At 66.8% G+C, this 168,715-nt stretch carries 184 protein-coding genes, 1 pseudogene and 2 riboswitches; of the genes and pseudogenes, 85 read left to right on the top strand and 100 right to left on the bottom strand.

The window, feature by feature from the left end; genetic code table 11:
* Positions 1-2,115: M10 family metallopeptidase C-terminal domain-containing protein (locus tag LX70_RS15670; RefSeq protein WP_105515730.1), on the bottom strand; the 2,115-nt coding region annotated here is incomplete at its 3' end.
* Between the two features lie 123 nt (positions 2,116-2,238).
* Complete coding sequence (locus tag LX70_RS15665) at positions 2,239-2,475, bottom strand: TRAP transporter large permease subunit (RefSeq protein WP_105515729.1); 237 nt, start codon at positions 2,473-2,475, stop codon at positions 2,239-2,241.
* Here LX70_RS15665 and LX70_RS15660 point away from each other — a divergent pair.
* Positions 2,459-2,668 (top strand): type 2 periplasmic-binding domain-containing protein, encoded by a 210-nt coding sequence (locus tag LX70_RS15660; RefSeq protein WP_105515728.1) that lies wholly within the window; start codon positions 2,459-2,461, stop codon positions 2,666-2,668. The two genes, LX70_RS15665 and LX70_RS15660, sit on opposite strands and share 17 nt — an antisense overlap.
* Before the next feature lie 151 nt (positions 2,669-2,819).
* On the opposite strand, the gene LX70_RS15655 is transcribed toward LX70_RS15660, so the two are convergent.
* Positions 2,820-4,742, bottom strand: coding sequence for a sensor histidine kinase (locus LX70_RS15655; protein ID WP_211301737.1), 1,923 nt, complete (start codon positions 4,740-4,742; stop codon positions 2,820-2,822).
* Between the two features lie 84 nt (positions 4,743-4,826).
* Between LX70_RS15655 and LX70_RS20510 the strand changes: the two genes are divergently transcribed.
* From LX70_RS20510 to LX70_RS15645, 3 genes are all read left to right on the top strand, one after another.
* On the top strand, positions 4,827-5,444 hold the full coding sequence (locus tag LX70_RS20510; RefSeq protein WP_170076224.1) for a response regulator transcription factor: 618 nt from the start codon (positions 4,827-4,829) through the stop codon (positions 5,442-5,444).
* Between the two features lie 243 nt (positions 5,445-5,687).
* Entirely contained in the window at positions 5,688-6,131 is a 444-nt protein-coding gene (locus tag LX70_RS15650; protein ID WP_105515726.1) for a hypothetical protein, read from the top strand.
* A gap of 83 nt (positions 6,132-6,214) precedes the next feature.
* Positions 6,215-6,739 carry a hypothetical protein gene (locus LX70_RS15645; protein ID WP_105515725.1) on the top strand — a complete coding sequence of 175 codons (525 nt, stop codon included), beginning with the start codon at positions 6,215-6,217 and terminating at the stop codon, positions 6,737-6,739.
* Between the two features lie 15 nt (positions 6,740-6,754).
* On the opposite strand, the gene LX70_RS15640 is transcribed toward LX70_RS15645, so the two are convergent.
* The 4 genes from LX70_RS15640 to era form a co-directional block, all read right to left on the bottom strand.
* Entirely contained in the window at positions 6,755-7,972 is a 1,218-nt protein-coding gene (locus LX70_RS15640; RefSeq protein ID WP_105515724.1) for an MFS transporter, read from the bottom strand.
* Between the two features lie 75 nt (positions 7,973-8,047).
* Positions 8,048-8,770, bottom strand: a complete 723-nt coding sequence (gene recO, locus LX70_RS15635; RefSeq protein ID WP_105515723.1) for a DNA repair protein RecO — start codon at positions 8,768-8,770, stop codon at positions 8,048-8,050.
* A gap of 42 nt (positions 8,771-8,812) precedes the next feature.
* Complete coding sequence (locus tag LX70_RS15630; RefSeq protein WP_105515722.1) at positions 8,813-9,148, bottom strand: DUF1491 family protein; 336 nt, start codon at positions 9,146-9,148, stop codon at positions 8,813-8,815.
* A 99-nt stretch (positions 9,149-9,247) separates the two neighbouring features.
* Positions 9,248-10,156, bottom strand: coding sequence for a GTPase Era (gene era / locus LX70_RS15625; protein ID WP_105515721.1), 909 nt, complete (start codon positions 10,154-10,156; stop codon positions 9,248-9,250).
* 292 nt (positions 10,157-10,448) lie between these two features.
* Between era and LX70_RS15620 the strand changes: the two genes are divergently transcribed.
* A complete protein-coding gene (locus LX70_RS15620; protein WP_245885104.1) occupies positions 10,449-10,856 on the top strand; it encodes a thermonuclease family protein in 408 nt (135 codons plus the stop codon).
* On the opposite strand, the gene rnc is transcribed toward LX70_RS15620, so the two are convergent.
* The 4 genes from rnc to LX70_RS15600 all read right to left on the bottom strand — a co-directional run bounded on the left by rnc (position 10,853) and on the right by LX70_RS15600 (position 13,372).
* Positions 10,853-11,542: a ribonuclease III gene (gene rnc, locus LX70_RS15615; RefSeq protein WP_105515720.1), complete on the bottom strand. Its 690-nt coding sequence runs from the start codon at positions 11,540-11,542 to the stop codon at positions 10,853-10,855. The genes LX70_RS15620 and rnc overlap by 4 nt on opposite strands.
* Complete coding sequence (lepB, locus tag LX70_RS15610; RefSeq protein ID WP_105515719.1) at positions 11,539-12,318, bottom strand: signal peptidase I; 780 nt, start codon at positions 12,316-12,318, stop codon at positions 11,539-11,541. The genes rnc and lepB overlap by 4 nt, the downstream gene beginning before the upstream one ends.
* Before the next feature lie 59 nt (positions 12,319-12,377).
* Positions 12,378-12,788 carry a holo-ACP synthase gene (gene acpS / locus LX70_RS15605; protein ID WP_105515718.1) on the bottom strand — a complete coding sequence of 137 codons (411 nt, stop codon included), beginning with the start codon at positions 12,786-12,788 and terminating at the stop codon, positions 12,378-12,380.
* 62 nt (positions 12,789-12,850) lie between these two features.
* Positions 12,851-13,372: a MarR family winged helix-turn-helix transcriptional regulator gene (locus LX70_RS15600; RefSeq protein WP_105515717.1), complete on the bottom strand. Its 522-nt coding sequence runs from the start codon at positions 13,370-13,372 to the stop codon at positions 12,851-12,853.
* 77 nt (positions 13,373-13,449) lie between these two features.
* On the opposite strand from LX70_RS15600, the gene LX70_RS15595 reads away from it, so the two are divergent.
* Positions 13,450-14,169 carry a hypothetical protein gene (locus tag LX70_RS15595; protein ID WP_105515752.1) on the top strand — a complete coding sequence of 240 codons (720 nt, stop codon included), beginning with the start codon at positions 13,450-13,452 and terminating at the stop codon, positions 14,167-14,169.
* Between the two features lie 19 nt (positions 14,170-14,188).
* Here LX70_RS15595 and LX70_RS15590 read toward each other — a convergent pair whose 3' ends face one another.
* The 5 genes from LX70_RS15590 to folK form a co-directional block, all read right to left on the bottom strand.
* Positions 14,189-14,932, bottom strand: a complete 744-nt coding sequence (locus LX70_RS15590; protein WP_105515716.1) for a pyridoxine 5'-phosphate synthase — start codon at positions 14,930-14,932, stop codon at positions 14,189-14,191.
* A gap of 101 nt (positions 14,933-15,033) precedes the next feature.
* Positions 15,034-15,690 carry a DUF2062 domain-containing protein gene (locus LX70_RS15585; RefSeq protein ID WP_105515715.1) on the bottom strand — a complete coding sequence of 219 codons (657 nt, stop codon included), beginning with the start codon at positions 15,688-15,690 and terminating at the stop codon, positions 15,034-15,036.
* A 19-nt stretch (positions 15,691-15,709) separates the two neighbouring features.
* Entirely contained in the window at positions 15,710-17,833 is a 2,124-nt protein-coding gene (locus LX70_RS15580; RefSeq protein ID WP_105515714.1) for a RelA/SpoT family protein, read from the bottom strand.
* Positions 17,834-17,854: 21 nt separating this feature from the next.
* Positions 17,855-18,208 carry a DNA-directed RNA polymerase subunit omega gene (gene rpoZ, locus LX70_RS15575; protein ID WP_105515713.1) on the bottom strand — a complete coding sequence of 118 codons (354 nt, stop codon included), beginning with the start codon at positions 18,206-18,208 and terminating at the stop codon, positions 17,855-17,857.
* Between the two features lie 81 nt (positions 18,209-18,289).
* A complete protein-coding gene (folK, locus tag LX70_RS15570) occupies positions 18,290-18,931 on the bottom strand; it encodes a 2-amino-4-hydroxy-6-hydroxymethyldihydropteridine diphosphokinase (protein ID WP_342747709.1) in 642 nt (213 codons plus the stop codon).
* 48 nt (positions 18,932-18,979) lie between these two features.
* Between folK and LX70_RS15565 the strand changes: the two genes are divergently transcribed.
* From LX70_RS15565 to LX70_RS15540, 6 genes are all read left to right on the top strand, one after another.
* Positions 18,980-19,552, top strand: coding sequence for a LabA-like NYN domain-containing protein (locus tag LX70_RS15565; protein ID WP_105515712.1), 573 nt, complete (start codon positions 18,980-18,982; stop codon positions 19,550-19,552).
* A gap of 95 nt (positions 19,553-19,647) precedes the next feature.
* Positions 19,648-20,595, top strand: a complete 948-nt coding sequence (gene ispH, locus LX70_RS15560) for a 4-hydroxy-3-methylbut-2-enyl diphosphate reductase (protein WP_105515750.1) — start codon at positions 19,648-19,650, stop codon at positions 20,593-20,595.
* Positions 20,592-21,188: a class I SAM-dependent DNA methyltransferase gene (locus LX70_RS15555; protein WP_105515711.1), complete on the top strand. Its 597-nt coding sequence runs from the start codon at positions 20,592-20,594 to the stop codon at positions 21,186-21,188. The genes ispH and LX70_RS15555 overlap by 4 nt, the downstream gene beginning before the upstream one ends.
* Before the next feature lie 52 nt (positions 21,189-21,240).
* Positions 21,241-21,843 carry a LysE family translocator gene (locus LX70_RS15550; RefSeq protein WP_105515710.1) on the top strand — a complete coding sequence of 201 codons (603 nt, stop codon included), beginning with the start codon at positions 21,241-21,243 and terminating at the stop codon, positions 21,841-21,843.
* Between the two features lie 60 nt (positions 21,844-21,903).
* Complete coding sequence (gene rnhA, locus LX70_RS15545; protein WP_105515709.1) at positions 21,904-22,377, top strand: ribonuclease HI; 474 nt, start codon at positions 21,904-21,906, stop codon at positions 22,375-22,377.
* Positions 22,364-22,984 carry a trimeric intracellular cation channel family protein gene (locus tag LX70_RS15540; RefSeq protein ID WP_105515708.1) on the top strand — a complete coding sequence of 207 codons (621 nt, stop codon included), beginning with the start codon at positions 22,364-22,366 and terminating at the stop codon, positions 22,982-22,984. The genes rnhA and LX70_RS15540 overlap by 14 nt, the downstream gene beginning before the upstream one ends.
* Here LX70_RS15540 and LX70_RS15535 read toward each other — a convergent pair.
* From LX70_RS15535 to def (LX70_RS15520), 4 genes are all read right to left on the bottom strand, one after another.
* Complete coding sequence (locus tag LX70_RS15535) at positions 22,981-23,223, bottom strand: GlsB/YeaQ/YmgE family stress response membrane protein (RefSeq protein ID WP_105515707.1); 243 nt, start codon at positions 23,221-23,223, stop codon at positions 22,981-22,983. The genes LX70_RS15540 and LX70_RS15535 overlap by 4 nt on opposite strands.
* A gap of 58 nt (positions 23,224-23,281) precedes the next feature.
* On the bottom strand, positions 23,282-24,178 hold the full coding sequence (fmt, locus tag LX70_RS15530; protein WP_105515706.1) for a methionyl-tRNA formyltransferase: 897 nt from the start codon (positions 24,176-24,178) through the stop codon (positions 23,282-23,284).
* A gap of 69 nt (positions 24,179-24,247) precedes the next feature.
* Positions 24,248-24,751, bottom strand: a complete 504-nt coding sequence (def, locus tag LX70_RS15525; protein WP_105515705.1) for a peptide deformylase — start codon at positions 24,749-24,751, stop codon at positions 24,248-24,250.
* Positions 24,748-25,269: a peptide deformylase gene (gene def / locus LX70_RS15520; protein WP_105515704.1), complete on the bottom strand. Its 522-nt coding sequence runs from the start codon at positions 25,267-25,269 to the stop codon at positions 24,748-24,750. The genes def (LX70_RS15525) and def (LX70_RS15520) overlap by 4 nt, the downstream gene beginning before the upstream one ends.
* 125 nt (positions 25,270-25,394) lie before the next feature.
* Between def (LX70_RS15520) and LX70_RS15515 the strand changes: the two genes are divergently transcribed.
* Together LX70_RS15515 and LX70_RS15510 are read left to right on the top strand one after the other, a co-directional pair.
* Entirely contained in the window at positions 25,395-26,567 is a 1,173-nt protein-coding gene (locus tag LX70_RS15515) for a MalY/PatB family protein (RefSeq protein ID WP_105515703.1), read from the top strand.
* Entirely contained in the window at positions 26,564-27,106 is a 543-nt protein-coding gene (locus LX70_RS15510) for a L,D-transpeptidase family protein (protein ID WP_105515702.1), read from the top strand. Before LX70_RS15515 ends, LX70_RS15510 begins: the two co-directional genes overlap by 4 nt.
* On the opposite strand, the gene LX70_RS15505 is transcribed toward LX70_RS15510, so the two are convergent.
* Positions 27,103-27,453, bottom strand: a complete 351-nt coding sequence (locus LX70_RS15505; RefSeq protein ID WP_105515701.1) for a hypothetical protein — start codon at positions 27,451-27,453, stop codon at positions 27,103-27,105. The genes LX70_RS15510 and LX70_RS15505 overlap by 4 nt on opposite strands.
* Positions 27,454-27,672: 219 nt before the next feature.
* Here LX70_RS15505 and LX70_RS15500 point away from each other — a divergent pair, with 219 nt between their 5' ends.
* Entirely contained in the window at positions 27,673-28,647 is a 975-nt protein-coding gene (locus tag LX70_RS15500) for a glutathione S-transferase family protein (protein ID WP_105515700.1), read from the top strand.
* 4 nt (positions 28,648-28,651) lie between these two features.
* Here the strand turns inward: LX70_RS15500 and LX70_RS15495 are convergent, their stop codons facing one another.
* Positions 28,652-29,014 carry a response regulator transcription factor gene (locus LX70_RS15495; RefSeq protein WP_105515699.1) on the bottom strand — a complete coding sequence of 121 codons (363 nt, stop codon included), beginning with the start codon at positions 29,012-29,014 and terminating at the stop codon, positions 28,652-28,654.
* 173 nt (positions 29,015-29,187) lie between these two features.
* On the opposite strand from LX70_RS15495, the gene LX70_RS15490 reads away from it, so the two are divergent.
* Entirely contained in the window at positions 29,188-30,354 is a 1,167-nt protein-coding gene (locus tag LX70_RS15490; RefSeq protein WP_105515698.1) for a lytic murein transglycosylase, read from the top strand.
* 10 nt (positions 30,355-30,364) lie between these two features.
* Here the strand turns inward: LX70_RS15490 and LX70_RS21055 are convergent, their stop codons facing one another.
* From LX70_RS21055 to smc, 3 genes are all read right to left on the bottom strand, one after another.
* Positions 30,365-30,493: a hypothetical protein gene (locus tag LX70_RS21055; protein ID WP_281260459.1), complete on the bottom strand. Its 129-nt coding sequence runs from the start codon at positions 30,491-30,493 to the stop codon at positions 30,365-30,367.
* Positions 30,494-30,565: 72 nt separating this feature from the next.
* Positions 30,566-30,973: a hypothetical protein gene (locus LX70_RS15485; RefSeq protein WP_105515697.1), complete on the bottom strand. Its 408-nt coding sequence runs from the start codon at positions 30,971-30,973 to the stop codon at positions 30,566-30,568.
* On the bottom strand, positions 30,966-34,421 hold the full coding sequence (gene smc, locus LX70_RS15480) for a chromosome segregation protein SMC (RefSeq protein WP_105515749.1): 3,456 nt from the start codon (positions 34,419-34,421) through the stop codon (positions 30,966-30,968). The genes LX70_RS15485 and smc overlap by 8 nt, the downstream gene beginning before the upstream one ends.
* A gap of 181 nt (positions 34,422-34,602) precedes the next feature.
* Here smc and LX70_RS20885 point away from each other — a divergent pair.
* Together LX70_RS20885 and LX70_RS20880 are read left to right on the top strand one after the other, a co-directional pair.
* Positions 34,603-34,923, top strand: a pseudogene (locus tag LX70_RS20885) (GFA family protein); the annotation flags it as partial.
* A 75-nt stretch (positions 34,924-34,998) separates the two neighbouring features.
* Positions 34,999-35,448 (top strand): GNAT family N-acetyltransferase, encoded by a 450-nt coding sequence (locus LX70_RS20880; protein ID WP_211301740.1) that lies wholly within the window; start codon positions 34,999-35,001, stop codon positions 35,446-35,448.
* Positions 35,449-35,451: 3 nt separating this feature from the next.
* On the opposite strand, the gene LX70_RS15470 is transcribed toward LX70_RS20880, so the two are convergent.
* On the bottom strand, positions 35,452-36,009 hold the full coding sequence (locus LX70_RS15470; protein WP_105515695.1) for a YqgE/AlgH family protein: 558 nt from the start codon (positions 36,007-36,009) through the stop codon (positions 35,452-35,454).
* A gap of 136 nt (positions 36,010-36,145) precedes the next feature.
* Between LX70_RS15470 and LX70_RS15465 the strand changes: the two genes are divergently transcribed.
* Positions 36,146-36,961, top strand: coding sequence for a protein-disulfide reductase DsbD domain-containing protein (locus tag LX70_RS15465; RefSeq protein ID WP_105515694.1), 816 nt, complete (start codon positions 36,146-36,148; stop codon positions 36,959-36,961).
* Here LX70_RS15465 and LX70_RS15460 read toward each other — a convergent pair.
* The 5 genes from LX70_RS15460 to LX70_RS15440 form a co-directional block, all read right to left on the bottom strand.
* Positions 36,943-40,293, bottom strand: a complete 3,351-nt coding sequence (locus tag LX70_RS15460) for an efflux RND transporter permease subunit (protein WP_105515693.1) — start codon at positions 40,291-40,293, stop codon at positions 36,943-36,945. The genes LX70_RS15465 and LX70_RS15460 overlap by 19 nt on opposite strands.
* Positions 40,294-41,763: an efflux RND transporter periplasmic adaptor subunit gene (locus tag LX70_RS15455; protein WP_105515692.1), complete on the bottom strand. Its 1,470-nt coding sequence runs from the start codon at positions 41,761-41,763 to the stop codon at positions 40,294-40,296.
* 82 nt (positions 41,764-41,845) lie between these two features.
* Positions 41,846-42,388, bottom strand: a complete 543-nt coding sequence (gene moaB / locus LX70_RS15450) for a molybdenum cofactor biosynthesis protein B (RefSeq protein WP_105515691.1) — start codon at positions 42,386-42,388, stop codon at positions 41,846-41,848.
* Complete coding sequence (locus LX70_RS15445) at positions 42,385-43,008, bottom strand: LysE family translocator (protein WP_105515690.1); 624 nt, start codon at positions 43,006-43,008, stop codon at positions 42,385-42,387. Before LX70_RS15445 ends, moaB begins: the two co-directional genes overlap by 4 nt.
* Complete coding sequence (locus LX70_RS15440) at positions 43,005-43,787, bottom strand: uracil-DNA glycosylase (protein WP_105515748.1); 783 nt, start codon at positions 43,785-43,787, stop codon at positions 43,005-43,007. Before LX70_RS15440 ends, LX70_RS15445 begins: the two co-directional genes overlap by 4 nt.
* 109 nt (positions 43,788-43,896) lie before the next feature.
* Between LX70_RS15440 and LX70_RS15435 the strand changes: the two genes are divergently transcribed.
* The 5 genes from LX70_RS15435 to LX70_RS15415 all read left to right on the top strand — a co-directional run bounded on the left by LX70_RS15435 (position 43,897) and on the right by LX70_RS15415 (position 49,083).
* Positions 43,897-44,859, top strand: a complete 963-nt coding sequence (locus LX70_RS15435; protein WP_105515689.1) for an aspartate carbamoyltransferase catalytic subunit — start codon at positions 43,897-43,899, stop codon at positions 44,857-44,859.
* Positions 44,860-45,094: 235 nt separating this feature from the next.
* On the top strand, positions 45,095-45,580 hold the full coding sequence (locus tag LX70_RS15430; RefSeq protein ID WP_105515688.1) for a hypothetical protein: 486 nt from the start codon (positions 45,095-45,097) through the stop codon (positions 45,578-45,580).
* Entirely contained in the window at positions 45,577-46,854 is a 1,278-nt protein-coding gene (gene pyrC, locus LX70_RS15425; protein WP_105515687.1) for a dihydroorotase, read from the top strand. Before LX70_RS15430 ends, pyrC begins: the two co-directional genes overlap by 4 nt.
* Positions 46,855-47,466: a glycerol-3-phosphate 1-O-acyltransferase PlsY gene (plsY, locus tag LX70_RS15420; RefSeq protein ID WP_105515686.1), complete on the top strand. Its 612-nt coding sequence runs from the start codon at positions 46,855-46,857 to the stop codon at positions 47,464-47,466.
* 60 nt (positions 47,467-47,526) lie between these two features.
* A complete protein-coding gene (locus tag LX70_RS15415) occupies positions 47,527-49,083 on the top strand; it encodes a winged helix-turn-helix domain-containing protein (RefSeq protein ID WP_105515685.1) in 1,557 nt (518 codons plus the stop codon).
* 43 nt (positions 49,084-49,126) lie between these two features.
* Here LX70_RS15415 and LX70_RS15410 read toward each other — a convergent pair whose 3' ends face one another.
* The 5 genes from LX70_RS15410 to LX70_RS15390 form a co-directional block, all read right to left on the bottom strand.
* Positions 49,127-49,354 (bottom strand): tautomerase family protein, encoded by a 228-nt coding sequence (locus LX70_RS15410; RefSeq protein ID WP_105515684.1) that lies wholly within the window; start codon positions 49,352-49,354, stop codon positions 49,127-49,129.
* 209 nt (positions 49,355-49,563) lie between these two features.
* Entirely contained in the window at positions 49,564-51,339 is a 1,776-nt protein-coding gene (gene uvrC / locus LX70_RS15405; protein ID WP_245885106.1) for an excinuclease ABC subunit UvrC, read from the bottom strand.
* 426 nt (positions 51,340-51,765) lie between these two features.
* Positions 51,766-52,548: an SDR family oxidoreductase gene (locus LX70_RS15400; protein WP_105515682.1), complete on the bottom strand. Its 783-nt coding sequence runs from the start codon at positions 52,546-52,548 to the stop codon at positions 51,766-51,768.
* The gene (locus tag LX70_RS15395; protein ID WP_105515681.1) at positions 52,545-52,727 is read right to left on the bottom strand and encodes a hypothetical protein; all 183 of its coding nucleotides are present in this window, start codon (positions 52,725-52,727) and stop codon (positions 52,545-52,547) included. The genes LX70_RS15400 and LX70_RS15395 overlap by 4 nt, the downstream gene beginning before the upstream one ends.
* Entirely contained in the window at positions 52,728-53,531 is an 804-nt protein-coding gene (locus LX70_RS15390) for a S49 family peptidase (RefSeq protein WP_105515680.1), read from the bottom strand.
* A gap of 80 nt (positions 53,532-53,611) precedes the next feature.
* Here LX70_RS15390 and LX70_RS15385 point away from each other — a divergent pair, with 80 nt between their 5' ends.
* The gene (locus LX70_RS15385; protein ID WP_105515679.1) at positions 53,612-54,496 is read left to right on the top strand and encodes a LysR family transcriptional regulator; all 885 of its coding nucleotides are present in this window, start codon (positions 53,612-53,614) and stop codon (positions 54,494-54,496) included.
* 65 nt (positions 54,497-54,561) lie between these two features.
* Here LX70_RS15385 and LX70_RS15380 read toward each other — a convergent pair whose 3' ends face one another.
* Both LX70_RS15380 and LX70_RS15375 read right to left on the bottom strand, forming a co-directional pair.
* Positions 54,562-55,047: a hypothetical protein gene (locus LX70_RS15380; protein ID WP_105515678.1), complete on the bottom strand. Its 486-nt coding sequence runs from the start codon at positions 55,045-55,047 to the stop codon at positions 54,562-54,564.
* 331 nt (positions 55,048-55,378) lie between these two features.
* Positions 55,379-56,119, bottom strand: a complete 741-nt coding sequence (locus tag LX70_RS15375) for a Crp/Fnr family transcriptional regulator (RefSeq protein WP_105515677.1) — start codon at positions 56,117-56,119, stop codon at positions 55,379-55,381.
* A gap of 81 nt (positions 56,120-56,200) precedes the next feature.
* Between LX70_RS15375 and LX70_RS15370 the strand changes: the two genes are divergently transcribed.
* Positions 56,201-56,608 (top strand): hypothetical protein, encoded by a 408-nt coding sequence (locus LX70_RS15370; RefSeq protein ID WP_146111623.1) that lies wholly within the window; start codon positions 56,201-56,203, stop codon positions 56,606-56,608.
* An 8-nt stretch (positions 56,609-56,616) separates the two neighbouring features.
* Here LX70_RS15370 and LX70_RS15365 read toward each other — a convergent pair whose 3' ends face one another.
* Positions 56,617-57,426: a response regulator gene (locus LX70_RS15365; RefSeq protein WP_105515675.1), complete on the bottom strand. Its 810-nt coding sequence runs from the start codon at positions 57,424-57,426 to the stop codon at positions 56,617-56,619.
* A gap of 113 nt (positions 57,427-57,539) precedes the next feature.
* Here LX70_RS15365 and LX70_RS15360 point away from each other — a divergent pair, with 113 nt between their 5' ends.
* The 4 genes from LX70_RS15360 (at position 57,540) to LX70_RS15345 (ending at position 60,373) form a co-directional block, all read left to right on the top strand.
* The gene (locus LX70_RS15360; protein ID WP_105515747.1) at positions 57,540-57,698 is read left to right on the top strand and encodes a NepR family anti-sigma factor; all 159 of its coding nucleotides are present in this window, start codon (positions 57,540-57,542) and stop codon (positions 57,696-57,698) included.
* Positions 57,695-58,270 carry an RNA polymerase sigma factor gene (locus tag LX70_RS15355; protein ID WP_105515674.1) on the top strand — a complete coding sequence of 192 codons (576 nt, stop codon included), beginning with the start codon at positions 57,695-57,697 and terminating at the stop codon, positions 58,268-58,270. The genes LX70_RS15360 and LX70_RS15355 overlap by 4 nt, the downstream gene beginning before the upstream one ends.
* Positions 58,271-58,305: 35 nt before the next feature.
* Positions 58,306-60,048, top strand: coding sequence for a sensor histidine kinase (locus tag LX70_RS15350; RefSeq protein ID WP_146111622.1), 1,743 nt, complete (start codon positions 58,306-58,308; stop codon positions 60,046-60,048).
* Positions 60,049-60,175: 127 nt separating this feature from the next.
* Positions 60,176-60,373 carry a CsbD family protein gene (locus LX70_RS15345; RefSeq protein WP_105515672.1) on the top strand — a complete coding sequence of 66 codons (198 nt, stop codon included), beginning with the start codon at positions 60,176-60,178 and terminating at the stop codon, positions 60,371-60,373.
* Between the two features lie 78 nt (positions 60,374-60,451).
* On the opposite strand, the gene LX70_RS15340 is transcribed toward LX70_RS15345, so the two are convergent.
* The 4 genes from LX70_RS15340 to LX70_RS15325 all read right to left on the bottom strand — a co-directional run bounded on the left by LX70_RS15340 (position 60,452) and on the right by LX70_RS15325 (position 62,328).
* Positions 60,452-61,207, bottom strand: coding sequence for a DUF3618 domain-containing protein (locus LX70_RS15340; protein WP_170076220.1), 756 nt, complete (start codon positions 61,205-61,207; stop codon positions 60,452-60,454).
* Positions 61,200-61,601, bottom strand: coding sequence for a phage holin family protein (locus tag LX70_RS15335; protein WP_105515670.1), 402 nt, complete (start codon positions 61,599-61,601; stop codon positions 61,200-61,202). The genes LX70_RS15340 and LX70_RS15335 overlap by 8 nt, the downstream gene beginning before the upstream one ends.
* On the bottom strand, positions 61,601-62,053 hold the full coding sequence (locus LX70_RS15330; protein ID WP_105515669.1) for a hypothetical protein: 453 nt from the start codon (positions 62,051-62,053) through the stop codon (positions 61,601-61,603). The genes LX70_RS15335 and LX70_RS15330 overlap by 1 nt, the downstream gene beginning before the upstream one ends.
* Positions 62,054-62,136: 83 nt before the next feature.
* Positions 62,137-62,328, bottom strand: coding sequence for a PLDc N-terminal domain-containing protein (locus tag LX70_RS15325; protein ID WP_245885102.1), 192 nt, complete (start codon positions 62,326-62,328; stop codon positions 62,137-62,139).
* 151 nt (positions 62,329-62,479) lie between these two features.
* Here LX70_RS15325 and LX70_RS15320 point away from each other — a divergent pair, with 151 nt between their 5' ends.
* A complete protein-coding gene (locus tag LX70_RS15320) occupies positions 62,480-62,653 on the top strand; it encodes a DUF1328 domain-containing protein (protein WP_105515668.1) in 174 nt (57 codons plus the stop codon).
* A 153-nt stretch (positions 62,654-62,806) separates the two neighbouring features.
* Here the strand turns inward: LX70_RS15320 and LX70_RS15315 are convergent, their stop codons facing one another.
* From LX70_RS15315 to cobU, 6 genes are all read right to left on the bottom strand, one after another.
* Complete coding sequence (locus LX70_RS15315) at positions 62,807-63,655, bottom strand: PRC-barrel domain-containing protein (RefSeq protein WP_170076219.1); 849 nt, start codon at positions 63,653-63,655, stop codon at positions 62,807-62,809.
* A gap of 176 nt (positions 63,656-63,831) precedes the next feature.
* Positions 63,832-65,220 (bottom strand): glutamine synthetase family protein, encoded by a 1,389-nt coding sequence (locus LX70_RS15310; RefSeq protein WP_105515666.1) that lies wholly within the window; start codon positions 65,218-65,220, stop codon positions 63,832-63,834.
* An 8-nt stretch (positions 65,221-65,228) separates the two neighbouring features.
* A complete protein-coding gene (locus LX70_RS15305; protein WP_105515665.1) occupies positions 65,229-66,602 on the bottom strand; it encodes an aspartate aminotransferase family protein in 1,374 nt (457 codons plus the stop codon).
* 98 nt (positions 66,603-66,700) lie between these two features.
* A complete protein-coding gene (cobS, locus tag LX70_RS15300; RefSeq protein ID WP_105515664.1) occupies positions 66,701-67,450 on the bottom strand; it encodes an adenosylcobinamide-GDP ribazoletransferase in 750 nt (249 codons plus the stop codon).
* Positions 67,447-68,466, bottom strand: a complete 1,020-nt coding sequence (gene cobT, locus LX70_RS15295) for a nicotinate-nucleotide--dimethylbenzimidazole phosphoribosyltransferase (RefSeq protein WP_105515663.1) — start codon at positions 68,464-68,466, stop codon at positions 67,447-67,449. The genes cobS and cobT overlap by 4 nt, the downstream gene beginning before the upstream one ends.
* 1 nt (position 68,467) lies before the next feature.
* The gene (cobU, locus tag LX70_RS15290; RefSeq protein WP_105515662.1) at positions 68,468-68,974 is read right to left on the bottom strand and encodes a bifunctional adenosylcobinamide kinase/adenosylcobinamide-phosphate guanylyltransferase; all 507 of its coding nucleotides are present in this window, start codon (positions 68,972-68,974) and stop codon (positions 68,468-68,470) included.
* Positions 68,975-69,025: 51 nt separating this feature from the next.
* Between cobU and LX70_RS15285 the strand changes: the two genes are divergently transcribed.
* From LX70_RS15285 to cobD, 4 genes are read left to right on the top strand one after another with little or no spacing between them, the layout of a single operon-like run.
* The gene (locus tag LX70_RS15285; RefSeq protein WP_105515661.1) at positions 69,026-69,601 is read left to right on the top strand and encodes a histidine phosphatase family protein; all 576 of its coding nucleotides are present in this window, start codon (positions 69,026-69,028) and stop codon (positions 69,599-69,601) included.
* A complete protein-coding gene (locus LX70_RS15280; protein WP_170076218.1) occupies positions 69,592-70,413 on the top strand; it encodes a propanediol utilization protein in 822 nt (273 codons plus the stop codon). Before LX70_RS15285 ends, LX70_RS15280 begins: the two co-directional genes overlap by 10 nt.
* Complete coding sequence (gene cbiB / locus LX70_RS15275; RefSeq protein ID WP_105515660.1) at positions 70,410-71,366, top strand: adenosylcobinamide-phosphate synthase CbiB; 957 nt, start codon at positions 70,410-70,412, stop codon at positions 71,364-71,366. Before LX70_RS15280 ends, cbiB begins: the two co-directional genes overlap by 4 nt.
* Entirely contained in the window at positions 71,366-72,331 is a 966-nt protein-coding gene (gene cobD / locus LX70_RS15270) for a threonine-phosphate decarboxylase CobD (RefSeq protein ID WP_105515659.1), read from the top strand. The genes cbiB and cobD overlap by 1 nt, the downstream gene beginning before the upstream one ends.
* Positions 72,332-72,335: 4 nt before the next feature.
* Here the strand turns inward: cobD and LX70_RS15265 are convergent, their stop codons facing one another.
* Both LX70_RS15265 and cobO read right to left on the bottom strand, forming a co-directional pair.
* Positions 72,336-73,778: a cobyric acid synthase gene (locus tag LX70_RS15265; protein WP_105515658.1), complete on the bottom strand. Its 1,443-nt coding sequence runs from the start codon at positions 73,776-73,778 to the stop codon at positions 72,336-72,338.
* A gap of 259 nt (positions 73,779-74,037) precedes the next feature.
* A complete protein-coding gene (gene cobO / locus LX70_RS15260) occupies positions 74,038-74,670 on the bottom strand; it encodes a cob(I)yrinic acid a,c-diamide adenosyltransferase (protein WP_105515657.1) in 633 nt (210 codons plus the stop codon).
* Positions 74,671-74,707: 37 nt separating this feature from the next.
* Positions 74,708-74,934: riboswitch (cobalamin riboswitch) on the top strand.
* An 87-nt stretch (positions 74,935-75,021) separates the two neighbouring features.
* Here cobO and LX70_RS15255 point away from each other — a divergent pair.
* The 7 genes from LX70_RS15255 to cobJ are packed head-to-tail and all read left to right on the top strand — an operon-like array spanning position 75,022 to position 82,944.
* A complete protein-coding gene (locus tag LX70_RS15255; RefSeq protein WP_105515744.1) occupies positions 75,022-75,381 on the top strand; it encodes a DUF1636 family protein in 360 nt (119 codons plus the stop codon).
* Positions 75,382-76,431, top strand: a complete 1,050-nt coding sequence (cobW, locus tag LX70_RS15250; protein ID WP_105515656.1) for a cobalamin biosynthesis protein CobW — start codon at positions 75,382-75,384, stop codon at positions 76,429-76,431.
* A gap of 6 nt (positions 76,432-76,437) precedes the next feature.
* On the top strand, positions 76,438-79,659 hold the full coding sequence (gene cobN / locus LX70_RS15245; RefSeq protein WP_105515655.1) for a cobaltochelatase subunit CobN: 3,222 nt from the start codon (positions 76,438-76,440) through the stop codon (positions 79,657-79,659).
* On the top strand, positions 79,656-80,861 hold the full coding sequence (locus LX70_RS15240) for a precorrin-3B synthase (RefSeq protein WP_105515654.1): 1,206 nt from the start codon (positions 79,656-79,658) through the stop codon (positions 80,859-80,861). The genes cobN and LX70_RS15240 overlap by 4 nt, the downstream gene beginning before the upstream one ends.
* A gap of 3 nt (positions 80,862-80,864) precedes the next feature.
* On the top strand, positions 80,865-81,494 hold the full coding sequence (locus LX70_RS15235; protein ID WP_105515653.1) for a precorrin-8X methylmutase: 630 nt from the start codon (positions 80,865-80,867) through the stop codon (positions 81,492-81,494).
* Positions 81,495-81,496: 2 nt separating this feature from the next.
* Positions 81,497-82,213 (top strand): precorrin-2 C(20)-methyltransferase, encoded by a 717-nt coding sequence (locus LX70_RS15230; RefSeq protein ID WP_105515743.1) that lies wholly within the window; start codon positions 81,497-81,499, stop codon positions 82,211-82,213.
* The gene (gene cobJ, locus LX70_RS15225; RefSeq protein WP_105515652.1) at positions 82,210-82,944 is read left to right on the top strand and encodes a precorrin-3B C(17)-methyltransferase; all 735 of its coding nucleotides are present in this window, start codon (positions 82,210-82,212) and stop codon (positions 82,942-82,944) included. Before LX70_RS15230 ends, cobJ begins: the two co-directional genes overlap by 4 nt.
* An 8-nt stretch (positions 82,945-82,952) precedes the next feature.
* On the opposite strand, the gene LX70_RS15220 is transcribed toward cobJ, so the two are convergent.
* Positions 82,953-83,711 (bottom strand): cobalt-precorrin-6A reductase, encoded by a 759-nt coding sequence (locus LX70_RS15220; RefSeq protein WP_105515651.1) that lies wholly within the window; start codon positions 83,709-83,711, stop codon positions 82,953-82,955.
* On the opposite strand from LX70_RS15220, the gene cbiE reads away from it, so the two are divergent.
* The 10 genes from cbiE (at position 83,710) to cobF (ending at position 91,298) form a co-directional block, all read left to right on the top strand.
* Positions 83,710-84,897 carry a precorrin-6y C5,15-methyltransferase (decarboxylating) subunit CbiE gene (gene cbiE, locus LX70_RS15215; protein ID WP_105515742.1) on the top strand — a complete coding sequence of 396 codons (1,188 nt, stop codon included), beginning with the start codon at positions 83,710-83,712 and terminating at the stop codon, positions 84,895-84,897. The two genes, LX70_RS15220 and cbiE, sit on opposite strands and share 2 nt — an antisense overlap.
* The gene (locus LX70_RS15210; protein ID WP_105515650.1) at positions 84,894-85,256 is read left to right on the top strand and encodes a cobalamin biosynthesis protein; all 363 of its coding nucleotides are present in this window, start codon (positions 84,894-84,896) and stop codon (positions 85,254-85,256) included. The genes cbiE and LX70_RS15210 overlap by 4 nt, the downstream gene beginning before the upstream one ends.
* Positions 85,253-86,038 carry a precorrin-4 C(11)-methyltransferase gene (cobM, locus tag LX70_RS15205; protein WP_105515649.1) on the top strand — a complete coding sequence of 262 codons (786 nt, stop codon included), beginning with the start codon at positions 85,253-85,255 and terminating at the stop codon, positions 86,036-86,038. The genes LX70_RS15210 and cobM overlap by 4 nt, the downstream gene beginning before the upstream one ends.
* 102 nt (positions 86,039-86,140) lie before the next feature.
* Complete coding sequence (locus LX70_RS15200) at positions 86,141-87,448, top strand: cobyrinic acid a,c-diamide synthase CobB (RefSeq protein ID WP_105515648.1); 1,308 nt, start codon at positions 86,141-86,143, stop codon at positions 87,446-87,448.
* Positions 87,445-88,167 (top strand): uroporphyrinogen-III C-methyltransferase, encoded by a 723-nt coding sequence (gene cobA, locus LX70_RS15195; RefSeq protein WP_105515647.1) that lies wholly within the window; start codon positions 87,445-87,447, stop codon positions 88,165-88,167. The genes LX70_RS15200 and cobA overlap by 4 nt, the downstream gene beginning before the upstream one ends.
* The gene (locus tag LX70_RS15190; protein ID WP_105515646.1) at positions 88,164-88,532 is read left to right on the top strand and encodes a DUF1636 family protein; all 369 of its coding nucleotides are present in this window, start codon (positions 88,164-88,166) and stop codon (positions 88,530-88,532) included. The genes cobA and LX70_RS15190 overlap by 4 nt, the downstream gene beginning before the upstream one ends.
* Before the next feature lie 17 nt (positions 88,533-88,549).
* A riboswitch (cobalamin riboswitch) is annotated at positions 88,550-88,769 on the top strand.
* A gap of 35 nt (positions 88,770-88,804) precedes the next feature.
* Positions 88,805-88,975, top strand: a complete 171-nt coding sequence (locus LX70_RS15185) for a CbtB domain-containing protein (RefSeq protein WP_105515741.1) — start codon at positions 88,805-88,807, stop codon at positions 88,973-88,975.
* 22 nt (positions 88,976-88,997) lie between these two features.
* Positions 88,998-89,744 carry a CbtA family protein gene (locus LX70_RS15180; protein ID WP_105515645.1) on the top strand — a complete coding sequence of 249 codons (747 nt, stop codon included), beginning with the start codon at positions 88,998-89,000 and terminating at the stop codon, positions 89,742-89,744.
* 57 nt (positions 89,745-89,801) lie between these two features.
* Positions 89,802-90,479, top strand: a complete 678-nt coding sequence (locus LX70_RS15175) for an energy-coupling factor ABC transporter permease (RefSeq protein WP_105515644.1) — start codon at positions 89,802-89,804, stop codon at positions 90,477-90,479.
* A gap of 66 nt (positions 90,480-90,545) precedes the next feature.
* Positions 90,546-91,298: a precorrin-6A synthase (deacetylating) gene (gene cobF, locus LX70_RS15170; RefSeq protein ID WP_105515643.1), complete on the top strand. Its 753-nt coding sequence runs from the start codon at positions 90,546-90,548 to the stop codon at positions 91,296-91,298.
* Here the strand turns inward: cobF and LX70_RS15165 are convergent.
* The 8 genes from LX70_RS15165 to LX70_RS15130 all read right to left on the bottom strand — a co-directional run bounded on the left by LX70_RS15165 (position 91,285) and on the right by LX70_RS15130 (position 100,704).
* The gene (locus LX70_RS15165) at positions 91,285-92,319 is read right to left on the bottom strand and encodes a LacI family DNA-binding transcriptional regulator (protein ID WP_281260456.1); all 1,035 of its coding nucleotides are present in this window, start codon (positions 92,317-92,319) and stop codon (positions 91,285-91,287) included. The genes cobF and LX70_RS15165 overlap by 14 nt on opposite strands.
* A gap of 86 nt (positions 92,320-92,405) precedes the next feature.
* Positions 92,406-93,650 (bottom strand): mandelate racemase/muconate lactonizing enzyme family protein, encoded by a 1,245-nt coding sequence (locus LX70_RS15160; protein ID WP_105515642.1) that lies wholly within the window; start codon positions 93,648-93,650, stop codon positions 92,406-92,408.
* 24 nt (positions 93,651-93,674) lie between these two features.
* On the bottom strand, positions 93,675-94,754 hold the full coding sequence (locus LX70_RS15155; protein ID WP_105515641.1) for a zinc-binding dehydrogenase: 1,080 nt from the start codon (positions 94,752-94,754) through the stop codon (positions 93,675-93,677).
* A gap of 86 nt (positions 94,755-94,840) precedes the next feature.
* Entirely contained in the window at positions 94,841-95,554 is a 714-nt protein-coding gene (locus tag LX70_RS15150; protein WP_105515640.1) for an alpha/beta fold hydrolase, read from the bottom strand.
* A gap of 3 nt (positions 95,555-95,557) precedes the next feature.
* The gene (gene pcaD, locus LX70_RS15145) at positions 95,558-96,346 is read right to left on the bottom strand and encodes a 3-oxoadipate enol-lactonase (RefSeq protein ID WP_105515639.1); all 789 of its coding nucleotides are present in this window, start codon (positions 96,344-96,346) and stop codon (positions 95,558-95,560) included.
* A gap of 33 nt (positions 96,347-96,379) precedes the next feature.
* Entirely contained in the window at positions 96,380-97,249 is an 870-nt protein-coding gene (locus tag LX70_RS15140) for a 4-(cytidine 5'-diphospho)-2-C-methyl-D-erythritol kinase (protein WP_105515638.1), read from the bottom strand.
* Positions 97,239-98,948 (bottom strand): tetratricopeptide repeat protein, encoded by a 1,710-nt coding sequence (locus LX70_RS15135; protein ID WP_105515637.1) that lies wholly within the window; start codon positions 98,946-98,948, stop codon positions 97,239-97,241. The genes LX70_RS15140 and LX70_RS15135 overlap by 11 nt, the downstream gene beginning before the upstream one ends.
* A gap of 106 nt (positions 98,949-99,054) precedes the next feature.
* A complete protein-coding gene (locus LX70_RS15130) occupies positions 99,055-100,704 on the bottom strand; it encodes an electron transfer flavoprotein-ubiquinone oxidoreductase (protein ID WP_105515739.1) in 1,650 nt (549 codons plus the stop codon).
* 368 nt (positions 100,705-101,072) lie between these two features.
* Between LX70_RS15130 and greA the strand changes: the two genes are divergently transcribed.
* Both greA and LX70_RS15120 read left to right on the top strand, forming a co-directional pair.
* Entirely contained in the window at positions 101,073-101,543 is a 471-nt protein-coding gene (gene greA / locus LX70_RS15125; protein WP_105515636.1) for a transcription elongation factor GreA, read from the top strand.
* 23 nt (positions 101,544-101,566) lie between these two features.
* Positions 101,567-102,601 carry a hypothetical protein gene (locus tag LX70_RS15120; protein ID WP_105515635.1) on the top strand — a complete coding sequence of 345 codons (1,035 nt, stop codon included), beginning with the start codon at positions 101,567-101,569 and terminating at the stop codon, positions 102,599-102,601.
* A gap of 10 nt (positions 102,602-102,611) precedes the next feature.
* Here the strand turns inward: LX70_RS15120 and LX70_RS15115 are convergent, their stop codons facing one another.
* Genes LX70_RS15115 through LX70_RS15095 form a run of 5 tightly spaced genes read right to left on the bottom strand, consistent with a single transcriptional unit; the run spans position 102,612 to position 106,699 of the window.
* Entirely contained in the window at positions 102,612-103,220 is a 609-nt protein-coding gene (locus LX70_RS15115) for a hypothetical protein (protein ID WP_105515634.1), read from the bottom strand.
* A 29-nt stretch (positions 103,221-103,249) separates the two neighbouring features.
* Positions 103,250-103,384, bottom strand: a complete 135-nt coding sequence (locus tag LX70_RS15110) for an aa3-type cytochrome c oxidase subunit IV (RefSeq protein WP_105515633.1) — start codon at positions 103,382-103,384, stop codon at positions 103,250-103,252.
* Positions 103,385-103,440: 56 nt separating this feature from the next.
* A complete protein-coding gene (locus LX70_RS15105) occupies positions 103,441-103,959 on the bottom strand; it encodes a DUF6173 family protein (RefSeq protein ID WP_105515738.1) in 519 nt (172 codons plus the stop codon).
* On the bottom strand, positions 103,956-105,008 hold the full coding sequence (locus LX70_RS15100; RefSeq protein WP_105515632.1) for an MBL fold metallo-hydrolase: 1,053 nt from the start codon (positions 105,006-105,008) through the stop codon (positions 103,956-103,958). The genes LX70_RS15105 and LX70_RS15100 overlap by 4 nt, the downstream gene beginning before the upstream one ends.
* Positions 105,008-106,699 (bottom strand): acyl-CoA dehydrogenase, encoded by a 1,692-nt coding sequence (locus tag LX70_RS15095; RefSeq protein WP_105515737.1) that lies wholly within the window; start codon positions 106,697-106,699, stop codon positions 105,008-105,010. The genes LX70_RS15100 and LX70_RS15095 overlap by 1 nt, the downstream gene beginning before the upstream one ends.
* 135 nt (positions 106,700-106,834) lie before the next feature.
* On the opposite strand from LX70_RS15095, the gene LX70_RS15090 reads away from it, so the two are divergent.
* Positions 106,835-107,782 carry an L-threonylcarbamoyladenylate synthase gene (locus LX70_RS15090; protein WP_105515631.1) on the top strand — a complete coding sequence of 316 codons (948 nt, stop codon included), beginning with the start codon at positions 106,835-106,837 and terminating at the stop codon, positions 107,780-107,782.
* A gap of 87 nt (positions 107,783-107,869) precedes the next feature.
* On the opposite strand, the gene LX70_RS15085 is transcribed toward LX70_RS15090, so the two are convergent.
* Complete coding sequence (locus tag LX70_RS15085) at positions 107,870-108,919, bottom strand: NAD(P)/FAD-dependent oxidoreductase (RefSeq protein ID WP_105515630.1); 1,050 nt, start codon at positions 108,917-108,919, stop codon at positions 107,870-107,872.
* A 42-nt stretch (positions 108,920-108,961) separates the two neighbouring features.
* Here LX70_RS15085 and mnmC2 point away from each other — a divergent pair, with 42 nt between their 5' ends.
* The gene (gene mnmC2, locus LX70_RS15080; RefSeq protein WP_105515629.1) at positions 108,962-109,648 is read left to right on the top strand and encodes a tRNA (5-methylaminomethyl-2-thiouridine)(34)-methyltransferase MnmC2; all 687 of its coding nucleotides are present in this window, start codon (positions 108,962-108,964) and stop codon (positions 109,646-109,648) included.
* The gene (locus LX70_RS15075) at positions 109,645-110,550 is read left to right on the top strand and encodes a DMT family transporter (protein WP_105515628.1); all 906 of its coding nucleotides are present in this window, start codon (positions 109,645-109,647) and stop codon (positions 110,548-110,550) included. The genes mnmC2 and LX70_RS15075 overlap by 4 nt, the downstream gene beginning before the upstream one ends.
* On the opposite strand, the gene LX70_RS15070 is transcribed toward LX70_RS15075, so the two are convergent.
* Positions 110,525-112,468, bottom strand: coding sequence for a lytic transglycosylase domain-containing protein (locus LX70_RS15070; RefSeq protein ID WP_105515627.1), 1,944 nt, complete (start codon positions 112,466-112,468; stop codon positions 110,525-110,527). The two genes, LX70_RS15075 and LX70_RS15070, sit on opposite strands and share 26 nt — an antisense overlap.
* Before the next feature lie 152 nt (positions 112,469-112,620).
* Between LX70_RS15070 and dapA the strand changes: the two genes are divergently transcribed.
* The 5 genes from dapA (at position 112,621) to LX70_RS15045 (ending at position 117,974) form a co-directional block, all read left to right on the top strand.
* Positions 112,621-113,496 (top strand): 4-hydroxy-tetrahydrodipicolinate synthase, encoded by an 876-nt coding sequence (gene dapA, locus LX70_RS15065; RefSeq protein WP_105515626.1) that lies wholly within the window; start codon positions 112,621-112,623, stop codon positions 113,494-113,496.
* Positions 113,497-113,643: 147 nt separating this feature from the next.
* Entirely contained in the window at positions 113,644-114,417 is a 774-nt protein-coding gene (locus LX70_RS15060) for a DUF6478 family protein (RefSeq protein WP_105515625.1), read from the top strand.
* Between the two features lie 8 nt (positions 114,418-114,425).
* Positions 114,426-114,812 carry a hypothetical protein gene (locus LX70_RS15055; RefSeq protein WP_105515624.1) on the top strand — a complete coding sequence of 129 codons (387 nt, stop codon included), beginning with the start codon at positions 114,426-114,428 and terminating at the stop codon, positions 114,810-114,812.
* A gap of 84 nt (positions 114,813-114,896) precedes the next feature.
* A complete protein-coding gene (locus LX70_RS15050) occupies positions 114,897-116,915 on the top strand; it encodes an NADPH-dependent 2,4-dienoyl-CoA reductase (protein ID WP_105515623.1) in 2,019 nt (672 codons plus the stop codon).
* A 153-nt stretch (positions 116,916-117,068) separates the two neighbouring features.
* Complete coding sequence (locus LX70_RS15045) at positions 117,069-117,974, top strand: LysR family transcriptional regulator (protein ID WP_105515622.1); 906 nt, start codon at positions 117,069-117,071, stop codon at positions 117,972-117,974.
* Between the two features lie 41 nt (positions 117,975-118,015).
* On the opposite strand, the gene LX70_RS15040 is transcribed toward LX70_RS15045, so the two are convergent.
* Genes LX70_RS15040 through LX70_RS15025 form a run of 4 tightly spaced genes read right to left on the bottom strand, consistent with a single transcriptional unit; the run spans position 118,016 to position 120,968 of the window.
* On the bottom strand, positions 118,016-118,948 hold the full coding sequence (locus LX70_RS15040) for an OmpA family protein (protein WP_105515621.1): 933 nt from the start codon (positions 118,946-118,948) through the stop codon (positions 118,016-118,018).
* Positions 118,945-119,520, bottom strand: coding sequence for a peroxidase-related enzyme (locus LX70_RS15035; protein ID WP_105515620.1), 576 nt, complete (start codon positions 119,518-119,520; stop codon positions 118,945-118,947). Before LX70_RS15035 ends, LX70_RS15040 begins: the two co-directional genes overlap by 4 nt.
* A gap of 21 nt (positions 119,521-119,541) precedes the next feature.
* On the bottom strand, positions 119,542-120,246 hold the full coding sequence (locus LX70_RS15030; RefSeq protein ID WP_105515619.1) for a GNAT family N-acetyltransferase: 705 nt from the start codon (positions 120,244-120,246) through the stop codon (positions 119,542-119,544).
* Positions 120,243-120,968, bottom strand: a complete 726-nt coding sequence (locus LX70_RS15025; RefSeq protein ID WP_105515618.1) for a competence/damage-inducible protein A — start codon at positions 120,966-120,968, stop codon at positions 120,243-120,245. Before LX70_RS15025 ends, LX70_RS15030 begins: the two co-directional genes overlap by 4 nt.
* 118 nt (positions 120,969-121,086) lie before the next feature.
* Between LX70_RS15025 and map the strand changes: the two genes are divergently transcribed.
* The gene (gene map, locus LX70_RS15020; protein ID WP_105515617.1) at positions 121,087-121,893 is read left to right on the top strand and encodes a type I methionyl aminopeptidase; all 807 of its coding nucleotides are present in this window, start codon (positions 121,087-121,089) and stop codon (positions 121,891-121,893) included.
* A 77-nt stretch (positions 121,894-121,970) separates the two neighbouring features.
* On the opposite strand, the gene LX70_RS15015 is transcribed toward map, so the two are convergent.
* From LX70_RS15015 to LX70_RS15005, 3 genes are read right to left on the bottom strand one after another with little or no spacing between them, the layout of a single operon-like run.
* Entirely contained in the window at positions 121,971-122,618 is a 648-nt protein-coding gene (locus LX70_RS15015; RefSeq protein ID WP_105515616.1) for an HAD family hydrolase, read from the bottom strand.
* A complete protein-coding gene (gene rsmD, locus LX70_RS15010) occupies positions 122,615-123,178 on the bottom strand; it encodes a 16S rRNA (guanine(966)-N(2))-methyltransferase RsmD (protein ID WP_105515615.1) in 564 nt (187 codons plus the stop codon). Before rsmD ends, LX70_RS15015 begins: the two co-directional genes overlap by 4 nt.
* Positions 123,175-124,383 (bottom strand): NAD(P)/FAD-dependent oxidoreductase, encoded by a 1,209-nt coding sequence (locus tag LX70_RS15005; protein ID WP_105515614.1) that lies wholly within the window; start codon positions 124,381-124,383, stop codon positions 123,175-123,177. The genes rsmD and LX70_RS15005 overlap by 4 nt, the downstream gene beginning before the upstream one ends.
* Positions 124,384-124,461: 78 nt before the next feature.
* On the opposite strand from LX70_RS15005, the gene LX70_RS15000 reads away from it, so the two are divergent.
* Complete coding sequence (locus LX70_RS15000) at positions 124,462-124,950, top strand: peroxiredoxin (RefSeq protein WP_105515613.1); 489 nt, start codon at positions 124,462-124,464, stop codon at positions 124,948-124,950.
* Between the two features lie 27 nt (positions 124,951-124,977).
* Here the strand turns inward: LX70_RS15000 and LX70_RS14995 are convergent, their stop codons facing one another.
* From LX70_RS14995 to LX70_RS14965, 7 genes are all read right to left on the bottom strand, one after another.
* Positions 124,978-125,823, bottom strand: a complete 846-nt coding sequence (locus tag LX70_RS14995) for a mechanosensitive ion channel family protein (protein WP_105515612.1) — start codon at positions 125,821-125,823, stop codon at positions 124,978-124,980.
* Between the two features lie 115 nt (positions 125,824-125,938).
* Positions 125,939-126,304, bottom strand: a complete 366-nt coding sequence (locus LX70_RS14990; RefSeq protein ID WP_105515611.1) for a 4a-hydroxytetrahydrobiopterin dehydratase — start codon at positions 126,302-126,304, stop codon at positions 125,939-125,941.
* Between the two features lie 48 nt (positions 126,305-126,352).
* Complete coding sequence (locus LX70_RS14985; RefSeq protein WP_105515610.1) at positions 126,353-127,552, bottom strand: GNAT family N-acetyltransferase; 1,200 nt, start codon at positions 127,550-127,552, stop codon at positions 126,353-126,355.
* A gap of 47 nt (positions 127,553-127,599) precedes the next feature.
* Positions 127,600-128,376 (bottom strand): glycerophosphodiester phosphodiesterase family protein, encoded by a 777-nt coding sequence (locus LX70_RS14980; RefSeq protein WP_105515609.1) that lies wholly within the window; start codon positions 128,374-128,376, stop codon positions 127,600-127,602.
* 2 nt (positions 128,377-128,378) lie between these two features.
* Positions 128,379-128,843 carry a RidA family protein gene (locus tag LX70_RS14975; protein ID WP_105515608.1) on the bottom strand — a complete coding sequence of 155 codons (465 nt, stop codon included), beginning with the start codon at positions 128,841-128,843 and terminating at the stop codon, positions 128,379-128,381.
* 78 nt (positions 128,844-128,921) lie between these two features.
* Positions 128,922-130,232, bottom strand: coding sequence for an HlyD family type I secretion periplasmic adaptor subunit (locus LX70_RS14970; protein WP_105515607.1), 1,311 nt, complete (start codon positions 130,230-130,232; stop codon positions 128,922-128,924).
* A complete protein-coding gene (locus tag LX70_RS14965; protein ID WP_105515606.1) occupies positions 130,229-131,965 on the bottom strand; it encodes a type I secretion system permease/ATPase in 1,737 nt (578 codons plus the stop codon). The genes LX70_RS14970 and LX70_RS14965 overlap by 4 nt, the downstream gene beginning before the upstream one ends.
* Positions 131,966-132,109: 144 nt before the next feature.
* Between LX70_RS14965 and LX70_RS14960 the strand changes: the two genes are divergently transcribed.
* Positions 132,110-132,868: an MlaA family lipoprotein gene (locus LX70_RS14960; protein ID WP_425430596.1), complete on the top strand. Its 759-nt coding sequence runs from the start codon at positions 132,110-132,112 to the stop codon at positions 132,866-132,868.
* Positions 132,855-133,463 carry an MlaC/ttg2D family ABC transporter substrate-binding protein gene (locus tag LX70_RS14955; RefSeq protein WP_170076216.1) on the top strand — a complete coding sequence of 203 codons (609 nt, stop codon included), beginning with the start codon at positions 132,855-132,857 and terminating at the stop codon, positions 133,461-133,463. The genes LX70_RS14960 and LX70_RS14955 overlap by 14 nt, the downstream gene beginning before the upstream one ends.
* A gap of 376 nt (positions 133,464-133,839) precedes the next feature.
* Here the strand turns inward: LX70_RS14955 and LX70_RS14950 are convergent, their stop codons facing one another.
* Positions 133,840-136,035 carry a transglycosylase domain-containing protein gene (locus tag LX70_RS14950; protein ID WP_105515603.1) on the bottom strand — a complete coding sequence of 732 codons (2,196 nt, stop codon included), beginning with the start codon at positions 136,033-136,035 and terminating at the stop codon, positions 133,840-133,842.
* A gap of 251 nt (positions 136,036-136,286) precedes the next feature.
* On the opposite strand from LX70_RS14950, the gene LX70_RS14945 reads away from it, so the two are divergent.
* Positions 136,287-136,625: a P-II family nitrogen regulator gene (locus LX70_RS14945; RefSeq protein WP_105515736.1), complete on the top strand. Its 339-nt coding sequence runs from the start codon at positions 136,287-136,289 to the stop codon at positions 136,623-136,625.
* Positions 136,626-136,651: 26 nt separating this feature from the next.
* Complete coding sequence (locus LX70_RS14940) at positions 136,652-137,974, top strand: ammonium transporter (protein WP_105515735.1); 1,323 nt, start codon at positions 136,652-136,654, stop codon at positions 137,972-137,974.
* Positions 137,975-138,031: 57 nt separating this feature from the next.
* Here LX70_RS14940 and LX70_RS14935 read toward each other — a convergent pair whose 3' ends face one another.
* The 3 genes from LX70_RS14935 to smpB form a co-directional block, all read right to left on the bottom strand.
* Positions 138,032-139,213, bottom strand: a complete 1,182-nt coding sequence (locus LX70_RS14935) for an amino acid aminotransferase (RefSeq protein ID WP_105515602.1) — start codon at positions 139,211-139,213, stop codon at positions 138,032-138,034.
* Between the two features lie 11 nt (positions 139,214-139,224).
* On the bottom strand, positions 139,225-140,076 hold the full coding sequence (sseA, locus tag LX70_RS14930) for a 3-mercaptopyruvate sulfurtransferase (protein WP_105515601.1): 852 nt from the start codon (positions 140,074-140,076) through the stop codon (positions 139,225-139,227).
* A 72-nt stretch (positions 140,077-140,148) separates the two neighbouring features.
* The gene (gene smpB / locus LX70_RS14925) at positions 140,149-140,619 is read right to left on the bottom strand and encodes an SsrA-binding protein SmpB (RefSeq protein ID WP_105515600.1); all 471 of its coding nucleotides are present in this window, start codon (positions 140,617-140,619) and stop codon (positions 140,149-140,151) included.
* Positions 140,620-140,808: 189 nt separating this feature from the next.
* Between smpB and LX70_RS14920 the strand changes: the two genes are divergently transcribed.
* The 3 genes from LX70_RS14920 (at position 140,809) to LX70_RS14915 (ending at position 142,430) form a co-directional block, all read left to right on the top strand.
* Positions 140,809-141,102, top strand: a complete 294-nt coding sequence (locus tag LX70_RS14920) for an alkylphosphonate utilization protein (RefSeq protein WP_105515599.1) — start codon at positions 140,809-140,811, stop codon at positions 141,100-141,102.
* A 175-nt stretch (positions 141,103-141,277) separates the two neighbouring features.
* On the top strand, positions 141,278-141,694 hold the full coding sequence (locus tag LX70_RS20505; protein ID WP_146111621.1) for a hypothetical protein: 417 nt from the start codon (positions 141,278-141,280) through the stop codon (positions 141,692-141,694).
* A 259-nt stretch (positions 141,695-141,953) separates the two neighbouring features.
* Positions 141,954-142,430: an ion channel gene (locus LX70_RS14915; protein ID WP_105515598.1), complete on the top strand. Its 477-nt coding sequence runs from the start codon at positions 141,954-141,956 to the stop codon at positions 142,428-142,430.
* Here the strand turns inward: LX70_RS14915 and LX70_RS14910 are convergent.
* Positions 142,414-143,043 (bottom strand): hypothetical protein, encoded by a 630-nt coding sequence (locus LX70_RS14910; protein WP_146111620.1) that lies wholly within the window; start codon positions 143,041-143,043, stop codon positions 142,414-142,416. The two genes, LX70_RS14915 and LX70_RS14910, sit on opposite strands and share 17 nt — an antisense overlap.
* Before the next feature lie 157 nt (positions 143,044-143,200).
* Here LX70_RS14910 and LX70_RS14905 point away from each other — a divergent pair, with 157 nt between their 5' ends.
* The 3 genes from LX70_RS14905 (at position 143,201) to LX70_RS14895 (ending at position 146,464) form a co-directional block, all read left to right on the top strand.
* Positions 143,201-144,103: a CPBP family intramembrane glutamic endopeptidase gene (locus LX70_RS14905; RefSeq protein ID WP_105515596.1), complete on the top strand. Its 903-nt coding sequence runs from the start codon at positions 143,201-143,203 to the stop codon at positions 144,101-144,103.
* Positions 144,104-144,174: 71 nt separating this feature from the next.
* Positions 144,175-145,122 (top strand): acetyl-CoA carboxylase, carboxyltransferase subunit beta, encoded by a 948-nt coding sequence (gene accD, locus LX70_RS14900; RefSeq protein WP_105515595.1) that lies wholly within the window; start codon positions 144,175-144,177, stop codon positions 145,120-145,122.
* Between the two features lie 67 nt (positions 145,123-145,189).
* On the top strand, positions 145,190-146,464 hold the full coding sequence (locus LX70_RS14895) for a bifunctional folylpolyglutamate synthase/dihydrofolate synthase (protein WP_425430595.1): 1,275 nt from the start codon (positions 145,190-145,192) through the stop codon (positions 146,462-146,464).
* A 66-nt stretch (positions 146,465-146,530) separates the two neighbouring features.
* Here the strand turns inward: LX70_RS14895 and LX70_RS14890 are convergent, their stop codons facing one another.
* Positions 146,531-147,211, bottom strand: a complete 681-nt coding sequence (locus LX70_RS14890) for a GntR family transcriptional regulator (RefSeq protein ID WP_105515594.1) — start codon at positions 147,209-147,211, stop codon at positions 146,531-146,533.
* Positions 147,212-147,362: 151 nt separating this feature from the next.
* Here LX70_RS14890 and LX70_RS14885 point away from each other — a divergent pair, with 151 nt between their 5' ends.
* On the top strand, positions 147,363-148,808 hold the full coding sequence (locus LX70_RS14885; RefSeq protein WP_105515733.1) for an NCS1 family nucleobase:cation symporter-1: 1,446 nt from the start codon (positions 147,363-147,365) through the stop codon (positions 148,806-148,808).
* 134 nt (positions 148,809-148,942) lie between these two features.
* Entirely contained in the window at positions 148,943-149,971 is a 1,029-nt protein-coding gene (locus tag LX70_RS14880) for an LLM class flavin-dependent oxidoreductase (protein WP_211301736.1), read from the top strand.
* On the opposite strand, the gene zapE is transcribed toward LX70_RS14880, so the two are convergent.
* A complete protein-coding gene (gene zapE, locus LX70_RS14875) occupies positions 149,968-151,059 on the bottom strand; it encodes a cell division protein ZapE (protein ID WP_105515593.1) in 1,092 nt (363 codons plus the stop codon). The two genes, LX70_RS14880 and zapE, sit on opposite strands and share 4 nt — an antisense overlap.
* A gap of 159 nt (positions 151,060-151,218) precedes the next feature.
* Here zapE and LX70_RS14870 point away from each other — a divergent pair, with 159 nt between their 5' ends.
* On the top strand, positions 151,219-152,457 hold the full coding sequence (locus tag LX70_RS14870; RefSeq protein ID WP_105515731.1) for an MFS transporter: 1,239 nt from the start codon (positions 151,219-151,221) through the stop codon (positions 152,455-152,457).
* Positions 152,458-152,511: 54 nt separating this feature from the next.
* On the opposite strand, the gene LX70_RS14865 is transcribed toward LX70_RS14870, so the two are convergent.
* From LX70_RS14865 to mbfA, 6 genes are all read right to left on the bottom strand, one after another.
* On the bottom strand, positions 152,512-153,426 hold the full coding sequence (locus tag LX70_RS14865; RefSeq protein ID WP_105515592.1) for an ornithine cyclodeaminase family protein: 915 nt from the start codon (positions 153,424-153,426) through the stop codon (positions 152,512-152,514).
* Between the two features lie 67 nt (positions 153,427-153,493).
* A complete protein-coding gene (locus tag LX70_RS14860; protein WP_105515591.1) occupies positions 153,494-153,946 on the bottom strand; it encodes a YaiI/YqxD family protein in 453 nt (150 codons plus the stop codon).
* Positions 153,943-154,773, bottom strand: a complete 831-nt coding sequence (fghA, locus tag LX70_RS14855; protein WP_105515590.1) for an S-formylglutathione hydrolase — start codon at positions 154,771-154,773, stop codon at positions 153,943-153,945. Before fghA ends, LX70_RS14860 begins: the two co-directional genes overlap by 4 nt.
* 10 nt (positions 154,774-154,783) lie before the next feature.
* The gene (locus tag LX70_RS14850; RefSeq protein WP_105515589.1) at positions 154,784-155,713 is read right to left on the bottom strand and encodes an AEC family transporter; all 930 of its coding nucleotides are present in this window, start codon (positions 155,711-155,713) and stop codon (positions 154,784-154,786) included.
* 50 nt (positions 155,714-155,763) lie between these two features.
* Positions 155,764-156,459 (bottom strand): nitroreductase family protein, encoded by a 696-nt coding sequence (locus tag LX70_RS14845; protein ID WP_105515588.1) that lies wholly within the window; start codon positions 156,457-156,459, stop codon positions 155,764-155,766.
* A gap of 23 nt (positions 156,460-156,482) precedes the next feature.
* Positions 156,483-157,460, bottom strand: a complete 978-nt coding sequence (gene mbfA / locus LX70_RS14840) for an iron exporter MbfA (RefSeq protein WP_105515587.1) — start codon at positions 157,458-157,460, stop codon at positions 156,483-156,485.
* Positions 157,461-157,624: 164 nt separating this feature from the next.
* On the opposite strand from mbfA, the gene LX70_RS14835 reads away from it, so the two are divergent.
* Both LX70_RS14835 and LX70_RS14830 read left to right on the top strand, forming a co-directional pair.
* The gene (locus LX70_RS14835) at positions 157,625-157,807 is read left to right on the top strand and encodes a hypothetical protein (RefSeq protein ID WP_105515586.1); all 183 of its coding nucleotides are present in this window, start codon (positions 157,625-157,627) and stop codon (positions 157,805-157,807) included.
* A 98-nt stretch (positions 157,808-157,905) separates the two neighbouring features.
* Positions 157,906-158,544: a TetR/AcrR family transcriptional regulator gene (locus tag LX70_RS14830; protein ID WP_105515585.1), complete on the top strand. Its 639-nt coding sequence runs from the start codon at positions 157,906-157,908 to the stop codon at positions 158,542-158,544.
* Here the strand turns inward: LX70_RS14830 and LX70_RS14825 are convergent.
* The 3 genes from LX70_RS14825 to LX70_RS14815 all read right to left on the bottom strand — a co-directional run bounded on the left by LX70_RS14825 (position 158,529) and on the right by LX70_RS14815 (position 162,399).
* Positions 158,529-160,298 carry a glycosyltransferase family 39 protein gene (locus LX70_RS14825; protein ID WP_105515584.1) on the bottom strand — a complete coding sequence of 590 codons (1,770 nt, stop codon included), beginning with the start codon at positions 160,296-160,298 and terminating at the stop codon, positions 158,529-158,531. The genes LX70_RS14830 and LX70_RS14825 overlap by 16 nt on opposite strands.
* A 174-nt stretch (positions 160,299-160,472) precedes the next feature.
* Positions 160,473-161,255 (bottom strand): heparan-alpha-glucosaminide N-acetyltransferase, encoded by a 783-nt coding sequence (locus tag LX70_RS14820; RefSeq protein WP_105515583.1) that lies wholly within the window; start codon positions 161,253-161,255, stop codon positions 160,473-160,475.
* Positions 161,256-161,271: 16 nt separating this feature from the next.
* Positions 161,272-162,399, bottom strand: coding sequence for an S-(hydroxymethyl)glutathione dehydrogenase/class III alcohol dehydrogenase (locus tag LX70_RS14815; protein WP_105515582.1), 1,128 nt, complete (start codon positions 162,397-162,399; stop codon positions 161,272-161,274).
* 77 nt (positions 162,400-162,476) lie between these two features.
* On the opposite strand from LX70_RS14815, the gene LX70_RS14810 reads away from it, so the two are divergent.
* Both LX70_RS14810 and LX70_RS14805 read left to right on the top strand, forming a co-directional pair.
* A complete protein-coding gene (locus tag LX70_RS14810) occupies positions 162,477-162,785 on the top strand; it encodes an I78 family peptidase inhibitor (protein WP_105515581.1) in 309 nt (102 codons plus the stop codon).
* A 229-nt stretch (positions 162,786-163,014) separates the two neighbouring features.
* On the top strand, positions 163,015-163,362 hold the full coding sequence (locus tag LX70_RS14805; protein ID WP_105515580.1) for a DUF2794 domain-containing protein: 348 nt from the start codon (positions 163,015-163,017) through the stop codon (positions 163,360-163,362).
* A 66-nt stretch (positions 163,363-163,428) separates the two neighbouring features.
* Here the strand turns inward: LX70_RS14805 and LX70_RS14800 are convergent, their stop codons facing one another.
* The 3 genes from LX70_RS14800 to LX70_RS14790 all read right to left on the bottom strand — a co-directional run bounded on the left by LX70_RS14800 (position 163,429) and on the right by LX70_RS14790 (position 166,103).
* The gene (locus tag LX70_RS14800) at positions 163,429-164,277 is read right to left on the bottom strand and encodes a C40 family peptidase (RefSeq protein ID WP_105515579.1); all 849 of its coding nucleotides are present in this window, start codon (positions 164,275-164,277) and stop codon (positions 163,429-163,431) included.
* Positions 164,274-165,659 carry a leucyl aminopeptidase family protein gene (locus tag LX70_RS14795; protein WP_105515578.1) on the bottom strand — a complete coding sequence of 462 codons (1,386 nt, stop codon included), beginning with the start codon at positions 165,657-165,659 and terminating at the stop codon, positions 164,274-164,276. Before LX70_RS14795 ends, LX70_RS14800 begins: the two co-directional genes overlap by 4 nt.
* Before the next feature lie 63 nt (positions 165,660-165,722).
* The gene (locus LX70_RS14790; protein WP_105515577.1) at positions 165,723-166,103 is read right to left on the bottom strand and encodes a hypothetical protein; all 381 of its coding nucleotides are present in this window, start codon (positions 166,101-166,103) and stop codon (positions 165,723-165,725) included.
* Positions 166,104-166,250: 147 nt separating this feature from the next.
* On the opposite strand from LX70_RS14790, the gene LX70_RS14785 reads away from it, so the two are divergent.
* The 4 genes from LX70_RS14785 to LX70_RS20500 all read left to right on the top strand — a co-directional run bounded on the left by LX70_RS14785 (position 166,251) and on the right by LX70_RS20500 (position 168,215).
* Entirely contained in the window at positions 166,251-166,898 is a 648-nt protein-coding gene (locus LX70_RS14785; protein ID WP_105515576.1) for a carbonic anhydrase, read from the top strand.
* Between the two features lie 60 nt (positions 166,899-166,958).
* The gene (locus LX70_RS14780; RefSeq protein WP_105515575.1) at positions 166,959-167,354 is read left to right on the top strand and encodes a hypothetical protein; all 396 of its coding nucleotides are present in this window, start codon (positions 166,959-166,961) and stop codon (positions 167,352-167,354) included.
* A 72-nt stretch (positions 167,355-167,426) separates the two neighbouring features.
* Complete coding sequence (locus tag LX70_RS14775) at positions 167,427-167,876, top strand: tetratricopeptide repeat protein (protein ID WP_170076214.1); 450 nt, start codon at positions 167,427-167,429, stop codon at positions 167,874-167,876.
* 105 nt (positions 167,877-167,981) lie between these two features.
* Positions 167,982-168,215, top strand: coding sequence for a hypothetical protein (locus tag LX70_RS20500; protein ID WP_146111618.1), 234 nt, complete (start codon positions 167,982-167,984; stop codon positions 168,213-168,215).
* Positions 168,216-168,715: the final 500 nt, after the last annotated feature.

The raw sequence follows: 168,715 nt of genomic DNA, 5'->3' as shown, positions 1-168,715 counted from the left end.
CACGAAGGTATCGACATGGGTGCCGCCGCGCAGCGTGTCGTTGCCAAGCCCGCCATCCAGCGTGTCGGCATGCGCGCCGCCGTTCAGGTAATCGTTGCCGTCGCGGCCGTAAAGCTGGTCCGCGCCGTCGCGCCCGAACAGCCGGTTGGCGCCGAGATCGCCGGAGATCGTGTCGTCATATTTGCCGCCCGCCAGATCCTCGATCGAGATATAGACGTCGCCCGCCGCCTCGCCGGTGTTGTTGGCCGGGTTCAGAAGATCAAGCACCAGCGCCGTCAGGCTTTCGGAATATTGCGCCCGGTCGCGGTTGGCGCCGCCGTCCAGCACATCCGCGCCCACGCCGCCGAAAAGCACGTCGTCGCCGACGCCGCCCTCGATCGTGTCATTGCCGGCGCGGCCGAAGATGTAATCGACATTCGCCATGCCCTGGATCAGGTTCGCCCCCGTCGTTCCGCGCAGGTTGTCGAAACCCTGGCTGCCGATCAGGTTCTCGATCGAGGTGAAGGTATCGCCCGCGGCTAGGTTGGTGTTGATGCCGGGGAACATCAGATCGACCCGAAGCGACCCGACCGAGCCCTGGTAGGACACCGTGTCGATCCCCGCCCCGCCGTCGAACGCATCCGCCCCGGCGCCCCCGTTCAGCGTGTCGTTCCCGTCCCCGCCATAAAGCGTGTCGTTCCCAAGACCGCCTTCAAGCCAGTCGTGGCCGTCGAGACCGTCGAGAAGGTCCGCGCCACCGTTGCCGATCAGCTGGTTGGCAGCGTCGTTGCCGGTCAACGAGTCGTTGCCCGCGCCGCCCAGCGCATTCTCGATCACCGAGCCGCGGGCAATCACCATGTTGCCGATCAGCCCATCGACGTCCGAAATCGCCTCTTGCCGCAGATCGACGCGGTTGCCGACGGTCTGGCCGGTCAGGTCCACTGTGTCGATGCCGCCGGAATCCTGGATCGTGAAGGCCACCAGCCCGTTGTTGAACATCGTCGAATTGACGGTGTCACCGTCGAAGAGATAGCCGAAGATCGTCTCCAGATAGCCCCCGACATTGGAATTTCCCAGCCATGTCGTGTCGCCGGCATGGGCGGTCGTGATCGGGCCATAAAGCATCTCGATCGCCGCGATATCGCCGATCATCGGCGTGATCGGCAGGTAGTCCGAGGCAGTGATGAAGGTGTTATCGGCCATGTCGAAATAGGACATGATCGTCATCTGGTAGCTGTCGTTCAAGAAGGTCGCGTCGGTGCCAAAGGCCGCCGATCCGTCATAGGCCCCGGCATGAAAGAGGCCAAGCGCATGGCCGATCTCATGCAGGTAGGTCAGGAAGGAATAGCTGCCGATACTGGTTCCGTAGGTCGCCAGCCAGTTGGTCGAGATATTGACATCGGCCTGCACGATCTGCCCCGTCACGGGGTTGTAGGAGGACGGCCCCGCGAAGGCGCCGGACTGGCTGTCGTCAAAGATGATGTCGGCGCCCGTGGTGCCGGTGACGAAGGTGATGCCGGTGACGGTCGACCAGGCCTCGAACGCCCAGAGCGCGAGTTGCTGGCCCGCCGCCGTCAGAAGCGAGATGTCGGCGGTGATCGTGTCGCCCGGCCGCTCGTCATGGGCGATGGGCGTCGCGATGCCCCAGCCGAAATCGACCAGCTGGGTGACGACCTGATCCAGCGTATAGATATTGGTCGAGGTCTGAAGGGTGTAGGTGCCGGTATCGCCGCCATAACCCGACACATCAAGGTAATAGGTCCCGCTGGTCGCGGCGGTGAAGCTGATCTGGGAAAAGGTGTTGTAGCCGGGCTGCGCGTCGTCGTTCTGCGCGATCAGGCCACCGCCACTGTTGTAAAGCGTCAGGATCGTATCCTCGACGGCCGCGGTCGATCCGCCGGTCCCCCAGACGGTGAAGACATAGCTTTCCCCCGCCGTCAGGTTCACCCGCACCCAGTCGTGATCGGTGCCGGAGGACAGCGTGCCGCTGAACAGATCGTCGATGCCGAGCGTGTAGCTGGTCGAGGTGTTGCCCGCCGCGTCCGCAACCTCGGTATAGCTCGCCGAGGGCAGCGGTCCGGTCAGCGTGTCGGCGGTGGTGTCCAGTGGCATGGAAAGGGCGGTCGCGTCGGGCATTGTATCGGTCCTGGCAGGGTTCACTCGTTCTGATGCGGGCTTTGTTTCCGATACTCTGGGCAATATTGTGGCAGCCTTAACGTTTTCGCAGGATTTCGCGCAGGGGGGTGGCCGTCCCCCGGCCTATTTGGACGACAGCAGGAACAGGCTGATCTGCGGGAAGAACAGGATCAGCAGAAGCCCCACGAAGATGGTCGCGATGAAGGGCAGCACCCGGCGCGAGACCTCTTCGATGGTCAGGCCCGATATGCCGCAGGCGACGAAGAGGTTGACGCCTTCACCTCGATCACTCCCGACATCACGCCACAGGTAATCCGCGAGTTGTGCGGCGGCGGGCCTTGGCGTGGCGATCCTGAACATTCGCCCGCCGAACGACACGACCTATAGCGGGCTAAGCGTGGCCTGTCGGCCGATTGCCGAAACCGGGGACAGCCCGAACATCATCCTCGCGACCCGCTCCGGCGGCCGGATCAGCCGCCGCTCCATGGCGTTCTCGGATCATTGCCGCCGCTTCTTCCGCACCGAGGCGGCAGAGGCCCTGTTCGTCCGCTAGAGCGTTTCGGGCATGCGTTGAAAAGTAAGTAACAGAATTCGAATGAAATAAGTTTGAATTCTGATTCAGTGTAAACCCGAAATGCTCTAGGCGCGCGGACGGTCACGGCGAGACGCCCGGCGGAACGGATCGGCAAGGCCGCGCAGCCGACCTACCCCGGCAGGGTCAGGGCAACGCTCGTCCCCCGCGACCGGCGCGGCAGCATGGACAGCGCATAACCGTGATCGCGGGCCAGCGACGAGGCGATCGCAAGGCCAAGCCCATGCCCCGCCGCCAGCGCCGCAGTCTTGTCCAGCCGCACACCGCGCGCCGTCGCGGCGGCGAACTCGGCCGCCGTCATGCCGCCGCCGGTATCGTGAACCTCCACCCTCAGCGCCGCGCCGTGCCGCCTGCACCCGATCAGGATGCGCCCCTCTTCGGTGTACTTGATCGCATTCGACACCAGGTTGGTGACGATCCGCATGACGACCAGCGGTTCGATAGGCACACTGCGGGTGCAGGACACAAGGCGAAGGTCGATCCCCTTGGCCGCGGCATCGGCCGCGAACATGTCGCGGATCGCCGCCAGCGTCTCTCCGATCCCGATGGCGGGGGCGGCTCCCTCCGCCTCCGCATCCGGTTCCTGTTCGATCGCCTGTTGAAGCTGCCGCGCCACCAGCCGTTCGAGATAGGCCAGCGTCTCTTCGACGCGGGCGCGGCCCTGCGCCGCCTTCCCCGATCCGCGCGCCAGCCGCCGCAGGTCCAGCCGCAGGGCATGCAGTGGCTGGTTCAGATCATGGATCGTATCGGCGTAAAGGCGCCCCTTCTGCTCGGCAATCTCGCGCGCGGCGTCGTATTGTTCCTCAAGGTCCTCAAGCCGCCGGGTCAGTTCAAGGTTATGCGCGGTCTGGACCAGATTCGCCTGCAAGGCCGACTGCCGCGCCTGCCGCAACTGGTTGAAATTGTCCCAGATCGCCAGCCCCATCAGCGCCGCGTCGGTCACCATCACGATGCGCATGGAATCAAACTGAACCGAGGCGGGAATGTCGATGCCAAGCCAGTGCCGCCCGACCATCAGCGCGCTTGACGCCACCGCGCCGGTCCAGGCGATGACGTAGAACCGCACCTGCTTGAAGCGCTTGCGCGCGGCGACAAGACCGGCCAGCACGAAGGTGGTGATCGCCGAGAAAGCCAGCAGCACCAGCATCTTCTTGATCGGCTGATTGTCGAGAACGGCCGAGGCCGCCAGCATCCCCAGCGTCGCCAGGACGATCGCGCCCAGCACCTTGTCGATGACCGGGTGAAACCGCCGGGTCTGAAGAAACAGCTTCGAGAAGAGCGAACCCGATATGATGATCCCCGCGCCGAAGGTGACAGAGGCATAGGCGTTGAACCCGGCCGCCTCCGGCCAGAGGAATTTGAACCCGTTCCCGTCCGAATGCATGATGAACAAGAGGGCGCAACCGGCATAGCCCGCATAGGCAATGAAGACCGGCCGCCGCGACATCAGGAAGGCGAAGGCCGCGATGACGATCAGGATGATCATCATGCCGTAATAGATGAAGTTCTTCGCCGTGGTCCGCGCCTCAAGCTCATTTAGGCTTTTGGGGGTCTCGATGCTCCACGACAGGCTTGAGGACCCGCCCGAGGCATAGCGCACGAAGATCGTCGCCGTGGCGCCTGGGGCAAGATCGAAGGGCGCGGCCAGCGTCGGGGTTTCAAGCGGCCGGTCGGCGAAGACGGAAGCGGGGTTCATATCCGTCACCACCTCGACCGCGCCATCGTCGCGCAGGACGTAGACGGCGAACCATTGCATGAAATTCTGGCTGAACAGGATGCGCCATGACCCGGTATCGTCCGCCAGATTGGTCACCGAAAACCGCAGCCAGATCGCCGCGGGCGTATATCCGAAATTCACGTCCGCGGTCGTCAGCGGCGCGAATTGCGCGGCGATCTCCGGCTGCGTCACCTCGGCAATCGTCAGCACGCCGTCAGGATCAAGGAGGGCATCGACATGGCCGGGAAACGCCGCCGTTCCGGCAGGCCCCCGAATGTCGAGAGTCGGGCTCTCGGCCAGGGCAGCGATTGCCTGCACGAACAGCGCTATGTAGATTGCCAGCGCGGCCCGCAGCATCCTTGGAACAAGGCGCAGCCCCGCGGAAACCGGAACGGGGGGAGAATGCGCAAGTCCGTGGTCATCGCCGAGGACCATGCCTTCACGGCGGCGGGTCTTTGTGCCGCGCTGGGCGAGATGGGCGTTTTCGACATCGTCGGTGTCGCCGCCAACGGGATCGAGGCCATCAGCCTCATCAAGCAGACGCGGCCCGATTGCGCCATCCTCGACCTCTCCATGCCCGGCGCCAACGGGCTTGAGGTGCTGATCGAGGCGCGCCGCTGGTCGCCCGCCACCCGTGTGGCCATCGTCACCGGCAATCCCTCGCCGCAGATCCTCGGCCAGCTTGTCGAGGCAGGCGTCGATGGTATCTTCCTCAAGAACTCCGCGCCCGAGACGATCTGCGCCGGCATTCGCGCCATCGCCGCCGGTGAGAAGGTGATCCCCGCCGAGGTGGCGGGTGCTGTCCGCAAGGCCGGGACCGGCGCTGGGCTGACCGCGCGCGAGATCGAGGTGCTGCACGCCATCGCGCGCGGCCTCTCGAACGCGCAGATCGGCAAAGCGCTTGGCGTCAGCGCCAAGACCGTGGACAGCCATCGCACGACCCTGATGCGAAAAATGGGCGTTCATTCCACCGCCTCGCTTCTCGTTCTTGCCCTGCGCGACGGCCTGATCGACATCTGACCGCACGATAATGCCGCGCGGCCGGTTTCCTGTGCCAGCCTTCCCGTCGCCGGATAATGGTTCCATTCTATTCTGTTTTCCAGCGCCCGCGTGAATGGGGTGATCACCTGATATTACGGCCCGGCCCGGCCTGCCATCCTGCCGTCATCAGACAGAACGGCCTGTGGTCCCCGACCCGCGATCCCCGGTCCGCGATCCATGCCGAACGTCTGTTTCGCAATTCAGGTTTGGAGATATTTTGCCATGAAGAAGATATTCGCCCTGAGCTTCGCCGCCCTGTCCATCGCCGCCTGCAATGTTGAGCTTGGCCCCCCTGGCGATGGCGGCGGCCTCTGTAATACCGAAGGCTGCGGCGCCTCCCCCTATGACCGGACGATCGGCGTCACCACCGCGAATGGCAGCCGCGAGAAGATCGTGCAGACCTTCACCGCCGGGGCCGCCGCGGCGGACAAGACGCGCGTCTGCCTTGCGAACCGGACCCTTGGTCATCGCGCGCTGACGCATAACTTCACGCCGCCGATCAACCCGCTCGCGACCGATCCCGGTCAGTCGAGCTGCGCCAATTTCCCCGCCAATGCGCGGATCAACTTCAGCCTCGTCGCCGCGGGGAACCCTGCCTCGCCGCCCCTGACCTACAGCACCACCTTGCTGGCGGGCGGGCGCCTCGACCTCGTCTGGATGCCGTAGGGCGGCACGGCGTCCCCCCATCGGGGGCGTTCTTCTTTCGACACAGGGCGGCGGCGGTCGCCCCCCAAGGACAGGATTTCACCATGACCAAGCATTTGCACCACACCGCGCGCGCAACGTCCGGCACACTGGCCCTGACGGCCCTCTGCGCCCTTTTCGGCACCGCGATCCTGCCCGACCCGGCGAAGGCGAACACCTGCGTCCCGCTCTTCGACGGGCTGCAACTTTGCCTCGACGACACCGATCTGGTCAGCACCGACCCCGCGGAACTGCCGAAGGATCAATATGTCCAGACGATCAACATCACCACGGTGAACGGCAATGTCGAAAAGCTGGTGCAAAGCATTCGCCCCGGCGCGGTGAAACCCGGCGTGACGCGGATCTGCCTTGTGAACGAAAAGGGCGGCACCCGGATTCTGGCGCATGACATCGCCAACATCAATCCGATGATCGCCCGGCCCGGCCAGTCGAGCTGCGCCAACTTCCCCTCGAACGCGCGGGTCCGGTTCAAGGCCTACACGAATACCGACCCGGCCAAACCGGCCAAGGCGCTGATCTACAGCCTTTCCCGCTACGATGGCGGAGTGCTGACGCTCAGGTGGCAGTGAAGGGGGTCGCCTGCCTCACCCGTCCACCGCCCGGCGCATCCCGCCCAATCGCGGGTGCAGCAACCCCGCCACCAGCGCCATCGCCCCCAGCCCGGCGGCCCCGGCAAGGAAGATGCCCGCCAGCGGCGACACCAGCAGCACGAACCAGGCCACGCCCGGCGTGACGATGCCCGAGACGTCGCGGTAACTGGCATAGACCGCCGACATCTCCGTCCTTTCGGCCGGGCGCACCGCCAGCAGGAAGGGCAGCCCGCCGAAGGCGTCGAGCATGACGAGGAAGACCGACGACGCCCCCAGCCCGATGATCGCGGCGGGCGGCCAGTATTGACCGAAGGCGGCGATGGCAAAGCAGCCCGCCGCCCCGGTAAAAGCCAGCCGTACCCCGCGCCTCAACCCCCTGGGCTGCATCCAGCGCAGCATCCAGGGCGCCAGCAGCAACAGCGCGTTCGAGGCGGAGAAGGCATAGCTCGCCGCGCGGTCGCCAAGCCCCGCCTCGATGCAGAAGATCGGCAGGTAGACGACATAGACCCACCACCCCGCCGACCGGATCACGGCAAAGAGCCAGCCTGCGACAAGACGCGGCTGGCGGAAGAACCGGCCGAGATAGGCCAAGGGGTTCGGCGCGGGCGCGCGGGCGCGGGTGATCAGCCGCCCGTTGCCCAGGCGCATGAACCAGAAGGTCGCCAGAAGGGCTGCGGCGAACCCCATGGCGATCAGATAGGGCAAGGGCATCCAGACCTTCCAGAGCGTCACCCCCAGGATCGGCCCGATCACCCAGGACAGCGCGCTGTAGCGCATCTTGAGCGATTCCGTCCGCCCCAGCTCTGCCCTGGCGATGAAATCCATCAGATAGGCGTTGGTGCAGATAAAGACCGTGACGGTGGCGAAATTCATCAGCGTCATGGCGACCGGGATCATCACGCCCTGGCCGAGGATCGCCAGCGCGCCCCCGGCAAAGTAAAGCGAACAGCCCGCCGTATAGGTCCAGCGCCGGGGCAGGAAACGGCTGATCCATGGCACCATCAGCCCCCAGAGAAGCGAAGCCACGCCTGCAAGGAAATAGGCAAGGCTGACATGGCCCGCGTTTTCCGCCAGCGCGGCATACATCTCAAGCGGCCAGACGGAGACGAGCATCCCGCGCAGCGATGCCTCGATCCCGGCCAGCACGGCAAAGCCGCGCACGCCGGGCGTGGGCGGATGCTTCAGAAAGACCGGAACGTAACGGAATGCCATCTGCACCCTCCCCCTCGCACTGAAAGCGGCGAAGGGCCGGGCGTCGCGATCTTTTGCGACAGGCGCGTGTCGGCCTCAGACCGTGCGGGAGAGAAGCGTCACCAACCGCCGCCGCGCCTCGGGCAGCGGGCGGCTGCCCAGCTCAGGCGCGATCCTGTGTTCCAGGAAATAGCCGGTCAGGCGCAGCCCGTCGGCGATGTCCCCCGCCCCGGCCGGCCCCTGCCCCAGAAGACAGGCGGGCAGCGGCAAGAGGCGATCCACCCACTCCCCCGCCGCCTCGCGGGCCACCGCGCGGCCGGATTTCGGGCTGACATAGGCCAGATCGTCGCGCGACCCGGTCAGGGCGCAGGAGGACAGATCAAGCCCATAACCCATCTCCTCCAGAAGCCCCAGCTCCCAGCGCAGATAGTCAACCGCCCATCCCTCCCCCGCGCCGATCCGGTCGAGAAGGCCGATGGTGGCGCCGTAAAGCGCGCCATGCGCCTCGCGTTCGGGCAGAAGAAAGGTCAGAAGCGCGCAGATCGAATTCAGCCCCGCCAGCGCAAGCCGGTCGGACATCAGGGCCGCGCGCGACCGCAGGGGTTCGACGGCATAGCTCCCCAGATGCTCATCCAGCCGCGCCCGCCACGTCACATCAAGCTGCGCGCCGGGCTGAAGCAGCGGCGCAAGACGGCGCGAGGCCCCGCCATGCACGATCCCGGCGTGACGGCCATGGCCAAGGGTAAAGACCTCGATGATGCTCGAGGTCTCACCATGCCGCCGCACGGCCAGAAGCACGCCTTCGTCCCGCCAGTCCATAGCGCGACCGTTTCACCTGACGCGACCGACGGCAAGGGGGCGTCAGTCGGCCAGCCCCTCTTCATCCAGAAGCGTGCGCCCCGCGCGGCTCTCGATCTCGATCACCCAGAGGTCGGGATCGGTGCGCCGCTGACGCCGCACGGCCTCATCCACCTCCCCCTCCGCCCCCTCGGCCAGAACGACCCAGGCCCGCGCCCCGGTCATCAGGTCGAAGCTGCGCTGGTAAAGCCGCCCCTGCCCGTCCAGCGTCGCCAGCTTCACCAGAACCGCGCCCGCCGTCGGATCGCCCTTGGCCACCACATAGGCCGGGATATGCGCCGCCTGAAGCCGCGCCAGATAGGCGCGCACCCAGAAATCGGCGGTCAGCCGCGCGCTCATCCCCCTGCCCTTTCATTGTGGCGGCAAATACTCCCGCCGGAGGCCCGCCGCCGAGCGGGGGCTCGATGCCCCCCGAGGCGGCCCCGGCCCGGCGCGGCCTCAGTCGCCATCCTTGAACTCAAGCCCCATCTCGGAATAGCGCTCCCGCTCCTCCTGCCAGTTCTCGCGCACCTTCACTTGCAGAAACAGGTGAACCGGCCGGTCGAGGAATTCCATCAACTCCGCCCGCGCCGCCTGACCGACGGCCTTGATCGTCTCGCCCTTGTGGCCAAGCACGATCCCCTTGTGACCGGCGCGGGCGACATAGACGATCTGGTCGATCCGGGCAGAGCCGTCCTTTTTCTCCTCCCAGCGCTCGGTCTCCACCGTCAACTGGTAGGGCAGTTCCTCATGCAGCCGCAGCGTCAGCTTCTCGCGCGTGACTTCGGCGGCGATCATCCGCAGGGGCAGGTCGGCGATCTGGTCCTCGGGATAGAACCAGGTCCCTTCGGGCAGTTCCGCGCCCAGCCAGGCCTTCAGATCGCCCACGCCATGCCCGCGCTCGGCGGAAATCATGAAGGTCTTGGCAAAGGGATAGGCCGCGTTCATCTCCTCGGTCAGCTTCAACAGCGCCTCGGCCTTCACCCGGTCGATCTTGTTGATGGCCAGCGCCACCGGCTTGCCCTTGGGCAATTCGGCGGCCACGCGATCAACGATCGCCTGCACCCCTTCGGTCAGCCCGCGATGCGCCTCGATCAGCAGGACGACGATATCGGCATCCGCCGCACCACCCCAGGCCGCCTTGACCATCGCCCGGTCAAGCCTGCGGCGCGGACGAAAAAGGCCCGGCGTATCGACAAAGACGATCTGCGCCTCGCCCTCCATCGCGATGCCACGAATGCGCGCCCGCGTCGTCTGCACCTTGTGTGTGACAATCGACACCTTCGCCCCCACCATGCGGTTGAGAAGCGTGGACTTGCCCGCATTGGGCTCTCCGATCAGGGCGACGAAACCGGCGCGAGTGGTCATGGGGCATCCTATCGTGATGATCCCGGCCACATAGAGGATTCCGCATTTCGGCGCCAGACAAGACTGACGGGCCGCCCGTCGCATGACATGCGCCGCCACCCCAAAATCGCCTCAAACCCGGTGCAGGATGGCGACATTTGATGACGACTACGGCAAGCGCATGCGACTTATTCGGCTTATCTTCAGGTTCTTGCGGGGTCAGGACCGGCATATCCCCCCGGCCACGCACGGCGTTCCCGACCCCATCCTGCCGCCCGCAGCCGCTCCGCGGGTTGTCATCCAGCGCACCACCGTGGCCGTCAGCCGGGAAACCGTCGTTCAAGGCAGGGCCTATGTCATCGACGGCGACACGATCGACATTTGCGGAACCCGCATCCGGCTTTTCGGAATCGACGCCCCGGAACTCGACCATCCCTATGGCAAGAATGCCAAATGGGCGCTTGTCAGGATGTGCAAGGGGCAGACGATCCGGGCGGTGCTTGAGGACGATTTCTCCCACGGTCGCAGCGTCGCGAAATGCTTCCTGCCCGATGGGCGCGACCTATCGGCTGAAATGGTGAAGACAGGCTTTGCAGTGGATTGGCCGAAGTTCTCCGGCGGCAGGTATTCCCACATGGAACGTCCCGGCATCCGCAAGAAACTCTGGCGCTGCGATGCGCGGCAGAAGGGGCGGATGCCGCCCGCCCGTCTGCCCGACTAATCCGCGCCGCGCTCCATCCGCTGCAACAGCGCCTTGGCGGCGGCCTGTTCGGCCTGACGCTTGCTGCCCGCCTTGGCGATCTCGCGCTCGCCGCTCATCAGTGTCACCTCGACGGTGAAGACCGGCTGATGGTCCGGCCCCTCGCGATCGCGTTCGCCGTAGCTGGGCGGCGGCAGCCCGCGCGCCTGCGCCCATTCCTGAAGCGCGGTCTTGGCGTCGCGGGCATCGGCCTTCACCGAAGCGATACGGGTCGCCCAGTGGCGCAGGATCACGTCGCGCGCGGCGTCAAGCCCGGCATCGAGGTAGACCGCCGCGATCACCGCCTCCATCGCGTCGCCCAAGAGCGCCTCTTTGCGCCGCCCGCCCGACATCATCTCGGACCGGCCAAGTTTCAGCACATCGCCCAGCCCGATCTCCCGCGCGACGGCGGCGCAGGCCTCCTTGCGGACAAGGGCGTTGTAGCGCGGCGCCAGCAGCCCTTCGCTCGCCCCCTTGTCGGCCTTCAGAAGCGCCTCGGCAATCACCAGGCCAAGGACACGGTCGCCCAGAAACTCAAGCCGCTGGTTGTCGGGCCGCTGCGGTGTCGCGATCGAGGCATGGGTGACGGCGCGGACCAAAAGCTCGGTCCGGGTGAAGCTGTGGCCGAGCCGGGCCGAAAAATCGCGGAGATCGGCCGCCAGCTTCACTCGACCGCCTTGAAGAAACGGTCGCTGCGCCAGGTCCAGAAGAAGAACAGCGACTTGCCGGCGGAGGAGAACATGATCCGGTCGGCACGGCCGATCAGGTATTCCGCGGGCAGCATGCCCACACCGCCGACCGAGAGCGGAAAGCGGCTGTCCTGGCTGTTGTCGCGGTTGTCGCCCATGAAGAAGTAATGCCCCGCCGGGACGGTGAAGACGGGCGTGTTGTCCTGCGCGCGGGTGCCGATGTTCAGGACGTCATGCGAGGCACCGTTCGGCAGCGTTTCGGTAAAACGCTGCTTGATGCAGGTGCCGCCCATGCCGACGGGATCGTTGGCGCAGGCCGGGATGTTGCCCTTGGACCCTTGCGGTTCCTTGATCTCTTCGAAATTGCCCGCCGGGGTCTGGGGGACCTCCTGCCCGTTGAGGTAAAGAACGCCGTCCTTCATCTGCACGGTATCGCCCGGCAGGCCGATCAGGCGCTTGATGAAATCCGCGCCGGTGCCGGGGTGGCGGAAGACGACGACATCGCCGCGCTCGGGCTCGGACGCGAGGATGCGGCCGGAAATCGGGCAGGCGGAGAAGGGGCAGGAATAGCGCGAATAGCCATAGGCCATCTTGTTGACGAAAAGGAAATCGCCGATCAGCAGCGTGTCCTTCATCGAGCCTGAGGGGATCCAGAACGGCTGGAAGAACAGGGTCCGAAAGACACCCGCGATCACCAGAGCCCAGAAAACGGTCTTGACCGTTTCCATGACGCCTTCCTTGGCTGCGCTGCTCATCCGCCCCTGCCTCTGCTTGCCTCGTTTAAGCCGCTACATGCGCGTGGTCGGAAGGGGAGTCAAGTTTCGGTGCCGGTCGGCCGCGCCTCGATGACGACGAAAGCCTGCGCCCAGGGGTGATCGTCGGTCAAAGTGACGTGAACGATGGCCTCATGCCCCGGCGGGGTCATGTCCGCCAGGCGTTCGGCCGCCCAGCCGGTCAGCTGCATGACGGGCTGGCCAGACCGCAGGTTCGATACCGCCATGTCTTTCCAGGAAATCCCCATCCGCAGGCCGGTGCCAAGCGCCTTGGAACAGGCCTCTTTCGCGGCCCAGCGTTTGGCGTAGGTCCCGGCGGTATCCTTGCGGCGTTCGGCCTTTTTCTGCTCCACCTCGGTGAAGACACGGTTGCGGAAACGGTCGCCGAAACGGTCGAGCGTCGCGGCGATGCGTTCGATATTCGCAAGGTCCGTGCCGATGCCAAGGATCATGCCACCCTTCCCTTTCGCCGCATCATATGGCGCGACTGGCCACGGGGGGCAAGCCGTCCGGCTCAGGCCGGGACATGCTCGCGGCAGATCCGACGGGTTTCCGGCGGCGCGAGGGCGACGTCGAGCAGGCGGCAGCGGGCATGTCCATCCGTACCGCGTTCGTGAAAGCGGCAACTGCGGCAGATGCCGAAGCTGCGCCCGCCGCGGGCCGCGATCATGCGCCTGAGAACGCTGTCGAGCGCCTCTTCCAGCCCCGCATCGTCGGCGCCCAGAACCGGGTCGGCCGTCAGCGCGCCCTGCCCTGCTTCGGTCAGGTCATAGCGCAGGCTGCGCCCGTCGGCGGGGTCGCCCACGGCCACCACGAACCCCTTGCGGGCCAGAACGCGCAAGGTCTGGGACACGGTCCCCCGCGTCGCATCAAGGTAATCGGCCACCGCCGAGGGGCTACGGGAAAAGGCGTTGGCCTGCGCAAGATAGTCCAGCGCCGAGGCCTGCGCCGCGTTCAGGCCGGGGCCGCGCCGCGCCGCGGAATGCAGGCGGGTCAGCCGGTCGAGAAGCAGGTTGAGGCGGGACGGCGCGGTCATGGAACGAAAGTGCTTGCCATATCGTAGCGAGTCAATATCAAATACTAGTATCGACTCGCTATCAAATGGAGATCCCGATGACACGCCTGTTCGTTTTCCCCGCGCTCTGCGCCCTTCTTGCCGCGACCGCCGCCCAGTCCGGCGGCATCACCTCTCCCGCCGATCCGGGCGGCCGGGCGGCCTTTGACATCCTGTCGGCCGAGGCCGCGCGCGACGGCGACACCGTGACCTTTCGCATGACGCTGGCCGCGACGGCCGGGGCCGACCGGCCCGCGCCCGTCGGCACGCTGGCCGGGGCGCCGGTCCACGCTTATGTCTGGCCGACCTCTCTTGACCCCGCCGCTGTCGGCTTCGAGGGCGGTACCGGCATCCTTGCCCTGGCCGCCACCAGCCACCCGGATTTCGACGACACGCCGCTTGAAGATGAAAATGGCGACGGCGATCCGGCCAATGACGGTGAGCCATGGCACAGCCACTGGGTCGTCCTGACACCGTCCGAAGCCTGCGGGCCGGGTGCGCTGTCGGTGCGCGACATCCCCGAGGGCGAAAGCCCCGCCCTGCCGAAGACCTGGCCCGGCCTGCCGCTTTTCATCGACAGCCCCGGTTACACGCCGGTTCTGGACGGCGCCACGGTGGCGGTCACGGTCACCCTGCCCGGCGCCCCGGCAGAGATCGGGTTCGACGGCGTCACCTCGGCCCTACGGGTAAACGCCAATCTGCACGCGCCGCTTCTGTGCGTGACCGATGTTTTCGACGTCGCCTCGGGCGACCTGTCCCTGCCGGGGCGGGCGGACTGAGCGGTCGCGGCGCGGGCGATCAGCCGCGCGCCGCATCCATCTGCTGACGCATCGCCGCGATCGCGGCCTCAAGCCCGACAAAGATCGCCTCGCCGATCAGGAAATGCCCGATGTTCAGCTCCATCACCTCGGGGAAGGCCGCGACGGGCTTGACCGTGTCATAGGTCAGCCCGTGGCCCGCGTGGACCTCAAGCCCCAGCGAATGGGCAAGGCGCGCGCCTTCCGCCAGGGCGGCAAGTTCGGCGTCGCGTTCGGCGAAACGCCCCTCGGCGTGAAGGTCGCAGTAATGGCCGGTGTGAAGTTCCACCACCGCCGCGCCGATGCGGGCGGAGGCCTCGATCTGGCGCGGATCATGGCCGATGAACATGGAGACCCGGCACCCCGCCTCGCGCAGCGGGGCGATGAAATCGGTCAGGCGCGCGACATCGCCCGCGACATCAAGCCCGCCTTCGGTCGTCCGCTCCTCACGCTTTTCGGGCACGATGCAGACGGCATGGGGGCGGTGGCCAAGGGCGATCTTCTGCATCTCGGCCGTCGCGGCCATCTCGAAGTTCAGGGGCAGGGTCAGCGCCTCCATCAGCCGCGCGATGTCGCGGTCGGTGATGTGGCGCCGGTCCTCACGCAGATGGGCGGTGATCCCGTCGGCGCCCGCCTGTTCCGCCAGCAGCGCGGCGCGCACCGGATCGGGATAGGCCGAGCCGCGCGCGTTGCGCACGGTGGCGACATGGTCGATGTTGACACCAAGGCGCAGTTTCCGGGTCATGTCCGCCTCTCCTTCTGCGGGATCGTGGGGGGAGAATAAGGGGTCCTGCGGGGGCTGTGAACGGCCGAAGTGTCACCCTTACAATCGGACCGCCGGGCCGGTCAGGTCCGGCTTCCCGGCTCTTCCGCGCGGGCATGAAGGCGGGCCTTCAGCTTTTCGAACCGCTCTTTCAGCTTCTTGCGACGATGCTTCTGATAGGCGGCGATCACCGGCGCGGAAAGGTAATAGGCGATGACACCTGCGATGATCCCCGGCACCAGCCCGCCGATCAGGTAGGGCAGGAAGATGTCGTGGTAAAAATAGGACAGGTTGCCCCAATGCGCCGTCTCGGGCGTGAAGATCGCATAGAGGTTGTGCTTGAGGTCCTGCGCCGCGCCGACGAACCGCGCACCCAGCGATTCGTGCTGGCTTTCGTCGAACCGGGTCCCCAGCATCCATTTGCCAAGCTTCATCGAGGAAAAGGCGATGATCGGGAAGGTGATCGGATTGCCGAAGAAGGTGCCCAGAAGCGCCGCCAGCATGTTGCCGCGCACCGCCTTGGCAGTCAGGATCGCGGTGATGAAATGGAACCCGAACAGCGGCGTGAAGCTGACGAAGACCCCCGCCCCCACGCCGCGCGCGATGCGGTGCGGGTCGTCGGGCAGACGGCGGATGCGGTGCTTGACGTAGTGAAAGGCGCGGGTCCAGCCGCCGCGCGGCCAGAACGCCTCGGCCACCATCTGAAGATAGGACCGCGGGTTGCGCCTTTTAAAGACCACGTCCGTTCCCTTCCGCCCCTCAGGGCTTGCGACCGAGGTCGCGATACCGTTCCACCTGCGCGACGTCGCTTTCCGCCTCAAGCGCCGTCAGCACCATGTGGAGATGCTCAGCATCCCTTAGATCGACTTCCACGATAAGACGGTAAAAATCCGGCTTCCGGTCGACGAAAGTAAGATCGGAGATATTGGCCTTCTGTTCACCAATCAAGGTGCAGATGCGGCCAAGGACGCCGGCATCGTTGGTAATGGTCAGGTTCAGGCTGATCGTATAGGCGGCGGCATGGCGGCCGGAATGCCATTGCAGATCGACCCAGCGGCCCGGCTGTTCCTCGAACTCCGCCAGGGCGGGGCAGTCGATGGCGTGAACGACCACGCCCTGCCCGCGATAGGTGATACCGACGATGCGTTCGCCCGGCACCGGCTGACAGCAATTGGCGCGGCGGAAGGACTGGTCGGCGGTCAGGCCCACGACCGGACGGCGGGCATCGACCTCTTCCGTTACCGGCTGGGTCGCAAGTTCCGGGTACAGCGCCTCGATCACCTCACGCGCGGTCAGTTCGGCGCTGCCGAGGCGCGCCAGCACCTCCTGTTCGTCGGCAAGGCCCAGCGTCTTGGCCGCGGTGCGCAGCGCCTTGTCGGAAACCTTGCGCCCGTGATGTTCGAAGGCCACCCGCGCCAGTTCCCGGCCCAGCTTGATGAACCGCTCGCGGTCCTCTTCGCGCAAGGAGCGGCGGATCGCGGACTTGGCGCGGCCGGTGACGACGATGTCGATCCAGGTGGCTTGCGGGCGCTGGCCGGTCGCGGTGATGACCTCGACCGACTGGCCGTTCTTCAGCCGGGTCCAGAGCGGGACACGGATACCGTCGATCTTGGCGCCGACGCAGGAATTGCCGATCCGCGTGTGGATCGAATAGGCGAAGTCTATCGGCGTCGCACCTTTCGGCAACTGCACCACATCGCCTTTCGGCGTGAAGCAGAAGACCTGATCCGAATACATCTCAAGCTTCACGTTCTCGAGAAATTCGTCGTGGTCGTCGCCATTGTCAAAGCGCTCGGTCAGCGTCGTGATCCAGCGCGCGGGATCGACCGCAAAGGGGTTCTGCGCGCGCACACCGTCGCGGTAGGACCAGTGCGCGGCCACCCCGGCCTCGGCCACCTCATGCATCTGGCGGGTGCGGATCTGCACCTCCACCCGCTTGCCGTCGCGGCCCGAGACGGTGGTGTGGATCGACCGGTAGCCGTTCGATTTCGGCTGGCTGATATAGTCCTTGAACCGCCCCGGCACGGCGCGCCAGCGGCGGTGGATCGCGCCAAGGATGCGGTAGCAGTCGCTTTCCGTCCGGCAGATCACGCGAAAGCCGTAGATGTCGGAGAGGCGCGAGAACGCAAGCTGCTTTTCCTGCATCTTGCGCCAGATCGAATAGGGCTTCTTGGCGCGGCCGAAAACATCGGCCTCGATCGCTTCCTTCTCAAGCTCCAGCCGGATGTCGGCGGTGATCTTGTGGATCACGTCGCCGGATTCCTTCTGCAACATGATGAAGCGGCGGATGATGGAGGATCGCGCCTCGGGGTTGATGACCTTGAAGGACAGGTCCTCAAGCTCCTCGCGCATCCATTGCATACCCATGCGGCCCGCCAGCGGCGCGAAGATGTCCATCGTCTCGCGCGCCTTGCGGACCTGCTTTTCCTGCGGCAGCGACTTGATCGTGCGCATGTTGTGCAGCCGGTCGGCCAGCTTGACGAGGATCACCCTAAGGTCCTTCGACATCGCCATGAACAGCTTGCGGAAGTTTTCCGACTGCTTGGTTTCGGTCGAGGACAGCTGAAGGTTGGTCAGCTTGGTGACGCCGTCCACAAGCTCGGCGATCTCTTCGCCGAACTGCGCCGAAATCTCGGAAAACGTGCTTTTCGTATCCTCGATCGTGTCATGCAGCAGCGCGGTGATGAGCGAGGCATCGTCAAGCCGCTGCTCGGTCAGGATCGCGGCGACGGCGACGGGGTGGGTAAAGTAATCCTCACCCGAGCGGCGCTTCTGCCCCTCGTGCATCCGGCAGCCATAGTCATAGGCACGCCGGATCAGCGCTTCGTTGGTTCGGGGGTTGTAATTGCGGACAAGCGCGATGAGGTCTTCGACGTCGATCATGACCGCCCGCGCATTCCCAGATCAGCCTTGCCCCTGGGCTTCCATCAACTGACGCAGAAGACGCTCTTCGTCCATGTCGTCCTGCGCGGGGCGATCCACCTCGGCGCCCATGAGAAGCGCCATCGCGTCTTCCTCGGCCTCGTCGACCTCGATCTGCGACTGGTGGCTTTCGATCATCCGCTCGCGCAGGTCGGAAGCCGCCTGGGTTTCATCCGCGATCTCGCGCAGCGAGACGACGGGGTTCTTGTCATTGTCGCGGTCGATGGACAGCGGCGAACCGGACGCGATCTCCCGCGCGCGGTGGGCGGCGAGCATCACCAGTTCGAAACGGTTCGGAACCTTGTCAACGCAGTCTTCGACCGTCACGCGGGCCATGAAAGAACTCCAATCGGCTTGGGAGGTATGGAACCCGCTATTTAGGCGCTCCGTTCCCCCTTGACAAGCGCAGATCACCCCTCAAACCGGCCAAATCGCCTCTTTGTCGGCCTCGGGCAGTGCTGCGATCATGTCGGGGACAGTCGCGCCGGTGACCGGGTGGCGCCAGGCGGGGCAGATATCGGCCAGGGGAATCAGCACGAAGGCGCGGTCCTGAAGGCGCGGATGGGGCAGGATCAGGCGGTCCGGCGCCTCGACCCGCTGCCGCGCGGGGTCAAGCGCCATCCAGTCCTTCTGCCCCTCAAGATCGGGCCAGACCTCATCGCCGAGCGCAATCAGATCCAGATCGAGCGTGCGCGCCTGCCAGCGCCCATGCCTCTCACGCCCGGCTTCGGCCTCGATGACGTGAAGGCGGGCCAGAATCTCCGCCGCCTGCCAATCTGTCCTGAGCGCGCAGACCGCGTTCACGAAATCGGGACCCGACCCTTTCGGGAAGGCGGGCGTTCGGAATAGCCTTGAAATCGAAACCAAAGCCCCCATTTCGCCCGGCAGACAGGCAATTGCGTCAACAATGGTGCGCGCGCTGTCACCCGACGTTGACGGCAGATTCGATCCTGCCGCAATAAGGGCAAGACTGTTCTTATGTATAGGTACCTTTGCTTGTGCCAAATTGCCTATTCCTATAGCGTCTGACCTGCTCTGCCTGCGGTCCTGTTTGACCACTCGAACATCCAAGGACTTATGGCGGATACTTTTTGAAGGGACAAATTGATGTTCTACAAGGACGAACGGCTTGCGCTGTTCATTGATGGATCGAATCTTTACGCTGCGGCCAAGGCGCTGGGGTTCGACATCGACTACAAGTTGTTGCGTCAAGAGTTTGAGCGCCGGGGAAAACTCCTCCGTGCATTTTACTATACCGCGCTGCTGGAGAATGACGAATATTCCCCGATCCGGCCGCTGGTCGACTGGCTGCATTACAACGGCTTCTCGATGGTGACCAAACCGGCGAAGGAATATACCGACAGCCAGGGGCGCCGGAAGGTGAAGGGCAACATGGACATCGAACTGACGGTCGATGCCATGGAACTTGCCCCGCGTGTCGATCACATTGTGCTGTTCTCCGGCGATGGCGATTTCCGCCCGCTGGTGGAAAGCCTTCAGCGGCAGGGCGTGCGGGTTTCCGTCGTCTCGACCATCCGGTCGCAGCCGCCGATGATCGCCGATGAACTGCGCCGCCAGGCGGACAATTTCATCGAGCTGGATGCGCTGCGCGACGTCATCGGCCGCCCGCCGCGCGAACCGCGCTACGAGCGCGAGGAAGAGACCGCGGGCGGCAAGTAAGGCCGACCTTCCTACACGGGCTTGCAGGCGGCGCCGGTTGTTCCCGGCGCCGCCTGCTTCTATGGTGCGCCGTGCGAAGCGACAGGATGCCGGACATGCCGACCGACCTCACCCTCTACCTCGCCGCCCCGCGCGGCTTTTGCGCCGGTGTGGACCGGGCCATCAAGATCGTGGAAATGGCGATCGAGAAATGGGGCGCGCCGGTCTATGTCCGCCATGAGATCGTGCATAACAAGTTCGTCGTGGACGGCCTGCGCGCCAAGGGCGCGGTCTTTGTCGAAGAGCTTGACGACTGCCCCGCCGACCGGCCGGTGATCTTTTCCGCCCATGGCGTCCCCAAATCCGTCCCGGCTGAGGCCGCGCGGCGCGAGATGGTCTTTGTCGATGCCACCTGCCCGCTGGTTTCCAAGGTTCATATCGAGGCCGAGCGGCACCACCAGAACGGCCTTCAGATGGTGATGATCGGCCATGCCGGCCACCCGGAAACGCTGGGGACCATGGGCCAGCTACCGCAAGGCGAGGTGCTGCTGGTCGAGACGGTCGCGGATGTGGCGGGCATTGCCCCGCGCGATCCGGCGAAGCTGGCCTTCATCACCCAGACCACGCTGTCGGTCGACGATACCGCCGATATCGTCGCCGCGCTGAAAGCGCGCTTTCCGGCGATCATCGGCCCGCACAAGGAAGACATCTGCTACGCCACCACCAACCGGCAAGAGGCGGTCAAGGCGATCGCGCCGAAGATCGACGCGCTGCTGGTGATCGGTGCGCCGAATTCGTCGAACTCCAAGCGTCTGGTGGAGGTCGGCCGCGCCGCGGGCTGCGGCTATGCGCAACTGGTGCAGCGCGCCGATGACATCGACTGGCGGGCGCTCGGGGCGCTGAAGGCGGTTGGTGTGACCGCCGGGGCCTCTGCCCCCGAAGTGCTGGTGAATGAGGTGATCGACGCCTTCCGCGCCCGTTTCGACGTGACGGTGGACCTGGTGGAAACCGCGCGCGAGAACGTGGAATTCAAGGTGCCGCGCGTACTGCGGGAACCGGCATGAGCGCGGATGCCCGCACCATCGCCGTCTACAATGCGCGCGCGGGCGACTACGACGACTGCTTTCGCCAGGACCGGCCCGACCGCCATCTGCAAGCCTTCATCGACGCGCTGCCACACCCCGCACGGGTCCTCGACCTCGGCTGCGGCCCCGCCACCGCCTCGGCCTTCCTGCGCGCGGCCGGGCATGATCCCGATCCGGTCGATGCCTCGCCCGCGATGGTGGCGCTGGCCAATGAACGCCACGCCATCGGCGCCCGTCTTGCGAGTTTTGACGAGATAGACGCGGTCGCGGCCTATGACGGGGTCTGGGCCAATTTTTCGCTGCTCCACGCCGCGCGTTCCGACCTGCCGCGCCACCTTGGGGCGCTCCACCGTGCGCTGAAGGCCGGGGGGCTTCTGCATCTGGGCATGAAGACCGGCACCGGCGAAGGCCCGGACGCGCTTGGCCGTTTCTACTGCTACCATACGGTCGGGGCGTTGCGCGGCCTCCTGACAGATGCCGGTTTCACCGTGCTGGCCGAAACCGAAGGCACGGAAAAGGGCCTTGCCGGAACGCTCGACGCTTTCGTGATCCTGCTCGCGCAGCGCGCTTGACCGGCCCGCGCAACACAGGCACCTTCGCCGGACCCGAGGCCGGAGGTTCCCGATGTCGCCCGAATATCTGTTGACCACCCTCGTCGTCTGCCTCGCGCCGGGCATCGGCGTCGTCTATACGCTGTCGGTCGCACTGGCGCAGGGGATGCGGGGCGGGTTCTGGGCCTCGGTCGGCTGCACACTGGCGACCATCGTCCACATGGCCGTCGCTGTGGCGGGGCTTGCCGCGATCCTGCATTCCTCCGCCGTCCTGTTCCAGACGGTGAAATTCGCGGGCGTCGCCTACCTCATGTGGATGGCCTGGGGGACGCTGAGGGGCGCGGGCGGGCTGACGCTGCAAGCTGCCGCCCCGCAACCGGCGGGCCGGATCGTCTGGCGCGGGATCGCGCTGAACCTTCTGAACCCCAAGATCCCGATGTTCTTCCTGGCCTTCCTGCCACAGTTCCTGTCTCCCGGCGACGGAACCCGCACCATTATCGAGCTGGGCTTCGGCTTCGCCGCCATGACCTTCGCGGTGTTCATCGGCTACGCCGCGCTTGCCGCCTCGGGGCGCGAGGCAGTGCTGTCGCGTCCCGCCGTCATGGCCTGGCTGCGCCGCGCCTTCGCCGCCTCTTTCGCGGCCCTTGGCCTGCGCCTTGCGATGGAGAGGGCCTGAGCGCCGGTTGACCGCCCGCCCCCCGCGCCCTATCCCCTCAGCGAACCGAACGGGGGACCGATGCCAGAGCTTTTCGCCTATACCGACGGAGCCTGCTCCGGCAATCCCGGCCCCGGCGGCTGGGGTGTGCTGATGATCGCGCGCGAGGGGGAGACGGTCGTCAAGACCCGCGAGTTGAACGGCGGCGAGGCCGACACAACCAACAACCGGATGGAGCTTCTGGCGGCGATCTCGGCGCTTGAGGCGCTAAAGCGCGACACGGAAATCACCGTCGTCACCGACTCTGCCTATGTGAAGAACGGCGTGTCGCAATGGATCCACGGCTGGAAGCGGAACGGCTGGAAGACCGCCGACAAGAAGCCGGTGAAGAATGTCGACCTCTGGCAAAGGCTGGATGAGGCCCGCGCGCGGCACCGCGTCACCTGGGAATGGATCAAGGGCCATGCCGGCCACCCTGAAAACGAACGCGCGGATGAGCTTGCCCGCGCGGGCATGGCGCCCTTCAAGCCGAAGAAACCCCATGACGCTGCCTGAGCTTCTCGATTATGCCTCGGTCTTCGTCTTTGCGCTCACGGGCGCGCTGGTGGCCAGCCGGGCGCAGCTTGACATCATCGGATTTGCCTTCGTGGCCAGCCTGACGGCCGTCGGCGGCGGCACGCTGCGCGACGTGCTGCTGAACCGCGATCCGGTGTTCTGGATCGCCCAGCCCGCGCTGATCGGCGTTGCCGTCGCCGCGGCAACCCTCGTCTTCTTCACCGCCCATCTGTTCGAAAGCCGCCTGAAAGTGCTGACCTGGCTCGACGCGCTGGCGCTGTCGGTCGCGGTTCCGGCGGGTGTCGGAGTCGCGCTGGCAGCCGGGCATCACTGGGCCGTCACCCTCATCATGGGGATCGCCACCGGCTGCTTCGGCGGCCTCATGCGCGACGTGGTGTGCAACGAGGTACCGCTGGTCCTGAAACAGGGGGAGCTTTACGTTACCGCGGCATTTGCGGGCGCCGCCGCCGCGGTGCTGGCGCTGCACCTGACCGCGCCCGGCCCCGCGCTTCTGATCTGCGCCGCCGTCACCTTCGCGCTGCGGGCCGGAAGCCTGACCTTCGGCTGGCGCCTGCCGGTCTACAAGGCCCGCCCGCCGCGCGTCTAGCGCCGCCCCGGCCCGTAGGTGTTCCAGAGCCAGATCAACGCCATCGCCCCCAGAACCGCCCCGACAAAGCCCGAGGCGAACCCCGCGATCGCAAGCGCCATGCGCAGGACAAAGCCACCGACGATCGCCCCCAGCACACCGATGGCGATGGTGGTGACGATGTCGGTCTGAAGGTCCATCAGCCGCGTAGCGATGAAGCCCGCCGCCGCCCCGATGATGATAAGCCAGATCACGACCATGCCCGCCTCCGCGCTGTGCTTTGTGCAATATGGGGATGCGGGCGGCCCAGGGAAAGCGTCACGCCAGCCGTTCCGGCAGGGACAGCCCGCGCAAGACCTCGGCCACCGGCATCGGCCGCTTGCCCTCGCGCTGCGCCTCGGTCACCTCGACCGCGCCGGTGCCGCAGGCCACGGTAAAGCCCGACAGAACCTGCCCCGGCGCCCCCTGCCCCGCCACCAGCCGTGAGCGGAGAAGTTTCACCCGCTCTCCACCGACCTCGACCCATGCGCCGGGAAAGGGCGACAGGCCCCGGATCAGCCGGTCGACCTCCGCCGCCGGGCGGGTCCAGTCCACCCGCGCCTCGGCCTTGTCGATCTTCGCGGCATAGGTCACGCCCGCCTCCGGTTGCGGCATCGGCACCAGGCCCTCCAGCCCGGCCAGCGCCTCGACAATCGCACCGGCCGCGAGGGCCGACAGCCGGTCATGCAACGCGCCCGTCGTCTCCTCCGCGCCGATCGTCACCTCCCGACGCAGCAGCACCGGCCCGGTATCCAGCCCCGCCTCCATCTGCATGATGCAGACCCCGGTTTCCGCATCGCCCGCCATGATTGCCCGGTGGATCGGCGCCGCCCCGCGCCAGCGCGGCAGAAGCGAGGCATGGATGTTCAGGCAGCCCTGCACCGGCGCCTCCAGAACCGCCTGCGGCAGGATCAGCCCATAGGCCACGACCACCGCCACATCGGCCTGCAGCGCGGCGAATTCCGACTGCGCCGCCGCGTCCTTCAGGCTTACGGGATGGCGCACCGGCAGGCCCAGCGCCGCGGCCCGGACCTGCACCGGGCTCGGCCGGTCCTTCTTCCCCCGCCCCGCCGGGCGCGGCGGCTGGGTATAGACGCAGACAACCTCATGCGCCGCCGCCAGCGCGTCGAGCGCAGGAACCGAAAATTCGGGCGTCCCCATGAAGATCACGCGCATCGGCCGTTCCTTCTTCGTTGCGCAAATACTCCGCGGGGGTCCGGGGGCGCGAAGCCCCCGGCATCCACCCTATCCGCGCTTCTTCAGCTTTTCGGCCCGCGCCACCAGCATCTTGCGGCGCACGGGCGACAGGTGGTCGACATAGACCCGCCCGTTCAGATGGTCGATCTGATGCTGCACAGAGGTGGCCCAGAGGCCGACGAAATCGCGGTCCTCCATCTCGCCATCCTCGTTCAGGAACCGCACCGTCACCGCGCGGGGCCGCTCGATCACCGCCGAGACGCCGGGCAGGTTCGGGCTCGCCTCCTCATGCCGGCGCATCTGGACCGAGGCATGCAGCACCTCGGGATTGGCCAGTTTCACCGCCTGCCCGCGCTTGTCGGAACAGTCCACGACCGCAAGGCGCAGCCCGATCCCGATCTGCGGCGCGGCAAGGCCGTAACCCGGCATCGCGTCCATCGTCTCGACCATGTCGTCCCAGATCATGCGCACGGTCTCATTCACCCCGGCCACCGGCTCGGCCGGCACATGCAGGCGCCGGTCGCCATAGGGGATGAAGCGGCGGACGGTCACAGACGCGCCCGCTCGCGCTTCAGCTTCTCCATCTTCCGGGTGATGAGCTGGCGTTTCAGCGGCGTCAGGTAGTCGATGAACAGCTTGCCGTTCAGGTGGTCGATCTCATGCTGCACGCAGGTCGCCCAGAGACCGGCGAAATGTTCTTCCCGCTCGGACCCGTCGAGCGCCAGCCAGCGCACCTTGACCTCGGCGGGCCGCGTCACCTCGGCATATTGCTCTGGGATCGACAGGCAGCCTTCCTCATAGGTGTTCAGCGCCTCGGACGCCCATGTCACCTCGGGGTTCATCAGCACCATCGGGCGCGGCGCGGCCTCCGGGTCCTTGACGCAATCCATCACCAGGATGCGCGTCATCAGACCGACCTGCGGCCCGGCAAGGCCGACGCCGGGCGCGTCATACATGGTTTCCAGCATGTCCGAGGCAGCCATGCGCAGTTCCTCCGTGATCTCGGTCACGGGGTCGCAGCGCTTTTTCAGGCGCGGGTCGGGGTGGATCAGGATCGGGCGTGTCGTCATGGCCCGTGATTTAGGACATGGCCCCGCCGCGCGCAATGGGGCGGGGCCTTGCACCCAGCCGCGCGATGGCGGAAGGTCCCCGGACCAGCGGAGGACGTGACATGAGTTTGGACCGGGCCACGGATATGAGTTTTGACGAGATCATCGACCGTGTGGGGACCCATTGTTCGAAATGGGACAAGATGGAGGCTCTTTACGGGGTCGATCCGAAGGACGGCATTTCCATGTGGGTCGCCGACATGGACTTTCGCGCCGCGCCCTGCATCCAGCGCGCGGTCGAGGCGCAGTTGCGCCACGGGATCTACGGCTATTTCGGCGATGACGGCGCCTATCTCGATGCGATCCGCTGGTGGATGGAAACCCGCCATGGCTGGCAGGTCGCACCGGAGTGGATCTTTACCACCCACGGCCTTGTCAACGGCACCGGCATCTGTGTCGAGGCCTTCACGAAGCCCGGTGACGGCGTCGTCCTGATGACCCCGGTCTACCACGCCTTCGCCCGCGTCATCAAAGCCGCCGGGCGCGAGGTCGTCGAATGCCGTCTGGCGCGGGACGGCGGGCGCTATACGCTCGACATCGCCGCATGGGACGCGCAGATGACCGGGCGCGAAAAGATGATGATCCTCTGTTCGCCGCACAACCCCGGCGGTCGGGTCTGGACCGCCGCGGAACTGCGCCAGATCGCCGATTTCGCCCGGCGCCACGACCTGATCCTGATCTCGGACGAGATCCATCACGATCTGGTCTATCCCGGTCACAAGCATCTGGTCATGGCGACGGCGGTGCCGGAAATTGCGGACCGGCTGGTCACCATGTCCGCGACGACGAAGACCTTCAACATCGCGGGCAGCCATACCGGCAATGTCATCATCGCCGATGACCGCCTGCGCGCGGCTTTCGGCGCGAAGATGGCGGCGCTGGGCATTTCCGGCAACAGCTTTGGCATGCATATGGCGACGGCCGCCTATTCGCCCGAAGGCGCGGCCTGGGTCGATGCCCTCGTCGCCTATCTCGACGGCAACCGGAAGGTCTTCGATGCCGGGATCGGGGAAATTCCCGGCCTCGCCTCGATGCCGCTTGAGGCGACCTATCTCGCCTGGGTCGATTTCGCCGGTCTCGGGATGGGCGCGGATGCCGCGAACGCCCGTGTCGCGGGCGAGGCGCGGATCGCCGCCAATCACGGCGCGAGTTTCGGGGCGGGCGGCGAAAGCTTCCTGCGCTTCAACCTCGCCACGCCGCGCGCGCGGGTGGTCGAGGCGGTGGAGCGGCTGCAACAGGCCTTTGCCGACGTGCAATGACGGCGCTGAGGCGGCTTTTCCAGGCGATCCTGATCCTGACGGCGCTGGCGATCGGGGCGCTGGCGCTTTACCGCTACCGCCTGCCGGAACCGGCACCCGCGCCTCTGCCGCCGCTCAGCGGCCAGATCGACCGCATCCTGATCGAGAAATCGGCGCGCCGCCTGACCGTCTATCGCGACGGGGCGGCGCTTCGAACCTACACCGTGGCCCTTGGCTTCGCGCCCGAAGGCGACAAGGAACGGCAGGGCGACGGCAAGACGCCCGAGGGGCTGTTCAGGATCGACCGTCGCAATGCCAACAGCCGCTTTCACCTCTCGCTGGGGATCGACTATCCGCAGCGCGAGGACGTGATCCGCGCCAGCGCGGGCGGCTATGCGCCGGGCGGTGACATCTTCATCCATGGCCAGCCGAACGCGTTTTTCGGCAAGGCGACGCTGCGCCATGACTGGACAGCCGGCTGCATCGCCGTCGCGGATGCCGAGATCGAGGAACTGTGGCGCATCACACCCATCGGCACGCCGGTGGACATCCGACCCTAGCTGCGCGGAAGGTAGCCCACGGGCGCCTCATCGTCGCGGGCGTAGTCCAGCGGCGCGCGGTCGAATGTGGGGGTGGAGCGTTTCATGGTGCAGATCAGCTCCCCCGCCTCAATATCCGCTGCGATGATGAGCGAGTTGTACAGGTGCTTCGGCCCGTCATAGATATCGACCCGGCCGCGCAGCGCCTGCACCTGATCGGCATCCAGCGAAAAGCCCGTGTCCCAGTAGCGCAGGATCGGATAGACCTCCTCCCCCGCGTGAACGCACAGGCGCGAGCGTCGGCGTTGTTCCCGTTTGCGGGCCTCTTCCAGCCCTGCGCGGATTGCTTCCGGCAGATAATCCGTCATACCACGTTCCCCCCGACCCTCAGCATGGGCAGGTGGGACAAAATTGCAAGCCATTCCGGCGCTTATACCTGATCCTATGCCCAGTCGCGGCGTTAGGGGCGGTGCTGATGCCCCTGCGGCAACAATGCTGTGCGCCGGTGCAGAGGGGTTTTGCGCGGATGCGGATTGGGTTTGAGCGCCGCGCGGGCTACCTTTGGCCCTCGCGAACAGGAGGTCCGCATGGGGCAGCTCATCAACGGCACATGGCACAGCGGCTGGTATGACACCGCCGCCTCGGGCGGCGCGTTCAAGCGCGACACGGCGAAGTTCCGCAACTGGATCACCGCCGACGGCGCGCCGGGACCGTCCGGCACCGGCGGCTTCGGGGCCGAGGCGGGGCGCTATCACCTCTATGTCTCCTACGCCTGCCCCTGGGCGCATCGCACGCTGATCTTCCGCGCGCTGAAAGGGCTGGAAGACATGATCGGGGTTTCCGTCGTCCATCCCGACATGCTGGACGACGGCTGGACCTTCCGCACCGATTTTCCCGGCGCGACAGGCGACACGCTTTTCGGCGCGGCCTTCCTGCGGGACATCTACACCCGCGCCAAGCCCGACGCGACGGGCCGGGTGACGGTGCCGATCCTTTGGGACAAGGCGCGCGGCACGATCGTGTCGAACGAAAGCGCGGAGATTATCCGCATGTTCAATTCCGCCTTCGACGGGCTGACCGGGAACCACGACGATTACTGGCCCGTGTCCCTGCGCGATGAGATCGAGGCGCTGAACGCCCGCATCTATGACCGCGTCAACAACGGCGTCTACAAGGCCGGGTTCGCCACCGCGCAGGCCCCTTATGACGCCGCCGTCCACGCGCTTTTCGAAACGCTCGACTGGCTGGACGACCGGCTTGGGCAGTCCCGCTTCCTGCTGGGCGACCGCCCGACCGAAGCCGACTGGCGGCTTTTCACTACGCTGGTGCGGTTCGATTCCGTCTATCACCTGCATTTCAAGTGCAACCGGCGGCGGCTGATCGACTATCCGAACCTCTGGCCGTACACGCGCGATCTTTACCAATGGCCGGGGGTGGCGGGAACGGTGCATCTGGACCACATCGTCCGGCACTACCACTACAGCCACGACACCATCAATCCGAACCGGATCATCCCCATCAACCCGATCCTCGACTTCGCCGCCCCGCACGGGCGCGGCTGAGACGTCAGGGGGCGGAGCCGTAATGTTCCACCACCGCCGCAAGATCCTCGGGCGGGGTGCGTGAGGGCAGGAAGGCGCAGGCGTTCGGGATATGCTGAAAGATCGAGCCGTCGGAGAAGAAGCTGGTATTGGTGACGAAGATGATCTTCGCATCGGGGCGGCGATAGGCACAGTAATCGGCCACCGCGATCGCGCTGCCGCCGCCAAGGATCAGGTCCAGCACGACGATGTCGATCTCTTCCCGCTCGATATGGGTAACGGCGGCTTCCTGCGACTGGACCAGCGTGACCTCTGCCGAGAACCGCTCAACATGGCGTTTCCAGATCCAGCCCAGGTTCGGATCGCTTTCGACGATCAGTACGCGCATCGCCCCTCCTGCATGTCAGGAGGGCCTAATGGCGCGCTCCGCCCTGCGTTGTCAGAGATTCATCAACAATGCTTAAACAAATCTTAACGCTTGCCCAAAGGAATTCGGCATCAGGCGGCTTGTCGCCAATGCAAGGATTGATAGGCTGGCGCCCGTGTCAACCGGAGAGTGTCATGCGTCGTCTTTTCCCCATCCTTGCCCTGGCCCTGGCCCCGCAGATCGCGCTGGCCCAATGCGGCGGCAGTTTCGACGGTTTCGTCGGCGGGCTGGCCGCCGAGGCGCAGTCGAAGGGCTATGACAGCGGCACGGTAAACGCCTTCTTCGCCGGGGTCCGGCAGGATCAGAAGGTGCTGCGGGCGGACCGGGCGCAGGGCGTCTTCAGGAAGGATTTCATCGACTTCTCGCGCAGCGTCATCAGCGCGGGGCGGATCCAGAATGGCGGGCGGAACGCACAGAAATACGCCTCTGTCCTGAAACGTGCGCAGGCGGATTACGGCGTGTCGCCCGGTGTCCTGCTGGCCTTCTGGGCGCTGGAAACCGATTACGGCGCGGTTCAGGGCAACTTCAACACGCTGAACGCGCTGGTGACGCTGGCGCATGACTGCCGTCGGCCCGAGCTGTTCCGGCCGCAGATATTCTCTGCCCTCGAACTCTATAAACGCGGCGATTTCGATCCGCGCGGCACCACCGGCGCCTGGGCGGGGGAAATCGGACAGGTGCAGATGCTGCCCGACGACATCCTGCATAACGGCGTCGATGGCGACGGCGACGGGCATGTGCGGCTGAAGACATCCTCGGCCGATGCGCTGATGTCGGGGGCGAAGATGCTGCGCGACCTCGGCTGGCGGCGCAATGAGCCGTGGTTGCAGGAGGTGAAGCTGCCCGCCGATCTCGACTGGTCAAAGACCGGGCTGAACCATGAGCTTCCGGTCAGCCAATGGGCGGCGATGGGCGTGAAGGGCCGGTCAGGACCGCTGGCGCAGGGGTTGAAGGGGTCGATCCTGCTGCCGATGGGGCGCAAGGGGCCGGCCTTCATCGCCTACCCCAATTTCCGCGTCTATTTCGAATGGAACAAAAGCTTCGTCTACGTCACGACAGCGGCCTATTTCGCGACCCGGCTTGAGGGCGCCCCGGTCTACGATCCCGGATCGCCGGAGCCGGGCCTGTCGGACGGCGAGATGAAGAGCCTGCAAAAGAAGCTCTCCGCGAAGGGCCATGACGTCGGTGCCATCGACGGCATTCTCGGCGAAAAGACGCGCGAGGCGGTGCAGCGCGAGCAGGAGCGGCAGGGGATGCCCGCCGATGCCTGGCCGACCAGGGCGCTGCTGGGGCGACTGTAGGCGCGGCGCCTCAGCAGGGCGAGAAGATCGCCGCCAGTGTCGTGGCCTTGCAGGTCTTCGCCGCATCTTGGGCGGGAACCTTCATCCCGGCGGCGGCGAGGAGGAGAAACATCGTGGCGATGGAGATGACTTCGCGCATGGGCGTGATCCTTGACGGTTTGTTCACGGCCTGTTCTATGCGTTCATCATTAACACGAGGTTATCGCGGCGATCAGATTTCAATCCCCTCAACCGCAAGCTGTTCCCGCACAGCCGCGGCGCGCGGTTTTCGCATCATCACGAAACGGCCTGAGACGCCCGGAAGGCCCGCGAAGGACCAGCGCCCCTCGATCCGTTTGCGCGCGGCATCGACGGTTCCGGCATAGACCGGGTCGTCCCCCTGATCGAAGCCGAGATAGACCTTCACGAAACTGACCTCATCGCCGGAACACTGCCCGTCGATGCGCGCCTCAAGCGCAGCACCCCGGTCGTCGCGAAAAGTGTTGGGTTCAAAAATGCGCCCGCCCAGACTTCCCGACGACTCGGTCAGGTCCGCCTCGAACGAGACCGGCTCCATCGCCATCCCGTCATAGTCATAGCGGCCAAGCCAGCGGCCGCTCAGTCCGGGCGCATCAGGCAACCAGCGCCTCCGCCCGTTTCAGATCGACGCTGACCAGTTGGCTGACGCCCTGTTCCTGCATCGTCACGCCGAACAGGCGGTCCATCCTGCTCATCGTCACGGCATGGTGGGTGATGATAAGGAAGCGGGTATCGGTGCGCCGCGTCATCTCATCCAGGAGATCGCAGAAGCGGGTGACGTTGGCGTCATCCAAGGGCGCGTCAACCTCATCCAGAACGCAGATCGGCGCGGGGTTGGCAAGGAAGACGGCGAAGATCAGCGCCAGCGCGGTCAGCGTCTGTTCCCCACCCGACAAAAGCGACAGCGTGGCCAGCTTCTTGCCCGGCGGCTGGCACATGATCTCAAGCCCCGCCTCCAGCGGATCGTCGCTTTCGACAAGGACAAGGTTCGCCTCACCGCCGCCGAAGAGGTGGGTGAAGAGCATGCGGAAATTGCCGTTGACCTGTTCGAAGGCGGTCAGCAGCCGTTCGCGCCCCTCGCGGTTCAGGCCCGCGATCCCGGCGCGCAGCTTCTTGATCGCCTCTTCCAGATCGGCCTTTTCGCTGACCAGCGTGTCATGTTCGGTCTGGACCTCTTTCGCGTCTTCCTCGGCGCGCAGGTTGACCGCGCCCAGCGCGTCGCGCTGGCGGCGCAGGCGGTGGACATCGTTGTCCAGCGCCTCGGCCGGGGGCATCGCTTCGGGGTCGGCGTCAAGGCTTTGCAGAAGCGCCGCCGGGTCAAGCTCCGTCTCCTCGTGGATGCGCTCGACGGCATGGGCCACGCTTTCGCGGGCGGCCTCGGTGCGCGCCTCGGCCCGCGCGCGGGCCTCGCGCGCCTCGGACGCGGCGCGTTCGGCGGCGCGTTCGTGATCGGTCGCCTCACGCAGCGCCGTTTCCGCCCCGGCCAGCCGGTCGGCGGCGGCGCGGCGGCGGGTCTCGGCGGCGTCGATGGCCTCGCCCAGTTCGGCGCGCTTTGCGGCGATCTCGGCCGGCGCGGCAGAGGCTTCCTTCAACTCCGCCTCGGACGCCTCTTTCCGTTCGGCAAGTTCCGCGCTGCGCTTTTCGGCGGTCTCAAGCCGGTGGCGCCAGCCGGAGACCTCCTTGGTGATCTCCTGCCGCCGCTTCACCCGCGCCTCGCCCTCACGGCGGATCTCGTCATGGGCAGAGCGTTTGGCGAGCATCGTCATCCGCGCTGCCTCGACCGTCAGCTTGACGTCCTCGACCTCGGCCCGCGCCGAGGCGAGGTCGGGCAGCGCGGCAACGGCGGTTTCGGCCTCTTTCAGGCGGCTGCGCGCGCCCATTGCCTCTTCCTCATGCCGGGCGACGGCAAGGCGGGCGCTTTCCAGCTTGCCGCCCGCGATGGAACGGTCGGCCTCGGCCTTCGACAGCGCGCGCGAGGCATCGACCATGCGCCGGTCGGCCTCACGCCGCGCATCGCGCGCGGCGCGGTCGGCCTCGGTCGTCTCGGCCAGACGGCGGGTCAGGTGTTCGTGCGCCCGGCGCGCGCCCTCGGCCCGGCCATTGGCCTCTTCCAGATCGCGCTTCAGGTCGGTCAGCCGGTTCAACTGCTGAAGCCGCAACGCGGCGGCGGTCGGCGCATCCTCGGCCCCGGCGCGGAACCCGTCCCAGCGCCAAAGATCGCCCTCGACCGTGACGAGCCGCTGACCGGGTTTCAGAAGCGGTTGGAGGCGGGCGCCCTCGCCCCGTTCCACCAGACCGATCTGCCCGATCCGACGCGCAAGGACGGCGGGGACATTGACGACGGAGGACAGCGCGCGGACGCCTTCCGGCAGGGTCTGCGCATCCGAATAGCCCGGCAGTTCGGCCCAGCCGGACGCGCCGTCGGCACCAACCTCAGGCGCACGCAGATCATCGGCCAGCGCCGCCCCCAGCGCCTTTTCATAGCCCTTCTGCACCTCGACCCGGTCGAGCAACTGCTTGCCTGCCGAGGCTTCCCGCTCCACCAGTTTCAGCAGCGCCGCCGCCTCGGCCTTGAGCGCGCTCCATTCCCCTTCCGCCGACGAAAGCGCCGCGCGGGCCTCGGCCTCACGCGACTGGGCGTCGGTGCGCGCCTCATCGGCGGCGGCAAGGGCGGCCTCGGCGGCCTCGGCGGCGCTTGTGGCCCCGGCCTGCGCTGCCTCGGCGGTCTGATGGTCAGCGGCGGCACGGGTCAGCGCCGCCTCGGCCTCGGTCGCCGCCGATGCCGCCTTTGCCGCCTCGGCTTCGGATTTCTCCAGCGTGGAGCGGCTGTCGGCCAGCAGGCGGTGCGCCGACTGGTGGCGGGCGGACAGGCGGGCGACATCCTCGGTCAGTTCGGACAGCGCATTTTCCCGTTCCGACAGCACCCGTGCTGCGTCCTGCGACACCTCAAGCGCCTCGGCCAGACGGCTTTCATGGCCCTCGGCGGCCTTGGCGATCTGGTCCTGTTCCCATTCCAGCCGACCGATGGTTTCGCCCGCATCGCGGTTCAGGCCGGCTTCACGCTCCATGTCATGCGCCAGTTGCCCGATCCGGCCCTTCAGCGTCTCGATCGTCTGGACAGCGCGGTCCTCCTGATCCTTCAGCGTATCGCGCTGCACCTGAAGCCGTTGCAGGACGGCGGCCGCGATGGCCTCTTCCTCGCGCAGGGGCGGCAGGTCGGCTTCGCGTTCGCTGCGCGCGCGGGTGGACTGGCGCGCGGCGGCCTCGGCCTGCGCGGCCAGCTTCGTGCGTTCCGTCAGGTCGCCCTCGGCCGCCGCGCGGGCCTGATCGGCCTCGCGCCAGCGACGGTAGAGCAGCATCCCTTCGGTGCGCCGCAACTCTTCCCCAATCTCGCGGTAGCGCGCCGCCTGACGGGCCTGACGCGCAAGCTGGGCAAGCTGCTGGGCAAGCTGCTCGATCACGTCCTCGACGCGGGCGAGGTTCTGTTCGGTGCCGTTCAGCTTCAGCTCCGCCTCATGCCGGCGCTGGTAGAGACCGGAAATCCCCGCCGCCTCTTCCAGGATACGGCGGCGGTTCTTCGGCTTGGCGTTGATCAGCTCCGAGATTTGCCCCTGCCGCACCAGCGCGGGCGAATGGGAGCCGGTAGAGGCATCGGCGAACAGCATCTGGATGTCACGCGCCCGCACGTCCTTGGTGTTGGCCTTGTAGGCCGACCCTGCGTCGCGGGTGATGCGGCGGACGATCTCCAGCGCGTCCTGATCGTTGAAGCCCGACGGCGCGAGGCGTTCGGAATTGTCGATGGTCAGCGCCACCTCGGCAAAGTTCCGCGCCGGGCGGCTGGCGGCACCGGCGAAGATCACGTCCTCCATCCCGCCGCCGCGCATGGCCGAGGCGCGGTTTTCGCCCATCACCCAGCGCAGAGCCTCAAGCAGGTTGGACTTGCCGCAACCGTTCGGGCCGACAACGCCGGTCAGCCCCTCATGGATGATCAGATCCGTGGGGTCGACGAAGCTTTTGAAGCCGTTCAGACGCAGGCGGGTGAAACGCAAGACAGGGACGCCCCTTGATTCCGACAGGTCGTCAATGGTCGGCGCGATGGCGCTGCGTGTCAACAGAGCTACACCGCATATGGCGGAATGAAGCGAGTTATCCCCAAGATATTGGTCGCAGCTTTCGATTGACCCGGACGGCACGGGGGCGTCAAATCGCCCTGTCACAGAGGGGGCCGGGATGGACGGCGGAAGCGGGCGCTGCCTGTGCGGCGCGGTCAGGTACGACTTCGACGGGCCGCCCAACTGGCAGGCCCATTGCCATTGCGAAAGCTGTCGGCGGGCGACATCCGCGCCCTTCACCAGCTTCTTCGCCGTCGATCACGCGCGGCTGCGGTTTACCGGCATCGCGCCCGCGACCTACGCCTCCTCCCCCGGCGTCGCGCGCAGCTTTTGCCCGCACTGCGGATCGCCTGTCGCCTATCAAAGCCCCGCGCGGGCGCATGAGCTGGACCTTTACGCGCTGACGCTGGAGGATCCGTCGCAGTTTGCCGCGACCGTGCATGTGCATTTCAACGAACACCTGCCCTGGCTGCACCTTTCCGACGGTCTGCCGCGCGAATGGGCGCCCCGCCGGATGGCGGCGGAGGAGGATTTCGGCCCCGTCCTGTCGCTGATCCGCGCGGCCTTCGCCTTTATGGAGGGGCGCATCGACCCGCCAAGCTCCATGCACCGTCTGACCGCCGCCGCGCTGGCCGATCATGCGCGTGAGGCAGAGGTCTGGGTGGCCGAGGAAACCGGCCAGCCTGTCGCCTGCATGGTGCTGACCCCGCGCGCCGATACGCTTTACCTTGGCAAGCTGGCGGTTGCGGACACGCATCGCGGGCAGGGACTGGGGCGGCAGATGGTGGATCACGCGCTGGCCCGCGCCAGGCCGCTGGGTCTGCCGCGCGTGACGCTTCAGACCCGCGTCGAACTGACCGAAAATCACGCCGCTTTTGAGGCGATGGGCTTTCGCAAGACCGGCGCCACGGCCCATGCGGGCTATGACCGGCCGACCTCCCTCACCTATGCGCGCGACACCTGACCCTCAGGCCCGCCCGGCCGCGGCCGACAGCGATTGCGGGTCGATGCCCAGCGTCCCCAGCGCGCGGGACCACTTCGTCTCATCCTGCCCCGAAAAGACCAGATCGGGCGAGGCGTCGCAGGTCAGCCAGCCGTTGTTCAGGATCTCATCCTCCAACTGCCCCGGCCCCCAACCGGCATAGCCAAGCGCGAGAAGCGAGGATTGCGGCCCGTCGCCCAGCGCGATGGCCTGAAGCACGTCGAGCGTCGCGGTCATCCCGAAGCGTTCGTCGATCTTAAGGGTCGATCCTTCGCCGCCGTAATCGCTGGAATGCAGGACGAAGCCGCGCACGTTTTCGACCGGGCCGCCGAAATGCACCCTGATGCCGCGCGCCGGGTCGTCGGGGACGGGAATATCAAGCTGGCGCAAAAGCTGGCCGAAGGTCAGATCGGGTGACGGCTTGTTCACGATCAGCCCCATCGCCCCGTCGCCCGAATGGGCGCAGAGAAAGACCACGCTGCGTTCGAAACGGGGATCGCCCATGCCGGGCATCGCGATCAGGAGCTTGCCGCTGAGGTTCATCTCTCGCCTCCTTAGGAAAGCATTGCGTCCGGGGCGCCGGGACACAAGGGGCGACGTGTCGCGACGGGCGGAAAACTCTTCGTGATGTTGCAGCTTCGCGCTTTCAATCGGCAGAAGCTTGCCCGATTTTGGCGCCATGACGCAGAAAGCCCGCCCCCTCGCCTGTCTCGCCGCCGCCTTGATCGTGGTCGCCGCCCCCGTGCTGGCCGAAACGCCGCCCTCGCCCGTCCTGCGGGCGGAGCTGATCGACGGCTGGCAGATGCAGTCCGGGCATGAGATGGCCGCGCTGCGCCTTGTCCTTGCGCCGGGGTGGAAGACCTACTGGCGCGCACCGGGGGAGGCCGGGGTGCCGCCGCGCTTCGACTGGGCCGGATCGCAGAACCTCAAAGGCGTCACGATCCACTGGCCGCGGCCTGAGATTTTCGATCTGAACGGGATGCGGACCTTCGGCTATCACGACGGGCTGGTCCTGCCGATCGAGTTGACGCCGGGCGACCCGTCGGCGCCGATCCGGCTGAAGGCCGATGTCGAACTGGGCGTCTGCAAGGAAATCTGCGTGCCGATGCAACTGACCCTGACCGGCGATGTCCAGCCCGGCGGCGACGCGGTGCCAGAGATACGCCGCGCCCTGTCGGATCAGCCGGAACAGGCGCAGGCGGCGGGCCTTAGCGCCGCGAAATGCTCTGCCGAGCCGATCCGCGACGGGATGCGCCTGACAACCGCGCTGTCGCTACCGAAGGTCGGGCCGGATGAGGTGACGGTCGTGGAACTGGCCGATCCGACGGTCTGGGTCTCCTCGACCGAGACGGTGCGTAAGGGCGGCATGCTTCAGGCCACCGCCGATCTGGTCCCGGCTTCGGCGAAGCCCTTCGCGATTGACCGTTCCTCCATCCATATCACGATCTTCGGCGGCAACGGCCGGGTGGTAGAGCTTCAGGGCTGCGCTGGCTGATCCCGGCGCAGGACCATCGCCCCGATAGCCCAGCCCAGAACTGCCACCGCCAGCGCCCCCAGCGCGAAGGCGATCATCGCCGGGACCAGCGGCGCCGCCGTCCAGATCGCCACGCCCAGCGTTGCCGCAAAGACCGCCACCATGGCCAGCGCCGACCCCTGGACCACACGGCGGATCGGCGCGGCCCGGCGCGCCCGGCGATAGGCGCGCAGATGGCGCGACAGGTCATGCTGGATGCCGATCATCGCAGGCACGATCAGCAGCACAAGGACCATGCCGAAGCCCAGCCCGTAGCAAAGCGTGATGACCGTCGGTTTCAGGAACTGCGCCTGGCGCGAGCTTTCGAACAGAAGCGGCGCAAGACCAAGGACCGTGGTCGCCGTGGTCAGGAAGACCGGGCGCAAACGGTCCGCCACCCCGTCGACGATGGAGGGGATCAAGCCGCGCCGTTCGGCATATTCGTCGATGGTGGAGATCAGCACGATGGCATCGTTGATGATGATCCCCGACATGCCGATCATTCCGACGATGGAGAACATCGAAACCGGCACGCCCCAGGCATCGTGGCCATAGACAGCGCCGATCAGGCCCAGCGGGATGACCAGCATCACGACAACAGGCCGCGTCCAGCTTGAAAAGATCCAGGCGAGGATCGCGTAGATCGCCAGCAGCGCCGCCGTCAGGCCGATGACGGCATCGTTGAGGAATTGGGTTTCCTGCTCGCTGAGGCCGGAAAGATCATAGGTCACGCCATATTCGCTGGCGATGTCGGGCAGGATCTGCTTGTCGAGCCGGTCGAGGATTTCGGTCAGGCGATCCGCATTATCCTCGGACACCGCGCCGGTGACCGATACGACCTGCTTGCCATTCTCGCGCACGACCTTGGAAAAGCCCGAGGTCGCATCGAAGGTGACGATGTCGGACAGCGGCACATAGCCGCCCGACGGGGTGCGAAGCAGCGTGCGGTCGATGAAATCCGAGGTCAGGTCGCGTTCCGGCAGCTTGACCATGACCTTCATGCTGCGCGTCCCGTCGGGGAAGCTCGCCGCCTCTACCCCGTCAAGCCGGTGGCGCAGTTCCGCGCCGACGCTATCGACGGTGAAGCCCAGCGCGCGGCCCTGCGGGGTCAGGGTCAGGATCAGCTCGTTCTTGTCATAGGGCAGCGAATCCTCAAGCGAGGACACTTCGGGGAAGACGACCAGCGCGCGTTTCAGCGCCTCGGCCGCCTGTTTCAGCGTCGTGGCGTCATTGCCCGACAGTTCCACGTCGATATCGTCCCCCGCCGGCCCCCAGCGGCCGCCCCGGAACGCCAATTCGTTGATCAGCGGGCTGTGCGGCGCGGCCTCTTGCAGCGAGGCGACGAAGTCATTGCTCGTCCAGGGGCGCAGGTCGGGATCGCCGAGTTCTATCGACACCGCGCCCTTCAGGTCGCGTTCGGTGTTCTCCGACGTGGACAGCCCGCGCCCGACATTCGACCCCACCTCTCCGGTGACGAATTTCAGCGGCTCGACCCCGTATTTGTCCCGATACTCCTGCGCGACCTTCGCGACGGTGTCCTGAAGCGCGCGCATCACCGCCTCGCTGTCCGCGCGGGTGGCGCCGGGCAGCATGGTGAAATTGGCGTCGATGGTCGATTGTTCGGGCGAGTTGAAAAAGCGCCACGGAACGTCGCCGCGGATGAACTTCGCCGCCTGAAAGCACAAAAGCGCGATGGCCGCCGCCACGACCGGATAGCGCGCCCAGAGGACGAAACGCGTCAGCGGCCGCATCCCCCGGTCGCGGACCCAGCCAAAGCCCCGGTTCACCACCCGCGAGGGCGCATCGTACCAATGCCCGCGCGAGGCTTTCGACAGCGCATGGGCCATGTGGTTCGGCAGGATAAGGAAGCATTCGATAACCGAAGCGGCAAGGACGACCGTGACGGTGAAGGGAATATCCTGAATCATGTCGCCAAAGCGGCCCGACAGGGCCGTCAGGCCAAGGAAGGCGGCAATCGTCGTCAGGGTCGAAGACAGCACCGGCGCGGCCATCCGGCTGACGGCGGTTTCGGCGGCGACCAGCGGCGGTTCGCCCAGTCGTCGGACGCGAAAATCGGTGTGTTCGCCGATGACGATGGCGTCGTCCACGACGATACCAAGGGTCAGGATCAGCGCGAAAAGCGAGATCATGTTGAAGGTCAGCCCGAAGGCCTGCATCATCGCCACCGCCGCGAGCATGGCGACCGGAATGCCCGCCGCGACCCAAAAGGCGGTGCGCGCGTTCAGGAACAGGAAGAGGATCGCGATCACAAGGCCAAGGCCCATCGCGCCGTTCTGGATCAGGATATCCAGCCGCGCCCGGATGTCGTCGGACCGGACCCGGATCATGTCGATCGTCACCCCGGCGGGCAGCGTCTGACGCATCTCTTCCGCGACCTTCTCGACGGTTGCCTGAATGTCGAGGGAATCGCCCTGGGCAGAACGGTCGATCCGTAGCGAAATCGCGGGGTTGGGGCCGACGAAGACCGAATGGATTTCCTGGCTGCCCACGGCATGAACGCGCGCGATGTCGGCCAGCCTGAGATTGGTCCCGTCAGGGGCGGATTTCAGCACCACGTCGCCCAGTTCCGTGGCGCTGCGCCGTTCGGCCCCGGCGCGCAGGCGCGACGATCCGTCGGTCACCTCACCCGCCGGGGCGGCGTTGACCTCGGCCCCGATCCGCTGGGCGATCTGCGACAGCGTCAGGTCGTGGCGGATCAGTTCGGCCAGCGGCACCTCGATCCGCATTTCGGGATCGGGCAGGTCCTCGATCGTGGCGCGCGTCACCCCGGCGGCGAAGAGGCGAAGCAGGAATTCATCCCCGAACTGCAAAAGCTGCGCGGGCGACACCGGCCCCGACATGACGACATTGCTGACCCGGTCGCGCCAGGCGCGGCGCACGATCTGCGGGGTGTCGGCATCCTGCGGCAGGTTGGTGACACTGGCGACGGCGGTTTCCACGTCATTGAGCGCGCGCGACATGTCCCAGCCCGGCTCGAATTCGAGGATGACGGTCATGCCGCCCTCACGCGAATAAGAGGTCGCGTTGTCCACCCCTTCAACCGCCATCAGGCCGGGTTCGAGAAGCTGGGTGATACCGCGATCCACGTCCTCTGGCCCGGCGCCCTTCCAGTCGACGCCGACATTGATCTGCTGGATGATGACGTCGGGGAAATACTGCGCCCGCATCCGGGGCAACGCCGCAAGCCCGGCGGCGATCAGGAGCACAAGCACCAGATTGGCGGCCGTGGCATGGCGCGTGAAATAGCCAAGAAGCCGGTTCGCCTGGGGAAACCTGTCGCCCTGCCCCGCCATCTATCCGCCCATCCGGGCTTCGATCCGCTGCACCGTCGCCGCCGGGACCCGATCCTCGCGCAGTTGCGCCAGAAGCCGTTCCTTGGCATCCGCCCCCATCTGCCCGCTGCCCTCGACGAAGGAAATCAGCGCCGCGCGGCGTTCCGGCGTCAGGTCGATCATGGTGCTGTCGCGCCCTGCTTCCGGGGCTTCGGATTTTTCGTCCCCGCGCACCGGGCGGACAAGGATACCCGCCCCCAGAAGCGGCGAGTGGTCGATGATGACCTCGCGCCCGGCAAGATCGCCGACCCGGACGATGACGGCGTCACCCTGGCGGCGGACGATCTCGGCCGGGGCTGCCTCAAGCCGGTTTTCCGCGCCTACCAGAAGCAGGTTGCCATCGGGTCCGACCGCAACGGCGGGAAGAAGGGCGACCCCGTCAATCGGTGCCTCGGCAACGGTGACGGTGACGAAATCGCCCGGCTTCAGCCCGACGGGGTCCTTCAGCGTCGCAAACAGAAGTCGCCCGCTGACGCCCGCGCCCACCGTCGCATCGACGCGCGAAAGTGTGCCGGTCGCGCCGAAATGGCCGCTGCTCGTCTCAAGCTCAACGATCACCGGCAGGGCGGCCAGTCGCCCTTCGGCATCGGCAAGGTGGCTGTATTGTTCGGTCGAGACGCGGAACGACACCTCAAGGTCGTTCGGATCGACAAGCTCCCCCAGTTTCTCCGACTTCGCGACCAGCCCGCCCGCGACGACCGTGACGCCGGTCAGGACGCCCGCGAACCCGGCCCGCAACTCCGTCTCTGACAGACGCCGTTCGGCCTCTGCCAGCGTCAGCTTCTGCATCTCAAGCGCGGTCTTCGACTGATCGGCCCGCGCCTGCGCCTGCGCAAGGCTTTGCCTGCGCGAGACAAGGCTCTGGTTCGCGGTCGACAGGGCAAGTTCGGCCGTCTCGATATCCGTCGCGGTACCGAAACCACGCTCACCGATGCCCTTTTGGCGGTCATAGGCGCCCTGGCGCAGGGTGACCTGTTCCTCGGCCACCTTCAGATCGGCCTGGGCAAGCTCCAGCGCATAGGCGGCATCGCGCACCTCGGCCTCGGCATTGGTCAGCCCGGCACGGGCCAGTGCGACGGCCGATTGCGCGTCGGCGGGATCGGTGCGCACCAGAAGCTGCCCCGCCGTGACACGCGCGCCATCGGCAAGGTCGGGGGCAAGTTCCACCACCTCCCCCGCCGCGGGGGCGCGCAGTTCCAGCGTCCGGCGGCTTTGCACCTCGCCATAGGCGGTCAGGCTGGGCGCGATGCGCTGCGGCTCAAGCCGCGCGACACGGGCGCTGAAGGACCGTTCGGCCGAGGGGCGCCCCGCCATGCTGGGCGCGGTGCGGATGTCGATCGCGGATTTGAGCGCGGCAAAACCGGCCGCGAGAAACCCCAAGGTTATCGCGAACAGAAAAAGACCCGTCAGGCTTCGCGTCAGAAACCGCATGTTTCCCGTCAGTTAGGACCCTTACGATGGTATATCGGGCGGCGCCAAGATCAAAGCGTTTCACGATATACGCGCGAAGCTGTTACTTCCGTCGCAAATGTTCGTCGAGACGGGGCATAATTTCCACGAAATTGCAGGGCTGATGACGGTAATCGAGCTGCCATTTCAGAATCTCGTCCCAGGCGTCCTTGCAGGCCCCGGTGCTGCCGGGAAGCGCGAAGAGGTAGGTACCGCCCGCCACGCCCCCGGTCGCGCGGCTTTGCACGGCGCTGGTGCCGATCTTCTGCATCGACACCATGGTGAAGACGGTGGCGAAGGCCTCGATCTCTTTCTCATAGACGTCGCGATGCGCCTCGACCGTCACGTCGCGCCCCGTCAGGCCGGTGCCGCCGGTCGAGATGATGACATCGACGCCCGGATCGGCCACCCAGGCGCGCAGTTGCGCCGCGATCTCTGCCCGTTCGTCCTGCACGATCCTGCGGTCGGCCAGCAGATGCCCCGCCCCCGTCAGCCGCGCCACCAGCGTGTCGCCGGAACGGTCCTCGGCCAGGGTACGGGTATCCGACACGGTCAGAACCGCGATGCGGACCGGGATGAAGTCCTTGCTTTCGTCGATACGGCTCATGCGCGGCTGTCCCATGCGAGTTTGGCGGCCAGAAGGCCGAAGACCGAGGCCGAGGCCCAGCGCAGCGCGCGTTCGACCCTGAGGTCACGCGCCAGCACCTTGCCGATGCCACCCGCGCCCCAGCCGACGGCCCCGTTGATGAAGAAACCCCCGATGGCGATGATCGCCCCGAAGATCAGGAACTGCCCCAGCACCGCCCCGCGCGCGGGGTCCACGAATTGCGGAACGAAGGCAAGGATGAAGAGGATCACCTTGGGGTTGGTGACGTTGACCAGAAACCCGTCGCGGAAGGCGCGCGATACCCGCACCTTCGGCGCATCCGCCACCACCAGCGGCGCGCGGAGCGTCCGCCAGGCAAGGAAGAGAAGATAGCCGATCCCGGCCCAGCGGATCCCCTCGAAGAGACCCGGCAGCGAGGCGACAAGCGCGCCAAGGCCAAGGCCCGCCAGGGCGACATTCAGCATCGACCCCGCCGAGACGCCCGCGCTGGCCGCCACCGCCGGACGCGGCCCGCCGCGCAAACCTTGGGCCAGGCAGAACATCATGTCCGCCCCCGGCGTCAGGTTCAGCGCCAGCGCCGCCGGGATGAAGGCGGCAAGGGTCCAGGGATCGACGATCATCGCGGCTTCCCCAGCTTCGCCTTGATCTCCAGCAAATCCGCCCAGGCCTCGCGCTTGGCGGCCGTGTTGCGCAAGAGATAGGCCGGGTGGGTCATCGGCATGGCGGGTTTTCCAAAGGCCTCGGCCCAGGTGCCGCGCAGCCGCAGGATGCCCTTGCGGCCCAGCGCCGCGAAGCAGGAGGTGTTGCCCATCAACACGATCACGTCGGGGTTCACGAACTCCACATGTCGCGTCACGAAAGGCAGCATCATCGCGATCTCTGCCGGGTCCGGGTCACGGTTCTGCGGCGGGCGCCAGGGCATGACATTGGTGATGTAAAGCGCCTCTTCGGGGTGGTGCGCGGTGCGCGACAGGCCGATGGCGGCGAACATGCGGTCCAGCAATTGCCCCGCGCGGCCGACGAAGGGTCGGCCCTCGATATCCTCGTCACGCCCCGGCGCCTCGCCCAGGATCAGCACCCGCGCCTGCGGGTTGCCATCGGCAAAGACGAAGTTGCGCGCGCCCTTCTTCAGCTCGCAATGCTCATAGCCCGCCTGAATCGTGGCGAGCGTTTCCAGCCCGGTGGCCCCGGCGGCGGCCTCTCTCGCGGCTTCGACCGGATCGACGGCATCCTCCACCACCGGCGCTTGCATCGCCGGGGCGGGCTTCGGCGCCTGAACCGCGACCTCGTAGCGGTTGACCGGCACCTCGCCAATCGCCTCATCCGCGCCAAGCTCCATCTGCCATTCCAGCAGGGCCTGCGCGGCGTGATAGTCGATCTGGGCGAGGTCGGGCGTCATGGCCGCCACGTTATGACGCGGCGCGGGCGGCCACAAGCGGGCGCATTCGCCGTTGCCCGGCCCGGCGGCATTTGCCATAAGCGGGGCGAAACGGGGACCGGAGCCTGCCATGACCTTCCGCGCGCGTCACCTTCTGGGGATCGAACATCTGGCCCCGGAGGAGATTCGTGCCGTCCTCGACCTGGCCGAAACCTATGTCGAACTGAACCAGCGCACGGTGAAGCATTCCGACGCGCTGGAGGGCATGACCCAGATCAACATGTTCTTCGAGAATTCCACCCGCACGCAGGCGTCGTTCGAACTTGCGGGCAAGCGGCTGGGCGCGGATGTGATGAACATGTCGGTCGCCCATTCATCGGTGAAGAAGGGTGAGACGCTGATCGACACCGCGCTGACGCTGAACGCGATGCATCCCGACCTGCTGGTCGTGCGCCACCCGGCAAGCGGAGCGGTGGACCTTCTGGCGCAGAAGGTGAACTGCGCGGTCCTGAACGCCGGCGACGGGCGGCATGAACACCCGACGCAGGCGCTTCTGGATGCGCTGACGATCCGCCGCGCCAAGGGCCGGATTCAGCGCCTGACCGTGGCGATCTGCGGCGACATCGCGCATTCCCGCGTGGCGCGGTCGAACCTGATCCTGCTTGGCAAGATGGAAAACCGCATCCGCCTGATCGGCCCGCCGACACTGATGCCCTCGGGTGTGCAGGACCTTGGCTGTGAGGTCTATGAGGACATGCGCGAGGGGCTGAAGGATTGCGACGTGGTGATGATGCTGCGCCTCCAGAAGGAACGGATGGACGGCGGCTTCATCCCGTCCGAACGTGAATATTACCACCGCTACGGGCTGGATGCCGAAAAGCTCGCCATGGCGAAGGACGACGCCATCGTCATGCATCCAGGCCCGATGAACCGGGGGGTGGAGATCGACGGCGAGCTGGCCGACGACATCAACCGTTCCGTCATTCAGGATCAGGTGGAGATGGGCGTGGCGGTGCGCATGGCCTGCATGGACCTTTTGGCGCGGAACCTGCGGGCAGAGCGGGGCGCGAGGGCCGTGGGGGTGATGGTTTGAGCGGGGCGCATCACGACAGAGGACCGCGACCGACCGAGGCGGGGGCGGGAACCGCGCCCGCCTGGGGGCGGGCGGACGCGGTCCGGTCCGCAGGCGGACCGGGAAGGGCGGGAGAGGTCCCTGGAATCCCCTCCCTCATCCTCGCAGGACAGATGGCCCCTGATACACACGGCGCCTCGGCGACCGCGACACCTGTCGCGCGCCGATGGACGACGTGAACTCCGGGGCAAGGTGCATGGCCGAACGCGATCCTGTCCTGAACTACCGCCCCGGACCGCAGGCGGAGGTACCGCTGGCTGAGGGTGAAGAGGTGCTTGCCACCTTCCTGCCCGACCCTGCCCGCTACTGGCAGGACACCTTCTGGCTTATCGCCTTCTTCACCGTCGTCGTGGGCGTGATCTTCATTGCGATCGGCAAGGCAGCCGAAATCTGGGTGGGCGCGCTTGGGGTAACGCTTGCCCTCGTCTTCCGGGCCGTCTTCTTCCGGTCCGAGGTCTTTGCACGCCGCTGGCGGCTGACCCCGACGCGCCTGATCGGCCCGCAGGGCCGGGTCGCGGGACTGGGCCAGATCGCGCAGGTCAGAAGCCTGATGGGGGATGTACAGATCGTCACCTCAGGCGGCGAAAAGCACCTGATCCGCCACCTCAAGACTGCCAGGCAGGCCGTCGAGCAGATCGAGACCGCCATCGACACCTACCGCAACTCCGGGGATCGAAGATGACCACCCTCCTCACCAATGCCCGCCTGATCGACCCCGAGGGGCTGACCGAAATCCCCGGCAGCCTGCTGATCGAGAACGGCGTCATCGCCGGGGTCGGCGACGTCACCGCCCCGAAGGGCGCGACGGTCATCGACTGCGGGGGCAAATGCCTCGCCCCCGGCATCGTGGACCTTGGCGTCAAGATCGGCGAACCGGGGGAGCGGCACAAGGAATCCTTCCGCTCTGCCGGTCTTGCGGCCGCCGCCGGGGGCGTGACCACGATCATCGCGCGGCCCGACACCAACCCCGCCATCGACAACCCGGAAACGCTCGAATTCGTCACCCGCCGCGCGGCGGAGGCCTGCCCCGTCCGCATCCGCCATATGGCCGCGCTGACCAAGGGCCGCGAGGGGCGGGAGATGACGGAGATCGGGTTCCTCCTCGATGCCGGGGCAATTGCCTTCACCGATTGCGACCATGTCGTCACCGACACCAAGGTCCTGTCGCGCGCGCTGACCTATGCGAAATCCCTCAACGCCCTTGTCATGGGCCACCCGCAAGAGCCGATCCTGTCGGCAGGGGCCGCCACGACGTCGGGCAAGTTCGCCTCGCTTCGCGGCCTGCCCGGCGTGTCGCCGATGGCCGAACGCATCGGGTTCGACCGTGAGATGGGGATGGTGGAGATGACGGGGGCGAAGTACCACTTCGACCAGATCACCACCGCCCGCGCCCTGCCACCGCTGGAACGCGCCAAGGCCAACGGCTTTGACGTGACGGCGGGGACCTCCATCCACCATCTGACGCTGAACGAATTCGACGTCGGCGACTATCGCACCTTCTTCAAGGTCAAGCCGCCGCTCCGGCCCGAGGATGACCGGATCGCGGTGGTGGAGGCCGTCGCCTCGGGCCTGATCGACATCATCTCATCCATGCACACGCCGCAGGACGAGGAATCGAAGCGTCTCCCGTTCGAGGACGCCGCAAGCGGGGCGGTGGCCTTGGAAACCTTCCTTCCGGCCGCGATGCGACTTTACCACGCCGGGCAGCTGACCCTGCCGCAACTGTTCCGCGCCATGGCTCTGAACCCCGCCCAGCGGCTCGGCCTGCCGCAGGGGCGCCTTGCGACAGGCGCGCCTGCCGATCTGGTCCTTTTCGATCCCGACGCGCCCTTCGTGCTGGACCGCTTCAAGCTGAACTCCAAATCCAAGAACACGCCGTTTGACGGGCAGCGGATGGAGGGTAAGGTGCTTGGCACATGGGTGGACGGCAAACGGGTATTCCCGGGGGAGGCGTAGATGCCAGCGTTCGACACCGGCGCGCTTACGCTGATCGTGATCGCCCTGCTGGGCTATCTTCTCGGCTCCATCCCTTTCGGCGTTCTGGTGACGCGCTTCATGGGGCTGGGCGATCTGCGCAAGATCGGCTCGGGCAATATCGGCGCGACCAACGTTCTGCGGACCGGCAACAAGGCAGCGGCCTTCGCGACGCTGATCCTTGACGGCGGCAAGGGGGCTGTCGCGGTCCTGCTCGCCCGCGCGCTGACCGGGCATGAGGACGCGGCACAGATCGCGGGGCTTGGCGCGTTCCTTGGCCATCTCTTCCCGGTCTGGCTGGGGTTCAGGGGCGGCAAGGGCGTGGCCACCTTCCTTGGTACGCTTCTGGCACTGGCCTGGCCGGTCGGGATCGCCACCTGCCTGACATGGCTGGTGACGGCGCTTGTCGGGCGCATATCGTCCCTCGCGGCGCTGGTGGCGGCGGTGCTGGCGGTCGCGTGGGCGGCCCTTCTGGGGCATGGGCAGGCGATCTACCTGATCGTGATCCTCGCCACGCTGGTCTATTACCGCCACCTACCGAATATCGAACGCCTGAAGGCAGGGACCGAACCAAGGATCGGCGGCGGGAAGTAGCACAACCCTGCCGGACAAGTTTTGGCTGCGTCCGCGGCGGGTTTGGCGCTATCCTCGGGCATGATCTACACGTTCGGCAGCTTTCGTCTCGACGCGGACCGCTTCGAACTCAGCCGGGATGGCGTTCCGGTGACGGTAGAGCCACAGGCCCTCGAACTGATCCTGCTGCTGATCCGGCACCGGGGCCGGCTGGTTCCCAAGGAAGAGATCGTCGCCGCGATCTGGGGCGGGCGGGCGATTTCGGACGCCAGCCTGTCCAGCCGCATTCACGCCGCGCGGCTTGCGCTTGGCGACGATGGCGCAACGCAGGCGGCGATCCGCACCGTCCATGGGCGCGGCTTCCGTTTTGTCGCGCCGCTGGATGAGGCCAGCCCCCCGGCCGCAGCACAAAACCCCGCGCCGGAGGCGGCGCCCGACACCCCCGAACATGCGGGGCGCCCCGCGATCGTCGTCCCGCCGCTGCGCCCCCTTGGCGCCGCGCCTGAGGCCGGGCTGATGGCCGACGCGCTGTCGCATGACGTGATCCAGGCCCTTTCGCGAATGCGCTGGCTGACCGTGATCGCGCGCGGCACCGCGTTCCAGTTTCGCGCGCAGGATGCCGGAATGGCCACGATCTGCGAAAGGATCGGCGCCCGCTATGCCCTGACCGGGGTTCTGGAGGCCGACGGCAACCGGCTTTCCGCGACGCTGGAACTGACCGCCTATCCAGACGGCGCGGTGATCTGGGGCGACCGGCTGAGCGTGACGGCAGGCGCGGTCGAGGAATTGCGGGCGCGGATCGTGGCCCATGTCGTCGCGGCGCTGGAACTCTACGTTCCGACGCGCGAGGCGATGGCAGCGCGGTTGGGCAGCACCGAAAACCTCGATGCCTGGGCCAGCTATCATCTTGCCCTGCACCACATGTACCGCTTCAACCGCGAGGATAATGCCCGCGCGACGATCCTGTTCGAACAGGCCGCGCACCGCGACCCGGCCTTTGCCCGCGCCCATGCCGGTCTGTCGTTCACCCGCTTTCAGGACGCGTTCCTGCGCTATGGGGCGGATATCGGGAACGCTGCGGCAGATGCCAGGCGTCACGCCGAACGGGGCCTTGAGATCGACCCGCTCGATCCGTTCGTGAACTTCACCATGGGCCGGACCTTCTGGCTGAACGGCGATCCTGACGCCGCGATCGCATGGCTGGACAGGGCGACCGCGTTGAACCCCAATTATGCGCAGGGCTTCTATTCGCGTGCATTCAGCCGGATGCTGATCGGTCAGGGCGCCCATGTCGATACCGATATAGAAGGGGCCTTGCGGCTAAGCCCGCTTGACCCGCTGCGCTATGGTATGCTGGGGGTGCGGTCCCTGGCTCTGATCCAGGCGGGGCTGTTCGACGCTGCCGCGGACTGGGGCGAACAGGCGGCCATCGCGCCGGGGGCGCATTTCCTGATCGCCATGATCGCGCTGGTCGCCAACAGCCTTGCGGGTCGCGAGGCGCGGGCGATCCATTGGCGCGCCGATGTCCTGCGACGGCGACCCAGGGCCTCGCGCCAGCATTTCTTCGCGGCCTTCCCGATCCGCGATGAAACGGCGCGCGGGTTGATTGCCAAGACCTTCGACCGGCACGGGCTTTAGGCCGGGCAGCGGTCCGGGACCGCCCGCTGCCCGACCCTGCGCGTCAGGCGACCTGCCGCCCCGCGGCAAGCTGTTTCACCGCCTCGGTCGTCAGGGCCTTGCCGCCGATCGCCCAGTCGCCGCTTTCGACTTCATGGATCTTGACCCAGGTGACGCCGCGCATGTTTTCCCCCTCGACGCTGACCATGGCGTCGGTGAGTTTCTCGATCAGCCGGTTCTTCTGTTCCGGCGTGAAGACATCCTTGATGACATGAAGTTCAAGCATCGGCATGGTGATCTCCTTTCCCAGGATAGTTCATCAATGGCCAAAGCCTAGGCTGTGCCGCGCGGGCAAGCTTGATGACGGTCTTGAGATTTCCTTGAGACGCGCTTGATTTTTCGCGGGCGGCCTATGGCATTTCGTGTTTACACTGAATCAGAGTTCGACCTTATTTCGTTCGAATTCTGATACTTACTTTCGCAACGGAAACCCGAAACGCTTTAACCTGCCGTATGGAAGAAGTCATAGACCGTCTGCGCGACGGTGTCCGAAATCCCCTCGACCGCCTTCAGATCCTCAAGCCCCGCGCGGCTGACCGCCTTGGCGGAGCCGAAATGTTGAAGCAGAGCGCGCTTGCGGGCGGCGCCCACCCCCGGCACCTCATCCAGCGGCGTCGCGCCGATGGATTTCGCGCGTTTCGCCCGATGCGCACCGATGGCCCAGCGGTGGGCCTCATCCCGCAGACGCTGGATGAAGTAGAGGACGGGGGCGTTGTGGGGCAGCGCGAAGGGTCGCTTGCCGGTGCGGTGGAATTCCTCCTTCCCCGCGTCGCGGTCGATGCCCTTGGCGACACCGACCATCGGCACGTCCTCAACCCCCAGTTCCTCAAGGATTTCATTGACGGCCGAGACCTGCCCGGCGCCGCCGTCGATCAGCAGCAGATCGGGCCAGCTTTCGGTTTCGCGGTCGGGGTCTTCCTTCAAGAGCCGCTGGAAACGCCGGGTCAGCACCTCTTTCATCATGCCGAAATCGTCGCCGGGCGTCAGGTCGGTACCCTTGATGTTGAACTTGCGATACTGGCTTTTGACGAAGCCTTCCGGCCCCGCAACGATCATGCCACCCACGGCATTCGTCCCCATGATGTGGGAGTTGTCGTAAACCTCGATCCGGCGCGGGGGCGCGTCGAGGTCAAAGGCCTCTGCCACGCCCTCAAGCAGCTTCGACTGGGCGGCACTTTCGCTCATCTTCCGACCAAGGCTTTCGCGGGCGTTGCGGGCGGCGTTTTCGACCAGTTCGGCCTTTTCGCCCCGCTGCGGCACCGCAATCTCCACCTTCCGGCCGGCGCGGTCGGACAGAAGCGCGGTCATCAGGTCGGCATCCTCGATCGGATGGCTTAGCAGGATCAGGCGGGGCGGTTCCTTGTCGGCGTAGAACTGGCCCAGGAAGGCTTCCAGCACCTCGGGTTCGTCAGCGCCCGACCCGGTCTTGGGGTAGAAATCGCGGTTGCCCCAGCTTTGGTTGGCGCGGATGAAGAAGACCTGCACGCAGGCCTGCCCCCCCTCCATATGAAGCGCGACCACATCCGCCTCGGCCACGCCGCGCGGGTTGATGCCCTGCGCCGATTGCACCTGTGTCAGCGCCTTGATCCGGTCGCGCAGCGCGGCGGCGCGTTCGAATTCAAGCGCCTCGGACGCCTCGGCCATTTCCTCGGCCAGCTTGGCCTGCACCTGCGTCGACTTGCCTTGCAGGAAACGCTCCGCATCCGACACCAGCGCGCCATAGCCCGCCTCGTCGATATGGCCGACGCAAGGGGCGGCGCAGCGCTTGATTTGGTAAAGCAGGCAGGGTCGCGTCCGGCTGGCGAACATCGCGTCCGAGCAGTTGCGCAGGAGAAAGACCTTCTGCAACTGGTTCAGCGTCCGGTTCACCGCGCCCGCGCTGGCGAAGGGGCCGTAATAGTTGCCCTTTTCCTTCTTCGCACCGCGATGCTTCTTGATCTGCGGGAAGGCGTGGTCTTTGGCGACAAGGATATTCGGAAAGGATTTGTCGTCCCGCAGCAGCACGTTGAAATAGGGCTTCAACTGCTTGATGAGGTTCTGTTCCAGCAGCAGCGCCTCGGTCTCTGTCCGGGTCGTCAGGAACATCATCGACTGGGTCGCGTGGATCATCCGGGCGATGCGCGCCGAATGGCCCGAGGGGCGGGCATAGTTCGACACCCGCGCCTTGAGGTTGCGCGCCTTGCCGACATAAAGCACCCGGCCTTCGGCATCGAGCATCCGGTAGACGCCCGGCTGCGCGGTCAGGGACTTCAGATAGGACTGAATGACCTCATGCCCGGATATCTGACCTTGCGTCACCCTTTTCCGCCTCTCTTACCCTCTTCCGCGCCAACCGATCCGGGCGCCGATTCCCCTGTCCGGGCTGCAACCTTACGCGCCCTGGCGCAAGAGAAAAGCTGTCCACGAATTCTGTGGATAAGTCTGGTGAAAAACTTTGGCCGGTCAGGATTTTTCCTTGTTTTCGGCTGACTTCATCAAACTGCCTAATTTTTAGGCGCATATATAAAGCATTGATTTTCAAAGGGAAATTTTTTGGACTGTGCAAATCCCTGAAAGCATTGAGAGAATCGTAACAGGTTTGTTACGTCGAGTGACGAAGTGGACAAGTCAAGGGCCGCGGCGCCGCAGGGACCGGGAAATTCGTTAATCTACACCCAAAATATCCGGCGTCTGCCAGGCCAGATGCTGCCCGCCATCGACGCAGATCAACTGCCCCGTCACGGCGCGCGCGTCGAGCAGATAGCCAAGCGCCGCGGTGATGTCGGACGGGTCCGCGCCCCGGTTCAGCAGCGTCGAGGCACGCTGCGCGGCAAAGTGCGTCTCGGACTGGCGGGCGCCGATCAGGGTCGGGCCGGGGCCGATGGCGTTGACGCGGATACGGGGGCCAAGCGCCTGCGCGGCGGTGCGGGTAAAGGCCCAGAGGCCCATCTTGGCAATGGAATAGGACATGAATTCCGGCGTCAGCTTCAGGACCCGCTGGTCCAGCATGTTGACGATAAGAGATGAGGCGACGGGTTCCGCCCCGCTCCGGTCCTCGTCCGGCGCCTGGGCGGCGAAATCCTGGCTAAGCGCGACGGGCGCGCGCAGGTTCGATTCAATATGCCTGTCCCAGCTTTGCCGGGTGCCGGTGCGGATGTTGTCATACTCAAAGATCGAGGCGTTGTTGATGAGAACCGTCAGCGGCCCGCCCAGCGCGCTTGCCGCCGCCGGGACAAGGCGGCGGGTGTCCTCCTCGACCAGCAGATCGGCCTGGATCGCCCCGGCCCGTACCCCCAACGCGCGCAGTTCCGCGACCGTTTCCTCCGCTTCATCCCGCGAAGAGGCGTAGTGGATCGCGACGTCGATCCCGCGCCCGGCCAGATGCAGCGCCATCGCGCGCCCCAGCCGCCGCGCGCCGCCGGTCACAAGCGCCCTGCCCTTCGTCATGCCTTGCCCTCGCAGTCACATGGCCCCGTCCCGATCCGCGGCTTGCCGCATTTCGGGCAGCGCGCCGCAGAAAGGCGCGACGGCGGCGACTTCTTCGACCGCCCGCCGATGCGCAGGCGGCCGAACATGGCCAGCGCGGCCATGACGATCAGGAAGAGTGTGAAGACCTTGATGATCATTCAAAGCCCGTAGCGCGACCAGAGCGCCTGTTCCTCGACCGCGCCGAGCGTGTCAGAGACGAGGCGGCCGCTGATCCGTTGGAAGATCGACCGTTTCATGCCGAAGGGTACGAAACGAACCTTGTCGCCGTAAAGCGCCTTCATCTTCGGCACCAGATGGGCGCAGCCATCGGCAAGGCCGAGGTCCACCGCCTCTTGCCCGATCCAGACGGAGCCATCGAAGAGGTCGCGCCCTTCCGCCAGCCGCCCGGCCCGTCGCGCCATCACCTGCGCCTTGAACCGTTCGTGCAGCGGATCAAGAATGGCGCGCAGGCGGTCCACATCCTCTTGCCGCTCGGGACGGAACGGGTCGAGAAAGCTTTTCGACTTGCCCGCCGTGTGAACCCGCCTCTCGATCCCGTAGCGGCCGATCAGGTCGGTAAAGCCAAAGCCCGCCGAGATCACGCCGATGGAGCCGACAAGCGAGGTTTCATCCAGCCATATCTGGTCTGCGGCAGAGGCCAGCCAATAGCCGCCCGAGGCCGCGACATCCTCGACAAAGGCATGGACGGGGACGGATTTTTCCTCGGACAGACGGCGGATGCGGGCGGCGATCAGCGAGGATTGCGCAGGCGAGCCGCCGGGCGAATTGATCGCCAGCGCAACGGCGGCCGGTTTCTTGCGAAAGGCGCGTTCGATCACCGGGCCAAGCGCGGCGTCGTTCAGGCCGGACCCGAACCGCCCGCCAGAGGCAATCGCGCCCTGAAGCCGGATCACAGACACCCGTGGCGCGCGGGCCGGAAGGAAGGGAAGCTTTTTCATCATCCCGATGTAGTTGCCGCCCCATGGCTCGGCAATAGCATTCCGCGCTTCCGCAGGGGGGCGGGCGATTGTAGGGTCTGGCCATGATCGACAAGCTGGAAATGTTCATCGCGCTGGCGAACGAGCGGCATTTCGGCCGCGCGGCGACCTCGGTCGGCGTCACGCAGCCCTCATTGTCCTCCGCGATCCGGCAGCTGGAGGATCAGCTTGGCGTCCAGCTTGTCTTTCGCGGCTCGCGGTTTCAGGGGCTGACGCCCGAAGGGCAGCGCGTGCTGGACTGGGCGCTGAAGATCGTCGGCGACGCCCGCACGCTGCGCGAGGAGATGCGGGCGCTGAAACGCGGCCTGTCGGGCAACCTTCGCATCGGCGTCATCCCGACCGCGCTGCCGGTCACGGCGCGGCTGACGGTGCAGTTTCTTGACCGCAATCCCAATGTGGACCTGACGCTTCTGTCGCGCACCTCTTACGAGATCCTCGACGGGATCGACCGGCTGGAGCTGGACGCGGGGATCACCTATCTGGACAACGAACCCCTGGGGCGGGTGACGCAGGTGCCGCTTTACCGCGAAGGCTACCGGCTGCTGGTCTCCGAGACGCGGCCCGAGGCAAAGCTGCCCTCCATCACCTGGGCCGAGGCCGCGACGCTGCCGCTTTGCCTGCTGACCGGCGACATGCAGAACCGCCGGATCATCAACCACCACCTGACCGAGGCGGGCGCCTTTGCCCATGCGCGGATCGAATCGAATTCGACCCTCGCGCTGATTTCGCATGTGACGACGGGGAAATGGGTGTCGATCGTCGCGCATACGCTGGGGGATATGTATACCGAGGGCAGCGGCCTGAAGGCGCTGCCGATCGTGGGGGCCGAGGAACGCCATATCGTCGGCCTGATCGCCGCCTACCGCGAACCCTATACCCCGGTCCTGAACGCGCTGATCGAACAGGCGCGCAAGGTCAGCTGGATCTGAAAAACCGCCCGCCCGGAAAAAGGCCCGGACGGGCGGCAATCAGCACTCGTTACGCAAAGGGCGCGTCAGGGAAGCTGTGCCACGACCGCGTCGGCAAAGCCGTTGATCATCGCCGTGTAGTAGTCGCGATTGTCCGGCGCGATGGTGGCGACATCGGTCCCCTCGGGCATCAGAAGGATCGCGTCGGGATAGCTGACGCTGACGTCATAGGACCCCAGATGGGTGTTTTCGGCATTCATCAGCAGGACATGGCCTTTCAGCTGCGACTGGTCGATGTTGAACGCCGTCTCGAACCAGTTGGCAAGCGACAGCGCGTCGATATCGACCGTGACCCGCGCGCCGTCATCGGCAGTGCGGTCGGCAACGCGGGCGACGATGGCGTTTTCCAGATCGTCGGCGGCGCTGGTCCAGTAGGCCGCGGCCTTTTCGTTCTTGATCGCAGCAAGGTCCATCGAGACATCGACCTCGCTGACCATGGTTTCCGCCAGAACCGGCGCGGCGGTCATCAGGACGAGCGTCGAGGCAGCCGTCATCAGCATGGTGCGAACCATTTTTCAACTCCTGTCATCGGTTGAAGACTGACGAAGGCCTCCCGCCTCCGTCTTGTATGACGACTAAACGCGACGGGGCAGGTTGGGTTCCGTCAACATGCCCTTCGCGGGCGATATTGACGTGGCGTCACCGGGGTTCGGGCGCAGACACGCACGAAAGCAGGCGAATGGGAACCTTATTGCCTTTCAACCGTTTAGGTCTTGGCTGGCGCTTGTCCCCTTGAAAAAGTGGCGCCATGCCGGGGTTCGCGGGCCGATCACCCGCCCAACCCCGGGCCGGAGACTGCGCCGCGGTCTCCGGCCGTTTTTTTCGGCACTTCCGGGGATGGCGTCAAAGAAGCGGGCGGGTTTCGGGGTGTTCGAGATCGGTCATCGCCACCTCGGCCAGACGGGCCAGGTCGGCGACGCGCAGCACCCCGTCACGCCAGTCGGCAACCCCCTGCAAGCGCAGTCGCGCCAGCGTCTTGTTGGTGTGGACAAGGGACAGGCCCAGCGCATCCGCCATGTCCTGCTGCCGGTAGGGCAATGGCACCGTATCGCGCAGCCCCAGACCCACCCCGCGCAGGCGCTGAAACAGCTTGAGAAGCGACCAGGCCACCCGTTCGGTCGCATCGCGCTGGCCGATGGTGGCGACGGCCTCGCCCAGATAATGTTCCTCCATCGCGGCAAGCCAGGTGATGTCGAAGGCACGTTCGGGGTGATTGCGGAACAGCGACCAGATTTCGCCGCGGTCGAAGACGCACAGCCGGATGTCGGTCGTGGCCATGGCGGAGTGCTTCATCTCCCCCATCAGCATCGCCTGGAGGCCGACGAAATCACCCGGCAGCAGGAAATTGACCACCTGCCGCGCGCCGTTCTCCAGAAGCTTGTAGCGCAGGCCAAGGCCCCTGAGGACGGTATAGACCTGCGGGCTGGACGTGCCTTCGTGCAGGAAGCTGCGCCCGGCGTCCAGCGAGATTTCCCCGATCTTGAAGGTCTCCATGAAGGCAAGCTCATCGGGCGTGAAGGGGGAGAACAGCGCTTGCGCGCGCAGCGGGCAGGTCCGGCAGTCAGTGGTTTGCGACAATTGCATGATCTTCTCCCGCTATGTCGCAGTTTAATGCGCGACGCGTCGAAATTGTTCCAAATCGCATCTTCACGAATGGAGGCGGGGATGGATACGATGCGGATGGAACCGACCGGGGCGGCGTTCGTCCTTTACCTGTCGGATCGGGTTGTCGCCGCCGACATCGCCGAAGAGATCGCCCTGCAATGGCCCTGCGCATCGCTTCTTCTGCCCGAGGGCCGGGCAGAGTTCATGGCCGTGATCGACACTCTGCGCGCACCGGCCACGGTCTTTGTGGAACTTGAACTGCTTGGTCCGGTCTGGGACGCGGCGCAGAGGCGGCTTGTCGGGCGACAAAGCGGGATCGTGCTGTTCGGCGACACCGCCGACGACCTGGCCGCGCGGGGCGAGACCGTCGCAGGGGCCGCTATACTGGCGCGGCCCTATTCGTCTGCGGAACTGACCGCCCTCGTGCGGGCCTTGCCGGCCGGCATCGGCGCAAGGCCCGCGCCGTAACGCCCTCTTCAGGCCGCGAGCGTCTCGGTCGAGGCGAAGAACATCGCCTGGCTGACGGCGGAACGGACCTGATCCTCGACATAGGGCTTGGTGATCAGGAAGGCCGGTTCCGGGCGCTTGCCGGTCAGCAGGCGTTCGGGGAAGGCCGTCACGAAGATCACCGGAATATCGTCGAACTGCGCCAGGATGTCGTTGACCGCGTCGATGCCGGACGAATTGTCGGCCAGCTGGATGTCGGCCAGGATCAGATCCGGCTTTTCCTGCGCGGCAAGCTCCACCGCCGCGCGGCGGGTCGGCGCGATGCCGGTCACGCGGTGGCCCATCTCGGTCACGATGGTTTCGATGTCCATGGCGATGATCGCCTCATCCTCGATCACAAGGATCGACCCGGCGATGGAATGGGCCATCTCGCGCCGCGCGATGGACACAAGCTCTGCCGCCTCATCCGCGCCGATCTCCATCACGGTGCCGATCTCGTCGAAACCGAATTCCTCGATCGCATGCAACAAAAGCGCCTCGCGCGTGTTGGGGGTAAGAGAGGCCATGTGGTCCTGCGCCCGGCCCGACAGCCGCGTGTCGGGTTCGCCAAGCGGCGCACCGGCGGAACTCCACACCTTGTGGAAGGCGCGAAACAGCGCCGCTTTCGGCTTCAGCCCGGCGTCGAGCGTGCCGGGATCGGCCAGGATCGCCTCAAGCGTCGCGGCGGCGTAGGTGTCGCCGGTCTGCTGGCTTCCGGTCAGCGCGCGCGCGTAGCGGCGCAGGTACGGCAGGTTGGCCGCGATATTGTCAACTTTGTCGGAGGCCCCGGCGTTCGCCATCTTTTTCCCTCTTGCATGCAATTTTTATGGAACCCAACGCCAATCCGGGCGTTTGGTTCCGCACTGGGGGAAAAATTTAGTAGAACGAATACGATGGCACAGCGGTGATGATGATGACGGGCGAAAAAGATCAATCGAACAAGGTGTCGCCGCTTGAGGCAGCGATCAACGAAAACCTCCAGAGGGTTTACCGCGAGGCGCTGGACGAAACGGTCCCCGACCGTTTTCAGGCCCTTCTTGACGAATTGCGCCAGAAGGAGAGCAGCAAGTGAGCGGTGCCGACGCCCCTCCCCCCGATCCGCGGGAAGAGCTGCCGGATCACCTTCCGGCGCTGCGCGCCTTCGCCATCAGCCTGACGCGCGACGCGACGCAGGCCGATGATCTGGTGCAGGACACCATCGTCAAGGCGTGGAGCAATTTCGACAAGTTCACCCCCGGATCGAACCTGCGCGCCTGGCTGTTCACGATCCTGCGCAACACGTTCTTTTCCGCCAAGCGCAAGACCAAGCGCGAGGTCCCGGACCCCGACGGCATCCACACCGCCGGGCTTTACGAAAAGCCCGCGCATGACGGCCGTCTGGCGTTTTCCGACTTTCAGACGGCGTTCGACAAGCTGACGCCGGAACAGCGCGAGGTTCTGATCCTTGTCGGCGCCTCGGGCTTTTCCTACGAGGAGGCGGCAGAGATGACCGGCGTCGCGGTCGGGACGGTGAAAAGCCGGGCCAACCGCGCCCGCCAGAAGCTTTGTGAGCTTCTGGACCTCAAGGACGGGGAAGGGATGTTCTCCGGCGTGGACGGCGCCGCCGGCGCTGTCCTCAGCCGGTCCAGAACACAGGCGGCATGACCCCGCGCGGCCCGTTCCGTCGCAGGTTCACGGACATGCTGGGCTTTCGGCTGGGCTTCGTCCTATCGATGGCCCTTTTGCCCGTGGGCCTTCTGGCGGTGCTTCAGGCACGTTCGCTGATGACCGAGGCGCGGGCGCGGTCCGAAGCGGCGCTGGTGGGCGAAACCCTGCGCGCGACGCAGCCGGAACTGCGGCTGATCCGGCAGGGACAGGGCGCGGCCGAGGCGCTGGCCTCCGTCGCGCCGATCCTTGTCCCGGCCGCGACCTCCGATCCCGCCGGGTGCGACAGCGTCATGGCGAAAGCGGTCGGCAGTTCCGACATCTATTCCTACGCCGCCTTTCTCGCGCTGGACGGGCGTGTCCTGTGCGCTTCGGACCGGGGCATGGTGCCGCCGGTGGACGCGGGCCGCATCGCGTCTTTGGACCTGCCGCTGATCCCGACCCGGACCGAGGTCAACGACCCCGAGGACGCGGCGGGGCTGGCCGCCGTTCACCCGGCCTTCGCCGCCGATGGCCGCCCGGTGGGCTTCACGCTTATCAACATGCCCCATACACGGCTCAGGGCCGCTGCCGCGACGATGGCCGCGCACAAAGACAATTTCGCGCTGATCCTTTTCGACACCAACGGGCGCATCCTGTCGGCCAACCGGCAATCGGGCGAGGCGACGGCACTTCTGCCCGCCAACCGCTCGCTCGTCTCCCTGACCACAGGCGACGCCTTCACCTTCACCGGCGATGACACCTCCGGCACCGAACGCTCCTTCGCGGTGATGAAGTTCGCCGATGCCGATCTTTTTGCTCTGGGAAGCTGGCCCACGACGCCGACGACGCTGTCGATCTTCCGCAACCTTCCCGCCGTGGTCTTTCCACTGCTGATGTGGGCGGCCTGCCTGATCGCCGCCTGGCTGGCCGCCGAAAACCTTGTGACGACCCATATCCGCCGCCTGCGCCGTGCGATCACCGGCTTTTCCGACGGCCGTCGCAGGGTCGAAAAGCTCGATATGCGCCACGCCCCGCGCGAGATCCGCGAAGTGGCCGAGGCGTTCGAGCAGATGACCGACACTATTCTGCATGACGAGGCAGAGCTTGAGGATTCGCTGCATCAGAAAGAGGTGCTGCTGCGCGAGGTTCATCACCGGGTGAAGAATAACCTGCAACTCATCGCCTCTATCATGAGCATGCAGATGCGCAAGACCCAGTCGAGCGAGGCGAAATCGCTGATGCGTGGTTTGCAAGAGCGGGTCATCAGCCTGGCAACGATCCACAAGGGGCTTTACCAGACCACGGGTGAGGCCGACATCCGCGCCAATGAGTTGTTCCCCGAGATCGTCCGCCAGGTCGTGAAGCTGGCCGCCGGGCCGGAACGCCGCTTTGACGTGAAGGAAAGCTTCGATGAGGTTCACCTGACACCGGATCAGGCGGTCCCATTGGCGCTTTTGATGACCGAGGCGATCACCAATGCGCTGAAATACGGCCGCCCCGGCGCGGAACGGGCGCAGTCGGACCTGTCGATCAGCCTGCGCCATGCCGGGCCGGGCTTTGTGGAACTTGGGGTTCGGAACTCTTCCGCCGGGCCGGGGGATAACGGTGGGGACGGGGCCGAGGGGACCGGGCTTGGCACGCAGCTTATCGACGCTTTCGTGCGCCAGTTGAACGGCACGATCGAACGCCACCACCAGAACGGCAGCTATGGTCTTGCCGTGCGTTTCCCCCTGCGCACCCTTGCCGAGGGCGAGGAACGGCGCGGGCGCGAGGCCGGTGAAGAGGCGGCGGAATAGCGCCGCCTTCCCCTTGGACAGCATCGGCGCTTTGTTGCCCTGCCCGCCACAATACCCCTTTGTTTCAAGGAACTTTCGACCCCGTCGGGCGTTTTTTCCGTACAATCCCCTGAGGAAAGGAAAGACCATGAACTGGGATCAAATCGAAGGCCGCTGGACCGAGATGAAGGGCCACATCAAGGAGAAGTGGGGCGAGCTTACCGATGATGAGCTTGACCAGATCGCGGGCAAACGCGACCAGATGGTCGGCATGCTTCAGCGCAAATACGGCTATGCCAAGGAACAGGCGGAGAAGGAACTCGACTCCTGGTCCGACAAGGTCTGACCCGGCGGGTCGGGGCATGAAGGAACGGCCGCGCTTTCGGGCGCGGCCGTTTTCTTGTGCGGCGAAAGCCGGGCGCGATCAGCGGCGGCCGCCCTCGCCAAAGGCGCTGAGCGCGACGGCGATCAGCGCCCCGGCGGCAAAGGCCGCGACGCCGGTCGCAATCGGTGCCTTATCGACCATCGCGGCGATCTCGTCATAGGCCTCGCCCGCCTTGCGGCTGGCGGCGCGGCGGGCCTGATAGGCCTGTTCGCGCGCGGCGATGACCGCGGCGGCGGCCTCATCGGACAAACCGTCCAGCCCGCTTTCCAGCCGCGCCTTCGCCTCGGCCGCGACATCGGCCAGGATGCGCGCCTTGTCGGCCGCGTAACCGCGTGCCTGATCGGCGCCGTCGCGCAAGGCACCCGCCGCCCCTTCGGCCTTGCCGCGCATCTCGGCCTGAAGCGATTTCAGACGCGCCGCGCCGGTCCGGTAGATCTGGTCGATCTCTTTCGCGACGGCGCGGATATCCTCCGGCTCCATCGCCGAAATGACCTGCGCCGCCGTCGCGGCCGCAAGGGTGGCCGCGGTGGTCGAGGACCCGGACCCGCCCTTCCCCTTGCCCGAGGCGAGCCATCCCAGACCTGCCCCGATCGCCAGCGCGGCGATCGGCGTCCCCGAAAGGGCCGCACTGGACACCTTCCCCGCCCCCGCGCCACCGAAAAGCCCCAGCGCCTCTTGCGCGACGCCCTTCAGGCTCAACCTCTCCTGAAGGGCAGAGAAGTTGTCGTTCAGCGCCGTGCGGTCACGCTCCAGATCGGCTTCGATTTCCTCGATGGTTCTCATGTCGTCAGACATCGTGCTTTTCCCCCGTGACGGCAGCGGCATCCTTGCGCAGGCTCGACGCCATGCGTCTGGGCGCCTGACTTGCGGCCTGAAGCCGCGCGCGGGCAATGAAGAAGAGGATCGCGGCCAGCCCGACAAGGGCCAACCCGACGACCAGCGCGGCGGCCCCCTGCGGCAGCCCGGCGGCGACAAGGGCCAAGACCAGCGCCCCGGCCAGAAGGTTCAGCCCGACCACCGCGATGACCGCCGCCACCGCGATCAGCGCGACGGCCTGCCCGATGCCCGACACGCTTTCGCGCATCTCCGCCTTGGCCAGCGCGATCTCTCCGCGCAGGATCGACAGAAGCCGCGCCAGCGTGTCCGAGATCAGGCCGATCGCCGATGGTCCCCCGTCCGGTTCCCGCATCAAAGCGCCTCATCTCGATGGCCGCGCGACTGGGTCATGCGCGCGATGGCAAAGCCCGCCAGCGCCGCGCCCGCGATGAACAGAAGCGGGTTGCGGCGGGCGAAGTTCTCGGCATCGTTCAGCACCTGGCTGAGATTGCCGTCCCGCACCCGATCCGAAATCGTATCGACCCCGCCCGCGACGGAATCGAGAACCCGGCGCTTGACGCTGTCGGCCTCAAGCTCATCGGCATGGCTGCGCATCGCGGCGGCCACCCGTTCGCCCTGATCTGCGGCGGACTGGCGGGCGTGATCGACCGCTTCGCCAGCGGCCTCCCTGGCGGAGCGGGCCGTCTCGCGCGCCGATTGCGCGGCGGCCCCTGCCGCGTCGCGCACATCCTGCGCGGCGGACTGGCCGGTTTCGCGGATCGCTTCGGCGGCCTCATGGGCCTTCTTCCTGGTGGTCTCGGACATGGCTCATTCTCCTTGGGTTCTCGCGGCCGACCCCCGGCCGGAATTGCGGGTGAAACGCCTGTGAAGCGCGCCCGGTTCCGCCCTCAGGACGCCTTCGGCCCGGCAATCAGCCAGATGATGAAGCCCAGAAGCGGCAGAAGGACGATCAGCAAGACCCAAAGCGCCTTGGCCCCGGATGAGGCCGAAGACCCCAGGACCGAAATGATCGCCCAGATGTCGAGGCCAAGAAGAAGTATCCCGCCGATACCGCCCAGACCGAACATGTTCATTTCCATCGCGTTTCCTTTCCTGACAATCCTGTTCCTTTCCATATGGGCATGATCGTTCACGCATTCAAAGCGGGTTGCCCCGACACGGGAACCAACCGAACGGCGGCGCGTTGGGTCCACATCGACACATCAGCTTCCCGACCTAAGGAGAACTGCAATGCTTGGATGGGCTCTTACCTTTCTGGTGATCGCGATCATCGCCGGCCTTCTCGGCTTTGGCGGCATCGCCGGCGCCTCGGCGGGGATCGCCAAGATCCTCTTCCTCGTCTTCCTCGTCCTTTTCGTGATCGCGATGATCGCCCGCGCGGTGCGCGGCCGCCCGCCGATGTAACGTAGAGAGTGGACGTATTACGGAAACGGCCGTCCCCTGGGCGGCCGTTTTCTTTTGGCTGTCGGGCGGGTCGGCCGCTGGCCCTGCGTTGCACCACCCAACGCACGAAAAAGGCCCGCGCGGCGGCGGGCCTTTCCTTCATTCCTTGGGCGATCAGCCCTTTTCGTAGGTCGGCATCGCCTCAAGCTGCTCTTTCGTATCGCCCACATAGACCCGAAGTTCATCGGATTCGGCGGCCTTCATGATCTTGACCTGGCTCATGTCCAGCGCGACGGGCTTTTCCCCGATCCCGAGGAAGCCGCCGACATCGACGACCGCCTGCTGGGCATTGCCATCGGCGTCAAGGATCAGTTCCGCGATCTCGCCCACACGCTCGTCATTCGCGTCATAGACCGAGGCGCCGGTCAGGGCGTCCGCCGTGATCTGTTCCGGCGTCGCGGCGACGAAACCGTCATTGGCCGGCGCCATGTCGGCCGTTGTCGCGGCGGGGTCCGCAGCGTCGGCGGGCGCGGCGTCAACCGGGGCGGTTTCGGGCGTTGCGGCGGTATCGGTCCCGTCCGCAGGTGCCGTCTCCGCCACCGGGGCGGCGGCGTCCTGATACTGCGGCGCGGCCTTCAGCGCGTCCTCGGTCGCCGTCACGACAAGGAAGTAGTCGCTCGGGTCTTCGGTGGAGCCGTCCGCGACGAATTTCACCTGGCTCATATCGACCAGAACCCGATGTTCCCCCATGCCGAGGAAGCCGCCGATGTCGACGAGAACGCCGTCCACCGTCCCGTCACGCGACAGGAAAACGTCGTTGACCTCACCCACGTCCTTCCAGTCCGTCTGTGCGCCGTCGGCCTCGGTCATGTCCGAGGGCGCCTCGGCGGCGTAAAGACGCTGGCCGATGAAGGTGCTGGCCCGCACGTCACCCTCTTGCGCGGCGGGCAGGAACAGGTCCTGCGCATGGGCGGGGATCGAAAGCGCGCCAAGAAGCGCGGTCGAAAGCAAGAACTTACGCATTTTTGCCATCTCCTGTGTGTCAGTTCCAAAAGCGCCGTGTCGCGCTTCGTGGACCCAACGTCCGGGCAGAGGGCGCGTTCCGGGCCAAACGGGCCGCGAAACAGCGGATCGGCGGGAAACCGCGGCGCGCTACCCGCCAGACGAGGCGAAGTTCCGCCGGTTCCCTGCCGGGCCGATCAAACCGTGTGAAGGTAAAGGTCGAAATCGACCTCGGATATGGTGCGGGCCACGCGCGCAAGCTCTGCCGCCTTCACCGCCGTGAAGGTGCGGTGCATGTCCTCGCCCAGCGCCGCCTTGAGGAAGGCCGACCCCTCCGCCGCCCGGATCGCCGCGCCCCAGTCGCGCGGCATGGTCGAGGCCGCGTCATCCTCATAGCCATTACCAGTGGTCTCTGGCCCCGGGTCGATCCGGGTGTCAAGACCGTGCAGGATGCCCGCCAGAACGGTCGTGGCGACAAGGTAGGGGTTGGCATCGACGCCCGAGGGGCGGTGTTCGATTCGCCGCGCGCGCAACTCCCCCTCGGGGATACGCAGCGCGACCGAACGGTTGTTCACGCCCCAGTTGGTCGAAACCGGCGCATAGCTTTGATTGGCGAAGCGGCGCCAGGAATTGAGGTGCGGCGCGAAGATCAGCATGGATTCCGCCATCGTAGACCGAAGCCCGCCTAGGGCGTGCAAAAGCGTCGGCGTCCAGCCCTGCCCCGGCTCCTCGGCAAAGACGTTCCGGCCCGTTTCGTCCTGAAGCGAGACGTGAAAGTGCATCCCCGACCCGGCATAATCCGCGATGGGCTTGGCCATGAAGCAGGCGACAACACCATGGGCGCGGGCCTGCTGACGCACGATCCGCTTTAGCCGGACAAGGTCATCGGCCGCCTGCATCACATCCGCGCGGTAATGCAGCGTCAGTTCGTACTGCCCCGGCGCGTATTCAGAGATCATGGTTTCCGCCGTGATCCCGGCCCGCTCCGCGCCTTTGTAGATGTCGGAGAACAGCGGCAGCATCCCGTGCAGGTGATCGACCGAATAAACCTCGGTCTTGCGGCTTTCGCGGCCGTCCAGAACGTCGGCGGCGGGGCGGGCCTGCCCGTCGGGGCCGCGATCCTTCGCCAGTAGAAAGAACTCCAACTCGAACGCCCCGGCCGGTTTCAGACCGCGCTTTGCGAAGGCATCCACCTGCCGTTGAAGCGCATGGCGGGGGTCGGATGTCATCGGCCGCCCGTCAAGCTCATAAAGCGACAGGAAGACCTCGGCACGCGGGGGAGTGGTGTTGTGCAGCGGTTTCAGCGTGCCGGGGATCGGCCAGGCGCGCAGGTCGCCGTCGCCCTGATCCCAGATCAGGCCCGTTTCATGCACATCCTCGCCGCAGATATCCAGACCGAGGATCGAGATCGGCATATGCCGCCCGGACTTGTAGAGGCTCGTCAGTTCGTGGCGGCGGATGATCTTGCCGCGACCGATGCCGTTGGAATCGTGCAGGACGATGTCCACCGCCTCGATCTCGGGGTGGGCGGCAAGGAAGGCTTCGGCTTCGGCAAGGGTCGCGCCGGAAGGGCAGGTCTGGGTCATGGCGGGTCTCAGGAGAAGAGGTCGGTCAGAATCTCATCGAAGGCGGCGATCAGCCGGTCGATCTGGCGCTTCGTCGTCGCCGGGCTGACCAGCATCATGTTGTGGAAGGGCGCGATCAGGCAACCGCGATTGAGAAGCGCGGTGTGCAGCGCCGCCTCAACTTCGGGGCTATGCGCGGCGGCCGCTTCGGTGCCGTTCCTTAGCGGGCCTTCGGCGCAGATGAATTCCACCCGCGCACCGACGCGGGTGACATGCCAGGGCGCATTATGCCTGGCGATGACCGCGTTCAGCCCCTTTTCCAGCCGCGCGGCGCCCCGTTCCATCTGGGCATAGGTCTTCTTCGTCATCACCTTGCCCAGCGTAGCGCGCAGGCAGACGAATTGCATCGGGTTGGCCGACAGCGTCGTCCCCATGCCGGAATGGCCCGAGGGGCGGGTCTCATTATAGGCCCGGTATTTCGCCGCGACGCCGGGGCGCAGGCCCCAGACGGCGGTCGGCATCCCGCCCGCGACGCATTTGCCGGTGACGAAGATGTCGGGGTCAAGACCGTGGACCCTGGTGTAACCGCCAAGGCCCGAGGAAATCGTATGCGTTTCATCAATGACAAGAAGCGCGCCGTATTGCGTGGCCAGCGCCCGCAGACCGTCATGGAAACCGGGCGCGGGCAGGACCATGCAGGAATTGGTCATCACCGGCTCTGTCAGGATCGCGCCGATCTCACCCGTTTTCAGCGCGGCCTCTACGGCGGCAAGGTCGTTGAACTCGACCGAGGTCGCAAGGGTCGCGAGGTCCGTCACCTGCCCGGTGAGGCCGGGGCGGGCGGTGGTCTTGCCGCCCCGAAGCTCAACCATCGTGTCGTCGACCGTGCCGTGATAGCAGCCGTTGAAGACCAGCACCTTGGGCTTGACGGTCACGGCGCGGGCCACCCGCAGGGCAAAACGGTTGGCATCCGTCGCCGTCGTCGCGATCTGCCACAGGAAGTCGCCGAAGCGTTTCGTCAGAAGCGCGCCCGCCTCAAGCGCGGCCTCGGTCGGCAGCATATAGGTCAGGCCGTTCTTCGCCTGCTTGCGGATCGCCTTTGCCACAGGCTTCGGCGAATGACCGAACATCGACCCGGTATCTCCAAGGCAGAAATCGTCGATCTCATAGCCATCAAGATCGGTCAGCCGCGCGCCTTCGGCCTTTTCCACCAGCAGCGGAAAGGGCATCGGCCAGTCCTTCATCCAGTGCATCGGAACGGCATCGAGGAAGGGCGCCGCGCCCTTGTCGAGCGCCACCTTCGTCTTCGTCCGCCCGGCGGCAAAGCGCTTTGCCTCGCGCGCCGCAAGGGCCTTGAGCCGGTCGGGCCGGATACCCGCGATCAGATCGTCCGAAGCTGCCATGACATGTCCTCCGAAGGGATGCCCGGCTTATCCGCGATTTTTGATCAAATTGGAAGCGGGGCTTTTGGGCAGGTGGCCGTGGGGCGATCAGTATTTGATCAAAAAACGACGGCCGTCAGCGCCGCCCAGCCCGCGCATTCGGTGACGATCTGCATCGCCCCCATCACGTCGCCGGTCTGCCCCCCGATCTGGCGCATCGCCAGTCGGGCCAACAGCACCGCCGCCAGCGCCATCGCCAGACCGACCGCCAGCGCCGCGCCAAGGCCCAGCGGCAGCAGGCAGGCAAGGCCGATCACCAGCGCCAGTATCGCGCCGCCCTCGCCCCCCGTCGCGGCATGGCCAAGCCCGTCCTGCCGCGCCGTCGGCATCCGCGACAGCGCCAGCGGCAGCCCCGCGCGCGAGGCGGCGGCAAGCCCGACCATCGGCCAGAAAAGCGCGCCGGTCCCGGCCAGCGCCGCGATCCCCGCCGCACGGAAGCCGGTGGCAAGGATCAGCGCGAGGACACCGTAGGACCCGACCCGGCTGTCGCGCATGATCTCAAGCTTGCGCGCCCGGTCGCGGCCGCCGCCGAAGCCGTCGGCGACATCGGCCAGCCCGTCTTCGTGCATCGCGCCGGTGACCCATGCCCCCACCGCCAGCGAAAGGATCGCCACCATCACCGGCGGCAGGCCCAGCCACAGCGCCGCGCCACCCGCCAGCGCCATGATCGCGCCCACCACCGCGCCGACCAGCGGCCAGGCCCAGCCGGAGGCCGCCAGCGGCGGCACCGCGCCCTCGATCCGGCCGACCGGCAGGCGGGTGAGAAGGGAGAAGGCCAGCCGTATCTCGCTGGCCCAGCGTCCGCTCATGCCTCGGACACTCCGGCCTCGCCAAAGGTCGCCATGCCGTTGTGGCAGGCAAGCGCCGACCGCACGATCCCCAGCGCCAGCGCCGCGCCCGACCCTTCGCCAAGACGCATGTCAAACTCCAGCACCGGGCGCTTGTGGATCGCCGCCAGAAGCTTGCGGTGGCCCGGCTCGGCCGAGACATGGCCGACAAGGCAATGATCCAGAAGCCGCTTGTCGGTGGCGTAAAGCACCGCCGCCGCCGCCGTGCAGATGAACCCGTCAAGGATCACCGGGATACGCGCCGCCCGCGCCGCCAGAACCGCGCCGCAGATCGCCGCCTGTTCGCGCCCGCCCAGTGCGGCAAGGATCGCGGGCGCATTGCCCATCACGCCCCCATGCCGCTTCAGCCCGCGTTCGATCACCTCGACCTTGTGCAGGATGCCCGCCTTGTCCGACCCGGTGCCGGGGCCGACCCATTCCGCGACCGGCCCGCCGAAACAGGCCGCGGCAAGGGCCGCCGCGATGGTGGAATTGCCGATCCCCATCTCGCCCAGGATCACGATATCCGCGCCCTCATCGACCGCCGACGCCCCCTGCCAGAGCGCGTCGAGGCAGTCCGCCTCGCTCATCGCCGGGCCTTCGGTGAAATCGCCGGTCGGGCGGCCCAGTTCCAGCGCGATCACCGACAGATCGGCGCCGTTGGCGCGGCAAAGCTGGTTGATCGCGGCGCCGCCAGCCTCAAAATTCGCGACCATCTGGGCGGTCACTTCCTGCGGATAGGGGTTCACGCCCTGCGCGCAGATGCCGTGGTTTCCGGCAAAGACCAACGCCTGCGCGCGCCAGATCTCCGGCCGCGCGGTGCCGCGCCAGGCGGCCATGAATTCCGCGATCTGTTCCAGACGGCCCAGCGACCCCGGCGGCTTGGTCAGCGCGTTCTGACGCGCCCGCGCGGCCTCGGCCGCGTGGCTGTCGGCCTCGGGCAGGCGGTCGGCCAGCGTCGTCAGGGCATCCAGCGTGTCGAAGGAAGGCAGGCTCATCTCATTTCACTTTCATGGGCAGGCCGCAGACGGCAAGGTAGACCTCATCCGCCATTGCCGCGACCTGCTGATTGAGGGTTCCGGCCGCGTCGCGAAAGTCACGCGCCAGCCGGTTGTCGGGGACAATACCGCTTCCGACCTCGTTGGTCACCATCAGGACCGGGCCGGATTGCAGGTGCAGCGTGTCGATCAGGCGGTGCAACTCCCCCCGCCAGTCGCGCTCCGAAAACATCAGGTTCGACAGCCAGAGCGTCAGGCAATCGACCAGCCTTGGCGCCTGCCCGTCCGTCTCTTTCAGCGCGGTGGCAAGGTCAAGCGGTTCGGCCCGCGTGATCCATTCCGCGCCGCGCCGCGCCTGATGGGCGGCGATCCGGGCGGCCATCTCCGCATCCCCCGCCGTCGCGGTGGCGATGTAGATGGCGGGCCGACCCAGCGACAGCGTCATTGTCTCGGCAATGCCGCTTTTGCCTGATCGCGCGCCCCCGGTGATGAGTATCGTCTTGCCCATGGCGCGATCTCAAAGCAGAAACGGGCCGCTCATGGAAGAAGGAATGCGACGGTGCAGGCCAGTGCCGCGACAGAGCTGATCCTGATCCGTCACGCGCCCGCGCTGACGGGGGGGCGGCTTTGCGGGCGGACGGATGTGGGTGCCGATCTGGGCGACGGCACCGGCGCGCGGGCGCTGGCGCGCGCGCTTGGGGCCGTGGGCCGCGTGATCGCAAGCCCGGCGCTGCGCTGCCGCCAGACCGCCGGGGCGCTGTGGCCGGGGCTGACGCCCGCGCTTGACGCGGCGCTGTGGGAACAGGATTTCGGCGACTGGGACGGGCGGCCGGTGGCGGATGTCCCCGACCTCGGCCCGATGACGCGCGCCGATCTGGCGCGGCATCGCCCGCCGGGGGGGGAGAGTTTTGCCGATGTCGTCACCCGCGTCACCCCCGCCCTGTCGGCGCTGGGGCCGGGTCTGACCGTCGTGGTGGCCCATGCCGGAACCATCCGCGCGGGCCTGTCCATGGCGCTTCGCGACCCCGCCGATGCGCTGGGGGTGGACATCGCCCCCCTTTCGGCCACGCGGATCGTGCGGCACGGCGCGGACTGGTCGCTGGGCTATGTCAACCGGATCGCGCCATGGCCGTGACGGTCGCGCGGGTTGCGGGGCATTTCGGGGAATTCCTGCAAGGGCGTCTGGGGGCAGAGGGGCCGGTCGCGCTGGTGACGCTGCCCTGCCCGGCGCTGGCGGTGACCGCACGACGCTCGCCAGGGCCGCACCTGCACCTGCATGGGGGCGGCCAGCGCCTGTTGTCCCCCGCCCATGCGCGCGCTTTCCTGACAGGGCTTGGCCTGCCCGCGCGGGGGCGCGTGAGCTTGCGCGCCGACATGCCGGTCGGCGGCGGCGCGGGCGCCTCGACGGCGGCACTGGTGGCGCTGGCCCGCGCGGGCGGCTTCGCGGGCGATCCGGCGCGGCTGGCGCGGGCGACGGTCGCCACCGAAGGCGCCAGCGATCCGTTGATGTTCGACGCCCCCGCCCGGCTTCTCTGGGCCTCACGCGAGGGGCGCATCCTTGCCCGCCTGCCCGCGCCCCCGGCCTTCGACGTGATCGGCGGTTTTGCAGGCGCGCCGCAACGCACGCGTGCCGACGATCGCCGCTTTCCCGACATCGCGGACCTTGTCGCGCTTTGGGCCGAGGCCGCCGAACGGGGCGACCGCGCGGCACTGGCGCGGCTTGCCTCGACCTCTGCCGACCGCTCTCTGACGCTCAGGGGCGGCATCATTCCGCCGTTCGGGGCGCTGGTGCAGGCCACCGGCGCGCTAGGCCATGCAATCGCCCATACCGGATCGGCGCGCGCGCTGCTATTTGCGCCGGGAACGATTCCGCCGGGAACCGCAGACCTGTTGCGAGAGGCGGGCCTGCGGCGGATCGTCAGGTTCAGGACGGGAGAGGTGCGATGACCGGCGCCGTTATCATGTTGATCGGGCTGGGGATCGACGCCCTGATCGGCTGGCCCAACGCGCTTTACGCCGCGATCCGGCATCCCGTGGTCTGGATCGGGCAGGTGATCGGCTGGCTCGACAGCTGGCTGAACCTGACCGAAACCGACGCGGCCCAGCGCCGAATCGCGGGGCTTGTCGCGGCGCTTGCCGTGATCGCGCTCAGCGCCGAACTGGCGGCGATCCTAGTCTGGGCGCTGCCCAAGGGCTGGGGCGGCTGGATCGCGGCCGGGGCTCTCGCCTGGCCCTTCATCGCCTTCCGCTCACTGTCCGATCACGTCCGCGCCGTAGCCCGTCCGCTTGTCGCGGGCGATCTGCCGCGCGCGCGCGGTGCCGTCGCAATGATCGTCGGGCGCGATCCGAACCAGCTGGACGAACACGGCGTCGCCCGCGCCGCTCTGGAAAGCCTGGCCGAGAATGCCTCGGACGGGGTGGTCGCGCCGATCTTCTGGGGCGCGATCTTCGGCCTGCCAGGGATAGTCGGCTACAAGGCGATCAACACGCTCGATTCGATGATCGGCCACCGCACCCCCCGGCATGAGGCCTTCGGCTGGGCCGCGGCAAAGATCGACGACGTGGCGAACCTGATCCCGGCGCGGCTGACCGGGCTGCTGTTCGCGGCCGTCTCGGGCAATGCCCGCCATGCGGTTGCGATCATGCGGCGGGATGCGGGGTTGCACCGTTCGCCCAACGCGGGCTGGCCCGAGGCGGCGATGGCGGCAGGACTTGGCGTCCGCCTTTCAGGCCCGCGCGTCTATCACGACCGTGTGGCGGATGAGCCATGGGTCAACGGCGAAGCCCCTGACCCGGCGGCGGGCGACATCGACCGGGGCCTTGCGCTTTACCGCCGCGCGGTGGCGCTTTTGGCCGTGATCCTCGTCCCCCTCGCCGCAACCGTCCTCTGGGGGGCCTGATGCGCGACCATGGCGGCAATCTCGATCAGGCCATCGCCCGTTTCGGCGGCGATCCTGCGGACTGGATCGACCTGTCGACCGGTATCAACCGCCGTCCCTACCCGGTTCCAACTCTGCCGCCCGAGGCATGGACCGCGCTGCCGACCGGGGCCGCGAAGCGCGCGCTGACCGAGGCCGCGGCGCGCGCCTATGGCACCGGGGCCGCGATCCTCGCCCTCGCCGGGGCGCAGGCCGCGATCCAGATGATCCCGCGCCTTCTGCCCTGCGGCACCGCGCGCGTCCTGTCGCCCACCTATAACGAACATGCCGCAACCCTTCGCGCGGCAGGCTGGACGGTGGAGGAGGTCGATACCCTGTCCGACCTTCCCGGCGCCAACCTTGCCGTCGTGGTCAACCCGAACAATCCCGACGGGCGGGACCATCGGCCCGAGGCGCTGCTGGACCTCGCCGGCCGGGTCGGCACCCTCGTCGTCGACGAAAGCTTCGCCGATCCGCTGCCGCATCTGTCGCTGGCGGCACATGCGGGACAGCCGGGGCTGTTCCTGCTCCGCTCCTTCGGGAAGTTCTATGGCCTCGCCGGGCTTCGCCTCGGCTTCGTGATCGGCGCCGAAGACGCCATCGAAACGCTCTCGGCCATGGCCGGTCCCTGGCCGGTTTCAGGCGCCGCGATCGAGATCGGCCGCAGGGCGCTGGCGGATCGCAACTGGGCGGATGAAACCACGGCGCGGCTTTTGGGCGAAACCGCCCGTCTGGACGCGATGGCCGGGGCGGCGGGCTGGGCCGTCCGGGGCGGATCGCCCCTCTTCCGGCTTTATGAGACACCCGATGCGGCGGCCGCGCAGGACCGCCTTGCCGCGGCGCAGATCTGGACCCGCCGCTTTCCCTATTCGCCGACCTGGCTGCGCCTCGGCCTGCCGGGGGACGACGCGGAATGGCAACGGCTGGACCACGCTCTGCGGGCCTGATCCCCTATCGCGCCAGCGCCAAAAGCCCCGCCACGTCCAGATGCGCCTCCATGTGATCGGCCAGCGCGTCGAGAACCGCCTCCACCCCCTGCCCATAGCCTGCAACCGACGCCGCGCCCAGCCCACCGAGGAAGGCCGCGCGAAAGGCATCGCCCGTGAACATGCCATGCAGGTAGCTGCCCATGATCCGGCCATCCGCCGATACGGCCCCTTCGGGCGCCCCATCGACCATCGCGAAGGGCCGGGCGCGGTCCGGCCCCTCGGTCCGGCCGATATGGATCTCATACCCCTCCATCGCCGCGCCTGAGGCAGCGTGGATGGCAGAGGTCCGGGTCAGGCGCTTCTCGGCGCTCATCACCGTGACGACGTCGAGAAGGCCAAGCCCCCCGGTCTCACCCGCCACGCCCTCGATCCCGTCGGGGTCGGCGATAACCCGGCCAAGCATCTGGTAGCCGCCGCAGATCCCCAGCACCGCGCCGCCGCGCCGGACATGGGCGGCAAGGTCGATGTCCCAGCCCTGCGCGCGCAGAAAGGCCAGATCGCCCACGGTCGACTTCGTCCCCGGCAGGATCACCAGATCGCAATCGCCGGGGATTGGCTGACCGGCGCGGACCATGGTCAGGCTGACGGCGGGTTCGGCCTTCAAGGGATCGAGATCGTCGAAATTCGCAATCCGGCTGAGGGCGAGGCAGGCGACCTTCAGCGCCCCGCCCCGCGTCCCCTGCCCGATGTCCAGCGCGTCCTCCGCCGGAAGCCGCGCGGCATCCGCGAAATAGGGCAAGACGCCAAAGCCGCGCCAGCCGGTGCGCGCCTCGATCAGCCGGTAGCCGTCGTCGAAAAGCGACGGATCGCCACGGAACTTGTTGACAAGGAACCCCGCGACCATCGCCGCATCCTCTGGGTCCAGCACCGCCTGCGTGCCGACGACCTGCGCGATGACCCCGCCGCGGTCGATATCGCCCGCAAGGATCACCGGCACATCGGCGGCACGCGCAAAGCCCATATTGGCGATGTCGCCCCGGCGCAGGTTGACCTCCGCCGGACTGCCCGCGCCTTCGACGATCACCAGTTCATGGGCGGCCCGAAGCCGCCCGAAACTCTCCAGCACCGAGGCCATCAGTTCCGGCTTCAGCGCCGCATAGTCCCGCGCCCGGACCGTGGCGCGCCGCCTGCCCTGCACGATCACCTGCGCGCCGGTATCCGTCTCGGGCTTCAGCAGCACGGGGTTCATGTCGGTCAGCGGCTCAAGCCCGCACGCGAGCGCCTGCAACGCCTGGGCCCGCCCGATCTCCCCCCCGTCGACGGTCACGGCGGCATTGTTCGACATGTTCTGCGGCTTGAACGGCGCCACCGAAAGCCCCCGCCGCCGCGCCGCCCGGCAAAGGCCGGCGACGAGAAGCGACTTGCCGACATTCGAGCCGCAGCCCTGGATCATGAGCGCCGTCATGCCCGCCTCCCCCCGGCGCGCGGGCCGAGAGTGCGGGAGCCTCCGGCGGGAGTATTTCGGGCCACAATGAAAGCTGACGGGCCTTTTCCGGTGATGGGGCATCCCGCTCCGGGCGGCCGGAACCGGGGGAGCGGGATGCTTTCACTGTGGGCGGTCATCGGCGCTCCCGCCTGTACCGCGTTGGAACCCTTCACCAGTGTTTCTTTCATTGTGGTTAAAATACTCCGGGGGTCCGGGGGCGGCGCCCCCGGCCGCGCTCTCAGAACTCGACGCCCTTCTGGCCCTTGATCCCCGACCGGAACGGGTGTTTCACCAAAGTCATCTCGGTCACCAGATCGGCGATCTCGATCAGCTCTTCCTTGGCGTTTCGCCCGGTCAGCACGACATGGGTCATCGCGGGTTTTTCGGCCTTGAGGAACTCAACCACCTCATCAATCGGCAGGTAGTCGTAGCGCAGCGCGATGTTGATCTCATCGAGCAGCACCATCCGGTTGCGGTCGTCGCGGATCAGCTCCTTCGCCTTTTCCCAGCCGCGCCGGGCGGCGGCGATGTCCTTTTCCTTGTCCTGCGTTTCCCAGGTAAAGCCCTCGCCCATGGCGAAGAACTGGCAGAGGTCACCGAAATTTCCCTCAATCAGCCGCCGCTCTCCGGTGTCCCAAGCACCCTTGATGAACTGAACCACAGCGCAGGGCATCTCATGCGCGATACAGCGAAGAATCATCCCGAAGCCAGAGGAGGATTTGCCCTTCCCCGCCCCGGTATGGACGATGATCAGGCCCTTCTCGCCCTCTTTCGTCGCCATGATCTTGTCCCGCGCGGCCTTCTTCTTGGCCATCTTCTGCGCGTGGCGGGCGGCGTCTTCCGCCGGATCGGTCGGTTTCGGTGCGGCCATGGTCCCTTCCGTTGCTTGACAAGGGGGCGCCTCATGCCTCAGGTGAGGCGGCGCTGGTTCCTGTCATATGGCAGGCGAAGAGGGAATGCGACAGGCTTTGCGACCTTTCGGGGTTCGGGGCCGAAGCGCAGCCGCCCCCGCGACCGTGACCGGAGAGGCCCCCCGATCCCACTGGCGAGATGCCGGGAAGGGGGTGGGGCCGACAGGGCGACACGCGCCCTGGCATCCGCAAGCCGGGAGACCTGCCAGCGCGAAGACGTGACGGCGGACGGGGGGTTTCCGCAAGCGGCTCGGGGTGAAGATACCCCGCAGGCGCCCTCCTTTTCGCCAAGGCAAAAGGACCGGACCCAGGTGACCGTGACGCTCCATGTCTGCACGACCTGCAAGATGGGTCAGCCCGTCCCCGAGGACGCGCCCCGCCCCGGCGCGCGTCTGCTGGCCGCGCTTGAGGCGGCCGGCGCGCCCGATGGGGTGCGCATCGTACCGGTCGAATGCCTGTCCGCCTGCGATCACGGCTGCAACATCGCGCTGACGGGGCCGGGCCGCTGGTCCTATGTCTATCGCGGCATGGACCCTGACCTGCATGTCGCGGATATCCTTGCCGGTGTCGCTGCCTATGCCGCCACCGGGGACGGTATCGTGGCATGGCGCGACCGTCCCGTCATCTTCCGCAAGCAGTCGCTTGCCCGTATCCCCCCGATGGAGAGCTGAATGTCCGACCTCAACAAGATCCCCGTCACCGTCATCACCGGCTTTCTCGGGTCGGGGAAGACGACACTGATCCGCCACCTGATGCAGAATCCGCAAGGCAAGCGGCTGGCGGTTCTGGTCAACGAATTCGGCTCCGTCGGGGTGGATGGCGACATCCTGAAATCCTGCGCGGATGAAAACTGCCCGGCGGAGAATATCGTCGAACTGGCGAATGGCTGCATCTGCTGCACCGTGGCCGACGATTTCATCCCGACGATCGAGGCGCTGATGGCGCTGCCGCAGCGGCCCGATCACATCCTGATCGAGACCTCGGGGCTGGCGCTGCCGAAGCCGCTTCTGAAGGCCTTCGACTGGCCCGCGATCCGGTCCCGCATCACCGTGGATGGCGTCATCGCGCTGGCCGATGCCGAGGCCGTCGCGGCGGGGCGCTTCGCGCCTGACGTGGACGCGGTGCAGGCGCAGCGCGAGGCCGATGACAGCATCGACCACGAAACGCCCCTGTCCGAGGTGTTCGAGGACCAGATCTCCTGCGCCGATATCGTGCTTTTGTCGAAGGCCGACCTGGCCGGTGAGGCGGGCATCGCCGCCGCCCGCGCGGTGGTTGAGGCGGAAGCGCCGCGCAAGCTGCCGATCCTGCCGCTGGAAGAGGGCCGCATCGACCCCGCCGTGATCCTTGGCCTGAACGCGGCGGCCGAGGACGATCTGGCCGCGCGCCCCTCGCATCACGACGGCGCCGACGACCATGAGCATGACGATTTCGACACCGTCGTGATCGAACTGCCCGAAATCGCCGACCCCGAGGCGCTGAAGGACGCCATCATCCGTCTGGCGCGCGAACAGGCCATCCTGCGCGTGAAGGGCTATGTCGCGGTCGCGGGCAAGCCGATGCGGATGCTGGTGCAGGCGGTGGGCGAACGGGTGCGGGCGCAATACGACAAGCCCTGGGGCGATGCGCCCCGTGCCTCGCGCCTTGTCGTGATCGGCGAGCATGACGATGTCGATCCCGCCGCCATCCGCGCCGTGCTTGCGCCCGAGAGTGTGGGGGCCTGACGCGCCATGCACGTCATCTTCCGCGAAAGCCACGGGCTGGAGGAAACCGACACGCCCACCGACCTCGGCCAGGACCCGGCCGATCTGGTGGTGCTGTCCTTTTCCGACAGCGACCTTGGCGCTTTCGCGGCGGGATGGCACCGGGCGGCGGGCGGTTTGCCGACGCTGCGGCTGGCCAACATCGTCGCTTTGCGGCATCCCCTGTCGGTCGATACCTATGTCGAACGGACGCTGTCGGGCGCGAAGGGTATTCTGATCCGCCTCATCGGCGGCGAAAGCTATTGGTCCTATGGTCTGGCGCAGGTGCAGGACCTTGCGCGCCGGAATGGCATCGCGCTGGCGATCCTTCCCGCCGACGGACGGGAGGATGCGCGGCTGGATGAGTTGTCCACCCTGCCGGTCTCCACCCTGCGCCGGTTGCAGGCGCTGTGCGATGCGGGCGGCGCGGTGGCGGCGCAGGCGGCGCTTCAGCAGATGGCGCTGGCGGCGGGGCTTTATGCCGGGCCGGTGATGGGGGACAAGACGGTGCCGCCCTTCGGCTGGTACCTGCCGGGCAAGGGCGTGGTGCCTGCGCCCGTGGCGGATGGGCGGCCGCTGATCGTCGTCAGCTTTTACCGCTCCTACCTCACCTCCGCCGATACCGACCCGGTGGATGCCCTGATCGCGGCGTTCGAGGCGCGGGGTTTTGCCGCCATCGGCGCCTATGCGGCAAGCCTGAAGGACCCCGCCGCCGCGGGCTGGCTGCGCGCCGAACTGGCCCGCCTCACCCCCGCCGCCATCGTCAACGCCACCGCCTTTTCCGCCAAGGGATCGGATGGCGGTGCCTCACCGCTCGATGCAACGGGCTGCCCGGTCTTTCAGGTCGCGCTGTCGACGGCGCGGAAGAAGGACTGGGCCGAGGCGGATCGCGGGTTGTCGCCCGCCGATCTTGCCATGCATGTCGTGCTGCCGGAAGTGGACGGGCGCATCTTCGCGGGCGTGGCGAGCTTCAAAAGCCCCGGCGCGCGCGATCCCGATCTGCAATATTCCCGTTTCGCCCATCGCGCCGATCCCGCCCGCATCGCCGCCGTGGCCGACCGCGTGGCGGGCTGGCACCGGCTGACGACGGCCGAGGCGCCGCAGGTGGCGCTGGTGCTGTCCACCTATCCCGGCAAGGACTGGCAGTTGGCCCATGCCGTCGGGTTGGATGCGCTCGCCTCGGCAGAAACCATTCTGGAGGTGCTGGGCGAAGACAGCGCGGCGGGGCTTGGCGCGGCGCTGACGTCCGCGACGCTCGATTGGCCGGTTGAGGCCTACCGCGCCGCGCTGGCGGGGCTGCCGCGTCCGTTGCAAGGGGCGCTTCACGATGCCTGGGGCGATCCTGCCACCGACCCTGCGGTCCATGACGGCGCCTTCCGCTTTGCCGCGCTGCGCCGGGGTCGCGCCATCGTCGCGCTGCAACCCGAACGGGGTGAGGTGGGGACGCGCGGCGACGACTACCACGACCTGTCCCGCACCCCGCGCCATGGCTACGTCGCCTTCTACCTCTGGCTTCGCGCGCAAGGCCTGCACGCGCTGATCCATATCGGCGCGCATGGCACGCTGGAATGGCTGCCGGGGAAATCGGTGGCGCTGTCGGACACCTGCTGGCCCGAAGCGTTGACCGGCGACCTGCCCGTCATCTACCCCTTCATCGTCAACGATCCGGGTGAGGCGGCGCAGGCCAAGCGCCGGATCGGGGCCGTCACCATCGGCCACCTGCCGCCACCCCTTGCGGCCAGCGCGGTACCGGAAGACCTGAACCACCTCGAACGGCTGCTGGACGAATATTCCACCGCCGACGGCCTTGACCCCGCCCGCCGCGACCGGCTGATCGCCGCGATCCGGGAGGAGGCGAAGGGGCGCGGGGTTGAAGACGACCTTGGCCTGCCCAAGGATGCCTCCCCCGCCGAGGCGATCACGCGGATCGACCGTTTCGTCTGCGACATCAAGGAAAGCCAGTATGGCGACGGGCTGCATGTCTTCGGCACCGGCCAATGCGGGGCCGAGGAACGCAGCGGTCTGATCGCGGCGCTGACCGGGCGGCGGGTCGAGGCCGGGCCGTCAGGCTCCCCCTTCCGGGGCCGGTCCGACGTGCTGCCCACCGGGCGCAACCTTTATACCACCGACCCCCGCGCCGTGCCGTCCCGCGCCGCGCACGCGCAGGGCGTGAAACTGGCCGAGGAACTGTTGCGGCGGCATTTGCAGGACCACGGCGACTGGCCGAAATCGCTGGTCGTGGACCTTTGGGGGTCCGCCACCATGCGCACGGCGGGCGAGGAATTCGCCATGGCGCTTCACCTTGCCGGGCTGTCCCCGAAATGGGACGAGGGGTCGGAACGGGTGTCGGGGTTCGAGGTGATCCCCTTGCCGCTTCTGCGCCGTCCGCGCATCGACGTGACGCTGCGCGTCTCGGGCCTTTTCCGCGATGTCTTCCCCGGCCTTGCCCAGCTTTTCGAGGCCGCCGCCGCCGCGCTGGCGGAGCGGGAGGAAGCGGTGGAAGACAACCCCTACCTGACCGCAACACCCCGCGTCTTCGGGCCGAAACCGGGCCTTTATGGCCTGTCGATGGCCGAGGCGATCGAGGATTACGGGCCTGACGGGCAGGCACTGGCGGGGGAGGCTTGGCTTTCGGGGTCGGAATGGGCGATCGACGCGTCCGGCGCGGCACACCCCGCCCGCGACGCGCTTGAGGGCAAGGTCAGGGGCGCGGACGGCTTCGTCCATGTGCAGGACCTGATGGAGACCGACCTGCTGCTGGCCTCCGACTACGCCGCGCATGAAGGGGGCTTTGCCGCCGCCGTCGCGCGGCTTGGCGGCAGGGCGCCCGCGCTTTACCACCTTGACGCCACGCGGCCCAACGATCCCCGCGCCCGAACCCTGCCCGAAGAGATCGCCCGCGTGGTTCGCGCCCGCGCGGCGAACCCGGCCTGGGCCGATGGCATGATGCGCCACGGTTTTCGGGGCGCGGCGGAGATCGCCGCGACGCTCGACCACATGGCCGCCTTCGCCCATCTGGCCCGCGCGGTTCCGGCGCATCTGTTCGACCTTTACCACGACGCGACGCTGGGCCGGGAGGAAGTGGTGGCCTTCATGGAACGCGAAAACCCCGCCGCGCTGGCCGCGCTGCGCGACCGTTTCGCCGCCCTTCAGGAGGCGGGCCTTTGGGACACGCGGCGCAATTCCACCGCCATGGGGGCCGCGAGATGAGCGCGCCTGTCATCCAGGGCTGGTGTCCCGGCGCGCTGCGCCCGATGATGTCGGGCGACGGGCTGGTCGTGCGGGTGCGCCCGCGCAACAACAGCCTGACCGCTTCGCAGGCAGAAGGGCTCGCGGCGACCGCCATCCGCCACGGCAACGGCTATCTGAGCCTGTCGAACCGCGCCAATATCAACATTCGCGGTGTTACGACTGAAACTCACCCAGACCTGATCGCCGAGCTGATGGCGCTCGATCTGGTCGATGCGAATGCCGAAAATGAAGCCCGGCGCAATATCCTCGTGAACCCCGTCCGGCCGCACTTTCTTGGCGACCCGGACCTCTATCCGAACGTCCCGATTGCCGATGCGCTGGCCGATGCGCTCGCAGGCCCGGACGCGCCACGTCTTCCCGGAAAGTTCGGCTTTGTTGTCGATTTGCATCTGGGTCTTCGGTATCTGGGACGAGACATTGGCGACATACGGATCGAAAGCGCCGAAACGGGGGGGCAGGATTTCATCCTCCGCGCCGATGGGATGTCGACAGGAACACGGGTCACAGGCGACACGGCAGCCGGACTTGCGATCGAGATGGCGCGCTGGTTCATCGCCTCTGGCGGTGTCGGCCCGGATGGCAGGGGCCGGATGCGCGATCACATCGCCGGTGGTGCGCAACTGCCTGCGGGACTGACAGGCGACGTTTCCCCCGCACCGCAGGCAAGGCCGCCGAAACCCGGTCCTTATGGTGGCGGAAAGCTCTTGGCCTTCGCCTTCGGTCAGGTTCGGGCCGAGAAGTTCGCCTGGCTGGCCAAGGCGGGGGGCAGCATTCGTATCACACCATGGCGCATGGTCTATTTCTCATCCGGCCTGAAGCGTCGTCGCGACCTGCACCACGATGGCGACTTCATCACCAACCCCGCCGATCCCCTCCTCAACGTCGTGGCCTGCACCGGCGCGCCGGGTTGTCCGCAGGCGCTTGGCCCCACCCGTGCGCTGGCCCGGCAGCTTGCGCCGCTGGTGCCGCAGGGCAAGCTCCTCCACGTCTCGGGCTGCGCCAAGGGCTGCGCCCATCCCGGCCCCGCGCCCGCGACGCTGACCGCGACTGGACCTGGCCGCTACGACCTGATCCTGAACGACACCGCCGCCGGAACCCCGGCCCGCCCCGGCATCCAGCCGGACGACCTGACGACCACCGACCTTTTCCCGACCGGATAACCCATGCCCCACAGCTACCAGACCGACGGCGCCGCCATTTACCTTGAAAGCTTCGCGACGATCCGCGCCGAGGCCGACCTTGCCCGTTTCACGCCCGAGGAGGAGGTCGTCGTCGTGCGCATGATCCATGCCGCCGGAATGGTCGGGCTTGAGGATCACGTCCGCTTCTCCCCCGGCATGGCCATCGCCGCGCGGACAGCGCTCGAATCCGGTGCGCCGATCCTCTGCGACGCGCGCATGGTCAGCGAGGGCATCACCCGCCCGCGCCTGCCTGCGGGGAATGAGGTGATCTGTACCCTCCACGACCCGCGCGTGCCGGAGATGGCGAAGGCGATGGGCAATACCCGCTCTGCCGCAGCGCTTGAGCTTTGGCGGCCGCATCTTGCGGGGGCCGTGGTGGCCATCGGCAATGCACCGACCGCGCTTTTCCACCTTCTCAACATGCTGGAAGACCCCGCCTGCCCGCGACCGGCCGCCATCATCGGCTGCCCCGTCGGCTTCGTCGGCGCGGCGGAATCGAAGGACGCGCTGATGGCGGACCTGCCCGCGCCCTCGCTGATCGTGAAGGGCAGGCTTGGCGGTTCCGCGATCACCGTCGCCGCCGTCAACGCGCTCGCCAGCCGGAAGGAATGAAGATGGGCAAGGTCATCTGTGTCGGCCTTGGCCCCGGCAACCCTGATCTGATGAGCGTGAAGGCCGATCGGCTGGTCCGCAGCGCGGCCCATGTCGCCTATTTCCGCAAGGCGGGCTGGGACGGGCAGGCGCGCAAGATCGTCAACGGGATGCTGGCCGAGCGGGCCATCGAATATCCGATGGAATACCCCGTCACGACCGAGATCCCGGTCACCGACCCGGAATACAACCGCGTCATGGCGGCCTTTTACGACGACTGGGCCGACCGTCTGGCCGCGCTGGCGGAGACAGAGACGGTGCTGGTCCTTTGCGAGGGCGATCCCTTCTTCTACGGCAGTTTCATGCACCTTTACACGCGGCTGCGCGCCCGCTCTGCCGTCGAGGTGGTTCCGGGCATCACCGGCATGTCCGGCTGCTGGACCGCGACGGGAGAGCCGATCACCTGGGGCGATGATGTGCTGACGGTCGTCACCGCGACGATGGAGGAAGGCGAGCTGACCCGCCGCATCCGCGACACCGACGCGCTGGTGGTGATGAAGATCGGCCGCAACCTGGAAAAGCTGAAGCGCGCACTGACGGCGGCGGGGCGGATGGAGACCGCCTGGCTGGTCGAACGCGGCACGATGCCGGATCAGCGCGTGCATCGCCTGTCTGAGGCGCCCGCGAAGGTGCCGTACTTCTCCATCGCGGTGGTCCACGGCCAGGGGCGGCGGCCATGAGCGGTTGGGTCGCCGTCGCGGGCCTCGGGCCGGGGGATGAGGCGCTTGTGACCGATGAGGTGCGCGCGGCGATTGCCGGGGCGACTGACATCGTCGGCTATATTCCTTACGTCGCCCGCATCGCCCCGCGCGACGGGCTGACCCTGCATCCGACCGACAACCGGGTGGAACTGGACCGCGCCAACCATGCGCTCGACATGGCCGCAGAGGGGCGCCGCGTCACCGTCGTCTCCTCCGGCGATCCGGGGGTCTTTGCCATGGCATCGGCGCTTTTCGAGGCGCTGGAGGGGCGGCCCGACCCGGACGCTTTCGACATCCGCATCCTGCCCGGCATCACCGCCATGCTCGCCGCCGCCGCACGGCTGGGGGCGCCTCTGGGGCATGACTTCTGCGCGATCAACCTCAGCGACAACCTCAAGCCCTGGGCGTTGATCGAAAAACGCCTGCGGCTGGCGGCCGAGGCGGGTTTTGCCATGGCCTTCTACAACCCGCGATCCAGGTCCCGCCCCCATTCCTTCGCCCGTGTGCTTGAAATCCTGCGCGAGGGCTGCGGGGACGAAACGCTGATTTCCTTCGCCCGCGCCGTGACGACGGCCGAGGAGGCGCTGGTGACGGTAACGCTGGCCGAGGCCACGCCGGACATGGCGGATATGCGCACCATGGTCATCGTCGGCAATGCCGATACCCGCCGGGTCGGGCGCTGGGTCTATACGCCAAGGCGGGTCGGATGAGCGCGCATTCACCCCGGAGGATGGGCAATATCGCCCATCCCGCCAAGCCATTCCATCACCTCGCCGACGGTCCCGGCAGTCCTGCGGTCGGGCAGCGATGGCCGGTCGATCATCACGACGGGCAGGCCAAGCCTGCGCGCGGCGATCAGCTTCGCCTCGGCCCCTGCCCCGCCCGCGTTCTTGGCGACGATCCAGCCGATGCGATGGTCGGCCAGAAGGGCCAGATCGCCGGCCTCATCGAACGGGCCGCGCGCGATCACCGCCTGTGCATCCGGCAGCGGCAGCGGGCCTTCGGGCGGATCGACGAGGCGCAGAAGGTAATGGTGCTGCGGCTTCGCGGCGAAGGGGGCAAGCGTCTGCTTGCCGATGGCAAGGAAGACCCGCGCGGGGGTATCGGGCAGGGCCGCGACGGCCGCGTCGATGCCGGTCACGCGGTGCCAACCGTCCCCCGGCCCCGGTCTCCATGGCGGGCGTTCGAAGGCGATCAGCGGCACGCCGGTTTCGGCGGCTGCGTCGATGGCATTCCGGCTCATCCCCGCGGCGAAGGGATGGGTGGCATCGACCAGATGGGTGATACCCTCGGCGCGCAGATAGTCCGCCAGCCCCGCGACACCGCCGAACCCGCCGACCCGCGTCGGCAGGGGCTGCGCGATGGGCGCGCCGGTGCGCCCGGCATAGGAAAAGACCGCGTCCGCGCCCGCCCCGGCCAGCGCGCGGGCAAGGGCGGAGGCTTCGCTGGTGCCTCCGAGAAGAAGGATGCGCGGCATGGCTGACCCCTGGCTGACGATCATCGGTCTGGGCGAAGATGGCCCGGACGGGCTGTCCGAGGCAAGCCGCGACGCGCTGGTGCGCGCAAAGGTCATCTTTGGCGGGCCGCGTCATCTTGAGCTGCTGGGCGCGGGCGCGCGCGGGCGGGCCTGGCCGGTGCCGTTTTCGACCCGGCCGGTTCTGGCCGAACGCGGGCGCCCGGTCGTCGTTCTCGCCTCGGGCGATCCGTTCTGGTTCGGCGCTGGCGGCAGCCTGATGGCGGATCTTGCGCCGGGGGAGTGGGTCGCCCACCCCGCGCCCTCGACCTTCAGCCTTGCCGCTGCGCGGCTCGGCTGGCGGCTGGAGGAGGTGCTTTGCCTCGGCCTGCACGCCGCCCCCTTCGCGCGGTTGCGCCCGATCCTGACGCCGGGGGTGCGGGCGATCTGCCTGATCCGCGACGGCGCGGCGGCGGGGGCGCTCTGCCGCTGGTTGACAGAACAGGGCTGGGGCGCGTCCGGGGTCACGATCCTAGAAGCGCTTGGCGGTGCGCGCGAAAGGGTGCGGCGGGTCCGGGCAGAGGGGTTCGACCTGACCGATGTGGCGGCGCCGGTGGCGGTGGCGATAGAGGCGGCGGGCGCGAAGGGCCTGCCCCGGACGCCCGGCCTGCCCGACGATCTCTTCGCCCATGACGGCCAGATCACCAAACGCGCTGTGCGGGCGATGACGCTGTCGGCCCTCGCGCCCCGTGCGGGTGAGGTCTTGTGGGATCTTGGCGCGGGATCGGGGTCGATCTCGGCCGAATGGTGCCTTGCAGCGCCCGCCACCCGCGCCCATGCGGTCGAAAACCGCGCCGACCGGGTGCCCAACATCCACGAGAACGCGGCGCGTTTCGGGGTGGAACATCGCCTGACCGCGCAGGAAGGCGACTGGCCCGGCCTGATCGCCACCCTGCCCCGGCCCGACGCGGTCTTTGTCGGCGGCGGGCTTGATGCGGAACGGCTGGCCGCGCTTTGGGCGCTGCTGCCCGAGGGCGCGCGGCTGGTGGTCAACACCGTCACCATCGGCACGGAATCGCTCGTCGCCGCGTGGCACGGACAACAGGGTGGCACGCTGATGCGGATCGACATCGCCGAGGCCGCGCCCCTTGGCCGGATGCAGGGCTGGGTTCCCGCGCGCCCGGTGGTGCAGTGGAGCGTCATACGATGAGGGTGGCAGGGTTCGGTTTCCGGCCCGCGGCGACGGCCGCCGCACTGCTGGACGCCTACCGCCTTGCGGGCGGCGGCGCCGATGCGCTGGCCACCGTGGCGGAAAAGGCCGACGCGGCGGCGCTGTGCGACCTCGCCCGCGCGCTCGGCCTTGGCATCATCGCCATCGCGCCGGAGATCATCGCGGCGACCCCGACCGCGACGCACTCACCGCGCGTGGCGGCAAGGTTCGGCGCCGGATCGCTGGCCGAAGCGGCGGCGCTGGCGGGCGCGGGCGCAGGCGCGCGGCTGACGGGTCCGAGACAGGTATCAGGCGACGGCATGGCGACCGCCGCCATCGCGGAAAGGAAAGAGGCATGACGGTTCATTTCATCGGCGCCGGCCCCGGCGCCCCCGACCTTCTGACGCTGCGCGGGCGCGACCTGATCGCCGCCTGCCCGGTCTGTCTTTACGCGGGCTCTCTGGTGCCAGAGGCCGTGCTGGGCCATTGCCCGGAAGGCGCGCGGATCGTCAACACCGCGCCCCTGTCGCTGGACGAGATCATCGCCGAGATCAAGGCCGCGCATGAGGCCGGGCAGGACGTGGCGCGGCTGCATTCGGGTGACCTCTCGGTCTGGTCGGCGATGGGCGAACAGTTGCGGCGCCTGCGCGCGCTGGGCATCCCTTACGACGTGACACCGGGCGTTCCCGCCTTCGCCGCCGCCTCGGCCGCGCTCGGGGCGGAACTGACGCTGCCGGGCATCGTGCAGTCGGTGGTGCTGACCCGCACCTCGGGCCGCGCGACCTCCATGCCGCCGGGCGAGAGCCTTGAGAATTTCGCGCGTACCGGCGCGGTGCTGGCGATTCACCTCTCGATCCATATCCTTGACCGCGTGGTGGCGGAGCTGACCCCGCATTACGGCGGCGATTGCCCGGTGGCGGTGATCTGGCGCGCAAGCTGGCCCGACCAGCGCATCGTCCGCGCGACGCTGGCGACGCTGGAAACCGCCGTGGGGGCAGAGATGGAGCGCACGGCGCTGATCTTCGTCGGCCATTCCATCGGCGCGGAAGAGTTCGACGAAAGCCGCCTTTACGCGGGCGATTACGATCGCCGCTACCGGCCCGTCGGCACCGATCCGCGCTTCCCGGAGACGGGGCAGTGAGGGCGACACCCCGCGCGGGGATCGACGGGCGGAGCGAGGGGGCCGTCTGCCCCCTCGCGCTCCCCCGAGAGTATTTTTGCAACGAAGAAGCGGGGGCGGGGATTGCCTGACGGGCTTATCATATCCGCCCCGGCCTCTGGCACCGGCAAGACGACGCTGACGCTGGGTCTGTTGTCGGCGTTCCGGGCGGCGGGGGTGACGGTGCAGCCGTTCAAGAACGGTCCCGATTACATCGACCCGGCCTTTCATGGCGCGGCCTCGGGGCGGCTTTCGGTGAACCTCGAAAGCTGGGCCATGGGGTGTGACCGGATCGCGGGGCTTTTGTCAGCGGCAGAGGATGCCGACCTGGTTCTGGCCGAGGGGTCGATGGGGCTTTTCGACGGGGTCGCCGCACCGGGCGAGGCGGGGACGGGGGCGAGCGCGGATATCGCCGCGCTGACCGGCTGGCCCGTCGTGCTGATCCTTGACGTATCGGGGCAGGCGCAATCGGCGGCGGCGGTGGCGGCGGGGTTCGCGACATTGCGCGCGGATGTGGAGATCGCGGGCGTCGTGCTGAACCGTGTCGCCAGTCCCCGGCATGAGGCGCTGGTGCGCGACGGGATGGCGCGGGCGGGTATCCGGGTGTTCGGCGCCCTGCCCCGCAAGGCAGAGATCGCGGTGCCGGAGCGGCATCTGGGCCTGATCCAGGCCGAGGAAACACCCGAGCTTGACCGGATCGTCGCCGAGGCGGGCGCGTTCATCGCGGCCCATGTCGATCTGGCGGCGCTGCGAGGGGCCGCGCGCCCCTCGACCCTGGCCGCGACGCCGCCCTTGCCGGTGACGCCCCCCGGCCAGCGGATCGCTCTGGCGCGCGACCGGGCGTTTTCCTTCGTCTATCCGCATCTTCTTGACGGTTGGCGGCGGGCGGGGGCAGAGATCCTGCCGTTTTCGCCGCTGGCCGACGAAGCGCCGGACGATAGCGCCGATTGCTGCTGGCTGCCGGGGGGGTATCCCGAGTTGCATGGCGGCGCGCTGGCCGCCGCCGGGCGGTTCCGCGCCGGGCTGCGGTCCTTTGCGGAAACCCGGCCCGTGCATGGCGAATGCGGGGGCTACATGGCGATGGGCGCGGGGCTGGTCGATCGCGAGGGCGCGCGCCATGAGATGGCCGGGCTTCTGGGCCTTGTCACATCCTTTGCCAAGCGCAAGATGCACCTTGGCTATCGTCTGGCGGCGCTGGACGCGGCGATCCCCGGTCACGGGGCGGGCGCGCGGCTGCGCGGGCATGAATTCCACTATTCGACAATCCTTACGCAACCGGATATGCCGCTGGCGCGCGTGGCCGATGCGGGCGGCGATCAGGTCGCCGAAACCGGATCGCGCCGGGGTCTGGCCACCGGCACCTTCTTTCACCTGATCGCGGAGGCGACATGAGCGGTTTCGTCAGCTTCGTATCCTCCGGCCCCGGCGACCCGGAGCTTTTGACGCTGAAGGCCGTGGCGCGGCTTCAGGCGGCGGATGCGGTCCTGTTCGACGACCTGTCCTCTGGCCCGATCCTGGCCCATGCGCGCGCGGGCGCGGACCTTGTGGGGGTGGGCAAACGGGCGGGCCGCGCCTCGCCCAAGCAGGATCATGTCAGCCGCTTGCTGGTCGATTACGCGAAGACCGGGGCGAAGGTCGTGCGGCTGAAATCCGGCGATTGCGGCCTGTTCGGGCGGCTGGAGGAGGAGATCACCGCTTTGGGCGCGGCGGGCATCGGGTATGAGATCATTCCCGGCGTGACGTCGGCCATGGCGGCGGCGGCGGCGGCGGGCATTCCGCTGACCCGGCGGCTGACGGCGCGGCGGGTGCAGTTCGTCACCGGCCATGACGTGACCGGCGCCCTGCCCGAGGATCTGAACCTTGCCGCGCTGGCGGACCCGGCGGCGACCACGGTGATCTTCATGGGCAAGCGCACCTTTGCCCAGCTTGCGGGCCTTCTGGCCGGCGCGGGCCTGTCGCCGGACACGCCCGCCATCCTTGCCGAAAGCGTTTCGACCCCGGCGCAGAAGATCCTGCGCGGCACGATGGGCGGCATGGCCGATATGATCGCGGCCGAGGGCGGCGACGGGCCTGCGCTGATCCTCCTTGGCCCGCTTGCCGATCCGGCATGAGCGTCACGCGCGCCATCGTCTGCCGGTCCTGCCCGGCGGGGCGGGACGGGCTTGCGCGCGCTCTGGACGCGGCGCTGGCCGGGGCCGGGCTTCGGGTCGCGGTGGAGGAGATCGACTGCATGTCGGGCTGCACGCGCCCCTCGACCGTCGCTTTCCGGGCCAAGGGCAAGACGGCCTATCTTTTCGGCGATGTGAGCAAGGCGGACCTGCCCGACCTCGTGACCTTTGTCCGGCTGTACCTTGCCAGCGCCGACGGCAACCTTGCCGATGCGCGGCCGCTGGGGGCGCTGCGGGAAAAGGCCATCGCGCGCATTCCGGGGTGCGGTGTCGCAATTGACCGTCCGTCCGGCGCGAATCCGGCTTGACCGGGGCCCGCCTCTGCTGCCAGATGGAGGGGTATGGTGTCCGACAGGCGCAAAGCGCCCGGACTGAAACGGGAATGAGGACGGGTGGACCGAAGCCGGCACCCAAAGCCTCAACCGCCCCCGCGACTGTGAGCGGCGAGCGGCCTTTCATCAAGCCACTGGGGTTCGCGCCCCGGGAAGGCGGAAGGCGCGCTGCGACCCGCAAGTCAGGAGACCGGCCATGCGGAAACGGAAACACGATCGCCGTCGGGTGTGACGGCAAGGAGAACGATATGACCACGTTGAACCAGACCGCCGCCAAATCCTCTGCCGGCCTGCTTTCCATCGCCTTCGTCGCCTTCGTCGGCGCCACCGTCCTGTTCCTGGCGGGCCATGCGCAATCGGCGACGCTGCACGACGCCGCGCATGACATGCGCCACGCGACCGGCTTCCCCTGCCACTGAGCGGGGCCTGACGGTCTAACCCATGATCAAGCGTATGCTGACCGGCGGTATCCTCGCCGGTTTTGCAGCCGGGCTGCTTGCGGCCTTGCTGCATTTCGCGTTCGTCCAGGACCTGATCCTTCTGGGCGAGCAATATGAATATGGCGATCTGGTGCATTTCGGCGGGGCCGGTGAGGCACCGGCGACGGGCCATGACCACATGGCGGCGACCGGGGATCACGCCGCCGCGCCTGACGCGGCGGCGGCAGAGGCGGCAGCAGAGGAGCCGTCCGACTTCAACCGCAACGCGCTGACGGTGATCTTCACCTGCCTGACCTATGCCTCCTATGGCATCCTTCTTGTCGCAGGCTTTGCGCTGGCCGAGCATTTCGGGCGGCGGGTCGGGTCGCGTGAGGGGCTGATCTGGGGCATCGCGGGGTTCGTCGCGTTTCAGCTTGCCCCGGCGATGGGGCTGGCGCCGGAACTGCCCGGAACGGTCGCGGCGGATCTGAGCGTCCGTCAGGTCTGGTGGCTGGGGACGGTTCTGGCGACCGGCACGGGGATCGCTCTCTTTGCCTATGGCGGGAACGTCGTGACCGCGATCCTTGGCGCGGCGCTTCTGGCCGCGCCGCATGTGATCGGGGCGCCGCGTCTGGATGAGTATTACGGCGCCGCCCCGCCCGAACTTGGCGCGGCCTTCTCCGCCAATGTCCTTGGCGTCGGCCTTGTGACCTGGGCGGTGCTGGGCTGGCTGGCCGGGCGCCTGTGGGCGGAACCGGAGGCGGGCTGAGCTTTCCGGCGGGCGGAGTTTCCTGCCCGCCGCAACATCTTCACAAGGACACTGAAAATGCATATCGAACCGGGCATCGTGGACGGCGCCAAGATCGTCCTCAGCTACGCCACCGCAGTCGCCGCAGGCGGCTTTACGCTGCGCGAGACGGCCAACGCGGTCCGCGCCAATGGCGCGCTGCCGATCATGGGCCGCACGCTGGCAACGACGGGCCTTGTCTTCACCTTCTTCCAGATCCTGCCGCACTTTCCGGTCGGCGTGTCCGAGGTTCACTTCATCCTCGGCTCGACGCTGTTCCTGATGTTCGGCGCCGCACCGGCCGCGCTTGGGCTGGCGCTGGGGCTTCTGCTTCAGGGGCTTCTCTTCGCGCCCTTCGACCTGCCGCAATATGGCATGAACATCACCACGTTGCTGGTGCCGCTCTTCGCGCTCCAGATGCTGGCCAAGCGGATCATCGCGCCGGACACCGCCTATGTCGATCTGCGCTATTCTCAGGCCCTTGCCCTCTCGACCGCCTATCAGGGCGGTGTCGTGGCCTGGGTCGGCTTCTGGGCCTTCTACGGCCAGGGCTTCGGCGCCGCGAACATCGCTGCCGTCACCAGCTTTGGCGCCGCCTACATGATGGTCGTGCTGATCGAGCCTCTGGCGGATCTGGCCGTCCTGGCCGCCGCGAAGTCGCTGCGTGAGCTGACCGGCGGGCGGCTGTTCGAACGTCGCCTGCATCAGGCCGCCTGAACAAGCGGACAGGACACCGAAACGCGGCCCCATTGCGGGCCGCGTTTTTGTTGATAGAAGGCACCCATGATCGAGCTTCTCCTTATCGGCATCGGCACCGGCAACCCGGACCACCTGACGCTTCAGGCGATCAAGGCGCTGAATTCGGCCGACCTGATCCTGATCCCCCGCAAGGGAGAGACGAAGGCCGATCTGGCAGAGCTTCGCCGCGCGATCTGTACCGATGTGCTGACCAACCCTGCGGTGCGGCTGGCGGAGTTCGACCTGCCGGTGCGCGATGCCGCCAACCCCGATTACCGCGCCGGGGTCGATGACTGGCACGACGCCATCGCCGATACCTGGCGGCAGGCGATCCGCGACGGGGTCGGCACGGCGGGGCGCGTGGCGCTTCTGGTCTGGGGCGACCCTTCGCTTTACGACAGCACGCTACGCATCGCGGGGCGGGTGGCGACGGGATTTGAGCTGAACGTGACGGTGATCCCCGGCATCACCTCGCTTCAGGCGCTGACCGCGTCCCATGCGATCCCGATCAATGACATCGGCGCGCCCTTCATCGTGACCACCGGGCGGCGGCTGCGCGACGAAGGCTGGCCCGCAGGCGTGAACACCATCGCCGTGATGCTGGACGGGGAGTGTTCGTTCCGGTCGATTGACGCGAAAGGCGTGACGATCTGGTGGGGCGCCTATGTCGGGATGGCGGAAGAGATCATCCTGTCCGGCCCGCTGTCAGAGATGTCCGACAGGATCGTCGGGACCCGCGCCAGGGCGCGGGCCGATCACGGCTGGATCATGGATATCTATATCCTCAGGCGCGCCTGATCGTATCGCCAAGCTGAAGCGTCGGGGTCAGTTCGATCCGCTCACCGCCGACCATGCCGGAATGGCTATGGCCCGCGATGATCTCCGCCGCGCGGCGCCCGATTTCCCGCCGGCAGGCATCCATCGTGGCAAGGCGCACCGGCAACCCGTCAAGAAGTTCAACCCCGTTGAACCCGGCCAGTCCCAGCTTGCCCGGCACGTCGATCCCGTTGTCGAGACAGTAAAGCAGCCCGCCCGCCCCGATCATGTCGTTGGAATAATAGAGGAAATCGAGGTCGGGGCTGCGTTTCAGGATCGTTTCGGTCATCTCGCGCCCTTTCAGAAGGGCCGAGCCGCCGGAATAGAACTCCCGGTCCGCAAGCTCGATCCCCGCTTCGGCCAGACCGGCCTCGAACCCTTCCAGACGCTTTCGCGCGCGGTGGTCGTCGGGCATCTTGGTGCCGAGAAAGCCGATCTTGCGATAGCCCGCCTTGACGATGGCGCGCGCGATCTCGATCCCCGCCCGGCGGTGAGAGATACCGACCACGGAATCCACCGGATTGCCGTCGACATCCATGATCTCGACAATGGGAATGCCCGCATTTTCAAGCATCGCGCGCGCCGCCGGGGTATGTTCCAGCCCGGCGACGATCACGCCCGAGGGCCGCCAGGACAGCATTTCGTAAAGCACCGCCTCTTCGCGTTCGGGGGCATAGTTGGTGACACCGAAGACGGGTTGCAGGCCGGAATCCTCCAACTCCTCCGAAATGCCGCCCAGCACCTCGGGAAAGACGAGGTTCGACAGCGACGGCACGATCACCGCGACAAGGTTGACCCGCTGCGAGGCCAGCGCGCCCGCGATCTTGTTGGGGACATAACCCAGCGCCTTCGCCGCCTTCAGGACCTTTTCGCGCGTCGCATCCGACACGTCGCCCCGGTTCCGCAGCACCCGGCTGACCGTCATTTCAGAGACGCCGGAGGCTTCGGAGACGTCGCGCAAGGTCAGCGCGCGCCGGGACTCGGTGGTGCTTTCGCTGGTCACTCTGCTTTCTCCGCCAATGTGATGCTTTTGTGATTAGTGCAACGGCCGGGCATGTCCAAGCAAGAAAATTGCGCCTTCCCGCCCCCCTATCTATGCGGCAGCGAAGATGGCGCGCCGCCTTCGAAGGCATTCGGCCGCGTGTAGTCGCAGGGCGCTTCCTGCATCTCAAGGTGCAGCCGGTCGCCGGTATAGGGATGGGCGCGGGCCAGATCCTCGTCAAAGTCGATGCCAAGGCCGGGCGCGTCGGGGGGGATGACATAGCCATCCTCCCAGCGGATGGAATTGCGGATAAGCTTCAGATGGAAAGCACCGCCGGTCTCGATCGTCTCGACCATCAGGAGGTTGGGGATCGAGGCGCCAAGATGAATGTTGGCGGCCCATTCCACCGGGCCTGCGTAAAGATGCGGGGCCATCTGCGCGGTGAAGACCTCGGCAATCGCGGCAACCTTCTTCATCTCCCATATCCCGCCCGCGCGACCAAGGGCGGGTTGCAGGATGCGCGCGCCGCCGGTCCTGAGGACGGTGGCGAATTCGGCCTTGGTGGTAAAGCGTTCGCCCGTGGCCACCGGGATGCGCACCGCCTTTTGCACCTCGGCGAAGTCGAGAAGGTTGTCGGGCGGGATCGGTTCCTCATACCAAAGCGGCCCGTAGGGTTCGAGAGCCTGGCCCAGCCGCACCGCGCCCGCGATGTTGAACTGGCCATGGGTGCCGAAAAGCAGGTCCGCCCGGTCGCCGACCGCCGCCCGGATCGCCTTGCAGAACGCGACAGAGCGGGAGATATCGGAGGCCGATGGATCATGCCCGCCCCGGATCGTGTAAGGCCCGGCGGGGTCGAACTTCACCGCCGTGAAACCCATATCGACAAAGTGCGCCGCCGCGTCGGCCGCCATGTCGGGGCTGGTCCAGAATTCGGCGCTTTCCTCGCCGGGGCGGGGATAAAGGTAGGTGTAGCTGCGCAGCCTTTCGTTGATCCGGCCGCCCAGAAGCGCCCAGACCGGCCGGTTGCGTGCCTTGCCGAGAATGTCCCAGCAGGCGATTTCCAGCCCCGAAAACGCGCCCATGACCGTCGGGTCAGGCCGCTGCGTGAAGCCCGAAGAATAGGCGCGGCGGTACATCAGTTCCACCTCTTCGGGCGAGGTGCCGGCCATGTGGCGGGCAAAGACATCCTCGATCACCGCCGCCATCGCCTTTGGCCCGACGGTGGAGGCATAGCATTCGCCATAGCCCGTGATGCCGTCATCCGTCGTCAGCTTGACGAAAGTCCAGTAGCGCCCGCCCCAGCCCGGCGCTGGCGGGGCCACGGTGAAAATCTCAAGGTCTTTCAGCTTCATCTTTGGTCTCTCTCTCCCCCGCGCTCAGAACAGGATCACGTTCCGCCGCGCCGCGCCGCTTTTGGTATCGGCGATCGCCTCATTGATCTGGTCGAGCGTCCAGCGACCCGAGATCAGGTCATCAAGCTTCAGCCGCCCCTGCCGATAAAGGTCGGCGATCCAGGGAATGTCTCGCGCCAAAACGACATCGCCCATGTAGGACCCCGTCAGGCTCTGCCCCGTCGCGGCAAGGATCACGGGTTCATAGGCCGAGGTTGCGCCGGAATGCGGCATCCCGACCGCGACCATGCGGCCACCGGGGGCAAGGAAGCGGGGCGCGGTGTCATAGGCCGGGATCGCGCCAACCGTCACCAGAACCGCGTCGGCCATGCGCCCGGCGATCTTGCGCAGTTCGGACCAGGGTTTCGGTGTATCGGCAAGGATGCCGTCGGTCGCGCCGAAGTCGCGCGCGGCCTCCAGCTTGTCGGCGCTTCGGTCGATGGCGACGACGCGGGCCGCCCCGGCAAGGCGCGCGCCCTGAATGGCGTTCAGACCCACGCCGCCCGCGCCGATCACCACGACCACCTCGCCCGGCCTGATCTGCGCCGTGTTCACCGCCGCGCCCAGCCCGGTGATGACGCCGCAGGACAGAAGCGATGCCGCCTCCATCGGGATACCATCCGGCAGGGGGGCGATCTGGCTTTCCCCGACCACCACCCGTTCCGCGAAGGCCGCGCAGTTGAGGCCCTGCGCCACCGTGCTGCCATCGGGGCGGGTCAGGACGGGCGCGGGCTTTGGCGGCGCTGCGCAGCGCGTCGGGTGGCCGCCCGCGCAAGGCCCGCACTGGCCGCAGGACCGGATCAGCGTCACCAGCACCGCATCGCCCGGCTTCACCCGCGCCGCGCCCGGCCCCACGGCCGAGACGCGGCCCGCCGCCTCATGCCCGTAGACCGCCGGAAGATCGCCGCCCCAGGCGCCCTCGGCATAGGAGATGTCGGAATGGCAGATGGCGCAGGCGTCCAGCGTGACCTCCACCTCCCCCGGCCCCGGCGCGCGCAGGGTCAGGCTCTCAATGGTCAGCGGTTCCCCGAAAGCGTTGCAGACGGCGGCGCGGATTTCTGTCACGGGGCTTCCCCCCTTCCCGGTTGGTTCGTCCCGACCTTCCGGCCTTGGGCGGCGCGCTGCAAGCGGGAATATGCGAAGGGACGCGGCTAACCGCCCGAAGCGATCCGCCCCAGCCGTTCGGCCAGCAGGCCGGGGGCGGAGAAGAACGGGCTGTGCGAGGTCGGCAGGCTGGTCACGCAAGCATCGGGAAAGTCCTTTGCCATCGTCACCTGATACTCGGGCGGGATCGTCTGATCCTGTTCGCAGCGGATGTAGTGTTTCTCTACCCCCGGCCATCGGGTCAGAGCCGGCAAGGGCGTCGATTGCGGCAGGATCGGTTCGGGGCAAAGGTGGGCTGCGGCATAGGCCACGATTTCACCGCTGCAATCCTGGTAGAAATGGTCGCGGATGCGGGCGGGATCGACGGTATAGGTCACACCATCCGGCGCGGCGCGGACCGCGTTCCCCAGCAACTGCCGTGGCCCCGCGCGGCGCATGTCGATCATCGACATCCCCGGCACCGGCACATAGGCGCAAAGGTAGACCAGCCGCGCGATCTTTTCCGGCGCGCGCTCTGCCGCCAGCGTGATCGGATAGCCCGCCGCCGAATGGCCGACCAGCGTCAGCGGGCCGTCGATGGCCGCAAGGATGCGGTCGGCGTAAAGGTCAAGCGTGGCCTCGGTTGCGGGGGTGGTGTCCGCGCCGTGGGCGGGCAGGTCGATGGCCCGCGCCGTGTGTCCCAAAGCGGCAAGCGCCGGGATCAGGTCGCGCCAGCACCATGCACCGTGGCAGGAGCCGTGGATCAACAGAAACTCTGCCATGGATCAGCCATGCCCGATAGAGGACAGGAAGGACCGCAGCAGGGCCGCATATTCGGCGGGCTTGTCCACCGGCGGCAGGTGGCCCGTCCCCCGGATCAACTCGAACCGCGATCCTTTGACAAGATCGGCGGTTTCGCGCACCAGATCGGGCGGGGTGGCACCGTCCTCGCTGCCCGCGATGGCCAGCGTCGGCAGCGTCAGGCCGGAGGTCGGGGTAATGAAATCCGCCCCGGCAATCGCGTTGGCGCAGCCGACATAGCCCTCGACCGGCTGGCGGGTCAGCATGTTGCGCCAGGCGGGCAGTTCCGCGCCCGCGCGGAAGGTCGCCGGAAACCAGCGTTCCATGGTGGCATCGGCGATGGCCTCAATCCCGTCGGCGCGGATCGCCGCGATCCGGTCGGCCCAGATCTGCGGCGTCCCGAGCTTGGCCCCGGTGTTCGACAGCACCAGCGCGCGAACCTGATCGAGCCGCTTCACGGCAAGGCCCTGCGCGATCATCCCGCCGATGGAAAGGCCGACAAAGACACAGTCCCGCACCCCCAGCGCGTCCAGCAACCGTTCCGCATCGCGCACCAGCGCGCCCATGCCATAGGGGCCGGGCGGGCAGGAGGACAGGCCATGCCCGCGCTTGTCATAACGGATCAGGCGCAACCCCTTCGGCATCAGCGGCACGACCTTGTCCCAAAGCCGGAAATCGGTGCCGAGCGAATTGGCAAAGACGACGGGCGCGCCGGAGGGATCGCCATCCTCACGCCAGTGAAGCGACAGATCGCCAAGGTCGAGCATGTGCATCAGGATCTCCTTTCCGGCCGGACAGGCGCGTGTTTACAGGCCCCGGTCGGCGGGGGCCAGAAGCCGCGTGGCCCGCACCCACCAGCCCGGTCTGGCGACGGCGAGGTGGGCCGCGGCGCGCTCGGCCCCTTGTGCGCTGTCGAAGAGGCCAAAGACGGTGCTGCCCGACCCCGACATCCGCGCCAGACGGCAATCGGGGACGGCGCGCAGGGCCGCCAGCGCCTCGGCGATCACCGGGGCGATGATGGCCGCCGGGGCCTCAAGATCGTTGCGCTGCGCGGCAAGCCAGCCGGTGAAGGCGTCGAAATCCGGCGCGGGCGGGGGCGGCGCAAGGCCGGGATTGTCGGTCCCGGAGCCCTCGGCCAGCCGCGCGAAGACCTGCCCCGTCGGCACCGCAACGCCGGGATTGACGAGGGTCAGGTGAAGTTCGGGCAGGGGCAGCAGGGGGGCAAGGTCCTCACCGATGCCGCGCATCCTTTGGGGTGCGGGCGCGGCAAGGCAGACCGGCAGATCGGCGCCAAGCGCCAGCACCTGCGACGGGTCCGGCAGCGACACCTGCCAAAGCCGGGCCAGCGCCCGCAGCGTCGCCGCCGCGTCCGAGGACCCGCCGCCGATGCCGCCGCCATGGGGCAGGTGTTTTTCCAGCGCTATCCGCGCCCCCTGCCCGTCGCGCTTCATCAGCGCGGCGGCTTTCAGGATCAGGTTCGCGCCATCGGTCGGCACACCCACCGCGAAAGGTCCGGTGACGGACAAGGACAGATCCTCCGCCACATCAAACCGCAGCCGGTCGCCGACGTCGGCAAAGGCCACGATACTGTCAAGCAGATGGTAGCCATCGGCCCGGCGGCCGGTGACATGCAGCGCAAGGTTCACCTTGGCGGGTGCGGTGACCTCAATCGCCATTCTTGCTGACGGCGAGCGGTTTGGCGCCTTCTTCGGCCAGAACCTTGTCGAGACCTACCGCAAGCTTGCGGCGGATGCGGTCGGGATCGGCGTCCATGGAATCCTCGGCGAAGGACAGCGCGCGGCGCCACTGGAACTCCGCCTCGCGGGTCCGGCCGACGGCCCAGTAGACATCGCCCAGATGGTCGTTGACGACGGCATCGACCGGCATCAGTTCGACCGCGTGTTCCATCTGCGTCACCGCCTCGTCATAGCGGCCAAGCCGGTAGAGACCCCAGCCGAGGCTGTCGATGATCGCGCCGTCATCGGGCCGTTCGGCCGCCGCCTTCTCGATCATCTTCAGCGCGTCGTCGAGGTTTTCGTTCCGGTCGATATAGGAATAGCCGAGGTAGTTCAGGACCGAGGGCTGATCGGGATAAAGCTCAAGCGCTTTCTTGAAATCGACCTCGGCCCCGGTCCAGTTCTTGGCCCGCTCCTTGCAGATACCACGCGCGAAATAAAGGCTCCAGTAGACCTCCGGTTCCGCGCTGATGCGGGCGATCGCCTCATCATAGGCGCCGGCGGCCTCTTCGAAGCGTTCCTCGCGCCGCAGCGTGTCGCCCAGCGTGTTCCAGACTTCGATCCGGTCGGGGTGGTCCTTGGCCAGCCGCCGCAGAACCTCGATCGCGGCATCCGTCTGGCCCGAGGCGACCAGCGCGCCCGCGCGGCCAAGTTCCGCCTGAAGATAGGCGGGATCGTCGCTGCCGATCTTGTCGAATTCGGTGCTGGCAAGGGCGTGCTGCCCCTGCCCTTCCAGAATGCTCGCCACCAGAAGAACCGCATCGGCATCCTTCGGGGCGAGATATTCCGCCACCCGCGCATAGGCCAGCGTGTTGACGTCGGTATTTTCCGATCCAAGCGCGCTGGCCACCGTATAGAAGACCTCGGCGATGCCGTCCTTGGGGCCGGAGACCAGCGTGAAGGGAACGGTTTCGCCCGCCTCAAGCCGGGTGCGCAGCGCCCTGACGGCGGGGTCGCCTTCCGGCCCGAACGCGGTGTTCAGCAGGGCTATGGCGTCGGCATCCCGCTCAAGCTGGCTCAGGATCTGGGCATGGGCCAGAATGCCGTGTCGGGTCGCGCGCAGCGGCCCGCCATCGGCCCCGGCAAAGATCGCGTCCGCGCCCTCGAAATCGCCGACCGAGGCCAGCGCCAGCGCCTTGTGGTAAAGGCCAAAGGATTTCAGCCCGCCCACCGCGCTGACCTTGTCGAACTCGGCGGCGGCCTCTGACATCTGCCCCATGCCGAGAAAGGCCCAGGCGCGGTACAGCCCATCGACAAGCTGCCCCGCCGACCGGCCGCGGACAAGCTCGGACACCGCTGCGGCGTAATCTTCGTTCTGCGCCAGATCGGCAAGGATCAGCAGATCCGCGATCTGGCTTTTCCCGCCTGTCTCGTCGAACTGCCGGGCAAGCTTCAGGCCATCCGCGACAGATCCGCGGGCAAGTTCGGAGATCGCCGCATTCTCGATCAGCATGGTATTGCCGGGATCGGCGGCAAGGGCGCGGGCATAGTATTCGGCGGCAACCGCATAATCGGACTCGGCCCCTGCAAGGCGCGCGGCCAGGTAGGGTCCGGCCTCACCATCGGCGGCGCTGGCGGGGGCGGCCCAGAAGGCAAGGCCCGCGGCCAGCACGAAAGGAAGGTGGCGAAGTTTCTGCACGTCAGGCCCCTGATGTTGTGGCCGCGAGAGCGTAGAGCGGGCTTTTGGACATGGCAATGCGAACGGGGGGCCGAAGCCCCCCGCGCGGCGATTATTGCCGAAAATGTTACATGTTCGGGTAGTTCGGCCCGTCCCCGCCCTGTGGCGTGGTCCAGTTGATGTTCTGGCTCGGGTCCTTGATGTCGCAGGTCTTGCAGTGGACGCAGTTCTGAAAGTTGATGACAAACTCCGGCTTGCCGTCCTTTTCCACCACCTCATAAACCCCCGCCGGGCAGTAGCGCTGCGCCGGCTCGTCGAATTTCGGCAGGTTGACCGAAATCGGGACCGAGGGATCTTTCAGCTTCAGATGGCAGGGCTGGCTTTCCTCATGGTTGGTGAAGCTGAACGAGACGTTGGTCAGCCGATCAAAGGACAAGACGCCATCGGGGCGGGGATAGTCGATCTTCGGATAGTCCTTCGCCTCACCCGTCGAGGCGGCATCCGTCTTGCCATGCTTCAGCGTCCCGAACAGCGAAAGGCCAAACAGGTTGTTGGTCCACATGTCGAACCCGCCGAAGACCAGCGAGGGGAGCATCCCCCATTTCGACCACATCGGCTTGACGTTGCGGACCTTCTTCAGGTCCCTGGCGATCGGGCCGGAGCGCAGGTCGGCCTCATAGGCCGCAAGTTCATCCCCGCCACGCCCGGCGGCGATGGCGGCCTGCGCGGCCTCGGCCGCGGCGATGCCGGACAGCATGGCGTTGTGGTTGCCCTTGATGCGCGGCACGTTCACGAGACCGGCCGAGCAGCCCAGAAGCGCCACACCCGGCGCCACCAGTTTCGGGATCGACTGCCAGCCGCCCTCGGAAATCGCGCGCGCGCCATAGGCCACGCGCTTGCCGCCCTTCAGAAGCTCCGCCACCATCGGGTGATGCTTGAAGCGCTGGAACTCCATATAGGGGTAAAGGTGCGGGTTCTTGTAGTTCAGGTGAACCACGAAGCCGACATAGACCTGGTTGTTTTCCAGGTGATAGATGAACGACCCGCCGCCCGCGTTGTTGCCCAGCGGCCAGCCCATCGTATGGGTGACGGTCCCCTCGCGGTGCTTGGCGGGGTCGATCTCCCAGATCTCCTTCATGCCGATGCCGAATTTCTGCGGGCAATGGCCTTTGGACAGGTCGTATTTCGCGATGACTTCCTTGGCGAGCGAGCCGCGCACCCCTTCCGACAGGAAGACGTATTTGCCGTGCAGTTCCATGCCCGGCTCATAGTTCGGGCCGGGCGTGCCGTCGGGGTTCACCCCCATGACGCCCGCGACGACACCCTTGACCTCGCCATTCTCGCCGTAAACCAGCTCGGAACAGGACATGCCGGGGAAGATCTCCACCCCCAGCCCTTCGGCCTGTTCGGCCATCCAGCGGCAGACATTGCCCATGGAGACGATGTATTTGCCGTGGTTCGACATCAGCGGCGGCATCGGCCAGTTCGGGATGCGCATCTGCCCCGACGGGCCGAGGACGTAGAAGTTGTCCTTTTTCACCTCGACCGTGATCGGCGCGCCCTTCTCCTTCCAGTCCGGCATCAGCGTGTCGAGACCGGAGGTATCGAGAACCGCACCCGACAGGATATGCGCCCCCACCTCGGAGCCCTTTTCAAGGACGACGACATTCAGATCGGGATCGAGCTGTTTCAGGCGGATTGCGGCCGACAGGCCGGCAGGACCGGCGCCGACGATCACAACGTCATATTCCATCGATTCCCGGGTCATCTCGGTCATGCTTTCTCCCTTTCGCGTCCGCGCGGCCGACATCGCTTCAATTGCGCAAGATCGTTAGCCGAGCCATCCCGGCGGCGCAATGATAACACGGCCGCAGCGGGCCGGATCGGGGGAGAAAGGCGACAGAAAGATCGAAAAACAGCGATCAGCGACCGGCAGGGCGGCGCCGGTCGGGCAAGGGCCAGAGCCGCCTGCTCGCCTCTTGACCGCGGCCGGGGGGCGCGCGTGCCTTATCATGGTGGTTTTTCCGCCGCCCTTGGCGGCCGCTCGTCAGGCCCACTTGACTTTGCAGCCATGAACCGGGTTAAGACCGTGATGTCGCGCATAATACGGGCATTTTTGAGGCTACAGTTCACAAACGGACCGAAATGGAAAAGATACCGATGACCCGCGCGGGCCATACCGCGCTCGACAAGGAACTCAAGGAACTGAAGTCGGTGGAACGCCCCGCCGTCATCAAGGCCATTGCCGAGGCGCGCGAACACGGTGATCTTTCCGAGAACGCCGAATACCACGCCGCGCGCGAACGCCAGAGCTTTGTCGAGGGCCGCATCAAGGAGATCGAGGCGATCCTGTCGCGGGCCGATGTCATCGACACCTCGAAGCTGTCCGGCGCGATCAAGTTCGGCGCGACGGTGACGCTGGTCGATGAGGACAGCGACGAGGAAAAGACCTATCAGATCGTGGGCGAGGCCGAGGCCGATATCGAACGCGGCCTGTTGAACATCCGCTCGCCGCTGGCGCGCGCGCTGATCGGCAAGGATGCCGGGGACAGCGTCGAGGTGCGCACACCGGGCGGCGACAAAAGCTACGAAGTCGTTTCGATCCAATATATCTGATCCCGGCCGGAGAGCTGACCCGCATGTCCGAGGAACATCCCGACGCCCAACCTTCCGGCCAGGCCCAGCTTGGCCTGTTTTCGCGGGTGTTCCCGGAGGCGGGCGGGCCGGGACCGGCCGATCTGGTGGCGGCCATTGTCACGCTGTTGTGGCTGGCGCTGGTGGCTGGGTTCTTCCTTTTCTCCGACAGCGAGGGCGGGGGCGCGCTTGGCGCGATCATGACGCTGGTGGCGATCTTTGCGCCCATCGCGCTGATCTGGATCGCGGCGACCCTGTCGCGCATGTCGCGCGAGGTCCGGGGGGAGACGCAGCGCCTTCATGCCACAGTCGATGCCATGCGCCACGCCTATCTCAACCAGGCGCAGTCGGGGCTGAACAAGTCCAACGTCGAAAAGCGGCTTGAGCAGATCGCGGCCTCCACCCGGCTGACCGAACACGCCATCGCGACATTCACCTCGCGCCGCGACGTCACGGTGGTGGAACCGTCAGCCGACCGCAAGGCCGCGCTGGTCACCCCGCGCCCGCTTGACGGGGCCGAGGAACAGCCGGGCCTTGCGCTGGGCGCCCCGGCCGACAGCAGCGCCGATCCGATCTCCATCGCCGATTTCATCAAGGCGCTGAACTTCCCCGACAGCCCGACCGACAAGGACGGGTTCCGCGCCCTGCGCCGGGCGCTGGATGACCGCAGCACCGCGCGCCTGATCCGGGCCGCGCAGGACGCGCTGACGCTGCTCAGCCAGGACGGGATCTATATGGACGACCTGCGCCCCGACCGCGCCAAGCCCGACATCTGGCGCCGCTTCGCGCAGGGGGAACGCGGGCGGACCATCGCGGCGCTTGGCGGCGTCCGCGACCGGTCGAGCCTTGCGCTGACCTCGGGACGGATGCGGCAGGACACGATCTTTCGCGACACCGCGCATCACTTCCTGCGCCAGTTCGACAAGACCTTTCAGGAATTCGAAAAGAACGCCAGCGATCAGGAGATTGCCGCGCTGGCCGAAACCCGCACCGCGCGGGCCTTCATGCTTCTGGGGCGCGTGACGGGCATCTTCGACTGAACCGGGGCGCTTACGGTTCGGCGTTTTCCCCGTCGATCATGACGATGCCGGTCTGAATATCCGGGTCGCCGTCGTGGTAAAGATGGGTCATCACACCCGGATGGGCCGCGAAGGCCTCACTGATCCTGACGGGGGAGAAGGTGCGCGGCGTGTTCTCGAACCCCGGCAGTTCCTTCAGGATGTCGCTGACCGAATTGCCGCAGAAGGCCTTGTTGACCGCGCCATAGGACTGCGCCTCACGCAGGGCCTGCTCGGCGACGGCGGGGCTGACAAGGATGGTCTGCGCCAGCACGTCGTAAGTGTCGCGCGCGTGGTAGTCGATATAAAGCTTCCGCATCCGTTCGGTGATGCCGTAAAGCAGGTCGTTGCGTTCGGGGACCGAGCCGACCTTGAAGCTGCCCGCGGGGTCGAACAGGACCCGTTGGCTGGCATTGATCATCAGCGCGGAATGCCCGCCGGTTCCGTTGCGCTTGCTGACCACGGTGTAAAGCGTCAGCGACGTCGGTTCGTTCGAGACATAGCGCGCGCGCGCGACCGCCTCATCGGGCGCCCAGACGGGTTCGGCCCCGCAGGCCGCGAGGGCAAGGGGAAGCGACAGGCACAGAAGAGCTTTGCGCATGGACACGGCAGGAAATATCGCCAATCGCCTCAGGCGTTGGCAAGGGCCAGGAAGACCAGCACGGCGAGGATCAGGATCGTCATCCAGGTCACCATGCGGACAAAACCGGCAAAGGTCTTTTCGTGGTCCCGGACGTTCATGTCGCCATGGGTATGCTCAGCCATCTTTCGCGCTCCTGCCTCTGAGGTCATGTGTCGAATAGCCGATTCACGCGGCACTGTCACGACCCTGCGGGCTTGTCTTTCCCGGCCGATGCGCGCTTTGCCTTCGTCGCGGGCGCCTCGCCGTCAAGGTCGGCGGCAAGGCGAAACCCGATACGGCGCGGCTCTTCCACCTCGCTCGGCATCGGCATCGCGCGCAGCATGACGCTCAGCTGGCTGACATGCTGGATCAGCTGGGTGCGCGCGTTCTCTTCGTCGCGGCCGTAGAAGGTGACGATGTCGGGGTCGAAATAGCCGATCCCCTCGATCCGCAGCACCCCGGCATCGCCGCCGGTAAAGCCCATGGCAACCTCCTGCTGGGCATCAAGCTGCTTTTCGAAGTTCTGGATGTAAAGGATCAGCCGTTCATAGGCCCATTGCGCGGGGCTTTTCTCGGCATAGGGCTGGGCCGCGACGCCTTCGGGAAGCGGCTCAAGCTCGGCCGTGACGGGGGCGTCGGGGGCGGTATGGGCGACACGCGCGCAGGGCATGGCAGAGCTTTCATGCGCCTCCGCCGTGGTGTCGATCATGTCGCTTATGTCGTTCTTTGCCATAGCCAAGCTCCGTCCTCCCGCCGCGCGCGTGCGACCTGGCCCTTGTGCAACAGATGGTTCAGATGCGCCACCGCTTCAACCAGCGCAAAGCCATATTCCGCCTCGCCCACCGACCTCTTGAACAGCACGTCAAAGCACTCGACAGCCGTTTTCGGGGTGGCCAGAAGCGCCAGCAGACGGTCAAGCGCGCCGGTGTGGTTCTCGATCATCTGGCGCAGGCGCAGCGGCAGGCCGGTGAAGGGCAGCTTGTGGCCCGGCAGGATCAACTGGTCGTCACGCGCGAAGGGGCGGAAGCGTTCGGCGCTGTCGATCCATTCGGCGACCGGGTCGGCAAGGGGTTCCGAGGCATAGACACCGAGATTGGCGGAGATCGAGGGCAGAAGCTGATCCCCGCCAAGGATCAGCGGGCCATCCACCTGCCAGAAGGTCGCGTGTTCGGGGGCGTGACCGTCGCCGGTGCGGACCAGCCAGTCGCGCCCGCCCATGCGGATCGTGTCGCCGTCCGCGATGCGCGTATAGCCCAGCGGCAAGGGCGCGACGACATCGGCGAAGTTGAAGGGACGCTCCGCCGACCGCTTGGCGTAAAGCGCGGGCTCCATGCCCGCCGCGCGCCAGAAGGCCAGCGTTTCGGCCACCGGCACGGGCTGCACGTCAAGGATCAGCATCCGCGCGGTCAGCCAGCTTGTCCGCGTGGTGACAAGCTCGGCCCCCATCGCCTGCAACCATCCTGCAAGGCCGACGTGATCGGGGTGGTAATGGGTCACCACCACCCGGCGAAGCGGCTTGCCCGCAAGCGGCCCGGCCAGAACGCTTTCCCAGATCGCGCGGGCGCGGCGGGTGTCAAGGCCCGCATCGACGACCGTCCAGCCATCGCCATCGTCCAGAACGTAAAGGTTGACGTGGTCCAGCGCCATCGGCAGCGGCAGGCGCAGCCAGAAGATGTCGGGCGCGACCTCGCGCAGCGTGCCTTCTTCGGGCGCATCGGCCCAGGGGTAGCGGATCACCTCCGCCGTGGAACCCGCAGCGCAATCCATCACGCGGCCAGATCGTCCGGCGACAGCGCCATGACCGACGCGCCGCCGTCGCGCGCCTCGGCCAGATGGGCGGCATACATCGGCAGCAGGCGGCGGATATAGACGCGGGCGAGGTTGGTCCTTGCGCCCTTGCCACCCTCGGCCATGGCCGCGCGCAGATGGTAATGCGCCCCCAGAACGCGGGCAAAGGCGCGCAGGTAAGGCACCGCACCGGCAAAGCGCGCGGGCATGTCCTGCCCGGTCAGCCATTCGGTCGCCTCGCGCAGCGTCTCGGCCGCGGACCAAAGGTCGCCCGCAAGGTCGGGGAGGACGGCGCGGGCGGCTTCGGCGTCGGCCTCAAGCTCTTCCAGCAGGCGATAGGCGGCCTCGCCCCCGTCCATCATCTTGCGCCCGACAAGGTCCATCGCCTGAATGCCGTTCGTCCCCTCGTAGATCGGCGTCACGCGCACGTCGCGGTAGAACTGCGCCACGCCGGTTTCCTCGATATAGCCCATGCCGCCATGGACCTGCACCGCCATCTCGCTGACCATGCAGCCGACATCGGTCCCGTAAGCCTTGGCGATCGGTGTCAGGAACGCGCCCCGCGCGGCCCATTCGCCCTCGCCCGTCGCCTTGTGCATGTCCAGCGCGACGGCACAGGACAGCCCGATGGCGCGCGCGGCAAAGACCTCGGCCCGCATGGTGGCCAGCATCCGGCGCACGTCGGGGTGATCGGCGATCACGCCCATCTGATTGCGTTCCTGCGCGTAGTCGATGGCCTTCTGACAGGCCGCCTCGGCCACGCCGACGCCCTGCATCCCGACGCCAAGACGGGCGTTGTTCATCATCGTGAACATCGCGGCCATGCCCTTGTTTTCCTCACCCACCAGCCAGCCGGTCGCCCCTTCATAGGACATCACGCAGGTGGGCGATCCGTGCAGGCCAAGCTTGTGTTCCAGGCTGACCACCTTCAGCGCATTGGCCTTGCCGGGATTGCCATCGGCATCGGGAAGATATTTCGGCACGATGAAAAGGCTGATCCCCTTGGTCCCCGCCGCCGCCCCCGGCAACCGCGCGAGGACGAGGTGGGAGACATTGCTGACCACGTCGCTGTCGCCCCAGGTGATGAAGATCTTCTGCCCGGTGATGGCATAGCTCCCGTCGCCCTTCGGCTCTGCCTTGGTGCGCAGCGCGCCGACATCGGAGCCCGCCTGCGGCTCGGTCAGGTTCATCGTCCCCGACCATTCGCCGGAGATCAGCTTGGGGATGTAAAGCGCCTTGATTTCCTCTGAGGCATGATGTTCCAGCGCCTCGATCTGGCCCTGCGTCAGAAGCGGGTTCAGTTGCAGCGCAAGGCAGGCACCCGACAGCATGTCCTGAATCGACATGTTGACCGTCTGCGGCAGGTCCATGCCGCCATGTTCCGCGGGCGCCGACACGCCGATCCAGCCACCTTCGGCGATGGCGCCGAACGCTTCGGCAAAACCGGGGGAGGTGCGAACCACGCCGTTTTCCAGCCGTGCGGGGGTCTTGTCGCCGTTCCCGTTCACCGGCGCCACGACGCCGTCGCAAAGCTTCGCCGCCTCGGTCAGGATCGCCTCGACCGTGTCCGGCGTCGCCTCGGCAAAGCGTTCGGTGGCCGCGACCGCGCCGAAGGGGACGACATGATCCAGCACGAAGCGGATATCGCCGAGGGGGGAACGGTAGGTCATCGAAATCTCCCTTGCCCGCAGCTTGGCATTTGGCCGGTCGCCGCGTATGACACCTGAAAAGGCCGTGGCCGCAATGATCGCGGCGGCGGCGATCCCCGGCAACCTTGACGCCACGTCACGAAACCCAGCGCCCCGGTGACAGATCTGATCCCCCCCACGCCCGAAGGCCTGACCCGCGCCGCGGCCCTGCTTGCCGATGGCGCGCTTGTCGCATTTCCGACCGAGACGGTCTATGGCCTTGGCGGGGATGCGCGATCGGACATCGCCGTCGCGCGGATCTTCGAGGCCAAGGGCCGGCCGCGCTTCAATCCGCTGATCGTTCACCTGCCTGACGTGCAGGCGGCGCGGCGCTACGCCGTCTTCGACGACCGGGCCGAACGGGTGGCGGCGGCGTTCTGGCCCGGCCCGCTGACGCTTGTCCTTCCCCTAAGGCCCGACGCCGGGCTGTCGCCGCTGGTCACCGCGGGCTTGCCTTCGGTCGCGCTGCGGGTTCCGGCGCATCCGGTGGCGCAGGCGTTGCTGCGCGCCTTCGGCGGGCCGCTTGCCGCGCCCTCCGCCAACCCCTCAGGCCGGATCAGCCCGACGCGGGCGGAGCATGTAGTCGAGGGGCTGGCGGGCCGGATCGCGGCGGTGGTGGATGGCGGCGCCTGCGCGGTGGGGGTGGAATCGACGATCCTCGGCCTGACGGACGGGGCGCGGCTTCTGCGCCCCGGCGGCCTTCCGGCCGAGGCGCTGGAGGATTGCCTTGGCGAACCGCTCCTGACCGGGGCCGGGACCGACCCGGAGCGGCCGACCGCGCCGGGCCAGCTTGCCTCGCATTACGCGCCCGCCGCGCGCGTCGCGCTGAACGTGACCGCCCCCGCCCCCGGAACGGTCTGGATCGGTTTCGGTCCGGGCTGTGCGGGCGCGGCGCTGAACCTGTCGGAAAGCGGCGATCTGGTCGAGGCGGCGGCGAACCTCTTTCATTTCCTGCACCGGGCCGATGCGATGTCGGACGGGGCCATCGCCTTTGCCCCGATCCCGGAGCATGGCCTTGGCCGCGCCATCAACGACCGCCTGCGCCGCGCCGCCGCGCCGCGCTAAAGCATTTCGGGTTTACACTGACTCAGAGTTCGAACTTATTTCGTTCGAGTTCTGATACTTGCTTTCTCAACGAAAACCCGAAACGCCTTAAAGGCTGTCTTCGACGCGGAAGCCATCCGGGATCGCGTCGCGCCCCTCAAGCACCAGATCGGCCATCACCTGCGCCACCTTCGGCGCCATGCCAAAGCCGATCTTGAAGCCGCCATTGGCGATGAAATGCCCCGCCCGCCCCGGCCAGGCGCCAAGCATCGGCGCCCGGCTTCGGGCGCGCGGGCGCAGGCCCGCCCAACGCTCGATCACCGGCGCATCGCCAAGCGCCGGACAGGCCGCGCGCGCCTTTTCGATCACGGGGTCGAGCTTTTCGTCCACCCTATCGGCACCGTCGAAGTCGCGTTCAGAGGTGGAGCCGACCGCCACCGTCCCGTCGGCATGGGGGACGATATGCACGCCGTCGACGAAAAGCTGCGGTCGCGTCGCGACGCCCGGACAGGCGAAAAGCGCCGCCTGCCCCTTGACCGGCCCGCCGACCGTCTTGCCCAGCGTCGCGCCCAGATCGGCCAGCCCGGCAGCGCCGGTGGCCCAGATCACGGGGGCCGTGCCATCGGGCATCGCCACACCCTCCTCAATCCGCCCGCCCCGCGCCCGGATGGCGGCGGTCAGCGCGATGCCCGCCTGCCGGGGATGCAGCCGCGCGGTCAGCGTGTCGCGGATCAGGTAGCCCGTGGGCGTCTTGGGCAACCAGCCGTCCTCAACGGCTGCGACCACCTCCCACAGCGCCTGACCGTGCCATAGCGCCGCCGCCCCCAACGACCGGCCGCGCGCCAACGCCAGCGCCGCCTCGTCGGCAATGGACTGCACCCGGCCCGAACGCAGATAGCCGGGATCCGCGCCCCCTGCCGCGCCGACCCCGGCCCAGAACCCTTCCGCCATCAACAGGCTGTCGAACTGGAACTGCTTCTTGGCGTTCCACTGTTCCGGCACATGGGGAGCGAGCGCGCCGACGATTCCGCCAGACGACCCCGCGCCGATCCGGGCCGCCTCGCAAACCCGCACCCGCGCCCCGCGACGGGCGCATTCCCAGGCGATGGACAGACCGAAGGCCCCCGCGCCCATGATCGTGACATCCGCCGTTGCCATTCCACCCGCCTTCCGCATAACTCGACCCAAGGGTTAGGACAGATGACCGCCAAGGACCAGAGCGCAGCGCTGACATGGCGGGAGGGCGACCTTCCGGTCTCGGACCGCTTTGACGACCCGTATTTCTCGCTTGCCAACGGGTTGGCCGAAACCCGCCACGTCTTTCTGTCCGGCAACCGCCTGCCGGACCGCTTTCGCGACGGGTTCCGAATCGCCGAACTGGGCTTCGGGACCGGGCTGAACCTGCTGGCGACCCTGATCGCCTGGCGCGCGGCAGGGGCGCCGGGGCGGCTGAGCTTCACGAGCTTCGAGGCCTTCCCGATGACGGCGGCCGACATGGACCGCGCGCTTCGCGCCTTCCCCGAGGCCCATGCCGAGGCCCGCCCCCTGCTTGATGCCTGGGCGGCGGGACAGCGGCGCTTCGCGGCCGGCCCGGTAACGGTGGAGGTCATCACCGGCGACGCGCGCGATACCCTGCCCGCCTGGCAGGGGCTGGCCGACGCCTGGTTCCTGGATGGCTTTTCCCCCGCCAAGAACCCCGAGCTTTGGGGCGACGCGCTGCTGGACGAGGTCGCGCGCCACACCGCGCCGGGCGGCACATTCGCCACCTACACCGCAGCGGGCTTTGTCCGCAGGTCCTTGCAGTCGGCGGGCTTTCGGGTAGAGCGAAGCGCAGGATACGGCAGCAAGCGGCATATGAGCCGTGGCGAGTTGGACAGCGCGACATGACCGAACAGAACAACCGCCTTGGCGCCTGGCTGATGATCGGCACCTGTTTCGTCTTTGCCTTGCAGGACGGCATTTCGCGCCATCTTGCCGAGACCTATAACGTCTTCATGGTGGTGATGATCCGCTACTGGTTCTTCGCCAGCTTCGCCATCGCCCTTGCCGCCCGCAAGCCCGGCGGCCTGCGCACGGCGATGCGCCCGCGCTTTCCGCTGATCCAGATCGCGCGCGGTGTGCTTCTGGCGGCGGAGGTCTGCGTGATGGTCACCGCCTTCACCCTTCTCGGCCTTGTCGAAAGCCATGCGGTCTTTACCTGCTATCCGCTTCTTGTCGCGGCCCTTTCCGGCCCGATCCTGGGCGAGAAGGTCGGCTGGCGGCGCTGGCTTGCCATCGGGGTCGGCTTTGCCGGGGTTCTGGTGATCCTTCAGCCCGGCGTGGCGGTCTTTGCCCCTGCCGCTGTCGTGCCGCTTGTCGCCGCCACGATGTTCGCGCTTTACGGCCTTTTGACGCGCTATGTCGCGCGGGGCGACGCCGCCTCGGTCAGCTTCTTCTGGACCGGGATCACCGGCGCCGTGGTGATGACCGCCATCGGCGTCTTTCACTGGGAAGCAATGAGCCTGCCGGACTGGGGCTGGATGGCGGTTCTGTGTTGTACCGCGGTCCTTGGCCATTGGCTGATGATCCGGTCGCTGGAAGTGGCGGAGGCGAGCGCGGTCCAGCCCTTCGCCTATTTTCAGCTTGTCTTCGCCGCCGCCATCGGCCTGACGGTCTTTGGCGAGGTGCTGAAACCCAACGTCGCCATCGGCGCGCTGATCGTCGTGTCGGCGGGCCTTTTCACCCTCTGGCGGCAGCGGATGAAGGCGCGGGCGCGGCGCGCGGCTAACGCCCCTTCAACTCATCGGTAAAGCGGATCGGCCCGGCCTTGCCCGACAGGCGCGCGCGATAGATCGGCATGCTTTCGGCCACCCGCATGACGTAGGTCTGCGTCTCGCGGAAGGGGATCGCCTCGATCCAGTCCACCGGGTCCACCCCGTCGCGGCGCGGGTCGCCCAGCATGTCGATCCACTGCCGCGACCGCCCCGGCCCGGCATTGTAGCCCGAGGCGACAAGAAGCGGCGATGTGCCGAATTCCGCCACAAGCCCCTGAAGATAGGCGGAACCGAGCTGGGCGTTGTATTTCCAGTCGGTGGTCAGCTTGCCCGGCTCATAGGCGACGCCGATCTTGCCGGCCATCATCTTCGCCGTCCCCGGCATCACCTGCATCAGCCCGCGCGCGCCCGCGGGGGAGATGACGGCGGCGTTGAACTCACTCTCGCGCCGGGCGATCGACAGGGCAAGGTCGGGGTCCACAGGCAGGTCCAGCCCCGACAGCGCCGGGACCGGGAAATAGGCCGAGGGCCAGATCACGCCCTTGTCGGCCGACGCCTTGGCCAGCGCCAGCGCCACATGCGGCTCATGCTCTGCCATCGCCATCCCGGCAAGGCGGCCGATGTCCATGCCGTCCAGCCCCTCGCCCAGATGCAGCAGGAAGCGCGCTGCCAGCGTCTCATCCCCCGCCGCCATCAGTTCCCGCGCCGCCTGAAAGACGGTGGAGGAGGTGAAGGCAGCGCCGTGCCAGTCGGGGAAGCTTTCACCACCCACCAGCGCGGGCGACAGCGGCAGGCCGACCTTTTCGGCCGACAGAAGCCCGTAGAATGAGGTCTGGTAACGCGCGCCTTCGGCATAGGCTGCAAGCGCCTTGGCCTTGCCGCCCAACACCTCATAGGCGCGGCCTTCCCAGTAATTCGCGCGGGCCAGGCTGATCGGGCCGCTGACCGCCTTTTCCATGCGGTCGAAATGGTCCAGCGCCGTCTTGGCATCGCCCAGCTTGCGCAGCGCGATATAGCCCGACAGCCATTCCAGATCGGCATAATCGCTGCCGCCGGTCAGGAAATGCTGCGAGGCCATGCGATAGGCGCGGCGCGCATCGCCCTCGCGCATCTCCTTGCGGGCAAGCCTGCGGCGCCAGTCGGCCCATTGGTCGGGGTCACCCAGCGCGCTGGCGCTGACCGAGCGTTCCAGAAGCAGGTCGCCCGCGCTGTCATAAAGATCCTTGCGGATACGCCAGCGGAAGCGGTCATAGGCAAGGCCGCCGGAGGAAAGGCCCTTTTCCGGCACGGCGGCGATCAGTGTATCGACGCCCTTGTCGTCGGCCTGAAGTGCCACCCGCGCGGCGGCGATGGCGCCGGTATAGGCGCTGGCCAGCGGCAGCATCCGCCGTGCGTCCGCCGTCAGGCCCGCGCGCAGCATCGCGGCGGTGCGGCCATCGTGATGGGCGGCAAGGAGGGGCGCGTGAAGCGCGATAAAGCGGGCGTGTTCGTCCGCCGTCATCGACAGCGTGCGCCAGGCGCGCACCGCTTCGTCCTTCGCCGCCGTGGTCCGGCCCGCCCCCTCAAGCGCCGCGATCAGCGCAAGGCTGCCGGTGCCGGTCTGGGGAACATGGCCCTTGAAATAGGCGATGACGTCATCCCCCGACACGCCGTCAAGCACCGCCTCGCCACGCTTGCGCAGATAGGGCAGGCCCGGCCAGTCGGGGTATCGCGACAGGAAGGCGCGGTATTCGGCAAAGCTGCCCTGCCCGTCGCGCAGCCTTTCCCAGTCGATGATCGCGGCCGAAAGCGGCCCGGCGGCGCGGGCCGCCGCCGTCGCCCTGGCCCAGTCGCGCCCGTCGGCGGCGGCAAGGGCCGTGCGCAACTGTCCGGGATTCTCGGCGCCGGCGGCGGCAAGGGCGGGAAGTGTAAAGGTCAGCGCCAGCGCGGCGGCGCGAAAGGTGGTACGGAACATGGCCTGCTACTGCTTCGGGTGTCTTTTTTTGCCAAGGATACCCGCCATGGCCGCGCCCGCAACACACAAACTTGGCAAGCGTCGCGCGGCCCTATAGGTTCCGCGCGATTTCAACCGGACGAGTCCCGTCCGAAACCTCAAAGGAGCGTGTCATGTTCAAAGGGTCCTACGTTGCCCTGGTCACGCCGTTCAAGGACGGCGCGGTGGATTGGAACGCTCTGAAGAAACTCGTCGACTGGCATATCGGCGAAGGTACGCATGGCCTTGTCCCGGTCGGCACGACCGGCGAAAGCCCGACGCTTTCCCATGAGGAGCATGGCCAGGTCATCGAGGCGGTGGTGAAGGCCGCCGCCGGTCGCGTGCCGGTGATCGCGGGCGCCGGGTCGAACAACACCGCCGAGGGGATCGCGCTGATCCAGCATGCCGAACGCGCTGGCGCGGACGCGGCGCTGGTCGTGACGCCCTATTACAACAAGCCCACCCAGCGCGGGCTTTACGCGCATTTCAAGGCAGTCCATGACGCCTGCAATCTGCCGATCATCATCTACAATATCCCGCCGCGTTCGGTCATCGACATGACGCCCGAAACGATGGGGGAGCTTGCGAAACTGCCGCGCATCGTCGGCGTGAAGGACGCGACCGGCAAGATTGAGCGGGTGAGCCAGCAGCGCGCCACCTGCGGGGCCGATTTCATCCAGCTTTCGGGTGAGGATGCGACGGCGCTTGGCTTCAACGCCCATGGCGGCGTCGGCTGCATCAGCGTCACCGCGAACGTCGCCCCGAAACTCTGCGCCGAGTTCCAGCAGGCGACACTGTCGGGCGACTATGCCGCCGCGCTGGCCTATCAGGACCGGCTGATGCCGCTGCATGAGGCGATCTTTATCGAGCCGGGGCTGGCGGGGGCGAAATACGGCCTCTCGAAGCTTGGCCTTTGCTCGGATGAGGTGCGGTCGCCGCTGACGACGCTTCTGCCGGAAACCAAGGCAAAGATCGACGCGGCCATGCGTCATGCCGGTCTGGTGAACTGACCCGCGCCACGGGTGTGCCGATCCGGGCCGCGCCCGTGGCGCTTCGCGAATTCGCGCCATTGCGACAGACTCGCGCCTTGCCTCGCGCAGAGCGGTGCCTGTATGGGTCAGGGAACGCCCCCGATGTGAACCCAGCGGCCCGGAGACATGCGCCAGAACAGACTTGGCTTCCTTGACCGGCTTTTCCTGCGCCGGTCCTTGCGCGGCTGGCGCGGGGCGGCGGCGGGTGCGGAAGGCGCCGATCCGGCAGAGCTGCGCCAGCTTCGCACCGATGCCCGCGCCCTGCGCCGTGACCTCGACCGCGTGGTGCAGATCGCCGACACACGGCTTGCCGCGCCGGGCGGCCAAGGCGCCGCCATCCCCGCGCCCGAGATGTCGGACTGGAAATGGCGCCCCGATCCCTGGGCCGGGCCACTGGCCACTTCCGGCATAGCGCCGGTCGAAAACGGGGCGGCGGTCGGGCAGGACGTGAAGCTTTTCCACGATTGCAGGGTGCCGGAGCTTTCGCTGCGGCAGGTCCGCAACACGCGCGAAACCGACCTTGCGCCGCATGGCCTGCAACTTGACGTCTTCGACTTCGACGGCTCCTACCTGTCGCTTGTCACCGAACTGCCCGGCGCGGCCGCGCAAAGCCTGAAGGCGCGCCATATCCTGCGCGTCGCGGCGGTGGCGGAGCTTGAGCGCCCGCTTGAGGTCTATGTGCGGCTGAACCTGCGGCAGGGGCCAAATACCGAACAGATCGTTCGCGAACTGCCCCGTGACCGGGCCGATTGCTTCACGGAATTCGACCTCGCCTACAGCCATATCGAGGGCCGCAAGCTTGACCGCGCCTGGGTCGATCTGATCTTCGACAATCCCCGGATGAACCAGATCCAGTTGCGCGACCTCACCTTCAGCCGCCGCCCAAGGGCGGAGTTGTGAGGGGACGCATGACGAAAGCGGATATCAGTTTCGGCATCACCGCGGCGCGCCTCAGGGCCGGTCAGTGGCAGGGCGAGCTGCACCGCACCAGCGCCGAGACGCCAGCGTTTGACCTTTACCTTGGCGCCGAGCGGATCGGCCCGGTCGAGGTCGCGCGCGGCCCCGCGCGCGATACCTGGCATCTGTCGGTCGCGGTCCCGGCGGGGCTTTTGTCGGACGGGGTGCAGACCTTCCTGATCCGTGACACGGAAGACGGCGAAACGCTGGCCCATTTCACCATCGTCGCGGGCGAGGCGGCAGATGCCGACATGCGGGCAGAGCTTGACCTGATGCGCGCCGAACTCGACATGCTGAAAAAAGCCTTCCGGCGCTACTGCGCGGCAAAGGATCATTAGGCGGCCCGCCCCCGTGACGTGGCGTCCGGCGTGACCTTGGCCCCCGCCCGTGCAAGCATCGGGCAACCTTTGGGGGGACTGCCCGTGACCGACTTTCCAAACCTTCTCAAACCGCTCGACCTTGGGCATGTGACGCTGCCGAACCGCGTCCTCATGGGGTCGATGCACACCAACCTTGAGGAGACGAAGGACTGGAACCGCGTGGCGGAGTTTTACGCCGAACGCGCGCGCGGCGGGGTCGGCCTGATGGTGACGGGCGGCATGGCGCCAAACCGCGAAGGTGGCGTCTTTCCCGGTGCCTCGGGACTTTTCACGGCCGAGGATATCGCCCACCAGCGGATCGTGACCGACCGCGTCCATGAGGCCGGCGGGCGGATCGCGATGCAGATCCTGCATGCCGGGCGTTACGCCTATGGCCCCGATTGCGTCGCCCCCTCGCCCATCAAGTCGCCAATCTCCCCCTTTCCGCCGAAGGAACTGGACGAAGAGGGCATCGAAAAGCAGATCGCCGACATCGCCACCGCCGCCGCGCGGGCGCGCGAGGCGGGCTATGACGGCGTTGAGGTGATGGGGTCCGAGGGCTATCTTCTCAACGAATTCCTTGTCGCCCATACCAACAAGCGCACCGACCGATGGGGCGGCAGCGCCGAGAACCGGATGCGCCTGCCGGTGGAGGTGATGCGGCGGGTGCGCGCCGCGGTGGGCCGCGATTTCATCGTGATCTACCGCATCTCGCTTCTCGACCTCGTGCCGGAGGGGCAAAGCTGGGATGAGGTGGTGATGCTTGCGAAGCGGATCGAGGCGGCGGGCGCGTCGATCCTGAACACCGGCATCGGCTGGCATGAGGCGCGCATCCCGACCATCGCCACCTCGGTCCCCCGGCGGGCGTTTTCCTGGGTGACGAAGAAGCTGATGGGGGAGGTTGCGATCCCCATCGTCACCTCGAACCGGATCAATACGCCCGCCGTGGCCGAGGCGGTTCTGGCCGAGGGCTGCGCCGACATGGTGTCGATGGCGCGCCCCTTCCTTGCCGACCCGGATTTCGTGCGCAAGGCGGCCGCAGGGCAGGCCGACCAGATCGCGCCCTGTATTGCCTGCAATCAGGCCTGCCTTGATCACACTTTCGCTGGCAAGATTTCCACCTGTCTCGTCAATCCCCGCGCCGCGCATGAGACGGAGCTGGTGCTGACGCCCGTGAAGGCCGCGAAACGGATTGCCGTCGTGGGGGCCGGACCGGCGGGTCTGTCGGCGGCGCTGGCCCTTGACACGCGCGGGCATGAGGTGACGCTTTTCGAACGCGGGGCAGAGATTGGCGGGCAGTTGAACCTGGCCAAACAGGTGCCGGGGAAAGAGGAATTCCACGGCCTCGTCGCCTGGTTCCGCACGATGGTGGCGCAAAGCGGCATCACCCTGCAGCTGGGAACGGAGTCGACGGCCGAGGCGCTGGAGGGCTTCGACGAGGTGGTGATCGCCACCGGCGTCCGGCCGCGCGATCCGGGCATTCCGGGGCAGGACGGCGCCAATGTGCGCTCTTACATCGAGGTGCTGAGGGGCGCCGAGGTCGGCGGCCGGGTCGCCATCGTCGGCGCGGGCGGGATCGGCTTTGACGTTGCCGAATACCTGACGCAGGCCGGGGAAAGCCCGACGCTCAATCTGGACGACTGGTTGCGGGAATGGGGCGTCGCCGATCCCGAAATTCTGCGCGGCGGCCTTGGTACGCCCGCGCCCGAGGCGCCCGCGCGCGCCGTCACGCTGCTTCAGCGCAAGGCCGAAAAGCCGGGGCGGCGGCTGGGCAAGACGACGGGCTGGATCCACCGCGCAACGCTGGCGGCCAAGGGGGTGCGCATGGTCGGCGGGGTGAATTACGAACGGATCGATTCGGAGGGGCTGCACCTGTCGAAAGGGCCGGAGCGTGCGGAGCCGCAGGTTTTGCCGGTGGATACGGTCGTTCTATGCGCCGGGCAGATCAGCGAGCGGACACTGGCCGATGCGCTGGCGAAGCGTGGCCGCACCGTGCATGTCATTGGCGGCGCCGATGTCGCGGCAGAGCTGGATGCAAAGCGCGCCATCGACCAGGGGACCCGCCTCGCCGCCCGCATATGATCGTTTCTTTGTTGTCCGCTCGGACCCGATCCACCACATTTCGTCACCTTCGTTCGCGATAAATACCCAAGTCTTGTCCGCCAAGCTCCGCAATATTGCCCGATTTGGACGTGATACCGGACCACGGCGGGCAATGTATTTGACGGGTGCACAATGGACCGACTGACGGAAATGGAGGCTTTCGCCACCGTCGTAGACCAGGGGGGGTTTACGGACGCGGCGAAAAAGATGGGGATTTCGAAATCCGCTGTCTCGAAACATGTATCTTCTCTTGAAGCGCGTCTTGGGGCGCGGCTTCTGAACCGGACGACGCGCCGCGTATCGCCGACCGAGATCGGTCTGGCCTATTACGACCGCGCCCGCCGGGTTCTGAACGACGCGGGAGAGGCCGACGCGCTTGTCACCTCGATGCAATCGGCGCCCTCGGGCCTGTTGCGCATCTCGGTGGCGACGGATTTCGGCGTGAACCTGCTGTCGCCGATCCTTGGGGACTTCCTGCTGGAATATCCCGACATCACCGTGAACATGGTGCTGAACAACCGCTATGTCGAGCTGATCTCGGAAGGGTTCGACATGGCCATCCGGGTGGGGGAGCTGGAAGATTCCACCCTCCGCGCCCGCAAGCTGACGGAAACCGCGAAGCGCATGGTGGGCTCGCCCTCTTACTTCGCGAAGTACGGACAGCCCGCGAAGATCGACGACCTGAACGAACACAAGCTGCTGCATTATTCGAATCAGGCCTCGGGCAACGTCTGGAAGATCACCGCCCCCTCGGGTGAAAAGCGTCAGGTCCGCACCGCCGGCTGGCTGACGGTGAACGATGGCCAGTCGCTTCTCAATGCCGCGATCTCGGGTCTTGGCATCGCCTACCTGCCGTCCTTCCTCTACGCGGATGCGATGAAACAGGGTCTGGTCGTGGATGCGATCCCCGATCTGCCGGTCGAATCGCTGGGCATCTACGCCGTCTACCCGCCGGGCCGCTTCACGCAGCCCAAGGTGCGCGCCTTCATCGACTTCCTGGCGCAAGCTTTTGCCGAACGCGGTCCGGACCGCTGGTAAGCACACAGATTGGGTGACGGTAAGGGCCGACGGCCCGCCGCTTAACGGGTCGAGGTGATCATCGCCTCGACCCGTCTGTTTTGCGCCCGCCCCTCTTCGGTGAGGTTCGAGGCAAGCGGGCTGAGGTAACCGACCCCGTCGGCCGAAAGCTGGCCGCGCGGCACGCCGTAGACGGAGACGAGGCGGTCCAGCACCGCCGTCGCGCGCGCGCGGGACAAGGCGACGTTCCCGGCCAAGGAACCCTCGGCATCGGTATGGCCGACCAGCGCGATCTTCTGGTCGGGATGGGCCTTAAGCCAGTCGGCAAGATCGCCGAGCGAGGCAAAGGGACCCTCGCCCAGTTTCGTGGTGCCGCTGGCGAAGATCAGATCGCCCAGCACAACCTTGCCCGATGCGACAAGCTGATCGGACAGCGCGCCATCGCTGGGCGGGGTGACGCGCGGTTCGAACCGGGCGGCGGCGATGGGCAGCGGCGCGCCCAGCGCCTTGCCGACGCGGGTCATCTGGACATAGGCGCTGTCGGTCGTGCGGCTGACGATCAGCGTGACGTAATCGGCGGCGTCACCTTCACCCCGGCGGGCGGAAAGGACGCGGAAATCGCCAAGGTCGATATGCATCCGCGGTTCGGGCAGAACGTCGATGGCAAAGCGGAAATCGAAACCGCCGCAGGCGTCGGTGTCGCAGGAAAAGACGGTCTGGAACCCCTCGGCCTCCAACTGCCCGCGCAGGGCGGCGATGAGGGCCAGCGTCGGCTCGCGGTTTTCGGTGATGCGCCAGGCGGTGCGCGAAATCTCCCCCTCGACATGCAGCTTGTCGATCTTGCCATCCGCCCAGGGGCCGACCGGCACGTCATAGCTGCCAAGGCTGCGGGCATCCTCGACCGTGCGGGTGGCGGAGGGGGGCAGCGAGAGGGTCGGCGCCGCCGCCAGGGGCGAAGCGCAGGCCACCATGGCGATGAGGGCCGCGCGGATCATCGGTGCGCGCCGTGATAGTCTGGGTTCGGCTCCATCCCGCTGGCCGAGGCGACGCGGTTGGTCATGTTGAAGAACCCGGTGACCGAGGCGATGTCCCAGATGTCGCGATCCGAGAACCCGGCATCGCGCAGCGCCTGCCGGTCCGCTTCTTCGATCTTCGATGACGCCACCGTCAGCTTTTCGGCGAACTCCAGCATCGCGCGCTGCTTCGCCGTCAGGGTGGCGACGCGCCAGTTCATCACGATCGCCTCGCCCAGAACCGGGTCGCCGGAGAGTTCGCGTACCGCCGCGCCATGGGCGACCTGACAATACCAGCAGCGGTTGATCGACGAAACGCAGACCGCGATCATCTCGCGTTCAAGCTTTGTCAGCCCGCTTTCGGCCAGCATCAGGTCGTTATACATCGCGCTGAACGCATTCAGCTTGGCGATGTCGAAGGCATAGGCTTTCAGGACATTGGGGATGAGGCCCAGCTTTTCGGCGCACACGTCGAAATACTTCCGGGTCGCCTCGGGAAGCGGGTCGACCATGGGCAGGTCAAGCGCCGTCGGCCTTTGCGTGTCTTCTGTCACTGCTCCCCATGCCTCTTGGGGTTATCTTGAGCGGTAGTGATAGTTTTCCACAATCCGCATCCCGAGGGAAGCGTAGAGAGCGTTCGCCGCCTCATTAGCCTTTGTAACCGCTAGAAAAAGCTCTGTCGCGCCGTGATCTTGCGCCCAGATCGCGGCCTTCCGCATCATGTTGACGGCGGAACCTTGCCGACGCATCGCCGGAGAGACGTGCAGCGCGTGCAGCATGGCGCGGTTTTCCACAACCGCGACGAAGGCGACGCCGGACATCCGGTCGGGGACGCGGCCCATGATCGCCGTCTTCGGCCCCGCGACACGGTCCATCACCGCCAGACGCGCGGGGCCGATGCCGCCCTCGGCCCAGACGACGCGCATGATTTCAAACGGCGGCCAGACGGTGAAGGCGGTCAGGGGGCCGGGTTCCGGCGCGGCCAGCACCGCCGTGGCGGCGGCATAGATCACCACCGGGTCCTTGACCCGGTAGCCGCGCGCGGCCAGCGCGTCGTCCAGCGCCTGCTGCCCGCCAAGGACCATGAAAAGATTGGTCTGCCCAAGCGCGTCCTGCGCGGCCTCGGCCGCCTCAATGTCGCCCGCCCCGAACGGCCCCTCGACCGTCGCGGCCGAGACGCGGCTGCCGCCGCCCCGCCCCTCGCGGATCGTGAAGGCCCCGGCGCGCGACAAGGCGGCGGCGGGCCAGGTGGCGTCGAGAAGGGACAGGATCGCGTTCATTCGGCCCCGGCCATCGCCGCCAGCCTTGCCATCGCGGCGTCCAGACGCCCCGCATCGGTGCCGCGCACGACGATATTGGTGCCGTATGCGCCGTTCTGGATGAAGGGGTAGGAGCCGAAGCTGAGGTCGTCGAATTCCGCCGCCAGCGCCGCCAGCGGTTTGGCGACCGAGCCTTCGCCCCGCTCGATCCTCAGCGTTTGCGACAAAAGCGGCCGCCCGCCCGTCAGCCGCGGCAAAAGCGAGGCGACCATCGCCTGAAAGATGTTCGGCACGCCCGCCATGACATGCACGTTTTCCAGCGAGAAGCCCGGCGCGGTGGAAATCGGGTTGTCGATCAGGACCGCCCCTTCGGGAATGCGCGCCATGCGCATCCGCGCCTCGTTGAACTCAAGCCCGCTGCGGTCGTAATGCCGCGCCAGAAGATCGCGCGCATCGTCGCGGACATGAAGGGGCTGGCCGAAGGCGGCGGCGACCGCGTCGGCGGTGATGTCGTCGTGGGTCGGCCCGATCCCGCCCGAGGTGAAGACGTGGTCATAGCGCGCCCGAAGCGCGTTCAGCGCAGCCACGATGGCGTCCTGCACGTCAGGCACGATCCGCGCCTCTTTCAGGTCGATACCCTTGGTCGCAAGCTCCCCCGCAAGGTAATGCATGTTCGCGTCGCGGGTGCGGCCCGAAAGGATTTCATCCCCGATGACGAGGATGGCAGCCGTGGGGTTGGACATGGGGTGGCCCTCCGTTCGTCCAAGCTATAGGCATGTGCGACGGCGCCGGAAAGCCCCGGTCTGGCCAAATCCGGCCAGCTTGACTATCTAGGCCGGGAAACTGTCAAAGGAGCATCCGGTGGATGACCCGCGTGGCCGTCTGACGAAAGACGGGATCAGGATATACGAGGCCGAGGATTTCGAGGGGATGCGCGTCGCCGGGCGGCTCGCGGCCGAGATCCTTGACGAGGTTGCGGCGCTGGTGGAACCGGGGGTGACGACCGGTGAGATCGACGCCTTCATCGAAGAGCGCGTGACCGCCGCCGGGGCGAAATCCGCGACGATCGGCTATCGCGGCTATCAGCATGCCTCCTGCATCAGTGTGAACCATGTGGTCTGCCACGGGATTCCGGGGCCGAAGACCCTTAAGGACGGCGATATCCTGAACATCGACGTGACGGTGATCGTCGACGGCTGGTATGGCGACACAAGCCGGATGTACGTCGCGGGCAGCATGAACCGCAAGGCAGAGCGTCTGGTGCAGGTGACCCATGACGCGCTGATGCTGGGGATCGAGGCGGTGAAGCCGGGCAACACTTTCGGCGACATCGGCCATGCGATCCAGTCCTATGTCGAGGCGCAGCGAATGAGCGTGGTGCGCGATTTCTGCGGCCACGGGCTTGGCCGGGTCTTCCATGCGCCGCCGAACGTCCTGCATTACGGCCGCGCGGGCGCGGGGCCGGTGCTGGAGGAAGGGATGTTCTTCACCATCGAGCCGATGGTGAACCTTGGCCGGCCCGAGACCAAGGTGCTGGCCGACGACTGGACCGCCGTGACGCGGGACAAGTCGCTTTCGGCGCAGTTCGAACATTCCATCGGCGTGACGGCGGAGGGGTGCGAGATCTTCACCCTGTCGCCCGCCGGGACGTTTCACCCGACGAAGTGATCGGCCCGCTTGCGCGGCCCGATCCGGGGGGCGCTGCCCCCCCAACCCCCGGAGTATTTGGACAACGAAGAAGGGGCTTAGAGTCCCAGGAGCGCCGGCAGGTCCGCCATACTGCGGAAGGGCGTCGCCTTGGCCGCTTGCAGCCCGGTCGCGTCGCTTGTTGCGGCGTAGCCGAAACACCGCATTCCGGCCGCCGCCGCCGCGCGGGCGCCGGTGGGGCTGTCCTCGATCACCACGCAGCCCGCAGGCGATACGCCCAGCGCCCTGGCGGCATGCAGATAAAGGTCCGGCGCGGGTTTCGGGCGGGCGACGTCATGGCGCGAGAAGACGCGGCCCCGGAGACGTCGGTAAAGGTCGGGGTGCTGGCCAAGCGTGATCGCCATCTTCCGGTGCGGGCCGTTCGAGCCCACCGCATAGGGAATGCCCGCCGCATCGAGCGCGTCGAAGACGGCGGTGATACCGGGGATGAGCGGCGTGTCACGGGCCAGCCGTTCGAACATCTCCTCATAGATGTCATCGACCCAGCTTTCGGGCAGGTCGGCGCCGAGGCGGCGTGCCTCTTCGGCCACGCTGTTCATGGTGCCGCCAAGGAACATGCCGTGGATGTCCCCGACCTTGATCACAAGGCCGTGGCGGGCGAGGCTGGCGGCGATGATCTCATCGGTGATCGGCTCACTATCGACGATGACCCCGTCGCAATCGAACAGCACGGCGGAAGGTGTCATGGGGCAACTTTCAGGATGGTGACGAAGGTTTCGCCATAGCGGCGCTGGTCGCAGGCGGCAAAGCCCGCGGGCGGGGTAAGGGCCGCGCCCTCTTCCCAGACGATCAGGGTTTCGGGCGCGATCCAGCCGCCCTCATCCAGCGAGGCCAGCGCGCGTTCGCCAAGGCCCTTGCCATAGGGCGGGTCGAGGAACACCAGATCGTAGGGCTGGCCCCGGTTCGGTCCCATCCGCGTGGCGTCGCGGCGCCAGACATCGGTGACGCCCATCGCCTGCATCTTTTCGATATTCTGGCGCAGCAGGGCGCGCGCCGTGGTGCCGTCATCGACAAAAGCCACCCGCGCCGCGCCGCGCGACAGCGCCTCAAGCCCAAGCGCGCCCGACCCGGCGAAAAGGTCAAGGACGCGGGCGCCGTCGACCGGATTGCCATAGGGGCCGTTCATCAGGAGGTTGAAGATCGCCTCGCGCACCCGGTCCGAGGTCGGGCGCAGATGGGCGGCGGGATCGCCCGCGCCAACCTCGGCCAGTTTCAGCCCGCGCCTTGCGCCGCCGACGATTCTCATGCCTTCAGAAGCGGCTTGAGATCGGCGGCAGGGTCCGCGATCAGCGCCGGGTCGGGGGATTTCCCGGCCTCGATCAGGCGCTTGCCGATCATGTAGGCGCGGGCGTCGTTCATGGCGTCAAGCGCCAGAAGCGTGTCGCCCCGGTAATACCAGAAGCTGATCGCGCCGCCGTCGCCCGGACGGGTCACGATGCGGTCGTAGCCGGTGTTCAGCCCGGCGATCTGAAGCTTGGTGTCGTATTGATCGGACCAGAACCAGGGCTTGGCGACATAGGGCGTCTCCGCGCCCAGCATGTTAGCTGCCACCACCTCGGCCTGGTCGATGGCATTGCCGACGCTTTCCAACCGGATGCGCCCCCCGTCATGCGGGAAAGAGGCGCAATCCCCGGCGGCCCAGATCTGCGGGTCGGAGGTGCGACCATGGGCATCGGTGCGGATGCCGTTCTCGATCTCAAGCCCGGCCTCTTCGGCCAGAAGCGTGCAGGGCGTGATGCCGACCCCGACGATGGCGAAATCGACGTCGATCCCGCGCCCGTCGGAGAGCGTCGCGCCGCTGACATGGCCCTCGCCGGTCAGGCGGTCGAGGCCGGTGTTTTCCAGGATCGTGACACCATGATCGGCGTGCAGCTTGCGGAAATAGTCCGAGGTTTCGGGGGCGGCGACCCGTTGCAGGATGCGCGGGGCCATCTCGATCACCGTCACCTGAAGGCCAAGCTTGGCGCCGACCGCCGCTGCCTCAAGCCCGATATAGCCGCCGCCGACGATCAAAAGCCTGCGGCCCGGCCGGAACTCTGCCGCCATCGCATCGACATCGGCCAGCGTGCGCACGGTATAGACGCCCGGCAGCTCCCCGCCGATGGCGGCAGGCAGGCGGCGCGGGCGCGATCCCGTGGTCAGTGCAAGCTGGTCATAGGCGATGCTTTCCCCGCCGACGCGAACGGTCCTTGCGCTGCGGTCGATGGCGGTGACGGGGGCGCCGAGCTTCAGGGTGACGTTCTGTTCCTCCCAGAAGGCGGGCGCGCGGAGATAGAGCCGTTCAAGCTCCATCTCGCCCAGCAGGTAGCCCTTGGACAGCGGCGGGCGCTGATAGGGCGGCGCGGGTTCCTCACCGATCATGGTGATGGTCCCGTCATGCCCCGATGCGCGAAGTTTCGCCGCCAGAGAGGCCCCGGCCTGCCCCGCCCCGATGATAACGATTGCCGACATGTCGTTCCCCCTCTGGAAGCCGCCGCGGCGGAGGCTATATCGGCATAAGACGGAATTGCAACGCGCGAAGGAGAATTCATGCCGATAACCGTTGGTGACACGCTGCCCGCCTCCACCCTTTTGAAAATGGGGGAAAACGGGGCCGAACAGGTCGATCTGGGCGAACGTCTCAAGGGCCGCAAGGTGGTGATCTTCGGGCTGCCGGGGGCCTTTACAGGGGTCTGTTCCACCGCCCATGTTCCCAGCTTCATCCGAACCAAGCCCGGCTTCGACGCCAAGGGCGTGGATGAGATCATCTGTATTTCGGTCAACGATCCCTTCGTCATCAAGGCCTGGACCGATGCGACCGGGGCCGAGGCGGCGGGGCTGACGACACTGGCCGATGCGGAAAGCGCCTTTACCACGGCGATCGGGATGAACTTCAACGCGCCGCCGGTGGGGTTCGTGAACCGTTCGAAGCGCTATTCGCTTTATGCCGAGGACGGGGTGGTGAAGGCGATCAACCTCGAAGAAACGCCCGGCGCTTGTGAAATTTCGGCAGGCGAGACGCTGCTGGCGCAGATCTGAACGTCAGGGGCGCTGCGGCGCCCCTTTTCACGCCGCTTGCTCGTCCGCGCCGGATTGCTGGATCAGCGTCCGGGTCGGGAAGGGAATGTCGATCCCGTCGGCACCGAAACGGTCCATCACCACCCGCTTCAGATCGCAGGTCACGTCCCACCAGTCGGCCCGGTCGACCCAGACGCGAAGGGTGAAATCGACCGAGCTGTCGCCAAGATTGGTCACCTTCACGAAAGGCGCGGGATCGGCGTGGATGCGGGTATCGGCGGCGATGATGTCATTCAGCACCCGGTCCACCTTCTTCAGATCGCTGTCGTAAGAGACACCGAAGGTCAGATCGACCCGCCGCGTCGGGTTGACGGAGTAATTCGTGATCGCCGATGACCAGATCTGCCCGTTCGGGATGATCACCTGCACATTGTCCGGCGTCGCGAATTCGGTGAAGAAAAGCGACACCTCGCGCACCGTGCCGGATTGCCCGGCCACATCGACGAAATCGCCCGCACGGAAGGGGCGGAACAGGATCAGCATCACCCCGGCCGCAAGGTTCGACAGCGTCCCTTGCAGCGCCAGCCCGATGGCCAACCCCGCCGCGCCGATCAGCGCGACGAGCGAGGTGGTCTGGATGCCGAAACGGTTGAGAACGAAGATCGCCGCGACCGTCAGGACGGCATATTTCGCAAGGCTTCCCAGAAAGCCGAACAGCGTGGCGTCCATGCGGGGATGGTTGGCGCTGAACCGCAGGATGCGGCGACGGACCCAGCCAGCGACGATCAGCGCCACGATGATGATGACGATCGCGTAAAGGACGTTCATCGCAAGGCCCAGGGCATAGTCGATCCGGTCCTGCGTCATCCAGCTGTCGATTGTCGTCCAGTTCATTCCACGTCTCTCCGTTCCGGTCTTGTCTGCGGGTACAGGTTTCCCGGCGGGTCACCGGGGGATGCCCGTGGGACAAGCGTCAAACCAGTCGTTCGGTTCCGAAAAAAGTCAGGCCTCAGGCGCCTTTGGCGTGGATCTTGCACAGGCAGACGACCGGCTCGCCATGGTCGCGCTGTACCTCTGCCCCCGGCGCCAGCGCGTCAAGGCGCTTGGCCAGCGTGACATCCAGCGCGCTCAGACCGTCGCAGTCATGGGTGGTCAGGGTCACGTCCACGACGTTGTAGACATTGCTCCATTCCGGGTGGTGGTTCAGCTTTTCCGCCTGCAAGGCGGCCCGGTTCATGAATCCCCAGGCTTCGGAAAAGTTCTTGAACTTCCATATCTTGCGGATCGCGTCCCGGTCCGGCACGGCGGCCCAGCCATTGTCGCCCAGCGCGGGCAGCGCCGCATCCCTTTCGGCTTCGCTCAGAAGATCGGCCATGATGTTCCTCCCTTGTCGCGGCAAGTGTCGCAGCGAAGCGGCCCGGTTTCAATCGCCGTCAGGGCCGGGGCCACCGCCCCGGTCGATCCTGCGAAAGGGGCCGAAATCCACCAGCGCCTCGATATCTTCGGCGACCGCCGCGCGTTCCTCATCCAGATAACGCGCGACGGCCTTGCGGAACCCCGGATCGGCGATCCAGTGGAGCGAGTGGGTGGCGACAGGCAGATAGCCGCGCGACAGCTTGTGGTCGCCCTGCGCCCCGGCCTCCACCCGCGCAAGGCCGTGGGCGATCGCGTAGTCGATGGCCTGATAGTAGCAGCATTCGAAATGCAGGCAGGGGTGATCCTCCACCGCGCCCCAGTAGCGGCCGAACAGCGTATCGCGGCCGATGAAGTTCAGCGCACCCGCGACGGGCCTGCCATCGCGTTCCGCCAGCACCAGAAGGATATCGTCGCGCATCCCCTCATGGACCGCGTCGAAGAAGGCGCGGGTCAGGTAGGGGCGGCCCCATTTGCGGCTGCCGGTGTCCTGATAGAAGGTCCAGAAGGCGTCCCAATGGCCGGGCCGGATCGCGTCGCCGGTCAACATGCGGATCGTGCCGCCAAACTGCACGGCGGTTTGCCTTTCCTTGCGGATCGCCTTGCGCTTGCGCGAGGCGAGATCGGCGAGGAAGGCATCGAAATCGGCGTAGGCGCGGTTTTCCCAGTGATATTGATGGGTGGTGCGGCGCAGAAGGCCCATTTCCTCGCCCGCCTCGGCCTCTTCCCTTGTGCGGAAGGTGATATGGGCCGAGGAAAGGCGGTTTTCCGCCCCGATCCGCACCATGGCCTGGGTCAGCGCGGCGCGGCCCGTATCCTCCCACCCCGGCCGGGTCAGGAAACGCCGCCCGGTCGCAGGGGTGAAGGGAACGGCGGATTGCAGTTTGGGGTAATAGCGCCCGCCCGCGCGCTCATAAGCGTCGCCCCAGGCGTGGTCGAAAATGTACTCGCCCTGGCTGTGGGACTTGGCGTAAAGCGGCATGACCGCGATCACATCCTCCCCTGCCCGCGCGACAAGATGATGGGGCTGCCAGCCGCTTTGCCCACCGACGGAGCCAGAGGTTTCAAGCGCCCGCAGGAAGCGGTGCGTGGTGAAGGGATCGACCGGGCGACCCGCGGCGGCCTCCGGGCAGGCGCAGGCATCCCAGGCGGCGGGGGCGATGCCGCCCAGCCCGTCCAGCACGGTGATGGAAATCTGCGTCTCGGTCACGTCGGGGTCCTGTCCGGCACCGAAGTGGCCATGTCTCCCCGGCAAGGTCAAGCGGGCGCGGCGGCCCGGTAGCCCTCGAAGGTCACGTTTTCGGCAACCCGGCGCGCCGCGGCATCCGCTTCGGGCGAGCGGGTCGTCCAGGTCAGCACCCGCGCGCCGCTGGCCTTCAGCTCCGCCACGCGCGGGCGGTCCAGATCGGCCGCCTCATGCGAGATGAAGCTGGCACCGACCGCGTCGTAATCCGGGATGGCGCGCAGCCGGTCGCGGGTCGCGGCGGGGATCAACGGCCAGTCCTCGGCCCGGTATGAGGACGTGGTGATCCCGCGCGGGCGGTCCGGCGCGGCAACGGCCAGTGCCGCGACCGAATGCGGGTTGAAGGACATCAGCGCGACCGGCCCGTCATAGTCGCGAAGCAGCCCCGCCACGCGGCGTTCCAGCGCGCCCACACCCGGCCCCATGGCGCCGTCCTGATCCTTGATCTCGATCAGCAGCGGCACACGCCCCCCGACCAGCGCCAGCATGTCGGCCAGCGTCGGGATCGTGTCCGTCCCGCCGGTCAGCGTCAGCTGCGACAGCTCTGCCACCGACCGCCCCGCGATCCGGCCGCCCTGCCCGGTCAGGCGGCGCAGGTCGTAATCGTGGAACACCATGGGCGTGCCGTCGGCGGCAGGCTGAATGTCGCATTCAATGCCATAGCCCGCCTCGATTGCCGCCTTGAAGGCTGCGGGCGAATTCTCGATCCGCCCCGCGGCGCGGTCGTGAAAGCCGCGATGGGCAATCGGCGCGGTCAGGAACGCCTGCGGCAGGGGGACGGGTGTCGCCATGGTCACTTCACCTCGAAGATCGCCTCGATCTCCACCGCGACGCCAAGGGGCAGCGCGGGGGCGGAAACGGCGGCGCGGGCGTGGCGCCCGGCCTCGCCAAAAACCTCGACCATCAGGTCAGAGCAGCCGTTGATGACCTTGGGCTGGTCGGTGAAATCGGGGGTGGAATTGACAAAGCCGGTCAGCTTGACCACCCGCGCGATGCGGTCCAGATCGCCCCCCAGCGCGGCCTTCGCCTGCGCGATCAGGCTTAGCCCGCAGCGCCGCGCGGCCTCCGCCCCCGCAGGCACGTCCATGTCGGCGCCCAGCTTGCCCTTGATAAGCCCGCCCTCCCCCTGGCTGATCTGGCCCGAGACGAAGATCAGGTTATCGCTTTGCACGAAGGGAACGTAATTGGCCGCAGGCGCGGGCGCGTCCGGCAGGGTGAGCCCGAGTTCCTTAAGGCGTGCGTCGATCGTTCCGGCCATGATGTTCCTCCCTTGGGCAGTTACCGGGCGCGAAGCTAGCCCTGCGGCGGCCGGGTGAAAAGCCCCGAAAGCGACGGGTCAGCTTTCGCGGAAGGCGCGGTTGAAATATTCCGACAGCGGTTTCAGCAGATAGGCCAGCGGGGTGCGTTCGCCGGTGCGGATAAATACCTCGACCGGCATCCCCGGAATGATCGCCCGGCCGCCAAGCTTGGCCATCTCACCCTCATCCAGCACGATCTCGGCACGGTAATAGGCGGCGCGGCTCGCCTCATCCGTCAGGGCGTCGGCGGAAATCTGGCGCACCTGTCCGAACAGTTCCGGCGTCGTCCGGCTGTCGAAGGCGGCAAAGCGCAGGGCGACGTCCTGGCCGATGGCCACCTCATCGACGTGGATCGGCGAAACCTGCGCGGCGATCACGAAGGGGCGATCCTGCGGGATGATGTAAAGCACCGGCTCCGCCGCGCGGATGACCGAGCGCGGGGTGGTGACCTGAAGCGCGTGGACGACGCCCGAGACGGGCGCGCGGATGTCCAGCCGGTCGATCTGTTCGGTCAGGCTGCGCCGCCGTTCGGCGAGTTCCAGTTCGCGGTAGCCAAGGTCGCGCAACTGGGTATTGGCCTCTTCCCGCCTTGTGCTGCCCCGGTTCAGGATCTCGATGTCGATCTCGGTCACCTTGCCCTCGGCCTCGGCGCGGGCGGCGTCAAGCTCCCCCGCGACACCGTCAAGCCGCGCCTTTTCGCGTTGTAGCGCAAGGACCCGCCCCGCCTGCGTCAGCCCCCGGTCGAGAAGCGATTTCAGGTCGTCCAGTTCCTGCCCGATCAGCGCAAGTTGGTCGGCGGTTGAGCGGCGCTGCGCCCCGATCCCCTCGATCTGGTTGACGATCTGCGCCCGGCGCTTGCCCAACTGGTCGATTTCGTTCGCAGTGGTTTCCTGCCGCGCGGCGAACAGTTTCTCCTGCCCGGCCATCAGGGCCGTGATCTTCGGGCGGCCTGCCGCGGCCTCGGTCAGTTCGGCGGGGAAGGTCAGGTGGTCGGCATCGTCGCGTTCCGCCTCAAGCCGACCCCGCCGGGCGAGGATTTCGAAGAACTGGCCTTCAACGATGGTCAGTTCCGATTGCAGCAGCGTGCCGTCAAGTTGGATCAGCGGATCGCCCGCCGCGACAAGGTCGCCGTTCTTGACAAAGATCGCCTCTACCACCCCGCCATCGGGGTGCTGCACGACCTGCCGGTTCTGCTCCACCTCCACCCGGCCGGGGGAGACGACGGCACCGGCGATCTTCGTCGTCGTGGACCAAAGGCCAAAGCCGCCGACCAGCAGCACAAGCGCGAAGAAACCGAACAGGATCGGGCCGCGCGCCGAGGGGCGGAAGGGCTTGTCCGGCTTGCTCATACCACGCCCCCCTGCCCGGTTGAGCGCACAATCTCGGGCGCGTTGCGGACCATGGCCTTCAGCACCTCATCGCGCGGCCCGAAGGCCCGGCGCGCACCGTTGTCGAGGACCAGAAGCAGGTTGCATTCCTGAATTGCCGCCGGGCGGTGGGCCATGATGATGACCGACTTGCCCTCCTCCTTCATGGCCCGGATCGCGGCGTTCAGCGCCAGCGAGCCGTCATTGTCGAGGTTCGAATTCGGTTCATCCAGCACCAGAAGGACCGGGTCGCCGTAAAGTGCGCGGGCCAGGCCGATGCGCTGGATCTGCCCGCCCGAAAGCCGCCCGCCGGACTGGGTGACGCGCGTGTCATAGCCCTGCGGCAGGTCAAGGATCATCTGATGCGCGGCCGCCTTCTGCGCCGCGCGCACGATCGCGGCATCGTCAGGGTCGGGCGACAGCCGGGCGATATTCTCGGCGATGGTGCCGTCGAACAGTGTCACGCGCTGCGGCAGATAGCCGACATGGTCGCCCAGCACGTCGGGATCGTATTGGTCCAGCGTCGCACCATCGAGGCGGAGCCAGCCGCTTGCCGGTTTCCAGGCGCCGGTGATCGCACGGGCCAGCGTCGACTTGCCCGCCCCCGACGGTCCGATCACGCCCAGCGCCTGCCCCGGCTCGATCTTGAACGACACCATGCGCAGCGCGGCCTGCCCGTGGCCGGGGGGAACGACGGTCAGCTGGTTCGCCTCAAGCGCCGCGCGGGGACGCGGCAGGGCGGTGCGCTGCGGCTCCTCCGGCTGCGCGCCGAGAAGGGCGGACAGGCGTTTCCACGCCTCCTGCGCGCGCTGCACCATGGCCCAGCCGGAAATCGCCTGTTCCACCGGCGCCAGCGCCCGGCCCATCATGATCGACGCGGCAATCATCGCGCCCGGTGTCAGCTGCCCCTGCAACACCAGATAGGCGCCCAGCGCCAGCATCGCCGATTGCAGGAACAGCCGGAAGGTCTTGGTGACGGTCGAAAAGGCGCCGGTCGCGTCGGACGAGGACAGCGTCGCGGCGATCGCCTCATTCCGCGCCGTCATCCAGCGGGTGAAGCCCGCACCGCGCATACCAAGGCTCTGGATCAGGTCGGCCTCATCCCGAAGCTGGTCGGACAGCCGTTCGGCCCGTTGCAGCGCCGCCTGCGCCGACAGGACACCGCGCCGCGTCACCCACTGGTTCGCCAGCGTGACGGCGATCAGGACCAGCCCGCCCGCGACGGCCAGAACGCCCATCCAAGGATGGAAGATGAAGACGGCCATCAGGAAGAGCGGCGCCCAGGGCAGGTCGAAAAGCGCCAGAAAGACCGGCGCGGCCAGCAGTTGCCGGATCGAATCCAGATCGCGCAGCGCCAGTGCTGCGGGCCCATCGGCGGGGAAAAGCGCGCTGCGACCAAGAGACGCACGAAACACGCGCGCCTCAAGCGCCGCCTGAAACCGCGCCGAGAGCCGCGTCATCACCCGCGCCCGGACCGCATCGAGCAGGCCCATCATCGCGAAAAGGAAGGTCATCAGGACGAAAAGCGCCAGCAGCGTTTCTTCCGACCGGCTGCCAAGCACACGGTCATAGACCTGAAGCATGAAAAGCGGCCCGGTCAGCATCAGGAGGTTCACGAAGGCCGAAAACAGCGCGACGGCCCAGAAGAGACCGCCCTGCGCCGATCTGGCCCGGCGAAGCTCTGCCTGGCCGCGGACCAACTCTATCTCAGACATCCTGCCGCCTCTCGCTGCCCGCATTTCCGCCATAGGGCGACAATACAGGATACTGTGACTTGTTTCTCATTGCCCGGCCTTTTAAGTCAGTTGGGCGCCGGGACCAAAGCCCATCCATAGGTTTCGTACAGAATTATGTGGCATATGTTGAAAAAACCATTTCTTCTCTCGCGTCGCGGCCCCGCGACCGGCCTCGTGGTTGCCGTTCTGGCCTCGCTGACGGCCTGCGCCAAGCCGCAACCGGGGGAAGAGTTCAATGACCCCTACGAAAAGCAGAACCGCGCCATTCACGAGGTCAACGTGACGCTCGATCAGGCGGTGTTCGGCGGTGGCGACGTGCCGAAGAAGAAGTATCTGCCCGATCCGCTGGCCAAGGGCTTTTCCAACGCGGCCTACAACCTGTCGATGCCCTCGGCGGTGCTGAACAACCTCTTGCAGCTCAACATCAACGGGGCGGCGAAGGATACGCTGCGCTTCGCGCTCAACACCACCTTCGGCGTGGGCGGGCTGATGGACCCGGCGGACGTAATCGGCCTTTACGCCGAGGATGCGGATTTCGGCGAGACGCTGCATGTCTGGGGCGCGCCCGAAGGCGCCTTCGTCGTCCTGCCCATCGGCGGTCCGACGACGGAACGCGATCTGGCCGGGTCCATCGTCGATATCTTCATCGACCCGCTGGGCCAGGTCTTCAAGGGCCGCGATTTCGTCGCGGTCGAGGGGGTCAGGATCGCCGGACAGGTCGGAAACCGGCAGGAATATAGCGATCTGATCGACTCGATCCTATATGAAAGCGCGGATAGCTACGCGCAGATGCGCCTCACCTATCTCCAGTACCGGCACAACCAGCTTGGTATCGAGGAAGACGTGTCAGACCCGTATGAGGAATTCTATGCCGCTCCGTAACCCGTCCCGCCGCACCGTTCTGGTCACCGCATCCGCCGCCGCAGCGGCGCTGGCGATGCCCGGCGGTGCCTTCGCCCTGACCACCGATCAGGCGCGCGCGCTGATCGACAAGCTGGTGGGGGAGATCAACGCCGTCATCGCCTCGGGCAAGTCCGAGGGGGCGATGATCAAGGACTTCGAGAAGATCTTCGCGAAATACGCCGATGTGAACTTCATCGCGCTCAGCACGCTTGGCCCGGCCGGGCGCGGGGCGAACAAGGCCGTGCTTGGCGATTATGTCACCGCCTTCCGGGGCTACCTGTCGCGCAAATACGGCAAGCGCTTCCGCGAGTTCATCGGCGGCACGATCGAGGTCACGAACGCGAAGCCGGTGAAGAGTTATTATGAGGTGTCCTCGGTCGCCCGCCTGCGCGGGCAGGCGCCGTTCGACGTGCGCTGGCAGGTCTCGGACAAGAGCGGGCGCAACCTGTTCTTCAACCTCATCATCGAGGGTGTGAACATGCTGTCGGCCGAACGGACCGAGATCGGCGCCATGCTGGACAAGCGCGGCGGCGACATCGCGGCGCTGGCGCGGGATCTGCGGTCGGCGGGATAAGACGTGTAAGGAGCCGGAACGGCGGGGAGGCAGCGAAGTCCGCACCGTCCCGGACCTGATCCGGGACCTCTTCCTCCGGCTGCGGAGGTCCCGGATCAAGTCCGGGACGGCAATGTACAGCCCCCCTCCACCGACATCAGCGAACGCCGGGCCACGGCACGGCGATCCGAGTTTTCGGCATCGCATTTTATGCCAGCCACGCGCCTCCGCCATCGGTGTTTCGCGGCGCGTCAGCCAAATCGCCGGGCCGGGGGGTGGCCCGGCGATGCGCGGCGGCGCAAGCGCCACCGTTTCGCGCGTGGGGCTAGCGCGAGAGGTGATAGCGGAGGCCCCGGATCAGGTCCGGGGCGGCAAAGCGCGGGGCCGCCCCGTTTCCTCAGTTCCGCCGCCCCAGAAGGCGGCCCAGCACGTCGATCAGCACATCCTCGGCGGTATTGTCCCGCTGCGGCTGGGCCTGCTGCGACTGATAGCCGGTGTCATAGCCCGGATCGTTCGCCGAATAGGTCTGGCCGGGATATTGCGGCGGCGGCATCTGGCCCGGCGTGATGACCGGCAGCGCCACGTCGGGCTGCCCGTCCTCCACCCGCACCATCACCTCATGCCAGATCTCGGCGGGCAGGCCGCCGCCCGTGACGCCTGTCAGGGGGGTGTTGTCGTCATTGCCCATCCAGACCCCGGCGACATAATCGCCGGTGAAGCCGATGAACCAGGCGTCCCGCGCCGCCTGCGTCGTGCCGGTCTTGCCCGCCGCCTCATGGCCGCTCAGCCGGGCGCGCTGGCCGGTCCCCTGCGCGATCACCTGCGTCATCATATAGGTCAGTTGCCGCGCGGCCTGTTCAGAGATCACCCGCTCGCCGATCCCGCCTTCCTGCCCGATCAGGGTCGCATCGTCGCCCTGAATGCGCAGATCGACCAGACCGTAGGGATGGACCGAGGAGCCGCCGTTCAGGATGCCCGCATAGGCCCCTGTCATCTCAAGCAGCGTGGATTCCGACACGCCCAGCGCAAGCGCCGGTCCGGCGGCGAGGTCCGAATCCAACCCGAAATCGCTGGCCACCTTGCGCACCGCGTCCAGCCCGACGGCCTGCGCCACCCGCACGGTGGCGGTGTTGACCGAATGGGTCAGCGCCTCGGTCAGCGTGATATAGCCGCGATAGTTCGGGGTGTAGTTCTTCGGACACCATTCGCCCGAGCCCTTGACGTCGATGCAGATCGGCGCGTCCTCGACCACCGAGTTCAGCGTATAGCCAAGGTCAAGTGCCGCGGCATAGACGAAGGGCTTGAAGGTCGATCCGGTCTGACGCAAGGCCATCGTCGCGCGGTTGAAGGCGCCCGCGACCTGCGACTTGCGGCCCCCGACCATGGCCCGCACCGCCCCGTCGGCGGACATCACGACAATCGCCGCCTGCGCCTTCGACCCGGCCTTGACCTTGTTGGCAAAGACATCGTCCAGCGCGGCTTCGGCCTTTTTCTGAATCTCCTGGTCCAGCGTGGTGCGGATGATGACGTCCTCGGTCGTGTCCTCGGTCAGGAAGCCGGGACCGGCATCCATCACCCAGTCGGCGAAATACCCGCCCGCGCGCTGTTCGGCCGCGGGCGACAGCCGTGCGGGGTTGGCCAGCGCCTCCTTGTACTGCGCGTCGGTGAGGTAACCCTGGTCGTGCATCAGGCCCAGCACCACGGCGGCGCGGTCCTGCGAGCGTTGCAGGTTCGCCGTCGGCGCATAGCGCGTGGGCGCCTTCAAAAGCCCGGCCAGCATCGCCGCCTGCGCCGGGTTCACCTCATTCGCGGAGATCCCGAAATAGCGCTGCGCCGCCGCCTCGAACCCGCGCGTCCCGGCACCAAGATAGGCGCGGTTGAGATAAAGCGTCAGCACGCTGTCCTTGCCGTATTTCGCCTCCATCGCGAAGGAATAGGGGACCTCCTTCAGCTTGCGCCATTTCGACGAGACACGGCAGTCGGCTTCATAATCGGCCTCGGTCTTCCAGACCGTCGGGTCATACGGCACGCCAAGGCAGATCAGCTTGGCGACCTGCTGTGTGATGGTCGATCCGCCGTTGCCCTCAAGCGGCCCGCGCCCCTCACGCAGGTTGATGCGGATGGCGGATGCGATGCCGCGCGGGCTGATGCCGAAATGGTTGTAGAAACGCTTGTCCTCGGTCGCGATGATGGCGTTCTTGAGGTAGGGTGAGACGGTATCGGCCGTGACCTTGCCGCCAAAGGTTTCCCCCCGCCAGGCAAAGACCTTGCCGTTGCGGTCCAGCATCGTGACCGAGCCCTTGGTGCGCGCGTCGATCAGTTGCGACAAGGGCGGAAGCTGGGCGTAGAAATAGAAGGTGGTCAGGCCGATCACGATCGCCATGACCGCCGCGACACGCCAGCCGATCCCCCAGATCAGCCGCCAGAGAAACCGCACCGTTGCGCGGACCAGCCGCGTCAGGGCATTGCCGCGCGGGGCGGCGGCGCGACGGCGCGCGGGCTTTGCGGCGCGCTGCGCCTTCGGCTTCGCCGCCTGGGCCGCATACCGCCGCTCAGCGGTCAGAGGGGGCTTTTTCCCGCCTGATCTTGCCATCTGGTTGACCTGTTCTCTGCTCGTTTCGCGGCAGAATACAGGCTTGGCCGGGGAATGTGGAGCGTTGCCGGACGCGGTTTTGCTTTCGTGATCGCCCAAAAATGAGGCTGAGCGTCCTGTTTGCACAATATCCGGGCAATTTCCCCGATTCCTTTTCCCCCGACCCGCGCGGTTTCTTGCTTGCTGCACTGCGGCGATCTCTTTTCAGGCGGGGCCCGCCGGTCGGGCCGGAAGAGACAAGGAGCGGGGACGTGAAATACATCATCGCGGCAATCAAGCCCTACAAGCTCGACGAGGTGCGCGAGGCGCTTACCGCCGTCGGCGTGCGGGGCATGATGGTGAGTGAGATCAAGGGGTTTGGAACCCAGTCGGGTCATACGGAAATCTATCGCGGCGCCGAATATGCCGTGAACTTCGTGCCGAAGGTTAAGATCGAGATCGCGGTGGCGGACACGCTGGCCGACGAGGTGATCGAGACGATCCGCAAGGTCGCCCGGACCGACAAGATCGGCGACGGCAAGATCTTTGTCCTCGATCTGGAACAGGCGCTTCGGGTGCGGACCGGCGAGACCGGCGACGACGCGCTGTGATGCAGGCTATGACACAGGGGAACATGATGAAGAAAGCAATGGGAATCGGGGGCCTTTTCGCCCTGCTCGGCAGCCTTCCCGCGATGGCGCAGGACACGGCGGCCGAGGTCGCGCCGATCATCGACAAGGGCGACGTGACCTGGATGATGACGGCATCCGCTCTGGTCCTGTTCATGACGGTGCCGGGACTGGCGCTGTTTTACGGCGGGCTTGTGCGGTCGAAGAACATGCTGTCGGTGATGATGCAGACCACGATGATCGCCGCCGTGGTGATGATCGTCTGGGTGCTTTACGGCTATTCCTTCGCCTTCGGCGGCAGCACCTCGCCCTATTGGGGCGGGCTGGGGAAACTCTTCCTTGCCGGGGTCACGCCGGACAGCACGGCGGCGACCTTCACCGACGGGGTGGTCCTGCCGGAATATGTGTTCATCGCCTTTCAGATGACCTTCGCGGCGATCACGCCGGGCCTGATCATCGGCGCCTTCGCGGAACGCGCGAAGTTTTCGGGCGTGCTGCTGTTTTCGGTTCTCTGGGTGACGTTCATCTACTTCCCGATCGCCCATATGGTCTGGGACGGTGCCGGGCTGATCTTCAACATGGGCGCCATCGACTTTGCCGGCGGCACGGTCGTTCACATCAATGCCGGTGTCGCGGCGCTGGTCTGGGCGCTGGTGCTTGGCCCGCGTGTCGGCTTTGGCAAGGACAACATGGCGCCGCATTCGATGACGCTCACCATGGTCGGCGCGGCGATGCTGTGGTTCGGCTGGTTCGGCTTCAACGCAGGCTCCAACCTTGAGGCGACGTCGGGCGCGACGCTGGCGATGCTGAACACCTTCGTCTGCACCGCCGCGGCCATCGTCAGCTGGGCGCTGGTCGAGACGATCACGCGGGGCAAGGCATCCGGTCTTGGCGCGGCCTCGGGCATGGTTGCGGGTCTGGTCGCCATCACGCCTGCCTGCGGCACCACCGGCCCGGTCGGCGCGATCATCCTCGGCCTTGCGGTTTCGCCCGTCTGCTACTTCTTCGTGACCACGGTGAAGCAGAAGTTCGGCTATGACGACAGCCTTGACGTCTTCGGCGTCCACGGCATTGGCGGCATCGTCGGCGCCATCGGCACCGGCATCCTGATGGCGCCGGGTCTGGGCGGCATGGGCGGCGAGGATTTCGCCATCGGCGCGCAGGTGATGATCCAGATCAAGGCCGTTCTCATCACGCTGCTCTGGTCGGGTGTGGGCTCGCTGATCCTGATCTACATCACCAAGGCGATCACCGGCATCCGCGTGGCCAGCGACGACGAACGTCAGGGCCTTGACCTGACGTCGCACGGCGAAAGCGCCTATCACTCCTGATCCCTCGGGACGCGCGAACGGCGGCGGGGCTTCGGCCCCGCCGTTTTTCATTGCGGATCAGACGCCGACGTCGATCACCGCCTTCGCAAGGATCGGCACCGTCGTCGCATTCAACCCGGCGATGTTCAGCCGCGAATCGCCGACCATGTAGATGCCGTGTTCGGTCTTCAGCCGCTCCACCTGCTCCGGCGTCGCGCCGAGGCGGGAGAACATGCCACGATGCTGGGCGAGGAAGCCGAAGCGGTCGGACCCGGACAGGCGCTTCAATTCGGTCGCCAGCCCCTCGCGCAGGGTCAGCATGCCAAGGCGAACCTCCTCAAGCTCCGCCTCCCATTCGGCGCGCAACGCGGGGTCGGTCAGGATCATCGTGACCAGACGGGCGCCGTGATCGGGCGGGAAGGAATAGTTCTGCCGGTTGAGATAGGCGAGCGTGCCTTGCGTCACCTCCTGCCGCGCCGGATCGGACAGCGCGATCAGCGCCCCGGTGCGTTCGCGGTAGATGCCGAAGTTCTTGGAACAGGACGCCGCGATCAGCACCTCGGGCAGCCGGTTCGCGATCAGCCGCACGCCCGCCGCGTCGGCGTCCAGCCCGTCGCCAAAGCCCTGATAGGCGATGTCGATCATCGGCACCGCGCCGGTCTTTTCCAGAAGCGCCGCGACCTCTTCCCATTCCGGCAGCGTCAGGTTGGCGCCGGTCGGGTTGTGGCAGCAGCCATGCAGCAACACGATGTCGCCCGCCCTGGCCGCGGCCAGATCGGCGATCATCCCGGCGAAATCCACCGCCCGCGTGTCGGCGTCGAAATAGCGGTAGGGGACGGCTTCCATCCCCAGATGCTTGAGGATGGACAGGTGGTTCGGCCAGGTCGGGTCGGAGACGAAGACGCGGCCCTGAGGGGCCGCCATCCGCGCAAGTTCAAACGCCTGACGCACCGCGCCGGTGCCGCCGGGCGTCGCCACCGACGAAATCCGCCCGGCATCGACGGTGCCGCCAAGCACCAGATCGGCCATCGCCGCGTTGAAGGCCGGGTCGCCCGCAAGGCCTGTGTAGGTCTTGGTCGTCTCGGCCTCCCACAACAGCTTTTCGGCCGTCTTGACCGCCCGCATGATCGGCGTGTGGCCGGTCGCGTCCTTGTAGACGCCGACGCCAAGGTCGATCTTGTCCGCCCGCGGATCGGCCTTGAACTGGCCCATCAGGGCGAGGATCTTGTCAGCGGGTTGCGGTTTCAGCGCGGAAAACATCGGCCTCTCCTTCAGCCTTGCGCGACCTTCAGGTCGCCATACATGCCCCATTCCGACCAGGACCCGTCGTAAAGCGCGTGGTCCCGCTTGCCGAGCCGTTCAAGGGCGAGGTTCACGATCGCCGCCGTCACGCCAGAGCCGCAGCTGGTGATGGCGGGCTTTGACAGGTCGGCGCCCGCCTCGGCAAAGACGGCGCGCAGCTCGTCGGGGGACTTCATCGTGCCGTCGGGGGTCAGCAGGCGGGCATAGTGGACGTTGACCGAACCGGGGATATGGCCGCCGCGCAGGCCGGGGCGCGGCTCTGCCTCGGTCCCGGCGAACCGGCCCGGCCCGCGCGCGTCGATGATCGTGTGATCGCCAAGCTTCGACGCGGCGGCGACCTGGGTCACGTCGCGGACCATATGCGCCTGACGGCTGACGGTGATGTGGCGGTCGCGCAGGATCGGGGCCATATCCTCGACCGCGCGGCCCTCGGCCAGCCATTTCGGCAGCCCGCCATCCAGAACCGCGATGTCGGTCTTGCCCATCAGGCGGAAAAGCCACCAGACCCGCGCGGCGGAAAACAGTCCCGCGCCGTCATAGACGACGACCTGATGGCCGTCGCCCACCCCCATCGCGCGCATCCGGCTGATGAACTTCTCCACCGGCGGCGCCATATGCGGGAGAGAGGAGCGGAGGTCGGAAATCTCGTCGATGTCGAAGAACCGGGCGCCGGGGATATGGGTCGCCTCATACTCGGCCTTCGGGTCGCGACCGCTGTCGGGCATGTACCATGAGGCGTCCAGTATCCTCAGGTCGGGGTCCTTCAGGTGGGCTTCGAGCCACCCGGTGGATACGAGCGTTTTCGGATCGTCCTGGCTCATCTGCGCCCCCCCATTGCTGCGGTCCTTGGATTACAGGGGGTTTTGGGGTCTGCGCAAGGTCGCTTTGCCCGCCTAGCCCTGTTTCAGAAGCCGCTCTTTCTGGCGGTTCCAGTCGCGCTTGGCGCTTGTCTCGCGCTTGTCATGGGCCTTCTTGCCCTTGGCCACGCCGATCTTCAGCTTCACGATGCCGCGGTGGTTGAAATACATCACCAGCGGCACAAGCGTCATGCCTTCGCGCCCCACGGCCTGCCAGAGCCGCGACAATTCCCGCTTGGAAACCAAGAGCTTGCGCCTGCGCCGTTCTTCATGCCCGAAGACCCCGGCCTGCTTGTAGGGCGCGATATAACCGTTGATGAGCCAGAGTTCCCCGCCCTCGACCGAGGCGTAGCTGTCGGCGATATTCGACTGGCCGGTGCGGAGCGATTTCACCTCCGATCCGGTCAGGACGATGCCGGTCTCGACATCGCTCTCGATAAAGTAATCGAACCGCGCGCGGCGGTTTTCGGCGATCACCTTGTAATTCGGGTTCTGTTTCTCGGCCATGACGGGCAGGAGATAGGCGAGGCGGGGCGTTCTGTCCAGAAGGCGGCGCGGGGCGCGTCGGTTTTCCGTCGTTTCCTCGCAGGGTTTGCGTCGTGACGGCGTAGCTACAAGGGGGCAGCGCTTGCCACGGCCCCGCCGGGGCGCTACTGCGTGCCCATCCCGAAGGCGGACGGAACGAAGGAGAGCGGCATGGCCGAGGATGAGGACTATGTCTATGACGAGGCGACCGGCGAATGGCGCCCGGCCTCCGAGCTTGCCGCCGAAGCCGCGCCAAGCGTCGTCGATGCCGAAGGCAATGCGCTGGCCGATGGCGATTCCGTCACGCTCATCAAGGATCTGAAGGTCAAGGGGACCAGCACGACACTGAAGCGCGGGACGGTCATCAAGACCATCCGCCTGACCGACGACCCGGAACTGATCGACTGCCGCCATGAGGCGGTGAAGGGGTTGGTGCTGCGGACGGAGTTCGTGCGCAAGCGCTAGGCCCGTATCGGCGCGGAAGGGGCGGATGTACTTGGGCGGGCTTGTCACCGAAGGAGGTAAGTCAAAGGTAGAGATGAACTTTGCCTTTATCAAAGATATGCGATGCATGAAAAGACTCCAGAATCGATGAAGAATGTGTTACCAATCGAGAGTTGGTTTTTATGGGGAGGCATTGATGAAATCGAAAACTCTCTTTTCAGTATCTGCGGGGGTTATTTCGTTTGCGCTCGCATGTCCCGTTTTTTCGCAGGAATCGCATACATTCAATTTAAGAGTTGCATGCAGAAAACCTGCCGATGGTCGCGGCTGCACGGCTGACAACATTGTTTGCGCCAATGCGCCCCAAGGAAAGTATTTTGCCGCCGGCCAATCTACAAGCGGCGAAATCGCGAGCATTAACTCTCCTCGTACACATTGGTGCCGAGAAGCAACCACAGGTGGACAAGGTGTGCCGGTTGGCGGCCTATTGGCGCCGACATCAATGTGTGCGAGCCTTCATGCGGAGAGTGGCGGCGGCTACGATCAGATCGGTCAAGAATTTTACATTGATTGCTCGTATACAACCACCGTCTACCAAATTCCTTCGGAGTAGCTTGCATTAGACATTGACCGGATAAGTGACCGATTATCTGCTCGTACAGATCGAGGGTGACATCTACAGTACCCTAATTGAAACTCGCGTTTCTGCGTAGAGATGTGCCTTTGCATTCTCTTGCTTGAACAATTGTGCAAATCTAAGGCTAGCAAGTACTTCGAGAAGACTAAGAACCTCGAATCTTTCGATCGCGACCTTCACCCTGCTCACTTTTGCTGCCATTCTGGCGGGCAAGGCACAGTTTCAGCGGGGCGCAATGTTCATCCAGATCGCAATCGGTACGGTCCTCATGCTGCTGACGATCCTGGTCGCCGGGGTCGCCTTCTGGGCGCTTGAGATCCTGTTGTCGCGATCACATTCCTGGCTGACGCGCGAACCGCACCGGCCGAAGCTGGCGCTGGTGCTGTCGGTGACGGTGATCTGGGTGCTGGGCATGGTGACGGCGGGGGTCTGGATCTGGGCGCTGACGCTGCGCGCGCTCGACATCTTCGTGACGGTTGAGGCGGCGGTCTACTTCTCGCTCGTCTCCTACACGACGCTGGGTTACGGCGATGTGCTTTTGCCGCAGGACTGGCGGCTGCTTGGCGGCATGGCGGCGGCGAACGGGCTTTTGAGCATGGGGTTGCTGACCGCGATGCTGGTCGAGGTCTTGCGCCATGTCCGTATCAGCCAGATGGAATGGCTGCGCGAGCGACGCGCGGCCGAACCGGCAGCAGTCATCCCCCGGTCGTGACGGTCGCGGCGGGCGGATTGGCGGCGCGCATCCGGGCGACGAAAGCGTTCAGCACCGCGCGCTGCTCGTCCGGGGACAAGGGCGCGCTGGCGGGCGAGAGGACCGAAAGCGTCACCGCATAGCCGCGAAGCCCGGTCAGCGCGCGCCAATAGCCGGTTTCGACCGGAAGGCTTTTCGCCATGGCGCTGTCACGCAGGCGGATGAAGAGAACGCCGCCGGATGCGGTCACCTGGTCGATGGTCACCGAGGCGGGATCGTTGCTTTGGCTCAGCGCGGCGCGGCCGGGGGCGGAGCGGACGAAGCCCGCCATCGCGTCAAGGTCGATGCCCGAGGCGGGCGGCTCGGCCACGGACGCGGTCAGGATCGCGGGCCGGGCTGGGCCACCGACGCTGCGCGACCCGGCGAGCGAGGCGCAACTGCCCAGCAGCACCAGCGCGTCGGAGCGCGCGCCCCGGTCCACGCAATAGCCCTGCGGTCCGGCGACCGTCACCGCGCCCCCCGCCACCGCCACGGCGCGGTCGGCGGTGCCGGTCATGCCCACGGGAACACAGGCTGAAAGCGCCAGAAGTGCTGCACCGAAAAGCGGTGCCAGGCCGCCCTGCCCTGTCGTCATCCGGCCTGTCGCCACTGTCGTCCCTTTCCCGCGCGGGGCTGCGCGGATCGCCTGTCCATGATCGCGGCACGGGCATATCGCCCCGGCCGGTGCAGGGCAAGCGCGCGTCCCGATTGCGATTGCGGCGGGCGCGGCGGGCGGCTAGCTTCCGCCCACGATGCCCTATCTGCCCCCTGCCTACCGCGCCCATGACGCCTATATCGCCCCCGCGCGGCGGCGGGCGCAGTTCTGGCGGCTGCTGCCCGGCAGCCTTGTGGTGCTGGCGTTCTACATGGGGCCGCTGATTCTTCTCTCCGTCTATCTCGGCCTGGCCTATGGACCGCTGATCGCCGATCAGGTCGCGCAGGGCGTGATCGCCGGGGCGACGCCGGGGGCGATGCTGACAGTGCTTTACAGCTTCGGCGGGCTGGCCCTTGGCGCCATGGCGGCGGTGCGGCTGGTGCATGGGCGCCGGGCGGGCACACTTTTCGGTCCCGACCCGCGCGCGGCATGGCGCGATTTCGTGACCGTCGCCCTGCCGCTTCTGGGGTTCCAGATGGTGCTGGGGGTGCTGACGGTCAACGACCCGGCGGTGCAGCCGGGCCTGACATGGTGGAGCTTCCTCGGCTACCTGCCCTTCGCCCTGCCCGGCATCCTTGTGCAATGCGCGGCGGAAGAACTGGTCTTTCGCGGCTATCTGCAACAGCAACTGGCAGCAAGGGTGCGCAATCCGCTGGTCTGGATGGGCCTGCCCTCGGCCATTTTCGCCGCCGGCCATTACCTGCCCGAGGATTTCGGCGCCGGGGCGCTGATGATCGTGCTTTGGGCCTTTGTCTTCGGCTGCCTGGCCGCCGACCTGACGGCGCGCACCGGGTCGATCGGCGCGGCGGTGGCGTTTCACATGGCCAATAACGTGTCGGCCATGCTGATCGTCGGGCTGGCGGGCAATCTCGACGGGCTGGCGCTTTGGACCCTTGAGGTCGATTTCGACAGCGGCGACCAGTTCGCGGTGCTGCTGGCGGCGGATTTCCTGATGATGCTCTGCGCCTGGCTGATCGCACGGATCGCGCTGAGGCGCTGATTGCATTTCGCGGCGGGGCGCCTTATCTCGGGGTCCGCGGCCCGGTGCCGCGCACAGGTACGAGGCAGCCGATGAACTGGATCACCAACTACGTCCGGCCGACGATCAACTCTCTCTTCTCCCGGCGCGAGGTGCCCGAGAACCTGTGGACCAAATGCCCCGAATGCGGGTCGATGCTGTTCCACCGCGAACTGGCGGAAAATCATAACGTCTGCACCAATTGCGACCATCACCTTGCGATCAGCCCGCGTGAACGCTTCACGGCGCTTTTCGACGGCGGCGTGTTTTCCGAGGTGAAGGTGCCGGAACCGATCGCCGACCCGCTGCATTTCCGCGACCAGAAGAAATATCCCGAACGGATGCGCGCGGCGCAGAAAACGACGGGTGAGAAAGAGGCGATGCTGGTCGCCGAGGGGGAGATCAACCGCACCCCCATCGTCGCCGCCGCGCAGGATTTCGCCTTCATGGGCGGGTCGATGTCGATGTATGTCGGCAATGCGGTGATTGCCGGGGCCGAACGCGCGGTGAAGCTGAAACGGCCCTTCGTGCTGTTCTCCGCCGCGGGCGGCGCGCGGATGCAGGAGGGCATCCTTGGCCTGATGCAGATGCCGCGTACCACCATCGCGGTCGAGATGCTGAAAGAGGCGGGCCTGCCCTATATCGTCGTGCTGACCCATCCGACCACGGGCGGCGTCACCGCGTCCTATGCGATGCTGGGCGATGTGCAGATCGCGGAACCGAACGCCCTGATCGGCTTTGCCGGGGCGCGGGTGATCGAACAGACGATCCGCGAGAAGCTGCCCGAAGGGTTCCAGCGTTCGGAATACCTGCTTGACCACGGGATGCTGGACCGGGTGACGCATCGCAAGAACCTGAAGGATGAGCTGACCACCATCCTGCGCATGCTGACCGGCCAGACCCCGGCGGTGAAGGGCGACCTGCCGAAGCCCGAAGAGGCCAAAGCCGGGACGCCCGCGCCCGAAACGGCCGAGGCGGCGAAAAAGCCCGCCGAGGGCTGATCGCGCACGACCCTGCACGACCGGGGCCGGATGCCCCTTCCTCCTTCCGACAGACCCCGGCGAGGCCATGATGACCGACGGTTCCGATCTGATCCTCGCCCGCATGATGGCGCTGCATCCGAAGATCATCGACCTGACGCTGGACCGCGTCTGGCGGCTTCTGGCGGCACTGGACCACCCAGAAGAAAAGCTGCCCCCCGTGATCCATATCGCCGGAACCAATGGCAAGGGATCGACGCAGGCGATGATCCGCGCCGGGCTTGAGGCGATGGGCGGGCGCGTCCACGCCTATACTTCGCCCCACCTCGCGCGGTTCCACGAACGGATCCGGCTGGCGGGGGAGCTGATCTCCGAGGATTACCTGACCGAGATTCTTGAGGAATGCGAGGCCGCGAATGGCGGCATCCCGATCACCTATTTCGAGATCACGACCTGCGCCGCGCTGCTGGCCTTCGCCCGCGTTCCGGCCGATTGGACGCTGCTTGAGGTCGGCCTTGGCGGGCGGCTGGACGCGACCAACGTGGTCGCGAAACCGCGGCTGACGATCATCACCCCGGTGTCGGTCGATCACCAGCAATATCTGGGGGAGACCTTGCCCGAAATCGCGGGCGAGAAGGCGGGGATCCTCAAGCGCGGCGTGCCTTGCGTCGTCGGCCCGCAACTGCCCGACGGGCTTGAGGTGATCGAGGCGCGCGCGGAAAGGCTTGGCGCGCCGCTTCTGGTCCACGGCCAGCACTGGCATGTGTTCGAGGAACGCGGGCGTTTGATCTTCCAGGACGAAAACGGGCTTCTCGACCTGCCGCTGCCGACCCTGCCCGGCCCGCATCAGATCGACAACGCGGGCGCCGCCTTGGCCGCGCTGCGCCATCTGGGCGCGGGTGAGGCCGCCTGCGAGGCGGCGGTGACCGGCGCCTATTGGCCCGCGCGAATGCAGCGGCTTGCCCACGGCCCGCTGGTCGCGGCGGCGGGCGGGTGTGAGCTGTGGCTGGATGGCGGGCATAACCCGGCCGGGGGCGAGGCGGTGGCGGCGACGCTGGCGCGGATGCCGAAGAAGCCGACGCATCTGATCCTGGGGATGCTGAACACCAAGGACATCGCGGGCTATCTGCGCCCCGTCGCGGCAGAAGCGCGCAGCCTGACGGCGGTGTCGATCCCCGGCGAGGCCAACACGTTGTCAGCCGAGGACACGCAGGCCGCCGCCGCGAAGGCCGGGATCGAGGCAGGCACAGCCGCCAGCGTGGCCGAGGCCGTCGCCGCCATCGCCGCCCGCGATCCGGGCGCGCGCATCCTGATCTGCGGATCGCTCTACCTCGCGGGCCATATCCTGCGCGAGAACGGTTAAAGCGTTTCGGGTTTCCGTTGAGAAAGCAAGTATCAGAATTCAAACGAAATAAGTTTGAATTCTGAGTCAGTGCAAACCCGAAATGCTATAGCCCACGCCCCACCAGCGCAGGGTGGCCTCCAGATGGGCGCGGATCGCGGTGGCGGCGGCCCCGGCATCACCCGCCGCGATGGCGTCGATGATCGCCAGATGCTCTTCCATCGCCGACACGATCCGGTCGGCAAGGAAGGGGCGCGTGTTCTGGATGATGGCGACGCGATTGCGGTTCTGCGCGTAAAGCGACGCGGCAAGGCCGGGTCCCAGCCCCGTCGCCATCGCGTCGTGAAGCGACAGGTCGGTTTCCATCGCCCGTTGCGGCAGGTCCGGCGCGCCGCCCGACTGCGCGGCCCGCAATACCGCTTCATGCGCGGCGCGCAGGTCGGCCAGCGGCAGCGCCTGCCCCGCCGCGACAAGGCGGCGGACGCCTTCGACGTCGAACATCGCGCGCAGGTCGAGGCATTCGCGCGTCGTTTCCGGCCCCGCATCCATCACCAGAACGCCACGCTTGGGCAGGATGCTGACCAGCCCCTGCGCCTCGGCCCGTTTTACCGCGTCGCGGACGGCGGCAATGGGCAGGCCAAGCTGCGCGACCAGCGCCGGCATGGACAGGAACGCCCCGCTGGCGGGCTGGCCCGCGCGCAGGGCGCCGATCAGCGCGTCATAGGCCCGTTCGGCCAGCAAGGACTGTTCCGTTTCCGCGACGTTCACCCGGTACTCCCCTTACACTTTCAAAATTCAGAAACAGGTGTTTCCTTTAAGGACGAAAAGTCAGAATCAGGAATATCATCTAACATTTTAGATGGAATATCACAAAAACGACAGGCCCAAGGCCGCGACTATCAGCAACGGGAGACAGTACATGGCCCTGACACCTTCGGGCGCGCCCAACGGCGATCTATACAACGAAGACCTTGCCCCCCTTGCGCCCGAGGCGCGCAAATGGGGGGCTTTCGAGATCTTCAACGTCTGGAACAACGACATCCAGAGCCTTTTCGGCTATTCCCTCGCGGCTTCGCTGTTCATTACCTACGGGCTGAACGGCTGGGCGGTCTTCGCGGCCATCGTCATCTCGGGCTTTTTCGTGATGGCGCTGGTGAACCTGACGGGGCGGCCCTCGGTCCGCCACGGCATCCCATATCCGGTCATGGCGCGCGCCTCGATGGGCGTTTACGGGGCGCGGTTCCCGGCGCTGGTCCGCGGCATCGTCGCGATCTTCTGGTACGGGGTGCAGACCTACTTCGCCTCGACCGCCGTGGCGCTTCTGCTCAACACGCTGCTCGGGATCGAGGGCGGGGCCACGTTCCTGGGCATGACCTCCGTGGGCTGGCTGTCCTACCTGCTGGTCTGCCTTTTCCAGGTCGCACTCTTCATGAAGGGGATCGACTGGGTCGGAAAGTTCCTGAACTGGGCCGGTCCCTTCGTCTATCTGGTGATGATCGCGCTTTGCCTCGTCATCTGGTGGAAGGCCGGGAATGGCATCTTCGGCGCGCTCGGCACGATCTTCGAAGGGTCGGAGGCCAGCGATCCGCGCGGGCCGGTGGCCGCCTTCTTCGCCATCATCGGCACGATGATCGCCTATTTCGCGGCGGTCGTGATCAACTTCGGCGACTTCTCGCGCTTTGTGAAATCGGAATCCGCGATGAAGACAGGGAACTTCTGGGGGCTGCCGATCTCCATGGCGTTCTTTTCCTTCATCGCGCTTTTCGTGACGGCGGGAACGGTGGTCCTGTTTGGCGAGAAGCTGACCAACCCCGCCGACATCGTGGACCGGGTGGACAATGTGCTGCTGACGCTGATCGCGGCGCTGACCTTCTTCGCCGCGACGGTGGGGATCAACCTTGTCGCCAACTTCATCCCGCCCGCCTATGACATCGCCAACCTCGCGCCGTCGAAGATTTCCGCCCGCACGGGGGGCATCATCACCGCGGTGATCGCCTTCTTCATCGGCGCGCTTTGGGTGCCGGTGATCTCAACCATCGGGATCGCGGGGTTCGTCGATACGCTGGGGGCCTTCCTCGCGCCGCTCTATGGCATCCTGGTCGCCGATTACTACCTTGTCCGGCGGCAGGAAATATCGGTCGACGATCTCTTCAGCGCGGCGCCGGAGGGGCCCTATTACTACGCCGGGGGCTGGAACAGGAAGGCGATCATGGCCTTCGCCATCGCGGCGGTGTTTTCGGTCGCAACGGTCTGGGTCCCGGCCTTCGCGGCACTGTCCGGCTATGGCTGGGTCATCGGTGCGGTGCTGGGCGGGGCGCTGCATCTGGGCCTGATGCGGTCCGCAGGGGCGACCGCTTCGGCCTGAACCATCCCCGCGCCCGGCCGCTTTTCCCGCCGGGCGCCACTCTGGCGCGGCCTGCACGGTAACTGTGCAGTGCCGCGCCTTTTCTTTTCGCGCGTCGGGCCTTCATATGCACCGACCCCATGCTTGAGGCCATGATGACCCTGGAATTCGCACTCGACACCTTTGGCGACGTCACGCTGGGCGATGACGGTCGCAAGAAGCCCCACGATCAGGTGATCCGCGACGTGGTGGAGCAGGCCGTTCTCGCCGATCAGACCGGCATCGACTATATCGGCCTTGGCGAACATCACCGCGATGATTTCGCCGTTTCCGCGCCCGAGCCGATCCTGGGCGCCATCGCATCGCGGACAGAGCGTATCCGCTTTGGCACCGCCGTCACGGTCCTGTCCTCGGACGATCCGATCCGGCTGTTTCAACGGTTTTCAACGCTGAATGCGCTGTCGAACGGGCGGGCGGAGATCATCCTGGGCCGAGGATCGTTTACCGAGAGCTTTCCGCTGTTCGGCTTCGACCTGAACGATTACGAGGTGCTTTTCAACGAAAAGCTCGACCTGTTCACCCGCGTATTGAGAAATAAGACCGTCACCTGGTCCGGCCGCCACCGCGCCGCGCTGAAGGGTCAGGCGGTGTTTCCGCCGCTGGCGCAGCCGCTTAAGGTCTGGATCGGGGTCGGCGGCACACCGGAATCGGTCATGCGGGCGGTGCATTACGACCTGCCGATGATCCTTGCCATCATCGGCGGCGCACCGCAGCGGTTCCGGCCCTTTGTCGATCTCTACCACCGCGCGCATGCGCAAAGCGGCACGGTCGCGCAGCCGCTGGGCGTTCATTCGCCCGGCCATGTCGCGGAAACCGACGCGCAGGCGCAAGAGGAGATCTGGCCGCATTACAAGGCGCTGCACGACCGGATCGGGCGCGAGCGCGGCTGGCCGCCCACGACGCATGAGCATTTCCTGCATGAGGTCACGCATGGTTCGCTTTACGTCGGCGCGCCCGAGACGGTCGCGCGCAAGATCGCGGCGACGGTGCGGGGGCTGGGCGTGCAGCGGTTCGAGATGAAGTATTCCTCAGGCCCCTTGCCGCATGACCGGCTGATGCGGTCGATCGAGCTTTACGGGACCCGCGTCGTGCCGATGGTGCGGGACTTGCTGGCGGGGTCCTAAACCCGGTCGCTGCCCCAGTCGGCGGCCTGCATTTCCCGCAACCGGCTGGCGGTGCGTTCGAATTCGAACGCCCCCTCGCCCTCGACATAAAGCCGCTCCGGTTCGTCGGCGGCCGAGGCGATCAGGCGCACCTTCGCCTCATAAAGCGCGTCGATCAGGGTGACGAAGCGCTTGGCCTCATTGTAGTTCTCGGCCGAGAGGTGGGGGATGTCCTCAAGGATCAGCACCCGGACGGCATCGGCCAGCGCGAGGTAGTCGGCGGGGCCGAGGGGGCGGCCGCACAGTTCCCAGAACGAGGCCCGCGCGACACCGGCGTGGTAATCCTCGATCACGATCTCCCGCCCCTTGACGGCAAGGCGCAGCACCTCATCGCCGCCGCCGCCGGTCAGTTCGGCCCAGATGCCGGAAATCGCGGCCCTGGCGGCGCTGCCCGCGGGGGAGAAATAGACCTTCGCGCCCTCAAGCCGGTGCTGGCGGTAATCGGTTTCGCTTTCCAGCTCGCGCACCTCCATGTGGCTTTCCAGAAGCGTGATGAAGGGCAGGAAAAGGGGGCGGTTAAGACCGTCCTTGTACAGGTCCAGCGGAACGCGGTTCGAGGTGGTGACGACCGTCACCCCGGCGTCGAAGAGCATCTTGAACAGGCGGCCGACGATCATCGCGTCGGCGATGTCGGTGATCTGCATCTCATCGAAGCTGAGCAGACGGATCTTGCCGGCGATGGCATCGGCGACCGGGCGGATGGCGTCGTCGACGCCGGTCTTGCGCGCCTCGTGCAGGGCGGCCTGCACCTCTTGCATGAAGGCGTGGAAGTGGACGCGGCGCTTGGCCTCGATGGCGACATGGCCGTGGAACAGGTCCATCAGCATGGATTTGCCGCGCCCGACGCCGCCCCACATGTAAAGCCCGCGCACGTTCTCTGCCGGGCGCGCGAAAAGCCCGCCCAGAAGGCCCCTGCGGCGGCCGTTCGCGGCCTCCAACGCCTCCCGTATGCGCTGCAATTCGGGCAGGATCGCGCGTTGGGCGGCGTCCTGGTGCAGCTCTCCGGCATGGACCTTGCGGTCGTAGATCTCGGTCAGCGTCTCGGTCATTTCCCTGCGATAGCGTGGCGCGGGGGAAAGGAAAAGCCCGGCTTCCGGGCGGGCGGCGCGACGGGCCGCATGACCGGGCAAAATCGTCACGATGACAATTCTGAATTTGACCCTCCCGGCGCGCCGGTGAATATGGCCTTTGCCTTACAGGAGGGGTCCATGGAAACCCGTAGCTCGATCTTCACGCCGGTCCTGATCGGCGGGTCCATCATCATCATGCTGGGTTTCGCGATCCGGGCGAGCTTTGGCGTGTTCCAGATCCCGATCGCCGAGGAATTCGGCTGGCCCAGGGCGGAGTTTTCGCTGGCCATCGCGATCCAGAACCTGGCCTGGGGCATCGGGCAGCCGATCTTCGGCGCCATCGCCGAACGCTGGGGCGACCGGCTGGCCATCATCCTTGGCGCGCTCTGCTATGCGGCGGGGCTTGTCCTGTCGGCGGGCGCGGTGACGCCGATGCAGCACCAGATGCTGGAAATCCTCGTCGGCTTCGGCATCGCCGGGACCGGGTTCGGCGTCATCCTTGCGGTCGTGGGCCGTGCCGCGAGTGCCGAGAACCGCTCGCTCGCGCTCGGGATCGCGACGGCGGCGGGGTCGGCCGGGCAGGTCGTCGGCGCGCCCTTGGCCGAAATCCTTCTGTCGCAGTTTCCGTGGCAGACGGTCTTTGTCATCTTCGCGGGCATTATCCTTTGCGCCATCCTCTTCCTGCCGATGCTGCGCGCGCCCGAGCGCGCCAGCCGCGCCGAGCTTGAGGAAAGCATGGGCGCGGTGCTGATGAAGGCCTTCCGCGATCCGTCCTATACGCTGATCTTCCTTGGCTTTTTCTCCTGCGGCTATCAGCTTGGCTTCATCACCGCGCATTTCCCCGCCTTCGTGACCGAGATGTGCGGGCCGATCGCGCCGGGCAGCCCGCTGGCGCTTTTGGGGATCACCACGACCTCGGCGCTGGGGGCGGTCGCGATTTCCTTCATCGGGCTGGCGAATATCGTGGGGTCGATCACGGCGGGCTGGCTGGGCAAGCGGCATTCGAAGAAATACCTGCTGGCGGGGATCTACGCGCTGCGCACGGTGGTTGCCGCCGCCTTCATCCTGACGCCGATGACACCCGCGACGGTGGTCCTGTTCTCGGTCGCGATGGGGGCGCTGTGGCTGGCGACCGTGCCGCTGACCTCGGGCCTTGTCGCGCATATCTACGGGCTGCGCTACATGGGGACGCTTTACGGGATCGTCTTCCTCAGCCATCAGATCGGCAGTTTCGTCGGCGTCTGGCTGGGCGGGCGGCTTTACGACGCCTATGGCAGCTACACGGCGGTGTGGTGGATCGGCGTCGGGGTGGGGGCGTTTTCGGCCATCGTCCACCTGCCGGTCCGGGAACGCCCGATGGAGCCGCTGGCGGTGTGACGGGCGGAAAGGCCGGGGGGCGCTGCCCCCTGAGTATTTGAACAACGAAGAAGTTCAGGCGGTCCGGGACACGTCGAGGATATAGCGCGCCGTCATCAGGTCGAGATGGGCGCCGCCGCCGTTCTTGCAAAGGGTGATTTCCTCATCGCTTTCGCGGCGGAAGCTGCCCGAGGGCAGATCGTAGAAATCGGCGATCACGTCGCTGTCGGCGATCACGCCCGCGGCGATGGGCTGCATCAGTTCGCCGATATGGGGGATGGTGGTGGCGCGGGCATCGACGAAGATCCGGGCGCGGCGCAGCACCTCATCATCGGCCTCGCGCATGTCGGGGCGGTAGGCGCCGATCAGGTCGAGATGGGTCCCCGGTTGCAGCCATTCCCCCTTGAGGATCGGTGCCGTGGCCATGGTCGCGGTGGCGATGACCTCGGCCCCGCGCACGGCGGCTTCAAGATCGGCGGCAGGCGTCGCGCCGGTCGCGTCGGCAAAGGCGCGGGCGGCGTCGGGGTTGCGCGCCCAGACGGTGAAGGCAGCATCGGGGAAGATGGCGCGATAGGCCTCGGTCATGGAATGCGCCACGGCGCCCGCGCCGACGATCAGGATCCTGCGCGCGTCCTTGCGGGCCAGGTGTCGCGCGGCCAGAAGGCTGTCGCCCGCCGTCTTCCATTTCGTGACGAGGACGAAATCCACCAGCGCCTCAAGGCTGCCATCGCTGCCGCTCAGGAGGTTCACGACGCCGCTGATCGAGGGGATGCCCTTCTTCGGGTTGTCGGGAAAGATCGTGGCCCCCTTGATGGCAAGGCCAAGGCCGTCGATCCAGGCCGAGCGGGTCAGAAGCGTATCACCGCCGCGGCGCAGGAAGCTGTCGGCGACCTCGGCGCGGGGCAGGCGGTGACCGGCCTCGATCGCCTCTGTCAGCGCGATCCAGTCGAGCTTTGCCTCGATCTCCGGCCCCACGATCTCGATACCCATCCTGCGTCCTTTTCATTGCGATGTCCTGGGGCCTGCCGCCGTGGTCATGGCCCCGCCGGGGCGGAGCCTAGCGCGCGGCCCCGGCCATCCGCAAGGCACGGTCGAGCGCGGCGGAAAAGCGCCCCCGGTCGGCCTTGGTGAAGGCGCGGCCGCCGCCCTGCCGGAACGGATCGGCAGAGCGCAGGTCGGCCATCAGATCGCGCATAGCCAACACATTGCCGATATTGGCCGGGGTCAGCGCCTCGCCATCGTGTTTCAGGACCGCCGCGCCGCTGGCCACGCATTTCGCCGCCAGGGGAATGTCGCCCGTCACCACCACATCGCCCGGCCCGGCGCGTTCCGCGATCCATTTGTCGGCCTCATCCGGGCCGTCGGGGACGAAGACCGTTTCGACAAGCGGATGGGCCGAGGGCCGCAGCCCGCCATTGCAGACGACAAAGACCCGCACCCCCAGCCGTTCGGCGGCGCGGGTGCATTCGTCCTTTACCGGGCAGGCGTCGGCATCGACATAAAGGCTCATCTATAAAGCGCTTCGGCGTGGAAGGCGACGTGATCGCGGATGAAGGAGGAGACGAAGAAGTAGCTGTGATCGTAGCCGGGCTGCATGCGGAAGGTGGCGTTCTGGCGCCGTTCGGCCATCGCCTGGGCCAGCGCCTCGGGCTTTAGCAGGTCAAGGAACTGGTCCTTCGATCCCTGGTCGATCAGGACCGGCCCGTCAAAGCCGAGGCGGCGCATGAGAAGCGTGGCGTCATGTTGCGCCCAGGCGCCCTCATCCGCGCCGAGATAGGCCGAAAGCTGCTTGCGGCCCCAGTCGGACTGGGTTGGATGCGCGATGGGCGCGAAGGCAGAGACGGAGCGGAACCGCCCCGGCAGCCGCATCGCCATGGTCAGCGCGCCGTGACCGCCCATGGAATGCCCGGTGATGCCCTGGCGCGCCTCATCCACGGCGAAGTTGGCGGTGACGATGCGTGGCAGTTCCTCGGCCACATAATCCCACATGCGGAAATGCGGCGCCCAGGGCTTTTCGGTCGCGTTGACGTAGAAGCCCGCCCCCTGCCCCAGATCGTAGGCCTCATCATTCGCGACGCCCTCGCCGCGGGGCGAGGTGTCGGGAAAGACAAGGGCCACGCCATATTCCGCCGCCCAGGCCTGCGCGCCCGCCTTCACCATCGCGTTTTCATGCGTGCAGGTCAGGCCGGAAAGGTACCACAGGACCGGCACCGGGCCGTCCTGCGCCTCTTCCGGCAGGAAAAGTCCGAAGGTCATATCGCAGCCACAGGCATCGGAGGCGTGCGAATAGACGCCCTGAATGCCGCCGAAGCACTTGTTTTCCGAAACGGTCTGCATGGCGTTCTCCCTAGTTGGTGCCGATCCAGCCGATGACGAGGGTCACGGTCAGGATGCTGAAAGCGGTCGAGATGAGGATTGAGGCGGATACCCGCTGCGGCGCAACCCCGTAGTGGCGGGCAAGCATATAGACATTGCCCGCGACCGGCAGCGAAGCCGCCGCGATCATGACGCCCGCCGCCCCCCGCTCCACCGGGATCAGGACAAGCGCCGCGAAGGCGACGGCGGCCGGGTGCAGGACGAGCTTGGCGAAGGACAGCCAGACCGCCACGGACATGCGTTCGGCGGTGCGCGAGGCAAGCGAGGCACCGATGGCGAAAAGCGCGGCAGGGGTGGCGGCGGCGCCGAGAAGGGTCAGGAAATCGAGCGCAGGCGCGGGCAGCGGCCAGCCCGTCGCCGACCAGGCGATCCCGGCGGCCATGGAGGCGATCATCGGGTTCTTGAGAAGGCCCACCGCCAGACGCCGGAGGATGCCCCAGCCAAGCGTCCCTTCCTTCGAGGCGGTGATGATGAGCGTGATGAGGCTTGAGAACACGATCAGGTCGATGGTCAGCACCATCAGCATCGGCCCCGCCGCCATCGGCCCCAGAAGCGCGACCAACAGCGGCACGCCGAGAAAGCCGGTATTGCCGATCACACCGCATTGCGCCTCGATCGCGGCTTCCGGCACGCTGGTACGACGCATCAGGGCGGTGGCGAAGACCAGCGCATAGACCGCCGTGCAGCCGATCAGGTAGGCCAGCGCGAAGGCCGGATCGAAGATTTCCGCCAGCGACAGTTCGGCGGCAAAGCGGAAAAGCATGGCCGAAAGCGCGAAGAAGAAGACGAAGCGGGTCAGGTATTCGGTGGCGATTTCGGGGAAGAAACGAATGCGCCCGGCCCACCAGCCAAGGCCGATGAGCGCGAAGAAGGGCAAGGTCTTCAGAAAGATCGGCAGCATCGTTCCCGCGCCTAGCACAGGGCGCCGGGCGATGCCAGACGGCGCCGGGCTCAGGCCCGCCGGACGGTCAGAATCTGCTCCAGCGGCTTCTTTTTCTTGGCCACTTCGGGGACGGTCGCGTCATCCGCCGGATGGCCGACGGCGAGGATCATCACCGGCTTTTCACTCTCAGGCCGGTCGCAGAGCGCGTTGAGAAACTTCATCGGGTTCGGGGTATGGGTCAGCGCGCAAAGCCCCGCCTCATGCAGCGCGGCGATGAGAAAGCCGGTGGCGATGCCCACGCTTTCGGGAACGTAGTAGTTCTTGAAGCGCCGCCCGTCCCCGGTCACGCCGTAGCGCTGCGCGAAGATCACGATCAGCCAGGGCGCGATATCCAGATGCGGTTTCGACGCGCCGGTGCCGATCGGTTCCAGCGCGGCAAGCCATTCGTCGCCGCCACCCCCGGCATAGAACGCCTCTTCCTCCGCCTCGGCCGCCTTGCGGATCTTCGCCTTCATCGCCGGGTCGGCGATGGCGACGAAATGCCAGGGCTGGTGGTTGGCGCCCGATGGCGCAAGCCCCGCCGCCGCGACACAGGCGGCGATGACCGCCTCTGGCACCGGGTCGGGGCGGAAATCGCGCACGGTGTGGCGTTTGGCCAGATAGTCGCGAAACGCCTCGGCCGCCCTCAGCGCCACGTCATCGGGCTTGCCGACGCGATCCGGCAGGGGCAGCGGGCGGTAGACGGGGGTGTCGCGGGAAGACATGCGCCTTGCTCCTGTCCGGGCGGTCAGCCGCCACCGATCAAAACGCCCGCCGCAAAGACCAACCCGCCGCCAAGGACGACCTGGAAGGCCGCGCGCAGGAAGGGCGTTTCCATGAAGCGGTTCTGAATCCAGGCGATGGCCCAAAGCTCCACGAAGACGACAATGACCGCGATGGTGGTCGCGGTCCAGAAATCCGGGATCAGATAGGGCAGCGCGTGGCCAAGCCCGCCCAGCGTCGTCATCACGCCCGAGGCGATCCCGCGCTTGACCGGCGATCCGCGCCCCGACAGCTTGCCATCGTCATGCGCGGCCTCGGTGAAGCCCATCGAAATCCCCGCCCCGACCGAGGCCGCAAGGCCGACGAGGAAGGTGGTCCAGGTATTCTCGGTCGCGAAGGCGGTGGCGAAGATCGGCGCGAGGGTGGAGACGGACCCATCCATCAGCCCCGCAAGGCCCGGCTGCACCCAGGTCAGGATGAACTGCTTGTGCGCGGCGCGATCCTCTTCCGAGCGCTGGTCGCCGTCGAGATGGCGGTCCGACAGGTCGCCCGCGCGTTCCTCATGCCGGGCCTCGGCAGCGGCCAGATCGCCCAGAAGCTTGCGGGTATCGGCATCCTGCGACCGCTGCGCGGCCATGCGGTAGAAGTCGGCCGCGTCGCGCTCCATCTTCTCGGCCTCTTCGCGCATCCGGTCGAGGCCAAGGTTTTCCACCAACCAGACCGGGCGGCGGGCGTAGAAGCCCGCGACATGCTCGCGCCGGATCAGGGGGATGACCTCACCAAAGCGGGCGCGGTGGCGTTCGATCAGCCAGTGGCGGTGCTTGTCCTCCTCGGTCGCCATATCCTCGAACACCTTGGCCGAGGCGGGATAATCGGCGCGCAGGCGTTCGGCATAGGTGCGGTAGATGCGCGCGTCGTCCTCCTCGGAGGAAATGGCGAGCGCGAGGATCTCCTGCTCGCTCAGATCGGAGAACCGCCTGCGATTGGTCAGGGCAGAAAGCATCGGGGGCCTCATCTTGGAATGATTCCAAACTAGGCCGCCCGCGCGGGGGCTGCAAGCGGTCAATGGCGGCGAAAGTGAACTGTTTGGTTCAGAATACTATTGACAAACTGAACCATGAAGTTCAGATAGGCAAAGTGAACCGATAAGTTCAGTTAGGACAGACAATGAAACGCTTCGCTCTTCCCCTCGCGCTTGCCACGGCCCTTCTCGGGACTGCCCCGGCCTTTGCCGGCGGGATCGGCTTTGACCTGCCGCGTCTCGACTTTCCCGCGCCGCAGCCGCAGACGACCCGCGATTGCGCCACGACGTCCGGCATCGCGCCCGCCTGCGGGCAGCATAAATCCTGACGCTACGTCATCTTTTTCGCCGGGCGGGGCGAGCCTGACCTTAAGCTGGCTTGCCCGCCCGCCAGCCCGCCGTCTATGATCGCCGGACGGAGGGCGTTATGGCAGCAGTCGTCGAGGCTATTCACATCAAGCGCGGACGCAAGTTCGACCAGGTCCTGGAAGGGGCCAGGGTCGTGTTCATGCGCGACGGGTTCGACGGCGCCAATGTCGATGACATCGCGGCATCCGCGGGCGTGTCGAAGGCCACGCTTTACAGCTATTTCCCCGACAAGCGCGCGCTGTTCGTCGAAATCGCCAAGCGCGAATGCGAACGTCAGGCGGATGAGGCAGAGGCGCTGATCACCCTGACCGCGCCGCCGAAATGCGTGCTGCCACAGGCGGCACGGCGGATCATCGACTTCCTGCTGTCGGATTTCGGCCGCGCCGTCTATCGCATCTGCATCGCCGAGGCCGACCGCTTTCCCGAGCTTGGGCAGCAGTTCTACGCCTCTGGCCCGCAGATCATCCGCGACCGTCTGGCGTCCTACATGAACGGGGCCATCGCGCGGGGGGAGTTGGTGATCGACGACGTGTTCCTTGCCGCCGACCAGTTCGCCGAACTGTGCAAGGCCGACATCTTCCCCACCGTGATCTTCGGGGTCCGCAGCGATTTCACCCAAGCCGACCGGGACCGCGTCGCCGATGGCGCGGTCGCGATGTTCCTGGCGCGCTACGGGACGGATCAGGGCCGCGCCTGACCGGGGTCCGGCGGCAGGAACAGCTCTGCCGAGGCCCTGAGCGCGGTGACATGCGCATCGGCCGTATATCCCGCCAATGCGGCGCGACGGGCGTCGTTGACCACCGGGACGAAGGGTGAGGTCCATGTGACCAACCAGACCCGCGCCGCCGGGTCCTTTTGCAGCGCGTCGGCGTAGCCGGTGAAGACATAGCGGGCGTCGGGCAGGTAGTAGAAAAGCGGCGCCTCCTCCCACCGTTTGTCGAGGACAAGGACCAGATCCTCCGGCTGCATCAACGGCGCCATCTGCGTGACCAGACCTTTGTAGTCGCGCGGCGAGCCGGGCATTTTCCACGAATAAGGGACGCTCGCCGCGCCAAGCAGCACCAGAAGCGCGAAGGCCACGGGGCGGGCCGCGCCGTCCCGCGGCAGGCGGGCGATGGGGACCGTCAGCAGCAGGAGAAGATAGGGGACAAAGGCCAGAAAGGCGCGGTCCGCCAGCAGCGACATGATCGGCGCGGCGGCATAAAGGACCAGCGGCGCGCCAAGACCGAGAAGCCAGATCAGCACGACAGGCGCATCGGCCCGCCGCCGCCAGGCGTCGAAGGCACCGAACCGGGTCGCGGCAGCGTCGATCGCTGCGGCAAGACGCGGCAGCGTCAGGGCAAGGAGCGGGCCGGTGGCGACGAGGTAAAGCGCCCAGTTCCGGTGCAGCGCGATGCTCGCCAGCCAGACCATGAAGCCGGAGGCAAGGACCGCCAGCAGCACGACCGGCCAGACCGGCAGGGCCGAGGCCGGGGCCACGACCTGCGCGCCCCGCCCCGGCGCACGCAGCGCCAGAAAAAGCAGGATCACCGCCAGCGTGAAAAGAAGCAGGCCCGCCCCGGCGCCGATGTTCAGCGGCCCCGCGGCCCCGTCGGTGGAGCGGAAGAGGAAACCGAAGGAGAGATATTCCCGCAGCCAGTCCAGCGCCACAGGCTCTACCGCGCCGCGCCGGGCGCGATAGACGCCGTGCAGAAGCTCGGGCGCGGAAAGGATGATCGCGACCGTCTGCAAGCCGACGATCCGGTGCGATGCGGCAAACAGCCCGGCGCGCGGGGTGGCGGGGTCGCGGGGCAGCAGGATCACGGCCCAAAGGACATGCATCCCGATCAGCGGCCAGAACAGTTCCACCGTGCTGACCCCGGCGACCAGCGTGGCGATATAGGCCGCCGCGGCGCCACGCCCGGCGGTCCTGTCGCTGGCCAGCCGGATCATGAGCCAGGTCGCCAGGATGGACAGGAACCCGCCCGCGACATACATGCGCGCCTCCTGGCTCCAGAGCAGGTGGAAGCCGTGCAGCGCGAGAAGGATGGCGGCGGCAAGGCCGACCGCAGGCCCCCAGACGCGCCGTCCCAGCAGGAAGATCACCGGCACCGAAGCCGCGCCGAGGATCGCGCTTGGCAGGCGCAGCGCGACTTCGCCGGTTCCGAACAGCTTTACCCAGCCGAACATGGCCAGATACCAGCCGATCGGATGCGGTTCATCGTGGTAGTGCATCCAGAGCATGTCGGGCAGCGTCAGGCGCGGTTCGGGGACCGAATGGCCGGGGATAAGCTCGATCCCCGGCACATAGACCTCGGGGTGTGTGAGAGAGCGCGCGTCGATCCCGTAGAGGCGAAGCAGGAAGGCAAAGGCCGTCAGGCAGATGAGGGCCGGAACGATCCCGTTGACGGCCCGCCTTTGCCTGGGTGCGACGGGCTGAAATCCGGGGGTCGACAGATCTTGCATGGACATCGGGCATCACCACAAGAAAGCTTGCATGGCCCGGCGGTCCGGCGGGATTCCCGCCGTTCGGCCGGTTCCTCCCTGAAGGATGCCTAGCAGGGTTCCGCAGACGCGCCCATGATGCGGATCAAGTATGAATAATCTTTTCAGGCAGGTGAATTGGGGCCACAGGCAGGACGGGTGTCAGCGCGTCAGCCGGGCAAAGACCCACAGCGCCGAGATCAGCACCGGCTGATGCAACAGATAGACCGTCAGCCCGTGGCGTCCGGGCCAGGCCAGCGCCCGCCGCCAGCGGCCCGGCGTTTCGCCCGAACGGGCAAGGCGGCGCCAGAGGCCACCCGCCCCGGCGATCCGGGCAAAGGCGATCCCGGCCAGTGTCGCCGCGAACCACGGGAAGACCGGCACGAAATCGGCCGAACGCACCGGCCAGCTCGTCAGCCCCAGCCCCGCCAGCACCGGCGCGTCGAAAAGCCCGGTTGCCGACAATGTGGACCTGCCGAAGACGATCAGCGCAGCGATGCCCAGCGTCATCCAGGACGGCAGCCGCAGGAAAGCAAGGCCCAGAAGGCTCGCCGCCGCGATGGAGTGGAGGATGCCGAAGAAGATATAGGTCTGGGGCATCGCATAGCGCGTCACGGCGGTGATGAGGGCCGCGGCCAATACGATCACGCCAAGACGGCGCAGAAAGGGCCGCCAGCGGATGCCCCGCCCATGGGCAAGGTAAAGGCTGATCCCGACCATGAAAAGGAAACTGCCCGCGATCATGCGGGCAAAGATCGCCCAGCCGCCGGTCACGGCGGTGTAGGGCGGGATGTAGCCGAACATCTCAAGATCGTAGGTGAAATGGTAGATCGCCATGCAGACCAGCGCGAAGGTCCGCGCGAGGTCAAGCGCATCGACCCGCCCCCGTGCGGGCGGGCGGTCAGGCCCTGCTACCGGCACGGCCTGACCCGTTTCATCCGCCAATCGTCACCCCTGCCCGTCAGTAGACGACGACGGAGCGGATCGATTCCCCGGCATGCATCAGATCGAAGCCCTTGTTGATGTCGTCGAGCTTCAGCGTATGGGTGATCATCGGGTCGATCTCGATCTTGCCGTCCATGTACCAGTCGACGATCTTCGGAACGTCGGTCCGGCCCCGCGCGCCACCGAAAGCCGTGCCTTTCCAGACACGGCCCGTGACAAGCTGGAAGGGTCGCGTCTCGATCACCGCACCGGCAGGCGCCACGCCGATGATGATCGACTGGCCCCAGCCACGGTGGGTGCATTCGAGCGCGTCGCGCATCACCTTGACGTTGCCGGTGCAGTCGAAGGAATAGTCCGCACCGCCGATCTGGTCGAAGGGGGTTTTCGTCAGGTTGACGATCTCCTGCACGACGTTGTCGCAGTTCTTCGGGTTGATGAAGTGGGTCATGCCGAAATGTTCGGCCATCGGCTTCTTGTCGTCGTTCAGATCGACGCCGATGATCATGTCGGCCCCGGCAAGGCGCAGGCCCTGAAGCACGTTCAGACCGATCCCGCCAAGCCCGAAGACCACCGCCTTCGCCCCGATCTCCACCTTGGCGGTGTTGATGACGGCGCCGATGCCGGTCGTCACGCCGCAGCCGATATAGCAGATCTTGTCGAAGGGCGCGTCCTCACGCACCTTGGCGACGGCGATCTCCGGCAGGACGGTGTAGTTCGAGAAGGTCGAGCAGCCCATGTAATGCAGGATCGGGTCGCCATCGAGGGTCGAAAAGCGGCTGGTCCCGTCCGGCATCAGGCCCTGACCTTGCGTCGCGCGGATCGAGGTGCAGAGGTTGGTTTTCTGGCTAAGGCAGGACGGGCAGGCCCGGCATTCGGGTGTGTAAAGCGGGATGACATGGTCGCCGGGCTTCACGCTCGTCACGCCAGCGCCGACCTCGACCACCACGCCCGCGCCCTCATGGCCGAGGATCGCGGGGAACAGCCCCTCGGGATCGGCGCCCGACAGGGTGAATTCGTCGGTGTGGCAGATGCCGGTGGCCTTGATTTCGATCAGCACCTCGCCCGCCTTCGGACCGGCAAGGTTGACCTCCATGATTTCAAGCGGTTTTCCGGCGGCAACGGCGACGGCGGCACGGGTTCTCATCGGGGCATCCTCCCTGCTATGATTTGCGGCGACCTTGGGCGAAACCGCCCCGCGAGGCAAGAACGGGAGATCGCGAAATGCGCATTTTTATGTTGGTGCCATTGCTCCTCGCCGCCTGCCAGACGGCGGCGGACACCGGCACCGAACATGTCATCCGGCCCGAGAGCTATGACAAGGGCATCGTCCTTGGCGCGGGGTGCAGCGACACGAAGTTCGGGCCGAAGGCGCTGATCGGGCGCCGGGCGGACAGTATCCCCTTCGACGATTTCGGCTTTCCGGTGCGCGTCGTGCGGCCGGGCATGGCGGTGACGATGGATTACTCCGCGGCGCGGCTGACCGTGTCGGTGGGGGCGGACGGGGTGATCGACAGCTACAACTGCGGGTAGGCCGGGAAAAGAAAAACCCCGCCGGTGGCGGGGGAAAAGTCGCTCCCGGCGGTGCGGACTGGGTGGGGGCTGTTAACCGCACCGCCGGGGGCTAGCGTCATTCGCTATGGGTATGTTTTCGGTAAAGATCGCGGCAAGGATTTGAAGCAAGCGCGCCAAGGCAAAGGTCTTTTTGCGGCCAAATCCGGGCGGCGCTTGATTTGCCGCGCGGGGCGGCTAACATCGCCCCATGACGGTGCAGTCGCCGACCCCTTTTCCCCATACCGCCCGGGCGCCGGACCAGGTCGCCTTTGACCGTCACGAACTGTCGGTGATCCTGGGGCTTTACGGGCGCATGGTCGCGGCGGGGGAATGGCGCGATTACGGGATGTCCTTCCTGCGCGACCGGGCGATCTTTTCCGTCTTCCGCCGCGCCGCCGAAAACCCGCTTTACCGGATCGAGAAGCATCCCCGCCTGCGCGGGCGGCAGGGGATGTATTCGGTCATCGGCATGGACGGCCAGATCCTGAAACGCGGGCATGAGTTGCCGACCGTTCTGCGGGTGCTTGAGCGCAAGCTGATCCGGCCGATCGGTTAAAGCGTTTCGGGTTTACGTTGAGAAAGCAAGCATCAGAATTCGAACGAAATAAGTTCAAATTCTGATTCAGCGTAAACCCGAAATGCTATAGACGACCCGTCGGAACGCCGTGGGCGGGCCGTCGCCCTGCCCTTCGATCCGCGCGATGGCCTCGGGTATCCCTTCGATGGCAACCGCCATGCGGAAGGCATTGGCATGGATCAGCCGAGCGGGGTCCAGCGCCATCGCGACATGGCCTTTCCAGAAGATCAGGTCGCCGCGCCGCAGGGCCTCAGGGCCGTCCAACGGCCCGCCCAACGCCGCCTGCATGTCGCTGTCACCGGGGCAGCCGATACCGCAGGCCAGAAGCGATGCCTGCACGAGGCCGGAACAATCAAGCCCGGCGCGAGAATTGCCACCCCAAAGATAGGGCGTGCCAAGGAACATCTCCGCCACCCCGGCGGGGTCGTCCATGACCTGTCCCATGGGCCGGAGATGCGGGCGCGGGACGAAGAGGCCGCCATCGGTTTCAAGGAATTTCGGGTGTTCGGCGGTGATGGTCAGGCGCGCGCCGAAGCTTACCCCCGCCACCTCGCGCCGCTTCATGTCGGGGGCGGGGTAAAGATGGCTCGCCGGGGTGGCGATCCAGTGGGTCGGGGCATGGAACGGGCCGAGGGCCGCCTCGGCCACATAGCCGCAATAGCCGTCCTTTGCGGAACGAAGGAAGGCGAAGCCCTCATGCCGGTCCAGCACCAGAACCTCATCCCCCATCAGAAGCTGACGGTCCCGCGCCCCGCCCGGCGCGGCAAGCAGGTCGGCGAGCGGTACGGCGACCGAGGCCGCTTCGCCTTCAACGAACCGCGCGGCGGCCACGCTGCCCTTCAGCGAGACATGGGCGACACGGTCGTTGGCGGGCGTCAGGCGGCGGCCGGTCATAGGTTCAGAACGCCCGGCAGGGCCGCAAGGATCGCCCGCGCGCCCTGCCCGACGCCGCCCTTGGGTCGCGCGGGTTCGGCCCTGGGTTGCCAGCCGTAGATGTCGAAATGCGCGTAGGCCGGGGTTTCGGTGACAAACCGGCGCAGGAACAGCGCCGCCGTGATCGACCCGGCCATGCCACCGCCCGGCGCGTTGTCCAGATCGGCGATGCCCGGTTCGATCAGCCCCTCATAGGGCGCCCAGAAGGGCATCCGCCAGACCGGATCGGCAAGCGCCGCGCCGCCCGCGCCGATGGCCGCCGCCAGCGCGTCGTCATCCACATAGAAGGGCGCCAGATCGGGGCCGACCGCGACCCGCGCCGCCCCCGTCAACGTCGCCATGGAGATCAGGAGGTCGGGTTTCTCCTCATCCGCGAAGGCCAGCGCATCGGCCAGAACCAGCCGCCCCTCGGCATCGGTGTTATTGACCTCAACCGTCAGGCCCTTGCGGCTGGTCAGAATGTCCTGCGGGCGGAAGGCATTGCCGCCCACGGCATTCTCCACCGCCGGGATCAGGACGCGCAGGCGCAGCGGCAGGGCAAGGGCCATGATCGTGCGCGCAAGGCCCAGCACGGTCGCGGCGCCGCCCATGTCCTTCTTCATCAGCCCCATGGAGGAGGCGGGCTTTATGTCCAGCCCGCCGGTGTCGAAACAGACCCCCTTGCCGACCAGCGTCAGCGTCGGCCCGCCCTGCCCCCAGCGCAGGTCGATCAGACGCGGCGCGCGGGGGGAGGCGCGGCCAACGGCGTGGATCATCGGGAAATTGGCGGCGATCAGGTCGTCGCCGGTGGTCACCTCAACCGTCGCGCCGAAGTCGCGCGCGATCGCCCGCGCGGCGGCCTCAAGCTCCTCCGGTCCCATATCGGACGCCGGGGTGTTGATAAGGTCGCGGGTCAGCACCTCGCCCTTGGCGATGGCGAGAAGCCGGGCGGCATCCACGCCCTTCGGGGCCTTCAGCCGCGCCTTTTGCGCGGAACCGGCCTTGTAGCGGTCGAAACGGTAGGCGGAAAGAAGCGCGCCCAGCGCGGCCTCTTCCGCCTCGGCCTTTGGCAGGTCGGTCGCGATATGCCAGTCGCCGTCGGGCAGCCGGTCCATCGCGCGGGCGACGTGGAACCGCCCGCGCCGCCGCGCGGCGGTGTCGCCCATCCCCAGAACGGCGGCCCCCGGCGCACCGTCGGCACCCGGCAGCAGCGCGAATTGCCCCAGCTTGCCGGTGAACCCCGCCGCCTCGATCCAGCGCCGCGCCATCGGGGACAGCGCCGCGACGAACGCTTCGGCCCCGGCCGCGTCAATCAGGTGCAGCGGGCGGCTGTCGGCATCGGGGGCGGCAAATCCAACGGGCATATCGTCTCTCCACAAGGTCTGGCGGAGAGACTAGCCGGTGCCGGTGCGCCCGCAAGGGCGAAGTCACATCGTCATGTCGCGCAGGTCCAGAAGCGCGGTTTCGGACCGCGCGACGATGCGCAAAAGCCGCGCATGGATGGCGGCCTGTCCCGGCCGGTCCCCCGCCTCGGCCGCCGCGATCAGGTCGCCCGCGACGCGGGTGAAGCTTTTCATGCCAAGCCGCCCCGCCAGCCGTGCCGCAAGCCGCGTGGACCGGACCAGGCCGACGCGGTTGCCACGCTCATGGTGGACCGTGATCTCCGCCACCCGTGCCGCCAGCTCCTCGATCCCGCGGCCAAGGATTTCCTCGGCCTCGGTTTTCGCCCGTCCCACATAGATCGCCACAAGGCAGGCCGCATCGACGCGGATCGCCTCCTCATGGCGCAGAATCGCCAGTGTCGTCACCCTTCACCCTCCGATATGCGCCCCACGCGCGGGTTGAGCCTATGGAGGCTACGGCGAAGATTTGCTTGATCGCCGGGGGAAATATCCCTCGAAATTTGGACAAGTTCGCACTAATTGCAGAACGTCACCGGATGCAAGCGAGGAAGCATGGACCGCGTCAAACCTCTGCCGAGCTACCTGATCCAGCGCTATAACGGCTGGAAGGCAACCACCTGGAGCGAGAACAGCGCCTGGTACCGACGCCTTGCCGAAGATGGCCAGCGTCCGCGCGCGATGGTCATCTCCTGCTGCGATAGCCGCGTCCACGTCACCTCGATCTTCGGCGCCGATCAGGGGGAGTTCTTCATTCACCGCAACATCGCCAACCTCGTCCCCGTCCATGCGCCGGACGGCGAACAGCACGGCACCTCGGCGGCGGTGGAATATGCGGTGAACACACTGAAAGTGGCGCATCTCATCATCGTCGGGCATTCCTCATGCGGCGGGGTCAAGGGCTGCCATGACATGTGTTCCGGCCACGCGCCGGAGCTTGAGGAAAAGACAAGCTTCGTGGGCCGCTGGATGGACATCCTGCGCCCCGGCTATGAACGCATCAGCCACCTGCCCGAGGATGAGCGTCTGCGCGCGCTGGAAAAAGAGGCGGTCCTGATCAGCCTGGAAAACCTGATGACCTTCCCCTTCGTCACCCAGGCGGTCGAATCCGGTCAGATGACCGTTCACGGCCTCTGGAACGACATCGGCGAGGGGACGCTTGAGCAATACGACCCGCTCACGCGGTCGTTTCAGCCGATCTGACCGGGTGACGGGAACCCGGCATTAACCTTGTTGCGCAAGCCTTCGGGCATGACACAGTCCATGCCCGTCGCCCTTGACCTGCCGGTTCCGCTGATCCTCGCCCTTGGGCAGGCGGCGCGGGACGCCGGTGTGACGCCGACCGATTTCGTGATCCTCGCCCTGACGGACGCGCTGCATGAGCGGGGCCATCCCCCCGGCGATGCCACCGCCGGGGTGCGCCAGGCGCTTGGCCTTGCCGGTGACTGGCTTGATCTTCAGCGACGGCTCCGGCAGGCGGGCCATGTGTTACGACGGCACCGGGACGGTGGGCTTTACCTGCATGACTGGCCGTTCGACCGCCCGGTCCTGCCGCTTTCGGACCTTGGCTATACGCTGGCCGGGCTGACGCTGCGCTTTGCCGCGCCGTTTCCGGGCGAGCCCGTCGCGGCCCCCCTCAGCCAGACCCGTGCCGCCTGATGCTGCAATCGTGATGGAGGTGCCGCGATCCGCGTGTTATCCTGCGCGCGTTTCATGCCAGGAGGTGTCCCGATGTCCCGAACCGCCCTTCTTTGCGCAGGTCTGGCCGCGCTGATGCTGGCCGGGCCGGTCAGCGCCGCCGATACCAGCACCACGACCACGGCCGCCCCGTCCGGCTATGCCGAGGCGAAGGCCGCCGTCGATGCCAGGCAATACGCCCAGGCCCTGCGCCTGCTGGTCCCCGTGGTGAAGGCAGAGCCGAAGAATGCCGATGCCTGGAACCTGATGGGCTATTCCAGCCGTCACCTGAAGAACTACACCGAGGCCGCGCGCTACTATGCCCTCGCGCTGCGGGCCAATCCGCGCCATGTCGGCGCGCTGGAATATCAGGGCGAGTTGTTCGTTGAGACCGGAGATTACGCCAAGGCGCGGCAGAACCTGCTGATGCTCCAGTCGATCTGCGGCGGCTGCGAAGAGGCCGTGGACCTTCAGAACGCGCTTTATGAGGCCGGACAGGGTTAGGCGCGGGGCCTTCGCGCATTTCTGCCGGGGCCTTTGAGAATGCGTTTTTGGGGGCTATAGAAAGCCCGAGGCGATTTTTGATCCTGAAGCCGAAAGCAGGGCGACATGAGTCTAACGAAGGTAGTGGCTCTCGCAAGAGACGTCGTGGTTGCTGGCGCCAAGGGCTTTTGGAAAACACCCGTGGATACAAGCAAGTTCGTTCCTTTGAATCGCGGGGCCAAACATGAGCCGGGTGAAGATGGCCTGCTGATCGCCCGCGCAATGGCAGGTGATTCCAGCGTCATCTCGGAGCGTCCCGACATCTGGGCGGCCTATGGAAAGAAGACCCCGAAGGATTGAGGCCATCCCTGGGCCCCGCTGGATCAGAAAAACCAACCCGCGCCCGCCCTTCCCTATCTGCTTCCGGCGGGCTGGAATTCGCCGCACCACCCCGTCGCTTCGACCTTCGGGTGAACGCTTTTAAGGTTGTACGGGTCCGCCGTCCCGTCCGACCGAACCTCGCGGATCGGATGTGGGGGGTAGCGATGGCAGTAATACGTTTTCGCGCCCAGAAGGCCCTTCAGGAAACCTGAAAAGCGGCATTGTTCGCAGGTGTCGTCCGGCGTGGTTCCAAAGCGTCCTTCATCGGTAGAAGATCAATCGTGACGGGCCGGGATTTCGGTCCTGGCGCCCCGGCGACGGCGCATACAAAGAAGCCTGACAATGGAGAAGCCAACCCCGATCTCAACATTCGGCCCTTCTGGAATGGCGGCCCCGGCAGGAGTGAAAGAACCGCAAAGATTCAATGCGCTATCCGGTAAACCGGGGGAGGTGTGGTGCGTTGATTTGCAACGGTTTTT

Origin of the sequence: Albidovulum denitrificans, assembly GCF_002973535.1 — a bacterium.
Classification (GTDB): domain Bacteria; phylum Pseudomonadota; class Alphaproteobacteria; order Rhodobacterales; family Rhodobacteraceae; genus Albidovulum; species Albidovulum denitrificans.
Note: the sequence above shows the minus strand (reverse complement) of the source record. Positions and strands in the feature narration are given on the sequence as shown.

Excerpts from the sequence above, each read along its gene's own strand:
- LX70_RS15550 (WP_105515710.1), top strand. The coding sequence starts at position 21,241 with ATGTCGCCCGAATATCTGTTGACCACCCTCGTCGTCTGCCTCGCGCCG.
- cbiB (WP_105515660.1), top strand. The coding sequence starts at position 70,410 with ATGACCGGCGCCGTTATCATGTTGATCGGGCTGGGGATCGACGCCCTG.
- LX70_RS15330 (WP_105515669.1), bottom strand. The coding sequence starts at position 62,053 with ATGTCCGAGACCACCAGGAAGAAGGCCCATGAGGCCGCCGAAGCGATC.
- dapA (WP_105515626.1), top strand. The coding sequence starts at position 112,621 with ATGTTCAAAGGGTCCTACGTTGCCCTGGTCACGCCGTTCAAGGACGGC.
- LX70_RS15590 (WP_105515716.1), bottom strand. The coding sequence starts at position 14,932 with ATGACCCGGAAACTGCGCCTTGGTGTCAACATCGACCATGTCGCCACC.
- LX70_RS15120 (WP_105515635.1), top strand. The coding sequence starts at position 101,567 with ATGTCCGAGGAACATCCCGACGCCCAACCTTCCGGCCAGGCCCAGCTT.
- LX70_RS15415 (WP_105515685.1), top strand. The coding sequence starts at position 47,527 with ATGATCTACACGTTCGGCAGCTTTCGTCTCGACGCGGACCGCTTCGAA.
- LX70_RS15360 (WP_105515747.1), top strand. The coding sequence starts at position 57,540 with ATGACGGGCGAAAAAGATCAATCGAACAAGGTGTCGCCGCTTGAGGCA.
- LX70_RS15445 (WP_105515690.1), bottom strand. The coding sequence starts at position 43,008 with ATGATCGTCGATCCCTGGACCCTTGCCGCCTTCATCCCGGCGGCGCTG.
- LX70_RS14935 (WP_105515602.1), bottom strand. The coding sequence starts at position 139,213 with ATGTTTTCCGCGCTGAAACCGCAACCCGCTGACAAGATCCTCGCCCTG.
- cobS (WP_105515664.1), bottom strand. The coding sequence starts at position 67,450 with ATGAGCGGACGCTGGGCCAGCGAGATACGGCTGGCCTTCTCCCTTCTC.
- LX70_RS15515 (WP_105515703.1), top strand. The coding sequence starts at position 25,395 with ATGAGTTTTGACGAGATCATCGACCGTGTGGGGACCCATTGTTCGAAA.
- LX70_RS14775 (WP_170076214.1), top strand. The coding sequence starts at position 167,427 with ATGTCCCGAACCGCCCTTCTTTGCGCAGGTCTGGCCGCGCTGATGCTG.
- LX70_RS14860 (WP_105515591.1), bottom strand. The coding sequence starts at position 153,946 with ATGAGCCTTTATGTCGATGCCGACGCCTGCCCGGTAAAGGACGAATGC.
- LX70_RS21055 (WP_281260459.1), bottom strand. The coding sequence starts at position 30,493 with ATGCGCGAAGTCATCTCCATCGCCACGATGTTTCTCCTCCTCGCCGCC.
- LX70_RS15580 (WP_105515714.1), bottom strand. The coding sequence starts at position 17,833 with ATGATCGACGTCGAAGACCTCATCGCGCTTGTCCGCAATTACAACCCC.
- cobM (WP_105515649.1), top strand. The coding sequence starts at position 85,253 with ATGACGGTTCATTTCATCGGCGCCGGCCCCGGCGCCCCCGACCTTCTG.
- LX70_RS15175 (WP_105515644.1), top strand. The coding sequence starts at position 89,802 with ATGCATATCGAACCGGGCATCGTGGACGGCGCCAAGATCGTCCTCAGC.
- LX70_RS15500 (WP_105515700.1), top strand. The coding sequence starts at position 27,673 with ATGGGGCAGCTCATCAACGGCACATGGCACAGCGGCTGGTATGACACC.
- LX70_RS15565 (WP_105515712.1), top strand. The coding sequence starts at position 18,980 with ATGTTCTACAAGGACGAACGGCTTGCGCTGTTCATTGATGGATCGAAT.
- LX70_RS15455 (WP_105515692.1), bottom strand. The coding sequence starts at position 41,763 with ATGCGGTTTCTGACGCGAAGCCTGACGGGTCTTTTTCTGTTCGCGATA.
- LX70_RS14920 (WP_105515599.1), top strand. The coding sequence starts at position 140,809 with ATGGCCGAGGATGAGGACTATGTCTATGACGAGGCGACCGGCGAATGG.
- LX70_RS15505 (WP_105515701.1), bottom strand. The coding sequence starts at position 27,453 with ATGACGGATTATCTGCCGGAAGCAATCCGCGCAGGGCTGGAAGAGGCC.
- LX70_RS15085 (WP_105515630.1), bottom strand. The coding sequence starts at position 108,919 with ATGGCAACGGCGGATGTCACGATCATGGGCGCGGGGGCCTTCGGTCTG.
- LX70_RS15140 (WP_105515638.1), bottom strand. The coding sequence starts at position 97,249 with ATGGCGATTGAGGTCACCGCACCCGCCAAGGTGAACCTTGCGCTGCAT.
- zapE (WP_105515593.1), bottom strand. The coding sequence starts at position 151,059 with ATGACCGAGACGCTGACCGAGATCTACGACCGCAAGGTCCATGCCGGA.
- LX70_RS15650 (WP_105515726.1), top strand. The coding sequence starts at position 5,688 with ATGAAGAAGATATTCGCCCTGAGCTTCGCCGCCCTGTCCATCGCCGCC.
- LX70_RS14885 (WP_105515733.1), top strand. The coding sequence starts at position 147,363 with ATGGCCCTGACACCTTCGGGCGCGCCCAACGGCGATCTATACAACGAA.
- mbfA (WP_105515587.1), bottom strand. The coding sequence starts at position 157,460 with ATGCTTTCTGCCCTGACCAATCGCAGGCGGTTCTCCGATCTGAGCGAG.
- cobT (WP_105515663.1), bottom strand. The coding sequence starts at position 68,466 with ATGAGCCTGCCTTCCTTCGACACGCTGGATGCCCTGACGACGCTGGCC.
- LX70_RS15320 (WP_105515668.1), top strand. The coding sequence starts at position 62,480 with ATGCTTGGATGGGCTCTTACCTTTCTGGTGATCGCGATCATCGCCGGC.
- cobJ (WP_105515652.1), top strand. The coding sequence starts at position 82,210 with ATGAGCGGTTGGGTCGCCGTCGCGGGCCTCGGGCCGGGGGATGAGGCG.
- LX70_RS14995 (WP_105515612.1), bottom strand. The coding sequence starts at position 125,823 with ATGAACTGGACGACAATCGACAGCTGGATGACGCAGGACCGGATCGAC.
- LX70_RS15185 (WP_105515741.1), top strand. The coding sequence starts at position 88,805 with ATGACCACGTTGAACCAGACCGCCGCCAAATCCTCTGCCGGCCTGCTT.
- LX70_RS15100 (WP_105515632.1), bottom strand. The coding sequence starts at position 105,008 with ATGGATTGCGCTGCGGGTTCCACGGCGGAGGTGATCCGCTACCCCTGG.
- LX70_RS15055 (WP_105515624.1), top strand. The coding sequence starts at position 114,426 with ATGACGAAAGCGGATATCAGTTTCGGCATCACCGCGGCGCGCCTCAGG.
- cobO (WP_105515657.1), bottom strand. The coding sequence starts at position 74,670 with ATGGCCGCACCGAAACCGACCGATCCGGCGGAAGACGCCGCCCGCCAC.
- LX70_RS14835 (WP_105515586.1), top strand. The coding sequence starts at position 157,625 with ATGAAACGCTTCGCTCTTCCCCTCGCGCTTGCCACGGCCCTTCTCGGG.
- cobN (WP_105515655.1), top strand. The coding sequence starts at position 76,438 with ATGCACGTCATCTTCCGCGAAAGCCACGGGCTGGAGGAAACCGACACG.
- mnmC2 (WP_105515629.1), top strand. The coding sequence starts at position 108,962 with ATGACCGCCAAGGACCAGAGCGCAGCGCTGACATGGCGGGAGGGCGAC.
- pcaD (WP_105515639.1), bottom strand. The coding sequence starts at position 96,346 with ATGCACATGCTCGACCTTGGCGATCTGTCGCTTCACTGGCGTGAGGAT.
- LX70_RS15315 (WP_170076219.1), bottom strand. The coding sequence starts at position 63,655 with ATGCGTAAGTTCTTGCTTTCGACCGCGCTTCTTGGCGCGCTTTCGATC.
- ispH (WP_105515750.1), top strand. The coding sequence starts at position 19,648 with ATGCCGACCGACCTCACCCTCTACCTCGCCGCCCCGCGCGGCTTTTGC.
- LX70_RS15030 (WP_105515619.1), bottom strand. The coding sequence starts at position 120,246 with ATGAACGCGATCCTGTCCCTTCTCGACGCCACCTGGCCCGCCGCCGCC.
- LX70_RS15115 (WP_105515634.1), bottom strand. The coding sequence starts at position 103,220 with ATGCGCAAAGCTCTTCTGTGCCTGTCGCTTCCCCTTGCCCTCGCGGCC.
- LX70_RS15190 (WP_105515646.1), top strand. The coding sequence starts at position 88,164 with ATGAGCGTCACGCGCGCCATCGTCTGCCGGTCCTGCCCGGCGGGGCGG.
- LX70_RS15665 (WP_105515729.1), bottom strand. The coding sequence starts at position 2,475 with ATGTTCAGGATCGCCACGCCAAGGCCCGCCGCCGCACAACTCGCGGAT.
- moaB (WP_105515691.1), bottom strand. The coding sequence starts at position 42,388 with ATGAGCCGTATCGACGAAAGCAAGGACTTCATCCCGGTCCGCATCGCG.
- rsmD (WP_105515615.1), bottom strand. The coding sequence starts at position 123,178 with ATGAGAATCGTCGGCGGCGCAAGGCGCGGGCTGAAACTGGCCGAGGTT.
- LX70_RS14880 (WP_211301736.1), top strand. The coding sequence starts at position 148,943 with ATGACCCTGGAATTCGCACTCGACACCTTTGGCGACGTCACGCTGGGC.
- LX70_RS15015 (WP_105515616.1), bottom strand. The coding sequence starts at position 122,618 with ATGACACCTTCCGCCGTGCTGTTCGATTGCGACGGGGTCATCGTCGAT.
- LX70_RS14870 (WP_105515731.1), top strand. The coding sequence starts at position 151,219 with ATGGAAACCCGTAGCTCGATCTTCACGCCGGTCCTGATCGGCGGGTCC.
- LX70_RS15075 (WP_105515628.1), top strand. The coding sequence starts at position 109,645 with ATGACCGAACAGAACAACCGCCTTGGCGCCTGGCTGATGATCGGCACC.
- LX70_RS15310 (WP_105515666.1), bottom strand. The coding sequence starts at position 65,220 with ATGACCCAGACCTGCCCTTCCGGCGCGACCCTTGCCGAAGCCGAAGCC.
- LX70_RS14905 (WP_105515596.1), top strand. The coding sequence starts at position 143,201 with ATGCCCTATCTGCCCCCTGCCTACCGCGCCCATGACGCCTATATCGCC.
- LX70_RS15365 (WP_105515675.1), bottom strand. The coding sequence starts at position 57,426 with ATGGCGAACGCCGGGGCCTCCGACAAAGTTGACAATATCGCGGCCAAC.
- smpB (WP_105515600.1), bottom strand. The coding sequence starts at position 140,619 with ATGGCCGAGAAACAGAACCCGAATTACAAGGTGATCGCCGAAAACCGC.
- LX70_RS14780 (WP_105515575.1), top strand. The coding sequence starts at position 166,959 with ATGCCCGTCGCCCTTGACCTGCCGGTTCCGCTGATCCTCGCCCTTGGG.
- LX70_RS14970 (WP_105515607.1), bottom strand. The coding sequence starts at position 130,232 with ATGAGCAAGCCGGACAAGCCCTTCCGCCCCTCGGCGCGCGGCCCGATC.
- rnhA (WP_105515709.1), top strand. The coding sequence starts at position 21,904 with ATGCCAGAGCTTTTCGCCTATACCGACGGAGCCTGCTCCGGCAATCCC.
- LX70_RS15640 (WP_105515724.1), bottom strand. The coding sequence starts at position 7,972 with ATGGCATTCCGTTACGTTCCGGTCTTTCTGAAGCATCCGCCCACGCCC.
- sseA (WP_105515601.1), bottom strand. The coding sequence starts at position 140,076 with ATGAGCCAGGACGATCCGAAAACGCTCGTATCCACCGGGTGGCTCGAA.
- LX70_RS15540 (WP_105515708.1), top strand. The coding sequence starts at position 22,364 with ATGACGCTGCCTGAGCTTCTCGATTATGCCTCGGTCTTCGTCTTTGCG.
- LX70_RS14895 (WP_425430595.1), top strand. The coding sequence starts at position 145,190 with ATGATGACCGACGGTTCCGATCTGATCCTCGCCCGCATGATGGCGCTG.
- LX70_RS20510 (WP_170076224.1), top strand. The coding sequence starts at position 4,827 with ATGCGCAAGTCCGTGGTCATCGCCGAGGACCATGCCTTCACGGCGGCG.
- cobD (WP_105515659.1), top strand. The coding sequence starts at position 71,366 with ATGCGCGACCATGGCGGCAATCTCGATCAGGCCATCGCCCGTTTCGGC.
- LX70_RS15510 (WP_105515702.1), top strand. The coding sequence starts at position 26,564 with ATGACGGCGCTGAGGCGGCTTTTCCAGGCGATCCTGATCCTGACGGCG.
- LX70_RS15220 (WP_105515651.1), bottom strand. The coding sequence starts at position 83,711 with ATGCCGCGCATCCTTCTTCTCGGAGGCACCAGCGAAGCCTCCGCCCTT.
- LX70_RS15385 (WP_105515679.1), top strand. The coding sequence starts at position 53,612 with ATGATCGACAAGCTGGAAATGTTCATCGCGCTGGCGAACGAGCGGCAT.
- LX70_RS15070 (WP_105515627.1), bottom strand. The coding sequence starts at position 112,468 with ATGTTCCGTACCACCTTTCGCGCCGCCGCGCTGGCGCTGACCTTTACA.
- LX70_RS15305 (WP_105515665.1), bottom strand. The coding sequence starts at position 66,602 with ATGGCAGCTTCGGACGATCTGATCGCGGGTATCCGGCCCGACCGGCTC.
- LX70_RS14955 (WP_170076216.1), top strand. The coding sequence starts at position 132,855 with ATGCCGCTCCGTAACCCGTCCCGCCGCACCGTTCTGGTCACCGCATCC.
- LX70_RS14810 (WP_105515581.1), top strand. The coding sequence starts at position 162,477 with ATGCGCATTTTTATGTTGGTGCCATTGCTCCTCGCCGCCTGCCAGACG.
- plsY (WP_105515686.1), top strand. The coding sequence starts at position 46,855 with ATGCCAGCGTTCGACACCGGCGCGCTTACGCTGATCGTGATCGCCCTG.
- LX70_RS14950 (WP_105515603.1), bottom strand. The coding sequence starts at position 136,035 with ATGGCAAGATCAGGCGGGAAAAAGCCCCCTCTGACCGCTGAGCGGCGG.
- LX70_RS14865 (WP_105515592.1), bottom strand. The coding sequence starts at position 153,426 with ATGGGTATCGAGATCGTGGGGCCGGAGATCGAGGCAAAGCTCGACTGG.
- LX70_RS15045 (WP_105515622.1), top strand. The coding sequence starts at position 117,069 with ATGGACCGACTGACGGAAATGGAGGCTTTCGCCACCGTCGTAGACCAG.
- recO (WP_105515723.1), bottom strand. The coding sequence starts at position 8,770 with ATGGACTGGCGGGACGAAGGCGTGCTTCTGGCCGTGCGGCGGCATGGT.
- cbiE (WP_105515742.1), top strand. The coding sequence starts at position 83,710 with ATGGCTGACCCCTGGCTGACGATCATCGGTCTGGGCGAAGATGGCCCG.
- era (WP_105515721.1), bottom strand. The coding sequence starts at position 10,156 with ATGACCACTCGCGCCGGTTTCGTCGCCCTGATCGGAGAGCCCAATGCG.
- LX70_RS14825 (WP_105515584.1), bottom strand. The coding sequence starts at position 160,298 with ATGTCCATGCAAGATCTGTCGACCCCCGGATTTCAGCCCGTCGCACCC.
- LX70_RS15325 (WP_245885102.1), bottom strand. The coding sequence starts at position 62,328 with ATGGAAATGAACATGTTCGGTCTGGGCGGTATCGGCGGGATACTTCTT.
- LX70_RS14850 (WP_105515589.1), bottom strand. The coding sequence starts at position 155,713 with ATGCTGCCGATCTTTCTGAAGACCTTGCCCTTCTTCGCGCTCATCGGC.
- LX70_RS15000 (WP_105515613.1), top strand. The coding sequence starts at position 124,462 with ATGCCGATAACCGTTGGTGACACGCTGCCCGCCTCCACCCTTTTGAAA.
- cobU (WP_105515662.1), bottom strand. The coding sequence starts at position 68,974 with ATGGGCAAGACGATACTCATCACCGGGGGCGCGCGATCAGGCAAAAGC.
- LX70_RS14805 (WP_105515580.1), top strand. The coding sequence starts at position 163,015 with ATGACGGTGCAGTCGCCGACCCCTTTTCCCCATACCGCCCGGGCGCCG.
- LX70_RS15025 (WP_105515618.1), bottom strand. The coding sequence starts at position 120,968 with ATGTCCAACCCCACGGCTGCCATCCTCGTCATCGGGGATGAAATCCTT.
- LX70_RS15470 (WP_105515695.1), bottom strand. The coding sequence starts at position 36,009 with ATGAACCTCAGCGGCAAGCTCCTGATCGCGATGCCCGGCATGGGCGAT.
- uvrC (WP_245885106.1), bottom strand. The coding sequence starts at position 51,339 with ATGCTCGATGCCGAAGGCCGGGTGCTTTATGTCGGCAAGGCGCGCAAC.
- LX70_RS15410 (WP_105515684.1), bottom strand. The coding sequence starts at position 49,354 with ATGCCGATGCTTGAACTTCATGTCATCAAGGATGTCTTCACGCCGGAA.
- LX70_RS15160 (WP_105515642.1), bottom strand. The coding sequence starts at position 93,650 with ATGAAGCTGAAAGACCTTGAGATTTTCACCGTGGCCCCGCCAGCGCCG.
- LX70_RS15490 (WP_105515698.1), top strand. The coding sequence starts at position 29,188 with ATGCGTCGTCTTTTCCCCATCCTTGCCCTGGCCCTGGCCCCGCAGATC.
- LX70_RS15335 (WP_105515670.1), bottom strand. The coding sequence starts at position 61,601 with ATGCGGGAACCGGACGGGGGACCATCGGCGATCGGCCTGATCTCGGAC.
- LX70_RS15600 (WP_105515717.1), bottom strand. The coding sequence starts at position 13,372 with ATGACCGCGCCGTCCCGCCTCAACCTGCTTCTCGACCGGCTGACCCGC.
- LX70_RS15630 (WP_105515722.1), bottom strand. The coding sequence starts at position 9,148 with ATGAGCGCGCGGCTGACCGCCGATTTCTGGGTGCGCGCCTATCTGGCG.
- greA (WP_105515636.1), top strand. The coding sequence starts at position 101,073 with ATGGAAAAGATACCGATGACCCGCGCGGGCCATACCGCGCTCGACAAG.
- LX70_RS14960 (WP_425430596.1), top strand. The coding sequence starts at position 132,110 with ATGTTGAAAAAACCATTTCTTCTCTCGCGTCGCGGCCCCGCGACCGGC.
- LX70_RS14990 (WP_105515611.1), bottom strand. The coding sequence starts at position 126,304 with ATGGCCGATCTTCTGAGCGAAGCCGAAAGGGATGCGGCGCTGCCCGCG.
- LX70_RS15435 (WP_105515689.1), top strand. The coding sequence starts at position 43,897 with ATGACCTTCCGCGCGCGTCACCTTCTGGGGATCGAACATCTGGCCCCG.
- pyrC (WP_105515687.1), top strand. The coding sequence starts at position 45,577 with ATGACCACCCTCCTCACCAATGCCCGCCTGATCGACCCCGAGGGGCTG.
- accD (WP_105515595.1), top strand. The coding sequence starts at position 144,175 with ATGAACTGGATCACCAACTACGTCCGGCCGACGATCAACTCTCTCTTC.
- LX70_RS14915 (WP_105515598.1), top strand. The coding sequence starts at position 141,954 with ATGTTCATCCAGATCGCAATCGGTACGGTCCTCATGCTGCTGACGATC.
- LX70_RS14980 (WP_105515609.1), bottom strand. The coding sequence starts at position 128,376 with ATGGCGACACCCGTCCCCCTGCCGCAGGCGTTCCTGACCGCGCCGATT.
- LX70_RS15535 (WP_105515707.1), bottom strand. The coding sequence starts at position 23,223 with ATGGTCGTGATCTGGCTTATCATCATCGGGGCGGCGGCGGGCTTCATC.
- LX70_RS15240 (WP_105515654.1), top strand. The coding sequence starts at position 79,656 with ATGAGCGCGCCTGTCATCCAGGGCTGGTGTCCCGGCGCGCTGCGCCCG.
- LX70_RS15460 (WP_105515693.1), bottom strand. The coding sequence starts at position 40,293 with ATGGCGGGGCAGGGCGACAGGTTTCCCCAGGCGAACCGGCTTCTTGGC.
- fmt (WP_105515706.1), bottom strand. The coding sequence starts at position 24,178 with ATGCGCGTGATCTTCATGGGGACGCCCGAATTTTCGGTTCCTGCGCTC.
- LX70_RS15495 (WP_105515699.1), bottom strand. The coding sequence starts at position 29,014 with ATGCGCGTACTGATCGTCGAAAGCGATCCGAACCTGGGCTGGATCTGG.
- LX70_RS15345 (WP_105515672.1), top strand. The coding sequence starts at position 60,176 with ATGAACTGGGATCAAATCGAAGGCCGCTGGACCGAGATGAAGGGCCAC.
- LX70_RS14830 (WP_105515585.1), top strand. The coding sequence starts at position 157,906 with ATGGCAGCAGTCGTCGAGGCTATTCACATCAAGCGCGGACGCAAGTTC.
- LX70_RS15110 (WP_105515633.1), bottom strand. The coding sequence starts at position 103,384 with ATGGCTGAGCATACCCATGGCGACATGAACGTCCGGGACCACGAAAAG.
- LX70_RS15280 (WP_170076218.1), top strand. The coding sequence starts at position 69,592 with ATGGCCGTGACGGTCGCGCGGGTTGCGGGGCATTTCGGGGAATTCCTG.
- cobA (WP_105515647.1), top strand. The coding sequence starts at position 87,445 with ATGAGCGGTTTCGTCAGCTTCGTATCCTCCGGCCCCGGCGACCCGGAG.
- LX70_RS15645 (WP_105515725.1), top strand. The coding sequence starts at position 6,215 with ATGACCAAGCATTTGCACCACACCGCGCGCGCAACGTCCGGCACACTG.
- LX70_RS14940 (WP_105515735.1), top strand. The coding sequence starts at position 136,652 with ATGAAGAAAGCAATGGGAATCGGGGGCCTTTTCGCCCTGCTCGGCAGC.
- LX70_RS14910 (WP_146111620.1), bottom strand. The coding sequence starts at position 143,043 with ATGACGACAGGGCAGGGCGGCCTGGCACCGCTTTTCGGTGCAGCACTT.
- LX70_RS14975 (WP_105515608.1), bottom strand. The coding sequence starts at position 128,843 with ATGGCCGGAACGATCGACGCACGCCTTAAGGAACTCGGGCTCACCCTG.
- LX70_RS14785 (WP_105515576.1), top strand. The coding sequence starts at position 166,251 with ATGGACCGCGTCAAACCTCTGCCGAGCTACCTGATCCAGCGCTATAAC.
- LX70_RS14965 (WP_105515606.1), bottom strand. The coding sequence starts at position 131,965 with ATGTCTGAGATAGAGTTGGTCCGCGGCCAGGCAGAGCTTCGCCGGGCC.
- LX70_RS15465 (WP_105515694.1), top strand. The coding sequence starts at position 36,146 with ATGACGCAGAAAGCCCGCCCCCTCGCCTGTCTCGCCGCCGCCTTGATC.
- LX70_RS15130 (WP_105515739.1), bottom strand. The coding sequence starts at position 100,704 with ATGACCGAGATGACCCGGGAATCGATGGAATATGACGTTGTGATCGTC.
- LX70_RS15430 (WP_105515688.1), top strand. The coding sequence starts at position 45,095 with ATGGCCGAACGCGATCCTGTCCTGAACTACCGCCCCGGACCGCAGGCG.
- LX70_RS15370 (WP_146111623.1), top strand. The coding sequence starts at position 56,201 with ATGGATACGATGCGGATGGAACCGACCGGGGCGGCGTTCGTCCTTTAC.
- rpoZ (WP_105515713.1), bottom strand. The coding sequence starts at position 18,208 with ATGGCCCGCGTGACGGTCGAAGACTGCGTTGACAAGGTTCCGAACCGT.
- LX70_RS20505 (WP_146111621.1), top strand. The coding sequence starts at position 141,278 with ATGAAATCGAAAACTCTCTTTTCAGTATCTGCGGGGGTTATTTCGTTT.
- lepB (WP_105515719.1), bottom strand. The coding sequence starts at position 12,318 with ATGAGCAGCGCAGCCAAGGAAGGCGTCATGGAAACGGTCAAGACCGTT.
- LX70_RS15230 (WP_105515743.1), top strand. The coding sequence starts at position 81,497 with ATGGGCAAGGTCATCTGTGTCGGCCTTGGCCCCGGCAACCCTGATCTG.
- LX70_RS15555 (WP_105515711.1), top strand. The coding sequence starts at position 20,592 with ATGAGCGCGGATGCCCGCACCATCGCCGTCTACAATGCGCGCGCGGGC.
- cobF (WP_105515643.1), top strand. The coding sequence starts at position 90,546 with ATGATCGAGCTTCTCCTTATCGGCATCGGCACCGGCAACCCGGACCAC.
- cobW (WP_105515656.1), top strand. The coding sequence starts at position 75,382 with ATGTCCGACCTCAACAAGATCCCCGTCACCGTCATCACCGGCTTTCTC.
- LX70_RS15350 (WP_146111622.1), top strand. The coding sequence starts at position 58,306 with ATGCTGGGCTTTCGGCTGGGCTTCGTCCTATCGATGGCCCTTTTGCCC.
- LX70_RS15390 (WP_105515680.1), bottom strand. The coding sequence starts at position 53,531 with ATGATGAAAAAGCTTCCCTTCCTTCCGGCCCGCGCGCCACGGGTGTCT.
- LX70_RS15375 (WP_105515677.1), bottom strand. The coding sequence starts at position 56,119 with ATGCAATTGTCGCAAACCACTGACTGCCGGACCTGCCCGCTGCGCGCG.
- LX70_RS15265 (WP_105515658.1), bottom strand. The coding sequence starts at position 73,778 with ATGACGGCGCTCATGATCCAGGGCTGCGGCTCGAATGTCGGCAAGTCG.
- LX70_RS15040 (WP_105515621.1), bottom strand. The coding sequence starts at position 118,948 with ATGATCCGCGCGGCCCTCATCGCCATGGTGGCCTGCGCTTCGCCCCTG.
- LX70_RS14795 (WP_105515578.1), bottom strand. The coding sequence starts at position 165,659 with ATGCCCGTTGGATTTGCCGCCCCCGATGCCGACAGCCGCCCGCTGCAC.
- fghA (WP_105515590.1), bottom strand. The coding sequence starts at position 154,773 with ATGCAGACCGTTTCGGAAAACAAGTGCTTCGGCGGCATTCAGGGCGTC.
- def (WP_105515704.1), bottom strand. The coding sequence starts at position 25,269 with ATGACGACACGCCCGATCCTGATCCACCCCGACCCGCGCCTGAAAAAG.
- LX70_RS14815 (WP_105515582.1), bottom strand. The coding sequence starts at position 162,399 with ATGAGAACCCGTGCCGCCGTCGCCGTTGCCGCCGGAAAACCGCTTGAA.
- LX70_RS20880 (WP_211301740.1), top strand. The coding sequence starts at position 34,999 with ATGGCGGCGGAGGAGGATTTCGGCCCCGTCCTGTCGCTGATCCGCGCG.
- LX70_RS14800 (WP_105515579.1), bottom strand. The coding sequence starts at position 164,277 with ATGACCGGCCGCCGCCTGACGCCCGCCAACGACCGTGTCGCCCATGTC.
- LX70_RS15440 (WP_105515748.1), bottom strand. The coding sequence starts at position 43,787 with ATGACGCCCGACCTCGCCCAGATCGACTATCACGCCGCGCAGGCCCTG.
- LX70_RS15400 (WP_105515682.1), bottom strand. The coding sequence starts at position 52,548 with ATGACGAAGGGCAGGGCGCTTGTGACCGGCGGCGCGCGGCGGCTGGGG.
- LX70_RS15235 (WP_105515653.1), top strand. The coding sequence starts at position 80,865 with ATGCCCCACAGCTACCAGACCGACGGCGCCGCCATTTACCTTGAAAGC.
- LX70_RS15595 (WP_105515752.1), top strand. The coding sequence starts at position 13,450 with ATGACACGCCTGTTCGTTTTCCCCGCGCTCTGCGCCCTTCTTGCCGCG.
- LX70_RS15340 (WP_170076220.1), bottom strand. The coding sequence starts at position 61,207 with ATGTCTGACGACATGAGAACCATCGAGGAAATCGAAGCCGATCTGGAG.
- LX70_RS20500 (WP_146111618.1), top strand. The coding sequence starts at position 167,982 with ATGAGTCTAACGAAGGTAGTGGCTCTCGCAAGAGACGTCGTGGTTGCT.
- LX70_RS14845 (WP_105515588.1), bottom strand. The coding sequence starts at position 156,459 with ATGTCTTCCCGCGACACCCCCGTCTACCGCCCGCTGCCCCTGCCGGAT.
- LX70_RS15150 (WP_105515640.1), bottom strand. The coding sequence starts at position 95,554 with ATGGCAGAGTTTCTGTTGATCCACGGCTCCTGCCACGGTGCATGGTGC.
- LX70_RS15395 (WP_105515681.1), bottom strand. The coding sequence starts at position 52,727 with ATGATCATCAAGGTCTTCACACTCTTCCTGATCGTCATGGCCGCGCTG.
- LX70_RS15095 (WP_105515737.1), bottom strand. The coding sequence starts at position 106,699 with ATGACCTACCGTTCCCCCCTCGGCGATATCCGCTTCGTGCTGGATCAT.
- LX70_RS15005 (WP_105515614.1), bottom strand. The coding sequence starts at position 124,383 with ATGTCGGCAATCGTTATCATCGGGGCGGGGCAGGCCGGGGCCTCTCTG.
- LX70_RS15210 (WP_105515650.1), top strand. The coding sequence starts at position 84,894 with ATGAGGGTGGCAGGGTTCGGTTTCCGGCCCGCGGCGACGGCCGCCGCA.
- LX70_RS15180 (WP_105515645.1), top strand. The coding sequence starts at position 88,998 with ATGATCAAGCGTATGCTGACCGGCGGTATCCTCGCCGGTTTTGCAGCC.
- LX70_RS15380 (WP_105515678.1), bottom strand. The coding sequence starts at position 55,047 with ATGGTTCGCACCATGCTGATGACGGCTGCCTCGACGCTCGTCCTGATG.
- LX70_RS15060 (WP_105515625.1), top strand. The coding sequence starts at position 113,644 with ATGCGCCAGAACAGACTTGGCTTCCTTGACCGGCTTTTCCTGCGCCGG.
- acpS (WP_105515718.1), bottom strand. The coding sequence starts at position 12,788 with ATGATCCTTGGCATCGGCACGGACCTTGCGAATATCGAACGCATCGCC.